The 226,016-nt window shown below is 65.6% G+C and carries 204 protein-coding genes, 12 tRNA genes, 1 other RNA gene and 1 pseudogene (2 of these 218 cut by a window edge); 148 read left to right on the forward strand and 70 right to left on the reverse strand.

All coding sequences use genetic code 11. The features are described from left to right. Both purE and PDM29_RS14405 read left to right on the forward strand, forming a co-directional pair. Positions 1 to 241 carry the 3' end of a 5-(carboxyamino)imidazole ribonucleotide mutase gene (purE, locus tag PDM29_RS14400; RefSeq protein ID WP_311190781.1) on the forward strand. The gene continues 263 nt to the left of window position 1, outside the view, so only the last 241 of its 504 coding nucleotides appear in the window; its start codon lies off the left edge, out of view; its stop codon occupies positions 239 to 241. After that, on the forward strand, positions 238 to 1,383 hold the full coding sequence (locus PDM29_RS14405; protein ID WP_311190782.1) for a 5-(carboxyamino)imidazole ribonucleotide synthase: 1,146 nt from the start codon (positions 238 to 240) through the stop codon (positions 1,381 to 1,383). Before purE ends, PDM29_RS14405 begins: the two co-directional genes overlap by 4 nt. Before the next feature lie 86 nt (positions 1,384 to 1,469). On the opposite strand, the gene PDM29_RS14410 is transcribed toward PDM29_RS14405, so the two are convergent. After that, positions 1,470 to 2,048 (reverse strand): superoxide dismutase, encoded by a 579-nt coding sequence (locus tag PDM29_RS14410; RefSeq protein ID WP_311190783.1) that lies wholly within the window; start codon positions 2,046 to 2,048, stop codon positions 1,470 to 1,472. Between the two features lie 93 nt (positions 2,049 to 2,141). On the opposite strand from PDM29_RS14410, the gene grxD reads away from it, so the two are divergent. The 14 genes from grxD (at position 2,142) to PDM29_RS14480 (ending at position 26,973) form a co-directional block, all read left to right on the forward strand. Then, positions 2,142 to 2,489 carry a Grx4 family monothiol glutaredoxin gene (gene grxD / locus PDM29_RS14415; protein WP_425508677.1) on the forward strand — a complete coding sequence of 116 codons (348 nt, stop codon included), beginning with the start codon at positions 2,142 to 2,144 and terminating at the stop codon, positions 2,487 to 2,489. After that, positions 2,486 to 3,238 carry an SDR family NAD(P)-dependent oxidoreductase gene (locus tag PDM29_RS14420; protein ID WP_311190784.1) on the forward strand — a complete coding sequence of 251 codons (753 nt, stop codon included), beginning with the start codon at positions 2,486 to 2,488 and terminating at the stop codon, positions 3,236 to 3,238. Before grxD ends, PDM29_RS14420 begins: the two co-directional genes overlap by 4 nt. A 317-nt stretch (positions 3,239 to 3,555) precedes the next feature. Continuing rightward, a complete protein-coding gene (locus PDM29_RS14425; protein WP_311190785.1) occupies positions 3,556 to 6,825 on the forward strand; it encodes a TonB-dependent receptor in 3,270 nt (1,089 codons plus the stop codon). 224 nt (positions 6,826 to 7,049) lie between these two features. Beyond that, complete coding sequence (locus PDM29_RS14430) at positions 7,050 to 9,212, forward strand: type I secretion system permease/ATPase (protein ID WP_311190786.1); 2,163 nt, start codon at positions 7,050 to 7,052, stop codon at positions 9,210 to 9,212. Beyond that, on the forward strand, positions 9,209 to 10,630 hold the full coding sequence (locus tag PDM29_RS14435) for an HlyD family type I secretion periplasmic adaptor subunit (RefSeq protein ID WP_311190787.1): 1,422 nt from the start codon (positions 9,209 to 9,211) through the stop codon (positions 10,628 to 10,630). Before PDM29_RS14430 ends, PDM29_RS14435 begins: the two co-directional genes overlap by 4 nt. 116 nt (positions 10,631 to 10,746) lie before the next feature. Beyond that, complete coding sequence (locus tag PDM29_RS14440; protein WP_311190788.1) at positions 10,747 to 18,198, forward strand: calcium-binding protein; 7,452 nt, start codon at positions 10,747 to 10,749, stop codon at positions 18,196 to 18,198. A gap of 231 nt (positions 18,199 to 18,429) precedes the next feature. Further along, positions 18,430 to 19,818 (forward strand): nucleotide 5'-monophosphate nucleosidase PpnN, encoded by a 1,389-nt coding sequence (ppnN, locus tag PDM29_RS14445; RefSeq protein ID WP_311190789.1) that lies wholly within the window; start codon positions 18,430 to 18,432, stop codon positions 19,816 to 19,818. 138 nt (positions 19,819 to 19,956) lie between these two features. Continuing rightward, complete coding sequence (locus tag PDM29_RS14450) at positions 19,957 to 20,469, forward strand: GspH/FimT family pseudopilin (RefSeq protein ID WP_311190790.1); 513 nt, start codon at positions 19,957 to 19,959, stop codon at positions 20,467 to 20,469. After that, entirely contained in the window at positions 20,460 to 20,936 is a 477-nt protein-coding gene (gene pilV, locus PDM29_RS14455; RefSeq protein WP_425508756.1) for a type IV pilus modification protein PilV, read from the forward strand. Before PDM29_RS14450 ends, pilV begins: the two co-directional genes overlap by 10 nt. A 23-nt stretch (positions 20,937 to 20,959) precedes the next feature. Continuing rightward, the gene (locus tag PDM29_RS14460; RefSeq protein WP_311193796.1) at positions 20,960 to 22,093 is read left to right on the forward strand and encodes a PilW family protein; all 1,134 of its coding nucleotides are present in this window, start codon (positions 20,960 to 20,962) and stop codon (positions 22,091 to 22,093) included. 1 nt (position 22,094) lies between these two features. After that, a complete protein-coding gene (locus PDM29_RS14465) occupies positions 22,095 to 22,613 on the forward strand; it encodes a pilus assembly PilX family protein (RefSeq protein WP_311190792.1) in 519 nt (172 codons plus the stop codon). A gap of 11 nt (positions 22,614 to 22,624) precedes the next feature. Then, the gene (locus PDM29_RS14470; protein WP_311190793.1) at positions 22,625 to 26,380 is read left to right on the forward strand and encodes a pilus assembly protein; all 3,756 of its coding nucleotides are present in this window, start codon (positions 22,625 to 22,627) and stop codon (positions 26,378 to 26,380) included. Positions 26,381 to 26,415: 35 nt separating this feature from the next. Next, positions 26,416 to 26,829 carry a type IV pilin protein gene (locus tag PDM29_RS14475; protein ID WP_311193797.1) on the forward strand — a complete coding sequence of 138 codons (414 nt, stop codon included), beginning with the start codon at positions 26,416 to 26,418 and terminating at the stop codon, positions 26,827 to 26,829. A 67-nt stretch (positions 26,830 to 26,896) separates the two neighbouring features. Beyond that, positions 26,897 to 26,973 (forward strand) — tRNA-Asn (locus PDM29_RS14480). A gap of 44 nt (positions 26,974 to 27,017) precedes the next feature. Here the strand turns inward: PDM29_RS14480 and PDM29_RS14485 are convergent. Continuing rightward, the gene (locus PDM29_RS14485) at positions 27,018 to 27,569 is read right to left on the reverse strand and encodes a GspH/FimT family protein (RefSeq protein WP_311190794.1); all 552 of its coding nucleotides are present in this window, start codon (positions 27,567 to 27,569) and stop codon (positions 27,018 to 27,020) included. A 150-nt stretch (positions 27,570 to 27,719) separates the two neighbouring features. On the opposite strand from PDM29_RS14485, the gene uvrB reads away from it, so the two are divergent. The 12 genes from uvrB (at position 27,720) to PDM29_RS14545 (ending at position 41,273) form a co-directional block, all read left to right on the forward strand. Next, a complete protein-coding gene (uvrB, locus tag PDM29_RS14490) occupies positions 27,720 to 29,744 on the forward strand; it encodes an excinuclease ABC subunit UvrB (protein ID WP_311190795.1) in 2,025 nt (674 codons plus the stop codon). A 106-nt stretch (positions 29,745 to 29,850) separates the two neighbouring features. After that, a tRNA-Val gene (locus PDM29_RS14495) sits at positions 29,851 to 29,925 on the forward strand. 169 nt (positions 29,926 to 30,094) lie between these two features. Then, on the forward strand, positions 30,095 to 32,473 hold the full coding sequence (locus PDM29_RS14500) for a DNA internalization-related competence protein ComEC/Rec2 (RefSeq protein WP_311190796.1): 2,379 nt from the start codon (positions 30,095 to 30,097) through the stop codon (positions 32,471 to 32,473). Between the two features lie 3 nt (positions 32,474 to 32,476). After that, positions 32,477 to 33,151 carry a MotA/TolQ/ExbB proton channel family protein gene (locus tag PDM29_RS14505; RefSeq protein ID WP_311190797.1) on the forward strand — a complete coding sequence of 225 codons (675 nt, stop codon included), beginning with the start codon at positions 32,477 to 32,479 and terminating at the stop codon, positions 33,149 to 33,151. Positions 33,152 to 33,154: 3 nt separating this feature from the next. Continuing rightward, a complete protein-coding gene (locus PDM29_RS14510) occupies positions 33,155 to 33,580 on the forward strand; it encodes an ExbD/TolR family protein (protein ID WP_311190798.1) in 426 nt (141 codons plus the stop codon). After that, positions 33,577 to 35,328 carry a lipid A export permease/ATP-binding protein MsbA gene (gene msbA / locus PDM29_RS14515; protein WP_311190799.1) on the forward strand — a complete coding sequence of 584 codons (1,752 nt, stop codon included), beginning with the start codon at positions 33,577 to 33,579 and terminating at the stop codon, positions 35,326 to 35,328. Before PDM29_RS14510 ends, msbA begins: the two co-directional genes overlap by 4 nt. Continuing rightward, positions 35,328 to 36,350: a tetraacyldisaccharide 4'-kinase gene (gene lpxK / locus PDM29_RS14520; protein WP_311190800.1), complete on the forward strand. Its 1,023-nt coding sequence runs from the start codon at positions 35,328 to 35,330 to the stop codon at positions 36,348 to 36,350. The genes msbA and lpxK overlap by 1 nt, the downstream gene beginning before the upstream one ends. Positions 36,351 to 36,392: 42 nt before the next feature. Continuing rightward, positions 36,393 to 37,166, forward strand: a complete 774-nt coding sequence (gene kdsB, locus PDM29_RS14525; protein ID WP_311190801.1) for a 3-deoxy-manno-octulosonate cytidylyltransferase — start codon at positions 36,393 to 36,395, stop codon at positions 37,164 to 37,166. A gap of 98 nt (positions 37,167 to 37,264) precedes the next feature. Then, entirely contained in the window at positions 37,265 to 38,674 is a 1,410-nt protein-coding gene (locus PDM29_RS14530; RefSeq protein ID WP_311190802.1) for a hypothetical protein, read from the forward strand. After that, positions 38,671 to 40,518, forward strand: a complete 1,848-nt coding sequence (gene uvrC / locus PDM29_RS14535) for an excinuclease ABC subunit UvrC (protein ID WP_311190803.1) — start codon at positions 38,671 to 38,673, stop codon at positions 40,516 to 40,518. Before PDM29_RS14530 ends, uvrC begins: the two co-directional genes overlap by 4 nt. A gap of 9 nt (positions 40,519 to 40,527) precedes the next feature. Further along, complete coding sequence (gene pgsA, locus PDM29_RS14540; protein WP_311190804.1) at positions 40,528 to 41,151, forward strand: CDP-diacylglycerol--glycerol-3-phosphate 3-phosphatidyltransferase; 624 nt, start codon at positions 40,528 to 40,530, stop codon at positions 41,149 to 41,151. A gap of 46 nt (positions 41,152 to 41,197) precedes the next feature. Next, a tRNA-Gly gene (locus PDM29_RS14545) sits at positions 41,198 to 41,273 on the forward strand. Positions 41,274 to 41,329: 56 nt separating this feature from the next. Here PDM29_RS14545 and PDM29_RS14550 read toward each other — a convergent pair. Next, positions 41,330 to 42,583, reverse strand: coding sequence for a type II toxin-antitoxin system HipA family toxin (locus PDM29_RS14550; RefSeq protein ID WP_311190805.1), 1,254 nt, complete (start codon positions 42,581 to 42,583; stop codon positions 41,330 to 41,332). Next, a complete protein-coding gene (locus PDM29_RS14555) occupies positions 42,580 to 42,930 on the reverse strand; it encodes a helix-turn-helix domain-containing protein (RefSeq protein WP_311190806.1) in 351 nt (116 codons plus the stop codon). Before PDM29_RS14555 ends, PDM29_RS14550 begins: the two co-directional genes overlap by 4 nt. Before the next feature lie 179 nt (positions 42,931 to 43,109). On the opposite strand from PDM29_RS14555, the gene PDM29_RS14560 reads away from it, so the two are divergent. From PDM29_RS14560 to PDM29_RS14575, 4 genes are all read left to right on the forward strand, one after another. Beyond that, the gene (locus PDM29_RS14560) at positions 43,110 to 44,219 is read left to right on the forward strand and encodes an NAD(P)/FAD-dependent oxidoreductase (protein WP_311190807.1); all 1,110 of its coding nucleotides are present in this window, start codon (positions 43,110 to 43,112) and stop codon (positions 44,217 to 44,219) included. Between the two features lie 85 nt (positions 44,220 to 44,304). Further along, positions 44,305 to 44,380, forward strand: a tRNA-Gly gene (locus tag PDM29_RS14565). A gap of 146 nt (positions 44,381 to 44,526) precedes the next feature. Further along, a tRNA-Gly gene (locus PDM29_RS14570) sits at positions 44,527 to 44,602 on the forward strand. Positions 44,603 to 44,649: 47 nt separating this feature from the next. Next, a tRNA-Cys gene (locus PDM29_RS14575) sits at positions 44,650 to 44,723 on the forward strand. A gap of 281 nt (positions 44,724 to 45,004) precedes the next feature. On the opposite strand, the gene PDM29_RS14580 is transcribed toward PDM29_RS14575, so the two are convergent. Next, positions 45,005 to 45,394, reverse strand: a complete 390-nt coding sequence (locus PDM29_RS14580; protein ID WP_311190808.1) for a hypothetical protein — start codon at positions 45,392 to 45,394, stop codon at positions 45,005 to 45,007. A 106-nt stretch (positions 45,395 to 45,500) separates the two neighbouring features. After that, on the reverse strand, positions 45,501 to 45,893 hold the full coding sequence (locus PDM29_RS14585) for a HigA family addiction module antitoxin (RefSeq protein WP_311190809.1): 393 nt from the start codon (positions 45,891 to 45,893) through the stop codon (positions 45,501 to 45,503). Between the two features lie 793 nt (positions 45,894 to 46,686). Between PDM29_RS14585 and PDM29_RS14590 the strand changes: the two genes are divergently transcribed. The 4 genes from PDM29_RS14590 to PDM29_RS14605 all read left to right on the forward strand — a co-directional run bounded on the left by PDM29_RS14590 (position 46,687) and on the right by PDM29_RS14605 (position 50,515). Continuing rightward, the gene (locus PDM29_RS14590; RefSeq protein ID WP_311190810.1) at positions 46,687 to 46,911 is read left to right on the forward strand and encodes a hypothetical protein; all 225 of its coding nucleotides are present in this window, start codon (positions 46,687 to 46,689) and stop codon (positions 46,909 to 46,911) included. Between the two features lie 568 nt (positions 46,912 to 47,479). Continuing rightward, a complete protein-coding gene (locus tag PDM29_RS14595; RefSeq protein ID WP_311190811.1) occupies positions 47,480 to 48,271 on the forward strand; it encodes a KilA-N domain-containing protein in 792 nt (263 codons plus the stop codon). Positions 48,272 to 48,528: 257 nt separating this feature from the next. Beyond that, on the forward strand, positions 48,529 to 48,825 hold the full coding sequence (locus tag PDM29_RS14600) for a 4-fold beta flower protein (RefSeq protein ID WP_311190812.1): 297 nt from the start codon (positions 48,529 to 48,531) through the stop codon (positions 48,823 to 48,825). A gap of 1,177 nt (positions 48,826 to 50,002) precedes the next feature. Further along, positions 50,003 to 50,515, forward strand: coding sequence for a hypothetical protein (locus PDM29_RS14605; RefSeq protein ID WP_311190813.1), 513 nt, complete (start codon positions 50,003 to 50,005; stop codon positions 50,513 to 50,515). A 100-nt stretch (positions 50,516 to 50,615) separates the two neighbouring features. On the opposite strand, the gene PDM29_RS14610 is transcribed toward PDM29_RS14605, so the two are convergent. After that, positions 50,616 to 51,845 carry a type II toxin-antitoxin system HipA family toxin gene (locus PDM29_RS14610; RefSeq protein ID WP_311190814.1) on the reverse strand — a complete coding sequence of 410 codons (1,230 nt, stop codon included), beginning with the start codon at positions 51,843 to 51,845 and terminating at the stop codon, positions 50,616 to 50,618. An 840-nt stretch (positions 51,846 to 52,685) separates the two neighbouring features. Between PDM29_RS14610 and PDM29_RS14615 the strand changes: the two genes are divergently transcribed. Next, a complete protein-coding gene (locus PDM29_RS14615) occupies positions 52,686 to 52,919 on the forward strand; it encodes a hypothetical protein (RefSeq protein WP_125359671.1) in 234 nt (77 codons plus the stop codon). Between the two features lie 59 nt (positions 52,920 to 52,978). On the opposite strand, the gene PDM29_RS14620 is transcribed toward PDM29_RS14615, so the two are convergent. Further along, positions 52,979 to 54,064, reverse strand: a complete 1,086-nt coding sequence (locus tag PDM29_RS14620) for a 4Fe-4S dicluster domain-containing protein (RefSeq protein WP_311190815.1) — start codon at positions 54,062 to 54,064, stop codon at positions 52,979 to 52,981. A gap of 2 nt (positions 54,065 to 54,066) precedes the next feature. Further along, positions 54,067 to 54,362: pseudogene (locus PDM29_RS14625) on the reverse strand (hypothetical protein). Positions 54,363 to 54,464: 102 nt separating this feature from the next. Here PDM29_RS14625 and PDM29_RS14630 point away from each other — a divergent pair. Together PDM29_RS14630 and hemN are read left to right on the forward strand one after the other, a co-directional pair. Further along, positions 54,465 to 54,962, forward strand: a complete 498-nt coding sequence (locus tag PDM29_RS14630) for a group III truncated hemoglobin (RefSeq protein ID WP_311190816.1) — start codon at positions 54,465 to 54,467, stop codon at positions 54,960 to 54,962. A gap of 60 nt (positions 54,963 to 55,022) precedes the next feature. Then, on the forward strand, positions 55,023 to 56,432 hold the full coding sequence (hemN, locus tag PDM29_RS14635; RefSeq protein ID WP_311190817.1) for an oxygen-independent coproporphyrinogen III oxidase: 1,410 nt from the start codon (positions 55,023 to 55,025) through the stop codon (positions 56,430 to 56,432). 11 nt (positions 56,433 to 56,443) lie between these two features. Here hemN and PDM29_RS14640 read toward each other — a convergent pair whose 3' ends face one another. Together PDM29_RS14640 and PDM29_RS14645 are read right to left on the reverse strand one after the other, a co-directional pair. Next, positions 56,444 to 56,803, reverse strand: coding sequence for a hypothetical protein (locus PDM29_RS14640; RefSeq protein ID WP_311190818.1), 360 nt, complete (start codon positions 56,801 to 56,803; stop codon positions 56,444 to 56,446). A 145-nt stretch (positions 56,804 to 56,948) separates the two neighbouring features. Further along, positions 56,949 to 57,035: transfer RNA gene (locus PDM29_RS14645), tRNA-Leu, on the reverse strand. 108 nt (positions 57,036 to 57,143) lie between these two features. Between PDM29_RS14645 and PDM29_RS14650 the strand changes: the two genes are divergently transcribed. From PDM29_RS14650 to PDM29_RS14670, 5 genes are all read left to right on the forward strand, one after another. Next, on the forward strand, positions 57,144 to 57,836 hold the full coding sequence (locus tag PDM29_RS14650; RefSeq protein ID WP_311190819.1) for a glutathione S-transferase family protein: 693 nt from the start codon (positions 57,144 to 57,146) through the stop codon (positions 57,834 to 57,836). A 57-nt stretch (positions 57,837 to 57,893) separates the two neighbouring features. Then, positions 57,894 to 58,883, forward strand: a complete 990-nt coding sequence (locus PDM29_RS14655; RefSeq protein WP_311190820.1) for a TraB/GumN family protein — start codon at positions 57,894 to 57,896, stop codon at positions 58,881 to 58,883. Between the two features lie 83 nt (positions 58,884 to 58,966). Then, the gene (locus PDM29_RS14660; protein ID WP_311190821.1) at positions 58,967 to 59,422 is read left to right on the forward strand and encodes a BLUF domain-containing protein; all 456 of its coding nucleotides are present in this window, start codon (positions 58,967 to 58,969) and stop codon (positions 59,420 to 59,422) included. 217 nt (positions 59,423 to 59,639) lie between these two features. After that, positions 59,640 to 60,917 carry a nucleotide sugar dehydrogenase gene (locus tag PDM29_RS14665; RefSeq protein ID WP_311190822.1) on the forward strand — a complete coding sequence of 426 codons (1,278 nt, stop codon included), beginning with the start codon at positions 59,640 to 59,642 and terminating at the stop codon, positions 60,915 to 60,917. A 44-nt stretch (positions 60,918 to 60,961) separates the two neighbouring features. After that, positions 60,962 to 62,584 carry an FMN-binding glutamate synthase family protein gene (locus tag PDM29_RS14670; protein ID WP_311190823.1) on the forward strand — a complete coding sequence of 541 codons (1,623 nt, stop codon included), beginning with the start codon at positions 60,962 to 60,964 and terminating at the stop codon, positions 62,582 to 62,584. Positions 62,585 to 62,663: 79 nt separating this feature from the next. Here the strand turns inward: PDM29_RS14670 and PDM29_RS14675 are convergent, their stop codons facing one another. Together PDM29_RS14675 and PDM29_RS14680 are read right to left on the reverse strand one after the other, a co-directional pair. After that, entirely contained in the window at positions 62,664 to 63,905 is a 1,242-nt protein-coding gene (locus PDM29_RS14675; RefSeq protein WP_311190824.1) for a TIGR03862 family flavoprotein, read from the reverse strand. A 2-nt stretch (positions 63,906 to 63,907) separates the two neighbouring features. Further along, positions 63,908 to 64,348 (reverse strand): FKBP-type peptidyl-prolyl cis-trans isomerase, encoded by a 441-nt coding sequence (locus PDM29_RS14680; protein ID WP_311190825.1) that lies wholly within the window; start codon positions 64,346 to 64,348, stop codon positions 63,908 to 63,910. Between the two features lie 63 nt (positions 64,349 to 64,411). On the opposite strand from PDM29_RS14680, the gene PDM29_RS14685 reads away from it, so the two are divergent. From PDM29_RS14685 to PDM29_RS14700, 4 genes are all read left to right on the forward strand, one after another. After that, positions 64,412 to 64,777, forward strand: a complete 366-nt coding sequence (locus tag PDM29_RS14685; protein WP_311190826.1) for a DUF6164 family protein — start codon at positions 64,412 to 64,414, stop codon at positions 64,775 to 64,777. Positions 64,778 to 64,786: 9 nt separating this feature from the next. Next, the gene (locus tag PDM29_RS14690) at positions 64,787 to 65,533 is read left to right on the forward strand and encodes a sulfurtransferase (RefSeq protein WP_311190827.1); all 747 of its coding nucleotides are present in this window, start codon (positions 64,787 to 64,789) and stop codon (positions 65,531 to 65,533) included. 243 nt (positions 65,534 to 65,776) lie between these two features. Further along, the gene (locus PDM29_RS14695) at positions 65,777 to 66,769 is read left to right on the forward strand and encodes an LLM class flavin-dependent oxidoreductase (RefSeq protein WP_311190828.1); all 993 of its coding nucleotides are present in this window, start codon (positions 65,777 to 65,779) and stop codon (positions 66,767 to 66,769) included. 67 nt (positions 66,770 to 66,836) lie between these two features. Continuing rightward, positions 66,837 to 67,337 (forward strand): pyridoxamine 5'-phosphate oxidase family protein, encoded by a 501-nt coding sequence (locus PDM29_RS14700; protein WP_311190829.1) that lies wholly within the window; start codon positions 66,837 to 66,839, stop codon positions 67,335 to 67,337. Positions 67,338 to 67,455: 118 nt separating this feature from the next. On the opposite strand, the gene PDM29_RS14705 is transcribed toward PDM29_RS14700, so the two are convergent. Both PDM29_RS14705 and PDM29_RS14710 read right to left on the reverse strand, forming a co-directional pair. Then, positions 67,456 to 68,109 carry an exopolysaccharide biosynthesis protein gene (locus tag PDM29_RS14705; protein ID WP_311190830.1) on the reverse strand — a complete coding sequence of 218 codons (654 nt, stop codon included), beginning with the start codon at positions 68,107 to 68,109 and terminating at the stop codon, positions 67,456 to 67,458. Further along, positions 68,093 to 69,415: a hemolysin family protein gene (locus PDM29_RS14710; protein WP_311190831.1), complete on the reverse strand. Its 1,323-nt coding sequence runs from the start codon at positions 69,413 to 69,415 to the stop codon at positions 68,093 to 68,095. The genes PDM29_RS14705 and PDM29_RS14710 overlap by 17 nt, the downstream gene beginning before the upstream one ends. Positions 69,416 to 69,691: 276 nt before the next feature. Between PDM29_RS14710 and PDM29_RS14715 the strand changes: the two genes are divergently transcribed. Together PDM29_RS14715 and PDM29_RS14720 are read left to right on the forward strand one after the other, a co-directional pair. After that, positions 69,692 to 70,318: a DUF47 domain-containing protein gene (locus PDM29_RS14715; RefSeq protein ID WP_311190832.1), complete on the forward strand. Its 627-nt coding sequence runs from the start codon at positions 69,692 to 69,694 to the stop codon at positions 70,316 to 70,318. Between the two features lie 12 nt (positions 70,319 to 70,330). Beyond that, positions 70,331 to 71,452 (forward strand): inorganic phosphate transporter, encoded by a 1,122-nt coding sequence (locus tag PDM29_RS14720; RefSeq protein ID WP_311190833.1) that lies wholly within the window; start codon positions 70,331 to 70,333, stop codon positions 71,450 to 71,452. Between the two features lie 693 nt (positions 71,453 to 72,145). Here PDM29_RS14720 and parE read toward each other — a convergent pair. Beyond that, positions 72,146 to 74,035, reverse strand: a complete 1,890-nt coding sequence (gene parE, locus PDM29_RS14725; RefSeq protein WP_311190834.1) for a DNA topoisomerase IV subunit B — start codon at positions 74,033 to 74,035, stop codon at positions 72,146 to 72,148. Between the two features lie 164 nt (positions 74,036 to 74,199). Here parE and PDM29_RS14730 point away from each other — a divergent pair, with 164 nt between their 5' ends. From PDM29_RS14730 to truD, 7 genes are all read left to right on the forward strand, one after another. After that, positions 74,200 to 74,439 carry a hypothetical protein gene (locus tag PDM29_RS14730; RefSeq protein ID WP_311190835.1) on the forward strand — a complete coding sequence of 80 codons (240 nt, stop codon included), beginning with the start codon at positions 74,200 to 74,202 and terminating at the stop codon, positions 74,437 to 74,439. 378 nt (positions 74,440 to 74,817) lie between these two features. Beyond that, complete coding sequence (gene pyrG / locus PDM29_RS14735) at positions 74,818 to 76,458, forward strand: CTP synthase (protein ID WP_311190836.1); 1,641 nt, start codon at positions 74,818 to 74,820, stop codon at positions 76,456 to 76,458. Between the two features lie 113 nt (positions 76,459 to 76,571). Continuing rightward, the gene (gene eno / locus PDM29_RS14740; RefSeq protein WP_311190837.1) at positions 76,572 to 77,858 is read left to right on the forward strand and encodes a phosphopyruvate hydratase; all 1,287 of its coding nucleotides are present in this window, start codon (positions 76,572 to 76,574) and stop codon (positions 77,856 to 77,858) included. 4 nt (positions 77,859 to 77,862) lie between these two features. Next, positions 77,863 to 78,216 carry a cell division protein FtsB gene (gene ftsB / locus PDM29_RS14745; RefSeq protein WP_311190838.1) on the forward strand — a complete coding sequence of 118 codons (354 nt, stop codon included), beginning with the start codon at positions 77,863 to 77,865 and terminating at the stop codon, positions 78,214 to 78,216. Next, positions 78,213 to 78,911: a 2-C-methyl-D-erythritol 4-phosphate cytidylyltransferase gene (gene ispD / locus PDM29_RS14750; RefSeq protein ID WP_311193798.1), complete on the forward strand. Its 699-nt coding sequence runs from the start codon at positions 78,213 to 78,215 to the stop codon at positions 78,909 to 78,911. The genes ftsB and ispD overlap by 4 nt, the downstream gene beginning before the upstream one ends. 49 nt (positions 78,912 to 78,960) lie before the next feature. Continuing rightward, positions 78,961 to 79,458, forward strand: a complete 498-nt coding sequence (gene ispF / locus PDM29_RS14755; protein WP_311190839.1) for a 2-C-methyl-D-erythritol 2,4-cyclodiphosphate synthase — start codon at positions 78,961 to 78,963, stop codon at positions 79,456 to 79,458. Then, entirely contained in the window at positions 79,455 to 80,498 is a 1,044-nt protein-coding gene (truD, locus tag PDM29_RS14760; RefSeq protein WP_311190840.1) for a tRNA pseudouridine(13) synthase TruD, read from the forward strand. The genes ispF and truD overlap by 4 nt, the downstream gene beginning before the upstream one ends. 112 nt (positions 80,499 to 80,610) lie before the next feature. Here the strand turns inward: truD and PDM29_RS14765 are convergent, their stop codons facing one another. Beyond that, a complete protein-coding gene (locus PDM29_RS14765; RefSeq protein ID WP_311190841.1) occupies positions 80,611 to 81,150 on the reverse strand; it encodes a Smr/MutS family protein in 540 nt (179 codons plus the stop codon). Positions 81,151 to 81,337: 187 nt separating this feature from the next. Between PDM29_RS14765 and surE the strand changes: the two genes are divergently transcribed. From surE to PDM29_RS14785, 4 genes are read left to right on the forward strand one after another with little or no spacing between them, the layout of a single operon-like run. After that, a complete protein-coding gene (surE, locus tag PDM29_RS14770) occupies positions 81,338 to 82,117 on the forward strand; it encodes a 5'/3'-nucleotidase SurE (RefSeq protein WP_311190842.1) in 780 nt (259 codons plus the stop codon). Further along, positions 82,114 to 82,791, forward strand: coding sequence for a protein-L-isoaspartate(D-aspartate) O-methyltransferase (locus PDM29_RS14775; protein ID WP_311190843.1), 678 nt, complete (start codon positions 82,114 to 82,116; stop codon positions 82,789 to 82,791). The genes surE and PDM29_RS14775 overlap by 4 nt, the downstream gene beginning before the upstream one ends. Positions 82,792 to 82,810: 19 nt before the next feature. Further along, positions 82,811 to 83,425, forward strand: coding sequence for a YqaA family protein (locus PDM29_RS14780; RefSeq protein ID WP_311190844.1), 615 nt, complete (start codon positions 82,811 to 82,813; stop codon positions 83,423 to 83,425). After that, positions 83,422 to 84,201: a peptidoglycan DD-metalloendopeptidase family protein gene (locus tag PDM29_RS14785; protein ID WP_311190845.1), complete on the forward strand. Its 780-nt coding sequence runs from the start codon at positions 83,422 to 83,424 to the stop codon at positions 84,199 to 84,201. The genes PDM29_RS14780 and PDM29_RS14785 overlap by 4 nt, the downstream gene beginning before the upstream one ends. Before the next feature lie 118 nt (positions 84,202 to 84,319). On the opposite strand, the gene PDM29_RS14790 is transcribed toward PDM29_RS14785, so the two are convergent. Both PDM29_RS14790 and yhbY read right to left on the reverse strand, forming a co-directional pair. Next, a complete protein-coding gene (locus PDM29_RS14790; protein WP_311190846.1) occupies positions 84,320 to 84,694 on the reverse strand; it encodes an Mth938-like domain-containing protein in 375 nt (124 codons plus the stop codon). Between the two features lie 7 nt (positions 84,695 to 84,701). Then, positions 84,702 to 85,007 carry a ribosome assembly RNA-binding protein YhbY gene (yhbY, locus tag PDM29_RS14795; protein ID WP_311190847.1) on the reverse strand — a complete coding sequence of 102 codons (306 nt, stop codon included), beginning with the start codon at positions 85,005 to 85,007 and terminating at the stop codon, positions 84,702 to 84,704. A gap of 65 nt (positions 85,008 to 85,072) precedes the next feature. Here yhbY and rlmE point away from each other — a divergent pair, with 65 nt between their 5' ends. The 16 genes from rlmE (at position 85,073) to PDM29_RS14875 (ending at position 100,219) form a co-directional block, all read left to right on the forward strand. Further along, positions 85,073 to 85,705: a 23S rRNA (uridine(2552)-2'-O)-methyltransferase RlmE gene (rlmE, locus tag PDM29_RS14800; RefSeq protein WP_311190848.1), complete on the forward strand. Its 633-nt coding sequence runs from the start codon at positions 85,073 to 85,075 to the stop codon at positions 85,703 to 85,705. A gap of 53 nt (positions 85,706 to 85,758) precedes the next feature. After that, positions 85,759 to 87,702 (forward strand): ATP-dependent zinc metalloprotease FtsH, encoded by a 1,944-nt coding sequence (ftsH, locus tag PDM29_RS14805; protein WP_311190849.1) that lies wholly within the window; start codon positions 85,759 to 85,761, stop codon positions 87,700 to 87,702. A gap of 60 nt (positions 87,703 to 87,762) precedes the next feature. After that, complete coding sequence (locus PDM29_RS14810; RefSeq protein WP_311190850.1) at positions 87,763 to 87,945, forward strand: hypothetical protein; 183 nt, start codon at positions 87,763 to 87,765, stop codon at positions 87,943 to 87,945. An 89-nt stretch (positions 87,946 to 88,034) separates the two neighbouring features. Then, the gene (locus PDM29_RS14815) at positions 88,035 to 88,529 is read left to right on the forward strand and encodes a hypothetical protein (protein ID WP_311190851.1); all 495 of its coding nucleotides are present in this window, start codon (positions 88,035 to 88,037) and stop codon (positions 88,527 to 88,529) included. Between the two features lie 56 nt (positions 88,530 to 88,585). Next, on the forward strand, positions 88,586 to 89,485 hold the full coding sequence (folP, locus tag PDM29_RS14820; protein ID WP_311190852.1) for a dihydropteroate synthase: 900 nt from the start codon (positions 88,586 to 88,588) through the stop codon (positions 89,483 to 89,485). Further along, positions 89,485 to 90,438: a tRNA (adenosine(37)-N6)-dimethylallyltransferase MiaA gene (gene miaA, locus PDM29_RS14825; protein ID WP_311190853.1), complete on the forward strand. Its 954-nt coding sequence runs from the start codon at positions 89,485 to 89,487 to the stop codon at positions 90,436 to 90,438. The genes folP and miaA overlap by 1 nt, the downstream gene beginning before the upstream one ends. 108 nt (positions 90,439 to 90,546) lie before the next feature. Beyond that, entirely contained in the window at positions 90,547 to 90,831 is a 285-nt protein-coding gene (gene hfq / locus PDM29_RS14830) for an RNA chaperone Hfq (RefSeq protein ID WP_282294704.1), read from the forward strand. Positions 90,832 to 90,854: 23 nt separating this feature from the next. Next, complete coding sequence (gene hflX, locus PDM29_RS14835) at positions 90,855 to 92,165, forward strand: ribosome rescue GTPase HflX (RefSeq protein ID WP_311190854.1); 1,311 nt, start codon at positions 90,855 to 90,857, stop codon at positions 92,163 to 92,165. A gap of 4 nt (positions 92,166 to 92,169) precedes the next feature. Then, complete coding sequence (locus tag PDM29_RS14840) at positions 92,170 to 92,664, forward strand: CinA family protein (RefSeq protein WP_311190855.1); 495 nt, start codon at positions 92,170 to 92,172, stop codon at positions 92,662 to 92,664. Between the two features lie 36 nt (positions 92,665 to 92,700). After that, the gene (gene ubiB, locus PDM29_RS14845) at positions 92,701 to 94,371 is read left to right on the forward strand and encodes a 2-polyprenylphenol 6-hydroxylase (protein WP_311190856.1); all 1,671 of its coding nucleotides are present in this window, start codon (positions 92,701 to 92,703) and stop codon (positions 94,369 to 94,371) included. Positions 94,372 to 94,469: 98 nt separating this feature from the next. After that, positions 94,470 to 95,120: a transcriptional repressor LexA gene (lexA, locus tag PDM29_RS14850; protein WP_125361454.1), complete on the forward strand. Its 651-nt coding sequence runs from the start codon at positions 94,470 to 94,472 to the stop codon at positions 95,118 to 95,120. Between the two features lie 201 nt (positions 95,121 to 95,321). Continuing rightward, on the forward strand, positions 95,322 to 96,359 hold the full coding sequence (recA, locus tag PDM29_RS14855) for a recombinase RecA (RefSeq protein ID WP_311190857.1): 1,038 nt from the start codon (positions 95,322 to 95,324) through the stop codon (positions 96,357 to 96,359). A 75-nt stretch (positions 96,360 to 96,434) separates the two neighbouring features. After that, on the forward strand, positions 96,435 to 96,929 hold the full coding sequence (gene recX, locus PDM29_RS14860; protein ID WP_311190858.1) for a recombination regulator RecX: 495 nt from the start codon (positions 96,435 to 96,437) through the stop codon (positions 96,927 to 96,929). A gap of 123 nt (positions 96,930 to 97,052) precedes the next feature. Then, positions 97,053 to 99,701, forward strand: a complete 2,649-nt coding sequence (alaS, locus tag PDM29_RS14865) for an alanine--tRNA ligase (RefSeq protein WP_311190859.1) — start codon at positions 97,053 to 97,055, stop codon at positions 99,699 to 99,701. 139 nt (positions 99,702 to 99,840) lie between these two features. After that, positions 99,841 to 100,044 (forward strand): carbon storage regulator CsrA, encoded by a 204-nt coding sequence (gene csrA / locus PDM29_RS14870; protein WP_311190860.1) that lies wholly within the window; start codon positions 99,841 to 99,843, stop codon positions 100,042 to 100,044. 82 nt (positions 100,045 to 100,126) lie between these two features. Beyond that, a tRNA-Ser gene (locus tag PDM29_RS14875) sits at positions 100,127 to 100,219 on the forward strand. Between the two features lie 60 nt (positions 100,220 to 100,279). Here PDM29_RS14875 and PDM29_RS14880 read toward each other — a convergent pair. Next, on the reverse strand, positions 100,280 to 100,981 hold the full coding sequence (locus PDM29_RS14880) for a pirin family protein (RefSeq protein ID WP_311190861.1): 702 nt from the start codon (positions 100,979 to 100,981) through the stop codon (positions 100,280 to 100,282). 140 nt (positions 100,982 to 101,121) lie between these two features. On the opposite strand from PDM29_RS14880, the gene PDM29_RS14885 reads away from it, so the two are divergent. Continuing rightward, positions 101,122 to 102,045: a LysR family transcriptional regulator gene (locus PDM29_RS14885; protein ID WP_311190862.1), complete on the forward strand. Its 924-nt coding sequence runs from the start codon at positions 101,122 to 101,124 to the stop codon at positions 102,043 to 102,045. A 123-nt stretch (positions 102,046 to 102,168) separates the two neighbouring features. Next, positions 102,169 to 103,311: an alpha/beta hydrolase family protein gene (locus PDM29_RS14890; protein WP_311190863.1), complete on the forward strand. Its 1,143-nt coding sequence runs from the start codon at positions 102,169 to 102,171 to the stop codon at positions 103,309 to 103,311. A gap of 555 nt (positions 103,312 to 103,866) precedes the next feature. Here PDM29_RS14890 and PDM29_RS14895 read toward each other — a convergent pair. From PDM29_RS14895 to PDM29_RS14940, 10 genes are all read right to left on the reverse strand, one after another. After that, positions 103,867 to 103,943, reverse strand: a tRNA-Arg gene (locus PDM29_RS14895). Positions 103,944 to 103,974: 31 nt separating this feature from the next. After that, positions 103,975 to 104,051, reverse strand: a tRNA-Arg gene (locus tag PDM29_RS14900). A 53-nt stretch (positions 104,052 to 104,104) separates the two neighbouring features. Next, positions 104,105 to 104,181 (reverse strand) — tRNA-Arg (locus PDM29_RS14905). 61 nt (positions 104,182 to 104,242) lie between these two features. After that, the gene (locus tag PDM29_RS14910; RefSeq protein WP_311190864.1) at positions 104,243 to 105,082 is read right to left on the reverse strand and encodes an alpha/beta hydrolase family protein; all 840 of its coding nucleotides are present in this window, start codon (positions 105,080 to 105,082) and stop codon (positions 104,243 to 104,245) included. Beyond that, the gene (gene thiD / locus PDM29_RS14915; RefSeq protein ID WP_311190865.1) at positions 105,079 to 105,888 is read right to left on the reverse strand and encodes a bifunctional hydroxymethylpyrimidine kinase/phosphomethylpyrimidine kinase; all 810 of its coding nucleotides are present in this window, start codon (positions 105,886 to 105,888) and stop codon (positions 105,079 to 105,081) included. The genes PDM29_RS14910 and thiD overlap by 4 nt, the downstream gene beginning before the upstream one ends. Before the next feature lie 22 nt (positions 105,889 to 105,910). Further along, a complete protein-coding gene (locus PDM29_RS14920; protein WP_311190866.1) occupies positions 105,911 to 106,582 on the reverse strand; it encodes a YoaK family protein in 672 nt (223 codons plus the stop codon). Between the two features lie 30 nt (positions 106,583 to 106,612). After that, positions 106,613 to 107,110, reverse strand: coding sequence for a hypothetical protein (locus PDM29_RS14925; RefSeq protein WP_311190867.1), 498 nt, complete (start codon positions 107,108 to 107,110; stop codon positions 106,613 to 106,615). A gap of 5 nt (positions 107,111 to 107,115) precedes the next feature. Further along, on the reverse strand, positions 107,116 to 108,513 hold the full coding sequence (locus PDM29_RS14930) for a PhoH family protein (protein WP_311190868.1): 1,398 nt from the start codon (positions 108,511 to 108,513) through the stop codon (positions 107,116 to 107,118). Positions 108,514 to 108,595: 82 nt separating this feature from the next. Then, positions 108,596 to 109,075 carry a peroxiredoxin gene (locus PDM29_RS14935; protein WP_311190869.1) on the reverse strand — a complete coding sequence of 160 codons (480 nt, stop codon included), beginning with the start codon at positions 109,073 to 109,075 and terminating at the stop codon, positions 108,596 to 108,598. A 79-nt stretch (positions 109,076 to 109,154) separates the two neighbouring features. Next, positions 109,155 to 109,781: a glycine cleavage system transcriptional repressor gene (locus tag PDM29_RS14940; RefSeq protein ID WP_425508678.1), complete on the reverse strand. Its 627-nt coding sequence runs from the start codon at positions 109,779 to 109,781 to the stop codon at positions 109,155 to 109,157. Between the two features lie 94 nt (positions 109,782 to 109,875). Here PDM29_RS14940 and dapA point away from each other — a divergent pair, with 94 nt between their 5' ends. Both dapA and PDM29_RS14950 read left to right on the forward strand, forming a co-directional pair. Next, the gene (dapA, locus tag PDM29_RS14945) at positions 109,876 to 110,769 is read left to right on the forward strand and encodes a 4-hydroxy-tetrahydrodipicolinate synthase (protein WP_311190871.1); all 894 of its coding nucleotides are present in this window, start codon (positions 109,876 to 109,878) and stop codon (positions 110,767 to 110,769) included. Positions 110,770 to 110,798: 29 nt separating this feature from the next. Further along, the gene (locus PDM29_RS14950; RefSeq protein WP_311190872.1) at positions 110,799 to 111,314 is read left to right on the forward strand and encodes a hypothetical protein; all 516 of its coding nucleotides are present in this window, start codon (positions 110,799 to 110,801) and stop codon (positions 111,312 to 111,314) included. Between the two features lie 609 nt (positions 111,315 to 111,923). Here the strand turns inward: PDM29_RS14950 and fdxA are convergent. Continuing rightward, positions 111,924 to 112,247 carry a ferredoxin FdxA gene (fdxA, locus tag PDM29_RS14955; RefSeq protein WP_311190873.1) on the reverse strand — a complete coding sequence of 108 codons (324 nt, stop codon included), beginning with the start codon at positions 112,245 to 112,247 and terminating at the stop codon, positions 111,924 to 111,926. 238 nt (positions 112,248 to 112,485) lie between these two features. Between fdxA and PDM29_RS14960 the strand changes: the two genes are divergently transcribed. Then, a complete protein-coding gene (locus tag PDM29_RS14960; protein ID WP_311190874.1) occupies positions 112,486 to 113,907 on the forward strand; it encodes a sugar porter family MFS transporter in 1,422 nt (473 codons plus the stop codon). A gap of 52 nt (positions 113,908 to 113,959) precedes the next feature. On the opposite strand, the gene PDM29_RS14965 is transcribed toward PDM29_RS14960, so the two are convergent. Beyond that, positions 113,960 to 114,034, reverse strand: a tRNA-Glu gene (locus tag PDM29_RS14965). Between the two features lie 50 nt (positions 114,035 to 114,084). On the opposite strand from PDM29_RS14965, the gene pcnB reads away from it, so the two are divergent. The 6 genes from pcnB (at position 114,085) to pgi (ending at position 120,237) form a co-directional block, all read left to right on the forward strand. After that, positions 114,085 to 115,455: a polynucleotide adenylyltransferase PcnB gene (gene pcnB, locus PDM29_RS14970; protein ID WP_311193799.1), complete on the forward strand. Its 1,371-nt coding sequence runs from the start codon at positions 114,085 to 114,087 to the stop codon at positions 115,453 to 115,455. A gap of 3 nt (positions 115,456 to 115,458) precedes the next feature. Then, entirely contained in the window at positions 115,459 to 115,947 is a 489-nt protein-coding gene (gene folK / locus PDM29_RS14975; protein ID WP_311190875.1) for a 2-amino-4-hydroxy-6-hydroxymethyldihydropteridine diphosphokinase, read from the forward strand. Positions 115,948 to 115,978: 31 nt separating this feature from the next. Further along, positions 115,979 to 116,794: a 3-methyl-2-oxobutanoate hydroxymethyltransferase gene (gene panB, locus PDM29_RS14980; protein WP_311190876.1), complete on the forward strand. Its 816-nt coding sequence runs from the start codon at positions 115,979 to 115,981 to the stop codon at positions 116,792 to 116,794. Next, positions 116,791 to 117,633 carry a pantoate--beta-alanine ligase gene (gene panC / locus PDM29_RS14985; RefSeq protein WP_282298261.1) on the forward strand — a complete coding sequence of 281 codons (843 nt, stop codon included), beginning with the start codon at positions 116,791 to 116,793 and terminating at the stop codon, positions 117,631 to 117,633. The genes panB and panC overlap by 4 nt, the downstream gene beginning before the upstream one ends. A gap of 715 nt (positions 117,634 to 118,348) precedes the next feature. After that, entirely contained in the window at positions 118,349 to 118,729 is a 381-nt protein-coding gene (gene panD, locus PDM29_RS14990) for an aspartate 1-decarboxylase (RefSeq protein WP_125361711.1), read from the forward strand. Continuing rightward, positions 118,726 to 120,237, forward strand: a complete 1,512-nt coding sequence (pgi, locus tag PDM29_RS14995; protein WP_311190877.1) for a glucose-6-phosphate isomerase — start codon at positions 118,726 to 118,728, stop codon at positions 120,235 to 120,237. Before panD ends, pgi begins: the two co-directional genes overlap by 4 nt. A gap of 62 nt (positions 120,238 to 120,299) precedes the next feature. On the opposite strand, the gene PDM29_RS15000 is transcribed toward pgi, so the two are convergent. Together PDM29_RS15000 and PDM29_RS15005 are read right to left on the reverse strand one after the other, a co-directional pair. Next, positions 120,300 to 120,872: a response regulator transcription factor gene (locus PDM29_RS15000; RefSeq protein WP_311193800.1), complete on the reverse strand. Its 573-nt coding sequence runs from the start codon at positions 120,870 to 120,872 to the stop codon at positions 120,300 to 120,302. Further along, a complete protein-coding gene (locus PDM29_RS15005) occupies positions 120,872 to 122,101 on the reverse strand; it encodes an ATP-binding protein (protein WP_311190878.1) in 1,230 nt (409 codons plus the stop codon). The genes PDM29_RS15000 and PDM29_RS15005 overlap by 1 nt, the downstream gene beginning before the upstream one ends. 124 nt (positions 122,102 to 122,225) lie before the next feature. Between PDM29_RS15005 and ispG the strand changes: the two genes are divergently transcribed. From ispG to PDM29_RS15020, 3 genes are all read left to right on the forward strand, one after another. Further along, positions 122,226 to 123,491, forward strand: coding sequence for a flavodoxin-dependent (E)-4-hydroxy-3-methylbut-2-enyl-diphosphate synthase (gene ispG, locus PDM29_RS15010; RefSeq protein WP_311190879.1), 1,266 nt, complete (start codon positions 122,226 to 122,228; stop codon positions 123,489 to 123,491). Further along, on the forward strand, positions 123,472 to 124,215 hold the full coding sequence (locus PDM29_RS15015) for a phosphatase PAP2 family protein (RefSeq protein WP_311190880.1): 744 nt from the start codon (positions 123,472 to 123,474) through the stop codon (positions 124,213 to 124,215). The genes ispG and PDM29_RS15015 overlap by 20 nt, the downstream gene beginning before the upstream one ends. Before the next feature lie 197 nt (positions 124,216 to 124,412). Next, the gene (locus PDM29_RS15020; protein WP_311190881.1) at positions 124,413 to 125,060 is read left to right on the forward strand and encodes a response regulator; all 648 of its coding nucleotides are present in this window, start codon (positions 124,413 to 124,415) and stop codon (positions 125,058 to 125,060) included. 199 nt (positions 125,061 to 125,259) lie between these two features. Here the strand turns inward: PDM29_RS15020 and eda are convergent, their stop codons facing one another. The 5 genes from eda to zwf all read right to left on the reverse strand — a co-directional run bounded on the left by eda (position 125,260) and on the right by zwf (position 131,301). Next, on the reverse strand, positions 125,260 to 125,919 hold the full coding sequence (gene eda / locus PDM29_RS15025) for a bifunctional 4-hydroxy-2-oxoglutarate aldolase/2-dehydro-3-deoxy-phosphogluconate aldolase (protein WP_311190882.1): 660 nt from the start codon (positions 125,917 to 125,919) through the stop codon (positions 125,260 to 125,262). A 252-nt stretch (positions 125,920 to 126,171) separates the two neighbouring features. After that, on the reverse strand, positions 126,172 to 128,088 hold the full coding sequence (gene edd, locus PDM29_RS15030; RefSeq protein WP_311190883.1) for a phosphogluconate dehydratase: 1,917 nt from the start codon (positions 128,086 to 128,088) through the stop codon (positions 126,172 to 126,174). 50 nt (positions 128,089 to 128,138) lie between these two features. Continuing rightward, positions 128,139 to 128,861 carry a 6-phosphogluconolactonase gene (pgl, locus tag PDM29_RS15035; RefSeq protein WP_311190884.1) on the reverse strand — a complete coding sequence of 241 codons (723 nt, stop codon included), beginning with the start codon at positions 128,859 to 128,861 and terminating at the stop codon, positions 128,139 to 128,141. Further along, positions 128,858 to 129,865, reverse strand: a complete 1,008-nt coding sequence (gene glk / locus PDM29_RS15040; protein ID WP_311190885.1) for a glucokinase — start codon at positions 129,863 to 129,865, stop codon at positions 128,858 to 128,860. The genes pgl and glk overlap by 4 nt, the downstream gene beginning before the upstream one ends. Then, a complete protein-coding gene (zwf, locus tag PDM29_RS15045; RefSeq protein ID WP_311190886.1) occupies positions 129,862 to 131,301 on the reverse strand; it encodes a glucose-6-phosphate dehydrogenase in 1,440 nt (479 codons plus the stop codon). The genes glk and zwf overlap by 4 nt, the downstream gene beginning before the upstream one ends. A gap of 354 nt (positions 131,302 to 131,655) precedes the next feature. Between zwf and PDM29_RS15050 the strand changes: the two genes are divergently transcribed. Then, complete coding sequence (locus PDM29_RS15050) at positions 131,656 to 132,750, forward strand: ABC transporter ATP-binding protein (RefSeq protein ID WP_311190887.1); 1,095 nt, start codon at positions 131,656 to 131,658, stop codon at positions 132,748 to 132,750. Positions 132,751 to 132,830: 80 nt separating this feature from the next. Here the strand turns inward: PDM29_RS15050 and ygfZ are convergent, their stop codons facing one another. Beyond that, positions 132,831 to 133,703 (reverse strand): CAF17-like 4Fe-4S cluster assembly/insertion protein YgfZ, encoded by an 873-nt coding sequence (gene ygfZ, locus PDM29_RS15055; RefSeq protein WP_311190888.1) that lies wholly within the window; start codon positions 133,701 to 133,703, stop codon positions 132,831 to 132,833. A 39-nt stretch (positions 133,704 to 133,742) separates the two neighbouring features. On the opposite strand from ygfZ, the gene PDM29_RS15060 reads away from it, so the two are divergent. The 10 genes from PDM29_RS15060 (at position 133,743) to PDM29_RS15105 (ending at position 140,689) form a co-directional block, all read left to right on the forward strand. Further along, positions 133,743 to 133,916, forward strand: coding sequence for a DUF1674 domain-containing protein (locus PDM29_RS15060; protein ID WP_125360152.1), 174 nt, complete (start codon positions 133,743 to 133,745; stop codon positions 133,914 to 133,916). Between the two features lie 56 nt (positions 133,917 to 133,972). Continuing rightward, entirely contained in the window at positions 133,973 to 134,365 is a 393-nt protein-coding gene (gene sdhC, locus PDM29_RS15065) for a succinate dehydrogenase, cytochrome b556 subunit (protein ID WP_311190889.1), read from the forward strand. Next, a complete protein-coding gene (gene sdhD, locus PDM29_RS15070; protein ID WP_311190890.1) occupies positions 134,362 to 134,748 on the forward strand; it encodes a succinate dehydrogenase, hydrophobic membrane anchor protein in 387 nt (128 codons plus the stop codon). The genes sdhC and sdhD overlap by 4 nt, the downstream gene beginning before the upstream one ends. 31 nt (positions 134,749 to 134,779) lie before the next feature. Continuing rightward, the gene (gene sdhA / locus PDM29_RS15075; protein WP_311190891.1) at positions 134,780 to 136,570 is read left to right on the forward strand and encodes a succinate dehydrogenase flavoprotein subunit; all 1,791 of its coding nucleotides are present in this window, start codon (positions 134,780 to 134,782) and stop codon (positions 136,568 to 136,570) included. Positions 136,571 to 136,636: 66 nt separating this feature from the next. Continuing rightward, positions 136,637 to 137,422, forward strand: a complete 786-nt coding sequence (locus PDM29_RS15080) for a succinate dehydrogenase iron-sulfur subunit (RefSeq protein ID WP_125360148.1) — start codon at positions 136,637 to 136,639, stop codon at positions 137,420 to 137,422. Positions 137,423 to 137,533: 111 nt separating this feature from the next. Continuing rightward, entirely contained in the window at positions 137,534 to 137,782 is a 249-nt protein-coding gene (locus PDM29_RS15085; RefSeq protein WP_311190892.1) for an FAD assembly factor SdhE, read from the forward strand. Next, positions 137,739 to 138,182 (forward strand): PDZ domain-containing protein, encoded by a 444-nt coding sequence (locus PDM29_RS15090; protein ID WP_311190893.1) that lies wholly within the window; start codon positions 137,739 to 137,741, stop codon positions 138,180 to 138,182. Before PDM29_RS15085 ends, PDM29_RS15090 begins: the two co-directional genes overlap by 44 nt. Before the next feature lie 23 nt (positions 138,183 to 138,205). After that, positions 138,206 to 139,447 (forward strand): lipoprotein-releasing ABC transporter permease subunit, encoded by a 1,242-nt coding sequence (locus PDM29_RS15095; RefSeq protein WP_311190894.1) that lies wholly within the window; start codon positions 138,206 to 138,208, stop codon positions 139,445 to 139,447. After that, a complete protein-coding gene (gene lolD / locus PDM29_RS15100) occupies positions 139,440 to 140,153 on the forward strand; it encodes a lipoprotein-releasing ABC transporter ATP-binding protein LolD (protein WP_311190895.1) in 714 nt (237 codons plus the stop codon). The genes PDM29_RS15095 and lolD overlap by 8 nt, the downstream gene beginning before the upstream one ends. Before the next feature lie 89 nt (positions 140,154 to 140,242). Further along, positions 140,243 to 140,689, forward strand: coding sequence for a DUF6491 family protein (locus tag PDM29_RS15105; RefSeq protein ID WP_311190896.1), 447 nt, complete (start codon positions 140,243 to 140,245; stop codon positions 140,687 to 140,689). A gap of 65 nt (positions 140,690 to 140,754) precedes the next feature. On the opposite strand, the gene PDM29_RS15110 is transcribed toward PDM29_RS15105, so the two are convergent. The 3 genes from PDM29_RS15110 to ftsY are packed head-to-tail and all read right to left on the reverse strand — an operon-like array spanning position 140,755 to position 143,325. Further along, on the reverse strand, positions 140,755 to 141,024 hold the full coding sequence (locus tag PDM29_RS15110; RefSeq protein ID WP_311190897.1) for an oxidative damage protection protein: 270 nt from the start codon (positions 141,022 to 141,024) through the stop codon (positions 140,755 to 140,757). A gap of 4 nt (positions 141,025 to 141,028) precedes the next feature. Next, a complete protein-coding gene (mutY, locus tag PDM29_RS15115) occupies positions 141,029 to 142,117 on the reverse strand; it encodes an A/G-specific adenine glycosylase (protein WP_311190898.1) in 1,089 nt (362 codons plus the stop codon). After that, positions 142,117 to 143,325 (reverse strand): signal recognition particle-docking protein FtsY, encoded by a 1,209-nt coding sequence (ftsY, locus tag PDM29_RS15120; protein ID WP_311190899.1) that lies wholly within the window; start codon positions 143,323 to 143,325, stop codon positions 142,117 to 142,119. The genes mutY and ftsY overlap by 1 nt, the downstream gene beginning before the upstream one ends. Before the next feature lie 133 nt (positions 143,326 to 143,458). Here ftsY and PDM29_RS15125 point away from each other — a divergent pair, with 133 nt between their 5' ends. Continuing rightward, the gene (locus PDM29_RS15125) at positions 143,459 to 143,758 is read left to right on the forward strand and encodes a hypothetical protein (RefSeq protein ID WP_311190900.1); all 300 of its coding nucleotides are present in this window, start codon (positions 143,459 to 143,461) and stop codon (positions 143,756 to 143,758) included. Between the two features lie 92 nt (positions 143,759 to 143,850). On the opposite strand, the gene htpG is transcribed toward PDM29_RS15125, so the two are convergent. Continuing rightward, on the reverse strand, positions 143,851 to 145,749 hold the full coding sequence (gene htpG, locus PDM29_RS15130) for a molecular chaperone HtpG (protein ID WP_311190901.1): 1,899 nt from the start codon (positions 145,747 to 145,749) through the stop codon (positions 143,851 to 143,853). Positions 145,750 to 145,858: 109 nt separating this feature from the next. Here htpG and rsmD point away from each other — a divergent pair, with 109 nt between their 5' ends. The 6 genes from rsmD (at position 145,859) to PDM29_RS15160 (ending at position 150,644) form a co-directional block, all read left to right on the forward strand. Further along, positions 145,859 to 146,476: a 16S rRNA (guanine(966)-N(2))-methyltransferase RsmD gene (gene rsmD, locus PDM29_RS15135; protein WP_311190902.1), complete on the forward strand. Its 618-nt coding sequence runs from the start codon at positions 145,859 to 145,861 to the stop codon at positions 146,474 to 146,476. After that, positions 146,473 to 146,982, forward strand: coding sequence for a pantetheine-phosphate adenylyltransferase (coaD, locus tag PDM29_RS15140; protein ID WP_125360136.1), 510 nt, complete (start codon positions 146,473 to 146,475; stop codon positions 146,980 to 146,982). Before rsmD ends, coaD begins: the two co-directional genes overlap by 4 nt. Positions 146,983 to 147,036: 54 nt before the next feature. After that, complete coding sequence (locus tag PDM29_RS15145; protein ID WP_311190903.1) at positions 147,037 to 147,528, forward strand: hypothetical protein; 492 nt, start codon at positions 147,037 to 147,039, stop codon at positions 147,526 to 147,528. 126 nt (positions 147,529 to 147,654) lie between these two features. Then, positions 147,655 to 147,936, forward strand: a complete 282-nt coding sequence (locus PDM29_RS15150) for a YfhL family 4Fe-4S dicluster ferredoxin (protein WP_282297235.1) — start codon at positions 147,655 to 147,657, stop codon at positions 147,934 to 147,936. Next, a complete protein-coding gene (ggt, locus tag PDM29_RS15155) occupies positions 147,933 to 149,669 on the forward strand; it encodes a gamma-glutamyltransferase (protein WP_311190904.1) in 1,737 nt (578 codons plus the stop codon). The genes PDM29_RS15150 and ggt overlap by 4 nt, the downstream gene beginning before the upstream one ends. A gap of 87 nt (positions 149,670 to 149,756) precedes the next feature. Beyond that, on the forward strand, positions 149,757 to 150,644 hold the full coding sequence (locus PDM29_RS15160; RefSeq protein ID WP_311190905.1) for an MBL fold metallo-hydrolase: 888 nt from the start codon (positions 149,757 to 149,759) through the stop codon (positions 150,642 to 150,644). Positions 150,645 to 150,705: 61 nt separating this feature from the next. On the opposite strand, the gene upp is transcribed toward PDM29_RS15160, so the two are convergent. Then, positions 150,706 to 151,341 (reverse strand): uracil phosphoribosyltransferase, encoded by a 636-nt coding sequence (gene upp / locus PDM29_RS15165; RefSeq protein WP_282297237.1) that lies wholly within the window; start codon positions 151,339 to 151,341, stop codon positions 150,706 to 150,708. Positions 151,342 to 151,483: 142 nt separating this feature from the next. Here upp and PDM29_RS15170 point away from each other — a divergent pair, with 142 nt between their 5' ends. The 6 genes from PDM29_RS15170 (at position 151,484) to PDM29_RS15195 (ending at position 159,849) form a co-directional block, all read left to right on the forward strand. Next, a complete protein-coding gene (locus PDM29_RS15170) occupies positions 151,484 to 154,027 on the forward strand; it encodes a TonB-dependent receptor (protein ID WP_311190906.1) in 2,544 nt (847 codons plus the stop codon). Further along, complete coding sequence (locus PDM29_RS15175) at positions 154,027 to 155,130, forward strand: NHL repeat-containing protein (protein WP_311190907.1); 1,104 nt, start codon at positions 154,027 to 154,029, stop codon at positions 155,128 to 155,130. Before PDM29_RS15170 ends, PDM29_RS15175 begins: the two co-directional genes overlap by 1 nt. Before the next feature lie 5 nt (positions 155,131 to 155,135). Continuing rightward, positions 155,136 to 156,506: a purple acid phosphatase family protein gene (locus PDM29_RS15180; protein WP_311190908.1), complete on the forward strand. Its 1,371-nt coding sequence runs from the start codon at positions 155,136 to 155,138 to the stop codon at positions 156,504 to 156,506. Between the two features lie 123 nt (positions 156,507 to 156,629). After that, complete coding sequence (locus tag PDM29_RS15185) at positions 156,630 to 157,247, forward strand: inorganic diphosphatase (RefSeq protein ID WP_311190909.1); 618 nt, start codon at positions 156,630 to 156,632, stop codon at positions 157,245 to 157,247. Positions 157,248 to 157,602: 355 nt separating this feature from the next. Then, positions 157,603 to 159,018, forward strand: a complete 1,416-nt coding sequence (locus PDM29_RS15190; RefSeq protein WP_311190910.1) for a cryptochrome/photolyase family protein — start codon at positions 157,603 to 157,605, stop codon at positions 159,016 to 159,018. A gap of 135 nt (positions 159,019 to 159,153) precedes the next feature. After that, entirely contained in the window at positions 159,154 to 159,849 is a 696-nt protein-coding gene (locus tag PDM29_RS15195) for a YiaD family glycine zipper/OmpA-like lipoprotein (protein ID WP_311190911.1), read from the forward strand. 170 nt (positions 159,850 to 160,019) lie between these two features. Here PDM29_RS15195 and PDM29_RS15200 read toward each other — a convergent pair whose 3' ends face one another. Beyond that, positions 160,020 to 161,042, reverse strand: a complete 1,023-nt coding sequence (locus PDM29_RS15200) for a LysR family transcriptional regulator (protein ID WP_311190912.1) — start codon at positions 161,040 to 161,042, stop codon at positions 160,020 to 160,022. 143 nt (positions 161,043 to 161,185) lie between these two features. Here PDM29_RS15200 and PDM29_RS15205 point away from each other — a divergent pair, with 143 nt between their 5' ends. From PDM29_RS15205 to PDM29_RS15235, 7 genes are all read left to right on the forward strand, one after another. Next, positions 161,186 to 161,413 carry a hypothetical protein gene (locus tag PDM29_RS15205; protein ID WP_311190913.1) on the forward strand — a complete coding sequence of 76 codons (228 nt, stop codon included), beginning with the start codon at positions 161,186 to 161,188 and terminating at the stop codon, positions 161,411 to 161,413. Further along, positions 161,410 to 162,180, forward strand: coding sequence for an SDR family NAD(P)-dependent oxidoreductase (locus PDM29_RS15210; protein ID WP_311190914.1), 771 nt, complete (start codon positions 161,410 to 161,412; stop codon positions 162,178 to 162,180). The genes PDM29_RS15205 and PDM29_RS15210 overlap by 4 nt, the downstream gene beginning before the upstream one ends. Before the next feature lie 79 nt (positions 162,181 to 162,259). Continuing rightward, entirely contained in the window at positions 162,260 to 163,459 is a 1,200-nt protein-coding gene (locus PDM29_RS15215) for an efflux RND transporter periplasmic adaptor subunit (protein WP_311190915.1), read from the forward strand. A 129-nt stretch (positions 163,460 to 163,588) separates the two neighbouring features. After that, positions 163,589 to 166,762, forward strand: a complete 3,174-nt coding sequence (locus tag PDM29_RS15220) for an efflux RND transporter permease subunit (RefSeq protein ID WP_311190916.1) — start codon at positions 163,589 to 163,591, stop codon at positions 166,760 to 166,762. A 25-nt stretch (positions 166,763 to 166,787) separates the two neighbouring features. Then, positions 166,788 to 167,525 carry an SDR family oxidoreductase gene (locus tag PDM29_RS15225; RefSeq protein ID WP_311190917.1) on the forward strand — a complete coding sequence of 246 codons (738 nt, stop codon included), beginning with the start codon at positions 166,788 to 166,790 and terminating at the stop codon, positions 167,523 to 167,525. Further along, positions 167,519 to 168,949, forward strand: a complete 1,431-nt coding sequence (locus PDM29_RS15230; protein ID WP_311190918.1) for an efflux transporter outer membrane subunit — start codon at positions 167,519 to 167,521, stop codon at positions 168,947 to 168,949. Before PDM29_RS15225 ends, PDM29_RS15230 begins: the two co-directional genes overlap by 7 nt. Before the next feature lie 152 nt (positions 168,950 to 169,101). After that, a complete protein-coding gene (locus tag PDM29_RS15235) occupies positions 169,102 to 169,356 on the forward strand; it encodes a hypothetical protein (RefSeq protein WP_311190919.1) in 255 nt (84 codons plus the stop codon). A gap of 140 nt (positions 169,357 to 169,496) precedes the next feature. Here the strand turns inward: PDM29_RS15235 and PDM29_RS15240 are convergent, their stop codons facing one another. Next, positions 169,497 to 170,369, reverse strand: a complete 873-nt coding sequence (locus tag PDM29_RS15240) for an endonuclease/exonuclease/phosphatase family protein (protein ID WP_311190920.1) — start codon at positions 170,367 to 170,369, stop codon at positions 169,497 to 169,499. A gap of 90 nt (positions 170,370 to 170,459) precedes the next feature. After that, positions 170,460 to 177,593, reverse strand: a complete 7,134-nt coding sequence (locus PDM29_RS15245) for a hypothetical protein (protein ID WP_311190921.1) — start codon at positions 177,591 to 177,593, stop codon at positions 170,460 to 170,462. Positions 177,594 to 177,964: 371 nt separating this feature from the next. Here PDM29_RS15245 and PDM29_RS15250 point away from each other — a divergent pair, with 371 nt between their 5' ends. Then, positions 177,965 to 178,978, forward strand: coding sequence for a serine hydrolase domain-containing protein (locus PDM29_RS15250; protein ID WP_311190922.1), 1,014 nt, complete (start codon positions 177,965 to 177,967; stop codon positions 178,976 to 178,978). Positions 178,979 to 178,985: 7 nt separating this feature from the next. On the opposite strand, the gene PDM29_RS15255 is transcribed toward PDM29_RS15250, so the two are convergent. After that, a complete protein-coding gene (locus PDM29_RS15255; protein ID WP_311190923.1) occupies positions 178,986 to 179,186 on the reverse strand; it encodes a hypothetical protein in 201 nt (66 codons plus the stop codon). A gap of 527 nt (positions 179,187 to 179,713) precedes the next feature. On the opposite strand from PDM29_RS15255, the gene PDM29_RS15260 reads away from it, so the two are divergent. Beyond that, complete coding sequence (locus PDM29_RS15260; RefSeq protein WP_311190924.1) at positions 179,714 to 180,418, forward strand: hypothetical protein; 705 nt, start codon at positions 179,714 to 179,716, stop codon at positions 180,416 to 180,418. Positions 180,419 to 180,556: 138 nt separating this feature from the next. Here PDM29_RS15260 and PDM29_RS15265 read toward each other — a convergent pair whose 3' ends face one another. Continuing rightward, positions 180,557 to 181,120: a MuF-C-terminal domain-containing protein gene (locus tag PDM29_RS15265; protein ID WP_311190925.1), complete on the reverse strand. Its 564-nt coding sequence runs from the start codon at positions 181,118 to 181,120 to the stop codon at positions 180,557 to 180,559. A 404-nt stretch (positions 181,121 to 181,524) separates the two neighbouring features. Between PDM29_RS15265 and PDM29_RS15270 the strand changes: the two genes are divergently transcribed. After that, entirely contained in the window at positions 181,525 to 181,806 is a 282-nt protein-coding gene (locus PDM29_RS15270; protein WP_311190926.1) for a type II toxin-antitoxin system HicB family antitoxin, read from the forward strand. Here PDM29_RS15270 and PDM29_RS15275 read toward each other — a convergent pair. From PDM29_RS15275 to smpB, 6 genes are all read right to left on the reverse strand, one after another. After that, on the reverse strand, positions 181,769 to 182,467 hold the full coding sequence (locus tag PDM29_RS15275) for a 5' nucleotidase, NT5C type (protein WP_311190927.1): 699 nt from the start codon (positions 182,465 to 182,467) through the stop codon (positions 181,769 to 181,771). The genes PDM29_RS15270 and PDM29_RS15275 overlap by 38 nt on opposite strands. An 82-nt stretch (positions 182,468 to 182,549) precedes the next feature. Beyond that, a complete protein-coding gene (locus tag PDM29_RS15280) occupies positions 182,550 to 182,876 on the reverse strand; it encodes a helix-turn-helix domain-containing transcriptional regulator (protein ID WP_311190928.1) in 327 nt (108 codons plus the stop codon). A 2-nt stretch (positions 182,877 to 182,878) separates the two neighbouring features. Next, positions 182,879 to 183,220: a type II toxin-antitoxin system RelE/ParE family toxin gene (locus PDM29_RS15285; RefSeq protein WP_311190929.1), complete on the reverse strand. Its 342-nt coding sequence runs from the start codon at positions 183,218 to 183,220 to the stop codon at positions 182,879 to 182,881. Positions 183,221 to 183,458: 238 nt separating this feature from the next. Continuing rightward, positions 183,459 to 183,859: a transfer-messenger RNA gene (gene ssrA / locus PDM29_RS15290) on the reverse strand. Positions 183,860 to 183,988: 129 nt separating this feature from the next. Then, positions 183,989 to 184,300 (reverse strand): hypothetical protein, encoded by a 312-nt coding sequence (locus PDM29_RS15295; RefSeq protein WP_311190930.1) that lies wholly within the window; start codon positions 184,298 to 184,300, stop codon positions 183,989 to 183,991. Positions 184,301 to 184,344: 44 nt separating this feature from the next. Then, the gene (gene smpB / locus PDM29_RS15300; RefSeq protein ID WP_311190931.1) at positions 184,345 to 184,848 is read right to left on the reverse strand and encodes an SsrA-binding protein SmpB; all 504 of its coding nucleotides are present in this window, start codon (positions 184,846 to 184,848) and stop codon (positions 184,345 to 184,347) included. A 57-nt stretch (positions 184,849 to 184,905) separates the two neighbouring features. On the opposite strand from smpB, the gene PDM29_RS15305 reads away from it, so the two are divergent. After that, positions 184,906 to 185,334 (forward strand): type II toxin-antitoxin system RatA family toxin, encoded by a 429-nt coding sequence (locus tag PDM29_RS15305; RefSeq protein WP_125358826.1) that lies wholly within the window; start codon positions 184,906 to 184,908, stop codon positions 185,332 to 185,334. A 3-nt stretch (positions 185,335 to 185,337) separates the two neighbouring features. Further along, positions 185,338 to 185,592 (forward strand): RnfH family protein, encoded by a 255-nt coding sequence (locus tag PDM29_RS15310; RefSeq protein ID WP_311190932.1) that lies wholly within the window; start codon positions 185,338 to 185,340, stop codon positions 185,590 to 185,592. Between the two features lie 51 nt (positions 185,593 to 185,643). Here the strand turns inward: PDM29_RS15310 and PDM29_RS15315 are convergent, their stop codons facing one another. Continuing rightward, the gene (locus PDM29_RS15315; RefSeq protein WP_311190933.1) at positions 185,644 to 186,039 is read right to left on the reverse strand and encodes an outer membrane protein assembly factor BamE; all 396 of its coding nucleotides are present in this window, start codon (positions 186,037 to 186,039) and stop codon (positions 185,644 to 185,646) included. Between the two features lie 103 nt (positions 186,040 to 186,142). On the opposite strand from PDM29_RS15315, the gene fur reads away from it, so the two are divergent. Then, entirely contained in the window at positions 186,143 to 186,559 is a 417-nt protein-coding gene (gene fur / locus PDM29_RS15320) for a ferric iron uptake transcriptional regulator (RefSeq protein ID WP_311190934.1), read from the forward strand. Between the two features lie 115 nt (positions 186,560 to 186,674). Here fur and recN read toward each other — a convergent pair whose 3' ends face one another. Then, a complete protein-coding gene (gene recN / locus PDM29_RS15325; protein ID WP_311190935.1) occupies positions 186,675 to 188,336 on the reverse strand; it encodes a DNA repair protein RecN in 1,662 nt (553 codons plus the stop codon). Between the two features lie 111 nt (positions 188,337 to 188,447). Between recN and hrcA the strand changes: the two genes are divergently transcribed. From hrcA to PDM29_RS15355, 6 genes are all read left to right on the forward strand, one after another. Beyond that, positions 188,448 to 189,515, forward strand: coding sequence for a heat-inducible transcriptional repressor HrcA (gene hrcA, locus PDM29_RS15330; protein WP_311190936.1), 1,068 nt, complete (start codon positions 188,448 to 188,450; stop codon positions 189,513 to 189,515). Positions 189,516 to 189,596: 81 nt separating this feature from the next. Further along, the gene (gene grpE / locus PDM29_RS15335) at positions 189,597 to 190,112 is read left to right on the forward strand and encodes a nucleotide exchange factor GrpE (RefSeq protein WP_311190937.1); all 516 of its coding nucleotides are present in this window, start codon (positions 189,597 to 189,599) and stop codon (positions 190,110 to 190,112) included. 153 nt (positions 190,113 to 190,265) lie between these two features. Next, entirely contained in the window at positions 190,266 to 192,200 is a 1,935-nt protein-coding gene (gene dnaK / locus PDM29_RS15340; protein ID WP_311190938.1) for a molecular chaperone DnaK, read from the forward strand. 117 nt (positions 192,201 to 192,317) lie between these two features. Further along, complete coding sequence (gene dnaJ / locus PDM29_RS15345) at positions 192,318 to 193,442, forward strand: molecular chaperone DnaJ (RefSeq protein WP_311190939.1); 1,125 nt, start codon at positions 192,318 to 192,320, stop codon at positions 193,440 to 193,442. Between the two features lie 64 nt (positions 193,443 to 193,506). After that, entirely contained in the window at positions 193,507 to 194,415 is a 909-nt protein-coding gene (pdxY, locus tag PDM29_RS15350) for a pyridoxal kinase (protein WP_311190940.1), read from the forward strand. Then, the gene (locus tag PDM29_RS15355; protein WP_311190941.1) at positions 194,412 to 195,524 is read left to right on the forward strand and encodes a prephenate dehydrogenase; all 1,113 of its coding nucleotides are present in this window, start codon (positions 194,412 to 194,414) and stop codon (positions 195,522 to 195,524) included. Before pdxY ends, PDM29_RS15355 begins: the two co-directional genes overlap by 4 nt. Before the next feature lie 118 nt (positions 195,525 to 195,642). Here PDM29_RS15355 and PDM29_RS15360 read toward each other — a convergent pair whose 3' ends face one another. From PDM29_RS15360 to PDM29_RS15380, 5 genes are all read right to left on the reverse strand, one after another. Beyond that, the gene (locus PDM29_RS15360) at positions 195,643 to 195,822 is read right to left on the reverse strand and encodes a hypothetical protein (RefSeq protein ID WP_311190942.1); all 180 of its coding nucleotides are present in this window, start codon (positions 195,820 to 195,822) and stop codon (positions 195,643 to 195,645) included. 67 nt (positions 195,823 to 195,889) lie between these two features. After that, a complete protein-coding gene (locus PDM29_RS15365; protein WP_311190943.1) occupies positions 195,890 to 197,656 on the reverse strand; it encodes an ABC transporter transmembrane domain-containing protein in 1,767 nt (588 codons plus the stop codon). Further along, positions 197,653 to 198,258, reverse strand: coding sequence for an IMPACT family protein (locus PDM29_RS15370; protein WP_311190944.1), 606 nt, complete (start codon positions 198,256 to 198,258; stop codon positions 197,653 to 197,655). Before PDM29_RS15370 ends, PDM29_RS15365 begins: the two co-directional genes overlap by 4 nt. Positions 198,259 to 198,283: 25 nt before the next feature. Next, positions 198,284 to 199,252: a hypothetical protein gene (locus tag PDM29_RS15375; protein ID WP_311190945.1), complete on the reverse strand. Its 969-nt coding sequence runs from the start codon at positions 199,250 to 199,252 to the stop codon at positions 198,284 to 198,286. After that, on the reverse strand, positions 199,249 to 199,803 hold the full coding sequence (locus PDM29_RS15380) for an RNA polymerase sigma factor (protein WP_311193801.1): 555 nt from the start codon (positions 199,801 to 199,803) through the stop codon (positions 199,249 to 199,251). The genes PDM29_RS15375 and PDM29_RS15380 overlap by 4 nt, the downstream gene beginning before the upstream one ends. Positions 199,804 to 200,010: 207 nt before the next feature. Between PDM29_RS15380 and PDM29_RS15385 the strand changes: the two genes are divergently transcribed. Then, positions 200,011 to 202,887, forward strand: coding sequence for a bifunctional diguanylate cyclase/phosphodiesterase (locus tag PDM29_RS15385; RefSeq protein ID WP_311190946.1), 2,877 nt, complete (start codon positions 200,011 to 200,013; stop codon positions 202,885 to 202,887). Here PDM29_RS15385 and PDM29_RS15390 read toward each other — a convergent pair whose 3' ends face one another. Both PDM29_RS15390 and PDM29_RS15395 read right to left on the reverse strand, forming a co-directional pair. After that, entirely contained in the window at positions 202,888 to 203,481 is a 594-nt protein-coding gene (locus PDM29_RS15390; protein WP_282298118.1) for an LOG family protein, read from the reverse strand. A gap of 135 nt (positions 203,482 to 203,616) precedes the next feature. Next, positions 203,617 to 205,113, reverse strand: a complete 1,497-nt coding sequence (locus PDM29_RS15395) for an aminotransferase class III-fold pyridoxal phosphate-dependent enzyme (RefSeq protein ID WP_311190947.1) — start codon at positions 205,111 to 205,113, stop codon at positions 203,617 to 203,619. A gap of 201 nt (positions 205,114 to 205,314) precedes the next feature. Here PDM29_RS15395 and queA point away from each other — a divergent pair, with 201 nt between their 5' ends. The 6 genes from queA (at position 205,315) to fabV (ending at position 212,395) form a co-directional block, all read left to right on the forward strand. Beyond that, on the forward strand, positions 205,315 to 206,382 hold the full coding sequence (gene queA / locus PDM29_RS15400; protein WP_311190948.1) for a tRNA preQ1(34) S-adenosylmethionine ribosyltransferase-isomerase QueA: 1,068 nt from the start codon (positions 205,315 to 205,317) through the stop codon (positions 206,380 to 206,382). A 37-nt stretch (positions 206,383 to 206,419) separates the two neighbouring features. Next, on the forward strand, positions 206,420 to 207,562 hold the full coding sequence (gene tgt / locus PDM29_RS15405; RefSeq protein ID WP_311190949.1) for a tRNA guanosine(34) transglycosylase Tgt: 1,143 nt from the start codon (positions 206,420 to 206,422) through the stop codon (positions 207,560 to 207,562). 137 nt (positions 207,563 to 207,699) lie between these two features. Continuing rightward, on the forward strand, positions 207,700 to 208,044 hold the full coding sequence (gene yajC / locus PDM29_RS15410) for a preprotein translocase subunit YajC (protein ID WP_125361046.1): 345 nt from the start codon (positions 207,700 to 207,702) through the stop codon (positions 208,042 to 208,044). A 60-nt stretch (positions 208,045 to 208,104) separates the two neighbouring features. Continuing rightward, positions 208,105 to 209,970 carry a protein translocase subunit SecD gene (gene secD, locus PDM29_RS15415; protein ID WP_311190950.1) on the forward strand — a complete coding sequence of 622 codons (1,866 nt, stop codon included), beginning with the start codon at positions 208,105 to 208,107 and terminating at the stop codon, positions 209,968 to 209,970. A gap of 16 nt (positions 209,971 to 209,986) precedes the next feature. Then, positions 209,987 to 210,964, forward strand: a complete 978-nt coding sequence (gene secF / locus PDM29_RS15420; RefSeq protein WP_311190951.1) for a protein translocase subunit SecF — start codon at positions 209,987 to 209,989, stop codon at positions 210,962 to 210,964. Positions 210,965 to 211,135: 171 nt separating this feature from the next. Next, on the forward strand, positions 211,136 to 212,395 hold the full coding sequence (gene fabV / locus PDM29_RS15425) for an enoyl-ACP reductase FabV (protein ID WP_311190952.1): 1,260 nt from the start codon (positions 211,136 to 211,138) through the stop codon (positions 212,393 to 212,395). A gap of 427 nt (positions 212,396 to 212,822) precedes the next feature. Here the strand turns inward: fabV and PDM29_RS15430 are convergent, their stop codons facing one another. The 3 genes from PDM29_RS15430 to PDM29_RS15440 all read right to left on the reverse strand — a co-directional run bounded on the left by PDM29_RS15430 (position 212,823) and on the right by PDM29_RS15440 (position 216,730). After that, entirely contained in the window at positions 212,823 to 214,892 is a 2,070-nt protein-coding gene (locus PDM29_RS15430; protein ID WP_311190953.1) for a GGDEF/EAL domain-containing response regulator, read from the reverse strand. Between the two features lie 91 nt (positions 214,893 to 214,983). Further along, positions 214,984 to 216,168 carry a BaiN/RdsA family NAD(P)/FAD-dependent oxidoreductase gene (locus PDM29_RS15435; protein WP_311190954.1) on the reverse strand — a complete coding sequence of 395 codons (1,185 nt, stop codon included), beginning with the start codon at positions 216,166 to 216,168 and terminating at the stop codon, positions 214,984 to 214,986. A gap of 10 nt (positions 216,169 to 216,178) precedes the next feature. Further along, a complete protein-coding gene (locus PDM29_RS15440) occupies positions 216,179 to 216,730 on the reverse strand; it encodes a YaeQ family protein (RefSeq protein WP_311190955.1) in 552 nt (183 codons plus the stop codon). A 42-nt stretch (positions 216,731 to 216,772) separates the two neighbouring features. Here PDM29_RS15440 and PDM29_RS15445 point away from each other — a divergent pair, with 42 nt between their 5' ends. From PDM29_RS15445 to PDM29_RS15465, 5 genes are all read left to right on the forward strand, one after another. Further along, the gene (locus PDM29_RS15445; RefSeq protein ID WP_311190956.1) at positions 216,773 to 217,681 is read left to right on the forward strand and encodes a pseudouridine synthase; all 909 of its coding nucleotides are present in this window, start codon (positions 216,773 to 216,775) and stop codon (positions 217,679 to 217,681) included. A gap of 311 nt (positions 217,682 to 217,992) precedes the next feature. Continuing rightward, a complete protein-coding gene (locus PDM29_RS15450; protein WP_231804617.1) occupies positions 217,993 to 218,202 on the forward strand; it encodes a cold-shock protein in 210 nt (69 codons plus the stop codon). A 115-nt stretch (positions 218,203 to 218,317) separates the two neighbouring features. Beyond that, the gene (locus tag PDM29_RS15455; protein WP_311190957.1) at positions 218,318 to 219,010 is read left to right on the forward strand and encodes a glutathione S-transferase; all 693 of its coding nucleotides are present in this window, start codon (positions 218,318 to 218,320) and stop codon (positions 219,008 to 219,010) included. A gap of 37 nt (positions 219,011 to 219,047) precedes the next feature. Further along, positions 219,048 to 220,613 (forward strand): protein adenylyltransferase SelO, encoded by a 1,566-nt coding sequence (locus PDM29_RS15460; RefSeq protein WP_311190958.1) that lies wholly within the window; start codon positions 219,048 to 219,050, stop codon positions 220,611 to 220,613. A gap of 76 nt (positions 220,614 to 220,689) precedes the next feature. Then, a complete protein-coding gene (locus tag PDM29_RS15465; RefSeq protein WP_311190959.1) occupies positions 220,690 to 221,229 on the forward strand; it encodes an adenine phosphoribosyltransferase in 540 nt (179 codons plus the stop codon). Between the two features lie 52 nt (positions 221,230 to 221,281). Here PDM29_RS15465 and dbpA read toward each other — a convergent pair whose 3' ends face one another. Together dbpA and PDM29_RS15475 are read right to left on the reverse strand one after the other, a co-directional pair. After that, complete coding sequence (gene dbpA / locus PDM29_RS15470; RefSeq protein ID WP_311190960.1) at positions 221,282 to 222,658, reverse strand: ATP-dependent RNA helicase DbpA; 1,377 nt, start codon at positions 222,656 to 222,658, stop codon at positions 221,282 to 221,284. Positions 222,659 to 222,803: 145 nt separating this feature from the next. Then, positions 222,804 to 223,877, reverse strand: coding sequence for a YeiH family protein (locus PDM29_RS15475; RefSeq protein ID WP_311190961.1), 1,074 nt, complete (start codon positions 223,875 to 223,877; stop codon positions 222,804 to 222,806). A 104-nt stretch (positions 223,878 to 223,981) separates the two neighbouring features. On the opposite strand from PDM29_RS15475, the gene PDM29_RS15480 reads away from it, so the two are divergent. Then, the gene (locus tag PDM29_RS15480) at positions 223,982 to 224,827 is read left to right on the forward strand and encodes a LysR family transcriptional regulator (RefSeq protein WP_311193802.1); all 846 of its coding nucleotides are present in this window, start codon (positions 223,982 to 223,984) and stop codon (positions 224,825 to 224,827) included. Between the two features lie 36 nt (positions 224,828 to 224,863). After that, positions 224,864 to 226,016 carry the 5' portion of an ATP-binding cassette domain-containing protein gene (locus PDM29_RS15485; RefSeq protein ID WP_311190962.1) on the forward strand. The gene runs 734 nt beyond the window's last position, so the window shows 1,153 of its 1,887 coding nt (coding positions 1-1,153); it begins with the start codon at positions 224,864 to 224,866; the stop codon falls past the right edge of the window.

Genomic DNA, 226,016 nt, shown 5'->3' on the forward strand with positions numbered 1-226,016 from the left:
GCTGGGTGTGCCGGTGCAGTCCAAGGCCCTCAACGGCATGGATTCACTGCTGTCTATCGTGCAGATGCCGGCTGGCATTCCGGTCGCTACCTTCGCCATCGGCAACGCCGGGGCATCGAACGCGGCCTTGTTCGCGGCTGCGCTGCTGGCACCGGAGCAGCCGGCCATCGGCCAGGCGCTGGAAGCCTTCCGCTCGCGCCAGACCGAAGACGTCATGGCCCACGACGACCCGCGCCAATGACCCGTACCGTCGGCATTCTGGGCGGCGGCCAGCTCGCCCGCATGATGGTGCTGGCCGGTGCGCCGCAGGGCCTGCGCTTCGAACTGTTCGACCCGGCGGCCGATGCCTGCGCCGGCCAGTTGGCCCCGCTGCAGGTGGCCGCGTTCGATGACGAAGCCGCCCTGGCCGCGTTTGCGGCAAAGGTGGACGTGGTCACCTTCGATTTCGAGAACGTGCCCGCGCACAGCGCCCGTTTCCTGGCCGAACGCGTGCCGGTGTATCCGAATCCGGACGCCCTGGCCGTGGCGCAGGACCGCCTGAGCGAGAAGACCCTGTTCCGCGAGCTGGGCATTCCACTGCCGCCGTTCGCCGACATCCGCAGCCGCGATGAGCTGGCCGCGCGGGTAGGGGAGTTCGGGCTGCCGTGCATCCTCAAGACCCGCCGCCTGGGCTACGACGGCAAGGGCCAGTTCCGTCTGCGCAGGGAAGCCGATATTGACGCGGCCTGGACCGCACTGGGTGCACAGGTCGAGCGCACCGGGCTGATCCTGGAAGGCTTCGTGGCCTTCGACCGCGAGGTCAGCGTGGTCGCCGTGCGCGGCCGTGACGGCGAGTTCCGCGCCTGGCCGGTCACCGGCAACTGGCATGTGGACGGCGTGCTGTCGGTCAGTCTGGCACCCGCCGTGTTGAGCCCGGCGCAGCAGCAGGCCGCCATCGGCTACGCCCGCACCCTGGCCGAGCGCCTGGACTATGTCGGCGTGTTCGCGCTGGAACTGTTCTGCCGCGGCGACGAACTGCTGGCCAACGAAATGGCGCCGCGCGTGCACAACTCCGGGCACTGGACCATCGAGGGCAGCGAAACCTCGCAGTTCGAAAACCACCTGCGCGCGGTGCTCGGCCTGCCGCTCGGCGACACCCGCATGCTCGGCCATGCCTGCATGCTCAACTGGATCGGTGCGATGCCCGACGCGACGGCGGTGCTGGCCCAGCCGGGCGGGCACTGGCACGACTACGGCAAGCAGCCGAGGGATGGCCGCAAGGTTGGCCACGCCACCCTGCGTAACGATGACGCCGCAGCGCTGGCCGCGGGGCTGGAAGCGGTGGGCAAGCAGCTGGATCGCGGCGATCAGGTAGCCCCGGCGGCTGACGCGCTGCGTGCCTGATGGGGCGGGTCACGACCAACGGTCGTGACCTACCTCCCGCACTGCTTTCACCGGTAGGTCACGACCGTTGGTCGTGACCGGCGGGATCAATCCCGCAACCGCATTGCCACCGCATCCCAGTTCACCACCTTCCAGAACGCTTCCAGGTATTTCGCCCGGTCGTTCTGGAAGTCGGTGTAATACGCGTGCTCCCACAGGTCACACCCCAGCAGCGGCGTGCTCTGGCCCACCAGTGGTGTACCCGCGTTGCGGGTGACCTGCACTGCCAACGTACTGTTGGGGTGCTGCACCAGCCACACCCAGCCGGACCCGAACAGCCCCAGTGCGGCGCGGTCGAACTCCTCGCGCAACCGGCGCAGGTCGCCGAAATGACGGCCGATCAGCTCCGCCAGCCGGGCCTGCGGCTCGGCGCTGCCGCGCGGTCGTAACCCTTCCCAGAAAAACGCATGGTTCCAGGCCTGCGCCGCCGCGTCGAACAGCGTGCCCTGGCTCTGCCGCACCAGGTCGTCCAGCGGCAGTTCCGCCAGCTCGGTGCCGTCGATCCGCGCATTCACGGACTCCACGTAAGCGCGGTGATGTCCCAGGTGCAGATCGAGACTGGCCGCCGACAGATGCGGCTGCAGGGCGGTGCGGTCGAAGGGCAGGCGGGGCAGGTCGAAGGGCATGGCGATCCGGGAGAGTGGGGCACAGACGTCCGGCGCGGGGTCAACCGCATTACAATGGGCGCAGGGGAAGTCTATCCGACCACCCGGGGTCGGATGGTTCCGCAACGCAGGAGAGGTGTGGTGGCGGTCTTGCAGCAGATCCAACAGGAAGTCGATCGTTATCCCCTCGTGTTGTTCATGAAGGGCACCCCGCAGTACCCGATGTGCGGGTTCTCCAGCCGCGCCGTGCAGGCGCTGATGGCCGCCGGTGCGGTCAATCTGCGCACGGTCAACGTGCTGGAAGAGCCGGAAGTGCGTGCCAACCTGCCGCGCTTCTCCAACCTGCCCACGTTCCCGCAGCTGTTCATCCACGGCGAGCTGATCGGCGGCTGCGACATCGTGCTGGAGCTGTTCGAGGCCGGCGAGCTCAAGCGCATCGTCGAAGAGGCCGCGCACGGATGAGTGCACTCCCGTCCGTGGCGGTCGGGAGCGGGTCGCTGGCCGACCGCATCATTCTCATTGTTGGCGCTGGCGGCGGCTTTGGCAGCGCTGCGGCGGTGGCCTGCGCCGCAGCCGGGGCGACCGTGGTCCTGCTGGGGCGCAAACCGCGCCGGCTGGACCGGGTCTACAGCGCGGTCCAAGCCGTGGGTCCGGAACCGCTGCTCTATCCGCTGGACCTGGAAGGGGCCACGCCTGACGACTACGCCACCCTGGCCGAGCGCCTGCAGGGAGAGCTGGGCCGGCTGGACGGGCTGTTGTACTGCGCCGCTGACTTCGCCGGCCTGACCCCGTTCGAGCTGGCCGACCCGGCCGCGTTCGCGCGCGCCGTGCATGTCAATCTGACCGCCCCGGCCTGGCTGGCCCAGGCCTGCCTTCCATTGCTGAAGCAGCGCGACGATGCCGCGCTGGTGTTCACCGTGGACGACCCGGCGCGGGTAGGGCAGGCGTACTGGGGCGGCTATGGCGCGGCCCAATACGGCCTGCGCGGGCTGATCGCCAGCCTGCACGCCGAACTGGCGCGCGGGCCGGTTCGCGTCAGCGGCCTGCAGCCGGGCCCGATGCGCACCGCGCTGCGGGCGCGGGCGTTCTCGCTGGACGAGGACACGTCTGCTCGGCACCCCGCCGAATGCGCGGAGGCGGCAGTCCTGTTGCTCTCAGCCGCCGGGGCGGAACATCGCGGACAGGTACTGGATATCGCGCCGCCCGCGTAGAGCCGGGCTTGCCCGGCTGCCCTTCGCGTAACCCCCCTGACATCAACGGCCATTACCTTCCGCCCTGCCGGCAAGGAGCCGGTATTTCCTGAACGGCGGATGTGAAGAAAGCGTCACGATTTCGTTGTGATGGTGTGCGCGTTGTCGCCAAACCGTCACATATCGGGGCTATCGTGTTAATCTAGTGTTAACCGTTGCGGCTGAAACCAGCCTGCGGCATAGGGAACCCAGATCTAAGTCCATTCGGCCATCTACGGGGCCGCGTGGGCGCGTTTTTTCTCCGCAAATCGCCACTCTCGCATCGAGGCTACCCAAAAATGACCCACCCACTCCGGATGTCCAAGCTCACCCTTGGTCTCGTGGCCGCTCTTGCAGCCGCTCCCGCCTTCGCCCAGAGCACCTCTGCCGGTGTCGGCGGCCAGGTCACGTCCGCCGCAGGCGCCCCTGTGGTTGGTGCCGAAGTCACCATCACGCACACCGAGTCGGGCACCGTCAGCCGTGCCACCACCGATGCCTCGGGTCGTTACGCTGCGCGCGGTCTGCGCGTGGGTGGTCCGTACACCATCACCATCAACAAGGCGGGTGAAGGCACCAAGACCGAAGAAGGCGTCTACCTGAACCTGAATCAGGTCAACACCATCAACGCCGCCCTGACCGGCGACGTCGCCGCCGCCACCAACCTGGACGCCGTGCAGGTTGTTGCCGTGGCTGGTGGTTCGGACGTGTTCAGCGCCTACAAGATGGGTACCGGTTCGAACGTCAACCGCGAAACCATCGATTCGCTGCCGTCCGCCAACCGCAACATCCAGGATTACATCCGCCTCGACCCGCGCATCTCGCAGGTCAGCAAGGCTGACGGTGCGATCTCGGCCGGTGGCCAGAACACCCGTTACAACGCGATCCGCATCGACGGCATCAGCGCCGCCGATCCGTTCGGCCTGGAATCCAACAACCTGCCGACCGAGCGTCAGCCGGTGTCGATGGACGCGATCCAGGAAATCAACATCGACGTTGCCAACTACGACACCACCATCGCCGGTGGTACCGGTGCGGTGATCAACGCCGTGACCAAGTCGGGTACCAACAACTTCGGCGGTACCGTGTACTACGCGTACCGCGACAAGGACATGGTCCGCAAGGACCTGGAAGGCGTCCGCTTCAACGGCTTCGACGACGAAAAGACCTACGGCATGACCCTGGGCGGCCCGATCGTCAAGGACAAGCTGTTCTTCTTCGCCAACTACGAAAAGATGGAGCGTTCGGCTCCGGGCACCAGCCTGAGCGACACCCCGTACGGCAAGGGCACCATCTCCGATGCCGACATCACCCGTGCGCAGCAGATCGCCACCGGTTATGGCTTCGACGCCGGCACGCTGAGCGCGCCGTCGAACAACACCGAAATCGAAGAATACGCACTGAAGGTCGACTGGAACATCAGCGACAACCACCGTGCTGCCATCCGTTACAACAAGATGGAACAGACCGTGGCCCGCTTCCCGCAGATCAGCAGCAGCGCGGTTTCGCTGAGCAGCTTCTGGTATGACCTGCCCAAGACCTATGAGTCGGTCATGGGTGAAGTGTTCAGCGACTGGTCCGAGAACTTCTCGACCGAATTCAAGGTTGCGCACAAGGACTACTCGGCCGTCCGCACCCCGTACTCGAACCTGCCGCAGATCCAGGTGCGTGGTTTCGGCACCGGTGGCAATGACTCGCTGTACTTCGGTACCGAGCAGAACACCCACGTCAACATCATCGAATCCAAGGAACTGAGCGCCTTCGGTGCCGGTACCTGGTACGTCGGCGACCACACCGTCAAGTTCGGCTTCGACTACTCCAAGAACGAGCTGCTGAACTACTACGGCCGTAACCTCAATGGCGTGTACACCTTCGCCAACCTGGACGCGTTCGCTGCCGGCACCCCGAGTCAGTACATCGTGCGCGCTCCGCTGCCGGGCGGCAGCCTGGACGACGTTCCGGCCCGCTACGAGTTGAAGAACACCGGTTTGTTCGTGCAGGACAGCTGGGCGGTCAACAGCAACCTGACCCTGCAGCTGGGTGTCCGCGTCGACATGCCGGACTTCAGTGACCAGAAGCTGTACAACCCGCGCATCATGTCGACCTACGGCTATGACAACACCGTCATGCCGGACGACAAGCTGGTGCAGCCGCGCTTCGGCTTCAACTACACCTTCGACACCGAGCGTCCGACCCAGCTGCGTGGCGGCGTGGGCCTGTTCGGCGGTGCGGCTCCGAATGTGTGGATGGCCGGTGCCTACCAGAATACTGGTTTCAACTACCAGGAATTCACGCTCAACAACCCGGGTGCGATCTTCACCCCTGACCAGCCGCCGTACTACCCGGGTGGCACTGTCACCGCGCGTGACAACGTCGACATCATCGAGCCGGGCCTGAAGCTGCCGTCGGTGTGGAAGAGCAACCTGGCCTTCGATACCGAACTGCCGTGGTACGGCATCGTGGCGTCGGCTGAGTTCCTGTACACCAAGGTCAATGATGCGCTGTATTTCGAGCGTCTGGACCTGTACAACGCCGCCGGCCAGAGCTACACCCGTATCGGCCAGGACGGTCGTGAGCTGTACTGGAACGAAGCTGGCTACATTCCGTGTGTCGGCACCGCCGCCAACCCTGCCAACTGCTCGGTGCGTAACGGTTCCCCGAACCGCACCGGTGCTGCGAACGCCCAGGGCAAGTACTACCGCCCGAGCAACATGGGTGACGTGATGCTGCTGCGGAACACCGACAAGGGTTCCAGCCGTCAGTTCACCGTTGGCCTGAACAAGCCGCTGATGGAAAACTGGGGCTGGTCGCTGGCCTACACCTACACCGCCGCGAAGGAAGTCAGCCCGCTGACCAGCTCGCAGAACACCTCCAACTGGGGCAGCACCCTCATTGGCACCGCCAACGAGAACGTGGCCTATGACTCGCGCTATGCGATCAAGGACCGCGTGACCGCCTCGATCAACTGGAAGAAGGCGTTCTTCGGCGATTACAACACCAGCGTCGGCCTGTTCTACGAAGGCCGTTCGGGTCGTCCGTACAGCTACATCTACTACAACGACATGAACGGCGACGCCGCCTCGACCTCGGGTGCCGGCTACTTCAACGACCTGTTCTACGTGCCGAATGGCGTGGGCGACGTGAAGTGGACTGGCGGTGCCGCGATGGAGCAGGCCTTCTTCGACTGGCTGGCCAAGAACCCGCAGCTGGCCGCCTACCAGGGCCAGATCGCTCCGGCCAACGCCTTCCGTACCGGCTTCGTGAACACCTTCGATATGCGTATTTCGCAGGAGTTCCCGGGCTTCATGAAGGAGCACAAGGGTGAGCTGGCGCTGGACATCATGAATGTCGGCAACCTGCTGAACAAGAAGTGGGGCCGCATCAACGATTACGGTTTCAACTCGACCGCTCGTGTGGCCAGCTTCGCCGGTATCGACCCGGCAACCGGCAAGTACATCTACAACTTCACCGGTTCCACCGATACTCCGACCATCCAGGAAAACAACAACGACAAGGGCAACACCGGCGTGTCGCGCTGGTCGATGCAGCTGACCCTGAAGTACAAGTTCTGATCCATCGAACTTGACGCGTGAATGAAGACGGCCGGGGCAACCCGGCCGTTTTTTATTGGATGAACGGAAATATGTGATGCGGTTCAAGCTCCTGTAGCGTCGATTCGTTCATAAAAAATCATTATTGAATTTGCGCCATCTGGCGCATTGACAGTGTTTCGGGTGCCTCGCAGAATCCGCCAGAAGGGGATGCGTGCACATCAGCCGAGCACGCGAAATTTCAAATGCCACAAGGGAATGCGGCCTTGACCGTCATAGACGGTGCAGAGGTAGGTGCGTCTGAGGACCTGCGCTTGAGGGGACTGGTGCTGCTGGCTCAGTTTCATGGAATCGCTGCCGATGCAGCGCAGCTGTTACATCAGTCCGGACAGGTCGCCGGCGAAGTAGACGATGCCGCCCTTGTGTTGGCGGCGCGCGGGCTCGGTTTGAAGGCAAAGATCGTGAACGTGCCGCTGGCACGCCTGGCGCAGCTGGCATTGCCCGCGCTGGCATTGGGCGAAGATGGGGAGGCCTTCATCATCGGTCGCCTGGGCGATGGCAAGGCGCTGATCCATGACCTGCGTGAGCGTCGCCCACGCACAGTGACCGAGGCCGAGCTGAGCGAGCGTTATCGTGGCCGCGTGCTGCTGGTCGCATCCAAGGCATCGGTGCTCGGCGAACTGGCGCGATTTGATTTCAGCTGGTTCATTCCGGCGGTCATCAAGTATCGACGTCTGCTGGTCGAAGTGCTGGTGGTGTCGCTGTTCATCCAGTTGTTCGCACTGGTCACGCCGCTCTTCTACCAGGTGGTGATGGACAAGGTGCTGGTCCATCGCGGTTGGACCACCTTGGAGGTGATCACGATCGGCCTGGTGTGCATGGCAGTGTTCGAGGTCATCCTCAGCGGGCTGCGCACCTACGTGCTTTCGCACACCACCAGCAAGATCGACGTGGAACTGGGCGCGCGTCTGTTCCGGCACGTGCTGGCGTTGCCGTTGGCCTACTTCGAGTCACGCCGCGTCGGTGACACCATTGCCCGCGTGCGCGAGCTGGAGAACATCCGAACCTTTCTGACCGGGCAGGCGCTGACCTCGCTGCTCGATCTACTGTTCACCGTGGTGTTCCTGGCAGTGATGTTCTATTACAGCGGCTGGCTGACCCTGATCGTGGTCATTTCCCTGCCGGTGTATGCGCTGATTTCCGCCGGCATCACGCCGGTACTTCGCCGCAGGTTGAACGAGAAGTTCGCCCGTAGCGCGGACAATCAGTCCTTCCTGGTTGAGACCGTGACGGGCATCGGCACGGTGAAGGCCATGGCGGTGGATCCGCGCGTGACCCGCACCTGGGACAACCAACTGGCGGGCTACGTGGACGCGGGTTTCTCGGTCACCCGCATCGCCACGCTCGGTCAACAAAGCGTGCAGCTGGTGCAGAAGCTGGTGGCTATTGCGATTCTGTTCTTCGGCGCGCGTCTGGTCATCGATGGCAAGCTCACGCTGGGTCAGCTGATCGCCTTCAACATGCTGTCCGGACAGGTGGCCGCGCCGATCATCCGTCTGGCGCAGTTGTGGCAGGATTTCCAGCAGGTGGGCATCTCGGTTGATCGTCTCGGGGACATCCTCAATACACGCACCGAGCTTCCCGGCAGCCGAATGGCACTTCCCCCCATCAAGGGCGCGGTGCGCTTTGAAAACATTGTTTTCCGCTATCGTCCGGACGCGCCAGAGGTGCTGGCGGGCGTGGACCTGGAGATCCGCCCGGGTGAAGTGATCGGTATCGTGGGGCGTTCCGGCTCTGGCAAAAGTACGTTGACCAAGCTGGTGCAGCGGCTCTATGTACCCGAGCGCGGGCGCGTGACGATTGATGGCCAGGATCTGGCCTTGGCAGACCCGGCCTGGCTGCGCCGCCAGTTGGGCGTCGTGCTGCAGGAGAACTTCCTGTTCAACCGCTCGATTCGCGACAACATCGCCCTGGGGGACCCGGGCATGCCGCTGGAGCGTGTCATCCAGGCCGCGAAGCTGGCCGGGGCGCACGAGTTCATTTCCGCACTGCCGGAAGGCTATGACACCCACGTGGGCGAGCAGGGCGCGGGCCTCTCCGGCGGTCAGCGCCAGCGGGTGGCCATTGCCCGCGCGCTGGTCGGCGACCCGCGCATTCTAATATTCGACGAAGCCACCAGCGCGCTTGACTACGAGTCCGAACACGCCGTGATGTCCAACATGCGCAGCATCTGTGCAGGGCGGACCGTGCTGATCATTGCCCATCGTCTATCCACCGTGCGGCAGGCCAACCGCATCATCGTCATGGAGCAGGGCCGCATCGTGGAAAACGGCACCCATGCCGAGCTGGTTGAACGCGTAGATGGACATTACGCCCGGCTCCACCGCCTGCAGCAGGGGGGACCATGAAGCACATCCTTGGAGCATGGAAAGCATTCGCCCAGCGTTATGCAGCGGTGGCGCGTCAGGCCTGGCAGGACCGGCACCAGAGCGAGCGTCCCGCGCGTGATGCGAGCGCGCGCGAGTTCCTGCCCGCCAGCCTGGAGCTGGTCGAACGACCGATATCGCCCACCGTGCGCTGGACCATGGCCGCGATCATCAGTTTCTTCTGCATCGCCCTGATATGGTCGTTCTTCGGGCACGTGGACATCGTGGCAGTAGCGTCCGGCCGCACCGTGGTCGACTCGCGTACGAAGGTGGTACAGCCCAGCGAAACCGCTGTGGTCCGGCGCATCCTGGTTCGCGACGGGCAGCAAGTGGCTGCCGGTCAGCCGCTCATCGAGCTCGACGCCACCGGCGCTGCGGCCGACCGCAGCAAGGCCGGGGATGCCTTGCTCAACGCGCGTCTGGCCGCCTTGCGGCTGCAGGCCATGGCAACCGCCGTGGACGCAGGCCACGCCCCGGTATTCGCAGCGGCCGACGATCTTCCGGCGGCGCGCGTGGAAGCCGAGCGGGCGCTGGCGCTCAGTCAGTACGATGCACTCCAGGCGCGCCGGCAGAGTCTGCAGGCGAGCATCGCGCAGCGCCAGGCCGAGCTGCACACCACCGAAGCCGCCATTGGGCCGATGGCCGAGTCGGCGCGCATCACCACGTTGCGCGCCGAGGACTACGGCCGGTTGGTTGAGGGCAACTTCGTCGGCCGCCACGATTACCTGCTGCGCGAGCAGGAGCGCATTGCCGCCGAGCGTGACCTGGCCGCCCAGCGCAATCGGGCCAACGAGATCCGCTCGGCCCTGCTGGCGGCGCGTGAGGAGCTGCGGGTGCTGGTCACCGATTTCCGGCAGCAGACGCTGGACGGACTGCGCGTTGCACAGGAGCAGATCGGGCAGGCCGCACCGGAACTGGCCAAGGCCGGGCAACGTGATCGCCTGATGACCCTGCGCGCCCCCGTGGCCGGCACGGTGCAGCAGCTGGCCGTGCACACCGAGGGCGGTGTTGTCACACCTGCACAGGCGCTGCTGGCCGTGGTTCCCAGCGAGGAGGCGCTGGAGATCGAGGCCAGCGTACTGAACAAGGACATTGGTTTCGTGCGCCCGGGACAGCAGGTGACGGTGAAAGTGGAGAGCTTCCCGTACACCCGCTATGGCTATCTGACCGGCAAGGTCACCAGCATTTCTCATGACGCCGCGCAGGACGAGAAGCTGGGGCTGGTGTTCCCGGCACGGATTCACCTGGAGCGCAGTTCGCTGCAGATTGATGGCGTCAAAGTGAATCTCTCGGCAGGCATGACGTTGAGTGCCGAGATCAAGACCGGCAAACGGCGGGTGCTTGATTACCTGCTGAGTCCGTTGCAACAGCACGTGGACGAGTCGCTGCGCGAGCGCTGATACAGGCCCGGCGGGCAGCTCCAGTTGTAGAACGCATCACGTAGTTCCTGAACGAGGCTGCGCTGCTTTCGCGTGCGCGGTCGATACCTCAACGCAACATCAAGGAGAGCAGCGTCATGGCAGAGATGTGGTATGGAAGCAATCCCGATATGGGCCTGCGTATTGCTGAGCTGTCCGGAGCCATTGCCGGAAACATAATGCGAAAGGATGCCGAGATCAAAGCGCTGTCCGACGCCGGGCAGCTCAATGACCAGAAGATCCTGGAGATATTTGCCGACGCTTTTGAGCAGAACGCAGATCTGGCAATGATGTTCGCTGACCAGTTCCGAGCTCAAGGAAATTCCGCTGAGGCTGCTTTGGCCGCGCAGTTGGCTTTGGAGAGTCGGCAGAAGTTCGACCGGATTCGCGCTGTGATTGCTACCGGAGACGCCCTGAAAATGGCGGAGGAGGTAATCGGGGGGCTGAGTACGCTCAACGATCTCGGTGAGGCCTTCGGAGTAGGCGGCACTGCAAAGCTCGGGAAGATATTCAACTTCATCGACAACGTGATAACCGTACGGGACATAGCTGAAGCGGTGGTTGACGGCGATGGGAGAGCGCTGCAGGAGCTGCTTGTTGGCCTCGCCGTTGGCGCAATGATCACTGCTGCCACGGGCGCATTGATGTCGGCCGCCACGCTCGCAGGTGCGCCGGTTATTGTGATTGCATCTATCGTAGCAACCGCAGCGTTCCTCGGATACATCGCTTCCGAAGCCGTGGATCAGTTGTTCGAGACAATGCTTGGAAAGTCGCCGGAGGATGTTCAGACCGAACTGCGCGACGCCATCATCAAGTATGGGCAGGCCGATGCGGTGAATCTTGGCTATACGCTGACCTTCGGCAGCGAAGAAGGCGACAACCTGCTGGGAAGTTCCACTGAGGCGAACTCCATGACCGGTGGAGTCGGCGAAGACTGGATCCGCGGCGGCAGCAAGAACGACTACATAAGTGGTGGATCGGATAGCGACATTCTGGAGGGTCTGGCCGGGGACGACAGGTTGCGGGGCGGTGCAGGTAACGACCGTCTGGTGGGCGGCCTGGGGCGTGACACTCTCGAAGGTGGCGATGGGGTGGATACCTATGCCTTCTACAGTGAGCAGATGGTCAAAGGCGGGGAAGACGTCATCATCGACAGTGATGGAAAGGGCGCTATCGAGATTGATGGGTATGCGATCAACTCCGCGTCGCTTCAGCGGGCACTCGGCCCAGCCACTTGGGAAACCTCTGACAAGAGTCTGCGGATCAGTTTTTCCGGCGGCTCCTTGATCATCCGCCACGCGGCGACAGGTGCCCGCATCATCGTCAGTGGCTGGAACAATGGCGACCTTGGCATCACGCTGCCCGACCTGGGTCAGCCAGGTACGCCGGAAAATCCCATCATCTTCACCAATGGCGACGACGTCGTTGGCTTTGACGGTCAGTATGCGGAGCCGCCGTGGAGTGGTGACGACTACCTCTTTGGCATGGCTGGCAATGACGGCATCGACGGTGGCTTTGGCGATGACTGGATCGATGGCGGTGCCGATAACGATCTGGTGCTCGGTGGCCCTGGGGTAAATCGCCTGCGTGGCGGCGGCGGAAACGACTTCCTGTTGTCCGCGCCGATGATGGCGAACTGGACCACAAATGGCGACGCTTTCCATAAGTACTGGGACGCGGATCCGACGGTGCTGACCCACGGGCGTAACTGGGCCGTTCACGGTTCCGAAGATTCCACGCTTGGGGATCCCAGCTCACTGCTGCTCGACTTCAAGGCCTTCGGTGTGTTCGCTGTTCGCCCGGAAAGCGACACTTTTGACTGGGTTCGATATCTGGACCCGGAGGTGTATGCCGGTCAAGCGGACGAGCTGCTCGGTGGCGACGGTCACGATGTCATCTACGGTGGTGAGGGTGATGACCTCATCAATGGCGGGACTGGGAATGATCTGCTTCTGGGTGGCGCGGATGATGACACCATCTATGGAGATGATGGTGACGACCTGATTCTCGGCGATGAGTTGACCATCGGCGACAATATCTTCAATACCCTGTCGAGACATCTGTCGAGCGCAGCTCGTCTTGGTGGCGATGACACTATTCAGGGTGGATACGGTGACGACAAAATGTTCGGCCTCGGCGGCTCCGACACGATCGACGGTGGCGACGGCAATGACGTGCTTCAGGGCGATCGCCTGGATTACGCCACAGGTTTCAGTTACGCGATCAATACGAGTTCCGGCAATGACTACCTGGATGGCGGAGCTGGCGACGATCGTCTCTTCGGCGATGGCGGTAGTGACACGCTGATCGGTGGAACAGGTAATGACCACCTCGAGGGCGATTCCTTGGAGGGAGTCGATTTCGGAAACGACAAGCTTGACGGAGGCGACGGAAATGACTCCTTGATTGGCTTCGGAGGTAGTGATGAGCTCATCGGTGGTGCCGGTGATGACATCATGTCCGGGGACGCCGCCGAGGAATTCGTGCCGCTCGCTTACCACGGTAACGACCGCATGTTTGGTGGCTTCGGCAACGATTCGCTGTCCGGAAACGGCGGCAACGACCTGCTCGATGGCGGCGAAGATGACGACAGCCTGTGGGGTGGCAAGGGCAATGACGTCCTGATCGGCGGGACCGGCAACGACCAGTTGGCGGGCGGCGAAGATGATGACGCCCTCGATGGTGGCGCGGGCAATGATCGTCTCTGGGGCGACGCAGGACGCGATGTGCTGGAGGGCGGCGCGGGCGACGACCTGCTGCAGGGCGGGCAGGGCAATGACAACCTGCGCGGTGGAGACGGCAAAGACGAACTGAATGGTGGGGAGGATGCGGACTTCCTCGACGGCGGTGCGGGCGATGACACCCTGTTCGGTGGTGCCGGTGCGGACAAGCTGTTCGGTAGCGATGGGGATGACTATCTGGCCGGCGATGCGTTTGAAGAGGGTGTAGGCCAGGGCGATGACATCCTGGAAGGTGGTCGCGGCAATGACATTCTGGTGGGCGGCGGCGGCCACGATCTGCTGAATGGCGATGTCGGTGATGATCAGTTGTACGGCGATGTTCCTGGCAGCGAACTGGCCGGTAACGATGTGCTCAATGGTGGAGCAGGCAACGACTACCTGGACGGCGGGGCGGGCAACGACCAGCTCAACGGCGGCGAGGGCGACGATGTCATGTTTGGCGGAGCAGGTAACGATGTATTCGCCGGCGCGGCCGGCAACGACACCATGGACGGCGGACTGGGCGAGAACCGCTTTGAGTTTGCAGCGGACTTCGGCAACGACGTGGTGCAGGCCAAGGCGGCCGAAGGCGCTGCGCACGTGTATGCCTTCGCGGCCGAGCTGGACCCTCAGGAGTTCAGTTTCAGTCGTGTCAACGGCTTTGATCTACTGATCACCCTGGAAGGGCGCGTTGACACACTGTTGATACGCAGTTTCTTCATGGCGCAGGGAACCGACCGGTTCGAGTTTGGCAGCCTTGTGGTCAGTGGCGACGAAGTCGCGGCGATGGCCGAAGGCAATAACGGCGGTGGAATCGGGGGCGGCACCCCGATCACCGGGGGCGACGAGGGCGGACTTATCACCGGCACGGACGGCAACGACGTGCTGCTGGGTGGGGCTGGCGACGATGCCATCTCGGGCTTGGCCGGTAACGACCGACTTGTGGGTGGAACGGGCGGCGACATTCTGGATGGCGGTGCCGGCAACGACGTGTATGAGTTCGGCCCTGGATTTGGGTCTGACCGGATTCAAGGGTTGGACCTGGCAACCAGCGGCAGTGACATCATCCGCTTCCAGCCGGGTTCTTCCTACACCCGAAACGCGGCCAGCATCACGTCCGATGGATTCTCGCTGACGATTGCCTTCCTGGGGCCGTATGGTTGGGACGCACTGATTCTTGAGGGTTTCCTCGCCAGTACCAACGGCTCTCATATCATTGAATTTGCCGATGGCACCGTGCTGCGTGCCAGTGACTTCGGTGGCGGCCCGGTAATGGGCTTGCCGGGCAAGCCTTCCGAGGGCGCGACCGACGGGGACGATGTCCTGCGTGGCGGTGCGGGCGACGACGTGCTTGATGGCGGTGCCGGCAATGATCAGATCGACGGCGGTGCCGGTAACGACGTCGTCAGCGGTGCCGAAGGGAATGACCGTCTACTCGGTGGTGACGGCGATGACGTGCTTTACGGTGGAGCAGGCGATGACGAGCTTGATGGCGGCCAAGGCAATGACACGCTTGATGGTGGAGCAGGCTCGGATGTGTTCCGTTGGGGAATTGGTTCAGGGAACGACACCATTGCCGTGAGCGACGTTCTTGCACAGCGCCTGGTGGAGATGCGAGACATTGGTTCGGCGTTGGATCTGGAATTCGTCCGGATAGGTTACGACCTCACGCTCCGTTCACGTGAAACGGGTGAGACGCTCACTGTTCTGGGGTACTACGATCCAGCGCTGTCGCCGGTGAAGCTGGCCTTCAGCGACGGATCGTTGCTGCAGGAGTCCGACATCCTCTCGGGTGACAACACCATCAAACACTTCGACGGTGAAGGCGTCGTGCTCAACGGCTACGGCGGCAATGATTATCTTTACTCAGGTAGTGGCGTGGACCGCCTTTACGGTGGCGCTGGGGATGACTACCTGGTTGCTGGCATCGGCAGTGATCGTCTCTATGGAGGCGATGGCAACGACCGGCTCTACGGATACTCGGACTACGCGGACGGCGGCTGGGGAGACGAGGACTTCCTTGACGGCGGAGCCGGCAACGATTCGCTGATTGGAGGAAGGGGTAACGATACGTTGGTCGGCGGTGAAGGCGTGGACTACCTGCAAGGGGAAGAAGGCGATGACGTCCTGTCCGGAGGCACTGGCAAGGACTATCTGTATGGCGGGAGCGGATCGGACACCTATCGATTTGCTCGCGGGGATGGAAAGGACATCATCTATGACGTCTTCGGTCATACGCTTGGCGAAGCGGACATCATCCATTTCGATTCGACGATCTCGCCGGATCAGATCCACCTGCGTCGTAAGCGGCGCGAAGGGGATGCCTATGATGACCTCGTCCTGGAGTTGATTGGTACGGGCGACTCCGTGACGATCGACGACTACTTCCGCTATTTGATGCTCAGCGAAGATGGGACCTCGCCTAACCTGGGTGGCGTGCAGTTTGCCGACGGAACCTTCTGGTCGGCCTCCACCATCGCTGCGATGTCGATGGTGGGTACCCAGTACCACGATCTTCTGACCGGGCAGTATGCAGTGGACGATCTCTACGACGGTCTGGCAGGCAACGATTACCTCCTTGCATCCGATCACAACGACACGCTCTTGGGCGGTGCCGGCAATGATGAGCTGGGTGGAGGTGATGGAAACGACGTGCTGGACGGCGGCACAGGGTTCGACTACCTGCATGGCGACGCTGGCGATGACACCTACCTGTTCAGTCGTGGATCCGGGGTCGACTTCATCAACAACGGCACCCGCACCGAAGGCGACTACGACGTTGTGCAGTTTGCTGCCGATGTGTCCAAGGATGACGTCAGGCTTGCACGCTCGGGTGATGCACTGGTGATCGATATTGCCGGCACCAGCGACAGGATCATTGTGATGGGCCACTTCAGTAGCGTGGCCAACGAGTACGGCGGCGGTCCAATCGATGCGCTCCAGTTTGCAGACGGGACGACGTGGACGGCTGCCGAGTTACTGGAGCGCCTGGGTGAGGATCTTCCGCCCATCCAGGTCTCGATAGAAAGTCGCTGGTTTGGCGGCGATTCCAATGCTATGAACTATGTAATTGGAATCCAGGCCGGCCACCCGTGGGGAGTGGCCGGCGCCTCCGACGCGAACAACTGGTTTGATCTGGGGCTGGCGAACGATAGCCTCGATGAGGAATACCCGGATGGGCTACCGGTCGAAGGTGGCCGGGCGAGCGATACCTATGTGTTTGACCGTACCTACGGCGCGCAGTTGGTTCGTGATGCTGGCGGAACTGACCAGATCCGGTTTGCAGCGGGCATCACGACCGCAGACGTGGCCATCCAAAGAATTGGTGACGATCTGCTGCTCCGTCTGAATGAACGCGATGTGCTGCGCGTGAAATCTCACTTCGCCGGTGATGCCGGTATCGAATCCGTGCTGTTCGCAGATGGATCGCAATGGGATCCTGCTTGGCTGGTTGCCAATGCGGTCCTGCTGGACAAGGTCATCCTTGGCGGAGAGGGGAGCGACGTGCTGGATGGCGGCGTAGGTAATGATGTCCTGCGCGGTTTCGGCGGAGACGATACATTGAACGGTGCCGAGGGTGACGACCTTCTGGATGGCGGTACTGGTAGTGACCGGATGATCGGAGGACGGGGCGACGATACCTACGTGATCGACAGCGTGGGTGACGTTGCGGTCGAGCTGGACGACCGCTATGAGGGCATCTCTGAAGATGGCATCGACACCGTACTGGCATCCATCAGCTACACGGCTCAACACAACATCGAGCGCGTGTTCCTGCAGGGTACAGCGGATCTGAACGCCACCGGCGGCAACGCCGAGAACGTGCTGGTCGGCAACGCGGGCGCGAACATCCTGCGCGGCAGCGATCCCGACCAGTGGTTCCACTACGACGACTGGCTTGATGGCGGTGCCGGCAATGACGTCCTGATTACGTCCTGGGGTGACGACACTCTGATTGGTGGCGAGGGCGATGACTACATGGAAGGGAGTGGTGGTGCCGACCTGTACTTTGTCGATAGCGCCGGGGATGTAGTGGTCGAAAGCGTTGAGGAAGTCGGTGGTTCCCGCGCCGCGTCTGCTGCACGCACAATGCAGAATGAGCTGCCGGGAGACGCGGGCGACCTTTGGGAACTGCCGGCACCCGGGTTCCATCCTAATCGTGACGGCGATACTGTCGTTTCAACGATCAATTACACGCTGGGCGATGGGATTGAGACGCTTGTGCTGCGCGGTGAGGCAGTCATCGGTCAAGGCAGTGCGTACGACAACACACTGATTGGTAGCGCCCTCGACAACGTGCTCCTGGGCATGGAGGGGAGTGACCACCTGGACGGTGCCGGCGGGAACGATACGCTGGACGGCGGCGAGGGCGATGACTACCTGACTGCCGGCATCGGCAATGACACCCTGATCGGTGGCGATGGCAACGACGGGTATGAATGGTGGATCGGTGACGGCCACGATGTCATCCTCAATGGTGACGCGTGGGGCGAAGACTCTGTCATGTTCTACGACACCGCCTTCGCCGACCTGCAGTTCAGCCGTGATGGCGACGACCTGGTCGCTGCCACGGCCGACGGCGAAGGCAGCATCACCGTCAAGGACTGGTACGCCGACGCAGCCAACCGCGTCGACTGGTTCACCGACCGGGACTGGAACCAGTGGAGCGCCGACGACGTGGAAGCCCGCGCCGCTGGCGGTCCGCTGCCGGGCGAGGGTGAGCTGCTGGTGCAGAGCCTCGCCCAGGCCTCCGGTTCCGCCGCGGCGGTCTCGTATGTGCCTTATGCCCCGCAAACCCTGCGCTTGCAGTTGCCGATCGCGGCGATCTAGGCCATCCGCCATGTGGGCGGGCCTGCCCTGGTGAGGCCCGCCCACATCCAGCCCGCGATTGCTTGTCCGGGAGGGGGGGATGCCTGTATGCTCATTCGGTTAGGAGCGCGCTCGATCAAGTAGTCGCCCGCAACGCTCATTACGTCCAACGGCCGGGTTTCCCGGCCGTTTTGCTTTTTAAGGGGGCAGCGGTACAGTCGGCAACCTTGAAGAAGTGAAAAAAGAATGACCATGACGATCAGTGAAACCCCGGCGCGCACGCTGCCGGTGCAGGACGCGCGGATCTACCCGCGCGGTGGGCTGGATGTGCTGTCCAGAGCCGAAGTGGCGCGCCTGCGCGATGCCTCCGGCGGCGGCATGCACGAGCTGCTGCGGCGCTGTGCGCTGGCGGTGCTGACCAGCGGCAGTGCCTCGGACGATCCGCGCGCGGCGCGCGATCTGTACCCCGATTTCGACATCCAGGTCGCCCAGCAGGACCGTGGCGTCCGCATCGACCTGGTCAACGCCCCGGCCATGGCCTTCGTCGACGGTGAGATCATCCGCGGCGTGGCCGAGCTGCTGTTCGCGGTGGTCCGCGACCTGGCCTACATGGCCATCGAGATGGGCCCGGCCTACGCGGCCGAGCTGGAATCGTCCGAGGGCATCACAAACGCGGTGTTCGGGCTGCTGCGCAACGCGCGCATCCTCAACCCGGGCGACCCCAACCTGGTGGTCTGCTGGGGCGGCCACTCCATTGGCCGCGACGAGTACCTGTACACCAAGCAGGTCGGCTACGAGCTGGGCCTGCGCGGGCTGGACATCTGCACCGGCTGCGGTCCGGGCGCGATGAAGGGCCCGATGAAGGGCGCGACCATCGCCCATGCCAAGCAGCGCAAGCACACCACGCGCTACATCGGCCTGACCGAGCCGGGCATCATCGCGGCCGAGTCGCCGAACCCGATCGTGAACCACCTGGTGATCATGCCGGACATCGAGAAGCGCCTGGAGGCCTTCGTCCGCATCGGTCACGGCATCATCGTGTTCGCCGGTGGCGTCGGCACCGCCGAGGAGATCCTGTACCTGCTGGGTATCCTGCTGCGCGAGGAGAACAAGGATCTGCCGTTCCCGCTGATCCTCACCGGCCCGACCGTGGCCGCGCCGTACTTCGAGCAGATCGACCGCTTCATCCGCCTGACCCTGGGCGATGCGGCCGCCGAGCGCTACCAGATCATCATCGGCGATCCGGTCGCCGTGGCCCGGCAGATGTCGGCCGGCATCAAGCGTGTGCGTGAGCACCGCCTGGCACAGAAGGACTCGTTCTTCTTCAACTGGTCGATCGAGATCCCGTGGGAGTACCAGCAGCCGTTCGTGCCGACCCACGAAGCGATGGCCGCGCTGGACCTGCACCACGGGCGTCCGCCACACGCGCTGGCGGCGGACCTGCGCCGGGCCTTCTCCGGCATCGTCGCTGGCAATGTGAAGGAAGACGGCATGCGCCGCATCGAGCAGTTCGGGCCGTTCGAGATCCACGGCGACCCGGACATGATGCAGGCCCTGGACGCGCTGCTGCGCGCCTTCGTCGAGCAGCGCCGGATGAAGATCTCAGGCGAGTACCAGCCGTGCTACCGGGTGCTGGCCTGACCTGAGCCGGCCGGGCAGGGCAGGGCGGGCGTCAAGGCATTGACGCCCGTCGCCCCCGGGCGACCGTTCGTCCCTCTGCCCCTTGCCGCCCGGCGGTGGGGCGTTCATTGTCCATGCCATCACGCTGGGGAGCGTCCCATGTTTCTGCGCCTGTCCAAGGGCTTCACACTGATCGAGCTGATGGTCACCATTGCGGTGGTGGCCATCATGGCCACGATTGCCTATCCGAGCTTCGAGGGCCTGATCCGGTCCAGCCGGGTCACCACCGCCAATAACGAGATGGTCGGCCTCGCCAACCTTGCCCGTTCAGAAGCCATCCGCAGCAGTCGCGGTGGCGGTGTCTGCGGCAGCAGCGACGGCAGCACCTGTGATGGTGACTGGGCGCACGGGGCTGCGGCGTTCAGCGATCCCGATGGCGACGGTACGTTGGGGGCAGGCACCATCCTGCGCTTCGTGAGCTTCAAGGACACGCTGACCGTCACCGGGCCGGATGCCGAAGTGGCGTTCGATGCCCGCGGCCGCCGTCGTGCAGGCCTTGATCAGATCATCGTAGTCCGCGCCACGACCTGCACCGAAGGTGTTGCCCAGCAGCGCCAGCTTCTCATCAATGCTTCGGGTCAGGTGCGCAGCACCAAGGAAACCTGCTCGTGAAACCTTTCCGCTCCAGCCGCCGTCAATCCGGCTTCAGTCTGCTTGAAGTGCTCATCGCCATTCTGGTGCTGAGTTTTGGCCTGCTGGGGTTCGCCCTCATGCAGACCATGAATGTCCGTTTCGTGCAGAGCTCGAACTACCGGACCCAGGCCACCAATCTCGCCTACGACCTGATCGAGCAGATGCGCTCCAACCGCTACCAGGCGAACTGGTACTCCAGCGCCAGCTTCGATCCGGGCAGCGTGGACGTTGCAACGGCGTGTTCGCCGGATGCCGGCGCGGTGTCGTTGGCGCAGAAGGTCACCCTCTGGCAGTGCCAGGTGGTGAAGGCGCTCGGCGAGGACGCGGGCGCGGAAGTGACGATCAATGACGGGGCCGTGAGTGTCGCGATCACCTGGGGCGATCAGCGCTGGGATCCGCAGAATCCCGACCAGACCACCACCTTTGGATTGGAGACTCAACTGTGAAGCGTGCTCCCCGCCCGATCCTGATGGCCGGCGTGTCGCTGGTGGAGCTGATGATCGCGATGGTGATCGGGTTGATCATCATGCTCGGCGTCATCCAGATTTTTTCCGCGTCCAGCGCGGCCTCGCGCCTGTCAGAAGGGGCATCGCGCACGCAGGAAAATGCACGTTTCGCGCTGGAATTCCTCGAGCGTGACCTGCGCATGGCAGGCCACATGGGCTGTGTCAACGACCAGGCCCACGTGGTCAAGAACCTCGGCGACCCGGTCAACAACCTGGGTGTGAACCCGGGCAGCGGTTCACCGCTGGATTTCCGGGTGTCCATCCAGGGCTATGAGGCACCGGGCACCGCGCCGGGCGATTCGCTTGCCCTGGGCGGAGACTGGTCTGCGCCCTCGACGTTGCCGGCCAGCATCTCGGGCCTCTCGCCCTCGCCAGCCGGTGGCAGCGATGTGCTGGTGCTGCGTTTCCTGGACTCCGAGGGCGTGCCGGTCAATCAGATTGCAGCCGCAAGTGGCAACTCCGTAGTCACCATCGCGGATCGCGCGGAGCGCCTGACCAAGGATGGTGTGCCCGAGCCGACCCTGTTCGGCATCGCCGATTGCGGTCATGCCGATGTCTTCGCCGGCTCGCTGTCGGGGACCGAGGTCACCGGAACCGGCGTCAACCTGAGTCGCTATACGGTCCAGCCTACCGGTCAGACCATGCTGTATCGGGCCGAATCGATCGTTTACTACGTTGGGCTGAACCCGACCACCGGGGTGAACGGACTGCGCCGGGCGCGGGCCGACTCTACGGGTGGCTACGTGATCAACGAGGAAGTGGTCGAAGGCATCCAGAGCCTGCAGTTGATGTTCGGGCTTGATGCGACGGACGACATTTCCATCACCACGCCGCCAGTCGGCAACATCACCCAGTCCGCAATCGCTACCGACGTGTCGGAAGGTACCGATGCCGCCGCCGCCGCACAGTGGCTGCGCGTGGGCCAAGTGCGCGTCGGGTTGTTGGCGACCAGCCCGGATCCCGCGTCCTCGGTCACACCGGCTAACAACCCCTCGGTGCTCGGCGTGGAATTCGAACAGGGCTCCACCAACGATGGTCGCTACCGCGCTCCTTACGAAGTGACCGTGGCACTGCGCAACCGACTGTTCGGGAACTGACATGGCAACCTACACAAGACATCAACCAGGTTCCTACGGCGCGCGCCAGCAGCGCGGTGCCGTTCTCTATGTCGCGCTGATCATGTTGATCCTGCTGGCCCTGCTGGGTATTGCAGGCATGCAGGTCGCGGGCATGCAGGAAAAGATGTCGTCCAACTACCGGGCGGCCAACCGGGCGTTCCAGAACAGTGAAGGCGTGGTGCGTGGCGCGGAAAACGCGGTCGAATCGATCGCCAATCGCACCGACGTCGCTGACGGCGCGCTGGTCAGCGAAGGCGATATCAATCGTGTCTGCGATGACGGCTACGACCCGGTGAACTGGGCAGCGACCCAGGCCGACGCTTCGGAATCGGCGGTGAACGTCCGTCAGATCGATACCTGCATCGTCGGCGAGTCCTCGCTGGAGATGGGCGCGCCGCTTGATGAAGCGACCCCGATCTATCAGATCACCGGCTTCTCCACCGACGACACTGCGGCCCCGACATCGGCCGTGGTGATTGACACCGTATTTAAACTCTAAGGACGCGGACCATGGCTTCGCAGAAGAAAAAATGGCTCGCGGCAGCTTCCGCCGGCGTGCTGATCGCCGGTGGCTGGGTGACCTACAGCCTGCTGGCCAAACAGGGCCAGGGTACGCTGTGGCAGGCTCCGTTGAACATCCAGAGCGGTGCGACGCCTGCGTTCCTGATGGCACTCGATGACTCCGGCTCGATGCTGTGGGAGCTGCTGAACAATACCCGCGACGGTGTCTACAGCTGGCAGTCCAGCAGCAGCAATGGCCGGCGGATCGGCTTCTACAACACCGCCGGTAATCCGTATGGGTACGGCGAAGGTACGCAGTACCACTATCACACACCAAGCTACGGTCGTGATAACAACAATGCCATTCCGCCGCTGGACGCCTTCGGTTTTGTACGATCGCCGGACATCAACACGGCTTATTTCGACCCCCGCGAGAACTATCCGGACTGGAAGACCGGGAGCGCGGACAATCCCAGCTTCAAGACGATCAATCCGAAAAGTGCACCGGTCGACCCACGTCCTTCAAACTCGCACAAGTTCATCAACCTGACCCAGGATCTGACCACGCGCGAGACCCGCACCGGCACCAATTGGAACTTCCGGGTGTTGACCGGCATGGTGATCCCGGTGGACACGGTTATTCGCTCCGAGACCTGCGGCGCGAGCACTTCCAACAGCACGACCAGGGACCAGCCCACCGGGTTCAGTCGCGTTACCCGACAGTTCACGGCCAACGTTTCCGGTGGCTGCCAAACCAACTTTGCTTACTTTCCGGCGACGTTCTTCCTGAAAACGAAGATGCCCGCCGACTACGGCTACCTGGATGACAAGATCACGGAAGTCACCAGGCCTACCGGTGGCTACCCGGGCACTCTGTACAAATACGAGATCCGGCTCGAAAACTTCAACAACGACACGGCCAAGTACAACGCGGCCATGCAGAACTTCGCCAACTGGTACAGCTTCTATCGCACGCGACGCGAGGCACTGATCGGTTCCGCGACGAACTCGCTGCACGAAGTTGACAATCTGCGGGTGGGCTGGTTCCGGATCAACGGTCGCAGCCAGGCGACGATGTACGATCTGAGCGACGAGGCGCAGAAGGTGCAGCTGCTGTCCAACATCACCGCGAATATGCGCGCTGACGGCTCGACGCCCAATCGCTCGGCGGCGAATTATCTGGGGCAGCAGTTCCAGCGCGCCAAGACCAGCCGCGATCCCAATCCTCCAGTGCTGCTGTCGTGCCAGAAGAACGCCGGCATGCTGTTCACCGACGGGTACATCAATGAGGAAGGCAACAAGACGCGGATGCGCAACCTTGTTGCCCCGTACTATGACAACAGCCTCGTCGCGGGGTTGGAAGCCAACGCTGTGCCGGTTCCGAAGGAATGCCCGGACGGCAAGCTCGACTGCAAGACCAGCCTGCACATGAATTTCTACGGCGTGACGCTGGGAACGCAGGGTGATCAGTTCGGTGTTACCTACGTTCCCAACCCCACCCGGCCGTGGGAGCTGACCCCGAACCCGTACGAGGTTCCGCCGCGCTTTGGTACGACCACGGTTGACCTGCAGCCGGGTGCGGTCGATGAAATCTGGGAGGCGGTGCTGTATTCGCACGGCGAGATGGTCAATGCCACGCGTGCGTCGGACATCACCGCAGCGATGCGCCGCATCATCAGCAATGTGTCGAAGGGGCAGTCCCCCTCGGGCACGCGCTCACTCACCGGTGCGCGCATCGGCAAGGGCTCGCTGTCGGTGGAGCCGTTCTACGAGGCGACCAACAACGGTACCGACTGGTACAGCAAGCTCAACGCCTTCAAGCTGAGCGTGGACCCCGCCACTCGTGCCATCGTCTCGGAACAGGCCTGGGAGGCATCCGCGAAGATGCCGTCACCGACCGCGCGCAATGTCTGGTTCTGGCGCGATGGTGCGCAGCTGCAGTTCAATGCGACCAATGTGAGCCTGGACAACCTGTGCTCCAAGCCCACGGGTCTGTACAACAACATGCGGCTTTGCGGCGGGCTGTCCAGCCTGGGAGACAATACCAAGGCGGTGTCCTACCTGCTGGGTAATGCCAGCAATGAGGTGCGCAACGGTGGCAATCTGCGCGATCGCACCACGGTGCTGGGCGACATCATCAACTCAACACCGCTGCTGACCTCGCCGACCGATGATTACGGCTATCGCACCCTGGGTTCCCTGGGCACGAGCTATGTGGAGTATCTGCAGAGCAAGCGTGATAGCGGCCGCTACATGGTCTATGCCGGTGCCAATGACGGCATGCTGCATGCCTTCGATGGCGGCATGGGCTCGGATGGCGTGCAGGACAGCAGCGGCGGCACGGAAGTGTTCGGCTACATTCCGTCCACCTCGATCGGCCACATGGGCAATCTGCTGTTCCCCTATGATTCCAGTGCCGAGCAGGACAGTGCCTTCGATCATCGTTACTTCGTCGACGGCCCGGTGGTCGTAGGCGACACCTACGACGGCAGCGCCTGGGGCACCACCCTGGTGGGCACCGCCGGTGCCGGTGGTCGCAGCGTATTCGCGCTCGACGTGACGGATCCGACGACCTACGGGTCCGCGAACCTGTTGTGGGAGCTCAACGATTTCGATGCTCAGCTGGACGAGGTCGTCAGGAACAACATCGGCCATGTGCTGGGCAAGCCCGTCATTGTTCCGGTGAAGTCCAGCGGTGGTGAAGTCTCGTTCAAGGCGATCTTCGGCAATGGCGTCGAGAGCAAAAGCGGCAAGGCGGCGTTGTTCGTGGTTGATCTGGTGCGCGACCGCACGCCAACGGTCACCACTTACGTCGTCGAGGAGACCGGACAGAACCTGCCGGCTGGCCGCAATGGGCTGGGCAATCTCGTAGTCGTAGACCGCTGGGGTGGCACCGGCAACGCGCAGAACGTGCGCGGACGTGACGGCTTCGCCGATACGGTCTATGCGGCTGACCAGAAGGGCGCGATCTGGAAGTTCGATCTGCGTGGCACGGATGCTCCGACCAAGCCGTTGTTCACCACCAAGACCCACACCGACACGGATGGCCTCACCTACCGTCAGCCGATCACTGGCGGCATGACCGCCGCCTCGGGGCCATCGGGTGGCGTGATGCTGTTCTTCGGCACCGGCAGCTTCAGCTATCTGGAAGACCGCAATGATGAGAGCATCCAGGGTCTGTATGCCTTCAATGACACCAGCGACACGCTGCCCGCGGGGACGGTGATCCCGACCTACACGGCGGCCAACCTGCGGCAGATCACGGTGACCACCACCAATGATGTGCGGAAAGTCACCCTGGGCGATCCGCCCACGGACAGCCGAGGCTGGACGGTCATTCTGCCGGCAGGCGAGCGATTCATCGCCAACCCGACGCTGACGTCTGGCATCGTGTTCATGCCGACTTATCTGCCGACCCGGGATGCGGAAGCGCAGGGGTGCAACGTGGATGGCTCCAACTGGCTGTTCGGTCTGGTCGCCAACAGCGGCGATGCAGGTCTGTCCCAGGTCAGGCAGGGCACGCCCGATGGCGACTCGCCGGGTGCCGGCACCGCCGGCGTCCCCTTGGCCACTGGCGGTAACGCGCCGGTCAAGGATGTGACCACCGCCGTCGTGCCGCGCCTCGGTGCGCCGGACATGGAAGAAGGCTCGGATCCGCCGGCCGCCCCGGGTGCCGCCTGCATGATGCAGGTCAGTGTGGCCGGTGCACCGCCGATGTATCTGCCGTACCCCTGTGGTCGCCAGTCCTGGAGACAGATCCGGTGATGACCTCCAACCATCTGCTGAAGAGAGTCAAATCCATGAATGTCTCCGCTGCGCGCGTCCGCGGCTTCACCCTGATCGAGTTGATGATCGTCGTAGCGGTCGTCGCCATCCTGGCGACGATCGCGGTGCCGGCCTATGCCGACCATGTGCGCAAGTCGCGTCGCGCCCAGGCAAAAGCCGACCTGGTCGAGTACGCGGCGCTCGCCGAACGCTTCCATTCGGTGAACAACACGTACGAAGGTTTCACCTTCCCGAACGGTGAGGGCAGCATTGCATCCCCGCGGGAGGGCGGCACTGCGGCCTACACCATCACCATGGATGCCGGGTCGAGAACGTTCACGTTCACCGCTACGGCCGGCGAGGCACAGTCGAAAGACAAGTGCGGCAACCTGTCCGTCAATCAGGCCAATGTCAAAACCGCAGGTGGCGAGCTGCACGAGTGCTGGTAATGCAACAACGTGCTGAGCCTGCGGGGGCTTGCAACAGGGCAGGGCGCTCATTACAATGCGCCTCCCCGCCCGAATAGCTCAGCCGGTTAGAGCACTTGACTGTTAATCAGGGGGTCGTTGGTTCGAGTCCAACTTCGGGCGCCAGATCTCAAAAAGCCTCGCAGCAATGCGGGGCTTTTTTTTTGCCTTCAGAAAGGGCAGGGCGTTGGCTGCGGCACGCGCCTGGCGCGTGTCCGTCCCACGTTGTTGACGATGACCTGGCTGTGCAGCGTAGGTCCCGCACAGATGCTTACCGTCAGGTTGCTGCCGCTGCTGCGCCCGTCGCGCTGGAAGCGTAGACGATGGCGGCCGAGGCTGGCACCCGCCCGCACGCTCTTCGCGGTCGAACCCGGCTGGAAGCGCAGAATGTCCTCTTCGGCGATCGGGACCGGGCTGGGCCCGTGGTCGCGATAGATCAACCATCCGCGGCTCCAGTCCCCGCCGCAGCGCCAGCCGTCCTCGCTTGCGCAGACGGCAATCGGGCGGTGACGCGTGATGGCGGTGTTCCGCGCCATGTTGAAAGCGGTAGCCATCTGCATGCGCACCATGTCGGCCCGCAGGCGGGTCACCAGACCGCCGAATGCGGGCACCGCCAGCGCGCAGAGCAGCGCTGCCAGCGCCAGTGCGCAGGTCAGCTCCAGCAGCGTCCATCCCCTGAATACACGGCGGGGGGGCTGCACAAGCGGGTAGGGGCGGGGCATGGCAATGGCGTCCTGGGCAGGGGCATCCACCGTGCCTTGCGGGGGGTGCCCTGAACATCGGCGGCGGCCACATCCGCGCGTAGTCCCCTTCCTCAGCCAGCCGTCACCCAACCCCCCGGTATACTGTGGGGCCCGGGTACTGGCAGCACCATGAGCGACCGTTTCGAACTCGTCTCTCCGTATTCGCCTGCCGGCGACCAGCCGGCGGCCATCGAGAAGCTCACCGCCAACTTCGAGTCCGGCGTCGCCAAGCAGACCCTGCTGGGCGTGACCGGCTCGGGCAAGACCTACACCATCGCCAACGTGATCCAGCAGGTGCAGAAGCCGACGCTGATCATGGCCCCGAACAAGACCCTGGCCGCACAGCTGTATGGCGAGTTCAAGGCGTTCTTCCCGCACAACGCGGTGGAATACTTCGTCAGCTACTACGATTACTACCAGCCCGAGGCCTACGTGCCGTCGTCGGACACCTTCATCGAGAAGGACAGTTCGATCAACGAGCACATCGAGCAGATGCGCCTGGCCGCGACCAAGACCCTGCTGTCGCGCCCTGACGCGATCGTGGTCGCCACCGTTTCCGCGATCTACGGCCTGGGCGCGCCAGAAGACTACCTGTCGCTGCGCCTGATCCTGTCCACCGGCGAGCGCATCGACCAGCGCGACCTGATCAATCACCTCACCCAGCTGCAGTACACCCGCAACGAGTACGAACTGCAGCGCGGCAGCTTCCGCGTGCGCGGCGAAGTGATCGACGTGTTCCCGGCCGAATCGGACAGCGAGGCAGTGCGCATTGAACTGTTCGACGGCGAGGTCGAGCAGATCAGCATGTTCGACCCGCTCACTGGTGAAAGCCTGCGCAAGCTGCAGCGCTACACCGTTTACCCCAAGACCCACTACGCCACCACCCGCGAGCGCGTGTTGGCTGCGGTTGAGACCATCAAGGTCGAACTGAAGGAGCGGCTGGAGCAGCTGTACGCGCAGAACAAGCTGGTGGAAGCGCAGCGCCTGGCGCAGCGCACCCAGTTCGACCTGGAAATGATGGCCGAGGTCGGCTACTGCAACGGCATCGAGAACTACTCGCGGCACCTCACCGGCAAGGCCGCCGGCGAGCCGCCGCCGACCCTGTTCGACTACCTGCCGCCGGACGCGCTGCTGGTGATCGACGAATCGCACGTGACCATTCCGCAGATCGGCGCGATGTTCAAGGGCGACCGTTCGCGCAAGGAAACCCTGGTCGAGTTCGGCTTCCGTCTGCCGTCGGCGCTGGACAACCGCCCGTTACGTTTCGAGGAATGGGAAGCGCGCTGCCCGCGCAGCATCTACGTGTCGGCCACGCCGGGCCCGTACGAGCTGCGCGAAGCCGGCGATGAAATCACCGAACTGGTGGTGCGCCCGACCGGCCTGATCGACCCGGTGGTCGAGATCCGACCGGTGGCCACCCAGGTCGATGACCTGATGAGCGAGGTCAACGAACGCATCAAGCTGGGCGACCGCGTGCTGGTTACCACGCTGACCAAGCGCATGGCCGAGAACCTCACCGAGTACCTCACCGAACACGGCATCCGCGTGCGTTACCTGCACTCGGACATCGACACTGTCGAGCGTGTGGAGATCATCCGCGACCTGCGCCTGGGCAAGTTCGACGTGCTGGTGGGTATCAACCTGCTGCGCGAAGGCCTGGACATGCCGGAAGTGTCGCTGGTGGCGATTCTGGATGCGGACAAGGAGGGCTTCCTGCGTTCCACCGGTTCGCTGATCCAGACCATCGGCCGCGCCGCGCGTAACCTGCGCGGCAAGGCGATCCTGTATGCCGATCGCATGACCCGCTCGATGCAGGCGGCCATCGATGAAACCGATCGTCGCCGCAGCAAGCAGGTGGAGTTCAACGAAGCGCACGGCATCGTGCCGCGTTCGGTGGCGCGTCCAATCGTGGATGTGCTTGAAGGCGCGCGCTCCGATGCGGCCGAGAAGGAGTCGCGTGGCAAGGGCAAAGGGCGAGGCAGCAAGGTGGCCGAGGAAGCGGTGGATTACCGCACGCTGGAGCCGGCACAGATCGCCAAGAAGCTGCAGCAGCTGGAGCAGAAGATGTACCAGCACGCCCGCGACCTGGAGTTCGAAGACGCGGCCCATGTGCGTGACCAGATCCGCCAGTTGAAAGAGGCCAGCCTTGGCTGAACGATCGTTCGTGAAATACCTTCACAAAAGTGTTGCGCTTGCCTCGGTGCATCCGTAATATACGCGGCCTGCACCGACGCAAACACGGCGGACGCAGCGAGAAATCGGGCGGTTAGCTCAGCGGTAGAGCACTACCTTGACATGGTAGGGGTCACAGGTTCGAACCCTGTACCGCCCACCACTCCTACCTCAGCGGTGGCAGTGGGAACAGACGAAAAGCCGGCCTTTGGGTCGGCTTTTTGCTTTTCAGACTTTCTGTCCCGGCACGGCGGCAGTTTCCGATACGGCACCCCGCCAGACCCTGATATCCGCTTGCCGGGCGAATCCCGAGCATGGGTGGATTCTGGCTGATGGGCCGCCCCGTGATTCCGCTTCCCCTGTTTGGCAAAGCCTGCGCGGCGGCCCTGCTGGTCGGGGTATGTGTGGTGGTGTACGCGCCCGTGCTGCTGCCTGCGAGCTGGGCGCTCGCCGCCGCGGTGCTCGGGTTGGTGGCGTGGCTGCGCTGGCCGCGCGGCCGCTGCTGCGGCGCGCTGCTGCTCGGGCTGGGCTGGGCGGCGCTTCACGGCCATGCGCGGTTGGACGCGCAGCTGACGGTCGATGTGGCAAAGCGCGCGGGGATGCTGCAGGGTCGGGTGATCGATCTGCCTCGGCACAGTGAACTCAGCACCCGCTTCACCTTCCGCGTGGACAACCACGCCGAGATCCCGGCCGCATTGCGCGGTCGCGACCTCGTCCTGAACTGGCACGACCCCCGCAACGGGGACCCGCCCAGCGCCCGGCACCAGGTGAAGGCCGGCTCGCGCTGGAGCCTGCAGGCGCGCCTGCGTCCGCCGCGCGGCCTGCGCAATCCGGGCGGCTTCGATGCCGAGCGCCAGGCCCTGCTGCAGGGCATCGCCGGCACCGGCTCGGTGATCGCGCCTGATCAGGCCCGGCCACTGGCCCTTCCAACCGGGCTGCCGGCCTGGCGGGAGCGCATGGCCGCCGCCATTGCCGCCCAGGTGCAGGGGGACAGCGCCCGCTTCATTCAGGCCCTCGCGCTGGGCGACACGCGCGGTTTGACCCCGCAGGACTGGGACACCCTGCGCGCGCTCGGCCTGACCCATCTGATCGCCATCTCCGGGCTGCACGTGACCATGGTGTCCTTCGCGGCGGGCTGGCTGACCGCACAGGGCTGGCGGTTCTTCCCGCCGCTGCCCCGGCGCTGCCCCAGCCATGTGGCCGGTGCCGTGGTCGGGGTGCTGGCGGCGCTGCTGTACGCGGCCGTCGCCGGGTTCGCGCTGCCCACGGTGCGCACTGTGCTGATGGTGGCCGTGCTCGCTGCTGCGACCTGTTCACGCCGGCCCGCCCCGACCGGGCAGCTGCTGGCGCTGGCGGTGTGGGCGGTGCTGGCGTGCGACCCCTTGTCGGTCCTCGCCCCTGGCTTCTGGCTCAGCTTCGGCGGTGTGCTGTGGCTGATGTGGTGCCTGCGGGAGCGGATGACGCGGGTGCGCGCGTTTCTGGCAGCGCAGGCGGTGGCCACGCTGGCGCTGAGCCCGCTCACCGTGGCGATGTTCGGGCAGGCCTCGCGCGCCGGGCCGCTGGTCAACCTGCTGGCCATTCCCTGCTGGGGCAGCGTGGTGGTGCCGCTGGCCCTGGTCGGCACCGCGCTGGAAGCGCTGGTCGACGGGGCAGGGCGCTGGCCCTGGCAGCTGGCGGCATGGTGCTTCGACGCCAGCTGGCAGCTGTTCGGGCGGGTGGCGGAACAGCCGTGGGCGCTGTGGTGGGTGCCGCAATCCGCGCCGTGGGCCCTGCCGCTGGCGTTGCTGGGCGTGTTCTGGCTGCTGCTGCCACGCGCCGCCGGCGCGCGCCTGCCGGCCACGCTGCTGTGTCTGCCACTGCTGTGGCCGATGCCCGCACGGCTGCAGCCGGGCGAAGTGGAACTGCAGGTCATCGACGTGGGGCAGGGGCTGGCGGTCTGGGTGCGCACCCGCAGCCACACGCTGCTCTACGACGCCGGCCCTGCCAGTGTGGGCGGCTTCGATGCCGGCGAACGGGTGGTAGTGCCGGCGCTGCAGGCGGTGGGAATGGCGCGCGTGGACCAGGTGCTGCTCAGTCACACCGACCGCGACCACGCCGGCGGCCTGGGCGCGGTACGTCGGGCGTTCCCGCAGGCCTCCGTGCAGGCCCCGCCGGGGGCGCTGCAGGCTGCGGCCGCGTGTCACGCCGGGCAGCACTGGCACTGGGACGAGGTGCGTTTCGAACTGCTGCATCCCGCACCGGACAGCGCCTACGACGGCAACGCCAGCAGCTGTGTGCTGCGGATCGAAACCCCGCATGGGGCGGTGCTGCTGGCCGGCGACATCGGTCACCGCGAGGAAGCCGTCCTGCTGCGCGACGGCGCGGGCACGCTCCGCGCGGACGTGGTGGTGGTGCCCCACCATGGCAGTGCCGGCTCGTCCAGCCCGGCCTGGGTCGAAGCAGTGTCGCCACGGCTGGCACTGGTCTCGGCCGGGCATGGCAACCGCTTCCGGCACCCGCGCCCGGAGGTGGTGGCGCGCTGGCAGGCGGTCGGGGCCGAGGTGCTGAACACGGCCGACAGCGGGGCGCTGCGCGTGTGGCTGGGGCCGCAGGGGCTGCAGGTGCGTGAACAGCGGCTTTTCGAGCGCCGTTGGTGGGATGCCGCGGAGCAGGCGCGGTCGGCTGCTATTCTATCGGCCAGCAAACAGGCGGCCAGTGGGCCGGAGGGTTGAAACGTGTGGGAACTGGTCAAGGCCGGTGGCTGGCCGATGGTGCCGCTGCTGCTGTTGGGCGTTCTGGCTTTGGCGATTGTCCTGGAGCGTTTCTGGACCTTGCGGCGTAACGAGGTGCTGCCCCCGGGGCTGGGCCAGGAAGTGCGCAACTGGGCCGCGCGCGGCAAGCTCGATCCCAACCACATCCAGTCGCTGCGGGCCAACTCGCCGCTGGGCGCGCTGCTGGCCGCCGCACTGGAAGCACGCAACCGCCCGCGCGACCAGATCCGCGAACGCATCGAAGATGCCGGGCGTCACCTCGTGCACCGCATGGAGCGCTTCCTCAATGCGCTGGGCACCATCGCCTCGACCGGTCCGCTGCTGGGCCTGCTGGGCACTGTGATCGGCATGATCCAGATGTTCCTGGGCATCCTTGACCATGGCGTGGGCGACGTGAACCAGCTGGCCGGCGGCATCGGCAAGGCCCTGGTGTGCACCGCCACCGGCATGATCGTGGCCATTCCGGCGCTGATGTTCCATCGCTATTTCAAGGGCCGCATCAACGGCTATGTGATCGAAATGGAAATGGAGGCGTCCGCGCTGCTGGACGCGCTCGACGGCCGCCCGGGGGTGATGAACACCGCCGCCCGTGCACCGGCTGCGCCGGCCGCTGCCGCACCCGTCACGGCCAAGGGCTGACGGATGCGCATCCGCAACGACCGGGTCCAGGACGAACCGCACATCGATCTGGTGCCCCTGATCGATGTCATCCTGGTGCTGATCATCTTCTTCGTGGTCACCACCACCTTCGACGCGCGTTCCACCCTGCAGGTGCAGCTGCCCACCGCCAGCCAGCAGGACAACAGCGAGCCGCCGCGCGCCCTGAGCGTGCTGGTGAATGCCGAAGGCCGTTACTTCATCAACGACCAGGAAGTGCTGCGCACCGACGTGGAGTCGGTAAAGCAGACCATCGCCGCCGTGGCCGGTGACGACCGCGAGCAGACCGTGCTGCTGCGCGCCGACGCCCGCACCCCGTACCAGGCCGTGGTCACCGCCCAGGATGCCCTGGGCCAGCTCGGTTTCCGTCGCATCGCCATCGCTACCGCGCCGGAGGTGCGTACTCCATGAGCAACAAACAACACGCGCCGATCTGGCCGATCTACAAACGCCTGCTCGGCTACACCAAGGCCTACTGGGTGTTCATGGTGGCGGCCGTCATTGCCATGGTGGTGGAAGCGCTGGCCGGCTATCACTTCACCAAGCTGATGGACCCGCTTGTCAACCGTGGCTTCGTCAACCCCGAGCCGCGCATGGCGGTGATCCTGCCGCTGACCATTCTGGGCCTGTTCCTGATGCGCAGCCTGGCCACCCTGGTCAGTGACTACACCCTGGCCCGCACCGGCCGCAGCGTGGTCCGCGACCTGCGCGAGCAGGTGCTGGAGAAGTATCTGCACCTGCCGTCGTCGCACTTCGACACCGAAGCCACGCCGGTCATGGTCAGCCGCCTGAACTACGACACCGAGCAGGTCACCCAGGCCAGCGCCGACGCGCTCAAGACCCTGGTGGCCGACACCCTGACCATCATCGCCATGCTGGTGGTGATGCTGCAGATGAGCGTCAAGGTGACCGTGGCGATGCTGGTGGTGGTGCCGCTGATCGGCGTCATCGTCTCCATCGTGGGCAAGCGTTACCGTCGCATCAGCCGTGGCATCCAGGACGGCATGGGCAACATGGCGCAGACCGCCGAGCAGTCGCTGGCCGCGCAGCAGGAAGTGAAGGTGCACGGCACCCAGGCGCATGAAATCTCGCGCTACGCCCGCCTCGCCAACCGCATGCTCGGCCTGAACATGAAGGTGGAAACCACCCGCGCGTTCGCCTCCAGCACGGTGCAGTTCCTGGCCGCGCTGGCGCTGGCGGTTATCGTCTGGGTGTCCACCCGCGAAGCCCTGGCCGGCCGCCTCAACGCCGGTCAGTTCATGGGTCTGATGACCTCGATGATGGCCATCATTCCGTCGCTGCGCCGCCTGACCAGCGTGCAGACCTCGATCTCGCGCGGCGTGGCCGCCGCCGAGCGTCTGTTCGGCATTCTGGACATGCCGGTCGAACGCGATGAAGGCACGAAGAAGATCGGTCGCGCGCGCGGTGAGCTGGCGTTTGAACACGTCATGCTGCGCTATCGCGAAGACACCGGCGTGGCGCTGGATGACATCAGCTTCGTGGCCAAGCCGGGTACCGTCACCGCCATCGTCGGTCGTTCGGGCAGCGGCAAGACCAGCCTGATACGGCTGGTACCGCGCTTCTATGAGCCCAGCGGCGGCCGCATCACCCTGGATGGCGTGGCGCTGGATGACTATCCGCTGGCCGACCTGCGCCGGCAGGTGGCGATGGTCGGCCAGAAGGTCATGCTGTTTGACGACACCGTGGGCGCGAACATTGCCTACGGCATGGACGCCACCGACGAACAGATCCGCGCCGCCGCTGAAGCCGCGAACGCCTGGGAATTCATCGAGCGCATGCCGCAGCAGCTGCAGACCCCGGTCGGTGAGAACGGTGCGCTGCTGTCCGGCGGCCAGCGTCAGCGCCTGGCAATCGCGCGGGCGATCCTGCGCGACGCGCCGGTGCTGATCCTCGACGAAGCCACCGCGGCCCTGGACAACGAATCCGAACGGCTGGTGCAGGACGCGCTGCAGCGTCTGATGCCCGAGCGCACCACGCTGGTGATCGCGCACCGTCTGTCCACCATCGAGCATGCCGACCAGGTGCTGGTGATGGATCACGGCCGCATCGTCGAGCGCGGCACCCACGCCGAACTGCTGACCATGGGCGGCCTGTACGAACACCTGCACAGCATGCAGTTTCGCGAAAGGCAGTCCTGATGGCCGCCAAAGGCACCCAGACGCCGTCGTTCTGGTACGACGGCAGCCCCGTCCCGTTGGGCGTGCGCCTGATCGCGCCGCTGTTCGGCGCGGTGGTGGCGCTGCGCCGTCGCCTGTACCGCCGCCGCTGGCTCAAACAGTACACGCTGCCGGTGCCGGTGCTGGTGATCGGCAACGTCACCGCCGGCGGCACCGGCAAGACCCCGCTGACCATCGCGCTGGTGAACCGCCTGCGCGAGGCAGGCTGGAAGCCGGGCGTGGCCAGCCGCGGCTACGGCCGCGAGCAGGCGGAGGTGGCACGCTGGGTCGAGGCCACCACGCCGACCGCACTCGGCGGCGACGAGCCGGTACTGATCGCCTACAAAACAGGGGTGCCGGTGCGGGTCGATGCCGACCGCGTGGCCGCCGGGCGCGCGCTGATCGAAGCGGGCTGCGACATCATCGTCTGCGACGACGGCCTGCAGCATTACCGCTTGGCCCGCGACGTGGAAATTGAAGTCGTCGACGCACAGCGTCGCTACGGCAACGGCCGCCTGATGCCGGCCGGACCGCTTCGCGAACCCGCCAGCCGCGCGCAGGAATGCGACTTCCGCGTGGTCAACCTGGGGCAGGCCAGTGCCGATCCGGCGGCCGTGAGCGCCTGCGGATTCGGCGAATGGGCCATGCAGCTGCACATCGACACCGCGCTGCCGCTCAGCGGTGGCCGTGCACGCGCGCTGTCGCACTTCCGTGGCCAGCGCGTGCATGCGGTGGCCGGTATCGCGCATCCGCAGCGCTTTTTCGACATGCTGCGTGCGGAAGGTATCGGCGTGGTGCCCCATGCGTTCGCCGACCACCATGCCTATGTGCCGGCTGATCTGCGTTTCGGCAGTGAGCTACCGGTGCTGATGACCGAAAAGGACGCGGTGAAGTGCAAGCCGTTCGCCAACGAATGGCATTTCGCCGTGCCGCTGTCGGCGGAGCTGCCGGCGGCGTTCTGGGTCAGTCTGCTCGACCGCGTGGATAAACTCGGCAAGCGCTGAGCGCCACGGTTTTCACCCTGCATCATTGAAAAGAAGGTTTCCATGAGCCAGCCCGTCGACTTCGTCGTTGCCATTCCGGCCCGTTACGCCGCCTCGCGACTGCCGGGCAAGCCGTTGCGCCTGATCGGCGGCACGCCGCTGGTGCTTCGCGTGGCCGAACGCGCGCTGCAGGCCGGCGCGCGCGAGGTGTGGGTGGCGACCGACGACAACCGCATTGCCGAGGCCCTGGCCGGGCTGGACGGCGTGCGCGTGGCGATGACCGCCAGCGACCACGCCTCCGGCACCGACCGCCTGGCCGAATGTGCGCAGCAGGCCGGCTGGAGCGACGACACCCTGGTGGTCAACCTGCAGGGTGACGAACCGTTTGCCCCGGCCGAGGGCATCCGTGCCGTCGCCGAGGCACTGGTCTACAGCGGCGCGCACATGGCCACCCTGGCCACGCCGGTGGAAGACGCGCAGACCCTGTTCGACCCGAACGTGGTCAAGGTGGTGCGCCAGCAGAACCTGGACGCGCTGTACTTCAGCCGCGCCCCGATTCCGTGGCACCGCGATGCCTTCGCACGCTCGCGGGACACCTTGTCCGGCCCGCATTGGCTGCGGCATATCGGCATCTACGCCTATCGTGCCGGCTTCCTGCGCCAGTTCGCCGCGATGCCGCCCGGTACGCTGGAGCAGCTGGAATCGCTGGAGCAGCTGCGCGTGCTCGAGGCCGGCTACCGCCTGAGCGTGGCGCTGTCGCCGGCCGCGTTCCCACCCGGCATCGACACGCCGGAAGACCTGGAACGCGCCGAAGCCTGGCTGGCAGCGCAGCACTGAACCCGGCGGTGACCGGTGGCCCCGCCGGCTGGACCGACCGTCCACAATTTGACGTTGGCACGACGGTTGCATGACGCCGAGTCCGGCATAATCAGCGCATGAACGTACAGCCTGTGCAGGACCTGCCGGAATTCGCCACGTGGCTCAACGCCGCGCCGTCCACCCTGACCGAAATGCGCGGCCGCCCCGTCGCGCTGGCCTTCGTCAACGCCGCCTCGGTGTGGTGCGCGCAGCGCCTGGCCGAGCTGGAACAGTGGCGCTCGCGCAACCCAGGACGCCTGCAACTGCTGGTGCTGCAGGTACCGCGCTTCGACCACGAACGCGAACCGGAGCAGGCGCTGAAGCTGCTGCGCCGGCAAGGCCTGAGCGCGCCCGCGCTGCTGGATGCGGACTGGGACGGCTGGCGTCGCTTCAACGTGACCGCCTGGCCGACCCTCGTCCTGCTGGATGCGCAGGGACGTGAGGTGGACCGCCTGGTCGGCCTCGGTGACGACATGGAGCGCACGCTCAACGCCTTGTGCCAGGGCAGCCGCCCGCTGGACGGCGAATCCACGCCGCGCGAGCTGCACCCCGAGCCGCGCGGGCCGCTGCGCTTCCCGATGGGGCTGGTCGCCACCACCGAGCGCCTGTACATCGCCGACAGCGGCCATCACCGCATCCTCGAATGCAGTCACGGCGGGCGCGTGCTGCGCCAGTTCGGTCTCGGCACCGCCGACATGATGGACGGCGGCCCCGGTGAGGCCGCCTTCAACCGTCCGCAGGGCCTCGCGCTCGAGCGCGAATGGCTGTACGTGGCCGACACCGGGAACCACGCGTTGCGCCGCATCCATCTGCTGACCGGGCAGGTCGACACCCTGTGCGGCAACGGCCGTCCCGGCGAACCCGCCGAAGGCGCGGTCAACGACCCGCGCCAGGCCTCGCTCAATCATCCGCAGGGCTTGGTGGTCGCCGACAACCAGGTGCACATCGCCATGGCCGGCGACAACCGCATCTGGAGCTACCACCTGGGCCAGCGCACGCTGAAGTGGCGCGCCGGCTCCGGTGCGATCGACGAGCGCGACGGCAGCGGCCATCTGGCCGCGTTCGCGCAGCCGGCCGCGGTGGCCGCCGTGCAGCAGGTGCTGTACGTGTGCGATGCGCTGGGTTCGTCGATCCGCTCGATGCAGCTGCGCGGTGACCTGGTGCAGACCCTGGTCGGGCACGGGCCGTGGTCGTTCGGCGACCAGGACGGTCCGCGCACCACTGCACAGCTGCAGTATCCGCAGGCGATCGCGCTCAGCCCGGACGCCCCGCTGCTGTGGATCGCCGATGCCGGCAACGGCCGTCTGCGTACCCTGCGCCTCGGCGGCGGTGATCTGAACACGCTGGAGCTGCCGCGCCGCCTGCACGGGCCGGCCGGTCTGGCGCTGGGCGGTGGTGCGGTGTGGATCGCCGAGACCGACGCCCATGCCGTGCTGCGTTTCGACCCGGTCAGCGGCGTGTTGAGTGACGTTCCGATCAGCGAATGACCCAGCCTTCCGCCCCGGCCTTTGATGGCAAGGCCTTCGCGGCGCACCTGAGCACCGCGCCCGGCGTGTACCGCATGTACGCCGCCGACGACACCCTGCTGTACGTCGGCAAGGCACGTGCGCTGCGCAATCGCGTCGGCAGCTATTTCAACGGCGTGCCCAAGACCGCACGGATCATGTCCATGCTGTCGCAGGTCGCGCGCATGGATGTCACCGTCACCCGTTCGGAGGCGGAAGCACTGCTGCTGGAAAACCAGCTGATCAAGTCGCTGTCGCCGCGCTACAACGTCTCCCTGCGTGACGACAAGACCTATCCGCAGGTGCTGTTGACCCGCGAGGAATGGCCGCGCATTGCGCTGCATCGTGGCCCGCGCGCGGTGCCGGGGCGTTACTTCGGCCCGTACCCGGGCGTCACCGCGGTGCGCGAAACGCTGAACCTGATGCACAAGCTGTTCAAGCTGCGCAGCTGCGAGGACAGCGTGTTCCGCAACCGCTCGCGGCCGTGCCTTCAGTACCAGATCGGCCGCTGCAGCGCGCCGTGCGTGGATCTGGTCGCAGCCGACGACTATGCCGAATCGGTACGCCGCGCCGCGCTGTTCCTGGAAGGAAAAAGTGACCAGCTGACGCGCGAGCTCGGCACCCAGATGCAGGCCGCCAGCGAAGCGCTGGAATTCGAGCAGGCCGCGCGCCTGCGCGACCTGATCACCTCGCTGCGCAGCATGCACACCCGCCAGTACGTGGACGGCCGCGCCGCCGACCTCGATGTGCTGGCCTGCGCCACCCAGGGAGCCAGCGCCTGCGTGATGCTGCTGTCGTTCCGTGACGGCCGCAACCTGGGCACGCGGCCGTTCTTCCCGCGCACCAACGGCGAGGAAAGCGCCGAAGAGGTGCTGGGCGCGTTTGTCTCGCAGTACTACGGTGAACACGCGCCGCCGCGCGAGATTCTGCTTGACCGCGAGATTCCCGATGCCAGCCTGATCGAAACCGCGCTGGCTGCGTCGGCCGAGTACAAGGTGCAGCTGAAGTGGAACGTGCGCGGCGAGCGCGCCGGCTACGTGGAGCTGGCCAGCCGCAACGCACAGATCACCCTGGTCAGCGAGCTCACCAGCCGCAGCGCGCAGCATGCGCGCAGCGAGGACCTGCGGCAGATGCTGGACCTGGCCGAGCCGGTCAAGCGGGTGGAGTGCTTCGATATCAGCCACACCATGGGCGAAGCCACCGTCGCGTCGTGCGTGGTGTTCGATGCCAGCGGCCCGGTGCGCAGCCAGTACCGCCGCTTCAACATCAGCGGCATCGAGCCGGGCGATGACTACGCCGCCATGCGCCAGGCCATCGACCGCCGCTTCCGTCGCGCGGTGGAAGAGCAGGGCGTGCTGCCGGACCTGCTGCTGATCGACGGCGGGGCAGGGCAGCTGGCCCAGGCCGAGGCGGCGCTGGCCGATCTGGGCGTGGAAGGGGTGATGCTGGTCGGCGTGGCCAAGGGCGCTGAGCGTCGCGCCGGGCACGAGGCGCTGGTGCTGCCGGACGGCCGCGAGTTACGCCCGGGGGCCGCATCGCCGGCGCTGCAGTTCATCCAGCAGGTGCGTGACGAGGCCCACCGCTTCGCCATCACCGGCCATCGCGGTCGCCGCCAGAAGGCGCGCATGACCAGCAAACTCGAGGATATTCCCGGCATCGGACCACGCCGGCGCGCCAGTCTGCTCAAGCATTTTGGCGGGCTGGTCGGGCTCAAGGCCGCAGGGGAAGCGGAAATCGCCAAGGTGGAGGGCATCAATGACGCCCTGGCCGCCCGCATCTACGCTAACCTTCATGGACTGCCCACGCCCCCCGCACTGGGCGAGTAGAGAGAACTGATGACGTTGACCCTCCCCACCTGGCTGACGCTGCTGCGGATCGTGATGATCCCGGTGCTGGTGCTGGTGTTCTATCTTCCCTATACGTGGACCAATTTCGCGTCCGCGGCGATCTTCGGCCTGGCCGCGCTGACCGACTGGCTGGATGGCTGGATCGCCCGCCGCTACAACCTGGCATCGGCCTTCGGTGCGTTCCTGGACCCGGTTGCCGACAAACTGATGGTGGCCGTGGCGCTGTTCCTGATCGTGCAGGGCCATCCCACCCCGTGGATGGCATTCTGGGCGGCGGTGATCGTCGGCCGCGAAATCGCCGTGTCGGCGTTGCGCGAATGGATGGCCGAACTCGGCCAGCGCGCGAAAGTGCGCGTGGCGCTGATCGGCAAGATCAAGACCACCGCACAGATGGTCGCGTTGCTGTGCCTGCTGTATTCGGTGGCCCCGAATACCCCGGTGAGTGACATCTGGATGGGCGAACCGGTGTTCCATGTGGGTGACTGGACGCTGGCCATCGCGGCCGTGCTCACGCTGTGGTCCGGCCTGCAGTATCTGCATGCGGCGTGGCCGAGCCTGCGTGAGGACGAACGTGCCGCGCGTGCGAACGCAAAAGCAAAAAAGAAGGCGTAAGGGCTGTTGACAGCCCCACATTTGGCTGTAGAATTTCGCCTCCCAAGCGGGAATAGCTCAGTTGGTAGAGCGCAACCTTGCCAAGGTTGAGGTCGCGAGTTCGAGTCTCGTTTCCCGCTCCAGATACAGAAAAAAGCGACCTTCGGGTCGCTTTTTTCGTGTGATGGGTGAACCCCTGCTATGCGCGGAACTCCGCATGAGCTGAAAAGGCGCTCGCCGTCAGTTCAATATCGGCACCGCTGATATGTGTTCTTCGTGCCGTCTCCCGCCAGCCATCGACCGCAGCCAGAACCTCTTCCAGGATTGTCTGGGCTTTGCTGTCGGCGAGGCCATAGAACACGGCGGTGCTTAGAACCGTATCCAAGCTTGGCCGGTTGTCCACATCGTCAATGTTCAAGACGTGTTCGCCCTTATCGATGTTCGGGTTGACGTCAAAGGCGGGTGCCAGCCGCCATCCGGTCTTTCCGAGCACGAAACCGTGGTTACGCAGATGGTCATCCCGGTTGCCGACGGCGACGTTGAAGGCAACACGGCGGAACAGCTGGGTCAGGTCTGCTTCCGCATGAGCGGCATCGCCTTGGGCGCGCAGGAACTGGGCCAGTTCGAGGTAGCTCGTGCCTTCGCTCTGCTCCTTGCGCAGCAGCGTCATGGCTGAGGCATAGAAGCGTCGCTGACCTTCAACGCGGTCGAAGCGTTGAACGCAGAAGGTGTGGAAATCGTTGTTCAGCCGGAGCAGTTTGGCTGGAGGAACATCGATACCGGCCGTCCGGGCAAGCGTATGCACGACGTATTCCCAAGCCCCTATGTCCCGGTCGTCATCCTTGGCGGGGAACTTGCCAATCCAGAGGGAACCATCGGTTTCCGTGAAGTTGGCCTTGGGCCGCGCACCGCCCAGGGAGGCGCCGGGTGCTACCAGAACGGCCAGCCATTTCCGCAGGGCGTCCAGATCATCGGTCCGGCGGCTGCTGAGTTGGTAAGCCACCGCTTCGAGCTCCCGCAAGGTCGTCACCGGCGGCGCGGCCATTTTTTCGTTGCCGAGGAAGGTCTCTGTACCGGTCAGGCGAAAGCGCAGGGCACCTTGGCGGGTGAAGTCCTGCACGCCGATCAGGAAGTTCCAGGCATACAGCGTGCGCGGTACCCGCTTCTCGTCCTTGGCCTGTAGTGCCTCGCGACGCTTCATCAGGGTCTGGCCCCAGCGATCGGGCGAGGAGTCCAGGAATACGCCGAAGTTGCCCAATTCCGGCTTCGGGAAAGAAGGATGTTCGTCGAGCGACAGGTCCGGATCGAGCGCAAATGCCCGAGGATCACCGAGCCATTCGCGGTCGTAGTGGAAGCGGATCTGGCCACGGTCATGTGCCAAGGTGCCAACCCGGCAGGCGGGGCCGAGATCGCTGTCGAGCCACACTTCCAACGCATTGTTCGGCAGATTCATTGCGTGCCCTTCGTATCGTCAGGCGATGAGGGCGCTGGCGCTGCAACCCGCTTGCTCGCGGCGCGGGGGCGGCGCGTTGGTGCCAAGGCCAGGTCCTGCAGCTTGCGACCCACCTTGTCGTCGGCCGCCAGGGTTTGGAGATCGTTTTCCAGTCCGAGTACGGCCAGTACCCGGACGTAGGAACCGAGCGTGGCCCCCGGATCACCGGCTTCCACCTTGTACAGCGTGGTCCGCGAAATGCCGGCGCGTTGTGCGACGACGGCATTGCTCAGCTTGCGTCGCAGGCGGGCAAGGCGTAGCCGCTCTCCCAACGCTGAGAGCAGGCGCTGTTCCTGGGGAAATATCACGGGCGGCTTACTAGGCATGTTCTCCATACTAGGCGATATCAGTTCTATTTGTCCATAATGGCGATATTTCGTGCGCGACGGGGGGCAAGGATCACTTCATGTTCGCTTCACCGTCGCCACATCGGCGGCCCGCGTGTGTCGGCCACGCTGCAGATCCCTTCTGCAGTGGCAACACGCTCATGACTTCTTCTTCTGCCTACGACTGGGACCTGGTGGTCGCCGGTGCCAGCTTCGCCGGTGCGGCATGTGCGCTGGCCGCCGCACAATATGGCCTGCGGGTGTGCGTGCTGGAGCGCAAGGCCGACCCCGGTGCACGTCTGCATACCACCGGAATACTGGTCAAGGAAGCGCTGGAGCAGACCTGGCTGCAGCACGCGCCGGATGCGCTGCTGCAGCGTGTCGAGCAGGTACGCATGTATGCCCCGAACCTGCGCAATGTGCTGCTGGCGGCACCCGGGTACTACTTCATGACCACCGACACGCCGAACCTGATGCGCTGGCTGGGCGATGAGCTGCGCCGGCACGGCGTCGACCTGCGCCTGCAGCAGCCGTTCACCGAGGCCCACCGCCACGGCGAGGGCTGGCACGTAGCCGGGGCGGGGCGCACCCGCTATCTGGTCGGCGCGGACGGGGCCGGCTCACGTGTGGCCCAGCGCACCGGGCTGGGCCAGGTGCAGGACTTCCTGTTCGGGGTGGAGCAGGAGTTCGCCGGCGCGTGGCTGCCGCAGGGTGGGGCGCTGCACTGCTTCGCCAGCCGCCGGTTCGCGCCGGGCTACATCGGCTGGGCGGCGCAGAACCCGACCGGCGTTCAGGTTGGGCTGGCCCTGCGCCATGATCCGGCCCAGGTCCGCCGGCCGGACATCGAAGGCTTCGTGCGCCACGTGCGCAGCGTGATCGGGCTGCCGGAGGGGCAGGGGTCGGACGCCACCCGGGCCGGGCTGATTCCGTGTGGCCCGTTGCAGGGGCCGCTGGCCGCCCCGGGCGTGATCCTGACCGGCGACGCGGCCGGGGTGGTCTCGCCGCTGTCGGCGGGTGGCATTCACGCCGGCTGGCGGCACGGCTGGACGGTGGGCGACGCCGTGGGCCTGCACCTGCGGGGCCGCGGGCCGACCCCGGAGGCGGTGGCGGCCCGCGCGGTGCCTACGTTCCGGCGCAAGCGCGCGCTGCGCTGGGCCATGGACCACCTGCAGCAGGACTGGCCGCTGGACCTGATGCTGGGGGCGGGCATGGTGCGACGTGCGGCCGAGCAGATCTACTTTCACCGGCGCGGGCTGCGCATGGACCGCTGAATACTGTCATCAAAGATGTTGACGACGTGAAGGAATCCCGACACAATAGCGCTCCTTCGACGACACGTCGTTGGGCAGCAAGTCTGCGGGAATAGCTCAGTTGGTAGAGCGCAACCTTGCCAAGGTTGAGGTCGCGAGTTCGAGTCTCGTTTCCCGCTCCAGATTTCGACAAGGCCCCTGTGGGGCCTTGTTTTTCTCCGCGGTGGCACGCGGGCATCGGCACCCCGGCAAGGGCGTTGGATGTGAAATAAAGTGTAAAAAGGCTGGTGTGTTTACGGTGGTTTCGGTAACATACGCGCCTGATTTTGCGGGAATAGCTCAGTTGGTAGAGCGCAACCTTGCCAAGGTTGAGGTCGCGAGTTCGAGTCTCGTTTCCCGCTCCAGAATCTGACAGCACCCCGGTCACGGGGTGTTGTTTTATAGAGTCACCGGCCTGGTGGCAGAGTGGTCATGCATCGGATTGCAAATCCGCGTACGCCGGTTCGATTCCGACCCAGGCCTCCATATAAAACCCCCTGATCCGTCAGGGGGTTTTTTATTGCCTGCTGGAAAATACATGTCGGCGGAACCCGTGATCTCAACTCTTTTTCGGGTGGCATCACGGTGGAGGGGCTGTAGAGCCGGGCTTGCCCGGCTGCTTTCAGCCGATGATCTGCGGCCTCGCGCGCACCCGGTAGCGTCGGTCGACAGACGACGGCCCTGAAACACCCAACGCCCGGTAACGCATGACCCCAAATCGAAACCGCCGTTGATCTGGCGCGAACAGCAGCCGGGCAAGCCCGGCTCTACGAAATCTTCCACACCAGATCCAGCCCGGCCTCATCCCGCACCGCGTAAACACGCTCGTACTGGAACGACAACACAAACCGATACCGGTGCTGCTTCGCAAACACCTCAATCAGCCGATAGATCTCATGCAGGCTCCGCAACATATGCGCCGCCCGGAAGTGAAACGTCACCGTCAACCCCACACTCCACTCCACCTGCATGCCCCTTGCCCCTAAAGCAAGCGGAACAGCGTGTTGCTTGAACCCAAACGCACACCTGCACCCCGGCAGCAGCCCAGCCCAGATGTTCTGATCAACATCGCTCGGCAGACCCAGCGAGCGAAGCGTGAACGCAACATCATCCAGCGTCACCCCGGACTCAATCTCCAGCACCATCACCAGGCTCATACCCGAACCTCCTGCACTCTGCGCAACAGCCCGCCGTGCCGGCCGGGCTGTGCACGAACTGACTACCCGGGCCGTACCGTAAACGTGGCGACCCATCCTGACCGTCCTACCAGCGCACGCGCGGGCGGATCAAGTCGATGTCCTCGCCCCAGGCGCAATACGCCATCTCCATGTCGTGCTTCGCCTGCAGATCCTGCCAGTACGCCGGCGGGTCGCCGAAGTAACGCCCCAGCCGCAGCGACAGTTCCGCACTGATGCTGCTGCGGCCACCAATCACCGATTCCAACCGCCCACGCTTGACCCGGATGGAATCCGCCAGCCGACGAATGGAAATGCCGGCCGGGCGCAGATAGTCGTCCATCAGCACGCGCCCTGGATGGATGCTCGCTGAGGGCTGAAACAGCGGCGCAGGCTGCACCGCTCCGCTTGCATGGCCGCCCTGAGGGCGCTCTGAATTCGCATGGTCAACACAACCTGCACAGGAACACTGCTCGCACATGGGAACCTCCCGAAACTGGGTAACGAATGAGTTCAACGAAGTGGCAATGCAGCGCGCAGCGATGGCGCGGCAGCATGCCGATCAGATCGCCGGGTCAGCGCCCGGCGTTATAAGTCTTGGATATGCGCGCGAAGTGGCAACGCCGAAGGGCGGCAGGCGCGCGGAAGACGTAAGCGAAGGCCTCGAGTGGGCAGCTCGAAGCGATGGATGAAGGCCCAGAACGTGTACATCTCAGACTCCCGGGAAAGGCCTTTCCCCCTATGGGAAAGGCGTCGGGAGGTTAGAAAACCGCAATCAGCAAACGGAGCAGGCTTATTTCCCCTGATCGGGGTGTTGTATTCGCCGCCCTCCCGACTTGGGACATCCAAGCATTGCTGATTCGGAGTTTTCTAATCTCCGAGGCCCACACTGCCGGACGCGCAAACGGATGTGAAGTGGCTGTTTTCTTGCGTTCCGCGCGATTTCGATAGGCTCCATCTATCGTTGACGCGTATGGCTCGAAAAACGCCGTTTTGGCGCGGATTCCGCGCCAGAATGGTCAGGTTGTGGCGGCATTCTGGCTTGGCATCGTTGCCACGGGATTACTCTGGTGAGGGTGTGGGTGTGTCGCATGCGGCTCTCTTCGCGGGCCAGTCGGTGGATTTCCCCCGGAGGGGGCCGGCAGCCGACGCCGGACGGATTCCAACCCGCCGGGGTTGGAACGAATCTGCCGCACATGGTGGCCGCCTGGCGCCATCATCGGTGGGGGCCGCAGGCGGCTAAACTGCTGGCGACGCCTCCGACAGGATTGGACATGGCCGCCAAGGACAAGGGAACGACGAGGGTCGGATTTCGCAATCGCAACGAGCAGACGAACATCCGCGCTACTAGCTTGCGAGGCACCGATCATGGGCAGGTCGTCTACGTGCTGCAATGTGAGCCCTGCGGCGAGGTGTACGGTGCCAACGGCAGCGATATCCACTTGCGCAAGTGCCCAGCATGCCAAGGCGGGCGGCCAAAGCTGACGTTCGCGCCGTAGAGAGCTGTAGAGCCTCAAAGTTCTGTGGAGCGGGTAGGAAATGTGCCGTGCAGGCGCGGAAAGCTTGTGACCTTGCCCGACCTTGACTTAGGGGGGGGGCATGGCTCCACCTGCGATTTGCAACTCGGCGAACATGGACCCTGCGCTTTTACACGCGCTTTTTCAATCGGAAGTCGCCATAACCCATTGACAGCGCGATAGTTTTCGACAGGTTGCAACCGTTCGTCGGGTGCCCTCGTGGGCTACGCCTTGCGCCACAAGGGATTGCTGAAATTTCCTACATTTAGCGTTGACGATCCCCAACACCCCCACTATCTTGATTGGCGTCGAGGGACGGTCCCGAGACCCCCAAACGTAAGAGCCCCACCTAGTTGGCGCTAGGCAGGGCTCGGGGTTACATGCAGTAGGCAGTACACGGGTACGGCGTACAACTCGTTCGGCTAGATCGAGGTAACGGCGAAATAGTGTCAACTGTTGACAGCTGTGTCAATGCGACGCCTGTCAGGTTCGTGACGTTGGTCACATTCGTTTGTGCGTCGTCCCGTGCTTTCCAAGAGGAAAACACGCAATGGCTATAAACCAGCAGCTTTCGCTGCATCTCATCCACCGTAAGGTGGACGACGCCCTCATTGAGCAGCGGAAGCTCGATGGGTACATCAACGCCACGGCGATGTGCCAAGCGGTAGGGAAGCGATTCTTTGATTACCGACGCCTGGAAGCCACCTGTCAGTTCCTTGAGGAGCTGGCAGCGGAAACGGGATATCCCGTTTCCGAGCTAATTCAGATAGTTAAGGGCTCTGGTCCGCAGGGAACGTGGGTCCACCCCGATGTCGCCATGCACCTAGCTCAGTGGCTTTCACCAAAGTTCGCGGTGGCGGTGGCCAAGTGGGTTCGCGAATGGCTGTCTGGCCGCCAGCCCAGCGGTGCGCCCGGCCCTGGCTTGCCCCATCACATCCAGCGCTATCTTGCCAACAAGGACAAGGTGCCATACACGCATTTCTCGATTTTGAGTGAACTGGCGATTTCGTTGATCGCTCCCCTCGAGGCCAGGGGGTATACCCTCCCTGAGCGGATGGTTCCCGATATCTCAGAAGGCAAGATGTTCGCGAAGTGGCTGCGGGACCAGGGTGTGGATACGTCTCAGATGCCGACCTACGAGCATCGCTACGCGGATGGTCGCGTTTGCAATGCAAAGATGTATCCGGTCGGCTACCTGCACGCGTTCCGGCTGCATTTCAACGAGGTCTGGCTGCCTAACAAGGCACATCAGTATTTCCGCGAGCGTGACCCTTCCGCACTTCCTCACCTAGACAAGATGTTACTGGAAGCGCCTGGCGTTCCGAACTTGCCAGCGGCCTAGTAATCCTCCCGCCTCCGATCAGAGATATCGGGGGCGGGGCGGATGTGGCTTACTGCACTTTTCCACTCCGGCGTATTTCACAAATTCGAACATAATAAAGTGTGAAATCCCTTCTCTGTGGGTCAAGGAGTACTTCTCGTGACGGATAAAATGACCGTTTAGCTTCGAGTTTTCTCGTGTGAATTCCAAATCGTCGCCGGGATTCGACTGTAGGCTCCTCAGGCTGGCGATGGCGAAAGATATTTTGGAGAAAAGTTATGATCCAGTATATCTACAGCTCGCGCGGAGCCGCTATTGGTTTCATTAGCGGTAAGTATATTCATGACATGCGAGGTCGCGCCATTGGTCAACTAGATGGCACGCACGTTCACAAGATCACTGGGCAGTATGTGGGCGAGCTGTATCAGGAAATGGTTGTGAACATGCACTTGGGGAATTTGGGGAACATTGGCAACCCGGGTAATCCTGGTAATCCGGGTAGCCCAGGAAATCCGGGAAATCGCGGTTCTATGAATGCTGGCTATCCGGACGTTTTTGACCTCCTGTTGCGCTAGTCAGCAAGGGAGAGATCTTCGGTTAACTGCTGATCTCAGAAGCGCGAAAGCTTGTAGCTCGACGGCGCATCGGCGACCCGCTGCTATCTATTCGTTCCGCAATGTTGGAGTGACCTTAGTGTCAGCGTGCTTGCGGTGGATAATCTTGAGAATTTTTCGAGAAGCCAATTTAAGCGAAGATAATTTTGTTGAAAGCTATGTCCGAGTTCCTCTGATTTTCTTTGGCGCTGGGCGGTGTTTCTAAGTGGATGCCCGATACTTCTTGGAGCGTGCATATGCAAAGTGACGAGAACGATGGAGTTGCGGATGCGTTTGTCGCAAACATTCTTGCAGCCGGAGCGGATAAGGGGTTCCGCTCTCTAGACGTCTTTGTGACATGGTTCGTCGCTGGGACGGCAGCGGCCGTTGGATTGGCCGCTGCGAACCTTGAAAAGCTGACGTGGGTGATCACGCCGTCTCGTCTCCAAGCTGAATTGCCATGCCTTGCTGTGATCTTACTGCTAGTTCTGGGTTCCAAGTTTCTAGGTAGCCTAATCTGCACCATGGCCGGTGCGATGGAGGCAGCTGTGAGCGTGATGAGGCGGTACGACGAGATTAATGTCCCAATAGTTGGGATAGGGGCATTTGAGGCAGCGCGCCGTCGGGCAATGCCTTGGCCAGCTCTGGCGACCGAATGGGCGTGGGCGAAGCTTACCGGCAGACGCAGGCCTAACCTTGGACGAGTCGTCACTTGGCTCTTGATTGGAAGTGGGAGCTGCGCCCTAGTGGCCGCTTGCTTAACGGCAAAGTTCTGGATCTCCTTGCTGGCCTAACTAATTACTGTGGTAGAGCATGGTCTTTCACTTTACAGCCCCACTAAGTCCGTCGGAAAAGCCTGTGAGACGGATGCGCTAGGGATAGCGGTTGTGGAGCGGGATTTAATGCTAGGTCTTGATCTGTCGGGGATGTCTCCTAATCCTCGGAGTAAGACGATCAATCTCGTTCGCTCTAGCCAAGGATAGGGGATCTATATGGTGCTCGATAACGGCGGACTACTTGGGCTGGGAGGATCGAGCCATGCAGTCAGAATCGAGTCGGCTACTGGCGAAGGTGTTCATGCGCCTTTGCTCACTTTTGTCACTCGATACATGGCTCCGCACGGTCATGCATCGGGTCATTGTTAAAGGGATTTCAATAAATGACAGTCAGTCAGCAAGCCGCATTGCAGGGCCATAACTTCGAACGCCTTAGGGATCACATCTTGCCGCTCTCGCGCGCTACCACGTTCTCGGTCGCAGTGACCGAGTGGGATCTGGTGGCTGTTGAAATCAGTGACGAGTTCGATAGCTGTCCTTGTGGGCAGGAAATCAAAGAACACTGCTTTATCCACAATCGGATTACTGGTCACCGTACGCATGTCGGAAACGTGTGCATCAATCGGTTTCTGGCCATTGATACGGGTACACTTTTTGATGGTTTGAAGCGAATCAAGAATTCTCAGGGCCGTGCCAACCTCGACTTGATCGAGCATGCTTATCGTATGGGCTACCTTTACGATCTTAATGAGTACGAGTTTTTGGTAAAGATCAAGCGGAAGAGGATTCTTTCACCAAAGCAGGCGGCCTGGGAACAAAAGATCCACCGCCGTATCCTCAGTGAAACGGTCGTGACTAAGCGCTCTGATCCATCGACTTCTCGAAAGCGTGTCTGAGTGATGAGGCGTTGATGTGGGCTTCCCAGTCCGCGATCTTGTGTTTACCCGCTTGATGAGCGCATCGTCCAGATCGGCGAACACAATGGTCAGCGCGGTATCAAGATTGCGCATGCACCCGGCTGGCAGCAACGCTAGTTCTGCCAGCTTCCCATTCCGCAACCAGTCGCTTTCCGTACTTACCTTCCAACCGTGAAGCATGCGCCTGCAGCGTCTCGCTCATCGCAGTGGCGATACGGTCAATGATCAGTTCGGGATTCTCGACCTCACACACGGAGCGCCCGAAGAGCAGGAGATCCTCGCGAGACGGATAGTGGCGATCCTTCGCCCCGGAGAAGAGCTTGAGTGCCATGGTTCGATCGACCCGCTCAGTGCCGGTGCGCTGGTTGTAGTAGGGGTAGATGGTAGTGGTCACAACATCGTAGATCGGTGCCAGCCGCGCCTCGCCGGCGGATGGGTCGCGGTACAGCAGGCCGAAGTTCTTCAGGTGTGCGTCGCCATTCCGTACCATGACGGACAAGGTGACTGAGGCAAAGAAAGCCTCGAGATTCGCCAACCGGGCATTGCCACTGAACGCGCTGATGTAGCGAGCGGTTGCCTCATAGCTGCCCTGATACTTGTAGTTCCCCTGTGCGTCGCGGGGCTTGGCCATGAGTACGGCCATGTCCTCGAATCCAAGTCGCTCGGGAACCAGATCGAAACGACGAAGGATGAAAAGTTGGGCATCATCGGACAGCCAGAAGTCCGGAACGTCCAAGCCGGCGCGCCGCGCCGCATCCATGCACAGGAACTCGTTCTGGGAGAGCCACGGGTAGTCGTCTGCGCCGGCCTTTACGATCAGGTCCGCTTCGAGGCGTTCGGGCAGTGCGGTGTCCGCGTCTGGAATCATCACCTTGGGTTGAACGCCGGAGATACCAGAATCGAAGTAGGTCTCCACCAGGAACTCAAACAACCCTTGGGACGCGGGTTCATGCAGCAACTGCTCGAGCCCCACCTGCGGCGGGGGTTCATGCCACTGCTCGCCAGGTTGCAGAAACTGGAGCCGTCCGATCTGACGCCGCCCGGTTATCGCCAGAAGCCGCATGTCGTTAATGCGCTCGTGCTTGGCAATGCGCCGCCTTATCAGGTCGAGCAGGTAGCCCTCCGGCAGGTTCATTGAGAACGCCGGCATCAACGGATTGGATACGTAGCTTCGCGCCCGGATGGGCATGGTCAGGGACGCCTCATTCCCGCGCTCGGTTGTGGTGTAGCTGAAGACGTACTGGGCTTGGCGGAGCAGGTGGCCAGCTTCCCCAGTGGGGGTGACCACGCGCAGGTCCTTAATCTTCATTATTCACCAAGCGGCCTCGCGATCATGGTCATGGGCAACCATAGCCTGAGAGGATCCGTTTCCGCGCGCTCGAATCCAGACCGCTCGTAGAACGCAACCGCGTCCTCTTTGGCGTCCACGAATAGCCCAGTTTCGCCAATGGTCTCGCTCACCTCCACCGCCCGCGTATTCCTTGTGTCGTTCGCAGCGCGTTATGCGTCGCTCCACGCGGTCGCGCTGGATGGGGACATCGCTGTCGTAGAGCCGGGCTTGCCCGGCTGACGGAGTCCGTGCACGTTGAGAAGCCGGGCAAGCCCGGCTCTACGAGTTCCCGGCGTGTGCATGCCGCGTCGCAGTCAGCGCGGCTTGGGCGTCCATCGAACGGTACTACGGCTACTTCCAGTGTCATGCTGTCGTGTCTCCAGGTGCTGCTTCAGAGAGACTGCGAGACGGTCAGAGATCGGCTTGGGGTTGTCGAGGGCATCCGCAATGCGCTTGATGTCCTTCTGGCCCAGTCGAATGATCCTCGCCCGGGAATTACTGTTCACATTCATGGGGTACCTCCTTTTTCATGTCTGATTGGCCAGAGTCAGTCAAAGGCCTCCTCACTCACTGGACTACGGTCCGTGCCGGTGGTGCCAGAAGGGCGGCGACTGCGCCCCGGAAACGTCCATCGCTGGACAATATTTCACATGCCTGAACGCTTCATCCCGAGCGCCATCAATTTGGCGCTTGCAATTGACTTGTCGCGAAGAGCGTGCAAAGTTCAAGTGAACCGCGAGTGAAGCGCGCTATGTGGTCCACACAGCGCGTTGACAGGGGCAGCTCGTCACCGAAGCAGGACAAGTTCACGGAGGTCGTATGCGATACGGCACTAATGACTTGGCTGACGGCGTGCGCTCCGAGCTGGAGGCCAGCTATAGCAAGCATGGCTGCGGCCCGGAGTTCTGGACCACCTACCAACAGGTGCTGGAGCGCCTGGTGCCACAGGGCAGGAGCCGCACGCAGGTCACCAATGAGCTGGCGTTGATTATTGAGCAGCTGGGGATTGTGCGAAGGGCGCAGATGGTGCCGTCGCGGAGCGAGCGTTCGTAGGGACACGCCATGCGTGTCCACGGGATTTCTGGCCATTCGACGACGCGCATGGCGCGTCGCTACAGGAGACCCACCGCTAGCAGGACCATCAGGGTGGCCAGCGCTGCCAGTGTGCGTGGGCGCAACCAGCGTTGCGGCTGCTGGCGCATGGCGTTTTCGCTGGCCACTTTGACCAAGCCTTCGGGGAAGCCCTGGGCCCGCATCTGCGCATCGCAGGCGTCCACGCAGGCCCCACAGGCAATGCAGTCCGGCAGGGGGGCGTTGCGCACGTCCAACTGCATCGGGCACACGTCCACACACGCGCCGCAATCCACGCAGTCACCCAGCCGGTCATCGGCGAAGCGCGGCATCGGTCCGGCCAGGGCCGGGTGCGCGGCGCGGAACGCGTAGTCGCTGGCACTGACCGGATCCAGCAGGCCGCGGCCGCGTTCCTCCACACCGCCTTGGCCGGGTGCGCGCGCACCGCGTGGCTCGGCGCGGCGGGCGTCGTAGCAGATCTGCGGGGTATCGGCGTCGCTGAGCAGGGGCGCGACACGGGCGTACGGGCACAGGTCAATGCACACCTGCTCGCGTAGGAAACCGGCATTGCCCCAGGTGGCCAGCGCATAGAACAGCACCCAGAAGATTTCCCAGCCACTCCAGGCCAGCGGCCACAGGCCGGTCACCAGCTGGTCAATCGGGCTGAAGAAGCCGACAAAGGTGATGCCGGTCCACAGCGCCACAGCGGCCCAGGCCACGTGCTTGACCGTGGCGGCGAGGCGCCGCGAGCGCAGGTGACGCTGGCAGCCCCGCTCGATCCGGCGGAACAGGCCGCTCCACAAGGTCTGCGGGCAGGCATAGCCGCACCAGACGCGTCCGCCCAGGTTGGTCAGCAGCACCAGCGAGGTGGCCAGGACGGCGATCAGGCCGAGCAGCACGCCCAGGTCCTGCGGCCACAGGGTCAGCCCGAACAGGTCGAAACGACGGCCGGGCAGGTCAAACAACAGCGCCTGACGGTCGTTCCAGCGCAGCCAGGGCAGCAGATAGAAGCCGGCCAGCAGGGCCGCCGGCAGCAGGGCGCGCCAGCGCAGGCGCGGTGGCGATACCGGCGGCGGCGAGGGCGGCGGCGTGGAATCGATGAGATGAAGGTGCAGGCGACGCGGCATGCTCAACCCAGCGGCAGGTCGTCGTCGTCACGGCGCAGCCGCCGCAACAGGTACCAGGTCACCGCGCTGGCACCCGCGGTCACCCCCAGAACATGAAGAAGCCCAGGGTGTAGCCCATCTCGCGGCTGATCGCATGCTGCGGGAAGGTGATGTCGCGCAGGCGCAGCGGGTCGACAAAGGCGAAAAACACCATGGTCGCCAACCCCGCCGCGACAAAGCTGGGCCACAGGATCGCGCCCCATTGGCGGATCAGCAGCCGGCGGCGATCCGTCGCGGAAGTGTCGGGGGTATCGTTCATGGGCGCAGACTAGGCCCTGCGACAGCGCGCCACATTGATCCTGATCAAGGCGAAGCGCATCATCCGCGCGACGTTGTGCCGCACCTGCCGCCGAGGCCCCCCATGCTGGACCCATCTCCCCACCCGCTGCCTTACCCGTCGCTGGCCCTGTGCAGCGAGGAAGAGGTGACCCGGCTGGTTCATGACTTCTATGCACGGGTCCGCCAGGAGCCGCGGCTGGGGCCGATCTTCAACGCGCATGTGAAGGACTGGGATGCGCACCTGGCCCAGCTGGTCGACTTCTGGTCCGCCATGCTGCGCGGTACCCGCCGCTTCAGCGGCGCGCCCATGCCCAAGCACATGGCGATGGACCATCTGGACCGCGACCTGTTCGACCGCTGGCTGGTGCAGTTCCGCCTGACCACGGCCGAAAGTGGCAATGAACCGATGCAGCAGCTGGCCGATGACGTAGCCCGGCGCATCGGCGACACCTTCTGGCGGCGCTACCAGATGCTGCGCTGGCCGCAGATTCCGGTGGCCGGTCGGCCACAACTGCGCGATGGCTGCGGGCACGTGGCCGGCGAGGGCTGCGGTGGGGCAGGGGCGGCCAACGAGGACTGACCGGACCGCCGATTGATCTGGCTCAATGCGCGTACCGGCGGGTGCGCGCAGGCTGTGCCCATGGACACCTTCTCGCCCGCCGCCGCCGGCCTTGCCTGGCAGTTCGACCCGGAACTGCTGCGTCGTCACGACCGTCCCGGTCCCCGCTATACCTCATATCCCACCGCGCCGCATTTCCATGACGGCTTCGGCGAGCACCAGCTGCGCGCCGCCATTGCCGGCAGCAATGTCAGCGCCCGCGCGCTGTCGCTGTACGTGCATGTGCCGTATTGCAGCAGCCCGTGCTTCTACTGCGGCTGCAACCGGGTGATCACGCGTGATCACAGCAAGGGGGTGGCCTATGTGGCGCGCGTGCTGAGCGAGGCCGACCAGATCGCGCCGTTGTTCGACCCCAGCCGCGAAGTGATCCAGCTGCATCTGGGCGGTGGCACGCCGAACTTCCTGGCCGCCGAGCAGATGCGCGAACTGATCGACGGCCTGCGCCAGCGCTTTTCTTTCAGTGAGGCCGCCAGCCGCGATTTCTCGATCGAACTCGACCCGCGTCATGTCACCCGGGCCGACATCGCCGGGCTCGCCGCGCTGGGCTTCAACCGCGCCAGCCTGGGCATCCAGGACTTCGACCCCACGGTGCAGCGCGCGATCAACCGCGAGCAGGGGGTGGAGCCGACCTTGGAAGTGCTGCGCGCGTGCCGTGAGTACGGCCTGCGCTCGGTCAACGTGGACCTGATCTACGGCCTGCCGCACCAGACCCTCGAGGGCTTTGCACAGACCCTGGAAACGGTGCTGCGCGAGCGCCCGGATCGACTGGCCATCTATGGCTACGCGCACCTGCCGAACCTGTTCAAGGCGCAGCGGCAGATTCCGGACGAGGCATTGCCCAGCCCGGAACAGAAGCTGGCGCTGCTCGGGCTGGCGGTGCGCCGGCTGTCACTGGCCGGTTACCAGTACATCGGCATGGACCATTTCGCGCTGCCCGAAGAAGACCTGTCGCGGGCCCAACGTGCCGGTCAGCTGCATCGCAACTTCATGGGTTACACCACGCATGCGCAGACCGACCTGGTCGGGCTGGGGGCCAGTGCGATCAGCCGCATCGGCGACAGCTACAGTCAGAACCCGCGCGATCTGCCGGGATGGGAATCGGCGGTGGATGCGGGACGGTTGCCGGTGTGGCGCGGGCTGACCCTGGATGCCGACGACGCACTGCGCGCGGAACTGATCGGGCAGCTGATGTGCCAGGGCGAGGTGGACGGGCATGCGCTGGCCGCGCGCCATGGGGTGGACTTCGAGAGCTACTTCAGCGACGCGCTGATCGCGCTGCAGGCGCTGCAGCATGACGGTCTGGCCGAATATGCCGATGGCGTGGTCCGCGCTACCGAGCAGGGACGCCCGTTGCTGCGCCTGCTGGCGATGTGCTTCGACCGCTACCTGGGCAAGGTGGAGTCACCCGCGCGGTACTCGCGGGCGATCTGAACTTCAGGGTGTCAGCCGCTCGCCTTCAGCAGGGCGACGGCTGCCGTCAGAAACGACACGATGATGCCGGTACCGAGGATGATGGGGGCCCAACGGTACTCACGCAGCAGCTTGGCTGTTTCAATGTCAGCGCGTCGAGATTCGGCATGCGCCTTGAGCGATTCTGCGTGGATCCTGGCTGATTCTGCCTGGATGTTGCGTATCTCTTCGGATGTTCTGGAGGTCTCCGCCTGGGCCCTGCGCAACTCTTCAAAGTTCCTGAAGGTTTCCGCCTCGGTTTTGCGCAACTCTTCGAGGATTCTGAAGGTCTCCGCCTGAGTCCTGACGGCCTCTTGCATCGTCTTGAAGGATTCCGCCATCAGCTTGTCCATTTCCGCTTCGTGCCTGGAGACCATGTGAACCTCGGTTGTGGAATCGGCGCAGTTTAAGCGCGGCGTTCAACCGGGTTTTGCGGCTCATCGCACGGTTAGCGGCGGTAGCTCGAACGCAATGAAGATGGTTGCAACATGCAAAAAGTGGTGCCCGGAGCCGGAATCGAACCGGCATGGGGTTTCCCCCGGCGGATTTTAAGTCCGATGCGTCTACCAGTTTCGCCACCCGGGCCGGTTCGACGGCGGGAATTGTAGCTGAATCCTGACCCCGCGCCGGGTAGAAGTTCCCGATCCGTTTTGCCGCTAGCATGTCGCAACTGCCACAAAGAGCGCACAGCCCATGCTGAAACTGCACATCGGCAACAAAAACTACTCCTCGTGGTCGATGCGCCCCTGGGTGCTGATGACCCAGGCCGGCATCCCGTTCGAGGAGGTTCTGCTGCGTTTCGACAGCTTCGACCCGGATTCGCAGTTCAAACGCGCCGCCGAGGCGCTGTCGCCGTCGGGCACGGTGCCGGTGCTGGTCGATGGGGAGCAGGTGGTGTGGGACACCCTGGCCATCGCCGAAACCCTGGCCGAGCGCTTCCCGGAATGTCGTTTATGGCCTGCCGACGCCACTGAGCGGGCGCTTGCACGCAGTGCCACCGCCATGATGCACGCCGGGTTCGGTGCATTGCGTCAGCACTTTCCGATGAACATCGAGGCCCATCTGCCAGAGGTCGGCGCGCGCGTGCTGCGCGAGCAGCCGGCCGTGGTCGCCGACCTGGAGCGCCTGCTTTCGCTGTGGGAACGACTGCTGGGCCGGCACCAGGGTCCGTTGCTGTTCGACCACTTCAGCATTGCCGACGCCTTCTACGCGCCGGTGGTGATGCGCCTGGTGACCTATGCGGTGCCGGTGACCCCGCGCGTGCAACAGTACATCGACGCGGTGCGCGCGCTGCCGGGCGTCAGCCAATGGATCTCCGGCGCACTGGCCGAACATGACTTCCGGCCCTTCGAGGAGCCGTATCGCGACGCGCAGGATCAGGCCTGAGCGCACAGGCGACCCCGCAACTGGAGGCAGGGCATGGGCAGAAGGAGGGCAGGGTGGATGGTCGCCGCGCTGGCATGGGCGGTGTCGGGTCCGATCGTGGCGCAGGAGCCTGCAGCGCCGCCGGTGGGCGAGGTGGTCGATCTGGCCCCGGTGGTCGTGTCCGGGGTGCAACCCGGCCCGGGCCTGTGGCAGGTGACCGCACCCAACGGGCATACGCTGTGGATCCTCGGCACGGTCACGCCCTTGCCGAAGAAGATTGATTGGCGCGCGGATGAGGTCAAGGCGGTGATCGCCAGCGCCGACGCGGTGCTGTCCAGCCCGGGCTGGACGGTGGACGCCGACGTCGGCTTCTTTGGCCGGTTGACCCTGATCCGTCCGGCGATGAAGGCCGCGCATGATCCCGAAGGACGTCGGCTGGAACAGATCCTGCCGGCGGACGTCTACGCGCGCTGGCTGCGGCTGAAGCAACCTTATCTGGGCCGGGACCGGGGCGTGGAGAAGGACCGTCCGCTGGTCGCCGCGACCCGGTTGTATGCGGCGGCGCTGGACGAGGTCGGGCTGGAGCAGCGCTCGCCGGTCAGCAAGGTGCTGGAAAAGGCCTACAAGGCGCGCGGGCTCAAGCCGGTGGAAACCCGGGTGGTGATCAAGGTGGAGGACCCGCGCAAGGCGCTGAAGGAAATGCAGGCCAACGCGCTGGACGACGTGCAGTGCCTGGAACGTACCATGGACCGGGTGGAGCACGAGCTGCCGCTGCTGGTGGAGCGGGCCAATGCCTGGTCGGTGGGCGATGTGGAGGCGCTGCAGCGGCTCTCGACCACCGGCCCGTACGACGCCTGCGTCGGCGCGATCACCCGCAGTGAATTTGGTCGCCGGCGCGGACTTGGTGATCTGGACGCGCGCGCGGCGCAGGCCTGGATGCGCGCGGCACAGAAGGGTCTGGCCGACCATAAAGTGTTGTTTGCGACAGTCCCGGTGTACCTGCTGGTGTCACCCGATGGGTACCTGGAACGATTGAAGCAAGCCGGCTACAGCGTGCAGACCCCCTGACTGCTGCGCTGCCACACGAAAGCGCGTTCCCCGTTTCCCGTCTTCATGGCATAGTCATTTCTGGTTCACGGGGGAGTATGCGCATGTCTCTGCGGGCGGTCGCCTATGTCAGCGAAGCAGTCGAAGGAATCGGCGGTGCGGACATGGACCGCATACTTGCAGATGCGTCCGCGCACAACCGCATGGCCGGTGTGACCAGTGTGCTGATGTTCGACGGCGTGCGCTTCCTGCAGTACCTCGAGGGCCCCGAAGACGGCGTGCGCTCGGTCTACCCGCGGGTGCTCAATGCACGCAGCCACCATCACCTGCGGGAGCTGGCGCAAGGCGAGGTGCCTACCCGTCAGTTCCCGCGCTGGACCATGGCCTCGGCGCGGATCGAACCCGCTGTGCTGGCCGACATCGTTGAGACACCCTGGGACGGTTTTGCCGCTGCAGCTCCGGTCAACGGCGAGCGCCGCGTGGGTTTCGCGCGCCTGCTGGAACTGTGGACCGGCGTTTCCGGGGAGCTGGAGCCGGCCGCATTGAGCTTGGGGTCGTAACAGGAAACTCACGTCGCGCGGGGTACTCTCTTCCTACCAGCTGTGACCGGTTCCGGGGCCAACCCCGGAGTTGTTCTGAAAGGGTAGTAACCGCAGCTGGACCACTTTCCTTGGCCGTCGTCCGTACTCTCCGCGGGCGGCGGCTTTGTTCTTTGTGGTCACCTGCATGTCGCGATAGGCTATGTGGATGCCGGCTACCCGATTACCGAACTTATCAATGGCCGACCACATCGCGCAGGCGCGCATCGGGGTGATCGGGCTGGGCTACGTGGGGCTGCCGTTGACGGTTGCCTTCGGCCAGCACCTGCCCACCCTGGGATATGACATCGATGCTGCCCGCGTGCAGGAACTGCAGCAGGGTCGTGACCACACCCTGGAAGTGGAGACACACGAACTGGCCGCCGCCGTGCACGCCCGTTACAGCGCTGATCCCGCTGCGCTGGCGGACTGCACGGTCTACATCGTGACCGTGCCCACGCCCATCGATGCCCACGAACAGCCGGACCTGGGGCCGCTGCGTAGCGCGAGCACCCTGATCGCCGGCGTGCTCAAGCCCGGCGACCTGGTCATCTACGAATCCACTGTCTACCCCGGCACCACCGAGGAAGTGTGCGTGCCGCTGCTGGAAGCCGGCTCTGGCCTACGCTTCAACCAGGACTTCCACTGCGGCTACAGCCCCGAGAGGATCAACCCAGGCGACCGCCAGCGCCGCCTGCCGGACATCCGCAAGATCACCTCTGGCTCCACGCCGGAAGTGGCTGCGGTGGTCGATGCGCTGTACGCACGCATCATCACCGCCGGCACCTGGCCGGCACCGTCGATCCGCGTCGCAGAGGCCGCCAAGGTGATCGAGAACATCCAGCGCGACGTCAACATCGCGCTGGTCAACGAGCTGGCGTTGATCTTCGACCGGCTGGGCATCGATACCCAGGACGTGCTGGATGCTGCCGGCAGCAAGTGGAACTTCCTGCCGTTCCGTCCCGGGCTGGTCGGGGGGCACTGCATTGGCGTGGACCCGTATTACCTGCTGCACAAGTCCGAAAGCGTGGGTTATCACCCGGACCTGATCCACACCGCGCGCCAGGTCAACAACCGGGTCGGCGCACATGTGGCCGAGCGCGTGCTGTCACTGCTGGACGCGCGCGGCACCGCGCGCGCACAGGCACGGGTGCTGGTGCTGGGCGTGACCTTCAAAGAGAACTGCCCGGACCTGCGCAACAGTCGCGCGCTGGAACTGGCGCAGGCGCTGCAGGCGGCGGGCACCCAGGTGCAGGTGCAGGATCCGTGGGTGGGTGCGGCCGCGCTGGCTGGCAGTGGCGTGACGCTGGTCGACGTACCCGAAGCGCATGCGTTCGACGCCGTGGTGCTGGCCGTGGCACATGATCGTTTCCGTCAGATGGACACCGACGCGATCCGTGCGCTGCTGCGCCCGGGCGGCGTGGTGTACGACGTGAAGTCGGTGTGGCCGCGCGAGGTCGTTGACGACCGGCTCTAGACCGGAAGGGCGGTAGACTGCCCCGCATGTGATTGAGGAACGCCATGCACCGGTATCTGGTCTACCTGCTCGCCATCCTTCTGCTGCCGATCAGCCTGTGGCTGGCCACCCTGTGGCCGGCCTGGTACTGGGGCGTGGGATTGTCCCTGGCCATGGTGCTGCTGGGTACCTGGGACCTGCTGCAGAAACGCAGCACGCTGCGTCGCAACTATCCGGTCATGGCGCACTTCCGTTATGGGCTGGAGTCGATTGGTCCGGAAATCCGCCAATACTTCGTGCAGAGCGATCTGGAAGACGTGCCATTCTCGCGCCAGCAGCGTGCGCTGATCTACCAGCGGTCCAAGAACCAGATGGACGTGGTGCCGTTCGGCACGCTGCGCAGCACCTACGCGGTGGATTACGAGTGGATCAACCACTCGCTGGCCCCGACCGAGGTGGCCGGGCACGACTTCCGCGTGTTGATCGGGCCGAATTGCGAGAGGCCGTATTCGGCCAGTGTGTTCAACATTTCAGCGATGAGCTTCGGCTCGCTGTCCGCCAATGCAATCCGCGCATTGAACGAAGGCGCACGCCGCGGTGGCTTCTATCACGACACCGGCGAAGGTTCGATCTCGCCTTACCATCGCGAGAATGGCGGCGACCTGGTCTGGGAGATCGGCTCCGGCTACTTCGGTTGCCGAGACGAGCACGGCGGCTTCAGCGAAGAGCGCTTCGTCGCCAACGCCACGCATGATCAGGTCAAGATGATCGAGATCAAGCTCTCGCAGGGCGCGAAGCCAGGTCATGGCGGCGTGTTGCCGGCGGCCAAGGTGAGCGCGGAGATTTCGGCCACGCGCGGTGTGCCGATGGGCATCGACTGCGTGTCACCGTCGAAGCATTCGGCCTTCAACACGCCGGTGGAACTGCTGCAGTTCGTGCAGCGGCTGCGTGAGTTGTCTGGCGGCAAGCCGGTCGGCTTCAAGCTGGCCATCGGCCATCCCTGGGAGTGGTTCGGCATTGCCAAGGCGATGCAGGAAACCCAGTTGCTGCCCGACTTCATCGTGGTGGACGGGGCCGAAGGTGGCACCGGTGCCGCGCCGGCCGAGTTCATCGACCACGTGGGCGTGCCCATGCATGAGGCACTGCTGCTGGTGCACAACACCTTGGTCGGGCTGGACCTGCGCGACCGCATCAAGGTCGGTGCGGCCGGCAAGGTCACCAGTGCCTTTGAGATCGCGCGGACCATCGCGCTGGGGGCGGACTGGTGCAACGCCGGGCGTGGTTTCATGTTCGCGCTGGGCTGCATCCAGTCGCTGAGCTGCCACAGCGACAAGTGCCCGACCGGGATCGCCACCCAGGACCCCAGCCGCTGGCGGCACCTGGACCCGACGGACAAGGCCACCCGCGTGCACAGCTATCACGAGAACACGCTGCGCGCGCTGCGCGACCTGTTGTGTGCAGCCGGCCTGCAGCACCCGGCGGAGCTGGGTCCGGAACACATTCTGCGCCGCGTATCGCCGGTGGAGATTCGCTCGCTGGCCTCGCTTTACCGCTATCTCAGCCCCGGCGAACTGCTGCGGCGGGTGCCCGATCATGCGGTGTTCCATGATTTCTGGGGCGATGCGAGAAGCGATTCGTTCCAGCCGCCGGCGAGGATTCAAGCGTTGCGCGCAAGCAAATCGCGATAAAGCCGCCCGACCAACGGTCGGGCGCTACCGGTGGGGCATGCGACACCGGTAGGTACCGACCGTTGGTCGGTACCGCGCGTCACCGTTCGAGAAACGCCACCACCCCACGCCCAGCCCGCACACCGCTGGCATAACACGCAGTCAACAGATACCCACCCGTAGGCGCTTCCCAATCCAGCATCTCCCCGGCACAGAAGGTGCCGGGCAGGTCGCGCAGCATCAACGCCTCATTTAGCGCCTCCAACCGCACCCCCCCCGCGGTGCTGATCACCTCGTCGATCGGACGCGGGCGCAGCAACGACAGCGGCAGCCGCTTCAACGCCGCCGCCACGGCCTCGGCCGGCAGTTGCCCAGCCTCTTTGCCCAGCACTTCAAACAACAGCGCCGATTTCACCCCGCCCAAGCCCAGCTGGCGACGCAGATGCTCGCCAAAGCTGCGGCCCTGGCGGGGCTTGCGCAGCTTGTCCAAGAGCTGCGCTTCAGTCTGCCCGGGCAGCAGGTCCAGCTGCAGCTGCACCTGCCCATCGCGTTCCAGGGTGTCGCGCAGATCCGCCGCCAGCGCATAGATCAGGCTGCCTTCAATGCCGTTGGCGGTGATCACGCACTCGCCCTGCAGGGAGTGGGCCGTGCCATCCAACCCAGTCCAGTGCGCCACCACCGGTTTGAGTGGCGCGCCGGCTTGGCGCTCGCGGAAATACGCGGTCCAGTCGATGTCAAAGCCGCAGTTGGCCGGCTTCAGCGGGGCGATATCCACGCCGCGCGCCTGCAGCGGGGCCACCCAGGCCCCATCAGAGCCCAGTTCCGGCCAGCTGCCGCCGCCCAGTGCCAGCACCACGGCGTCTGCCGCCACGCTGACCTCACCCTCCGGCGTTTCCAGGCGCAGCGCCCCGTCGGCGGTCCAGCCGGTCCAGCGATGCTGCACATGGAAGCGCACCCCCTGGTCCTTCAAGCGACGCACCCAGCCGCGTAGCAGCGGCGCGGCCTTGCGGTCCACCGGGAACACGCGGCCCGACGTGCCGACGTAGGTTTCCACGCCAAACTGCAACGCCCAGGCCCGCAGTGCCTCGGCATCGAAGTCGGTCAGCCATGTCCCGACCGCGTCCGCGCGTTCACGGTAGCGGCTGACAAACAGCGCCGGCGGGTCGGAATGGGTCAGGTTCAGGCCGCCTTTGCCGGCGATCAGGAACTTGCGCCCGGGCGAGCCCTTGGCTTCATACAGGTCGACGGTGTGGCCAGCGGCGCGCACGATTTCGGCGGCCATCAGGCCGGCCGGGCCGCCGCCGATGATCGCCACGCGGGCAGGGTGCTGCAGTGCGGTCATGTTCAGCGCGGCTTGACGTCAAGCAGTTCCACATCGAACACCAGCGAGGCATTCGGCGGAATCGGGCCGGCACCGTTGGCTCCATAGCCGTACTCGGCCGGAATCATCAGGGTGCGCTTGCCGCCGACCTTCATGCCGGCAAAGCCTTCGTCCCAGCCCTTGATCACGCGGCCCTGGCCCAGCTGGAAGCTGAAGGGTTCGCCGCGATCCAGCGAGCTGTCGAACTTGTCGCCGTGCTTGTCGGCCTTGCGCTCGTCGTAGATCCAGCCGGTGTAGTGCACCGAAATGGTGCTGCCCGGCGTGGCCTCGGCTCCGCTGCCCGGCTGGGTGTCGATCTTCTCGAAGGCGGCCACGGTGCCGCCCGGGGGCGGGCCCGGCGGCGTGCAGCCGGCCAGCAGCGACAACAGCAGGGGAGCAAGCAGGAACTTCGGCAGACGACGCATGGCGGCACCGGGTGTTTACAGGGGACGCAAGGGTAGCGCATCGCCGGGCGCTATCATGGCCCCATGTCGAAACTGCTGCTCAACCTGCGCAATGTCGCAGACGATGAAATCGAAGACGTGACCGCACTGCTGGACCAGGCGGGCATTGCCCATTACCGCACCGAGCCCAGCCCCTGGGGCATCTCCTGGGGCGGCATCTGGATCCGTGACGACGCCGACCAGCCCCGGGCCAAGGAACTGATGGCCGGGTACCAGCAGGCACGGGGTGAACGGGTCCGGGCCGAGCGCCAGGCCGCCCTGCGCGACGGCACTGCCGAGACCTTTGGCAGCCTGCTGCGGGCCCGCCCGGTATTCGTGGTGCTGGTCCTGCTGGGCATGCTGGCCGCCGCCGCGCTGGTGCTGCTGCCGTTCGTGCTGCTGCGCGGCTAAAATGGGCGCATGATCGCCAATACCGCCGCCTACCATTTCACCGACATCACCGATCCGCAGGTGCTGTGCGCCACCCTGCTGGCGCGCGCCGAAGCGGCCGAGCTGCGCGGCACCATCCTCGTGGCGGGGGAGGGCATCAATCTGTTCCTGGCCGGCAGCCAGGCGGGCATCGATGGTTTCTATGCCGCGCTGGCCGAAGACGCCCGCTTCGACGGGATGCGGGTGAAGACCAGCTACAGCCAGATGCAGCCGTTCGCGCGGCTCAAGGCCAAGGTCAAGCCGGAAATCATCAGTTTCCGCATCGACGACGGCCAGCCGTTGGATTTCCCGCGCGCACCCGCGGTAGATCCGGCCACGGTGCAGCGTTGGCTGCGGCAGGGGCATGACGATGCCGGCAAGCCGGTGGTGATGCTCGACACCCGCAATGTGCAGGAAATCGAGTACGGCACCTTCCAGAATGCACTGGTGCTGCCGATCACCAAGTTCACCGACCTGCCTGATGCACTGGCTCCGCACCGCGACGCGCTGCGCGACAGCACCGTGGTCAGCTTCTGCACCGGTGGCATCCGCTGTGAAAAGGCGGCGTTGTGGATGCGCAATGACGGCATGGACAACGTGCTGCAGCTGGACGGCGGCATCCTGGGTTATTTCGAGGAAGTCGGCGGGGAAGGGTACGAGGGGCGTTGTTTCGTGTTCGACGAGCGCGTGGCCCTGGATGCCGAGCTGAAACCGCTGGTGGATCAGCCCGCCGGTTGATCCGCCGGACACGCATGGCGTGTCCCTACAGGTCGCCCGACCCACCAAACCCGGGCGACCCCAAACCCGCACGACCAAGGGTCGTAGTGACACGCCATGCGTGTCAAAGCCATGATCCTGCGCACGTAACCTCGCCGTTGGCCGGCCCAGGCGGTCCCCGCAGGAATCAGCATTCCGCAGACGGCCCTGTACCCGCCCGAAACCGCCCCCATCACAACGGGATACCCCTGATGGAACGGTTTCATGCAACTGTCGATTCTTGATCTGGCCCCGGTCTGCGAGGGCAGCGACACCACGCAGGCGTTCGCCAACATGCTCGACCTGGCCCAGTTCGCCGAAGGGTGGGGCTACCACCGCTACTGGCTGGCCGAACACCACAACATGCCCGGCATCGCCAGCGCCGCCACTGCGGTGCTGATCGGCCACGTCGCCGGCGGCACCAAGCGGATCCGCGTGGGCTCCGGCGGCATCATGCTCCCCAATCATTCCCCGCTGCAGGTGGCCGAGCAATTCGGCACCCTGGTCTCGCTGTACCCGGACCGCATCGACCTGGGCCTGGGCCGCGCGCCCGGCACCGACCAGCCCACCGCGCGCGCCCTGCGCCGCTACTTCGACAGCGCCGACCAGTTCCCGCAGGACGTCCGCGAACTGCTGCATTACTTTGAACCGGCGCAGGCCGGCCAAGCCGTCCGCGCGGTACCCGGGGCCGGCATTCCGGTGCCGGTGTGGCTGCTCGGCTCCAGCCTGTTCGGTGCGCGCCTGGCCGCCGCACTGGGTCTGCCGTATGCGTTCGCCTCGCACTTCGCGCCCGACGCGATGGACCAGGCACTGGCGGTCTATCGCGCCGAGTTCCGTCCGTCGCAGTACCTCACCGCGCCCTATGCGGTACTCGGCTTGAACGTGGTGGCGGCCGAGAGCGAGGCCGAAGCCAAGCGGCTGTTCACCACCCAGCAGCAGAGCTTCGTCAATCTGCGCCGGGGCAAGCCGGGCCTGATTCCGCCGCCGATCGACGATATCGAGGCGTTCTGGGAACCGCACGAAAAGATCGGCGTGCAGAGCGCGCTGGCCTGCGCAGTGGTGGGTGACCAGCGTCAGGTGAGCGAGGGTCTGGCTGCGTTCGTGGCCCGGCACAAGCCCGATGAGCTGATCCTCACCGCCAACATCTACGACCACGCCGCGCGCAAGCGTTCGTTCGGTCTGGCCATGCAGGCATGGCGCGACGCGAAGATCGCGTGACCGGCCGGTCACGCTGTCGTTGACTGCAATCGGGTCTGATCAGGGCTCCCGCAACAGGAGCCCGACCATGAGCCACCACACCCACACCGAGCAGATCAAACAGCTGGCCGAACTGATCCGCGACGTCGACATCGCGATGTTCACCACCACCGGTGTGGATGGACGCCTGTACAGCCGCCCGCTGGGCACCCAGCAGGTGGAGTTCGACGGCGACCTGTGGTTCGCCACTGCCGCTGACAGCCCCAAGGTCGCGGAAATCTCGCTCAACCCGCAGGTCAACGTGGCCTACGCCTCGCCGTCGAAGAACACGTACGTGTCGGTGGCCGGTACCGCGCGCATCGTCGATGATCGCGCCAAGGTTGAAGAACTGTGGTCGCCAGCGATGAAGCTGTTTTTCCCGGGCGGCAAGGATGATCCCAATCTGCGCCTGATTCACGTGCGTGCCGAATCGGCCGAGTATTGGGATGGCCCAGGGACGCTGCTGGGCAAGGCGCTGAGCTTTGTGTTGTCGGCGGTCAGCGATGAGCCGGCGGCGTTGGCAGATACCGGCAAGGTGGATTTGAGGTGAGCCGTGGCACGACCAACGGTCGTGCGCTACCGGGATGCATGGCACGACCAACGGTCGTGCCCTACCGGGGTGCGTGACAGGTGACCGGTAGGTACCGACCGTTGGTCGGTACGCCGTCTCAGAACCACTTCTGCAGCAGGTCCCCGACGTACTGCACCAGCTGCCCGGAACTGAATCCAAAGAACAGCACGGCGGCGATCGCGCCGATCCAGTTGATCGCCATCAACACACCGTCGCGTTCCAGCAGCGCCAGTGAGAACAGCAGCAGCTGGAAGCCGAACAGATAGTTGGTGAACGGGATCGGCAGCGACAGCAGCACGCCGACCAGGATCAGCAGCAGGCCGGTGAAGGCGTGTGCGGGCAGCGGCACCAGCAGGGCAGGGTTGCGCGGCTTGAGCAGCCGGTCCAGACGACGCAGCGCGCCGTCGATCCGGGCCAGAAAGCGATGCATGGTGCCGCGGCGCGGACCGCGGTTGGCAATGAACCCCGGCAGCCAGGGGCGGCGCATGCCGCACAGCATCTGCGCGCCGATCAGCAGCACCAGCGGGCCACTGACCGCGCCACCGATGCCTGGAATCGGAATGAACGCGGGCAGGATGGTCACGAACAGGAACACGCCAAACGCGCTCTGCTGCAGGTTCTGCAGAATCTGGCCGAGCTTGAGGTGCTCGTCCGGGTCGCCGTGGTCAAACATCGCCAGCAGGGTACGGATACCCTCGTTCTGATATTCGGGCCGGCTCTGGTCCGGGGTCGGGTCAGCCGGTGAGTTCATCGGTTTCCTCTTCGGCCAGCGTGCGCAGCAGCAGCTTGTCCACGCGTGCGCCGTCCAGGTCGACGATCTCGATGCGCCATCCGGCCCAGTCGAAGTACTCGCCGGCGTGCGGAATACGGCCGAAGTAATGAATGCACATGCCGGCCAGGGTGTAGTAGTCACCGTCCTCGGCGTCGGGCAGCTCCACATTGCCCATCAGTTCGCGCAGGTCCTCGATCGACAGCGAACCGTCGACCAAGAACGAGCCGTCCTCGCGGGTTACCACCAGCGCGTCCTCGTCGACGTTCTCCACCGACTGCAGGCGGCCGACCACCGCGCCCATCAGGTCGCTGATGGTCACCAGACCCTGGATCTCGCCGTATTCGTCCACCACCAGCGCCATCGACTGCTGTTCTTCACGGAAGATCTCCAGCAGCTTCATCGCGTGCGTGGACTCGGAGACGTACAGCGGTTCGCGCAGCTGCTGGAACAGCGACTGGTCGTCGCGCACCAGGCGGGTGACCAGGCTCTTGACCTCGAGCACGCCGACGATTTCCTGGTCGTTGTCGCGGTACACCGGGTAGCGCGAGAACTCGTGCTCCCGCATGGCGGCCAGGTTCTTCTCGGCGCTGGCCGCGGTGTCCAGCCAGGCGATGCGGTTGCGCGGGGTCATCAGGCTATCGGCCGTGCGGTCGCCCAGGCGCATCACGCGGTTCATCATGTCGCGCTCGTGCGCATCGATCACGCCGGCTTCGTGGCTTTCGGCCACCAGCATGCGGATCTCTTCTTCGGTGACCTGGGCGGCTTCGTCCTTGCCCAGGCCCAGCACGCGCAGCACCATCTGGGTGGTGTGGGACAGCAGCCAGACGAACGGGAAGGCCAGCTTGGCCAGCCAGCTCATCGGCAGCGCGACCAGTCCGGCGATGTCTTCGGAACGGGTCAGGGCCAGTCGTTTCGGCACCAGTTCGCCGAAGATCAGCGTCACAAAGGTGATCAGGGTGACCGCCAGGCCCTTGCCGACCAGCTCGGCATAGCCGAAGCCCGGCATCAGGTCGCGGATCCACACGGCAATGGCTTCACCGATCGCATCGCCACCCAGCAGGCCGGTCAGCACGCCGATCACGGTGATGCCGATCTGCACGGTGGACAGGAAGCTCTCGGGCTTCTCGGACAGTTCCAGCGCCTTGGCTGCGCGCTTGGACGAGGTGGCCATCTGCTTGAGCCGGCTCTTGCGCGAGGTCATGACCGACATCTCGGACATGGCGAAGAAACCGTTGAGCAGGATCAGGGCGAATACAACAAGAATCAGTTCAAACACGGGCGTCATCCCCGGTTGGTGGCAGGGAGGAGGGTGTGTTCAAGCTGGGGCGGCTACCGGAGGGCGCGCGGGCGCGGCGGTGCGGCGGGGGGTAAGGGTCGTCGTCCATAGAGTGCACCCGAGGGTGCCGGTGCATCTTAACAAAAGGCCGGGGGAGGGGTGCAAACAGGGTCGTTCAGACGGGCCGGAGCCGGCGTGAAGATGACGGGAGTACCCGGAATGGACATCAAACCGTCATAATTCCGCCCGGTGCCGTCCTTCCTCGACGGCGAATCAGGTTTCCCCATGTTCTCTCTGCAGACCATTTTCGGCTCCGGCAAGCAGTTCTACACCCTGCTGGACGAGGCCGCACAGGCCGCGCACGACGCTGCCAAAGCCCTTCACTCCATGCTGCGCGCCGCTGACCGGCAGCCGGCCCTGGACGCCTTCAAACTGGCCCGCCTGCGCGAACGCGCGGCCTCGGACAAGATCAGCCAGGCGCTGGTGGACAGCTTCATGACCCCGATCGAGCGCGAGGACATCGAAGCTCTGGGTTCGGCGCTGTACAAGATCCCCAAGCAGATCGAGAAGTTCGCCGACCGCTATTCGCTGGCGACCACCCACCTGGAGCACATCGACTTCGCCCCGCGTGCGGCGATGCTGGAGCAGGCCGCCAGCGTGGTGGTGGAGATGGTGGCCGACCTGCGCCACATGAACCTGGACCGGATGACCGCGCTGAATGAAAAGCTGCGCTCGCTGGAAAACGAAGCCGACCGCCTGATGCTCGAGCTGTACCGCGACATCTATTCCGGTCGCCTGGACAACCTGCAGATGTTCCTGCTCAAGGAATTCTTCGAGATCCTGGAAAAGGCCATCGACCGCTGCCGCGAGGCGGGCGTGGTGGCCTACCAGATCGTGCTCAAGAACAGCTGACGGGCCTCCAGCATGCTGACCCTCGTTCTGGTCGTGATCCTGGCTGCACTCGTCTTCGAGTTCATCAACGGCTTCCACGACACTGCCAACTCCATTGCCACGGTGGTGGCGACCAAGGTGCTGTCGCCCGGCTGGGCGGTGATGCTGGCCGCCTTCATGAACCTCATCGGCGCGCTCACCGGCACGGCGGTGGCGTTGACCATCGCCTCGGGCCTGCTCAACACCAATGTGGTCGACGTGACCCCGCAGGTGATCCTGTGCGCGCTGCTGGGCGGCATCATCTGGAACCTGATCACCTGGTGGAAGGGCCTGCCGTCCTCGTCCTCGCACGCGCTGATCGGCGGTCTGTGCGGTGCCGGTCTGGCCGCAGCCCACAACAACTGGGACGCGCTGATCTGGTCCGAGCGCATCGGCACCTGGGCCCAGAACAAGGGCCTGCTGTGGAAGGTGTTCCTGCCGATGATTACCTCGCCGATCGCGGGCTTCCTGCTCGGTATCGTGGTGATGATGCTGCTGTGGGCGATCATCGCCGGCATGGCCAAGGTCGGCGGCTGGCTGGGTCGTCTGGCCCGTCCGCGCATCGTCAATGCCTTCTTCGGCAAGGCGCAGATCGTCTCGGCGGCCTACATGGGCTTCGCCCACGGCCACAACGACGCGCAGAAGACCATGGGCATCATCGCGATGACCCTGATTGGTGCTGAAGCCACCGGCGCGCTGGACGACCTGCCGACGTGGCTGGCCTTCCTGCACCCGGACGCCAGCGCAGGCGAGGGCATCGCGATGTGGATCGTGCTGACCTGTGCCGTGGTGATGGCGGCCGGTACCGCGTCGGGCGGCTGGAAGATCATCAAGACGCTGGGCCATAAGATGGTCAAGCTGCACCCGATCCACGGCTTCGCGGCCGAAACCAGCTCGGCGACGATCCTGACCCTGGCCGCACACTTCGGCATGCCGGTGTCGACCACGCACAGCATCTCGACCGCGATCATGGGCGTGGGTTACGCCAAGAACCCGCGTTCGCTGCGTTTCGGCGTGATCGAGCGCATCATCTGGGCCTGGATCCTGACCATCCCGGCGGCGGGCGGCTGCGCCTACCTCATCCTCAAGCTGTTCGAGCTGGTTGGCTGGGCGTGATCGGTTGTTGATTCTTGATGCGAAAAATCCGGCTTCGGCCGGGTTTTTTGTTGGCTGCGGGATTGCGTCGGCATTCGACGGTTTACGTTTCGCCGGGCATTGCCCGGCTGCTGTTGCATATGGGCAACAGCCGGTGGTCATCGGTTCCTGTGTTTGGGCGTGCCGGGATGGGTTTGTGGGACACGCCGTGAATCCATCCATGGAGGCTCGTCAAAAACATCCATGTTTTTGACGGTCCCGCAAACCCACCCCGGCACGCCCCAGACAGTTGGCCGGTGGCCATGGAAGATCAAAAGCCGCGCGCGTCCCCGGTGGAATCGGAATGCCCCGGTGGGATCGGTCGACAGGCGATCGCCCTGAATTCCTCAACAATCGGTAACGCATGACCCCAGATCAACGTTGCCGTTGATGTGGCATTTCCCATGGCCACCGACCCACTGTCTATGGCGGGTCGGGATGGGCTGGAGGGGGCATGAGCCGCATGGATGCGGCGACTGAGCTTACAAGGACGTACTTGCAGCGTCCCCCGGAACGCCCGTCCCGATCCGCCAACCCAGAGAAACCGATGACCACCGGCTGTTCTCCAAAAACCAGCAGCAGCCGGGCAGCGCCCGGCGAAACGTAAACCGTCGAGTGCCGACAATCCGGCAGCCAAGAAAAAACCCCGCCGAAGCGGGGCTTTTCGCGAAGAGCTTAGACCTCCAGCGAGGCCAGGTCGCCCTTGTTTTCCAGCCATTGCTTGCGGTCGCCCGCGCGCTTCTTGGCCAGCAGCATGTCCATCAGGGCGCTGGTCTGCTCGTCGTCGTCCACGGTCAGCTGCACCAGGCGGCGCGTGTCCGGGTGGATGGTCGATTCGCGCAGCTGCTCCGGGTTCATTTCGCCCAGACCCTTGAAGCGGGTCACGCTGACCTGGCCCTTGATCTTCTCGCGCTCGATCTTGTCCAGCAGCGAACGCTTTTCTTCTTCGTCCAGTGCGTAGAACACCTGCTTGCCCACGTCCACGCGGAACAGCGGCGGCATCGCCACGAACACGTGGCCGGCCGCGACCAGCGCCGGGAAGTGCTTCAGGAACAGCGCCGTCAGCAGCGTTGCAATGTGCAGGCCGTCCGAGTCCGCGTCGGCCAGGATCACCACCTTGCCGTAACGCAGCCCGCTGATGTCGTCCTTGCCCGGATCGCAGCCGATCGCAATCGCCAGGTTGTGCACTTCTTCCGAAGCCAGCACGCTGCCCGAGGCCACTTCCCAGGTGTTCAGGATCTTGCCGCGCAGCGGCATGATCGCCTGGAAGTCCTTGTCGCGCGCCTGCTTGGCACTGCCGCCGGCCGAGTCACCTTCCACCAGGAACAGCTCGGTGCGCGAAAGATCCTGGCTGATGCAGTCCGCCAGCTTGCCCGGCAGGGCAGGGCCCTGGGTCACCTTCTTGCGCACCACCAGCTTTTCGGTCTTCAGGCGCGCGCTCGCGCGCTCGATCGCCAGCTGCGCGATCTGCTCGCCCAGCGCCACGTTCTGGTTCAGCAGCAGGCTGAAAGCGTCATGTGCGGCACCTTCCACGAAGCCTGCCGCCTGGCGCGACGACAGTCGCTCCTTGGTCTGGCCGCTGAACTGCGGGTCGGTCATCTTCAGCGACAGCACGAACGAGACCCGGTCCCACACGTCTTCCGGGGCCAGCTTCACGCCACGCGGCAGCAGGTTGCGGAAATCGCAGAACTCGCGCAGCGCCTCGGTCAGGCCGGTGCGCAGGCCGTTGGCGTGGGTGCCGTGCTGCGCGGTCGGAATCAGGTTGACGTAGCTTTCCTGCACCAGTTCGCCGTCCGGCAGCCAGGCCACCGCCCAGTCGACCACTTCGGTGTCCTTCTTCAGCGAACCCACGAACAGGTTCGCCGGCAGCATCTCGCGTTCGCCCAGTTCCACCTTCAGGTAGTCACTCAGGCCGTCCTCGAAGTACCAGCTGTCCTGCTCGCCGGTGGCTTCGTCGAGCAGCTTCACGGTCAGGCCCGGGCACAGCACCGCCTTGGCGCGCAGCAGGTGGCGCAGCGCCCGCAGGTTGTACTTGGGGGTGTCGAAGTACTTCGGGTCGGCCCAGAAGCGCACGCGGGTACCGGTGTTCTTCTTGCCCACGCTGCCGACCACTTCCAGCGGGGTGGCGCGGTCGCCATTGCGGAAGGTGATGCGGTGCTCACTGCCTTCGCGCTTGATGTGCACTTCCACCAGGGTCGACAGCGCGTTCACCACGCTGACGCCCACGCCGTGCAGGCCGCCGGAGAAGGTGTAGTTCTTGTTGCTGAACTTGCCGCCCGCGTGCAGGCGGGTGAGGATCAGTTCCACGCCCGGGATCTTTTCTTCCGGGTGGATGTCCACCGGCATGCCGCGGCCGTCGTCGCTGACCTCGCAGCTGCCATCCTTGTACAGGGTGACTTCGATCGTGTGGGCGTGCCCGGCCAGGGCTTCGTCGACGGCGTTGTCGATCACTTCCTGCGCCAGATGGTTCGGGCGCGCAGTGTCGGTGTACATGCCGGGACGGCGCTTGACCGGGTCCAGGCCGGACAGGACTTCAATATCGGCGGCGTTATAACGGGCGTTCATCTGTCTTCATAAAGCGCAATGCGACGGCGAAGTGTGCGGTCTGGACAGGTTTTTTGCACGCCATACGTTCAGGGGGCGGCCGAAATCGACGCGATACACTGTGCGCGGTGGAATTCCGGGTGTTCCGGAAGGCCCCAACCCAAGCTCATACCGCGAGGAGACCCATGAAGAAGTTGCTGACCATCGCTGCCATTGCCGCCGCCGTCGTGGCCGTGCCGCTGGCACTGGCCCAGAACGCCGGACAGGGCCAGCCCGCACCGCAGCAGGGCGAGCAGGCCGACCGGGCGCAGGCGGAAGCCGACGCCAAGGCCAAGCGCCGCGCCGCGGCCACCGCTGAAATGAAGGCCAAGGGCCAGCAGGCCCCGCAGCAGGAAGAAGAAGAGGAAGCGCGCAAGAAGAAGTAAGCGCGCCGCCCCGTTGTCACCGAGCCCCGGCCCCTGGCCGGGGCTCTTTTTTGTGTGAAGGCCACACGCCCCCCTTGGGCTGAGGGCCTTCAATCTGTAAACTATGGCTTTCCGGGAGTAGTGTGTGTCCTCGATCAGCGAATCGGCTGGGTCGGCCCTGCGCGGCCGCCAGTCAGGCAGCCAGGAGGTGACGGTCTGTATGACCGGCACGGCAGCCCCGACCTCGCTGCGGACATGCCCTCCGGTGCCGGCCTCGCGCCAGCGCACCATCTCCCTCGCTTCCTCGGCGAACCGGAAAACCCCTTTCCTGCCCACCACCCGTCTTCCGGGATGGGGTGGTGTGGCCGTTTTCCATTTCCAGACAGGATGCTTGCAGCCATGACTCCCTTGATTTTCGTAACCGGCGGCGTGGTGTCCTCGCTCGGCAAAGGCATTGCCGCCGCGTCACTGGCCTCCATTCTTGAAGCGCGTGGCCTGAAGGTCACGATGATGAAGCTCGACCCGTACATCAACGTCGACCCGGGCACCATGAGCCCGTTCCAGCACGGCGAGGTGTATGTCACCGACGACGGTGCCGAAACCGACCTCGACCTGGGCCACTACGAGCGCTTCGTGCGCACCCGTCTGAGCCGCAAGAACTCGGTCACCACCGGCCGCATCTACGAGAACGTCATCCGCAAGGAACGTCGCGGCGATTACCTGGGTGCCACCGTGCAGGTCATTCCGCACATCACCGATGAAATCCGTCGCTGCATGGACGAGGCCACCGAAGGCTTCGACGTGGCCCTGGTTGAAATCGGCGGCACCGTCGGCGACATCGAGTCGCTGCCGTTCCTGGAAGCCATCCGCCAGGTGCGCACCGAGCGTGGCCCGGAAAAGGCCCTGTTCATGCACCTCACCCTGGTGCCGTACATCGCCGCCGCCGGTGAGCTGAAGACCAAGCCGACCCAGCACTCGGTCAAGGAACTGCGCTCGATCGGCATCCAGCCGGATGTCCTGTTGTGCCGCTCGGAACAGCCGGTGCCGGATTCGGAGCGCCGCAAGATCGCCCAGTTCACCAACGTCTCCGAACGCGCCGTCATCAGCGTGCCGGACGTCGACGTGCTCTATCGCATTCCGTTCGGCCTGCACGAGCAGGGCCTGGATGAGATCGTCATCAACCAGCTCAAGCTGGGCGACAAGGCCGGCCCTGCCGACCTGCACGAATGGCAGGCCGCGCTGGATGCCACCCTGAACCCCCAGGACGAAGTCACCATCGCAGTGGTCGGCAAGTACGTCGACCATCAGGACGCCTACAAGTCGGTCGGCGAGGCGCTCAAGCACGGTGGCCTGCGCCAGCGCACCAAGGTCAACCTGAAGTGGCTGGAAGCGCAGGACCTGGAAGGCACCGACATGGCGGCGCTGCAGGACGTGGACGGCATCCTGGTGCCGGGTGGCTTCGGCGACCGTGGCTTTGAAGGCAAGGTGCTGACCTCGAAGTACGCCCGCGAACAGCAGGTGCCGTATTTCGGCATCTGCTACGGCATGCAGGCCGCCGTGGTCGACTACGCCCGCCACGTGGCCGGGCTGGAAGGGGCCAACAGCACCGAGAACGACCGCCAGTCGCCGAACCCGGTGATCGGCCTGATCACCGAATGGCGCACCGCCACCGGCGACGTTGAAAAGCGCGACGACAAGAGCGACCTCGGCGGCACTATGCGCCTGGGCCTGCAGGAGCAGCGCCTGAAGCCGGGCACGCTGGCCCGCGAGCTGTACGGCAAGGACGTGGTCGCCGAGCGCCACCGCCACCGCTATGAGTTCAACAACCGCTACCGCACCCAGCTGGAAGACGCCGGGCTGGTCATTGCCGGCAAGTCGATGGACGACACCCTGGTGGAAGTGGTCGAACTGGCGCGCGACCAGCACCCGTGGTTCCTGGCCTGCCAGGCCCACCCGGAGTTCCTGTCCACCCCGCGCGACGGCCACCCGCTGTTCATCGGTTTCATCAGCGCTGCCCGCCAGCGCAAAGCCGCGCGCTGAAGCGCTGCCACGCCGTGCGTGGCTTCGCGCGCGCGGCTGGGTAATAATCACGCGGACGTTTCACGCGCCACCGCAGGTGGCGCTCTCCCTTTCTGACTGGAATTTGGCCCGCCATGACCGCGATCCGCAGCATCCATGCCCGTGAAATCCTCGACAGCCGTGGCAATCCCACGCTGGAAGCCGAAGTCACCCTGGAGGACGGTTCGTTCGGCCGCGCCGCCGTGCCGTCGGGTGCCTCGACCGGCACCAAGGAAGCCGTGGAGCTGCGTGATGGCGACAAGACCCGCTACCTGGGCAAGGGCGTGCGCAATGCCGTCGGCAACGTCAACACCACCATTGCCGCCGCACTGAAGGGCTTTGATGCCGCCGACCAGGAAGGCCTGGACCGCCGCCTGATCGACCTCGACGGCACCGAGAACAAGGGCCGCCTGGGCGCGAATGCGCTGCTCGGGGTCTCGATGGCCAACGCCCATGCGGTGGCCGCGTCGAAGAAGCAGGCGCTGTGGCAGTACCTGGCCCAGGGCCGCGATGTGACCCTGCCGGTGCCGATGATGAACATCATCAACGGCGGCGCGCATGCCGACAACAACGTCGACTTCCAGGAATTCATGGTGCTGCCGGTCGGCTTCACCTCGTTCTCCGAAGCGCTGCGCGCCGGCACCGAAATCTTCCATTCGCTGAAGTCAGTGCTGAAGGGCCACGGCCTGAGCACCGCGGTGGGCGACGAGGGCGGTTTCGCCCCGGACTTCCGCAGCAACGTCGAAGCCCTGGATACCATCCTGGAAGCGATCGGCAAGGCCGGTTACACCGCCGGTGAAGACGTGCTGCTGGGCCTGGACGTGGCCTCCAGCGAGTTCTACGAGAACGGCAAGTACAACCTGGTCGGCGAGAACAAGCGCCTGACCTCCGAGCAGTTCGTCGACTTCCTCGCCGACTGGGCCGCGCAGTACCCGATCATCACCATCGAAGACGGCCTGGCCGAGAACGACTGGGCCGGCTGGAAGCTGCTCACCGACCGCATCGGCAACAAGGTGCAGCTGGTCGGCGACGACCTGTTCGTGACCAACCCGAAGATCTTCAAGGAAGGCATCGAGTCGGGCACCGCCAACGCCATCCTGATCAAGGTCAACCAGATCGGCACCCTGACCGAGACTCTGGAAGCGATCGCCATGGCCCACAACGCCAACTACGCGGCCGTCGTCTCGCACCGTTCGGGTGAAACCGAAGACACCACCATTGCCGACATCGCCGTGGCCACCACCGCCACCCAGATCAAGACCGGCTCGCTGTGCCGCAGCGATCGCGTGGCCAAGTACAACCAGCTGCTGCGTATCGAGGAAGCTCTCGGTGCCGGCGCGCGTTACGCCGGGCGTGACGCGTTCGTCTCGCTGAAGCGCTGATCCCATGCGCGACTGGCGCTGGCTGCTGCTGGTGCTTGCGGTACTGCTGGCATGGCTGCAGTACCGCTTCTGGTTCGGCCCGGGCAATTCGGGTGAAGTGATGGTGCTCGAGGCCCAGGTTGAAAGCCAGAAACGCGACAACGAAGGCCTGCAGCAGCGCAATGACGCGCTCGCTGCCGAGGTCAAGGACCTCAAGGAAGGCGAGGCCGCCATTGAAGAGCGCGCGCGCAGCGAGCTCGGCATGATCCGGCCCGGCGAGAAGTTCTACCGCGTGGTCGAGAACGCGCCCGTTGCCGCGCCGCATGCGCCGGCCGTGGTCCATGCCGACACCAGCGGCACCGCACCGGAGGTGCCCTGATGGGCGGCATCTGGGCGGTGGTGCCGGCCGCCGGTCGTGGCACCCGTTTTGGCGGGGCCACACCCAAGCAGTATCTGGTCGCGGGCGACCGCGTGCTGCTGGCGCATACCCTGGAAGCGCTGCTGTCGCATCCGGCAGTAGCCGGGGCGATGGTGGTCATTGCCGAGAACGACGCGGACTGGCCCGGCTGGTCCGCGCTGGCGGACAAGCCGATCCTGACCTGTACGGGCGGTGCCACCCGTGCCGAATCGGTGCTGGCCGGGCTGCAGGCGCTGCCGGAGGACGTGCGCGCGGATGAGTTCGTGCTGGTGCACGACGCTGCACGCCCCAATCTGGCCGCAGCCGACCTCGGCCGGCTGCTGGAAGTGGGGCGCAATGATCCGGTCGGCGCGATTCTCGCGGCACCGGTGCGCGACACCCTCAAGCGCGCGGGCGACGATGGCGGCATCGACGGAACCGAGCCGCGTGCGCGCCTGTGGCGCGCGCTGACCCCGCAGTTGTTCCGCCGGCACCAGCTTGCGCGCGCGCTGCAGGAGGCCGCCGCCGCCGGGGTGGAGATCACCGACGAGGCGATGGCGATGGAGCGGCAGGGGCTGCGTCCGTTGCTGGTGGAAGGCAACGAAGACAACTTCAAGGTCACCACGCCGTCGGATCTGTCCCGTTTTGAGTTCGAGTTGTCGCGACGCGGATCGTGATTTTGTATTGCCAAGCCGGGCAAGCCCGGCTCTACGTTAGGTTTAGATCATGAATACGCCTGCATTTCCCCCGGTCCGTATCGGCCAGGGTTACGACGTCCACGCCTTTGGCGAGGGCGACCACATCATGCTCGGCGGCGTGCGCGTGCCGCACAGCCAGGGCGTGCTGGCGCACAGCGACGGCGATGTGATTCTGCACGCGCTGTGCGATGCCATGCTCGGCGCGCTGGCGCTGGGTGACATCGGCCAGCACTTCCCGCCGTCGGACATGCGCTGGAAGGATGCCGACAGCAGCCAGTTCCTGCAGCACTGCAACAGCCTGCTGCGCGACCGCGGCTGGCAGGTCGGCAATGCCGACATCACCGTGATCTGCGAGCGGCCCAAGGTCGGCCCGCATGCGCTGGCCATGCGCGAGCGCATCGCCGGGTTGCTCGGCAATGCGCTGGACGCGATCAGCGTCAAGGCCACCACCTCCGAAAAGCTGGGCTTCACCGGTCGCAGCGAAGGCATCGCCGCCCAGGCCGTCGTGCTGCTGGTGGCGCTGTGATTCCGTTGCCGTTGGCGTTTGGCGCGCCGCTGCTCACTGCGAAGATCCGCACCGTCCCCGAAGATTTCCAGGTCGATGAACTGCCGGCGTTCGAGCCGAGCGGCGAGGGCGAGCATCTGCTGCTGACCGTGTGCAAGCGCGGGGCCAACACCGTGCATGTAGCCAAGCAGATCGCGCGCTGGGCGGGCCTGCCGGAGATGGGCGTCAGCTATGCCGGCATGAAGGACCGCCACGCGGTGACGACACAGCGCTTCAGCGTGCACCTGCCCAAGCGGGTGGCACCGGATCCGGCGCTGCTCAACGATGCCGAGATCGAGGTGCTGGAATCGACCTGGCACAACCGCAAGCTGCAGCGCGGCGCGCTGGCCGGCAACCGTTTCAAGCTGGTGCTGCGTGACATACAGGGCGATGCCGGTCTGATCGACGCGCGTCTGGCGCAGATTGCCGTGCGCGGGCTGCCGAACTGGTTCGGTGAGCAGCGTTTCGGCCGCGACGGCGGCAACGTGCCCGCTGCGTTGGCGATGTTCCAGGGCCGGCGCATGCGCAAGGACCAGCGTTCATTGCTGTTGTCGGCTGCACGTTCGGCGCTGTTCAACCAGGTGTTGGCGGCGCGGGTGGAGCAGGGCAACTGGGACAGCGCGCTGGACGGCGAGGTCTGGATGCTGGACGGCAGTCGCAGCGTATTCGGCCCGGAAGCGTGGAGTGACGCGCTGGCCGAGCGCCTCGCGCGTTTCGATATCCACCCCAGCGGCCCGTTGTGGGGCGAGGGTGAGCTGCGCAGCACGGGCGATGCCGCCGCGCTGGAGCTGGGCGCGATCAGCGACGAGCAGTCGCTGCAGCTACGCGCCGGGCTGGAAGATGCGCGCCTGAAGCAGGAGCGGCGTGCGCTGCGCCTGCGCCCGGCGTTGATGCAGCACCAGTGGCTGCAGCCGGATGTGCTGGAACTGTCGTTCGCACTGCCGCCGGGGTGTTATGCCACTGCGGTGCTGCACGAGCTGGGCCCGGTGCAGGACGTAGGCGGCGTTACCTCGGGCGATTGAACACCGCGCGGACGCGCATGGCGCGTCCCTACAGGTCGCGCGACCAAGGGTCGTAGTGACGCGCCATGCGCGTCAACGCCATCCGTGGTCGCCCGACCCACCGCCAAACGCGTCACCGGTTCGCCAACAACACCAGCACCGCCCCGGTCCCGCCTTGCCCCGGCGGGGCCGAATGAAACGCCAGCACGTCATTGCGCTGCCGCAGCAGCCGGTCGACCAGGTTCTTCAACACCGGCGCACCGCCATCGGACTGCAGCCCTTTGCCATGAATGATGCGCACGCAGCCATGGTCATGCGCGTGGGCATCGGCCAGGAACTGGCGCAGCAGGTTCTCGGCCTGCGCCGCGGTCGCCCCGTGCAGGTCCAGTTCGTCCTGCACCGAGTACTGCCCGCGCTTGAGCCGCTGGAACATCCGCGCCGGCAGGTTCTCGCGCCGGTAGCTGGCGGTGTCGCCGGCCTCCAGCGGTGAACTGCTGCGCAGCAGCTGCGCGAACTCGCCCCGGGCCTCGGCATCGTCCTGTTCAGCCATGCGCGCGCGCGGCTTGGGGCGCGGCGTGGCCGGCGGAGCCGCCACCGGCTTGCGCAGGGGCTTCACTTCGCCAATGGCCGCGCGGAACAGGGCAGCCGGATCTTCGTCTTCAGAATGTGACATGCGTACAGCCTAATGTGCTGAATCGGCGCTGCCTACCTTTCGGCAGGGTAGGACGATCTGTCCGCATGCGGCACAATAGCGGACGCACTTGCGTGGCGGGTGATCCCGGGAGAGGGGAGTGCCGGTCGCGCCAACGCAGCAGAGTGATGGAATCGAAGTCTTGAAAAATCAAGCGGTTAAATCGGAGATGCGCATCCTGGTCAGCAACGACGACGGTGTCGATGCGCCGGGCATCCGGATGCTCGCCAGCGTGTTGCGCCAGGCCGGGCATGAAGTCATGGTGGTCGCCCCCGACCGCGACCGTTCCGGGGCCAGCAACTCGCTCACCCTGGATCTGCCGATCCGCACCAAGCGCATCGACCACTACACCTGCGCGGTCGCCGGCACCCCGACCGACTGCGTCCACCTGGCCCTGACCGGCATGCTCGACTACGAGCCGGACATCGTGGTGTCGGGCATCAACAACGCCGCCAACCTGGGCGACGACGTCATCTATTCCGGTACCGTGTCGGCGGCGATGGAAGGTCGCTTCCTCGGTCTGCCCGCGGTGGCCATGTCGCTGGTCTCGCACAACCACGACCCGAAGCACTTTGAAACCGCTGCCCGTGCCGCGGTGGAAATCGTGACCCGCCTGAAAGCCGACCCGCTGCCGGCCGACACCATCCTCAACGTCAACGTGCCGGATCTGCCGTGGGATGAGGTGAAGGGTTTCGAAGTCACCCGCCTGGGCAACCGTCACCGCGCCGAGGGCTGCATTCCGCAGCGCGACCCGCGCGGCAATGAAGTGTTCTGGATCGGCCCGGCCGGCCGTGAACAGGACTCAGGCCCCGGCACCGATTTCCACGCCGTGCGCAGCGGCCATATCTCGATCACTCCGATCCAGGTGGATCTGACCCGCTACCAGGCACTGGAGAAAGTGGCCAGCTGGGTCGGCGGGCTGACCGCCGCGCTGGACCGTCCGGCATGAGCCAGCGTCTGCGCCTGCAACCGGAAGCGGTCGGCATCGGCATGACCTCGCAGCGTGTGCGCGACCGTCTGGTCGACCGCCTGCGCGAAAGTGGCATCACTGACGAAGCCACACTCAACGCCATCCGCGTGGTGCCGCGCCATCTGTTCATCGATGAAGCACTGGCCTCGCGTGCCTATGAAGACACCGCGCTGCCAATCGGCCACGGCCAGACCATCTCCCAGCCGTGGGTGGTCGCGCGCATGACCGAAGCGGTGCTGCAGACCGCGCCAAAGAAGGTGCTGGAAGTGGGCACCGGTTCGGGCTACCAGGCGGCTGTGCTGGGCGCGCTGGGCCTGGAGGTCTACACGGTGGAACGCATTGGCGACCTGCTGCGGCAGGCCCGCAAGCGTTTCCGCGCGTTGGGCATGAACATCCGCAGCAAGCATGACGACGGCCGTATCGGCTGGGCCGAACATGGCCCCTTCGATGCCATCGTGGTCACCGCGGCCGCGCCGGCGCTGGTCGACGCGCTGATCGAGCAGCTGGCGGTTGGCGGGCGACTGGTCGCCCCGGTCGGCGGGCCTGGCGCGCAGTCGCTGATCCAGCTGACCCGCCGCGAAGACGGCAGTGTGGCGCAGGAGGTATTGGCGCCGGTCACGTTCGTCCCCCTGCTGTCTGGCATGCTGGACTGAATTCAAGGAGCTGCGTTTCATGAAGATTTTTGGTCCGCTGTACGAGCGGGCAATGAAGTGGGCCGCGCACGAGCGCGCCCCGACCTATCTCACCGTGCTGAGCTTCGTTGAAGCGATCATCTTCCCGGTCATGCCGGAAGTGATGCTGGCCCCCATGTGCGTGGCCCAGCCCAAGCGCGGCTGGTGGTTCGCCACCCTCAGCTTGGCCGGCTCCATGGCCGGTGCGCTGGTGGGCTATGCACTGGGGCACTTCGCCTTTGAAGCGATCAAGCCGCTGTTCGCCGCGCTTGGCATGCTGCCCAGCATCGAAGGCGGCATCGCCATCGTGCAGGAAAAAATGGCCGAGTCGCCGTGGGCGGTGTTCACCTTCCTGGTGCTGGGCGGCTTCATGCCCATCCCGATGAAGGTCTTCACCTGGGCCTCGGGTATTGTCGGCGTGCCGATGCCGCAGTACGTGTTGAGCATGCTGATCGGCCGTGGCAAGCGCGTATACGTGCTGGCCGCGGTGATCCGCATCGGTGGCGCGCGCGCCGAAGCGGCGTTACGTCGTTGGATCGAACCGCTGGGCTGGATCGCCACCGCGCTGGTGGTGCTGCTGATTGGCTGGCTTGTCTGGAGGGCAAAATTCGCATGAGTGCACAGCGTTGGAACACCGGGTTGAAGCTGGCTGCGGCCGTGGCCGTTGCCGTCACCCTGAGTGCCTGCGGCACCGCCACCGTGGTCAAGTCCTCCGGCAGCCGCGGCGGCCACAGCACGCCGCAGACTTCGGTCGCCAAGCCTGGGCAGACCGCCACCGTGCGCAAGGGCGACACCCTGTATGCGCTGGCGCGCATCCACAACATCACCCCGCGTGATCTGGCCTCATGGAACGGGCTGAGCGAGCCCTACACCATCTATCCGGGCCAGCAGATCCGCCTGTATCCGGGTGGCAGCACCCCGGGCCGTGCCCCGACCACGGTGGTCACCGCCCCGCGTCCGGGCACCAGCACGCCGGCTCCGACGCCCGCGCCAGTGCCGACCAATACCCCGGTCAAGAACAACATCAACTGGCGCTGGCCGGCCGATGGCGCGCTGGTCGGCCGCTACGTGGCGGCTGACGTGACCAAGCAGGGCATCGACATTGCCGGCACCAGCGGCCAGCCGGTACGGGCCACCGCGCCGGGCGTGGTGGTGTATTCCGGTGCCGGTCTGGTCGGCTTCGGTGAGCTGATCATCATCAAGCACAACGAGCAGTGGCTGTCGGCCTATGGCCACAACCGCAAGCGGCTGGTCAATGAAGGCCAGAACGTGAAGGCCGGCGAGCAGATCGCGGAAATGGGCCGCACCGGCACCACCCGCGACATGCTGCACTTCGAGATCCGCTACAACGGCAAGCCGGTCGATCCGCAGCAGTACCTGCCGGCGCGCTGACCGGTCCGGCATCCGGATGGACACGCATGGCGTGTCCCTACGGGGGCGATCAAACAGGGTGGGGGGAACGGGTAGGGACACGCCATGCGTGTCCGCGGCGGGGCCGGATCGCCCCGAATCAACCCGCCAACATGAACGCGGCGGCGACCTTGCGGCCTTCACCGGCCAGCACGTTGTACGTGCTGGCTGCCGAGGGGTTGTTCATCACCTCGAGCCCGACGCCGCGGCTCAGGCAGTAGCCCAGCACCTGCGCCGAGGGAAACACCTGGCGGTCACCGGTACCCAGAAGAATCACCTCCGGGCCCAGCGCCAGCACCGGCTCCAGGTCAGCCACGGTCAAGGCCGCGCCTACCGCCACCGGCCAGTTTTCCACCAGCCGGTCCGGGGTCACGATGAAGCTCGTGCCCAGCACCTTGTCGTTCACCGTGGCGCTGTGGCCACTGGCCGCGCGCAGGGTGTAGGCATAATCCGGCAGTTCCTGACTGAGCTGCATGGCTGGCTCAGCCGCGCGGCAGCACGATCGTGCGCTGTTCCTTGCTCGGGCGGTAGAGCACGGCGGTGTGGCCGATGCGCTGCACCAGCGCGCTGCCCGTGGCTTCGGTCAGCTCGGCGATCATGGCGTCGCGGGTGTCGCGGTCGTCTGCGCCGACCTTCACCTTCACCAGTTCATGGCGCTCCAGTACCTCCTCCAGCTCAGCCAGGAAGGCCGGGGTGATCCCCTTTCCGCCGATCTGCAGCAGGGCTTTCAGATCGTGGGCTTGGCCGCGGAGGAAGCGGGTCTGGGCGGAGGTGAGGGTAGTAGACATTCAGGAACGGACGGTTAATCAGGGCGATCAGGGTATCATGACCATCCCACAAGGCCCCAAGTCCCATGGCAACGCGCAGCAAAAGCAGTCAACGTTGGTTGAAAGAGCACTTTTCCGACCCCTTCGTGAAGAAGGCCCAGGCCGAGGGCATGCGTTCGCGCGCCGCCTATAAACTGGAGGAACTGCTCGAACGTGACCGCCTGCTGAAGCCGCACATGGTGGTGGTCGACCTCGGGGCCGCCCCCGGGGGCTGGTCGCAGCAGGTCCGCCGCCAGATCGGCGACACCGGCCGGGTCCTGGCCTTGGACATCCTGGAGATGCCGCCGCTGGCCGGGGTCGAGTTCCTTCACGGCGATTTCAGGGAACAGTCGGTCCTATCTGAGTTTGAAGCCATGCTGGGCGACCAGCCGGTGGACCTTGTGCTTTCCGACATGGCCCCCAATAAGAGTGGCATGGACGCGGTGGACCAGCCGCGGATGATGCACCTGGCCGAGCTGGCGTTGGACTTTGCCGACAACCATCTCAAGCCGGGTGGCGCGTTCCTGATCAAGCTGTTCCAGGGCGTGGGCTTTGACGACTACGTGCGTGAAATGCGCCGGCGGTACGACAAGGTGGTGATCCGCAAGCCTGAAGCCTCGCGTAAGCGCTCGCCCGAGGTCTATGCCCTGGGGCAGGGCAAACGCCCCCAGATCAAGTAAGCTCGACCATACCAATCGCGTCAGGCATTAGAGGAACCACGGAGCCAATGAGGATGAACGACTTGACCAAGAACCTCCTGCTATGGGTGGTCGTGGCCGTGGTGCTGATGGTCGTGTTCCAGAGCTTCTCGCCCAAGACCAGCGGCGCGGGGGCCTCCGGTGCCACCTATTCCCAGTTCCTTGACCAGGTGGACAGCGGCAACGTCCAGAAGGTCACCTTCGGCGGCGACCTGCGCAGCGGCACCAACCAGATCACCTACGTCACGCGGGGCGGCCAGCCGGCCACCATCACCGCGCCGATGGATCGTGACCTGATCAACGTGCTGCGCGCCAAAAACGTCGAAATCGTCCAGGAAGAGCCGTCCAGCGGCATCTCGCTGGGTGCCATCCTGATGAACTTCCTGCCGGTCATCCTGATCATCGGCTTCTGGCTGTTCATCATGCGCCAGATGCAGGGCGGTGGCGGCGGAGCCAAGGGCGCGATGTCCTTCGGCAAGTCGCGCGCCAAGCTGCAGGGCGAAGACCAGATCAAGGTCACCTTTGCCGACGTCGCCGGTTGCGACGAAGCCAAGGAAGAAGTTGGCGAGCTGGTCGACTTCCTTCGCGATCCGAGCAAGTTCACCAAGCTGGGCGGCAAGATTCCGCGCGGCGTGCTGATGGTGGGTCCGCCGGGTACCGGCAAGACCCTGCTGGCCCGCGCCATTGCCGGCGAGGCCAAGGTGCCGTTCTTCTCGATCTCCGGTTCGGACTTCGTCGAAATGTTCGTCGGCGTTGGTGCCAGCCGCGTGCGCGACATGTTCGAGCAGGCCAAGAAGCAGGCTCCGTGCATCATCTTCATCGACGAAATCGACGCCGTCGGTCGCCACCGTGGTGCCGGCCTGGGCGGCGGTCATGACGAGCGCGAGCAGACCCTGAACCAGCTGCTGGTGGAAATGGATGGCTTTGAAGGGGGCGAAGGCGTCATCGTCATTGCCGCCACCAACCGTCCCGACGTGCTCGACCCGGCGCTGCTGCGCCCGGGCCGCTTCGATCGCCAGGTCGTGGTCGGTCTGGCCGACGTCAAGGGCCGCGAGCAGATCCTGCGCGTGCACATGCGCAAGCTGCCGCTGGCGGATGACGTCGAACCGATGGTCATTGCCCGCGGTACCCCCGGCTTCTCCGGCGCGGACCTGGCCAACCTCTGCAACGAGGCTGCCCTGTTCGCGGCGCGCGGCAACGAGAAAGAGGTCCGCATGGACCACTTCGACCGTGCCCGCGACAAGATCCTGATGGGTGCAGAGCGCCGTTCGATGGCCATGAGCGAGGAGGAGAAGACCCTCACCGCCTACCACGAAGCCGGCCATGCCATCGTCGGCCGTCTGGTTCCCGAGCACGACCCGGTCTACAAGGTCACCATCATTCCGCGCGGCCGTGCGCTCGGTGTGACCATGTACCTGCCGGAAGGCGACAAGTACTCGATGAACCGCGTGGCGATCGAATCGCAGCTGTGCTCGCTGTACGGCGGCCGCGTCGCCGAAGAGCTGATCTTCGGTGCCGACAAGGTCACCACCGGTGCCTCCAACGATATCGAGCGCGCCACCAAGATGGCCCGCAACATGGTCACCAAGTGGGGCCTGTCGGACGAGCTCGGCCCGATCGCCTATGGCGAGGAAGACGACGAAGTGTTCCTCGGCCGTTCGGTCACCCAGCACAAGAGCGTGTCCGACGACACCGCCCGCCGCATCGACGAAGTGGTGCGCAGCATCCTGGACAAGGCCTACGCGCGGACCACCGAGCTGATGAAGGCCAACATGGACAAGCTGCACACCATGTCGCAGCTGCTGCTGCAGTACGAGACCATCGACGCGCCGCAGATCGACGCCATCATGGAAGGCCGCGATCCGCCGCCGCCGGCGGGCTGGGGCAAGGCAAACAAGAACGACGGTGGCAGCAACAACGACAAGGGCGGCGACGCCCGTCCGGTGCCGCCGATCGCCGGTCCTGCCGAACAGCACTGAGCAGGATTGCGTGACATCGGAAGGCCGGGGCAACCCGGCCTTCCTCATCTGGAAACTCCCATGTCCACCCCACCGCCCCCGATCTCGCACACCACCGAAATGGTGATCGCCACCGTCGTCGGTGCCGCCATCGGCCTGACCACGGAAAACTACCTGCTCGGCATCGGTATCGGTGTGGCTCTTGGCATCGGCCTGAGCGTGGCCAAGACCCTGTACGTGGATTACAAGCGCCGCAAAGGCTGATGCTCCCTTGCGCGCAGGTGCCGCAATCGGCACGATGCGCGGGCACGGTCGCATGACGCGGCCGTGTTCAACATTCCAGGGGGAATACCATGCGTCATCCGATCCGCGCGGCCGCTGCCGTGCTGTTGTGCTGTGCCTCGCCCGCGTTCGCTGGCACCGTCCAGGTGCAGGACCCGGTCCCGTTCTCTGAAAGCGCCTTCATTGCAGACAACATCAAAGACGAGTGCCGCATGGGCGCGCAGCTGGCAACCGCGTTGGGCAACAACGCCGAAACGTTCGGCAACACCATTGCCTTCGCCGCCGAGCCGACGACCGACGGTCGGGTCTTGAAGCTGGAAATCGTCGAAGCGCAGAGCGCCCGCACCGGCTTCAACCACTACAAGTCGGCCACCGTGCGCGGCGTATTGATGGATGACGGCCAGAAGGTGGCCACGGTGACGGCGCGGCGGATTTCCCGCGGCGGTGCCGGTGGCATGTTCAAGGGTTCGTGCGACGTGCTTGAGCGCGTGGTTTACGCCATCGGCAGCGACCTGGCCGAATGGCTGGCCAACCCGACCGACGACGCCAAGCTCGGCGATTTCTGACGGTTCCCCGGAGGCGCCGGCGTAAACTATGCGCTGGCGTACTTCGTGGATGGCCCATGTTCGATACTTCTCCCCAGCTGGACTGCGGCGGCCGCGTGCTGCGACTGGATCGCCCGCGTGTGATGGGCATCGTCAATGTCACCCCGGATTCGTTCTCCGACGGTGGCGCACACGACACCACCGACGCGGCAGTGGCCCATGGCCTGCAGCTGGTGGCGGAAGGGGCCGACCTGCTCGATATCGGCGGGGAATCCACCCGCCCCGGTGCCGCGCCGGTGTCGGTGGAAGAGGAGCTGCGCCGGGTCGTGCCGGTGATCCAGGCGTTGGCCGAACGCACACAGGTGCCGCTCAGCGTGGACACCTTCAAACCCGAGGTGATGCGTGCGGCCGTGGCCGCCGGTGCCGGCATGATCAACGACATCCACGCCCTGCGTCAGGACGGTGCGCTGGCGGCCGCCGCCGAACTTGGCGTGCCGGTGGTGCTGATGCACATGCAGGGCGAGCCGGGCAGCATGCAGGACACCCCGCAGTACGACGACGTGGTCGCCGAGGTGCATCGTTTCCTGGCCGAGCGCATGTTCTCGGCGGAAATGGCCGGCATCGCCAAGAAGAACCTGGTCATCGACCTGGGCTTCGGCTTCGGCAAGACCACCGAACACAACATGACCCTGCTGGCCCGCTCCGAGCGCTTCGTGGAGCTGGGCGTGCCGATGCTGGCCGGACTGTCGCGCAAGCGCAGCATCGGCGAGCTCACCGGGCGCGAACAGCCACGTGACCGCGTGGCCGGTTCGGTCGCCGCACACCTGATCGCCGCCCAGCGCGGCGCGACGATCCTGCGCGTGCACGACGTGGCTGCCACGGTCGATGCGCTCAAAATCTGGGCCGCCGTCGATGCCGTGCCGGCTCCGCGTGTGGCCGCCGCCCCGGCGATGCCGCGCTGGCCGGACGAGGATTGATGGCCGTCGACCAGCGACCGTTGGCGATTGCCGTGATGGGCCCGACGGCGTCGGGCAAGACCGCCACGGCCATCGCGCTGGCCCAGCAGTTGGGCGGCGAGATCGTCAGCGTGGACTCGGCGCTGGTCTATCGTGGCCTGGATATCGGCTCCGCCAAGCCCGATGCCGACGAGCGCGCGCAGGCCCCGCACCATCTGCTCGACCTGCGTGACCCGTGGCAGACCTATTCCGCTGCCGAGTTCGCCGCGGACGCGGCGCGGGTGGTGGCCGACATCGTCGCGCGGGGTCGCATGCCGATTCTGGCCGGTGGTACCGGGCTGTACTTCCGCGCCCTGCTGCAGGGCCTGTCGCCGATGCCGGCGGCGGACCCGGAGCTGCGTGCAGCCATCAGCGCAGAGGGTGAGGTGCGCGGTTGGGGCGCGCTGCATGCCGAACTGGCGCAGGTCGACCCCGCCGCCGCCGCACGCATTCACGCCACCGACCCGCAGCGCATCCAGCGGGCGCTGGAGGTGTTCCGGCTGACCGGCACCCCGATTTCCGAATGGCAGAAGCGCCCGGGCGTGGACCGGCTGCCGGTGCGCTGCCTCAAGCTGATCCTGGCCCCGCGCCAGCGCAGCACCCTGCATCAGCGCATCGAGACCCGCTTCGACGCGATGCTCGCCAACGGCTTCCTCGATGAGGTGCGTGCGCTGCGCGCGTTGCCGCAGATGGCGGCCGTGGCCGCGCCGTTGGACCTGCCGGCGGTGCGCGCGGTGGGCTACCGCCAGGCCTGGGAATACCTGGACGGGCAGGGCACGGCCGCCGGGTTCCGTGACAAGGGCATCTATGCCACCCGCCAGCTGGCCAAGCGCCAGCTCACCTGGCTGCGCGGCGAACTTGATGCGCGCTGGTTCGACCCCCATCTGGATGCCGTAGCCCTGGCCGATGCGGTCAGTGCATTTACTGCGACCTGAACCATGTCTTCACGCCCTCGGGGCGGTGTACCATCAATGATTCCGGTGGGCGACGGGGCCGTGACCGCTGCCGGGCTACCCAATAAGAACAATAATGAGGAGTGTGCAATGTCCAAGGGGCAATCGCTGCAGGATCCGTTTCTGAATGCACTGCGGCGCGAGCGCGTGCCGGTGTCGGTGTATCTGGTCAATGGCATCAAACTGCAGGGCACGATTGAATCGTTCGACCAGTTCGTGGTTCTGCTGCGCAATACGGTGAGCCAGATGGTGTACAAGCACGCCATTTCCACCGTGGTGCCGGCGCGCAACGTACGGGTCGGTCCCGGTGGCGGCTATGTACAGTCCAATGACGGTGGCACCGACGGTGCCCAGGGCGATGACGACGTTGAATGAAACAGGCAAGACCGGAGTGATGCGTGTTTGACCGTTCCAAGCGGGGCGAACACGCGCTCCTGATCCAGCCCCATGCGGGAAAGCTGGAAGAAGACGTGCTGGAAGAATTCACCGACCTGGCCCGCTCGGCCGGGGCCAGTATTGCGGCCACGTTGACCGCGCGGATAGACCGACCCAATCCGTCGATCCTGATCGGCAGCGGCAAGCTCGATGAAGTGAAGGCGGCTGCGGAAGCGACCGGGGCCGACCTGATCCTGGTCAACCATGCGTTGAGCCCGGTGCAGGAACGCAACCTGGAACGCTTCCTCGAGCGCCGGGTGATCGACCGTACCGGGTTGATCCTGGACATCTTCGCGCAGCGGGCGCACAGCCACGAAGGCAAGCTGCAGGTCGAGCTGGCGCAGCTGCGCCACCTCGCCACGCGGCTGGTGCGCGGCTGGACCCACCTGGAGCGTCAGCGCGGCGGTGCCATCGGCCTGCGCGGCCCAGGTGAAACCCAGCTCGAAACCGACCGCCGGCTGCTGCAGAAGCGCGTGGAGCAGCTGCAGAAGCGGCTGGAAAAAGTGGAAGTGCAGCGCACCCAGATGCGCCGTGCGCGCGTGCGCAGCGAGCTGCCGCGCGTGGCCCTGGTTGGCTATACCAATGCCGGCAAGTCGACCCTGTTCAACGCGTTGACCGGTGCCGAGGCTTACGCGGCCGACCAGCTGTTTGCCACCCTGGACCCGACCGTGCGGCGTATCGCCATTCCCGGCGGCAATGTGGTGCTGGCCGACACCGTCGGTTTCGTCCGCGACCTGCCGCACGAACTGGTGGCGGCGTTCCGCTCCACGCTGTCCGAAGCGCGTGAGGCCGACTTCCTGCTGCATGTGGTGGATGCCGCCGACCCGCATCGCGAAGAGCGCATTGCCCAGGTCGACGAGGTGCTGGCTGCGGTCGGTGCGGGCGATCTGCCGCAGCTGCTGGTGTTCAACAAGATCGACCGCATCGACGGGGCCGAGCCGCGCCACGACGGCCAGGACGGCATTCCCGATCCGTCGCGCCGCGAACGGGTGTGGATGTCGGCCCGCGACGGCACTGGTCTCGAACTGCTGCAGAGCGTGCTCGGCAAGCGGCTGGGCCTGCAGCACATCACCGGTCAGCTGCGCCTGCCGCCCAGCGCCGGCCGTCTGCGTTCGCGCCTGCATCAGCTGGAAGTGGTGCGCGGTGAGCAGGTGGACGAGGAGGGCTGGCTGTTGGACGTCGACCTGCCGATCGCCGAAGCCGAGAAGCTCGCCGCCAGCGCCGATGGCGCACCGATCAAGGCCATGCTGCCCGAGAAGCTGCCCGAATGGTGATGTCGTGACCGTCCCCACCGACTCTGATCTGGCTGATCTGGCACGCGCCACCGGCGAGCGCCTGCAGCAGGCCAACCTGCAGCTGGTCACCGCTGAAAGCTGCAGTGGTGGCTGGATCGCCAAGGCCATGACCGACATCGCCGGTTCTTCCGCGTTCTTCGACTGCGGCATGGTGGTCTACAGCTACGAGGCCAAGCAGCGTCTGCTTGGCGTGCGCGCGCAGACTCTGGAGCAGTTCGGTGCGGTCAGTCGCGAAACCGTGATGGAGATGGTGTCCGGCGCGCTGGTCAATTCCGGTGCCGGCGTCGCCGTGGCCGTTACCGGCATCGCCGGGCCCGGCGGCGGCAGTGCCGACAAGCCGGTCGGCAGTGTCTGGATCGCGTGGAAGCAGCGCGGCGGCTACGCCCGCGCGCAGCTGTTCCAGTTCGACGGCGACCGTGATGCCATTCGCCGACAGACCGTACAGCAGGCGCTTACCGGAATCTTCGCGCCGGTGTGACATGCTGGGCGGGTGTAGGCAACGGAGCGCGTGGCGATGTGGGAAACACTGGGAACCGTCCGTGACCTGGGGCGACTGCAGGAAATCGCTTCGGTCCTGATCCGCTATGGCTTCGGCGACCTGGTGCGCCGCATCGGTCTGGCCGACGTGCTGGAGCGCGCCGGCCGCCTGCTGCACTGGAACGACACCCAGCACATGCTGCGCATGACCGCGCCGGTGCGTGTGCGCCGGGCCATGGAAGACCTGGGGCCGACCTTCGTCAAACTTGGCCAGGTGCTCGCGACCCGCGTCGACCTGTTCCCGCCGGACTGGATCGCCGAATTCTCCGAACTGCAGAACGCGGTGCCGGCGCTGCCGTTTGACCAGGTGCGCGGGCAGCTGGAAGCCGACCTCGGTGCGCCACCCGAACAGGTGTTCGCCTGGTTGGACGTGATGCCGATGGCCGCCGCCTCGCTGGCCCAGGCGCACCGCGCGCGGCTGCAGGACGGCAGTGAAGTGGTCCTTAAGATCCGCCGCCCAGGCATCCGCGACGTGATCGAGGCCGACCTGCGCCTGCTGGCACGGCTTGCCGAGATCGTCGAGGCGCGGCTGCCCGATCTGCAGCGCTATCGACCCGCTGAAGTGGTGCAGCAGTTCCAGGTGTCGCTGCGCCGCGAGCTCGACTTCGCCGCCGAGTGCCGCAATGCCGAGCGCATCGCGCGCAATTTCCAGGGCCGCAAGGACATCCTGATTCCGCGCGTGCATTGGCAGTGGACCTGCGAAAGCCTCAACGTCCAGGATTTCGTCGACGGCATTCCGGGCCGTGACCTTTCCGCTGTGGATGCCGCCGGGCTGGACCGCGTGCAGCTGGCCCGCACCGGTGCGCGGATCGTGCTGAAGATGGTGCTGGAGGATGGGTGCTTCCACGCCGATCCGCACCCCGGCAACATCATCTACCTGCGCGATGGCCGCATCGGGGTGATCGACTTCGGCATGGTCGGGGCCATCTCCGAACAGCGCCGTTTCCAGGTCGCGCAGCTGCTGCATGGATTGGTCAACCAGGAGCCGGAAGCGGTCGCCGACATCCTGCTGGACTGGTCCGGCGGCGTGGACGTGGACGAGTCGCGCCTGCAGCAGGACATCAGCGTGTTCGTCGACCAGTACCGGGGCGTGCCGCTGAAGGACCTGCATATGGGCCTGATGCTGGGCAACATCACCCAGCTGCTGCGCCAATACTCGCTGACCCTGCCGGCTGACCTCGCGCTGATGATCAAGACCTTCCTCACCCTGGAGGGGATGGGCCGGCAGCTGGACCCGCAGTTCGACATGGCCAGCGCCGCGCGGCCGTATCTGGAACGGGTGATGCTGCAGCGCTACGCGCCCTCGGCCCTGCTCAAGCGTGGCCGGCGCAGCCTGATGGGGGCGCTGGACCTGGTCGGCGACCTGCCGCGCGACGTGCGCCGGCTGCTGCAGATGGCCCGGCGCGGGCGGCTGCAACTGAAGGTGGAAACGCATGCGCTGGAGGGTTTTGGCGAGCAGGTGAATCGGGCCGCGAACCGGCTGGTGGTGGGGATTGTCACTGCGGCGCTGATCATCGGGTCGTCGATTGTCATGCACAGCGTGGGTGGGATCTCCAGCCGCTGGCTGCTGGCGCTGGGCGTGGCCGGGTTCATCGGGGCCGGGTTCTGCGGGGTATGGATTCTGGTGTCGATTCTGCGGAATCGGTAGGGACACGCCATGCGTGTCCTCGCGGTGCCGGTGTCTCTTTTCGCTTTTTTGTTCGGTGCACTTGCGCACCTCTGTCGTTAGTAGTAATACTACTAACCATGGAACTCACCGACACCCAGCAGGCGATCCTGCAGTTGATCGCCGAGCGTATCGAGACCGACGGCGCGCCGCCGTCGCAGACGGAAATCGCCCGCGCGTTCGGCTTCAAGGGCGTGCGCGCCGCGCAGTACCACCTGGAGGCGCTGGAACAGGCCGGGGCGATTCGCCGCATTCCCGGCCAGGCCCGTGGCATCCGGCTGGTCCAGGCCCCGCCGCTGCAGGAGGGCCTGCCCGATTCACTGCCCACCCCGGCGCTGCCGGACGGTGTGCTGCGGCTGCCGGTGCTGGGCCGGGTCGCCGCCGGTCTGCCTATCGGCGCGGATATCGGCTCGGATGATTTCGTGGTCCTGGACCGGGTGTTCTTCTCGCCCGCGCCGGACTACCTGCTGAAAGTGCAGGGCGACTCGATGATCGATGAAGGCATCTTCGACGGCGACCTGATCGGCGTGCACCGCACCCGTGATGCCCGCTCCGGGCAGATCGTGGTGGCCCGCATCGATGACGAGATCACCGTCAAGCTGCTGAAGATGGGCAAAGACCGCATCCGGTTGCTGCCCCGCAACCCCGACTACAAACCGATCGAAGTCCTGCCCGACCAGGATTTCGCCATCGAAGGGCTGTACTGCGGACTGTTACGCCCCAATCGCTGATCCTTCCATGCTCCAAACGCGCGGTCTTTTGTGGCGATTCTCTGATTTGGCTGAGGTTGGTACGGATGTCCGATAATTTTTTTCCGAACGCCCGGCAGAATCTCAGCCTGTGCGATACGCCAACCTTAAAGTGACCCCGTGGCCAAGAAATCTACTAAAGACACCCCTTCCAACGACATGACCTCTGCAAGGACCCCTCCGATGGACGAGAACAAGAAGCGCGCCCTCACCGCCGCCCTGAGCCAGATCGAAAAGCAGTTCGGCAAGGGCTCGGTCATGCGCATGGGCGATCGCGTCATCGAAGCCGTCGAGATCATCCCGACCGGTTCGCTGATGCTCGACATCGCACTGGGCATTGGCGGTCTGCCGAAGGGCCGTGTCGTGGAAATCTACGGCCCGGAGTCCTCGGGCAAGACCACCCTGACCCTGCAGGCGATTGCCGAATGCCAGAAGAAGGGCGGTACCGCCGCCTTCATCGACGCCGAGCACGCACTGGACCCGATCTACGCCGCCAAGCTGGGCGTGAACGTGGACGACCTGCTGCTGTCGCAGCCGGATACCGGTGAGCAGGCGCTGGAAATCGCCGACATGCTGGTCCGTTCCGGTTCGATCGACATCGTGGTTATCGACTCGGTCGCGGCGCTCACCCCGAAGGCCGAAATCGAAGGCGAAATGGGCGATCAGCTGCCGGGCCTGCAGGCTCGTCTGATGAGCCAGGCGCTGCGCAAGCTCACCGGCAACATCAAGCGCTCCAACACCCTGGTGGTCTTCATCAACCAGCTGCGCATGAAGATCGGCGTGATGATGCCGGGCCAGAGCCCGGAAACCACCACCGGTGGCAACGCGCTGAAGTTCTACGCCTCGGTCCGCCTCGACATCCGCCGCATCGGTGCGATCAAGAAGGGCGATGAAATCATCGGTAACCAGACCAAGATCAAGGTCGTCAAGAACAAGCTGGCTCCGCCGTTCAAGCAGGTCATCACCGAGATCCTGTACGGCGAAGGCATCAGCCGCGAAGGCGAACTGATCGACATGGGCGTGGAAGCCAAGCTGGTCGAGAAGGCCGGTGCCTGGTACAGCTACGGTGAAGAACGCATCGGCCAGGGCAAGGACAACGCCCGCGGCTACCTGCGCGACAACCCGCAGGTAGCCCAGCGCCTGGAAGCCGAGCTGCGCGAGAAGTTCCAGCCGGCCGAAGCCGCCCGCGAGCAGGGCGACGACGAAGGTGACGACGAGTAAGTTTTCCTGCGGGGCAGGGCGGCGCCGTCAGTGACGCTGGCGCTGCCCCGCAGTTTTCCCCTGTGTGAGACCGTAATGCACGATGCCGACAGCCCGGAAGGCGGCCGCAAGAAGCGCCGCGTTCGTGAACAGACTCCCGTCCAGCGGGCGCTGGGGCTGCTGGTCCGCCGTGAGCATTCGCGCAAGGAACTCACCCGCAAGCTCACCGCGCGGGGCATTGAAACCGACGACGCCGAAGCGGCAGTCAGCAAGCTGACCGAGGCCGGTTGGCAGGACGACACCCGTTTTGCCGAAAACCTGGTGCGGATGCGTGCCAATACCGGCTATGGGCCGATTCACATCCGCGCCGAGCTGGGTACGCATGGGCTGGACAGCAGCCAGGTCGCGGCTGCCATGGAGACCTTTGAGGGCGACTGGACCGAGAATGCCCGGGACCTGGTCCGCCGCCGGTTCGGCGAGTCGGGTCCACAGGACCTGCCGCAGCGGCGCAAGGCGGCGGATCTGTTGGCCCGGCGGGGGTTCGATGGGGATTCGATCCGGCGGGCGACACGGTACGACATCGAGGATTGAGGGGCTGGGTTGACGCGCAGGGCGCGTCGCTACGCGTATGGCCTCCGGGCCTGATACCCTTGGTGGTTTCGGCGGTCCGGCAGTTGCCAGGGACCGACCGGCCCGCACACAGCCAGCCCCACCATGACCGCATCCGCCAAATTCACCACCTCCCAGATCCGCAGCGACTTCCTTGAGTTCTTCAAGGGCAAGGGCCACACCATCGTGCCGTCGGCACCGCTGGTGCCGGGCAACGACCCGACCCTGATGTTCACCAATTCCGGCATGGTGCAGTTCAAGGACGTGTTCCTTGGCGCGGAAAAGCGCAGCTACGTGCGCGCGGCCGACGTGCAGCGCTGCCTGCGCGCCGGCGGCAAGCACAACGACCTGGACCAGGTCGGCTACACCGCCCGTCACCACACCTTCTTTGAAATGCTGGGCAACTGGTCGTTCGGCGACTACTTCAAGAAGGACGCCATTGCCTGGGCCTGGGAACTGCTCACCCAGGTCTGGAAGCTGCCGGCCGAGCGCCTGCTGGTCACCGTCTACCAGACCGACGACGAGGCCTATGCGCTGTGGCGCGACATGGTCGGTATTCCGGAAGAGCGCATCGTGCGCATCGGCGACAACAAGGGTGCGCCGTTTGCGTCGGACAACTTCTGGCAGATGGCCGACACCGGCCCGTGCGGTCCATGCACCGAGATCTTCTATGACCACGGCGACCACATCGCCGGTGGCCCGCCGGGCTCGCCCGATGAAGACGGCGACCGCTTCATCGAGATCTGGAACCTGGTTTTCATGCAGTTCGACCGCCAGCCCGACGGCACCCTGGTGCCGCTGCCGGCTCCGTGCGTGGACACCGGCATGGGCCTGGAGCGCCTGACCGCGATCCTGCAGCACGTGCACACCAATTATGAGATCGACCTGTTCCAGGCGCTGATCCGCAAGGCCAGCGAACTGACCGGCATGGCCGATCTGGAAAACAAGTCGCTGCGCGTCATCGCCGACCACATCCGCGCCTGCTCGTTCCTGATCGTGGACGGCGTGCTGCCGTCCAACGAAGGCCGCGGCTATGTGCTGCGTCGGATCATCCGTCGCGCCCTGCGCCACGGCTGGATGCTGGGCGTGCGCCAGCCGTTCTTCAGCAAGCTGGTGCCGACCCTGGTCGAGCAGATGGGTGAAGCCTATCCGGAACTGCCGGCCCAGGCCGACACCGTGGTGCGTGCCCTGCAGGCCGAAGAGGAGCGCTTCGCGCAGACCCTCGATTCGGGCATGAAGATTTTCGACGACGTCGCCGCCCAGGTGACCGATGGCGTCATTCCGGGCGTCGATGCGTTCCGCCTGTACGACACCTACGGCTTCCCGCTCGACCTCACCCAGGACATCGCGCGCGAGCGCGACCTGGTCGTTGACATTGCCGGCTTCGATGCCGCCATGGAAAAGCAACGCGAAGACGGCCGCAAGGGCGGCAAGTTCGGTGGCGGCGTGACGCTGTCGGCCGAGCTGGTGGCCACCCTCAAGCCGACCGTATTCCTGGGCTACGACCGTTTGCAGGCCGAGGGCCTGACCGTGGTCGCCCTGCTCAAGGACGGCCGCGCCGTGGACAGCGCCCAAGCCGGTGATGACGTGATCGTCTTCACCGACCAGACCCCGTTCTATGCCGAATCCGGTGGCCAGGTCGGTGATACCGGTACGCTCGCCGGCAACGGTGTGCAGCTGCCGGTGACCGACACCCAGAAGTTCGCGGGCCAGTTCCATGGCCACGTCGGCCAGATCGCCAGCGGTTCGCTGAAGGTCGGCGACGTGCTCAGCGCTCAGGTCGACAGCGCACGCCGTGGGGCCACCATCCTGAACCACTCGGCCACCCATCTGCTGCATGCCGCGCTGCGCGAAGTGCTGGGCACCCATGTGCAGCAGAAGGGCTCGCTGGTCGCGCCGGACCGCCTGCGCTTCGACTTCTCGCACTTCCAGCCGATCACCCCGGAAGAACTGGCCGTAATCGAGCGCAAGGTCAACGAGCAGGTCCGCGCCAACAACGCCGCCGAAGTGCACAACATGGGCATGCAGGAAGCCCTGGACTTCGGTGCGATGGCACTGTTCGGCGAAAAGTACGGCGAAAACGTGCGCGTGCTGAAGATGGGCGATTACTCCACCGAACTCTGTGGGGGTACACACGTCGGCCGTACCGGCGACATCGGCCTGTTCAAGATCACCTCCGAAGGCGGTGTGTCCTCGGGCGTGCGCCGCATCGAGGCGGTGACCGGGCAGGGCGCGCTGGACTACGTCAGTCATGAAGAAGCACAGCTGGCCGAGGCCGCCACGCTGCTGGGCGGTGCCGCCAGCGACGTGATCGAGAAGATCCGCCAGTTGGGCGAGCGCCAGAAGAAGCTGGAACGCGAACTGGAGGCCCTGAAGGCCAAGCAGGCCGCCGGAGCCACTGCCGACCTCGGCGGCTCGGCCGTGGAGGTGAACGGTGTGAAGATCCTGGCCGTGCGCCTGGAAGGCTTCGACGCCAAGGCCCTGCGCGACGCGATGGACCGCCTGAAGCAGCAACTGGTCAATACCGTCATCGTCTTGGCCGGTGCCCAGGACGGCAAGGTCTCACTTGTTGCCGGTGTGAACGGCAGCGCAATGGGCAAGGTCAAGGCCGGGGAACTGTTGTCCCACATCGCCGGTCAGATAGGGGGCAAGGGCGGCGGCCGCCCGGACCTCGCCCAGGGTGGTGGTGAGGACGGGCCCGCCCTTGCCTCGGCCCTTGCCGGGGTCGTTGACTGGGTGACCCCTCGTATCTGAACATTCTGAAGCCTCCGCTCCTTGATGGGGCGGGAGGCCAGACGGTAATATGGCTAATCCTTTTCCCTTTGTCGTGGCGTTCCTTGGCTGGACGTCAAACCGGTGGGAAAAACCACCGGTTCTTGGAGACTAAAAAACAATGTTGATCCTGACTCGCCGTGTTGGCGAAACCCTGAAGATCGGCGATGACGTCAGCGTCACCGTGCTCGGCGTCAAGGGCAATCAGGTGCGTATCGGTATCACCGCTCCGAAGGATGTGGCCGTGCACCGCGAAGAAATCTACGAGCGCATCCAGCGCGGCGACCAGCCGAATGTACCCGGCGGCGAAGATTCTTCGAATTAAGGCTTTACCTTGGGGTGTGATTAACGTTATTCTTCACGCCCCCGCTGAGACGTAACACCGCAGCGAGGTAAGCCAGATTTCTGGAGTGGTGCCCGAGTGGCTGAAGGGGCTCCCCTGCTAAGGGAGTATAGGGCCAAAAACTCTATCGAGGGTTCGAATCCCTCCCACTCCGCCAGAGTTACAGAAAAGCCCCTGGAAACAGGGGCTTTTTTGTTGTCTGCGGTTTTCGCGCCCGTTACACCGCCAGATCAAACACCAGCACCTCGGCATCGCGTCCGTTCTCAATCGTCACCTGCGCCTCATCGCGGATCTGCAGCGCATCGCCGGTATCCAACGTGATGCCGTTGACCTTCACCTGCCCACGCGCCACCTGCACATAGCTGCCGCGACCCGGAGCCAGTTCCAGCCTGGCCTGCTCGTCGCCATCAAACAGCCCCGCATAGATGCGCGCGTTCTGATGGATCTTCAACGAACCATCGCGGCCGTCCTCGGACACGATCAGGCGCAACTGGCCGCGCTTGCTCTCGGGCGTGAAGTGGGTCTCCTCGTAGCTCGGCGGAATACCCTCGACCTCCGGGAACAGCCAGATCTGCAGGAAGTGCAAGGTTTCGTCGGCCGAGTGGTTGAACTCACTGTGGCTGACCCCGCTGCCCGCGCTCATGCGCTGCACGTCGCCGTAGCGCAGCACCGAGCCGGTGCCCATCGAGTCCTTGTGCTCCAGCGCGCCGCCCAGCACGTAGGAGACGATCTCCATGTTGCTGTGGCTGTGGGTGCCGAAGCCCTGGCCGCCGATGACCTTGTCTTCGTTGATCACCCGCAGCGGGCCGAAGCTGGTGTAGCGCGGGTCGTAGTAGTTGGCGAACGAGAAGGTGTGCTGGGAGTTCAGCCAGCCATGGTTGGCCTGGCCACGGGTGTTGCTCTTGCGGATCTGCAGCATGATGTTCTCCTGGGTGTTCGACTGTTTCGATGATGGTCCGGGGCGGGTTGACCCCGTCCCTTTTCTGTTGCGGCCAGTATCCGCTTGCACTCCGGGTTTGAAAAACGGATAGTTTTGCAAGCCATCATCGAAAATTTCGAATGCTCAAGCTCAGCCTCGATGCCCTGCAGATTCTGGATGCCATTGACCGCCGTGGTTCGTTCGCGGCCGCCGGCAAGGCGCTGCACAAGGTGCCGTCCACGATTTCCTACACCGTTTCCAAGCTGGAACAGGACCTGGGCGTGCAGTTGTTTGATCGGGTCGGGCCGCGCGCCGACCTGACCGAGGCCGGGCAGGCGCTGCTGGAGGAGGGCCGGCACCTGCTGCGGGCGGCGCGCGAACTGGAACTACGGGTACGCCGGGTGGCCTCGGGCTGGGAGGCGGAGCTGACGTTGGCGGTGGATTCGATGTTCCAGCCGGCCCTGCTGGCGCAGGACATCGCTGATTTCAGTGCGGTGGCCGAGCAGACCCGGGTGCGGCTGATCAGTGAGGCGCTGTCCGGTACCTGGGAGGCATTGCTGGACCGTCGCGCCGACCTGCTGGTGGGGGCGGCGGGCGAGGGCCCTAGTGGCGGGGGCTATGTGGTCGAAGCGCTGGGGGTGGTGCGGTTCGTGTTCGCGGTGGCTCCGTCGCACCCATTGGCGGAGGTTTCCGGGCCGCTCGGGCGCGATGCGCTGGCCGAGCACTGCGCGATTGCCGTGGCCGATTCCGCGCGTCGCCTGCTGCCGCGCACGGTGGGTCTGCTGATGGGGCAGGAGACGGTGACCGTGCCGGACATGCTGAGCAAGTTCCGGTTGCAGTGCGCCGGACTGGGTTTTGGCTTCCTGCCCGAGCCGTATGTGCAGGCGGCGGTGGCACAGGGCCGGCTGGTGGTGCGCGAGGTGGAGGAGCCCAAGCCGGACGAGACCTTCTGGCTGGCCTGGCGCACCGGCGAGGAGGGCGCGGCGCTGCGCTGGTGGCGCGAGCGCCTGCGCGAGCCGGGGCACATGGAGGCCTGGTGGTCGCAGATGGCGCAGTGGTTGTGATGGCGCGGCATCGCGCCAGCATGAACAATTCCCGCTTTGTCATCGATCCGTCATCGAACTGCGGTAGAGCGCCCGGCCGCAGCGCCGTACTCTGGCCGGCCCTCGCGATGCATCTACACCCCCATGAAGCGCCTCCTGCTGCCCTTGCTGGCCGGAGCCGGCCTGTGGCTGGCGGCCTGTACCTCCATCGATACTTCGGCCTCGTCCACCTCGCTCAGCGACCGCCTGATCGCGCCGGGTGGCGTGTCAACGCTGCTGGACATGCCGCGCATCACCGCCGCGGTGGACAGCGTGCCGAACCGGCACGGTGAGGTCACCAGCCGTGCTGGCATTCCGATCTTCTGGCGCGCCTTTGACCCGGGCCAGTACGGCGTGCAGTACCGGTACCTCGCGCAGGCGCACGAGAACGGTCAGCCACTGCAGACCGGTCTGCAGCTGAGCCTGCCCACCCCGTTCCAGCCGCAGGCGCCGCGCGGCACGGTGGTGTTGCTGCACGGCTGGATGATGAACGGTGATTCGATGTTGCCGTGGTCGCTGCAGTTGGCGCAGAGTGGCTACCGGGTGGTCACCATCGACCTGCGCAACCATGGGCATTCGGGTGCGGGTCCGTCGGGTTACGGCACGTTCGAATCGGACGACGTGGTCGATGTGATCGACGCGCTGCAGGCCAAGGGCGAAGTGCAGGGGCCGCTGTATCTGTTCGGCGTTTCATACGGTGCAGCCACGGCGCTGTTTACCGCGGACAAGCTGGGTGACCGCGTCACGGGTGTGGTGGCGATGGAGTCCTTCGCCAATGCCGGTGATGCAATCCGCAGCATGATCCCGCACCTGATGTCGCTGCAGCCCACTGCATGGAAGGCGCAGGCGATGGCAGCGTACGGTCGCTGGCGCTATGGCAGCCAGGACATCAACGCGGTGATCGCCGCCGCCAGCCAGCGCCTGGACCTCGACCTGGACCAGGTGGACGTGGCCCGCGCAGTGGCCGACACCCGCGCCTGTGTGTTGCTGATGCACGGCCAAAACGATGCCCACGTGCGCGTGGACCAGGGCCGCAGACTGGCTGCGGCCAGTGACCGCGTGCACTACATCGAACTGCGCGGCGAAGACCACATCACGTTGCCACTGCGGCTGGATCTGCTGGGTGGGGTAGTGGACGACTGGCTCGCGCACGATGCGCACGCCGGCGACCGCTGCCCAAGCCCGCAGCTTCCTGTCGAAGCAGATCGCCTGGCGATGGCAGCAGCGGTGGCTGCGCGCGCGGGTTGATGCTTGATTGCACGCATTGCGTGCGGCCGGGCTTCGCCCGTCTCCTGTTGGATCTGTGCGAAAAGCCGGTGGTCATCGGTTCCCTGATTTGGCGGCTCGGGACGGGCGTTCCGGGGGACGGCGCAAGTACGTCCGTGTAGCCTCAGTCGCCGCATCCATGCGGCTCATGCCCCCTCCAGCCCATCCCGAACCGCCATCGATAGATCGTCGGTGGCCAACAAAAATCAAACGCGCGCGGCCCGGTAGCGTCGGTCGACAGACGACGGCCGTGAAGTCCCCATCATTCGGTAACGCATGATCCCGGATCGACATTGCCGTTGATTCGGCATTTCCCATGGCCACCGGCCAATTGTCTGGGGCGTGCCGGGGTGGGTTTGCGGGACCGTCAAAAACATGGATGTTTTTGACGAGCCCCCATGGATGGGTTCACGGCGTGTCCCGCAAACCCACCCCGGTACGCCCAAACAGGGAGGCCAGTGACCACCGGCTGTTCGCCGAAATCCCAAAGCGCAAAAAAAAACAGCAGCCGATGGCTGCCGTTCTTTTGCGATGCGATGGTGCGCCCGGAGAGATTCGAACTCCCGACCGCCTGGTTCGTAGCCAGGTACTCTATCCAACTGAGCTACGGGCGCATGTGCATCGTCAAATTGTACGTGAATGTAATGGTGCGCCCGGAGAGATTCGAACTCCCGACCGCCTGGTTCGTAGCCAGGTACTCTATCCAACTGAGCTACGGGCGCATTTACATCACGTTGTACTACTGAAGACAGCGGCGGAGCTGTCAGCCTGTTGATGGTGCGCCCGGAGAGATTCGAACTCCCGACCGCCTGGTTCGTAGCCAGGTACTCTATCCAACTGAGCTACGGGCGCGTCAACAGGAGCGGAATTATGCGGATCGAGGCCCGATCCGTCAACGCCTTTGTGAAGACTTTCATTCAAATGAATGAAAAAGCGCCTGTGCCACGGCCTCCGGCGACTTCATCCAGGCGAAGTGATCGGCACGCGTGCCAAGGGCCGACGCCGACACCACCTGCAGCTGCGAACGCACCTGTGGCAGCTTCGCCAGCAGCCCCTGCATCGAGCCGGGCGGTGCAAACCAGTCCTGTTCCAGTACCACCGCCTGCGCCTGGCCCCCAAGGCGGTGCATCGCGCCCTCCAGATCCTCCGCCATGCCCGCCGCCGCGTAGTGGTTGCTCAGCCCCACCCGCGCCCAGTCCTTGATCAACCCTCGTGCCTCGGTGCCGCCAAAGCCCAGCCGGCGGCCGGGCAGGGTGCCCTGGCGCTGGGCCAGCCACGGCAGGAACCGGTACACCAGCGGCAGCAACCAGCCACGCGGGGCCGGGAAGGTCCGCCAGTAGGGCGTGCCCGTCGCCACCAGCCAGAAGCGCTCGAAAACGGACGGGTGCTGTCCCGCGAACACACACGCGAGCTGACCGCCCAGGCTGTGGCCGCCGATGATCAGCGGGGCCGTCCCATGCAGGCGTACCGCCGCCAGGCTGGCCGGCAGGTCCTGCTGCAGGATCTCCCGGTAAGCCCAGTCCTGCGTCCGCGAAGGCCGCAGGCTGCTGCTGCCGTTGCCGCGCCACTCGTGCAGGAATACCGCCACCCCGCGCGCTGCCAGTGCGTCCGCGAACGCCTGATAGTTGCGCGCCGAAACCCCCAGCGCCGGCAACCACAGCAACTGCGCGCGCGGCTGCGCTGGAATCCGCCCGATCAGCTCGAAACGATGCCCGTCCTCGGCCTGCGCCGGAATCAGTATCGAACGGGTCATGCCGGCCGCGCCGCGCCGAAATGGTCCAGTACCAGCACCTCGCTGCGCCCGGGCGTGTAGCCGCTCTGCAGGCCACGTGCGACATAGTCGATGGCGGCCTCGCAGGCATTGGCCAGCGACAGCCCGCAGCACAGCTGCGCCGCAATCGCCGAGGCCAGTGTGCAGCCGGTGCCGTGTGCATCCACCGGCAGGCGGGCATGGATGAAGGCTTCGAAGGTGACGCCGTCGAAGAAGCGATCCACCACCCGGCTGCCTTCCATCAGGTGTCCGCCTTTCAGCAGCACCGCGCCTGCGCCGAGATCGGTCAGTGCGCTGGCCGCGTCTTCGGCCTCTTCGCCGTTGCGGATCCGCCGTCCCAGCAGCAGTTCGGCCTCAGGCGTGTTCGGCGTCACCAGCGTGGCCAGCGGCAGCAGCCGCGTACGCAGGGCGTGCAGCGCGCTGTCTTCAAGCAGCTTGGCCCCGCTGGTCGCCACCATCACCGGGTCGAGGATGATGTGCGGCGGACGATGCTTCTCCAGTGCGTCGGCGACTAGGGAGATGACCTCGGCATTGGCAAGCATGCCCAGTTTCACCGCGTGGATATCGAAGTCGGCGAAGCACGCATCCAGCTGCGCCTGCAGGAAGTCCAGCGGCGGTACATGCACCGCGGTGACGCCCCGGGTGTTCTGCGCGGTCAGCGCTGCAATCGCGGAAAGGCCATGCACGCGGTGGGCGGCGAAGGCCTTCAGGTCGGCCTGGATGCCGGCGCCACCGCCGGAATCGGAACCGGCAATGGTCAGGGCGGAGACGGGAGTGGATGGGCTCATGCCGCGATTGTGCAGTGTTTGCTCAGCGCGTGCGCAGCAGGGCCCACTGCCGGTACAGCACGTAGCCCAGCCCGGTGCAGCCGGTCAGTGCGGCCGGGGCCAGCAGGGCCAGATACTGCCAGCGCATGAACAACCACGCGCCGATCACGCCGCCAGCCAGAAAACCGCTGACGATCAATCCGCTCAGTGTCAGTCGCCGCATCGGCAGCGGCAGCCCGCGCAGCAGGTGGCCCAGGCCGATGCCCAGGTCGGTGAACATGCCGCTGAGGTGGGTAGTGCGCACCACCGCGCCACTGAAGGTGGTGGCCATTGCATTCTGCAGGCCGCAGGCCATCGCCGCGGCCACCGCGCCCCAGATCTGCTGGCGCTGGAACAGCGGTATCGCGATCAGCAGCAACAGCGATTCCAGGGTCAGCACCACGCCATAGCGGCGGCCCAGCTGCAGGGTGCTGTCCTGCACGATCATGCCGCTGAGCATCGCGCCGAGGCAGAACGCGATCAGCAGGCCCCACAGGTGGCCGACCACGCGCCAGTCGCCCTGCGCCAGCGCCATGCCGAGCTGGCTGGTGGTGCCGGTCATGTGGCTGACCGCCTGATGCTCGAAGCCCAGGAAGCCCACCACGTTGACCATGCCGGCCACGCACGACAACGCGATCGCGCCGATCCACACCCAGGCCGGCAGGCGGATGCTCATGCTGCGGTAGCAGCGTGTTTCATGGCCGGATCAGCGTCCGCCCGGCGGGCCGTTGAACTGCACGTCCGAAAACTGGCCGCTGGCCGGGTCGAACACCGCGCCCCAGAACTGCGCGCCGCCGTCGCAGACCCGGATCGCTTCACGCGACGGATCGATCTCGCTGTGGTCGGGCAGGTGGAAGGCGTTGAGGTAGATCAGCTGCCGGCCATCCACCTCGATGCCCACGTACTGGCGGTCGAAATCGACCACCTTGGGAATCTGCGCTTCCAGCGTGGGCAGCCGTGCTTCCAGCTGCTCGATCTGCGCGCGGCTGGGAGCCCAGTAACCACTCAGCCGCCCCGGGGGTTGGCCGGGGCTGGGGCGGGAGCAGGTGTCCAGCACCTGGGCGGCAATCACCGGACGGGTGACCACCCAGGACTGGCCGGTTTTGACCGCGGTGGGGACCGTGGCCCCCGGGCGGGTGTTGGATGGCGTGCAGGCGGCCGCCAGCGCAGCGAGCGCCAGCGGCAGCAGGGCACGGAGTGACATGCGGATCACAACACCTCCGAAGCGTAATCGGCCAGGCGCGAACGCTCGCCCCGGCGCAGGGTGATATGCGCACTGTGCGGCCAGTTCTTGAAGCGGTCCACCGCGTAGGTCAGGCCCGACGTGGTTTCGGTCAGGTAGGGCGTGTCGATCTGCTCCACGTTGCCCAGGCAGACGATCTTGGTGCCGGGGCCTGCTCGGGTGATCAGGGTCTTCATCTGCTTGGGGGTGAGGTTCTGCGCCTCGTCCAGGATCAGATAGCGCGACAGGAAGGTGCGCCCGCGCATGAAGTTCAGCGAGCGGATCTTGATCCGGCTGGCCAGCAGGTCATTGGTGGCCGCACGGCCCCAGGCTCCGCCTTCCTGCGGCTGGGTCAGCACTTCCAGGTTGTCGGTCAGCGCGCCCATCCACGGCGTCATCTTTTCTTCTTCGGTGCCGGGCAGGAAGCCGATGTCCTCGCCCACGCTGACCGTGGCGCGGGTCATGATGATTTCGCGGTAGCGCTGCTGGTCCATGGTCTGGGCCAGGCCGGCCGCCAGTGCCAACAGGGTCTTGCCGGTGCCGGCGGTGCCGAGCAGGGTGACGAAGTCGATCTCCGGGTCCATCAGGGCATTGAGCGCGAAATTCTGCTCGCGGTTGCGCGCGCTGATCCCCCACACCGCATGGCTGCCGTGGCGGTAGTCGTTGACCAGCGACAGCGTGATCTTCTCGCCCTCGACCTTGGCCACCCGCATTTCCACTTCGTCGTCGCCGGGCAGGTAGACATACTGGTTGGGGTACCAGTCCTCGCTGTCGGTGGCGCGCACCTCGTAGGTGGTACGACCCTTGTCGCTCCAGCTGCGCAGGTCGTCGGTGTGATGCTTCCAGAAGTCTTCCGGCAGCTGGGTGGCACCGGTGTAGAGCAGGCTGAAGTCGTCCAGCGCGCGGTCGTTCTCGTAATCTTCCGAGACGATGCCGGCAATGGCGGCCTTGATCCGCAGGTTGATGTCCTTGGACACGAACACCACCGGAATTTCCGGGGTGAATTCCTTCAATGCCAGGATCGCGCCGAGGATCGCGTTGTCCGGAATCACCGCGCCGAAGCTCTTGCCGGCTTCGAAGTGGCTGGTCTGGAAGCGCAGCTTGCCGGCGCTCTGCTTGCCGCGCAGCTGCAGCCCGTTCGGGCGCTGCAGCGGAATGCCCTCGGCCAGGTTGTCCAGGCCCGAGGCTTCCACCAGTTCGTTGAGGAAACGACTGACCTGCCGCGCGTTGCGGCTGGCTTCGGAGGTGCCCTTCTTGCCGTTGTCCAGCTCTTCGATCACCTGCATCGGCAGGTAGACATCATGCTCCTCGAATTTGAACAGCGCGGTTGGATCGTGCATCAGCACATTGGTATCCAGTACGTAGATGCGCTTGCCTCGGGTCATCGTCATTTCCTGGTGGCAGAACAGGGACAAGCCATCACGGCCTGCGGGGCAGGGTGATGGCCATTGGGGGGTACCGGGTAGCTCACTGGGTTTTCGCGGCCTTCAGGGCTTCAAGGACGGATTCTGCGTGGCCGGCCACTTTGACCTTGCGCCACGATTCCACAATACGACTGTCGGGCGAAATGAGGAAGGTGCTGCGTTCAATGCCGCGCACCTGCTTGCCGTACATGTTCTTCAGCTTGATCACATCGAACGCGCTGCACAGCGCTTCATCGCTGTCGCTGATCAGCGGGAACTTGAAGCCCTGCTTGGCGCAGAAGTTGTCATGCGACTTCAGCGAATCGCGCGAGACGCCGAACACCTGCGCGCCGGCGCGCTTGAACTTCGGCAGCAGCGCGTTGAAATCGATACCTTCGGTGGTGCACCCGGGGGTGCTGTCTTTGGGGTAGAAGTACAGCACCAGCCACTGGCCGGCGAGTGCGCCGAGGGTGGTGTGTTCGCCGCCGGACAGTGCCAGCGGGAGCGAAAGGGTCGTGCTGTCCAGGGTGTCGCCGTTGTTCATGAGGTCCTTGTTCCGGAGCCTGGGGTACGTCTGCTACAACTGCATGAAACGCCGCGCGCCCGTGACGGACGCGCGAAAATCAGAACTTCATCGGGTCCATGATCGCGTCCAGGTTCAGGTGGTCGCAGAATTCCAGGAAGTCGTCGCGCAATGCGGCGATGTGCATGTTGGCGGGCACGCCGATGGTGACCTGCGCGGAGAACATTTCCGCACCGGTCTGCATGGCGCGGTAACGCGTGCTCTGCAGGTTTTCGATGGTGATGCCCTGGCGGTCGAAGAAGTCGGCCAGCTGGAACAGGATGCCCGGCTTGTCAGCGGCGATCACTTCCACGATGTAGGGCAGCAGGTTGGACTGCGCCTGCTTGGCCCCGGTGCGGTACCACACCAGCTTCAGGCCTTCCTCGCGCTCCAGCCGGGTCAGCATCGCTTCCAGCTTGGCGACCGCGTCCCACGAACCGGTGGCCAGGGCCGTCACCGAGACATCACGGCCGACGGTGGCCAGGCGGGCATCGACCAGATTGCAGCCACTGTCGGCAATGCGCCGGGTCACAGGCAGCAGGGGGGACTCCGGATGCGTCGTATAGGCGTTGATCAGGAGGTGGTTTTCGGTCGGCGCAGGCCGCGGCGTGGAGTCGGTCAAGGGGGTTCCGGTAATGCAGGGTGAGTCTGAACGGTGCCGAACGGCACGTTCGCCGGAGTCCAGCATACTTGCCCGCGCTTTCGGCCCGCAAGTAACATGCAGAAGGCATCCGGCCGGCACCTGCGCGGCCTGCCTTTCCCCTTCTTCCGAGCATTGTTCCTTGTCTCTTTCCGGTCTCATCACCGCGCTGGCCACGCCTTTCCAGGCCAATGGCGCATTGGATCCCGACGGTTGGCAGCGCCTGCTGCACCTGCAACTGGAGGGGGGCGTTCACGGGGTCGTGGTGGCCGGTTCCACCGGCGAAGCGGCCACCCTGTCCGACGACGAATATGACCAGCTGCTGCGCAGCGCCGTGAAAGCCGTGGCCGGCCGCGTACCGGTCATCGCCGGCACCGGCCTGTCGGGCACGGCCAAAACCATCGAGCAGACCCGCCGCGCGGCGGCCAATGGGGCCACCCATGCGCTGGTGGTGACGCCGCCGTACGTACGCCCGACCCAGGCCGGGCTGATCGCGCATTACCGCGCGGTGGCTGACCAGGGCGGCCTGCCGGTCATTCTGTACAACGTGCCGGGCCGCACCGGGGTGGACATGCTGCCGGAAACGGTCGCGGAACTGGCCAGCCATCCGAACATCGTCGGCATCAAGGAAGCGGTGGGCGACAACGGCCGCGTGCAGGCACTGCTGGCCCTGCGTTCGCCAGACTTCGCGATCCTCAGCGGCGACGACGGCACGGCGGCGCGCTCCATTCTGTCGGGCATCGACGGCCTGATCTCGGTGGGTTCCAACGCGCTGCCGGGTTCCTACCGGCGCATGTGTGACCTGGCCGCGGCCGGCGAGCGCGAGGCGACCGAGTCCTGGAACGCCCGTCTGGACCCGTTCCACGACTTCTGCGGGGTGGAGCCGAACCCGATTCCGGTGAAGGAACTGCTGTACCGGATCGGCATCGGCCATGGCCTGCGACTGCCGCTGCTGCGGCTGTCCGAGCCCCACCATGCTGCAGCCGAACATCTGGCGTCCGACATCGGGGCGCTTGAAGCACTTTCCAGCCACTGAACCGCAGTGGCCTGAACCTGGAGATTCACATGCGTCAATCTGTTTCCGCCACCCGCGTGCTGTCGTTCGCGCTGCTGGCCACGGCCACCCTGGTGGGCACCACCGGCTGCTTCAATCGTGGTGCGAAGGGCGACTACGCGCTGGCCCCGGAAATGCGTCCGCTGGAAATTCCGCCGGACCTGAATGCCCCGGGCAACCCGGCCGCGCAGGTGCCGGTGCTGGCCTCGCAGGCCGCCCGTCCGGCCCCGGGCCCGGCCGCCGACCCGGCCGCAGCCGGCGCAGGCTTCAACGTGGCAGGCAGCAAGGAAGAGGTCTTCGCCAAGGTGGGCGAGGTGCTGGAGTCGATGGGCGGCGTGACCATCGCCAGCAAGGCCCAGCTGCTGGGTTCCTACGACGTGGCCTTTGAGGACAACAACTTCCTGGTCCGCGTGGTGGCCGTCGAAGCCGGTGCCTACGTCTCCACGGTCGACCCGCGCGGCCTGCCGGCCACCGGCCCGGCCCCGACCAAGCTGCTGGCCGAACTGAAGGCCAAGCTGGCTCCCTGATTTCTGCATCCGCTTTATCGGATTGCACGATCTACGTTGCGCCGGGCTCTGCCCGGCGCTTTTGTTTCTGGGCGAATAGCCGGTGGTTCATCGGTTCCCGTGTTTGGGCGTGCCGGGGTGGGTTTGCGGGACACGCCGTAAACCGCCCTCCGGGCCCCGGCCCAACCGCCAGCGGTTGGGCGTTCAGTCGCACGCGAGGCGGTGCCTCGCAAGCAGTGCGCCTTCACCCATGGGGGCTCGTAGAAAACATCCATGTTTTCTACGGTCCCGCAAACCCACCCCGGCACGCCTCAGACAGATGGCCGGTGGTCACGGGAAATGCCGAACCAACGGCAATGTCGATCTGGGGTCACTCGTTACCGGATGTTGAATGTTTCACGGCCGTCGTCTGTCGACCGACGCTACCGGCATCGCGCGCGGTTTGGCTCTTGCTGGCCGCATCTCGCGATCCATCGGGGGAGGCCCCCAGGTAGCCCCCGGAGTGACACTCCACGGCATGGATGCCCGTAGTGACACGCCATGCGTGTCATGAACCGCCGGGGGCTCCGACGACACGCATGGCGTGTCCCTACGCCCAACAAAAAAGGCACCCGAAGGTGCCTTTTTGCCTCAGCGCTCCAGCAACTCCAGTTTCCCGGGCTTGCCATCCCAATCACCCGCATCCGCCGGCGGGTCCTTGCGCACGGTCAGCACCGGCCAGGCCTTGGCCAGCTCGGCATTCAGGGCCACGAAGCCTTCCTGTCCGGCGGGCACGTCGTCCTCCGGGAAAATCGCGTTGACCGGGCACTCCGGTTCGCACAGGGTGCAGTCGATGCACTCGTCCGGGTCGATCACCAGGAAGTTCGGACCTTCGTGGAAACAGTCCACGGGGCACACTTCCACACAGTCGGTGTGCTTGCACTTGATGCAGTTTTCGGTGACGACAAAGGGCATGGCTGGATCAGAATCGGACGGTAAGCCTGACAATTCTAGAACAGTTGCGGCTTTGTCGCAGTGCACGATGCGCCGTCGTCGCCCCCCGGGTATAGATAGCCGTGCCCACCGGTAGACAGCCAGGGCCCGGGAAGTGGGGCTTCCCCAGGGCCGCCGGGCGCTGAACACCTGTGAGAACCCGCTTCAGCTGTACCTGCCGCGTTGACCGTCCGCTGTCTCCTTTCTGCCAGGGCCTTCCATGTCGATACCCGCTGCTGCCACCGCCGCACCCGGCGAAAACACCTCCTTCATCGTCCTCATCAGCTGCGTGGCCACCCTGGGCGGCTTCCTGTTCGGCTTCGACAGCGGGGTCATCAACGGCACCGTGGATGGCCTCAAGCAGACCTTCCAGTCCAGCCAGGCCGGGATCGGCTTTGAAGTGGCCTCGATGCTGCTGGGCTGCGCGATCGGTGCGTTCTTCGCCGGCCGCCTGGGCGACCGCCTGGGCCGGCGTGGCGTGCTGATCATCGCCGCGGTGCTGTTCCTGCTCTCCGCGCTGGGGGCAGGGGCCGCGCACAGCTCGCTGGCGTTCGTGATCGCCCGCGTGGTCGGCGGCTTCGCGGTCGGCGCGGCCAGCGTCATGTCCCCGGCCTACATCGCCGAGGTGGCTTCGGCCCGCTATCGCGGGCGGCTGGCCACGGTGCAGCAGATTGCGATCATCAGTGGCCTTTTCTGCGCCTTCCTGAGCAACTACCTGCTGGCCCGTGCCGCCGGTGCCTCCACCGAGGCGCTGTGGCTGGGGCAGGCCGCGTGGCGCTGGATGTTCTGGATGCAGGCGATCCCGTCGGCCCTGTTCCTGGTGCTGCTGCTGGGTATCCCGGAAAGCCCGCGCTACCTGGTGGTGAAGGGCCGGCGTGAACAGGCGCTGGAGGTGATGACCCGCCTGTACGGTCCGGTCGAGGCCCAGGCCAAGCTGGGCGAGATCGATGCCTCGCTGTCCCAGGACCAGCACCGCCCGCGTCTGTCCGACCTGGTCGACAAGCACACCGGCAAGCTGCGCCGGATTGTCTGGGTCGGTATCGGTCTGGCCGTGTTCCAGCAGCTGGTCGGCATCAACGTGGTGTTCTACTACGGTGCCGTGCTGTGGCAGGCGGTGGGCTTCTCGGAAAGCGACGCGCTGCTGATCAACGTGCTGTCCGGTGCGCTCAGCATCGGGGCCTGCCTGCTCACCGTGGTGCTGATCGACCGGATCGGCCGCAAGCCGCTGCTGTGGGTGGGCTCGGCCGGCATGGCGGTGACCCTGGCGCTGGTGGTGGTGGCGTTCTCCAGCGGCTCGCTGGTGGACGGGAAGCTGCAGCTGTCCGACCAGATGGGCGTGCTGGCGCTGGTAGCGGCCAACGCCTACGTGGTGTTCTTCAACATGTCCTGGGGCCCGGTCATGTGGGTGATGCTGGGCGAGATGTTCCCCAACCAGATCCGCGGGTCCGGGCTGGCGGTGGCCGGCGCGGCGCAGTGGACGGCCAATTTCGCCATCACGGTCAGCTTCCCGGTGCTGCTGACCGGGATCGGCCTGGCCGGGGCCTACGGGCTGTATACGGCCGCGGCCGTGGCCTCGGTGTTCTTCGTGCTGCGCTATGTGCACGAGACCAAGGGCAAGGAGCTGGAGCAGATGGTCGGGTGAGCAACAAAAAACCCCGCCTTGGCGGGGTTTTTTTCGTCCTGCGTGCCGACATTGGCGCTCCCTAGGGGACTCGAACCCCTGTTTTAGCCTTGAGAGGGCCACGTCCTAACCACTAGACGAAGGGAGCGTGCTTTGTCGCGAGCGGCGCAGCGCGCTAGTATATTGGCGACGATGCCATTGGGCAATCCCGAAACTTCAACCGGAAGCGCCAACATCAATTCCTCTGCACCATCCTCGTTCGGTCTGCGCGTGATCCCCCGCGACCAGCACAACATCTCCCGCAAGGACATCAGCCCGAACGCGCTGCGCGTGTTGTACCGGCTGCGTGATTCCGGCTTTGGCGCTTACCTGGTCGGCGGGGCCGTGCGCGACCTGCTGGTCGGCGGGCACCCGAAAGACTTCGACGTGGCCACCGACGCCACCCCGGAGCAGGTCAAGGCGCTGTTCCGCAACTGCCGCCTGATCGGCCGCCGGTTCCGCCTGGCCCATGTGGTGTTCGGCCGCGAGATCATCGAAGTGGCCACCTTCCGTGCCAACAGCGACGACGGCAGCGGCGACCGCGAGATGGAAAACGGCATGCTGGTACGCGACAACGTGTACGGCACCATCGAAGACGATGCGGTGCGCCGCGACTTCAGCTGCAACGCGCTGTACTACGCCATCGAGGATTTCTCGGTGCGCGATTACACCGGTGGCTTCGAAGACGTGCAGGCGCGCCTGATGAAGCTGATCGGCGACCCCGAGCAGCGTTACCGCGAAGACCCGGTGCGCATGCTGCGCGCGGTGCGTCTGGCGGCCAAGCTCGGCTTCCAGATCGAGCAGGCCACCGCCGAGCCGCTGCCGCGCCTGGCCGGACTGCTGTCCGAAGCGGCCCCGGCGCGTCTGTTCGAAGAAGTACTCAAGTTGTTCCTGTCCGGACACGGCGTGGCCAGCTTCGAAGGCCTGGAGCGTTACGGCCTGCTGGACGTGCTGTTCCCGGAAAGCGCCGCCGCGCTGCGCAGCAACCGCAGTGGCGCGCTGCGTCGCATGGTGATCGCAGGGCTGCACAGTACCGATCTGCGCGTGGCCAATGACGAGCCGGTGTCGCCGTCGTTCCTGTTCGCACTGCTGCTGTGGCCGGCGTTCTGCCGCGCCCTCGCCACCCTGCAGAAGCAGGGCGTGGCAGTGGAAGAGGCGCAGCGCCGAGCCGCTGACCGGGTCACTCTGCACCAGCTGACCACCATCGCGCTGCCGCGCCGCTTCTCGCTGCCGATGCAGGAAATCTGGCTGCTGCAGGGCCGCTTCAGCTCGCGCCAGCGCAAGCGCGTGTTCCGCACCCTCACGCATCCGCGCTTCCGCGCCGCCTTCGACTTCCTGGCGCTGCGCCAGGTCGCCTCCAGTGAGCACGAAGCCGATGTGCAGTTCTGGCGCGAGGCCCAGCAGCAGTCGGGTGCCGAGCTCGACTCCACCCTGGAAGCGGCACAGGCCGAGGTCGCGCTGGACGAAGAGGGGGCTCCGCGCAAGCGTCGCCGTCGTCGTCGGCGCACCGGTGGTCCGGCCGGCGAGTAAGACATGACCCTGGCCTGCATTGGCCTGGGTGGCAACCTGGGCGACGCCGCGCAGACCCTGCGCGGTGCCTTTGCCGCGCTGGCGGCGCTGCCGCAGACCACGCTGCTGGCGCACTCTCAGCTGTATTCCACCCCCGCCTGGGGCAATGAAGACCAGCCGCCCTTCGTCAATGCGGCCGCGCTGCTGGACACCGGGTTGTCCGCCTCGGCGCTACTGGATGCCTTGCTGGAGGTCGAACGGGCGTCCGGACGGGTGCGTGACCCTGCCGTGCACTGGGGCCCGCGGACCCTGGACCTGGACCTGCTGCTGTATGGCGAGCAGGTGATCGACCTGCCGCAGCTGAAAGTGCCACACCCCTATCTGCACGAGCGCGCGTTCGTGCTGGTGCCCCTGGCCGAGATCGCCCCGGACGCGTTGATTCCGGGACAGGGCCGGGTACGGGATGCAGTGATGCGCATCGAGGCCAGCGGGATCGCGTCAATAGGAGGATAATGCGGGGCTTATCGCCACCGGTTATCAGTACATGAGTACCCACGCAGACAGCAAACCCTGGACCGTTCCCGCCCTGGCCGAGGCCAAGCGCAACGGGCAGAAGCTGGTCATGTTGACCGCTTACGACGCAGGTTTTGCGCGCACCTTCGACGCCAACGGCGTGGACCTGATCCTGATCGGCGACTCGCTGGGCATGGTGGTGCAGGGGCATGATTCGACCCTGCCGGTGACCGTGGCCGACATGGTCTACCACACCCGCGTGGTCGCCCGTGTACTGCAGCGGGCGCTGCTGGTAGCTGACCTGCCGTTCGGTGCCGATGCCACGCCCGAGCGCGCGCTGGAGGCCTCGCTGCAGCTGCTGCAGGCCGGCGCGGAGATGGTCAAGATCGAAGGGGCCGGCTTCAAGCTGGACATCATTCGTTACCTGGTCGAGCGTGAGATTCCGGTCTGCTCGCACCTGGGTCTGACCCCGCAGTCGGTGCTGCGCCTGGGCGGCTACCGGGTACAGGGTCGTGGCGATGCGGCCGAGCAGCTGCGCGCCGACGCCAAGTCCGCCGTCGATGCCGGTGCCACCCTGGTGGTGCTGGAATGCGTGCCGACCCCGATTGCGACCCAGATCAGCGCCGAGATCAGCGCGCCCACCATCGGCATTGGTGCCGGCCCGGGCTGTGACGGTCAGGTGCTGGTGATGCACGATTTCCTTGGCCTGGACAGCGGCCATCGCCGACCCAAGTTCGTCAAGGATTTCCTTGCCGAAGGCGGTTCGGTGGCCGGTGCGGTCCGCGCCTACGCCGACGCCGTGCGCGACGGCTCCTTCCCCGACGCAGAACACGCCTACGCATCATGATCGAAACCGTCACCGAACTGTCCCGTCTGCGCGCCGTCGTCAACGGCTGGAAGCGCGAGGGCCTGCGCGTCGCGCTGGTCCCGACCATGGGCAACCTGCACGCCGGCCACTACTCGCTGGTCACCCTGGCCCGCCAGTACGCCGACCGCGTGGTCTCCAGCGTGTTCGTCAATCCGACCCAGTTCGGCCCGAACGAGGACTTCACCCGCTACCCGCGCACGCCGGAAGCGGACACCTCGGGGTTGGAGCAGGCCGGCTGCGACGTGTTGTGGCTGCCGACGGTGGAATCGATGTACCCGTTCGGCGTGGAGCTGGCGGCCAACGTGCATGTGCCGGGCATCAGCAGTCTGCTCGAAGGCGCACATCGCCCGGGTCATTTCGATGGCGTGTGCACGGTGGTGAGCCGCCTGTTCAACCAGGTGCAGCCGGATGTGGCCGCCTTCGGCAAGAAGGACTACCAGCAGCTGGCGGTGATCCGTCAGCTGGTGGAAGACCTGGCCTTCCCGATCCAGATCGTCGGCGGCGACATCGTCCGCGAGGATGACGGCCTGGCGATGAGTTCGCGCAACCAGTACCTCAATGGCGAGCAGCGCCCCGTTTCGACCACCATCCACCAGGTGCTGCTGGGCATGCGCGAAGGTTTCATCGCCGGCAAGGCACGCAGCCTGATCGAAGCCGAGGCCACCGCCGCCCTGCAGGCCGCCGGCTTCCAGGTCGACTACGCCGTGATCCGCCTGCCGGACCTGTCCGAGCCGGCCGACAGCGACGTCGGCAACCGCGTCGCCCTGATCGCCGCCCGCATCGGCTCCACCCGCCTGATCGACAACCTCGAGTTCTGATTCGCCCGGGCATCCGGCCGTTGGCCGGATGCTTCACGCATTCGTACGAACAGCCGATGGCCATCGGTTTCCGTGTTCGGGCCGGTCGGGGTGGGTTTGCGGGACACGCCGTGAATCCCCCTCCGGGGCCCGGCCCAACCGCCAGCGGTTGGGCGTTCAGTCGCACGCGAGGCAGTGCCTCGCAATCCGTGCGCCTTCACCCATGTAGGCTCGTCAAAAACATCCATGTTTTTGACGGTCCCGCAAACCCACCCCGACCGGCCCCTGACAGAAGGTCGGTGGCCAAGGAAGATCAAAAGCACGTAGCTCCGGTAGCGTCGGTCGACAGACGACGGCCGTGAAATCCCCAACATCCGGTAACGCATGACCCCGGATCAACGTTGCCGTTGATTCGGCACTTCCCATGGCCACCGACCCACTGTCGATGGCGGCTCGGGATGGGCTGGAGGGGGCGTGAGCCGCATGGATGCGGCGATCGAGCTTACAGGGACGTACTTGCAGCGTCCCCCGGAACGCCCGTCCTGAGCCGCCAAGCCAGAGGTGCCGTGAACCGAGGGCTGTTCGCCTGAATCCAACAGCAGCCGGGCAAGCCCGGCTCTACGGAAATCGTGCGACCGCAGGAGCGACGGCGCTCACGTGCCTGAACCGGGCAGGCCCCTGTCGTATCCGCCCCGGGTGCTAGAATTCGGCTTTCCTTTTGCCGTTGTGTCGCCCCATGCAACTCTCCCTGCTGAAGACCAAGATCCACCGCGCCACCGTCACGCATTCCGAGCTGAACTACGAAGGTTCCATCGCCATCGATGACAACCTGCTGCAGGCCACCGGCATCCGTGAATTCGAACAGGTGCACATCTGGGACGTCACCAACGGTGCGCGTTTCTCCACCTATGCGCTGCGCGCGGAAGCCGGCAGCGGCGTGATCTCGCTCAACGGCGGTGCTGCGCGTCACGTGCAGGTCGGCGACATCATCATCATTGCCGCCTTCGCCAACATGAGCGAAGAAGAAGCTGACAGCTTCAAGCCGAAGTTGGTATATGTGGACGGCAAAAACCAGATCTCCCACACCAACGACAGCATTCCGACCCAGGCCGCATGACACAGCACAACGGATTCGACCCGCTTCACTCCCATGCCCAGCGCCTGCGTGGCGCAAGCATCCCCGCACTGATCGCCGCCGAACCCGGCCGCGCACAATCGCTGGGGCTGCGGGTCGGTCCGTTGTACGCCAACTTCGCGCGGCAGAAGTATGACCGCGCCGCGTTGGACGCCCTGCTGCAGCTGGCCGCCGAGCGTGATGTCGCCGGCGGCTTCCAGCGTCTGTTCCGGGGCGAAACGGTCAACGTCACCGAAGGCCGCGCCGCCCTGCACACCGCCCTGCGCGGTGACCTCAGTGGCGCACCGGTTGCGGGCGAGGCCTACGCCACCGCCGCCCAGGTGCGCGCGCAGATGGGCGAGCTGATCGCCGCGCTGGAAAACAGCAACGTCACCGACATCGTCAGCGTGGGTATCGGCGGCTCCGACCTCGGCCCGCGCCTCGTCGCCGACGCCCTGCGCCCGGTCACCGGTGCACGCTTCCGCGTGCATTTCGTGTCCAACGTCGATGGGGCCGCCATGCAGCGCACCCTGGCCACGCTGGACCCGGCCACCACTGCCGGCATTCTGATTTCCAAGACCTTCGGCACCCAGGAAACGCTGCTCAACGGGCAGATCCTGCACGAATGGCTGGGCGGCAGTGAACGCCTGTATGCGGTCAGCGCCAACCCCGAGCGCGCCGCCAAGGCCTTTGCCATCGCCGCCGGCCGCGTGCTGCCGATGTGGGACTGGGTCGGCGGGCGCTACTCGCTGTGGTCCGCGGTCGGTTTCCCGATTGCACTGGCGATCGGTTTCGAGCGCTTTGAACAGCTGCTCGCCGGTGCGGCCGAGATGGATGCACACGCGCTCAACGCACCGTTGGACCAGAACCTGCCGGTGCTGCATGCGCTCACCGATATCTGGAACCGCAACCTGCTCGGTCACGCCACCCACGCGGTGATGACCTACGACCAGCGCCTGGCACTGCTGCCGGCCTACCTGCAGCAGCTGGTAATGGAAAGCCTCGGCAAGCGCGTGCAGCTGGACGGTCGTCCGGTCGACAGCGACACCGTGTCGGTGTGGTGGGGCGGCGCGGGTACCGACGTGCAGCACAGCTTCTTCCAGGCCCTGCACCAGGGCACCAGTGTGATCCCGGCCGACTTCATCGGCTGCGTGCACAACGACGACCCGTACACGGTGAATCACCAGGCGCTGATGGCCAACCTGCTGGCGCAGACCGAGGCGCTGGCCAACGGGCAGGGCAGTGATGATCCGCACCGCGAATATCCGGGCGGTCGTCCGAGCACGTTGATCCTGCTGGATGCGCTGACCCCGCAGTCGCTGGGTGCGCTGATCGCGATGTACGAACACGCGGTATACGTGCAGTCGCTGGTGTGGAACATCAACGCGTTCGACCAGTTTGGCGTCGAGCTGGGCAAACAGCTGGCCAGTCAGTTGCTGCCGGCGCTGCAGGGTGAAGCGCATGGCATCACCGATCCGGTGACGCTGGAGTTGTTGAACCGGTTGGTTTGACGCGGTGTACCGACCAACGGTCGGTAACTACCGGTAGGCGACGACCGTTGGTCGTCGCTGCCTTACCGTGACGGATCTCTCTCCGGGCTGGGCCGCTTGGCCAGCTTGCGCTGCAACGAACGCCGGTGCATGCCCAGCAACCGCGCGGCGGCCGACACATTGCCACCGGTTTCATGCATGGCCTGCTGGATGTGTTCCCACTGCAGGCGGCTGATCGGGGTCATCGCATCTGGCGGTTCCATCTCGCCGTCATCGGCCGGGCCGTCGTCTTCCTCGCCCAGGGCACGCAGGATCATCGGCACCGTTGCCGGCTTGGGCAGGTAGTCGTCCGCGCCCAGCTTGATCGCCTCCACCGCCGTGGCAATGCTGGCGTAGCCGGTCACCAGCAGAATGCGCATGTCGTCGCGCAGTGCACGCAGCGGCTGGATCAATGCCAGCCCGGATTCCGAACCCAGCTTCAGATCGATCAGTGCGAACGCCGGCGGCTGCTGCCGGGCCAGCACCAGGGCCGAGGCGATGTCGCTGGCGATCATGGTTTCCAGGCCCTTGCGGGCGAGGCTGCGCTGCAGCGTGCGCAGGTACAGGTCATCGTCGTCGACCAGCAGGCCGTGGCTGGCAGAGGGGGGAGGGGTGATCATGCTGAAGTCTCCTGGGCGGCCAGGGGCAGGTGGAAGCCGACGCGGGTGCCGGCACCATTGGCCGGTCGCATCCACAGCTCGCCGTCCAGGCGCTCGATGGTGGCATGGGAAAGGGCCAGGCCCACGCCCATGCCCTGGGTTTTGCCGCTGTTGAACAAGGTGCCGGGCAACACGGCCTGGCGCGCGTCGAAGCCGCGCCCGTAGTCGCGCACCTCGCCAATCAGATCGTCGCCTTCGATGCGCAGGCTCAAGTCAACCTGCGGCCGTTGTGCCTGCTCGCCGGCATCGGCGGCATTGTTCAGCAGCACCATCAGCAGGTGGCCGATGCCCGGGTCCAGCGGCAGTTGCAGCGGCGCATCATCGTTGCGGACCAGGGTGATGGTCGGGCGCACCAGCCGCCACTGCTCGAGCACCTGTGGCAGGGTCACGGTGTCACGGCCCGGGTGCTGCCCGGCGGCGGGGCGGGCCAGTGCCAGAACCCGCTCACGGCACTGCACCAGCAGCTCGCGCAGGGTGTCCACGTCCTCGCGGACTTCGGCGTTGTCGCTCTGCTCGGCGATGTCGTCAGCCAGCAGGGTCATGGTCGCCAGCGGCGTGTTCAATTCATGCGCGACTGAAGCCGCATGGGTGGCCAGCGCCACGATGCCCTCGTTGCGCACGAAGCGCTCGCGCAGCAGCGACAGTTCGTGTTCGCGCCGACGCAGCGCGATCGCCAGGCGGGTGGAGAAGGCCAGTACCACGGCGGCTGACAGCAGGAAGTTGGCCACCACGCCCCACTGATGCAGGTCCATTGCGCTGAAGTAGCCGTTCGGCAAGGGCAGCCCGAACACGCCGCTGACCGCGTAGCCGATCAGGCAGGTGGCCGCCACCGCCAGGGTCCAGCGGGCGGGCAGGGCCAGCGCGGCGAGTGCGATCAGGATCAGGAACAGCGAGCCGAACGGGTTGGCCACGCCGCCGCTCCAGCCCACCATCCAGGTCAGCACGGTCACGTCCACGAGGATGTGGCAGAACGCGGTCACCGGCGCGGTGTTGTCCTCGTCGCGGACCCGTAGCTGCGCATACACGTTGAACAGCGCCAGCGCGACCACGCCGGCCCACAGTGGCTTCTGCGGCAGTTCCAGCCCCAGCACCCAGGTCGCGACCAGGATGGTGGCGGCCTGGCCGGCCACGGCCAGCCAGCGCAGGCTGCACAGGGTGCGTAGGAAGGGGGCGTCGGTACCGGTCATGGGTGTCCATCGTATGCGCTGGCGCGCCGCACCGCCTGCGACAATCGGCCGCATCGCGCCCGGATGCCCGCCAACGGATGAATGGGGGTGCGCCATTGCGCCGTGGCAGAGCGTAAAATGGGGCATGCACGACGCCGTCTCCAAACCGACCGAACCCTCTGACTCCACCGTCTGGACCCGCCGCCAGACCCAGGCCGTGTCCATCGGCGGGGTCGTCGTGGGCGGGGGACGCCCGGTGGTGGTGCAGTCGATGACCAACACCGACACCGCCGACGTCGCTTCCAGCGTGAAGCAGGTCGCCGAGTTGTGGCGGGCCGGTTCGGAAATGGTGCGGCTCACCGTCAACAATCCCGAATCGGCTGCCGCCATCCCGCGCATCGTGGAAAAGCTGCAGATGATGGGCATCGACGTCCCGCTGATCGGTGACTTCCATTACAACGGCCACCAACTGCTGACCCAGGAACCGGCCTGCGCCGAAGCCCTGGCCAAGTACCGCATCAACCCGGGCAACGTCGGCTTCGGCAAGAAGAAGGACACCCAGTTCGCGCAGCTGATCGAGTTCGCCATCCGCTACAACAAGCCGGTGCGGATCGGGGCCAACTGGGGTTCGCTGGACCAGTCGCTGGCCGCGCGGTTGATGGACGAGAACAACCACCGCGAAAAGCCATGGGATGCCGGCCGCGTGCTGCGTGAGGCGCTGATCCGTTCGGCGTTGGACTCGGCCCACACCGCCGTCGAACTCGGCCTGCCGCGCGACCGCATTGTGCTGTCGGCCAAGGTCAGTGGTGTGCAGGAACTGATCGCGGTGTACCGCGACCTGGCCCAGCGTTCGGATTTCGCCCTGCACCTCGGCCTGACCGAAGCCGGCATTGGCAGCAAGGGCATCGTCGCCTCGTCGGCGGCGCTGGCGGTGCTGCTGCAGGAAGGCATCGGTGACACCATCCGCATCTCGCTGACTCCCGAGCCCGGGCAGTCGCGCACCCAGGAAGTGATCGTCGCGCAGGAACTGCTGCAGACCACCGGGCAGCGCGCTTTCACGCCGCTGGTCACCGCATGCCCCGGCTGCGGTCGCACCACCTCCGAGTTCTTCCAGGAGCTGGCGAAAGTGGTACAGAACCACGTGCGCGAAAAGATGCCGCTGTGGAAGGTGCATCACCCGGGCGCGGAAAACATGACCCTGGCGGTGATGGGCTGCGTGGTGAATGGTCCCGGCGAATCGCGGCATGCCAACATCGGCATCTCGCTGCCCGGCACCGGCGAAGCCCCGTCTGCGCCGGTGTTCGTCGATGGTGAGAAGTCGGTCACACTTCGCGGCGAGAACATCGCCCAGGACTTCGTGACCCTGATCGACGAATACGTCGAACGAAAGTATGTCCGAAGCGCAGGATAAGCCGCCCGCACTGGGTACGCCGGAAGCGGCGTCCGGTGTGCGTCACTGGCTGGCGCACAATGCGTGGCGGTTCGTACTGCTGTTCGTCGGCGTGCTGCTGCCGCTGGCGGCGTTCGTGGAACTGGCCGACGAAGTGCATGAATTCGAGGAATTCCACTTCGATGCGCCGTTGCTGTGGAAGATGCACGCGGTGTCCACTCCGTGGCTGGACAGCTTCTTCGTATTCATTTCGAAGATCGGCTATCAGTGGGGCGTGATTCCCGGCGACATCCTCATCGTGCTGGCACTGCTCGGCTTCCACCGCTGGCGCGAGGCGGCCTTCGCCGCCATCAGTTTCAGCGGCTCGGCCTTGCTCAACCTGGGCAGCAAGCAGTTCTTCCAGCGTGATCGCCCCAGTCTGTGGGAATCGATCGCCCCGGAAAGCACCTACAGCTTTCCCAGTGGCCACGCGATGGGCTCGGCCACCCTGGCTGCCGTCGTCATCCTGCTGGCCTGGAACACCCGCTGGCGTTGGCCGGTGCTGGCGGGCGGGCTGGTGTTTGCCGGCCTGGTCAGCCTCTCCCGGGTCTATCTCGGCGTGCATTACCCCTCTGACATTCTCGGCGGATGGTGTGCCGCACTGGTTTGGGTGGTAGGGTGCTTTCTTGTGATGTTCCGCCGCGGCCATCCGTGGCACCGGCGGCAAGGTCCCACCCGGGGAGCGGGTGGGCCGGAAACGGCATGATCGAAGGGCTGATTTCACATGCTGTGATGGCCCTGGTTCAAGCGTGGCGCGCAGGCCGCAAGGCTTAGTGGCGCAGACGTTGCAAGGGGATGTGTGGTGAGCTCTGGCGGGTACGGGCGGGGAGCCTGTTTCCTTGTTATCGCAATATCGCGCGGCTAGGCTTGCCCCGAACGCAGTAGATGAACAAGGGTGCGTAGATGACGATTCGAGTGTATCTGGTGGACGATCACGCGCTGGTGCGAACCGGCATGAAGATGATTCTGTCCAATGAGACCGACATCGAAGTGGTCGGCGAAGCCGAGTCTGGTGAAGATGCACTGCCGGACATCCGCCAGCTGCGCCCCGACGTGGTGCTGTGCGACCTGCACCTGCCCGGTGTCAGCGGCATGGAAGTCACCGAACGGGTGATCCGCGGCGACCATGGCACCCGCGTCGTCATCGTCTCCGTACTCGAAGACGGCCCCATGCCCAAGCGCCTGCTTGAAGCCGGTGCCTCCGGTTACATCGGCAAGGCCTGCGATGCCCAGGAACTGCTGCGCGCCGTGCGCGACGCCGCATTGGGCCGCCGTTACCTCGGCAGCAGCATTGCCCAGAACATCGCCCTGGCCAACGTTGAAGGCAGCCAGTCGCCGTTCGACACCCTGTCACCGCGCGAGTTGGAAGTCGCCCTGCTGCTCACCCAGGGCCTGCGCCAGGAAGACATCGCCAAGCGCCTCAGTCTCAGCGCCAAGACGGTCAACACCCACAAGGCCCGTCTGTTCGAGAAGATGGGCATCCAGGACAACATCGCCCTGGCTCGCATGGCGAGCCAGTACGGATTGGTCGACCCCGCGCAGACGTTGTGATCCGTAGTGACACGCCATGCGTGTCTGCTTTTCGTTGCGGCGTCATGAACATCTGACGCCGGGTTTCGATCATCGCTAAGCGTTGGACGCATGTTCGCATCCGCCTGGACAAGCCTTCGGACACTTGTGCCGCGCTGCGCGCGGTTGACGCGCATGGCGCGTCACTACGAATTGCTACGTGCGCAGGACGATGGCGTTGTTAGCGTGTGCGAACGCGGCTGACGATCTGCGCGGCGGCCGCGGCGCTGGTCTTGACCTTTTCCCAGTCGCCGCTTTCGATCCAGTTGTTCGGCACCATCCACGAGCCGCCGATGCAGACCACGTTCTTCTGCTCCAGATACTCGGCCGCCGTCGTTTCAGTAATGCCGCCGGTCGGGCACAGCTTCAGATCCGGAATCGGCCCCGCCAGTCCCTTGATCATCGCCAGCCCGCCCACCGCCGACGCCGGGAACAGCTTGCACACCCGGAAGCCGCGCGCGTAGAGCGCCAGCAGTTCCGTCGGCGACGCCGCACCCGGCACCACCGGCAGCGGGGCCGCCGCCAGCGCATCTGCCATGTGCGCCGGCGTACCCGGCGTCACCAGGAAATCCGCGCCGGCATCAATCGCCTGCTGCATCTGTTCCACCGTCAGCACCGTGCCCGCGCCCACCACCACATCCGGCAGTTCGCGCTTGAGCATCGCCAGCGCTTCCATCGCCACCGGCGTACGCAGGGTCAGTTCGATCGCCGGCAGACCACCTTCCAGCAGCGCCGCGCTGACCGCGCGCGCCTGTTCGAGGGTGTGCACGGTGACCACCGGCAGAATGCCGGCGGCGTGGAGCAGGGATTCAGCGCGTTGTTGATGTGCGGCGATGGTCATGGAGAAGTATTCCGTCATTGTGCGAGGCCGTATGCGGCCGAGCGTTGTGAGAATGCGTGGGCCGGCCAACGGCCGGCGCTACCGGGGAGGCGCAGCGATGTGTCGAGAGGTAGCGGCGGGGGCCCTTTCCGGGACCGTCCAAAACATGGATGTTTTGGACGAGCCCCCATGGATGGGTTCACGGCGTGTCCCGGAAAGGGCCCCCGCCGCTGCCTCCACCGTGAAACCCACCGCCGCTCTTCGCGACAGAAATCAGGCGTCCTTCGCCTCATGCGGTGCAGCCGCCGCCGAAGCGCCGCCGCCCAGTTCGTACTCGGCGTCGTAGTTCCAGATGTCGCCGTCTGCGGCTGCCGGGCCACACGAGATCGAGATCGCGCCCTGGTCCGCCGGACCCACCATGCGGCGGTTCAGCGCGAACAGATTGCGGCCCATGTCGTGACCTGCCGGTGCCGTGTTCGGCGCCAGCTCGCGTGCCGCGAATTCCGCCGCGTCCACCAGCACCTCCAGCGTGCCCGCTTCGCCGTCCAGACGGATCATGTCGCCCTCGCGCACCCGCGCGATGGCACCGCCACGCGATGCCTCCGGGGTCAGATGGATCGCCGCCGGGAACTTGCCCGACGCACCCGACAGACGGCCGTCCGTCACCAGCGCCACGCGTCGACCCTGGTTCTGCAGCAAGCCCAGCAGCGGGGCCAGCGAATGCAGCTCCGGCATCCCGTTCGAACGCGGCCCCTGGTAGCGCACCACCGCCACGAAATCGTGCGGCAGCACGCCCGCTGCATGCAGCTTGTTCAACACCTGCGGCGCATCCACCACCACCGCCGGCGCTTCGATCGTGCGGTACTGCGGCTTCACCGCCGACAGCTTGATCAGCGAACGCCCCAGGTTGCCGCGCAGCAGGCGCAGGCCACCCTGGGCCTCGAACGGCTCCGCCACCGGACGCACCACCTCCAGGTCTGCGCTTTCCGTGATGCCCTCGATCCAGGTCAGGGCACCGTCGCGCAGCGCCGGGTCCTGCGTGTACTGGTGCATCCCGGTTTCCGCCACCGTCACCAGGTCCGCATGCATCAGCCCCGCGTTGATCAGCTCCCGGAACACGAATGCCGTGCCGCCCGCCGCCGCAAAGCGGTTCACGTCCGCCTCGCCGTTCGGGTACACCCGCGCCAGCAGCGGAATCAGCTGCGACAGCTCGTCCATGTCGTCCCAGGTCAGTACGATGCCCGCCGCCCGTGCCACCGCGATCCAGTGGATCGTATGGTTGGTCGAACCGCCCGTCGCCATCAGCGTGATCACCGCATTGATGATCGCCTTCTCATTGATCAGCCGGCCCAGCGGACGGAAATCGTCGCCCAGTGCCGTGATCTCCAGCGCGCGCTGTGCCGCATGGCGGGTCAGTGCATCGCGCAGCGGTGTGCCCGGGTTTACGAACGATGCGCCCGGCAGCTGCACGCCCATCGCTTCCAGCAGCGTCTGGTTCGAGTTGGCCGTGCCGTAGAACGTGCACGTGCCCACCCCGTGGTACGACGCCGCTTCCACTTCCAGCAGCTCCTCGCGGGTTGCTTCACCGGCCGCGTAGCGCTCGCGCACCTCCGCCTTCTGCTTGTTCGGAATACCCGGGGTCATCGGGCCCGCCGGCAGGAACACCGCAGGCAGATGGCCGAACGCCAGCGCACCGATCAGCAGGCCCGGCACGATCTTGTCGCATACACCCAGATACACCGTGGTGTCGAACATGTCGTGGCTCAGCCCGATCGCCGTCGACTGCGCGATCACATCGCGCGAGAACAGCGACAGCTCCATGCCCGCCCGGCCCTGGGTCACGCCGTCGCACATCGCCGGCACGCCGCCGGCCACCTGCGCGGTCGCACCCAGCGAGCGTGCGGTCTCGCGCAGGATCTCCGGGTAATGCTCGAATGGCTGGTGCGCCGACAGCATGTCGTTGTACGCAGTGATGATGCCCAGGTTGGGCGTCACGCCGCCGCGCAGGCGCGACTTGTCGGTCGGACCGCAGGCCGCGAAGCCGTGCGCCAGGTTGCCGCAGCTCAGGCGCGAACGGAACGGGCCGTCGCGCAGCGCGGCATCCACGCCGGCCAGGTAGGCCGCGCGCGAGGCGGCGCTGCGCGCGATGATCCGCGCGGTGATGGCTTCAAGTTGGGGATGCAGGCTCATTGGCTACCGGCTATGAGTGGGGAACGCAGTAAAGGAAGGTCGGTCACGGGTCAGTCGCACCAGTGGATGCGCAGCTTCGGGCCGTCCATGTCGATGGCGTTGAGGATGGGATAGAGCTGGGCATTGTTGCTTTCCAGTGCCTGCTTCAGCACTTCCAGCTTCTGCTTGCCGCGCAGCAGCAGCAGGCGCTGGCGGCACTTGCGCAGCCCATGCGGGGTCAGTGTGATGCGCAGCGGCCACTGGTTCGCGCCCGGGCAACCGGTGGCGTCCAGCGCGGCGTAGGGCAGGGTGCTTTCCAGCGCACGACCGAGGTCCTTCGAACCCGGGAACAGTGATGCGGTGTGGCCGTCATTGCCCATGCCCAGCACCGCCAGCGTCGGCGACTGCGAATGCTGGGCCTGCAGGTTGGCGGTGTACACACACTCGGCAATCGGCTTGCCAACCCGCACCAGCGGATCGAAGTGCGCGCTCTCGGCGCGCTTGAGGAAGCTCTCGCGCACCAGCCAGGCATTGCTGTCGCGGTCGTTAGGCGACAGCCAGCGCTCGTCGACCAGGCTGACTTCAACCCGGTCCCAGTGCACGTCCAGTTCGGCCAGCGCCTGGTACACCGGGGCCGGCGTGGTGCCGCCGGACAGCAGCAGGCGCGCACGGCCGGTTTCGCGGATGTCCAGATTCAGGCTTTCCGCCATCTCGTTCGCAACCGCTTCAATCCAGGCATCGGCTTCGCCGTGACGGATCAGTTCGAAGCGTTCAGAAGTGTCGAGTCGGTTCATGCAGTGCCTCCCGGCAGATCGCGTTCGATGTCGGCGGCATACGCAGCCGCGCCCAGCAGGCCCGCATGGCGGTGCATCACCGCCAGCGACGGCACCCGCGACATGATCGAAGAGAAGCGGCCCTTGTGTTCGAAGCGCTGGCGGAAGCCGGAATGCTGCAGTGAATCGAGCATCTTCGGAACCAGGCCGCCGGTCAGGAACACGCCGTCCCAGGCACCCTGGATCAGCACCAGGTCGCCGGCAATGGCACCGAACACCGCGCAGAACACGTCCACCGAACGCATCGCCTGCGGATCGCCCTGCAGCGCACGCGCGGTGACATCGGCCGGCTGCAGCAGGCCCGGATCGAAACCGGCCATCTCGCACACCGCGCGGTGGATGTTGACCAGGCCGGGGCCGCAGATCAGACGTTCGTTGGAGACCCGGCCGAACTGCTCGGACAGGATTTCCAGAATGCGGATTTCCTCCGGCGTGCCCGGCGGGAAGCTGACGTGGCCGCCTTCGGTTTCCAGCGGATAGCAGCGGCCGTGGCGCAGAATCAGACCGCCCACGCCCAGCCCGGTGCCCGGGCCGATCACCGCATAGTTGCGCGGCTGTCCCGGCTTGCCTGGCACCCACGCCGCGCCGCCCACCTGGACCACGTCGCTGGGCTGCAGCAGTGAGATCGCCATCGCCTGCGCGGCAAAGTCGTTGATCAGGTGCAGCTGGCCGAAGCCGAGCATGTGTGCGGTGCGCGCACGCGAGATCACCCACGGGTGATTGGTGATGCGCGCTTCGTCACCGTCAACGCGGCCGGCCACCGCGAACACGCCACGGTCGGCGTCGGCCCCGATCTGTTCCAGGTAATGCCGTGCGGCGTCACCCAGTGAAGGGAAGTCGGCCACCGCGAATTCGCGCACGGTGTCAGCCAGCAGCGGTGCCGCCTGCTGGGTGTCAGCCAGTGCGAAGCGGGCGTTGGTGCCGCCAATGTCGGCGACCAGCGCCGGAAGGCTGGCGACCGTCATGCCGGATCCTTGCGGCCAGCATCCGCGTCCACGTCGGCCGGCAGGAAGCCGGCCGCTTCGGTCGGACCCCACTGGCCGGCGGGGTAGGGCTGCAGCGGCAGCGGCGCGGCCTTCCAGGCTTCGCTCACGCTGTCGATCCACGCCCATGCCGCGCGCACTTCGTCGTCGCGCACGAACAGCGCGTGGTTGCCGTTGAACGCATCCAGGAACAGGCGCTCATAGGCGATGCGGCGGTGCAGGCCGGTCGGGACGGACAGCTCCAGTTCCAGCGGGTGCAGTTCCAGTGCGCCCCATTCCGGGCCGGCCAGGCTGCTCATCAGGCCGAGCTCGATGTTTTCCTGCGGCTGCAGCTGGAAGGTGATGCGGTTGGGCGTGGCGTTGCCGCGATGCGGACGCTCGAACAGCCAGTGAGTGACCGGCTTGAGCGTGACCACCACGCGCGTGGTGCGCTCGGGCAGGCGCTTGCCGGTAACCAGATGGAACGGCACGCCCGACCAGCGCCAGTTGTCGATATGTGCGGTGACGCCAGCGAAGGTTTCCACGTCGCTGCCTTCCGGCGGCTGGTAGGCCTGCGCCGGCTGGCCATTGATGCTGCCGGCGGTGTAGCGGCCGCGCACGCTGTCGCGCGCGGCGTGCTTGGCATCCAGCGGACGCAGGGCACGCAGCACCTTGACCTTCTCGTCGCGCACGCGGTCGGCTTCCAGCGACGCAGGCGGTTCCATCGCAACCAGGCACAGCAGCTGCAGGATGTGGCTCTGGACCATGTCACGCAGCGCGCCGGAGCGCGCGTAATACGCATCGCGTCCATCCACGCCTTCGCTTTCGGCGACCAGGATGTGCACCGACTCGATGTAGTTGCGGTTCCACACAGCTTCCAGCAGCGTGTTGCCGAAGCGCAGCGCGATCAGGTTCTGCACCGCGGCCTTGCCCAGGTAGTGGTCGAGGCGGAACACACGGTCTTCGTCGATCCACTGGCCGATGGTGGTCAGGATGTGTTCGGCGCTGGCGCTGTCGCTGCCGATCGGCTTTTCCAGCATCAGGCGCGCCGGCGCGGCGAGCGCGCCGCCCAGGGCCAGGCCCTCGCAGGTGGAGATGTACAGGCCCGGCGGAATGGCCAGGTAGCTCACGCACTGGCGGTGCACCAGGTCGCGGACCGAGTCGGCCACCGACTGCGGATCGCGCAGGTCGACCGAACGGTAGTCAATGCGCTGCAGCAGCGACTGGATGTCATCCTGGCTGGCCTGCGGCATGGCCTGTTGCAGGCGCGGGCGCAGGATCTCACGGAAGGCCTCGGTGTCATGCGGCGACAGCGCCAGTGCGCGGACCTTGAAGTCTTCCGGCAGCAGGCCATCGCCGAGCAGGCGCAGCAGTGAGGGGAACAGGTAGCGTTGGGCAAGGTCGCCAGTGGCGCCAAACAGGAAGAGGGTGTCGTGCATCGCTCGAGTTTCAGATCCGGGTGACATCGTTGTCAATCGCTTCTCGTCTATGTTCTCGGGGGTGTTGCTGGTGGCGCTGTCCGATTGCTGCAGGTGCAACATGAACAGGCGCGTACCCGCCCATCATGGGCCAAACACCGCTGCAATCGGGAGACTGTCGTCTCATCCGCGCACACCGGTGAAGACCGAACCAAGGATACTGCCACGTGAAAACGTTTACATGGCAGAATGCGCAGACTGTATTCGATTGCAGTGGTCGCCGTCATGCGGCACCACGCCATCGACCTGCCATCGGGAGGGCCGAAGGCAGTTCCGCACAACAGCCCGGAGAACGGGCGGACTGGAATGGGTGATATGGCAAAAGTGCAGTTGCAGGGCGTGCGCAAGGTGTACGACAACGGCCAGGTGGCCGTGCAGGGAGCCACCTTCGAAGTGGCCGACGGCGAATTGATGGTGCTGGTGGGACCGTCCGGCTGCGGCAAGTCGACCCTGCTGCGCATGGTGGCGGGCCTGGAAGAGATCAGCGGAGGCACCCTGACCATTGGCGACAGGGTGGTCAACGACGTGGCCCCCAAGGACCGTGACATCGCCATGGTGTTCCAGAGCTATGCCCTGTACCCGCACATGACCGTGGCCGAGAACCTGGCCTTCGGGCTGAAGCTGCGTGGCCACGACAAGGCGACCATCGCCAAGCGGGTCAACGAGGCGGCACAGACTCTGGGCCTGACCGAGATGCTGGACAAGCTGCCCAAGGCCATGTCCGGCGGCCAGCGCCAGCGCGTGGCGCTGGGGCGCGCACTGGTGCGCGAGCCGGCGGTGTTCCTGCTGGATGAGCCGCTGTCCAACCTGGACGCCAAGCTGCGCCACAGCGTGCGCACGGAAATCGCGCAGCTGCATCGCAAGCTCGGCACCACCATGATCTACGTGACCCACGATCAGGTTGAAGCGATGACCCTGGGGCAGCGCATCGTAGTGCTCAAGGACGGCATCATCCAGCAGATCGACACGCCGATGGCGCTGTACGACCGCCCGGCCAATCTGTTCGTGGCCGGCTTCCTTGGCAGTCCGGCGATGAACGTGCTGCGTGGCACGCTGGAACGCGGCAGCGAAGGGCTGGTGGTGGCACAGGCGTCGCTGCGTGCGCCGCTCGGCGATGCAACAGTGGATGCGGCGTGGGTTGGCAAGTCGATTGCCGTGGGCGTGCGCCCGGAGCATCTGCAGCCGGCAGTGGCCGGTAGTGCGCAAGGCTTCGATGCCGAGATTGAAGGCATTGAACCGGTCGGCAACGAGATCTTCGTCAACATGCGCCACGGCGATCAGGCGCTGGTGATGCGCGTGGCACCGCAGGTGCTGCCGGCGGTGGGGGAATCGATCCGGGTGGCGATCCAGCCACAGGGGCTGCATTTCTTTGATGCCGAGTCTGGCGAGCGGTTGAATCACGACGCGTGATCGCGCAGGTCACGACCAACGGTCGTGACCTACCGGGGCTGCCTCATGGGTGGGTCACGACCGTTGGTCGTGACGCCGGTTCAGCGCGCCAACCCGTCCAACAACGGCACGGAATGCGCCTCCATACCGCCCACACTCAACGCGCCCTCGGCCAGCTCCAACGGCAACACCGCCAGCACCAGATCACCGGCCACGCTGGCCACGGTCCCGATCGCGGCATCGTTCTGTTCCACTGACGCCCCACTGGCCGCGCCGTCGCCCACGCGCAGCAACTGCAGCGCACGCTTGGCCTTGCCCAGGAAGTGCGTGCGCGCCACGATCTCCTGGCCCGGGTAGCAGCCCTTTTTCACGCTGTAGCCGTTCAACCGGTCCAGGCCCAGCTGCTGCGGCGTCCAGGCTTCCAGTTGATCAGCCTCCAGGCGGGGCAGCCCGTAGCGCAGGTCGGACTGACGCCAGGCCAGTGCAAAGCTCGCGTCTTCAGCCAGCGTCGCCTCGGCGGGGCCGATCCACAGCGAGCGCGGCAACGCGTCGCTGCCGACATCCAGCTCCAGGATCTGGTCATTCTGCGCAAATGCGGCCCCGCTGGCCGTCTCCGGCGCAGTGAAGCTGCCGGCAACGCTCAGGTCATCGCGCAGTTCCACTTTCAACTTGCGGCGGAACACGAAGCGCTGCAACTGCGACGCAATCGCATCCACATCGCCATCCGCCAGCACCAGCATTACGTGATCGTCCTCGACCCGCAGCAGCTGGAACACCGCCAGCGTGCGGCCTTTCGGGCTCAGCCAGGCGCTCCACTGCCAGTGCCGTAGGGGCAGGGCGGTGACGTCGTTGGCGAACTGGGCCTGGGCAAACACCACGGCATCGGGGCCGCGCAGGCTGAGCAGACGGTGACCGGGAAGACGCGTAAACGCGCCGGTAAGACCATTGGATGGCAGGGGCAGGTTGTCAGGCACGTGAACGGGGTCTAAAATTTGTGCGTTGCGAGACCACCCATGATAGGCCAAACAACCCCCACTCCCGACGTCGAACCTGAAGCCCCGCTGGTACCGGAGGAGCATGCGCTCGTCCCGACCCCGGCACCGGCTCCGGAATTTGGCGGCCGCGGCGGACTCGATCCGGTGCGGTATGGCGATTGGGAGAAAAACGGACGCTGCATCGATTTCTGATCAGCATTGAGCCAACGCGGCATTGCGCCGCCCAGCCGAGACAACGAGCCCAGCGAATGGCCGCCAGAGAACGTCCCCTTTCCCCGCACCTTCAGGTGTATCGCTGGCAGATCCAGATGGCCACCTCGATTCTTCATCGAGCGACCGGCATCTTTCTGTCTGTTGGAGCCCTGATCATCGCCGGCGGCCTGCTCGCCCTGATGATGGGTCCTGAATCCTGGAACTGCTTCACCGGTCACGCCGGTGCTTGGTATGGAAAGCTGTTCCTGTTCGCATGGACGTGGTCGTTTGCCTATCACTTCTGCAATGGCATCCGCCATATCGTGCAGGACTTCGCCATTGGCTTCAGCATCCCGGCCTTCGTGCGCAGCAGCTGGATCTCGGTGTTTGCCTCGCTGGTGATCACCGCGCTGGTCTGGGCCTATGTGTTCGTCGGAGGTGCCGCATGAGCAAGTTCCGTACTCCGCTGAAGAACGTGCGTGGCCTGGGTGCCGCCAAGACCGGCACCGAGCACTTCGTGCACCAGCGCCTGACTGCCACTGCGCTGATTCCGCTGACCCTGTGGTTCCTGGTGTTCGTGCTGAGCCTGGTCGGTTCGGACTACGCGGCCGCCACCGAAGCGGTGTCCAAGCCTTGGAATGCAGTGCTGCTGGTCGGCTTCCTGATCGCCATGTTCTGGCATGCGCAGCTCGGCCTGCAGGTCGTGCTGGAAGACTACATCCACAACTCGCTGCTGGCCCTGGCGCTGCAGACCACGGTGAAGTTCATCGCCGTGCTCGGCGCGATCGTCAGTGTTTTTGCGGTCGCCCGCATTGCGCTCGGCGTTGCCTGAGTCCAGGCACCAAGACAGGAATCCAGATTAGATGTCCGCTTACAAGATTACTGAACACAAGTACGACATGGTCGTGGTCGGTGCCGGCGGTGCCGGTCTGCGCGCCACGTTCGGGCTTGCCGCCAAGGGCCTGCAGACGGTCTGCCTGACCAAAGTCTTCCCGACCCGCTCGCACACCGTGGCCGCGCAGGGCGGTATCTCCGCCGCGCTGGGCAACATGGGCGAAGACGACTGGCGCTACCACTTCTACGACACCATCAAGGGCTCGGACTGGCTGGGCGACCAGGACGCCATCGAGTACATGTGCCGTGAGGCCATTCCGGCCATCATCGAGCTGGAACACTACGGCGTGCCGTTCAGCCGTACCGAAGAGGGCAAGATCTACCAGCGCCCGTTCGGTGGCATGACCACCAAGTACGGCGAAGGCCCGGCGGCGCAGCGTACCTGCGCGGCGGCTGACCGTACCGGCCACGCCATGCTGCACACGCTGTACCAGCAGTCGCTGAAGCACGACGCGCGCTTCATGATCGAGTACTTCGCGCTGGACCTGATCTTCGATGAAGAAGGTGCCTGCCGCGGCGTGCTGGCGCTGGACATGGCCGATGGTTCGCTGCACCTGTTCCGCGCCCAGGGCGTGGTGCTGGCCACCGGCGGTTACGGCCGCGCCTACTTCAGCGCCACCTCGGCGCACACCTGCACCGGCGACGGTGGCGGCCTGGCCATGCGTGCCGGCATCGCCATGCAGGACATGGAGTTCGTGCAGTTCCACCCGACCGGCATCTACGGTGCCGGCTGCCTGATCACCGAGGGTGTCCGCGGTGAAGGCGGCATTCTGCGCAACAGCAACGGCGAGCGCTTCATGGAGCGCTATGCACCGCACTACAAGGATCTGGCGTCGCGCGACGTGGTCGCCCGTTCCATGACCATCGAAATCCGCGAAGGCCGCGGCGTTGGCGAGCACAAGGATCACATCCTGCTCGACCTGACCCACCTCGGCCCGGGCGTGATCGACGAAAAGCTGCCCGGTATCGCCGAAAGCGCCCGCATCTTCGCCGGCGTCGACGTGCACAAGCAGCCGATCCCGGTCATCCCGACCGTGCACTACAACATGGGCGGCATTCCGACCAACTTCCACGGTGAAGTGGTGCGCAAGGTCGGCGACAACAACGATGCCGTGGTGCCGGGCCTGTACGCGATCGGCGAAGCCGCCTGCGTGTCGGTGCATGGTGCCAACCGCCTCGGTTCGAACTCGCTGCTCGACCTGGTGGTGTTCGGTCGTGCGGTGGCCAACCGCTGCGCGGAAACCATCAAGCCGGGTGCGGCGCACAAGCCGCTCGCTTCGGACGCCTGCGACAAGGCGCTGGGCCTGCTCGACAAGCTGCGTTACGCCAACGGCGACACCCCGACCTCGGTGATCCGCGACAACATGCAGCGCACCATGCAGGCGGACGCGGCCGTGTTCCGCACCAGCCAGACGCTGAAGGAAGGCTGCGAGAAGATGGCCACCGTGTTCGATTCGTTCCAGGACGTGAAGGTCAGCGATCGCTCGCTGGTCTGGAACTCCGATCTGATCGAGACCTACGAGCTGAACAACCTGCTGCTCAACGCAGTGGCAACGATCAACTCGGCCGAACAGCGCAAGGAAAGCCGCGGCGCACACGCGCACGAGGACTTCCCGGACCGCGACGACGTCAACTGGCACAAGCACACGCTGGTGCACGTGGACGACAAGGGCAAGTGCAGCTTCGACTACCGTCCGGTGCACATGTACACGCTGACCGATGAGGTTGCCGTGGTGCCGCCGAAGCCGCGCGTGTACTGATCGCGATCCCGACTACCGAGCATCCGCGCCTTCGGGAGCGGGCCGCCTGAGCCAACGAGAACAGCCATGGCCGAGTTTTCCCTGCCAAAGAATTCCAAGATCACGAAGGGCAAGCACTTCCCCGCCAAGACCGGCGGCAAGAACCTGCGCACCTTCAAGGTCTACCGCTGGAGTCCTGATGACGACAGCAATCCGCGCACCGACACCTACGAGATCGATCTGGACGCTTGCGGCCCGATGGTTCTGGACGCGCTGATCAAGATCAAGAATGAAATTGATCCGACCCTGACCTTCCGTCGTTCGTGCCGCGAGGGCATCTGCGGTTCGTGCGCGATGAACATCGACGGCACCAACACGCTGGCCTGCACCCGCGCCATTGCCGACTGCGGCAAGGCCGAAGTGCCGATCTACCCGCTGCCGCACATGAGCGTGGTCAAGGACCTGGTGCCGGACCTGACCCACTTCTACGCGCAGTACGCCTCGATCAAGCCGTGGATCCGCACCCAGACCCCGGCTCCGCCGGACCGTGAGCGCCTGCAGTCGCCGGACGACCGCAAGAAGCTGGACGGCCTGTACGAGTGCATCCTGTGCGCCTGCTGCTCGACCAGCTGCCCGAGCTACTGGTGGAATGGCGAGCGTTACCTGGGCCCGGCGATCCTGCTGCAGGCCTACCGCTGGATCATCGACTCGCGCGATGAAGACACCGGTGCGCGCTTGGACGATCTGGAAGATCCGTTCAAGCTGTACCGCTGCCACACCATCATGAACTGCGCCCGGACCTGCCCGAAGGGCCTGAACCCGGCGCTGGCCATTGCCGAGATCAAGAAGCTGATGATGGCGCGCCGCGCCTGATGATGGCCGGGTTGTCCGGCACCGCGGTGACACGCACGGCGTGTCACTACGGGGCGCAACCGTGTAGGGACACGCCATGCGTGTCCTCGCTGCAATGATCGAAACCGGCAAATGGACGAACAGACCCTCCTGAAAAAACTCCGCTGGCGCTGCCGCCGCGGCATGCGCGAACTGGACCAGCTGTTCGAGCGTTACCTCGACCGCGAATGGGGTACTGCGCCCACAGAAGAACGCGAGGTTTTCCTGTTCCTGCTCGACTGCGAGGACGATAAGTTGTGGCGCTGGTTCATGGGATACGAACAGTGCCCGCATGCCCATGCCGTCCCGCTCATGGAAAAGATCCGCGCCCTGCCGGCTTGATTGGCGTCCTTCGCGCTGGCAGTGCGCCGCGCATGCGCTGCTGGCGCTGCTGATGCCGCTGGCTGTGCTGGGCAGCGGCCTCCCCGAACCTTGGCGCTGGCCGGCCGCGCTGCTGGCCACTGCCTGGGCGGCAGGGCAGGGCTGGCACCATGCCCGACGTCCTGCCTGCCGCATCGTCATCTGCGCCGGCGATGCCCCGGTGACCGTCAACGGCGAGCCGGTGGATGACGTGTCCCTGCAGGACCGGGGCTGGCTGCTGCAACTGCGCTGGCGCACGGGTGGGCACCGCCATGCCCGCCTGTTCTGGCCCGACACCCTGCCACCGGCCGCGCGACGTGAACTGCGACTGGCCGTGCGGGCCCACTGCATTTCCCGTTCACGCCCGGCAGTGGCACCATAGTGTGAATTGTCCGGCGTACCTGCATGTTCAAACCCATTCCTGTAGCCATCGGCCTGCGTTACCTGCGGGCCAAACGCCGCAACGGCTTCATCTCCTTCATTTCGATGGCCTCGATCCTGGGTATTGCCCTGGGCGTGACCGTGCTGATCACCACGCTGGCGGTGATGAGTGGGTTCCAGAAGGAAATCCGCGACCGCCTGCTGCAGATGACCGCGCACACCACGGTCACCACCGACGGTGCGCCGATGTCTGACTGGCAGCATGCGGTGGAGGTGGCGCGCAAGGACCCGCGGGTCGCCGGTGCCGCGCCGTATATCGAAATCCAGGCCATGCTCAGTGGCCCGCGCGTGCAGGGAGCGATCGTGCAGGGCATTGACCCGGCACAGGAACCGGCCGTGTCGGTGATCAACCAGAAGGTCAAGAAAGGCAGCTACGACAGCCTGACCCCCGGCAGCTACAACCTGCTGGTCGGCAAGGAGCTGGCGCTGTGGCTGGGCGTGGATGTCGGCGACACCGTGCTGGTGACCCTGGCCGAAGTGCAGGGCACTCCCGTCGGTGCGATGCCCCGGCTGAAGCGCTTCACCGTCAGCGGCATCTTCGAGGCCGGTTACAACGAAATCGACCGTGGCGTGGCCTACGCCAACATGGACGACCTGGAACGCGTGCTGCGCATCGACGGCGTCACCGGCGTGCGCCTGAAGCTGCACGACATGGACAAGGCCTTCGACGTCGGTTACGACCTGGCGCGAGGGCTGGGCGGTGCCTACCGGGTCAGCGATTGGACCCAGCAGAATGCCAACCTGTATCACTCGCTGCGCATGGAAAAGGTGGTGATGGGCATCCTGCTCTCGCTGATCATCGCCATGGGCGCGTTCAACCTGGTGTCGTCGCAGGTGATGCTGGTCACCGACAAGCAGGCGGACATCGCGATTCTGCGCACGCTCGGCCTGACCCCCGGCGGGGTGATGCAGGTGTTCATGGTGCAGGGCTCGTTGATCGGCATCATCGGCACCGTGCTCGGCGTGGTCGGCGGCATCACTCTTACGTTGAACCTGGAGCGCATCCTGGAGCTGATCGAGTCGGTGTTCCAGGTCAAGCTGCTGCCGGAAGACGTCTACTACATCACCGGGCTGCCGACTGATATGCAGACCCCGGACATCGTCATCATCACCGTGGTTGCGCTGGCCATGAGCTTCCTCGCCACCCTGTACCCCGCGTGGCGCGCTGCCCGCACCCAGCCGGCCGAGGCCCTGCGTTATGAATGAGCCGATCAACCGCGGCGACGAAGTGATCCGGGCCCAGGGCCTGGCCAAAACCTATGCCGAAGGGCGCATGCAGACCCCGGTGTTCAAAGGCCTGGACCTGACCGTCACCGCTGGCGAAACCGTGGCGATCATCGGTGCCTCCGGTGCCGGCAAAAGCACGCTGCTGCACCTGCTGGGTGGGCTGGACACCCCGACTGCCGGCGAAGTGTTCGTGACCGGGCAGCAGATGTCGGCGCTGTCGGACGGCCAGCGTGGCCGCCTCCGCAACGCCGCGCTGGGCTTCGTATACCAGTTCCACCACCTGCTGCCGGAATTCACCGCGCTGGAAAACGTGATGATGCCGGTGCTGTTGAATGGTCGCGAGGTCGCCGATGCCAAGGCGCGTGCCGAAGCACTGCTGGAGTCGGTCGGGCTGGGACACCGCCTCACCCACAAGCCCGGTGAGCTGTCCGGCGGCGAGCGTCAGCGCGCTGCCGTGGCCCGCGCGCTGGTCAACCGCCCCGCCTGCGTGCTGGGTGACGAGCCCACCGGCAACCTGGATGACAAGACCGCCGGCACCGTGTTCGAGCTGATGCTGGAGCTCAATCGCGCCCACCACACCAGCCTGGTCCTGGTCACCCACGACCGCAGCCTGGCTCGCCGTCTGGATCGCGTGCTGGAACTGCGCGAAGGCCGTCTGCACGCGCTGGCGCACAGCGAGGTCTGATCTGGAAGCTGAATGACCGGTTCATGACAGCGCCGGGTGGCGGTTTTCCGGTGCATGATCCGTCTATTCATCACAAACGGAGGTGTGCCATGAAGTCGCTGATCGCAGTTGCTGCCCTGAGCCTGACCCTTGCCGCCTGTTCCAGCACCGGTCGCCTGAGCACCGCGGACAAGCTGGAGCTGTACCGTGCCCACGCGGGTGCGCCGCAGCCGGACCTGCAGTACTTCGGTTCACTCAACGGTTGGACCGAACTGGGCGACAGTGCGCTGGCGGTGTGGACCCGCCCCAGCGAGGCCTATCTGCTCGAACTGCGTGGCCCCTGTGATGGCCTGAGCTACGCGCCGGCGATCGGGTTGACCAGCCAGATGGGCCGGGTGTCCTCGCGCTTCGACAAGGTGCTGGTGCGCGACACCACCGGCGGCCCGCGCGTGCCGTGCTTCATCAGCAGCATCCGCAAACTCGACGTGCCCGCGCTGCGGGCGTCGGAGAAGGAGCGTCGCAAGGCCGACATAGCCGAGCGCGAAGCCACGACGTGAGGTTGCCGCACGACCAACGGTCGTGCGCTACCGCGGTAGGTGACGACCGTTGGTCGTCACGCCGATCAACCTTCGGGGGTAAACCCGGCCGGCTTTTCCGCGCCACCCGCAAACAGGAACTTCTCCAGTTCCTTCTCCAGAAACGCGCGATGCTCCGGATTGCGCGGCGACAGCCGGTTCTCATTGATCAACATGGTCTGATGCGCCAGCCATGCGGCCCAGGCGCTATTGCCGATGCCGTTGAAGATGCGCTGGCCCAGTTCGCCCGGGTAGGGCACGAAGTCCAGGCCTTCGGTGTCGCGTTGTTCTTTCTGGCAGAAAACGGTGCGGGACATGGGATTACTCAAGAGAAAGCAGAAGTTTGCGGATCGGGGCCGGCAGGCCCAGTGAACCCAACGCGGTGGGAGCGACCCAGCGCAGGCGCTCATTGTCGCCCAGCCCGTCGCGCAGGGCGACCGGGCCCAGCTGCAGCACCTGCAGGTGCAGCCGGTAGTGGCTGAAGGTGTGTTGCAGCACCGGCAGCGGCTCGGCCAGTTCCAGCGCGCCCTCTACATGGGCGTCAAACCAGTCCTGCAGCGCCGGGCCGCTGTCGGCCTGCGGCAGCGTCCATAACTGCGCCCAGATGCCGGTATCCGGGCGCTTGCCGAGCAGGATGTGGCCGCGCGCATCGCGCAGCAGCAGGGCGGTGGCCTCGCGTTCGGGCAGGGTCTTGCCCGGCTTCGGCGTCGGCAGCTGTTCCACCCGGCCGTCGCGACGCGCCACGCAGTCGTCGGTGAGCGGGCAGATCACGCAGGCGGGCCTGGCGCGGGTGCAGACCGTTGCGCCCAGGTCCATCTGCGCCTGGGTGTAGTCGGCCAATCGGCCGTCGGGAACCTGGGAGACATGTTCGTTGGCCAGCGCCCACAGCACTTTCTCCACGGCCGGCAGGCCGGGGAAGCCCTCGATGCCATGGAAGCGGCTCATCACCCGCTTCACGTTGCCATCGAGGATGGCGAAACGGTCATTCCAGGCCTGGCTGAGAATCGCGCCAGCGGTACTGCGGCCGATGCCGGGCAGCGCCAGCAGCGCGTCGAAATCGCGGGGCAGGTCACCGCCATGCAGTTCCACGCAGCGCTGTGCGGCAGCATGCAGATTGCGCGCGCGTGCGTAGTAGCCCAGCCCCGCCCATTGCGCCATCACGTCGTCATTGCTGGCGGCGGCGAGGTCGGGCAGGGTGGGGAAGTGCTCCAGAAAGCGCAGGAAGTACGGAATGACCGTGGCCACCTGGGTCTGCTGCAGCATGATCTCCGACAGCCACACCCGGTAAGGCGTGCGCGGATGCTGCCAGGGCAGGTCATGCCGCCCATGGTCGTCAAACCAGGGCAGCAACCGCCCAACGAAGACATCGCCCCCCGTAGAGCCACGCCCTGCGTGGCTGACCGCGCGCATCAACCACTCAACGCTTCGGGCAACAACGCATCCACGAACGCTTCCGGATCAAACACACGCAGATCTTCCGGGCGCTCGCCAATGCCGGCAAACCGGATCGGAATCCCGAACTCACGCGCCAGCGCGAACACCACGCCGCCCTTGGCGGTGCCGTCCAGCTTGGTCACCACCAGGCCGGTCACGGTGACCACGGCATGGAACTGGCGCAGCTGCGACAGCGCGTTCTGGCCGGTGGTGCCATCAATCACCATCAGCACTTCATGCGGTGCGGCGGGGTCGATCTTGCCCAGCACGCGGCGGATCTTGCCCAGTTCGTTCATCAGCCCGCCCTGGGTATGCAGGCGGCCGGCGGTATCGGCAATCAGCACACTGGTGCCCCGCGCCTTGCCGGCCTGCAGTGCGTCGAACGCCACCGACGCGGCGTCAGCGTTTTGGCCCTGGGCGACTACGGCCACGCCGTTGCGTTCGCCCCAGGCCTGCAACTGGGCCACGGCGGCCGCGCGGAAGGTATCACCCGCAGCCAGCATCAGGCTGTGGCCCTCATCCTTGAAGCGCTTGGCCAGCTTGCCGATGGTGGTGGTCTTGCCGACGCCATTGACGCCGACGGTCAGCACCACGAACGGCTTGGCGTTGCGGTCGATGACCAGCGGCTGGGACACCGGCTGCAGGATGGCGATCAGTTCGGCGCGCAGCGCGGCCTGCAGGGCGCGCGCGTCGGCGAACTCACGTGCCTTCATGCGCTTGCGCAGGCCTTCCACCAGTGCGGTGGTGGCGGTAACGCCGACGTCGGCGGTGATCAGCGCGGTTTCGATCTCATCCAGCAGGTCGTCGTCGAGCTTGGGATTGCGCGAGAACAGGCTGCCCACGCTACGTGCGAACACGCTGTTGCGCAGGCGGTCACGCCAGCCGGATTTGCCAGGGGCGGCCGGGGCGACCTCGTCGGTGACCTCCGGGGTGGCCAGCGGCTGGGCGGCTTCCTGGACGATTTCGGTGGCAACCACGACCGGGGCGGTGGTCTGCACGGCCGGTTCGAGGGCGGGGGCGGCTTCGACCGGGGGGTGTTCCGGGATGGGGTCCGGCGTCACGTCCTCCGTCTGCGGGGCCGCGCCGGGAAACGCGGCCGCCAGCTCTTCGGCCGAATAATGCTGGGTCTTGGGCGCGTCCTGCGGCGCGTCCTGGGGCTTCTTGCGGCGGAAAAAACTGAGCATGGGCAAAAGGTGCTGATATTCAGAGGGATATGCTACCACCCGGGCCTGTCCGGCCCGCGTGCATTCAAGTTCCGTGGCCGGGTGCCGTTAACAGCCACGGAGGACCGCATCGTGCCGGTCCAGGGGGCATCGCATGAGCAGCATCATGGCCATTGCCGGCAGTGGCATGCGCGCCGCCCAGCAGGGTGTGCAGGTCGCCGCGCACAACGTGGCCAATCTGCCAACCCCCGATGCCCAGCGGCTGCAGCTGCAGCGCAGTACCGCCGCCGAGGGTGGGGTGCAGACGTCGGTCGGCACCACCGTCGAAGACCCCGCCGCGCCTGTGGCCGACCTGCTCGCCGCGCGCACCGAGGTGCTGGCGTTCAAGGCCAACGCGATGGTGCTGCGGCGTGCTGATGAGATGCTGGGAAGTCTGTTCGACCAGCGCGCCTGACGGCGACGCACGACCAACGGTCGTGCGCTACCGGTTCCACCCCGATATTGGTCGGTGTAACCCGGTAGGTACCGACCGTTGGTCGGTACGCCTTACGCCGACAATTCCAACAACAGCTTGTTCAACCGCCGCACATACGCAGCCGGGTCCTTCAGCGAATCGCCCGCGGCCAGCGCCGCCTGATCGAAAAGCACGCGGCTGAGGTCGTCAAACCGGCCACTGTCGGTTTCCTGGTCCAGCTTGCCGATCAGCGGGTGGCCCGGGTTGAACTCGAACACCGGCTTGCTGTCCGGCACCTTCTGCCCGCTGGCTTCCAGGATCTGGCGCATCTGCAGGCCAAGATCCTGCTCGCCAATCGCCAGAATGGCCGGCGAATCGGTCAGGCGGTGCGACACACGTACATCAGCAACTTCGCCGCCCAGTGCGGTCTTCAGTCGTTCCACCAGCGCCTGCTTGTCCTTGGCGGCTTCTTCCTGGGCCTGCTTGTCCTCGGCGCTTTCCAGTGCGCCCAGATCCAGGTCGCCACGGGCGACGTCGACGAACGACTTGCCGTCGAACTCGGTCAGGTAGCCCATCAGCCACTCGTCGATGCGGTCGGTGAGCAGCAGCACTTCGATGCCCTTCTTGCGGAACACTTCCAGGTGCGGGCTGTCCTTGACCTGGGTATGGCTCTCGCCGGTGAGGTAATAGATCTTGTCCTGGCCCTCGACCATGCGCCCGATGTAATCGGCCAGCGACACGCTCTGCTCGCCGCTGGCGTCATGGGTGGAGGCGAAGCGCAGCAGGCCGGCGACCTTTTCGCGGTTGCCGTAGTCCTCGGCCGGACCTTCCTTCAGCACCTGACCGAACTGCTTCCAGAACCCGGCATAGACCTCGGGCTTGTCGCTGGCCAGCTTTTCCAGCATGTCCAGCGAGCGTTTGGTCAGCGCGGACTTCATCGAGTCGATGACCGGGCCGCTCTGCAGGATCTCGCGCGAGACATTCAGCGACAGGTCGTTGGAATCGACCACGCCCTTGATGAAGCGCAGGTACAGCGGCAGGAACTGCTCGGCCTGGTCCATCACGAACACGCGCTGCACGTACAGCTTCAGGCCCTTGGGCGCGTCGCGGTGATACAGATCAAACGGGGCGTGGCCGGGCACGTACAGCAGCGAGGTGTACTCGAGCTTGCCTTCAACCTTGTTGTGGCTCCAGGCCAGCGGATCCTGATGGTCGTGGGCGGCGTGCTTGTAGAACTCCTGGTACTCGGCGTCGCTGATCTCGGTGCGCGGACGGGTCCACAGCGCGCTGGCGCGGTTGACGGTTTCCCATTCAACTTCGGCCGGGGCGTCTTCGCCGTGGTGTTCCTTGACCATCTGGATCGGCAGGCCGATGTGGTCGGAATACTTTTTGATGATGCCGCGCAGACGCCAGCCATCGGCAAAGTCCTGCTGGTCGTCCTTCAGATGCAGGACGATGCGGGTGCCGCGGTCGGCCTTGTCGATGGTCTCGACCTCGAAGTCGCCTTCGCCGCGCGAGGACCAGTGCACGCCTTCGCTGGCGGGCAGGCCGGCGCGACGGGAATACACGTCCACCTGGTCGGCGACGATGAAGGCGCTGTAGAAGCCGACGCCGAACTGGCCGATCAGCTGCGAGTCCTTCTTCTGGTCGCCGGAGAGCTGACGCAGGAAGTCACCGGTGCCGGACTTGGCGATGGTGCCGAGGTGGGCAATGGCGTCGTCACGGCTCATGCCGATGCCGTTGTCGTCGATGGTCAGGGTGTGCGCGACGGGGTCGAAGCTGACCTGGATGCGCAGCTCGCCACCGTTTTCCAGCAATGCGGGCTGGGTGAGCGCTTCAAAGCGCAGCTTGTCGGCGGCGTCGGCGGCGTTGGAGATCAGCTCGCGAAGGAAGATTTCCTTGTTGGAGTACAGCGAGTGGATCATCAGCTGCAGCAGCTGCTTCACTTCGGTCTGGAAGCCCAGGGTCTGTTTCTGGCTTGGCTCGGTCATGGGGCGATGCTCCTTGAGGTCGATGGCGCGCAACGCGCGGCGGCTGGCTCAAGGGGTAGGGATGGATTGTCCCGTTTTCAAGCGGGCGCGGCACGGTATCCTCCCCGCCATGAAACCACGCTCCTCCGCCCCCACCCCGATGGGCCAGGTCCGCATCATCGGCGGCAAATGGCGCAACACTAAATTGCCCGTCCCGATGTCCCCGGGCCTGCGCCCGAGCAGCGACCGGGTTCGCGAGACCCTGTTCAACTGGCTGATGCCCAAGCTGGGCGGGGCGCGGGTGCTGGACCTGTTCGCCGGCAGTGGTGCCCTGGGGCTGGAGGCGATGTCCCGTGGGGCCGCGCAGGCGACTTTGGTCGAGCGTGACGGCGCGCTGTGCCGCCAGCTGCGGGAATCGGTGGCGAAGCTGGGCGCGCAGGACCAGGTCCAGGTGGCCCAGGCCGACGCGCTGCAGTGGCTGGCGCAGCCGGCGACGGGGCAGGCGGACATCGTGTTCGTGGACCCGCCGTTCGCCGCAGGGCTGTGGGAGGGCGTGCTGGCGGGGCTGGGGCCGCATCTGGCGGCCGACGCGTGGCTGTACCTCGAGTCGCCGGGCGACAACGTGCCCACGGTGCCGGCCCCGTGGCTGCTGCACCGCGAGGGCGGGACCCGGGAGGTCCGTTTTGCCCTGTACAGGCGCGCCGCTGCTACACTTTCACCAGATCACAACAGCGTAGCTGCCGTATGACCGTGGCCAACCGCCGCATTGCCGTGTACCCGGGCACTTTCGATCCGATCACCAATGGTCACATCGACCTGGTGAACCGGGCCGCGCCGTTGTTCGAGAAGGTGGTGGTGGGGGTGGCGCAGAGCCCGTCGAAGGGGCCGACGCTGCCGCTGGAGCTGCGGGTGTCGCTGGCCCGCGATGCGCTGGCCCACCACAAGAACGTGGAAGTGCGCGGCTTCGATACGCTGCTGGCACATTTCGTACGTTCGGTGCAGGGCGGCATCCTGCTGCGCGGCTTACGCGCAGTGTCCGACTTTGAATACGAATTCCAGATGGCCAGCATGAACCGCCATCTGATTCCGGAGGTGGAGACCCTGTTTCTCACCCCGGCCGAGCAGCACAGCTTCATTTCGTCGTCGCTGGTCCGCGAGATCGCCCGTCTGGGCGGCGACGTGTCCGGCTTCGTGCCGGCGTCGGTGCTGGAGGCACTGCGCAAGGTGCGCGAGGCGAAAGCGGGCGCGTCGTAACATCTGTCACACCCTGTCATTCACATTCCAAGCATTACCAGAGGGAGGAAACCCATGAACAACACCATGCGTGCCATGCTGATCGCGTCGTTCGCGCTGGCCTTCACCGCCTGCAAGAAGGAAGAAGCCGCACCGGTCGCCGAAGCCCAGCAGGCGCTGGTCGCCCCGGCCAAGGACGACGATGCAGGCTGGAAGAAGTACCTGCAGGCCGTGGCCATCCAGAACATGGGCAACATTTCCAACAGCCCGTTCCTGTACTACCTCTCGCCGGAATCGGATCCGGAGTTCCAGGCCAAGTACGACCGTCAGGTGGAAAGCGCCACCGCCGCTGTCGCCCGTGGCGTGCAGCCGGGCAACATGCTGGCCTTCGGTTCGTCGGCTTCCTCGAAGATGGCCGACATGATCCAGGCCGTGTTCAAGGACGTCGGCGCGGACTCGATGAAGGGTGTCCGCGTGGTGTTCATCGGCCAGGCCGCTGACAACGCCCGCGTGCAGTCGATCGTGCAGCCGACCGGTGCCGAGTACATTTTCGTCGAAGCCAAGTAAGCCGTGCCCTGGCGGCCACGCTTTCGGGCGTGGCCCGGGCGGTTTCCCTGCGGGAGCCGCCGATGACCGGCCAGCGCCACGGCGTTGGCCGGCTTTCCTCTGCCGGCACTGGCGTGGAGTAACGCCATGTCGCTGAAAATCAACGAGCTCTGCGTCAACTGTGACGTATGCGAGCCGGCCTGTCCCAACCAGGCCATTTCGATGGGTGAAACCATCTACGTGATCGACCCTGCACGCTGCACGGAATGCGTGGGGCACTTCGACGAACCGCAGTGCGTGGTCGTCTGCCCGGTGGAATGCATCGATCCCGATCCGGACATTCCGGAAACCCAGGAACAATTGCTGGCCAAGCTGTTTGGGCTGCAGCGTGATCATCCCGAACTCTATGTGGAGTCTCCGTCCGAATGAAAACCCCGTCGCGTCGCTGGTTGTTGCTGGTCCTGCTGTGGACCCCGTTTGCCTGGGCGGCACAGCCGGCCGCCACCACGCTGGCGAAGCACCCTGACGGTGCTGCCATCGCCAGTGGTCACCACCTGGCCACGGAAGCGGGCATGGAGATCCTGGCCAAGGGCGGCAATGCGTTCGATGCAGCGGTGGCGGTGTCTTCGACCCTGGCGGTGGTGGAGCCGATCAGCTCCGGCTTGGGCGGCGGTGGCTTCTTCCTGCTGCACGACGCGAGCACCGGCAAGGACGTGATGCTGGACGCGCGCGAGACCGCGCCGGCGGCGGCAACGCCTGCAGCCTTCCTGGACAAGAACGGCAACCTGGACCGAGACCGCTCGGTCAACGGTGCGTGGTCGGCGGGGATTCCCGGTCTGCCGGCGGCGCTGGTGGAACTGTCGGCCAAGCACGGCAAACTGCCGCTGCAGACCTCGCTGGCCCCGGCGATCCGGATCGCGCGTGACGGCTTCCCGGTCTATGCGCGCATGGCCAAGGGCTATGCGTCACGCCGCGAGGTAATGGAGCGTTACCCCGGAACGCGCGAGGTGTACCTGCGCAACGGCAAGCCGATTGCCGAAGGCGACGTGTTCAAGCAGCCGGAGCTTGCGCAGACGCTGGAGCGCCTCGCGGCCGGTGGTTTTGACGGCTTCTATAAGGGTCAGACCGGCAAGCTGCTGCTGGCCGGGGTAAAGCAGGCGGGCGGGCGCTGGACGGCGGAAGAGCTGGCCGGCTACCGCGTGAAGCAGCGCGAACCGATCGTGTTCAACTACCGCGACTGGAAGATCACCACGGCGTCGCCGCCGTCGTCCGGTGGCATCGCGCTGGCGTCGATGCTGCAGATTCTGGAAGGCTGGGACATCAAGCAGATGGATGCGGCGCACCGTACGCATCTGGTGGTGGAAGCGATGCGCCGTGCGTTCCGTGACCGCACCTTCTTCCTGGGCGATCCGGACTTCGTGCAGATTCCGCAGAAGGTGCTGACCAGCAAGGATTACGCGCAGGGCCTGCGCGCGACCATCCATCCGGAGAAGGCGACCCCGAGCGACCTGCTGTCGGGCAACCCGACGCCGCTGGAAGACGACGAAACCACGCACTTCTCGATCATTGACGGGCAGGGCAACCGCGTGGGCGCGACCCAGACGGTGAACCTGCTGTACGGCTCGGGCCTGATTCCGTCGGGAACGGGCGTGCTGCTGAATAATGAGATGGACGACTTCGCGCTGAAGCCGGGCACGCCGAACGCGTTCGGGGTGATGGGTTACGAGGCGAATGCACCGAAGCCGGGCAAGCGCATGCTGAGCTCGATGACGCCGACCTTCATGGAGTCGTCGGACAAGGTGGTGGTGCTGGGCACGCCGGGCGGCAGCCGGATCATCACCATGGTGCTGCTGGGGGTGCTGGGCTACGACGATGGCCTGGACGCACAGCAGGTGGCGGCGTTGCCGCGCTTCCATCACCAGTGGCTGCCGGATGTGATCGAGGCGGAGAGCAATACGTTCGACGAGGCGACGATCAAGCAGCTGCAGGCAATGGGCCACAAGATCGACCTGCCGGGCAACAGCGCGGCGGGAGGCCGCGGTTCCAGCCACGTCTGGGGCAACCTGCAGACGGTGGAATGGAACCGCGCCAGCAACCAGCTCAGCGTAGGCAGCGACCCGCGCAACCCGGTGGGTTCCGGCGCGGTCTCGAACTCCCCCTGATTGGGTGGGATGGGCGTCCCGCTTCGTGGACGCTCCATCCCGTCACGCCTATCGAATTATTAACGCGCGCCGCCGGATAATTTACCCATGAAACTATGGTCGATCCGCGGTAACTCACAAAAGCTCGATGGCGGCGCGATGTTCGGCAATGCGCCGCGCGCGGTGTGGGAGAAATGGGCTGCACCGGACGATCTCAACCGGATCGAACTGGCCTGCCGCGCGCTGCTGGCCAGTCCGCTGGCGGGCAAGACGGTGTTGTTCGAAACCGGCATCGGCGCGTTTTTCGAACCAAAGCTGCGCGACCGTTACGGCGTGCAGGAATCGCGGCATGTGCTGATCGAATCGCTGCGCGAAGCGGGCTTCGAGCACGAAGACATCGACGTGGTGGTGCTCAGCCATCTGCACTTCGACCATGCGGGCGGTCTGCTGGCTCCGTGGAGTGAAGGGCGTGAGCCGGAACTGCTGTTCCCGAATGCGACCTTCCTGGTCGGTGCTGAGCACTGGGCGCGTGCGCTGCAGCCGCATCCGCGTGATCGCGCGAGTTTCATTCCGGAGCTGCCGCAGCTGCTGCGTGACAGCGGGCGGCTGGAGATTGTCGAGGGGCCTTACTCGAAGGCGCTGGGGCAGAGTGTGCGTTTCAGTTTCAGCGACGGGCACACGCCGGGCCTGATGCTGGCCGAGATTGTCGGGCCGGAGCAGGTAGATGGTCAGCCGCGGGGTGGGGTGGTGTTCTGTGCCGATCTGATTCCGGGCCGGTCATGGGTGCATGTACCGATCACGATGGGCTACGACCGCAATGCGGAGTTGCTGATTGACGAGAAGCGCAGCTTCCTGGAAGACAAACTGGCGCGCAACGTGCACCTGTTCTTTACCCACGACCCGCAGGTGGCGCTGGCGCAGGTGGTGCGTGATGACAAGGGGCGGTTTGGTACCGCGCACGAGCTGGGCGAGTTGAAGGCGCGCGCGTTGGCGTGACCGGTGCAGGCACATTCCGCAGCCACGCAGGGCGTGGCTCTACGGCTCTCTCACATCGCGGTTACCCCGCCACGCGCGTCCCGAAAATGCGATCACCCGCATCGCCCAGGCCGGGCAGGATGTAACCCTTGTCGTTCAACTGCGCATCAATGGCCGCGGTATAGATCTCCACATCCGGGTGCGCGGCCTGCACGGCGGCAATGCCCTCCGGTGCGGCGACCAGGAAAATACCCTTGATCCGGCGTGCACCGGCGCGCTTGAGCATGTCGATGGTGGCGATCAGGGTGCCGCCGGTGGCCAGCATGGGGTCCAGAATCAGCGCGTCGCGCTCTTCCAGGCGGCCGGTCAGGCGCTCGAAGTAGGGCACCGGCTGCAGGGTCTCTTCGTCGCGCTGCAGGCCGACCACGCTGACGCGGGCGGCGGGGATCAGCGACAGCACGCCGCCCAGCATGCCCAGACCGGCGCGCAGGATCGGCACCAGGGTGATCTTGGCCCCGGCAATGCGCTGCACGGTTACCGGGCCGGCCCAGCCCGCCATCGTGTGGGCCTCGGTCTCGAGGTCGGCGGTGGCCTCGTAGGCCAGCAGTTCACCCAGTTCGTTGGCCAGTTCGCGGAAGTCCTTGGTGCTCAGGGACGCGTCGCGCATCAGGCCGATCTTGTGCTGCACCAGCGGGTGGCGGACTTCAACGATTTTCATGACAGGGGCAACCAAGGGCGGGGAAGGGGCCATTTTAGCGAACCGGCGTCGCAATCCTCCAAACCTTGCGACTGAATGTCACGTTCATGAAACCTGGCGGACATACCGTGCTGACCCAATCTTTACACCGTTGGGACTTCCCGTGCAGAACAAATCGCCGTTGGGGCTGGCCATCAGCCTGTCGTTGCTGGTCATGTCCACCCCCCCTGCGCTGGCTGCCGGCGACGTTGCCGCCAGCGGCAATGCCACCGACCTGGACCGCATCGAGGTGCGTCCGCAGCTGGAGTCGCAGACCCGCGCGGTGGACCTCAAGCGTAGCAGCGACGCGATTGAAGACGCGGTGTCGTCCGACTCGCTGGGCGTGTACCCGGACAAGAACGTGGCCGAGTCGCTGCAGCGCCTGCCCGGCGTCAGCGTTACCCGTGACCAGGGCGAAGGCCGCTTCGTGGTCGTGCGTGGCCTGGATGCCAACCTCAACAGCGTCAGTGTCGACGGCATTGCCATCGGTACCCCGGAAGATTCCAGCCGCGCCGCACCGCTGGACGTGATCCCGTCCGATTCCACCGAGCGCCTGCGCGTGGTCAAGTCGCCGACCCCGGACATGCCGGGTGACGCCATTGGCGGTGCGATCCTGGTGGAGTCCGCCTCGGCATTCGACCGTGACGGTCGCAGCCTGCGCGGCAAGGTCGAAGGCAGCCACCAGCAGCTGTCCGGCCACACCAGCCCGAAGGCCGCGTTCAACTACAGCGAAGTGTTCGCCGACACCTTCGGCGTGGCGCTGGGCGTGAACTACCAGAACCGCAAGTTCGAGTCGGACAACACCGAGGTGGAGTACGACGAGGTTGACGGTGCTGCGGAAGGCGAGCTGTTCCCAATCAGCCTGCAGCACCGCAAGTACGAGATTGAACGCAAGCGCGTCGGGGCCAATCTCAACTTCGACTGGCGTCCCAGCGAGGGCAACAGCTACTACCTGCGCACGCTGTACAGCCAGTTTGATGACGCTGAAACCCGCCAGCGCACCATCTTCAACTTCGGCGACGGTGAGGTCACCGCACTGGGCGGCAACCAGTACCGCGTGGACGAGCTGCCGGCCGATGCCATCCAGAAGCGCATGCGTTACCGCACCAAGAAGGAAAACACCTTCGCTGCCAGCCTGGGCGGTGAAAACCGCCTGACCAATGCCGTGGTCGACTACAAGGTCGGCTACACCCGCACCGAAGAACGCGTCAACGACGAAATGGAAGCGCGCTTCGCGTACAACGGTGACGACCTGGGTGCCACGGTTGACCAGAACTCCGGCATTCCGCGCTACACGCTGACCGATGCCAGCTGGATGGACAACGGCAACTACGACTTCGACCGCGTGGTGCTCTCGCCCAAGCGCGTGGACGACGAAGAACGCAGTGCGCAGATCAATGTGCGCTTTGATGGTGACCATTCGAGCTACAAGTTCGGCCTGCTCGGCCGCTGGCGCGACCGTGATGTCAACATCGACGAGAACGAGCTGCGCGTCGGCCCGGATATCGCGCTGTCCGACTGGACCACCTCCACCCCGGATCATCGCGGTGGCAGCCTGGGGCAGGGCATGAGCTCGGACGCGATGCGCCGTTACTGGTCGCAGTTCGGCAGCCAGTACAGCGCCCGTCCGCAGGACGTCGGTGCCAATGCAATGACCTCGCTGGAAGAAGACTACACCGCCAGCGAAGACATCTTCGCCAGCTATGCCATGGGCACCTGGGACATCGGCTCGCTGCGCGTGATCGGCGGCGTGCGCGTCGAGAACACCCAGGTCAAGTCCACCGGCAACAGCATCGACGTGGCCAGCAACGGCCGCAGCTACACGGTCACCCCGATCAGCGCCGACAAGAGCTACACCAACGTGCTGCCGGGCCTGCACCTGCGCTACGACGCCGGCAGTGACTGGGTGCTGCGCGCGGCCTCCAACAAGACCGTGTCGCGCCCGTCGTTCGGCGACGCCGCTCCGCGCATCGGCTACAACCGCGGTGACGAGGAAGTCCGCCTGGGCAACCCGGATCTCGATCCGTACGAATCGAAGAACCTCGACCTGTCGATGGAACGCTACATCGGCAGCACCGGCATCGTCTCCCTGGGCCTGTTCCACAAGTCGATCGACGGGTATATCGTCAACACGGTCAGCAACGACGATCCGGCGTATCCGGACTTCGAGGTCACCCGCGTGATCAATGGCGACAAGGCCAAGGTGTTCGGTGCCGAGTTCAACTGGCAGCAGCAACTGAGCTTCCTGCCGGCTGGCTGGGATGGCCTGCTGGTCGGGGCCAGCGGCACCTGGCTGGACACCGACTTCAACCCTGGCCTGGAGGATCGCGAAGGCGACGACTTCACCCTGCCGCGTGCCTCCAAGCACGTGTACAGCGCGCATGTCGGCTATGAAAAGGCCGGTTTCAGCACCCGTCTTGCTGCCGTGTACCGCAGCGAATACCTCGACACCCTCGGCGACAGCCGCGCGTTTGACATCTACGTGGCACCTAACACCCAGCTCGACTTCAGCCTGGACTACAAGATCGCCTCCAACGTGAGCGTGTACTTCGAAGCGCAGAACCTGCTGGACAAGCCGTTGGAGCTGTACCAGGGCGTGCGCTCGCGCACGCTGCAGAACGAAGAGTATGGCCGCACCTATGCGCTCGGCCTGAAGGTGCAGCTGTGATGCGCGCGCTGCCCGTGCTGAGCCTGTTGACGGTTGCGTTGCTGGCGGGCTGCAAGCCTGCCGCCGCGCCGGCACCTGCCGCTGACGCCGCTGCGGCCACCACCGGTCGCAGCATCGCCACCGTGGCCGAGGCCTTCCAGACCCCGATGACCCCGGCCGACAACATCGACTCGCCGGCCAGCTGGACCACGCCGGAAGGGCAGGTGTGGCTGATCGCCACCGCCAAGGCCACCGACAAGCTTGTGGTCTACGACGGGCAGACCGGCGCGCACCTGCGTGACGTCGGCAGCCTGGGCACCGCGCCGGGTCAGTTTGACCGCCCCAATGGCATCGCCGTGGTCGATGACCTGGTGCTGATCGTGGAACGCGACAACCATCGCGTACAGGTGCTGCAGCTGCCGGACTTCACCCCGCTGGGCATCTTCGCCGCTGACGACCTGCGCAAGCCCTATGGCCTGTGGGTCAACAAGCAGGCCGAGGGCTACGACGTGTACATCACCGATTCCTACGATGCCGGTGAGGACGCGCAGGGCAACGACATCCTGCCGCCGCTGGCCGAGCTGGACAAGCGCGTGCGCCGTTATGCGATGAAGGTCGCTGATGGCAAGGCACAGGCCACCCTGGTGTCGAGCATCGGTGACACCGGCGAAACCGGTGCACTGCGCGTGGTCGAGTCGATCTGGGGCGACCCGGCCAACGACCGCCTGCTGATCGCCGAAGAAGACGAAACCTACGCCAGTGAGTTCAAGGTCTACACGCTGGAAGGGAAATTCACCGGAACTACCTTCGGCCGTGATGCGTTCAAGGCCCAGGCCGAAGGCGTGATGCTGCGCACCTGCGGCAAGGATGGCTGGTGGATCACCACCGAGCAGGGCAAGCAGCGCAGCGTGTTCCACCTGTTCGATCGCCACACGCTCAAGCATGTCGGTGCATTCCAAGGCAACACGGTGGCAAACACCGATGGCATCTGGATGGACCAGAGCGCCTCGCCGCGCTTCCCGCACGGCGCGCTGTATGCCGTGCATGACGACCAGGGCGTGGTCGCGTTCGATTGGGCCAGTGTGGCCAAGCAACTGTCTCTGCCGTTGGAGTGTGCGAAGTGACGGGCATGCGTGATTGTCTGAAGGCGCTGACCCTGGCGCTGGTGGTGTGCAGTGGTGCCGTGTGTGCGAAGACCGCTACTCAAGTGGAACCCAACACCCAGGTGCCGGCAGGCAACCGCCATTACGCCGCCACCGGCTTCCCGGACCGCATCGTCGCTTCGCCAGCGCAGGACGCTGCGCACGGCTTTGGTGTGGCGTGGCGTACGGATGTCACGGTCAGCGCCCCGGTGCTGGAATGGGTGGTGGCGGGTGACTCGCCCGATGTCGGCAATGTCACCCGGGTGACCGCCACCACGGCGGCACTGCAGACCGAGAACGGTGGTTCGCATCACCACCGGGTCGACGTCACCGGTCTGGCCCCGGACACGCTGTACCTCTGGCGCGTGCAGGGCAAGGACACCTGGAGTGCCTGGAATCAGCTGCGTACGGCTGGCAGCGCCGAGCAGCCGCTGACCGTGCTGTACTTCGGTGACACCCAGAACAAGAACCTCAGCCACGTCTCGCGCGTGCTGCGTGCTGGACTCAAAGCGGCACCGGATGCGCGTCTGACTCTGTTCGCCGGCGACCTGGTCAGTGGTGGTGATGGCCAGGACGACAGCGAGTGGGGCGAGTGGTTTGCCGCTGCCGGCTGGTTGCCGCAGGAGACTGCGGTGGCACCGGCGATCGGCAACCACGAGTATTTCGAGGAGTTCGAGGACACCCCGCAGGAGCGTCGTGTGTTGGGCAGGCACTGGCCGGTGACCTTCGCGCTGCCGCGCAACGGCACCACTGCCGCCGACACCAGCACCTACTGGTTCGACTACCAGGGCGCGCGCTTCGTGGTGCTCGACGGCACCTCGGCGTTGGACCTGGGCACCGCCCGGGCGCAAGCAGCGTGGCTGGACAAGGTGCTGACCAGCAATACCCAGCGCTGGACCATCGTGCTGCTGCACCAGCCGTTCTACTCACCGCGCGAAGGGCGTGAGAACACCGCGCTTCGTGAGCACATCCTGCCGGTGGTGCTGAAGCACAAGGTGGATCTGGTGCTGCAGGGGCATGACCACACCTATGGTCGTCGTGGCGAAGGCCAGCAGGCCACCCCGCAGTACGTGGTCACCGTGGCCGGGCCGAAGCAGTACCGGCTGTCTGACGAGGCGAGGGCGACCATGGCTCCGGTGGGCGAGGACACCCAGCTGTATCAGGTGCTCACGATTGATCCACAGCGCCTGCGGTACGAAGCACGTACCGTCACCGGCCGGCTGTACGACGGTTTCACCCTGGACCGCCAGGCCGATGGCAGCAAGCGCAAGACCGAACTCACCGAAGGCCGCATCGCCCCCCGCGACTGCGCGCGCAGCCAGACCCTCAAGGGCCGCGCCGACCGTTGCTGGGAGTGACACGCGCCGGGTCAATCCGGCATTACGTTTGCCGGGCATGGCCCGGCACTACATCCGCCGCCGGTCCGCGTCCGGCCTCATGACGTAGAGCCGGGCTTGCCCGGCTGCCTTTCGGAGCCAACCATGCCCAACCGCCTCCTCCCCCTGGCCGCCATCGCCACCACCCTGCTTCTCCTCACCGGAGCAAGCTTCGCCGCCCCCACGGTCCTGCACCCGTTCCTCGCCGCACAACCAAAGAACGCGCCGGAATCCGCCAATCTCGCCGTCGAAATCCCCGCCGGCAGCTTCACCAAGTACGAAATCAAGGAAGACGGCCTGGTCCACGTCGACCGCTTCCAGTCCATGCCGATGACATACCCCGCCAACTACGGCTCGATGCCGCGCACCCTGGCCGGCGACAACGACCCGCTGGACGCGCTGGTGCTCACCCGCGAGCCGCTGCATCCCGGCGTGATCATCAGCTTCCGCCCGATCGGCTATCTGAAGATGATCGACAAGGGCGAGCACGATGAAAAGGTCATCGGCGTGCCGACCGACAAGGTGGACCCCACTTACGCCAACATCCGCGATCTGAACGATCTGCCGGAGATCGAGCGCCAGCGCATCGAAGCTTTCTTCCGCGTCTACAAGGACCTGCCGGAAGGCCGCAACCCGGTGCAGCTCAACGGCTGGGGCAATGCGGCCGAGGCCAAGGGGCTGATCACCGAATCCATGAAGCGGTTTGAGGCGTCGCCGCGTTGATCGTTGATCGGGAATCGGGAATCGGGAATCGGGACCGGTAGGGCCGCACGCCAGTCGACCGCCGATAACGGTGCAACGTCCGGGAAGGCATGACATGGATCGAAGCAGTACCTTCGGCCAGCTTCATGCGTCACCGCGCCGATGGGCGCTGTCGGCCGTCGTCTGTCGACCGACGCTACCAAAGCAGATCGATCGCAGCATCCCCATCGGGCACCGGTAGGGTCGCACGACAGTCGACCGCCGATAGCGGTGCAACGCCCGGGAAGGCATGACCGTTGATCGGAACGCGACACCCACGCACGCCTCACACCACCGCCCCGTATCATCAGCACTCTTTCCGCTGTGGTCTTCGCCCGTGTCGTCAGCCCTGGTCTGGTTCCGTCGTGATCTGCGCCTGCAGGACAATCCCGCTTTGCACGCCGCCCTTGAGGCCGGGCATACGCCCGTTCCGGTCTACATCCATGCCCCGCATGAAGAGGGCAGCTGGGCACCGGGCGAAGCCTCCAACACCTGGCTGCATCGCTCGTTGGCCGCGCTCGATGCCGACCTGCAGGCCCGCGGCTCGTCGCTGGTCCTGCGCCAGGGCGACAGCCAGGCCGAACTGCAGGCTCTCATCGACGAAACCGGCGCGGAAGCGGTGTACTGGAACCGCAAGTACGAACCGGCTACCCAGCCGCGCGATGCCACCATCAAGCGTGAGCTGCGCGAGCAGGGCATCGACGCGCAAAGCTGCAACGGCAGCCTGATGTTCGAACCGTGGGACCTGGCCACCCAGCAGGGCGGGCCGTACAAGGTATTCACCCCGTACTGGCGCAATGCGCTGACCCGGCTGCATATCCCCGCGCCGCTGAAGCTGCCGGACACACTTCCCGCCCACGACGCCCGCAGCGTGTCGCTGGCAGAGCTGAAGCTGACTCCCACACTCAACTGGGACCAGCAGTTCTGGGAACACTGGCAACCCGGCGAGGCTGGCGCGCAGGAAGCGCTCACCGTGTTCATCGACGGTGCCCTCAACGGCTACCGCCAGCAACGCGACCTGCCCGACCGCGTCGGCACCTCGCTGCTGTCCCCGCATCTGCATTTCGGCGAAATCTCGCCTTGGCAGATCGTGCGCCGGCTCGAGGCTGAGCGCAGTGCCGGCCGCGATGCCGACATCGATGGCTACATCCGCGAACTGGGCTGGCGTGAGTTCTCCTACCACCTGCTGCATCACTTCCCGAAAACCCCGGAGCACAACCTCAACCCGCGCTTCGACAGCTTCCAGTGGGCTCGGGACAATCCCTCCCAGCTGGCGGCCTGGCAGCAGGGCCGCACCGGCATTCCCATCGTCGACGCCGGCCTGCGCGAACTGTGGGCTACCGGCTACATGCATAACCGCGTGCGCATGCTGGTCGCCAGCTTCCTGTGCAAGCACATGCGCCAGCACTGGCTGCACGGCGCACGCTGGTTCTGGGACACCCTGGTCGACGCCGACCTGGCCAACAACACCATGGGCTGGCAGTGGGTCGCCGGCACCGGGGCCGACGCCGCGCCGTATTTCCGCATCTTCAACCCGGTGACCCAGGCGCAGAAGTTCGATCCCAACGCCCGTTACATCACCCGTTGGGTGCCGGAGCTGGCGACGCTGCCGGTGAAGGCACGCTTCGCGCCCTGGCAGACCCCGGACCTGCTGGCCCAGCACGCGCCCTCCTATCCGGCACTGCCCATCGTCGACCTGGCGGCCGGCCGGGACGCTGCGCTGACGGCCTACCGGCGTACAGGCGGCGAGTAAAGCAGGGGTTCGGGCCGCCAGACAGCAACCTGAACAAAACACCCCCTCGTGCCCGATTCATCATCCCGGCATCGCGCGCGCGTGTTTATCCTTCAGGCCGTTCGCACGCCGCGCAGCGGCACCAAGGAGAAACCCATGAAGCTTTCCGCACCCCGCAATGTGGCCCTGGCCCTGATGACCGCCGCTGCCCTGACGGCCTGCGCCACGGGCGGCTCCTACGTGCAGAGTGACCAGTACGGCAACCCGACCGAACAGCAGAGCCGCACCGGCCGTAACGCGCTGATCGGCACTGCCATCGGCGTGGCCGCCGGCCTGCTCACCGGCGACAGCGCCACCGAGCGCCGCCAGCACGCCATGGTCGGCGCAGGTATTGGCGCACTGGCCGGTGCCGGCGTCGGTGCCTATCAGAACCGCCAGGAGCGCGCGCTGCGTGAGCGCACCGCCAACACCGGTATCGACGTGCAGCGCCAGGGCGACAACATCGTGCTGAATCTGCCGGACGGCATCACCTTCGACTTCGGCAAGTCGGCGCTGAAGCCGCAGTTCTACGGCGCGCTCAATGGTGTGGCCAGCACCTTGAACGAGTACAACCAGACCATGATTGAAGTGGTCGGCCACACCGACAGCATCGGCAGCGATGCGGTCAACAACAAGCTGTCCAAGGAACGTGCTGATTCGGTGGCTGCGTATCTGACTGCGCAGGGTGTGCAGCCGGTACGTATTGAAACGCTGGGTGCTGGCAAGGCGTATCCGATTGCAGATAACAGCACCGATGCCGGTCGTGCCAAGAATCGTCGTGTTGAGATTCGTGTGATTCCGTTGCAGCAATAAAACGCTCACGCGTTTTATTGCGAAAATGCCGCCCATCAGGGCGGCATTTTTTTGTAGAGCGGGCTTGCCCGGCTGCTGTTGGGGTCTCGCGAAAAGCCAGCCGGGCAAGCCCGGCTCTACGGAGTGATCCGACATCAAGCGCAGCCACGCAGGGCGTGGCTCTACGGGCATTACCCAGCGGTCACCGTCTCCAGAATCCGCTTGCCGGTCTCCTGCAGCTCCGCTTCCGCCTGCGTCTGCTGCTGCTTGGCCAGCTTCGCCGCCGGGCACTGTGCCAGCATGTAGTTGGCGTCGAAGTTCAGCTTTTCCACCAGGAAATCAACGAACACGCGCACCTTCGGCGAGACCAGTCGACCGCCCGCGAACACCGCGTTGAAGTCTACTTCCGGCCCGGTCCAACCGGCCAGCACGCGCCGCACCATGCCCGATTCGATGAACGGCTTGGCCATCACGTCGCCGGTCAGCAGCAGGCCTTCACCGCACACCAGTGCGCCATTCAATGCCGACGGATCGTTCGCCACCAGCAGCGGATTCACCGGGAAATCGCGCAGATCCCCGCCGTTCTCACCCAACTGCCAGAAGAACCGGTTGTTGTTGAGGTTGCGCGCCTTGCGCATCGCCAGAATGCGGTGGAACTGCAGTTCGTCCGGATGCAGCGGTTCGCCATAACGCTCGATGTAGGCCGGGCTGGCAAACACCTGCGTGCGCAGACTGCCCAGCTTGCGTGCCACCAGGTTCGAATCCGGCAACGCACCCACCCGCAGCGCCAGGTCCGCTTCGCCCGCAATCAGGTCCAGCTTTTCATTGCCCAGGTGCATGTCCAGCTGGATCTCCGGGTACTGGGCATGGAACTGCCCCAGCAGCGGCGCGATCCAGGTGATGCCGATGGAGTAGGGCACCGTGAAGCGCAGCCAGCCGCGCGGGCCCGACTGCAGCTGGCTCACCGCGCCTTCGGCTTCTTCCAGTTCGCGCGCGATGCGCTGGCAGTGCTCGTGGTACACCGAACCCGCCTCGGTCAGGCCCAGCCGCCGCGTGGTCCGGTGCAGCAGGCGTGCGCCCAGCCGCGTTTCCAGTTCCTGCACCTTGCGGCTGACCGTGGTCTTGGGCAGGCCGAGCGCGTTGGCAGCTGCAATGAAGCTGCCTTGCTCGACCACTTTGACGAAGATCAGCGTGTCGTTGAGATCGTGGGCCATGACGGAGTCCAGGTCAGAGGATGGAGATAGAGTGCCCGAAAGATTGTGCCGGGTACGGGACGATTATTCCCCTTAATCCGGACTAATCAAGGGGGAGTTTGAGGACTAATCTGCCCCCATTCCCGAATTGAAGGACCCTGGCCATGCGCCTGCGGAACATTCTCGGCCACATGTTTGGTGGCCACAACACCTCGCTGGACCTGGCCATGACCGTCGAGAAGCGCCCGGGTCCGTTCTCCGACAAGGCTTTCCGCGAATTCACCCCGGCTCCCCGGGCCCAGCGTGGCGGCACCGTCCGTCTCGCCCCCCGTCAGCCCGGCCGACTGGCCGGAATTGGGATTATCCCGGTTGCGGGAGTGAAAGTCCCATGAGCGGGACGCTGGCCCCCGAAGTGCTGGTGCTGGGCGGCACCGGCAACGTGGGGCAGGGTATTGTCGCCGCGCTGCTGGAGGCCGGCAGCCCGGTGCTGGTGGTCGGCCGTGACCCCGGCCGGCTGGCCGCATTGCGCGAGCAGTTCGCTGACGAACCCGGTCTGGAAACCCTGCTGGGCTCGGTAGCCGACGATGGCTCGGCGCGCGCGCTGGCCGAACGCGTCGCCCAGCGTCCGCGTGCGCTTGCAGCTGTGATCGCCAGTCTCGGCGCACCGCTGCGCTCGGCGCGGCTGCTGGACAAGTCCGCCGACTGGCTGCAGCAGCGCCTGCACACCGACCTGATGCCGCACGTCAACGCCGCCCATCACCTGCTGCCGTTGCTGCAGCCGCGCGCCGGCGGTGCCCACTACGTGGTCATCGGCAGTCCGTGCGGCATGCGCCCCTGGGCCGGCCACGGCGACACCTCGGTGGCTTCGGCCGCGCTGCGCATGTTCGTGCAGGTGCTGCACGAAGAAGCGCAGGGTGTCGGCGTGCGTGCGCAGATGCTGGAAGTGGCGCACCCGGTCTGTACCCCGGTCAACGCCGCCAATGCCTGCGCCGAATGGCCCAGCGCGCTGGCAGTCGGCCGTCGCGTGGTGTCCGTGCTGGATGACTGCCGCGACACCCGCCCGTTCCTGCGCTGTGACACGCGCGACAGCGTTCTGCCCAAGGGCCTGCTGAAGATGAGCGGCCCGGCACCCTGGAAAAACTCGCTCGACATGGCTTGACCTCAACCATTGTTGAGGTCCGAACATGCGCCCCCTGTTGCAATTGCTTCCCCGTTACCACCCCCTACGGATGATTCCCATGAACCTTTCTTCCTCTACTCCGATTGTCCGGCGCGTTGCGCTGGGTACCGTGACCGCCCTGGCCCTGGCGGTGATGGTCGGCTGCAGCGGCAGCCACGCTGAAACCGCCGCACCGCCGCCGCCGCAGGTCACCGCTGCGCCGGTGCTGATCAAGCCGGTCAGCCAGTGGGACGACTTCAGTGGCCGCGTTGAAGCCGTGCAGAGCGTCGAGCTGCGTCCGCGCGTCAGCGGCTACATCGACAAGGTCAACTACACCGAAGGCGAAGAGGTGAAGAAGGGGGACGTGCTGTTCACCATCGACGCCCGCAGCTACCAGGCCGAGTATGACCGTGCCCGTGCCGAGCTGACCCGTGCCCGCACCCAGGCCAGCCTGGCCCGCAGCGAATCGGACCGCGCCAAGAAGCTGTCCGACCAGCAGGCCATCTCCACCGAAACCTGGGAACAGCGCCGCGCCGCCGCCGACCAGTCCGGTGCCGCCGTGCAGGCTGCACAAGCTGCACTCGACGCCGCCGCGCTGAACCTGGAGTTCACCAAGGTGCGCGCGCCAATCAACGGTCGTGCTGGTCGTGCGATGGTGACGGCCGGCAACCTGGTGACCGCCGGCGACAGCGCCAGCGTGCTGACCACGCTGGTCTCGCTGGACACCGTGCACGTGTACTTCGACGCCGACGAAGGCACCTTCCTGCGCTATTCCCAGATGGCCCGCAAGGGCGAGCGCCCGAGCGAGCGTGACAGCGAACTGCCGGTGAAGGTCGGCCTGTCCGGTGAAGAAGGCTACCCGCACACCGGCAAGGTCGACTTCCTCGACAACCAGGTCACCCGCAGCACCGGCACGATCCGCGTGCGTGCGCTGCTGGACAATGCCGACCGCGCCTTCACTCCGGGCCTGTTCGCCCGCGTGCAGTTGCTCGGTAGTGGCCAGTTCGAGGCCATGCTGATCGACGAGAAGGCCGTGCTCACCGACCAGGACCGCAAGTACGTGTACGTGGTGGACGACAAGAACACCGCGCAGCGTCGTGACATCGTGCTCGGTCGCGGTGCCGAAGGTCTGCGCATCGTGCAGCAGGGTCTGAAGGCCGGCGACCGCGTGATCATCGACGGCGTGCAGAAGGTGTTCATGCCGGGCATGCCGGTGCAGGCCAAGGCCGTGGCGATGCAGGCCGAAGCCAAGCCGGCAGCTGCGGTTGCTTTGAAATAACGTGCAGCCGGGCATGGCCCGGCTCTACATCTGTCGCGCCCCATGCAGGGGAGCTCGTTTCCACGGTCGCCAGCGGCCGTGGCGGGGACCTGCATGCCGGCGTTGGCGAAAACCTCCAGGAATCCCCTCATGGACTTTTCCCGTTTCTTCATCGACAGGCCGATTTTTGCGGCGGTGCTGTCGATTGTGATCTTCGCCGCTGGCCTGATCTCCATACCGATCCTGCCGATCGGCGAGTACCCCGAAGTGGTGCCGCCGTCGGTGGTGGTGCGTACCGTCTACCCGGGCGCCAACCCCAAGGTGATTGCTGAAACCGTGGCCACGCCACTGGAAGAGGCGATCAACGGCGTGGAAGGCATGATGTACATCAAGTCCGTGGCCGGTTCGGACGGCGTGCTGCAGATGACCGTCACCTTCCGCCCGGGCACCGACCCGGACGATGCCGCGGTGAAGGTGCAAAACCGCGTCGCCCAGGCGCAGGCGCGTCTGCCCGAAGACGTGCGCCGCCAGGGTGTGACCACCCAGAAGCAGTCGCCGACCTTCCTGATGGTGGTGCACCTGACCTCGCCGAATGGCAAGTACGACACCCTGTACCTGCGCAACTACGCCCGCCTGCACGTCAAGGACGCGCTGGCCCGTATTCCGGGCGTGGGTGATGCGCAGATCTTCGGCGGTGGTGACTACGCCATGCGCGCCTGGCTCGACCCGGACAAGGTGGCGGCGCGTGGCCTGACCGCCAGCGACGTGGTCCGCGCCATGCGCGAGCAGAACGTGCAGGTCTCGGCCGGTCAGCTCGGTGCCGAGCCGATGCCCAACAGCCAGTTCCTGACCCTGATCAACGCCCAGGGCCGCCTGCGCAGCGAGCAGGAGTTCGGCGACATCGTGCTCAAGGCCGGTGAAGACGGCGAAGTGGTGCGTCTGTCCGACGTTGCCCGCGTCGAGCTGGGTGCCGGCGACTACACCCTGCGCTCGCAGCTGGATGGCAAGAACGCGGTGGGTATCGGCATCTTCCAGGCCCCGGGGGCCAACGCGCTGGAGATCCGCGATGCGGTGATCGGCACCATGGATGAGATGCAGAAGACCTTCCCGGCCGACGTCAAATACGAAGCGGTGTACGACACCACCATCTTCGTGCGTGATTCGATCAAGGCCGTGGTCTCCACCCTGCTGGAAGCCATCGCCCTGGTGGTGCTGGTGGTGATCCTGTTCCTGCAGACCTGGCGCGCCTCGATCATTCCGTTGATCGCCGTGCCGGTGTCGGTGGTGGGTACGTTCGCCGCGCTGTACGTGCTGGGCTTCTCGATCAACACGCTGAGCCTGTTCGGCCTGGTGCTGGCGATCGGCATCGTGGTCGACGACGCCATCGTGGTGGTGGAGAACGTCGAGCGCAACATTGAAGAGGGGCTGTCGCCCACCGCGGCCGCGCACCAGGCCATGAAGGAAGTGTCCGGGCCGATCATCGCGATCGCGCTGGTACTGTGCGCGGTATTCGTGCCGATGGCGTTCCTCTCCGGTGTCACCGGTCAGTTCTACAAGCAGTTCGCGGTCACCATCGCCATTTCCACGGTGATCTCGGCGATCAACTCGCTGACCCTGTCGCCGGCCCTTGCTGCGCGCCTGCTCAAGCCGCACGGTGCGCCCAAGGATGCCCCGAGCCGCCTGATCGACCGTCTGTTCGGCTGGGTGTTCCGTCCGTTCAACCGCTTCTTCAAGTCCAGCTCGGAGAAGTACGAGCGCGGCGTGGCCAAGATCCTCGGCCGTCGCGGTGCGGTGTTCGTGGTGTATGCGGTGCTGCTGGTCGGTACCGGCTTCATCTTCAAGATCGTGCCGCCGGGCTTCATTCCGACCCAGGACAAGCTGTACCTGATCGCCGGTGTGAAGCTGCCGGAAGGCTCGTCCATTGCCCGCACCGACGAAATGCTGCGCAAGGTGGCCAAGATCGCCCAGGAAACCGACGGCGTGGCCCATACCATTTCGTTCCCGGGTCTGAACGCGCTGCAGTTCACCAACACGCCGAACACCGGTGTCGCCTTCATTCCCCTCAAGCCCTTCAACGAGCGTAACGGCCGTACCGCAGCGGAGATCAATGCCGAGATCAATCAGAAGATTGCCGGGCTGGGCGAGGGCTTCGCGTTTGCGATGATGCCGCCGCCGATCCTCGGCCTGGGTAACGGCAACGGCTACCAGATGTTCATCGAGGACCGTGGCAACCTGGGTTACGGTGCGCTGCAGAATGCCGTGCAGGCGATGCAGGGCACCGTCGCGCAGACCCCCGGCATGGCCTTTCCGATCACCAGCTACCAGGCCAACGTGCCGCAGCTGGATGCGGAAGTGGACCGCGTCAAGGCCAAGGCCCAGGGCGTGGAGCTGACCGAGCTGTTCGACACCCTGCAGACCTACCTGGGTTCGTCGTACGTCAACGACTTCAACCAGTTCGGTCGTACCTGGCAGGTGATCGCCCAGGCCGACGGCCAGTTCCGTGACAAGGTCGAGGACATCGGCAAGCTGCGTACCCGCAACAATCGGGGCGAGATGGTGCCGATCGGCTCGATGGTGACCGTGAAGGAAACCTACGGCCCCGACCCGGTGCTGCGCTTCAACGGCTACCCGGCCGCTGACCTGGCCGGCGAAGCCGACCCGCGCCTGCTGTCCTCGGCCGAGGCCATGAACAAGCTGACCGAAATCGCCGGCCAGGTGCTGCCGGCCGGCATGACCACCGAGTGGACCGACCTGAGCTACCAGCAGGCCACCCAGGGCAATGCCGCGTTCATCGTGTTCCCGGTCGCCATCCTGCTCGCCTTCCTGGTGCTGGCGGCGCTGTATGAAAGCTGGTCGCTGCCGCTGGCGGTGATCCTGATCGTGCCGATGACGCTGCTTTCCGCCCTGTTCGGCGTATGGTTGACCGGCGGTGACAACAACGTGTTCGTGCAGGTTGGCCTGGTGGTGCTGATGGGCCTGGCGTGCAAGAACGCGATCCTGATCGTCGAGTTCGCCCGCGAACTGGAAATGGGCGGCAAGGGCATTGTCGAAGCCGCGCTGGAAGCCTGCCGTCTGCGTCTGCGTCCCATCGTGATGACCTCCATCGCCTTCATCGCCGGCACCGTGCCGCTGGTGCTGTCGCATGGCGCCGGTGCCGAGGTGCGCTCGGTCACGGGTATCACGGTGTTTGCCGGCATGCTGGGCGTCACCCTGTTCGGCCTGTTCCTGACCCCGGTGTTCTACGTGGCGCTGCGCAAGCTGGTCACCCGCAAGGGCGGCGGCCAGCTGGTCAGCCACGGCGCACCCACCGTTCACCACCACTGATTCCATTCCCCACGAGGTTATTGAAATGACGACTGAAACCCAGAAGATCGCCCTCGTCACCGGTGCCACCCGTGGCATCGGCCTGGAAACCGTGCGCCAGCTGGCCCAGGCCGGCGTGCACACGCTGCTGGCCGGCCGCAACCGCGACACCGCCGTCGCTGCCGCCCTCAAGCTGCAGTCCGAAGGCCTGCCGGTGGAAGCCATCCAGCTCGACGTCAACGACAGCGCCAGCATCGAGGCCGCCGTAAAGACCGTGGCCGAGCGCTACGGCCATCTGGACATCCTGGTCAACAACGCCGGCATCCTGGTCGACGACACGTCGCTGGCCCCGTCGCAGCAGAGTCTGGACACCTGGCGCACCACGTTTGAAACCAACGTGTTCGCGGTGGTCGCGGTGACCAACGCGTTCCTGCCGCTGGTGAAGGCTTCACCGGCCGGCCGCATCGTCAACGTATCCAGCATCCTCGGCTCGCTGACCCTGCACAGCCAGCCGGGCTCGCCGATCTACGGCTTCGCGGTGCCGGCCTACAACGCTTCCAAGAGCGCGGTGAATGCCTGGACCGTGCAGCTGGCCTATGAGCTGCGCGACAGCACCACCAAGGTCAACACCGTGCACCCCGGTTACGTGAAAACCGACATGAACGGCGGTGAGGGCGAGATCGAAATCAGCGAAGGCGCGCGTTCCAGCGTCGGCATGGCGCTGATCGGTGCCGACGGCCCGAACGGCAGCTTCACTTACCTCGGTGAGGTGCTGCCATGGTGATCCGTGTGTTGACCGTGGCCGTGACCAGCGCCCTGCTGGCCGGCTGCGTCAGCGTTGGCCCCAACTACCAGGCACCGCCGGCACAGCCGGTGGTGCTGCAGGGAGCGACAGCTGAGGTGTTCACCAGCGCATCGCCGGTGGCCAGCTGGTGGGCCCAGTTCGATGATCCAGTGCTGGAAGGGCTGGTGCATGATGCGCTCGGAGCCAACCTGGACCTGCGCATCGCCATGGCCCGGGTGCGTGAAGCGCGCGCGGTGTTCGTCGAGCAGCGCCTGGACCAGCTGCCGCACGTCACCGCCGGTGGCAGTTACGACCGCCGCAAGCAGCCGGACGCAACGGCCGGTGGCGAGCGCATCTTCAGCGAAACCTATCAGCTTGGCTTCGACGCCGGCTGGGAACTGGATCTGTTCGGTCGCCAGCGCCGTGCCGCCGAAGCGGCGCGTGCCGATCTCGGTGCCGAGCAGGACAACCTCGCTGACGCCCAGGTGACGGTCGCTGCTGAAGTGGCACGCAACTACTTCGAGCTGCGTGGCAGCCAGAAGCGGATCGACGTCGCCCAACGTACCCTGGTCAACCTGCGCGAGACCCAGCGCCTGACTGAAGCGCGCTGGGAACTGGGTGCTGGCAGCGAACTGGATGTGCAGAGCAGTCGTGCGCGGTTGAAGGCGATCGAAGCCGACATTCCGCTGCTGGAAGTGGCCGAAGTGCAATCGCGGCATCGCCTGGCCGTGTTGCTGGGCCAGCGTCCGGATGCACTGGATGCGCGTCTGCAGCCGCAGGAAGTGCCGGCGTATGCGAAAGCATTGCCGCTCGGTGATACCACCGACCTGCTGCGCCAGCGTGCCGACGTGCGCAGTGCCGAACGTCGCCTCGCCGCCGCCACCGCGCGGGTCGGCGTGGCGACCGCCGACCTGTTCCCGCGAATCAGCCTGAGCGGCTTTGTCGGCTTCCTGTCCGGCGACGCCAGTGGCCTGGTCAACGGCAACAACAAGGCCTGGTCGGTGACCCCGTCGATCAGCTGGGCCGCATTCGACTTCGGCACCGTGAAGGCACGCCTGCGCGCAAGCAAGGCGCAGGCCGACGGCGCGGCCGCCGAGTATGAAAAGGCGGTGCTGCTGGCACTGGAAGACACCGAGAACGCACTCACGCGTTACGCCAAGCAGCAGGCGCGGCTGGGCATCGTGGTCGAACAGGCGCAGGCCGCACGACGTGCCGAGCAGCTGGCGCAGATCCGCTATCGCGAAGGGTCGGAAGATTTCCTGACCCTGCTTGATGCGCAGCGCACCCAGCTGGCGGCCGACGATGCGCTGGCCGCTGCCGAGTCGACGGTGAACGTCAGCGTGGTCGGCGTGTACAAGGCACTCGGCGGCTGGGGCCAGCAGCGTGATGCCACGCCGCCGGCTATCGCCGGCACGATGCGCTGAGGTGGTGGGGAAGGGCGGAGAGCGCCGTCCTTCCCCTTCGTGTAGGTGTTTCCCGCGACCGCGTGCAGGGCGACGCCGCATTGACGGCATTGCCTCTCACGCGCTGCGCAGTCACAAGGCTAAATAGGCACCCCACCACAGGAAGTGTGCCGATGCATCCGCAATACCAGGACGACAATCGCATGGGCGCGGCGAGCCTTTCAGCAGGCGTCGTGCTGCTGTTGATCCTGGCCGTGCTGGCCGTCACGTTGGGGTTCGCGCGTCTGCCTGACGCCTTGCTGGAACTCGGCGTCGTGGCGATCGGCCTGTTCCTTGCCGTCAGCGCACGCATCTACCAGGCACGCGAACAGCACCTCGCACTGTGTCGCGCACTGGAGCGCCTGCGCAGTCCGCCGCGATCGCCATGATCCCTGATCGTGGCCTGCCGCAATGCCCTTGACTGCCAAATCGGCCTGCCGCGATGCCCGTAGAGCCGGGCTTGCCCGGCTGCTTTTGCATCGGTCGCGGCCAGCCGGGCAAGCCCGGCTCTACGACGCTTCGCGGCCAATCAACGCCCCGCGGGCAACACCACCTCCGCCATCACCGGGAAGTGATCCGAAGGCAACACCCCGCCGGGTTTGTCATCCAGCGTCACAAACTTCAGCACCTTCACCCCGCGCACCAGAATCCAGTCCAGCTCCGTGGTAGGCGTACCACTGAAATCATGGAAGGTCAGCCGCGGCCCCTCCACCTTCGCCGCCACCTTGCGCGCATCCTCCAGCGACGCAGTGAACGTCGCATAGGTCTCGCTGCCCGGCTCGCTGTTGAAATCCCCGGTCACCAGCACCGGCACTCCGGCATGCAGCTGCTGCAGGCGCGCCACGATTGCCTTTGCACCCTTCACCCGGCGCGGCTCATCTTCATCCCGATAAGGCAGGTGAGTGTTGAGCAGGTAAAAGCGCTGCCCATCGGCCGCGCGCTCGAACAGCGCCCAGGTCACCATGCGCGGGAACAGATTGCCCCACGTGATGCTGCCGGCTACCTCCGGCGTATCGGACAACCAGAAGTCGCCCGATTCCACCACCTTCAGCTGTGCGCTGTCATAGAACACGCCCATGTGTTCGTCGCCGTCACCACCACGCCGCCCCTGGCCGAACCAGCGGTAGCCGGGCAGGTGCGCAGTCAGGTACTCGGCCTGCTTCTGCACCAGCTCCTGGGTGCCGAATACGGCGGGCTTCTCTTCCTTCAGCAGGGAAACCATCGCATCGCGACGGTCATCCCAGCGCCGCCCTGGCTCGGTATCCACCGGGGTGCGTACATTGAACGACATCACCCGCAGCGGCTCGGCTGCGGGTGCGGGTGAACGGGCCTGCACGCTGCCCAGGGGCAGCGCCAGGGCAAACGCAAGCCACAGGGCGTGGCGCTTTCGAATCGACCGCATTGGAATCCCTCCATTCCATGAAAACGATTCCAAGCGTCGCACGGTTGCGCGCCGGCGACTATGCGCGGGTTGGCGAAATGTCGATTTTTCTCATTTCTCATACTCGAGCAGATACCGGACCGAAGCCTTCGGCTTGGATGCCCGCTTCGCCAGCTCCTGCATGACGGTGGGCAGGACCACGCCGCCACAGTTGGAGCAGGTATTGAGGAAGCTCACCAGCTTGACCTCCAGGATGTCGCTGGCCAGCAGGCGCACAGCGGGGTCTTTTGAGTCCAGCAGTGACAGCAGGTAGCGGAAGATCCAGTTTTCCGAATCGCCGCCGCGGTCGAACACGATGGCTCGCCCCTCCGGCGTACGCAGCACCGGCAGGGTGGCGAATGCCGGATTCTCCGGGACGGCGGCATCGCGCGCATCCACGTAGCGGGTGCCGGCGGTCGACTCCGGCAGGTTCAGATTGAGCCTGCGCGCAAGCTTACCGCCAGAGAGTGATCCGATCACAATCGTGCCTTTCGTGGTTTTCACCTCGGCGTACGCGAAGTTCGCACCGCTGACGTGCTTGATGAGCTGCTGCGCCGTTTCCGGCAACATCAGGCTGTCGGCGGTGAGCGGCACCCATTCCGCCTCCTTGCCCTTCACCGGCAGCAGGCTGTTGAGCATGTCGGCGACGTGCTGGAGTTCTTCCTGCGAGCAGGCCTGCAGCGCCTTCCAGTCCGGGATCAGCAGCCGGCTCAGGGAGACGAATTCTTTCTGCTCGGGCCCGCCAGAGAACACCCTCTGGGCAAACTGCTTCACCTCGTTCGGCTTTCCGTTCTTTTCACAGTAGGCCGCGTACTTCTCATAGCTGTCGTACAGTTCCAGCTCGTGCGGTTCGAACCCCGGGCGCAGGTAGTTGAAGGTCATCTCCGCGATGTTGCGCTGCACCTGCACCGATTGCGGGTTCTCGCGCAGCAACCGGTTCCGTTCGGACTGCCGCAGGTACATCGCGATGTCGTCGGGATTCGTCAACGGGACGAAGTGCAGCGTGTCACCGCTATAGTCCGGCACGGGTGCGACGTAGTACACGCCGCGATCCGGCTCGATGAAGATGGACGGCTTGCCGTCCACCAGCATGTGCACGCCGCGTAGTTCACGGCTGTCCTGCACGCCTTCCGCGATCGGTCCCAGGCTGATGACGGGCACCTTGCGGTTCACGCGCATGCGGTCGAAGGGGCTGGTGTCCTTGTCCAGACCCAGCAGCGAATCCGGTACCAGCTTGCCTTCCATGCGGGACAGGTACTTCACCTGTTCGGGTACCCCCAGCGCCTGCTCTTCTTCCGGCGTCAGCGGCTCCAGCTTGGGCGGCATCTCCCGACCTTGCGGGGATGTCCTTGAGTCCCACTTCTGCAGCTTGCCGTCGTGCACCATCACCGGCTTCTGTGTCTTGCCACTGGGCAGGGTGAATCCGTCCAGCGGTTTCATGTCGGCCGGGCTGTATCTTCGATAGCCGAACGCGTGAGGCAGCAGTTCGTTGGAGGTCGGTGACTCCGGCAGCGGAACCAGACGGTCGGGCACGAAACGCAGCTGGGTCGGCCGGATGCAGCCCGCAGCCGATTCCGCGGTCTCTACACTTTCCACGCCGCGCGGCTCCCGGCAGCCGGTGGCATCCAGTTCCTGCAGCTCACCGATCTCGCCGCCATGCACCTCGCGCAGTTGCAGCGAACCGTCGCTGGGGTTCAGCAGATACCGGCTGTCACCGATCCAGACTTCCCACTGGTTGTTGCCGTGCTCCACGAAGCGTGCATCGGTGGCGTCGCCCAATTGCAGGTGCACGCCGTCTTCCACGACCTCGCCCGGAATGAACTCAGGCAGCGGGTGGACCAGGCTCACCTGCTGCAGTCGTGGCCCATAGGCGGCACCGGCAATGGGATCAAAGCGATACCAGCCGTCGGGCCCGCTGATCATCAGCGTCATCGGCCCGGCATCGACCTGGCCTACCGCCACCGTGGCATCGTCAATCCCGAAATCGAGCTCGAATGAGGTCAGCAGTTCCTGCGTGGCCGTGCCGACCGCGACCTCGGCCTCCACGGCGTGTGCCGCTGCGCCCAGTGCGCGTTCGCCACGCAGCACGCCACGCAGCCAGCCGGCACCGCGCAGCGCCTGCTCCCACGCCTGTCCGCCGAGCCGCCACGCACCCTTTCCCAGGTCATGGATCAGTCCGGCACCGCTGTTGCGCAGCAGCTCGCCGGCCAGGGTACCCAGCGCCTTGCCGGTATGCTCGGCCAGCGACACCACCGTGTGTTCGCCGGCCGCGGCCACGATGTGCACCATGCTGCCTGCGAACCTGGCACCGGGGATCAGATTGCCCAGCACGTCCACGCTGCAGTCGAGTGCGGCTTTACCTGTTTCGCCGTTCATCAGGTCCTCGCCGCAGGCGAAGAACGGAATCGTGAACTCGGCCACCTTCTTCAGGAGCGCTTCTTCCTTGTCCAGCACCTGCTCCAATGGGGTGAGCTGGTTGAGTTCCAGTTTCTTGACTTCATCCAGGCGTGCATCCCACAACGGCTTGGCAGCCGCCACCGCCAGTACGTGCATGGCGTCAGGGTCGCTCATGCTTGCCGCGCCGGACAGCGGCGTCAGCTGCAGTTCGCGGATCGCATCCAGCCGGTCCGCGCGATGGATGGCAAGGCTGCCGTCAATCAGCCCCTGCGCATCCACGCACGGGCCCAGGTGAGGGTCGACCACCGCACGCCGGATCAGTCCGGCGCGCGGCAGGATCTCGAAGTACACCGGTTCGGCGTTGCCGCCCGGTTGGCAGCGCAGCAGCAGGCCCTGGGTGGCGTCCTGATCGAACGCGTGAACCTGCATCGGTGTGCATTGGCTGGTGCGCAGCACGGCCTGGTCTTCCGGCGAAAGCGTCTGCAGCAGCTCTTCAATCAGCCCGGCCAGACCCTGTTCAACCGCGGTGCGGTACATCGCGAATGCATCATCGAATCGCTGCAGGGTGGTCGACCGGCCCGTGCAGAGATAGGCATCAGCGGCAATCAGGTCGAGCAGGGAGTCGCTCACGCTCAGCAGCGCTTTCACCGAGCCATCCAGCGCGATGGTCGCCTCCGGAATCACCAGCGTCACCACGTCTTCCTGCTGCTGCAGGGTCTTGCCAGGGGTGATGCCGTGCGCGCCAAGCACGAGTGTGCCGATCTTGTCGACCGGCAGCGACCATAGTGCAGGGTCCAGTCCGGTCTCCCTGAGTTTCTGTTCGGCGATCTTGCGGCGCGTCGGCGGTGCCTGGGCGATCAAGGCCAGATGCGCGGCGTGCGCATCCTGTGCCTTCTTCAGGTAGTCCAGCGCGCTGCTGGCCTGTGCCGGGGTCACCTGGTCCAGGCGTGTCAGTCCTGGCAGCTGCCCATGTGCGACGGCGTACAGCAGCGCCGGGTGCAGCATGGCGCGCGCCCAGCTGGCATGCAGGTCATCGTGCGCGCCGGGCTGCGATGAAGGAGCCGACAGCGTCGCGGCCAGCCCGGCCACCTGCATATAGCTGACCCTGCCGCTGGCACCGGGCTGCAGCGCTTCCAGCAGCGCAACGCTGTGCAGGAAGGTGCTGCCGGCCAGCGAAGCGGGGCTGAGCCCTTCCGGAATGTTTCGCACCAGCAATGCCGGTTGCTGGACTTCGCTCAGCAGCAGCCATTGCAGCAGGCCGCGTGCGGCAGGTGGTGCGTGTGGCTGGCGCTTGGCCAGCAGTGCTCCCACGTGTGCCTGCCATTGGACGAAGGTGCGGTGCACGTGCGCCGGATTGTTCAGGTCGGCGCGTAGTGCGTCGATCTGCGCGTGGCCGACGTAGTGTTCAAGCAGCGCCTGCGCGACGATGATCTGCGCACCCTGCGGCGACGCCGGGCTGTTCTCATGCGCGCCGATCCAGTCGGTCTGGTTCAGCAGCAGCTGACCCAGTTGCGCGAACCCCTGCGTACGCGACATCACGTCCCACAGGTCGGACGGGGACAGGGCGCGATCAGGATCGTTGCTGTGCAGCACATCCAGACCCCAGTGCCGCAGCAGCGTGTGCAGCTCGGGCAGGGCGGACGTGTCCAGTGGGGTGCTCACCGGCCCCGGAGCAGGGGGATGGAACCAGCGTTCCAGCAGCAGGCCGGTGCCGTTGGTTGCAGGCACTTCAGGTGATTGCTGCGGCCACAGCGGAAAGCCCAACGCCATGCGCTGCGCATTCGCAGGGGCTTCCGTGGGCAGCAGCGCCAACGCCAGCAGCAGTGCCTGTTCGGGCTCACGCAACAGCAGCGGGTCGGCCTCGGCCAGCGCCTGTGCCAGGGTCAGCACCGGTGCCGCGCCGCCGGCGAACAGGCCCGGTACCTCCAACAGTGCGACGATCTTCTGCTGCACGCTGGGCGGCAGCTGCGACAGGATGGCCTTGCGCAGCAACGCGGCGTGCACCTGCCAGCCGGCCCGCGCCTTCTTGTCCACCGCGCCGCTGTGCACCGTGCTGTCTCTCACCGCGTCTACCCAGCGGGCAACGGCGGTGTGGCCTTCCGCGCTCTCCAGCCACTGCTGCAGCAGGCGCGGTCCCTGCACGATCAGCGTCCAGGCGTCCAGGTTGCTGCCTGCGGCGTTGACGGTGATGAGGGCGCGCTGGATCGCGTTGGCCAGACCGTCGCGCAGGCTGAGCGCGTCGGCCGTACAGATGGCCTGTGCCAAGGCATGCCCGCCATGTGCATCCACCCACTGCTGCAACTGCAGCGGCGGAGCCACTTCGCTCGAGGATGCCGTCACGTCACCGGGGGGCGACAGCTGGTTACCGACGCGTTGATAGAACCGCTGGAAGTGCTGCAGGCTGTCCGCATACCACGGGTCAGCGTCCTGCAGCGACAGCTCCAGCTGACTGTACAGCTGCTGCAACGGTTCAATCAGACGACGCAGGTGCACGCCCAGATTCAGCTCGTCAGGGGTCAGCGGTCGCCTCTGCTGCCGCCGCGTCCATTCGTTCAACATGCCGGCGGCACCGTGGAAGTAAACCCCCACAGCGGATTCCCAGGTCGGCGTCAGTGTTTGACCGCCGACCAGGCGATCAGCCAGTGCGCGCCACTCCTCCATCGTCGGCATCACCTCGCGCCAATACGCGGGCGGATTGCCGAACAACCCCCGGCTGTAGACTTCCGCGATCTGCGCCAGGCAGCGGCCGGCGTCGCTCAACGCCACGAATCCATCGTCGCCCAGCAGCGGATCGAGCGTTTCTACCCACCACTGGCGCAGCTCCGGATTCCTGACCGGGGGGCAGAACCGCGCCTGTGCGTTCTTCATCCGCTCGGCGTGCTGTTCGATCACGGTTCCGTTCACCGGCGTGGGCGAACGCAGCGCGGGCGGACGGGTTTTTTCCACCACCCGATGGAAGAACGTACGGCCGGCATCGGGTGCTTTGTCGTCGTACTCCGTGAGCAGCTCACCGGCCACCAGCCCGATCCGGGCGAGCGCGTAATAGGCATCATGTTCGGTCTGCGAATGCACCGCATCGTTCGGCGTCCCGCTTCGCGCGTGCACCGCGCGCATCAGCTGCTTGAGCATGCGCATGAACAAATAGATCTGCGCCTCCACCCCACCGCGTTCGATCTCATACTCCTGCCAGGTCGATAACTCCGGCAGCTGATTGAGCGCATCGAACAGCGCCGTGCCCTGCGCGGTGCCGAAGAAGCGCTCCAGTGCATCGACACCTGGTGGTCGTCCGTGCGGCTGCTCGCCACCCAATGCAAGAAGGTCGTTGATGCTCTGCAGCAGCCCCTGCGCCGAATGTGGGGTGTAACCCGGAATCGCGTGCCACCACGACCGGCTGGGAATGTGGTCGATCAAGCCCTGCATCAGCAGCAGCGGCACGGGGCCGGCCATCTGCCCGTACAGCTGCGCGCCGGCACCTGGCAGAAGTGTCGGGGCTGCCGGTTGCACGGCAGGGTATTGGCCCTCATCAGTCAATGCGCCGGCGCGCGCCCGAGGGGGCTGCCAGGCCGTCCGCAGGTCACGTGGGTTCAACGTAGTGCCTGGCGCGTTCTGCGAGGTCGGCGGCGGTGCGGAGCCGGCCTTCATGCCGAACAGGTGGGCGAGTGCGTCCCGGGCCTGCTTCACCGTGGTGGCTTCCCGTTGCTGGCCGTGCAGGAAGCGGACGATCTGCCCGGACTGTTCCACGTCCCGACCCGCCATAAAGCGGCTCTCGGGAGTGCAGGGCATCAACGCAGTGCTGTCGGTCACGGCGTTGGGCGTGGTGTGCCGGCTCAGTCCGTCGACCGCGGTGCGGAACACGTTCACCGCTTCGGCGTGTGTGGCAGCCGGCACATCGGCCGGTGCCGGCATGCAGGCATCCACGGTGACGGGCCGGCCCCAGGCTGCCACTGCCTGGCTGACGTGCATCAGATTCCACGGGGAATACAGCACCGTGGTCAGCAGGCGGGCGGCGGTGTTGTAGCGGCCTACTGGCGTCACGTTCGGCTCGTGGGCCCAGGTTGCTGAAAGTGCGGTCTCCACCATCAGGGTGCCCAGTGCGCAGCCGGTGGGCGACGTGTCACCGTTGATCAACGGGGTGGGGCCGGCCGCAGCCGCCAACGGCGAACGGGGTTCAATTGTGCTGATTGGAGCGGCGTTGTGTTCAATCAGGTGCTGCAGGCCTACGCGTGGATCCAGCAATCCCCGTTCCATCTGCTCACGTTGCCGCATGGAACGGAGCGCGGTCTGCACACGGGTGTCGTCGGCCTGGGGGGCCAGTGTCCTCAACTGCGAGGCTGCCCATTCACCCCGCGCCGTCATGTCAAAGCTCGCCAGCTCCTCGTGCTGCAGCTTCAGCGCCAGTGCCAGGCTGTCGTTTAAGGGTTCAGCGGCGAGCATTGCCTGCCAGGCTTGCCGCGTCATGTGCTGTGGCCGATACAGCGCATCACGCAGTGCGGAAAGCAGCGGGTGCCCCTGCGCCTGCGCATGGCTCAAGTCTCGTCGCAGATCCAGCATGGCCACTTCCCACTGCAGCGCAGGCAGCCGCAGCGCATGCAGCAACACCTCGCGCCACACCTGTTGCTCGGCCTCTGGCATCGTTGCCGGCAGTTCGCAGCGTGCCGCCAGGTGGTCGCCGAGCAGGCAGGCCAGGGGCGTGCCAGCGATTTCTGCGGCCACCATGGTCTGCAGCAGATCCAGCGTGACCGGTCCTTCGGCCAACAGTCGCGACAGCAGCTCGAACTGCGCCGCCGGCGCGCCGATCAAGCTGTTCATTGAAGGAACGGCCGGGGAGGGGATCACAATGGGCGGCACCATGCCCTCCCGGTTATGCAGATGATGCAACCGGGAAGGGCCGGGTACCGCCGGTGGTAACTCCTGCAGGGGATCCGGGCGCGATAACGACGCCGTCGAGCGCGGGGTCGAAGTGGCAGAGGAGGCGGGGGAGGTGTGATTCATTGTACGAATGCCGCGCGGAGGGAGCGCGTACGATCACCGCAGGCGGGCGCGCACTTAATAGGAATAATCAGAAAAGTTCGCGAAGGGCTTGAAATGCCTGTGCCGAAAAGGTTTACAGGACCAATGGCAGGGGCAGGCGCTGCGCCAAGCCCGTAGGGTCAGCGGCATTCCGGTCCAGGAGCGTCGCCATGCTGCGTCTGTCGTGCCTGCTGTTGAGTGCGGTAGCTGCCCTCGGCGCACACGCAGCCCCGGCTGCGCCCTCTGAAACATTGACCGCCGTACTCGCGCGCTGGGATCAGACCGAGCATCCCGACCTGCGCGCGGTAGTGGTGATGCAGCAGGGGCAGGTGGTGGCCGAGCGCTACTACAACGGGGCCACGCGCGAGGAACTGCACGACGTGCGCTCGGCCGGCAAAAGCGTCACCGCGCTGCTGGTCGGCATTGCCCGCGACCAGGGCCGGCTGCAGATCGACCAGCCGGTGCAGCGCTACTGGAAGCAGGCGGCGGGCAGCGCCATCGGGCCCGTCGCGCTTCGCGACGTGCTGAGCATGCGCTCCGGGCTGGCGGCCGATGACGAAGAGGCGTCTTCGCCCGGCAACGAGGACCGCATGGATGCCGCCCGCGACCCGAAGGCGTTCGTGCTGAATGTGCCGCGCGCTGCGCCCCCGGGCACGGTGTATCGCTACAACTCGCTGACCAGCTATGTGGCCGGTGTGGTGGTAACCGAGGCTGTCGGCAAGCCGATGGACGTGTTCGCTCGCCAGTCCCTGTTTGCGCCGCTCGGCATCCAGCGCTGGCAGTGGGCGCGTGACGCTTCCGGCATCACCAAGGGGCAGGGCAACCTCTCACTGCGTGCGCGTGACTTCGCCATCCTGGGCGAAATGGTGCGGAACGACGGGGTGTACCAGGGCAGGCGCATCGTCAGCGCCGCATGGCTGCGCGATGCGCTGACCCCGCATGTGGCCATTGGCGACAGTGATCCGTATGCGGATGGTTATGGCTACTACTGGTACGCCAAGACCCACGACATCAACGGTACGCCGGTTCCGGTGCGCTTCGCCTCCGGCAACGGTGGCAACAAGATCTACGTGGTACCCAGCCGGCAGATGGTGGTGGCCATCACCTCCAGCGCCTACGGCAAGGGGTACGGCCAACGACGTTCAGAGACGATTCTGAAGGCATTGCTGGCCGCGACCCCGTAGCGCCGGGTTACGCGCCGGTTTTGCCACTTGCCTTGTCGACGGTCACGGTGACCTGCACCGTGGTCGGTTCGCTGTCCAGCTCGATGTAAGCGTGCACCAGCTTCTTCAGCGCGTTCGACGGGTGGATGTGGGAACGGCGCGCGGCTTCGCGGAACTGGCAGCGCTGTTCATGCGGCAGGTGTACCTTCATCACAACATCTTTGCTCATGGGGTGTGCCTCCAGCTGGGGGTTTCGAACGCGCCTGCGAACTGCATCTGCATCGTGAATCTCCTTCCGGTAGTCCCCCTTGCCGGACGGCAAGGGGTCGGGAGGTTCGAAACCGTACAGGTAGAGTAGAAAACGGCGGGCGTATTCCCCCATTGAGGGTGTTGTATTAGCCACCCTCCCGACTCGGGTCACGCTCACTCTATCTGTTGGGGTTTCGACGCCCCGTCCGACAAGCCTGCGCGACACCGCGATGCAATGGAAATAGGCAGCGTCTATCGGGCCCCGTCGCGTTGTGTGCTGCAACACGAATCATGTCGCTAATGACCTGTGACACCGGTTGGATTGGTGCATTCTGCGTAGTTCGCGACGTTCTGCGCACGTCGAGATGCGTGGCAAACGAGTGTCGCGCAGAACGACGCAATCAACCCGAACGCCGCGACGCCACCCGGCGGATGGCGTGTTCCGTCTGATCAGCCCTAGAATCGGGTTCAGACACACCACCTGAATCCAAGCCAAGGACTGCACACATGCCCATCGCACGGGAAGGCCGTTTCCTCCTCAACCACGACGCGTACCTTGGCGGTACGCGACTCGGGCTCGAATCGTCCATGATCGAGGCCTGCATCGAAGAGGTCCAGTCGCGTAACTACCTGGATGTCTTCGGCAGCCCAAGCTTCGGGTTCAACGAGACGTCCCTCGATGCACTGGAACAGCTTCCGAACCTGCGGCATGTGTGGTTCTGGGACATCCACCTGAAGAACATCGACGGCCTATACGCGCTCCAGCAGCTGGAGAGTTTCGGCATCCACCCGCGACGCCCGCCCATCGCGTTCGAACGACTGCCTTCACTCCGGGAGATGGTGTGGGAATACCGTGCGCGCGACACCGGCGTGGAGACCCTGTCGTTGGAAATGTTGCACCTGTGGCGGTATGCCCCCAAACACGCCAGCTTCGCCGGATTGCAATTGCCGACCACCCTGCAGGAGCTTGGCCTCCACTGGTGCAATCCTGCCAGCCTGGAGGGGTTGCCGGTGCTTCCCAACGTGCGCAGGTTGGGGATTCATCAATGCCGCAACATGAGCAGTCTGGCTGCGGTTCCAGACCTGTTCCCGGCCTTGGAGCACCTGGTGGTCGATGCCTGTGGGCGGATGAAGGTGGAGGAGGGTGAGCGGCTGGTGGCCCGGATGCCAGGCTTGAAGCATGCTTTCGTGCAGAAGCGCGTAGTGACCTGATCTGCCCAAGTGCCGCAGCGCGACGCATTGGAACGCGCCGGGACGCGGGTAGAGTCGGTCGACAGACGACTGCCGATGGCAATCGTTACTTCCGTAACGCATGACCACCGAACGTGAGGCGCGCTTCTGCGTCCAATTTCATGCTTCACCCGGCCGATCACCGCTTTCAGCCGTCGTCTGTCGACCGACGGTACCGGGCTCGTCTCCGGTTGATACCAAGGTGGCACTACTTGGAACCACACTGAATCGATGATCCCCCGCTGCTTTACGGAAGTTGCGGAGATCCTCAGGAAGGAGTATCTTTCGCGGTGCAGGGCTTTGACTACCTGGCTCCGTCACGCAGTTCAGCGCGTGGCCTGAGACTTCCAGGGTGTCAAAGCCTTTTTTTCTGTCCATATACATGAGCCTGTTCGCGGCAACTTGCTCAGCAATCCAGCTTTGACGTTCCTTGGCATACACGCTGGTGACCAGATTCACAATCGCGTTACCGTCCCGGCGGGCCTGGCTGATTGATGCAATCACCACTCCCGAGGCTGTTCTTGCTGTTGTCAGCACCACAATGGCTGAGCCGACTGTGGCCGACTCGAGCACGGCAATTGGCTCATCCAGGAACTCGGGTAGCTTCTCAAGTTGGTGAGGCGCGATGCCATCGCGTTGCCCACCTTTGCCGGTCAGGATCTTGTGCAGAACTCCGGTAGTCATCCTGAGTGGTAGGTCTGGGACCGAAAGCATGCGCAGTACCGCCGGTGTGCGTCCCAGAACGAGGGATTGACCTCGCTTGTTGCTGCTGGAGGTCCTGGCCCTGACTTGGGCTGCAAATGAGTTTTCTTGTTGATCCACAACACATTCGGCACGACTGGCAACTTCGCCGAGGTCCAATCGTGCCCTTGGATTGCAGGATTCAGTTGCGCGCTAGCAGCTGTGCCGCCACGACAATGCCTCTCGAATATGTTGTCCCGACGGTAATGGCGCGCAGTGCGCTTTGTTCGTCGTCGACACGGTCACATGCAAAGGGGGCAAAGCCTCAGCAAGTTGTATGGCTTCTTACTCAGCATGCGTGGGAGCATCCGCAGGCAGCTCTGTTTGTGGATCGAGGATCAACAGCAATGTCTATCAGCTACCCAGCCAAAATCGACGGAAAGGAGGGCGACTACGTCATGACCTTCCGCGACATCCCGGAGGCAATTACGGGCGGTGCCACAATCGACATCGTGTTGGCCAACGCAGTGGACTGCTTGGCCACGGCGATCGAATTCTATGTCGATGATCGCAGGGCGCTGCCTGTCCCGACGGTTGCCAAGAACGGTGAAATCCTCGTTGAGCTGCCGACCACGAGTCATCGTCGAACGGTTACAGCATCCCAGCCACCACAAGCCCGTCGTAGGTAGCACTCCAGTCTCCGCTGTGCTTCACCGCAACACCACCCGCAGCATTCCAAGCAGCGCAGTTCGCACTCCAGTCGTCCACCAGAACATCGCCGGGCCGATGCATGAACAAAGGCTTGTTGGCACCGCCCAGCACCGGCAGCACGAGGCAGGTCTGCGATAGATGCTCACGCACCCACGCGCGCTTCTGCGTGGCAGCGACGGTGTAGTTGCTCTTAGGGCAGGCGGTGAGGATCACCGGGTCCAGCTGTTCAATGGCGCGGAAGAATTCGATCGCACCGGCAATCGGTGGCAGGTCGCGGAAGAATGACGCGTGACCGTTGATATGTCCCCACATCACGTCGTCTTCCAGTTGGCGGTGGTCCAACCCGAACACGGCCGGGAAGCCGGTATCGAAGTCGGCCATGACGCCGTCCAGGTCCAGATACAGCGTGCGTGTGTCTACGGTGATGGCGGGACGGGAAGTGGAGGAGGGCAGCGTTGGCTCGGGGGATTGGAACGCCTGCTCCAGGCTGCGCATGCCGTGTTCAACCCATTGCGACAGGGTGCTTGCGGGGATGCCAACTTCGGCGCTGGCAGAAGCCACCGATGTGCGGCCCTGCAGAATTTCGACAACCAGGGCGGCTTTGCGCGGCCCCGTCCAGATAGGAGTCTCGTAATCCATTACGTCTCTCGTTTGCGTGATGGGTACTACGATAGCACTGGTGGCGGGTACTGCGATGGGAAGCAGAATGAGCTGATCGAAACTATCCTCGGGCCATCACGATCTGGGTGCGAACTTCAACCTTGAGCGCGCGTTTGACGGCTGCAAAAACGGCGGAAATATTGCTCATCGTTGGATTTCCCGATTGGGATAACATGCGGTGAAGGCTTTTCGCAGGCTTGTGGATTTCTTCAGCGAGCGCCTCGAAGCCCACCGTAGCGTTGACGAGATCGCGCAGCACCAGTTTGGCCGATTCCGGCTCCCCGTTTACGAACTGGGTGATGGCTTCGTCGAGCAGCGCTCGAGCAAACGCGGGGTCATTCTGCACGCGCGCTGCCACGGTTTCCTTGAAATTACGAGTGAGTGCCATGTCTAGGTTCCTTTCTGCGTTGATGCCTTTCGTTGTTTGAAATCTTCCCAGAGAGTGACAGCCTTCTCGATGTCCTTCTGTTGTCGCTTCTTGGTGCCGCCGCCGATCAAGATGATGATCTTCAATCCGTCTCTTGCAAGGTGGATACGTAGACCGGGCCCCCAATCGATCTCGTACTCCCCGATGCCGTGGAACCACGCGACGTTGGAGAGGTTTCCAAGTTCCAATCGAGTCAGCGCTATATGTACCTTCGCTGCGGCGAGGGGGTCGAGCTGTCCGTACCATTTGCCGAAGGGGCTCGTGCCGTTGTCGAGTAGGAGTTCATTGAGCTCGTAGGTCACCATAAGACAGTAACATATACGTTCCCATTGTGCTTGGTCGAATGCAGTGCGAGTGGTTCGTGCCGGGTAGGGGCTGCTTCGACGGCTGTCATGCCTTACCGGGCGTGGGCAGGTTCCGTGCGGTCGTCTTGCGAGCGACCCTACCGGAACTTCCTGACACGTCAGTGGCCTAATGCACAAACAAAAAACCCGGAACTCCTCGCGGAATTCCGGGTTCTCGTAGGTTCTTTCGAACCTGTGTTGGTGGAGGTGGGCGGAATTGAACCGCCGTCCGAAGGCACTCCATCCCCAGTTCTACATGCTTAGCTCACCGTTTGGTGTCGTCCTGGAGCAGTACGGTGTGCGAAACGCACCCCAGGATCAGCCCGCTTTGGGTTAGGCCATGACTGACGGGCAGCCACCACAGCCGATTCCATGATAATGACCCTACACCGACGAGCATGGACACAAGTGGGTTCGGGGCTCCGCCTTATGCGGCAGAAGAACTACAACTGCAGCTGTTTTTTAGGCAGCAACAGCGAAGTTCGGAGCGTAGTCGCTTTCGTTGGCAACTAGAGTTTTGCCGCTGGATTTACGAGGAAAGCTGCCCCCTCGGCATGCACCAGGTAACTTCACAACCCCCGTCGAAACCAATGCACCCCCGGTCTCTTCAGTTCTTGCAAGGCTATCAGGCTGCTGGATGGTCGAAACCGGCCAGTGGCCCTACCCGATGGCGGAGATGCTACGCCAAAAAGGCTGAACAGTCACCTTTTGGGGCGCGCGGAGGGCAGGTTACCGCTGGCGCAGGTTCTCGGCGCGATGGCGGGCCTTTTCGCGGCGCTGATTGCTCTTCTCGTGCTTCAGTGCCGTGATCTGGCGCTGGGCCTCCGGTTCCACCTGGGCCAGCAGGGTCTGCAGGCGGATGATCCGGGCCTGCAGTTGCGGGGTGTCGGATTCAGCCGCCTCGCGCTGGGCGTTGCGCAGCAGGTAGGTCAGCACCTTGAGCAGGGCTGCAGGCTCCATGGTGCGGCTGAATTCGGTGAAGATGAACTCAAAGGCCGCAATGTCTGCCTGCAATTCGGCCGGAGTAGGGGTCTGGGTCACGCGCGGCTCCTGCCGTTGGAAAGTAAGGAATGGGACATCACGGTTCAGGCGTCGCGATTACCGCGACGCATGGCGCGCTGCTTTTCAATGGCCCAGTCGCGGTCCTTGGCGGCGTCGCGCTTGTCGTGGGTCTGCTTGCCCTTGGCCAGTGCCACTTCCAGCTTGATCTTGTTCTTGCTCCAGTACATCGCGGTGGGCACGATGGTGTAGCCGTCGCGTTCGACCTTGCCGATCAGTTTGTCGATCTCCCGGCGGTGCAGCAGCAGCTTGCGCTCGCGGCGGTCGTTGGCCACCACGTGGGTGGAGGCCTGGATCAACGGGGTGATCTGCGCGCCGATCAGGTAGATCTCGCCGGACTTCACATAGGCGTAGGCGTCGACGATGTTGCCGCGCCCGGCGCGGATCGACTTGACCTCCCAGCCCTGCAGGGCCAGACCGGCCTCGAAGCGCTCTTCAATGTGGTACTCGTGGCGGGCACGCTTGTTGAGCGCGATGGTTTTATTGGCCGTCGCGTTCTTTGCTTTATCCTTGGCGCTGTTCTTGCTCATTTATCTATTGTCTCCGATTCCGGCCGTCCGTGGTCGATTCGTCAGCCAAGCCAACGTATGACTACCATCCGCCGCAGTGCCCTGGTTGAACATTCCGCCGCCCGCATGTTCGACCTGGTAAATGATGTCGAGGCCTACCCGCGCCGGTTCCGCTGGTGCTCGGCCTCGCAGGTCCTGGAATCCAGCCCGGATAGGGTGGTGGCGCGGCTGGACCTGGGCCTGGGCTCGTTCTCGACCTGGTTCATGACCGAAAACAGCCTGCAGCGGCCACACCATATTGATATGAAGCTGCGCGATGGTCCCTTCAAGCAGCTGCATGGCCGCTGGGAGTTCCATGCGCTGGCCGAAGATGCGTGCAAGGTCACCCTCACCCTGGACTTCGAACCCACCAGCCGCCTGCTCGGGCCGGCACTGGCACTGGGCTTCCAGGGCCTGGCCGACCGCATGGTCAACGACTTCATCCGCGTTGCCGACAGCCAGGACTGAGCGGTGATCCGCGTCGAGGTGGTGCTGGCATGGCCGGACCGGGTGGAGCGCCGGGCGCTGGAGCTGGCCGAAGGGGCGACAGTGGCCGAAGCGATTGCGGCGGCGAACCTGCCCGGTAGCGCAGACTGCCCGGCGGTGGCGGTGCATGGGCTGCTGGCCCGGCTTGCCCAGGTGCTGGAGGACAACGACCGGGTGGAACTGCTGAGGCCCTTGCTGGCCGACCCGAAGGACAACCGGCGCCGGCGCGCTGCGAGGTAACTGCGTTCGCGGTCTGCGGGCGGATCAGCCGGGCAAGCCCGGCTCTACGATTCAGCGACCGCGCTGCTTCTTCTTGTCCTTGGCCAGGTTGCGGCCGAACTGGCGGACGGTGTCCTGGGCCAGCTGGGCGTCGCGGGTGGCGAAGAAGTCGCCTTCCCAGCGGGTGACCAGGTCGTTCTCGAAGAACACGGTGAAGTTCTTCACTTCAGTACGGCCCACCCGGTTGGTCCGCTCGGTGGCGGTGTAGTCCCAGCGCTGGGCGTGGAACGGGTCGGGAATGGACGGGGTGCCGAGCAGGGCGTTGACCTGCTGCTTGCTCTGGCCGACCTGCAGCTGACCGACGGCCTGCTCCCGGACCAGGTTGCCCTGATAGATGGGTTGCTTGTAGATGATGCCGCACCCGGTGGTGGACAGGGCAACGGCGGCGACCAGCAGGAGATTGCGCATCGGAAAGGGCGTTTGGGGAAATCCAGTCGATGATACACTCCCCGCGTGTCGCCGCGACCCAATCCGAGGCAGCTGGCGCTAAATCGCCAATGAACGGAGACTTATGGAAACCAACGACCTGCGCAAAGTCGGCCTGAAGGTGACCCACCCGCGGATGCGGATCCTGGCCCTGCTGGAGCAGCGGGATGCCCAGAAGCACCACCACCACATGACCGCTGAAGACATCTACCGCCAGCTGCTCGAGCACGGTGATGAAATCGGGCTGGCCACGGTGTACCGCGTGCTGACCCAGTTCGAGGCCGCCGGCCTGGTGCTGAAGCACAACTTCGAGGGCGGCCAGGCCGTTTACGAACTGGACCGCGGCGGTCATCACGACCACATGGTCGATGTCGACAGCGGCAAGATCATCGAGTTCGAAAGCCACGAGATCGAAGAGCTGCAGCGCAAGATCGCGGCGGATCATGGTTACGAGCTGGAAGAGCACTCGCTGGTGCTGTACGTGCGCAAGAAGCGTAAATAACCGCAACGCGGTTGTTTACGCGATCGGGATGCAACGCCGCGACGACCAACGGTCGTCGCCTACCGCGGGGATCATCGCGCCCGGTAGGTCCCGACCGTTGGTCGGGACGCCCCCCTCACACCTGCAACAGCTTCCGCGCGGCCGCCCGCGCCTCCTTGCTGACTTCCACGCCGCCCAGCATTCGGGCGAGCTCTTCTTCGCGCGCCTTGCTGTCCAGCTTCTCCACCGCGCTCTGGGTCATCCCGTCCACGGGGGCCTTGCTCACCCGGTAATGCGCGTGGCCCTTGGAGGCCACCTGCGGCAGGTGGGTCACGCACAGCACCTGGCGCTTTTCGCCCAGGGCGCGCAGCTTCTGCCCGACGATGTCGGCCACGGCACCGCCAATCCCCGAATCCACTTCGTCAAAGACCATGGTCGGCACCGCGTCCAGGTCCAGCGCGGCCACTTCAATGGCCAGCGAGATGCGTGACAGCTCGCCCCCGGAGGCCACCTTGCGCAGGGCGCGCGGCGGCTGGCCGGCGTTGGCGGCCACCAGGAACTCAACCCGCTCGGCCCCGTTCGGGTCCGGCTTGGCCACGGCCTGCGGTTCGATCTCGATCAGGAACTGACCGCCGCCCATGCCCAGCTCGCCGATCAGCGCGGTGGTGGTGGCGGAAAGCTCGGCTGCGGCGGTGCGACGGCTGGCGCTCAATGTGGCGGCCACGGCCTGCCATTGCCCCGCCGCGCGGTCGATCTCGCCGGCCAGCGTCTGCAGGCGGGCGTCGGCGCCGCGAAGCTGCTCCACTTCGGTTTCCATCGCATCGCGATGCTCGCCCAGCTGCTCCATCGGCACCCGGTGCTTGCGTGCCAGGTCGTGCAGGCGGCCGAGGCGGCGTTCGATGTCCTCGAACTGCTCCGGGTCGGCATCCAGGTCGCCGTGCACCCGGTCGAGCAGGGCCAGGGCTTCGTGCAGCTGGATGGCCGCGCCGTCCAGCAGGGCGTCCACGTCGCCCAGGCGCGGGTCGTGTTCGGCCACCCGCGACAGCTCGTGCCGGGTCTGCTGCAGCTGCTGCAGCACGGCGCTGTCGTCATCGCCATTCAGGCGTGCGGCGGCCACGTCGCAGGCGGTGAGCAGGGCACCGGCATGGGCCTGGCGGCGGTGGCTGCTGGTCAGTCCGACAATCGAGGCCGGCTCCAGGTCCTCGCGCTGCAGCTCGCCCAGCTGGTGTTCCAGAAAACCGATGCGGTCGCTGACGTCGCCCTGGCGCGACAGCGCCTCGGCTTCGTCAACCAGCGCCTGCCAGCGGGCGGCAGCCTGGCGTACCTGGCTGCGCTCGGCCTCGTTGCGGGCGTAGGCGTCCAGCAGCGCCAGCTGCGAGGGGCGCGCCAGCAGGGCCTGCTGGTCGTGCTGGCCATGGATCTCCACCAGCATGCCGGCCAGCTCGCCGAGCTGGGTCAAGGTGACCGGGCGGCCGTTGATCCACGAACGCGAGCCGCCGTCGGCGCGGATGACCCGGCGCAGCTGGCACTGGTCGTCATCGTCCAGTTCGTTGTCGCGCAGCCAGGCGCGCGCGGGTGCGTCGGCGTCGGGCGCGAACTCGGCCGACAGTTCGGCGCGGGCGGCCCCGTGGCGGACCACGCCGCTGTCGGCGCGCAGGCCGGACAGGAAGCCGAGTGCGTCCACCATCAGCGACTTGCCGGCCCCGGTTTCACCGGAGACTACGGTCATGCCCGGCCCGAACTCCAGTTCGGTGGCGCGGACGACGGCGAAATCCTTGATCGAAAGATGTCTGAGCATGGTATTGGGTTCTTGAGCCGCGCAACGCTAGCATGGGCGCGGGGCCACTCCAATGACTTGCCAACGTCCACGCCAGCCATTATCAAGGCGGGCGTCTCACAGGCTGATTCCATGCACGCACCTTCGCCACCGCTGGCACCGCGCGCCCGCCACCTGCTGCGGACCCTGATCGCGCGCCATATCCAGGATGGGGAACCGGTGGGGTCGCAGACGCTGGCGCGACTGGCTGGCCTGGACGTCAGCCCGGCCACCATCCGCAACATCCTGGGCGACCTGGAGGATCTGGGCCTGCTCAGCTCACCGCATGCCTCGGCCGGGCGGGTACCCACCGCCACCGGCTACCGGGTGTTTGTCGACAGCCTGGTCAAGATGCAGCCGCCGGGCGAGGGCGAACTGCAGCGCCTGCGCAGCGAGCTGTCCAGCGGTACCGGCACCCAGGCGCTGCTGGGCAGTGCCTCGGAACTGCTGTCGGCGATGAGTCATTTCGTGGGTGTCGTGGGTGCCCCCCGGCGCGAACAGTTCGCATTCCGGCATATCGATTTCGTGGCGCTGGACGCGCGCCGGGTGCTGGCCATCCTGGTATTCGCCGACAACGAGGTGCAGAACCGGGTGATCGAGCCCCGCCGCGCCTGGGAGCCGGCCGAGCTGGAGCGGGTCGCCAACTATCTCAATGCGCATTGCGCCGGCCGCACCCTGGCCGAGATCCGCGCCGGCCTGCTGCTGGAGCTGCGCCAGGCCCGTTCGGAAATGGAGCAGCTGCTGGCCCACAGCGTGGAGCTGGCCGAGCAGGCCCTGGCCCCGCCGGCCGATGACATCGTGCTGGCCGGGCAGACCCGGCTGATGGGGGTGCAGGACCTGTCCGACCTGGAACGGCTGCGCGAGCTGTTTGACGTATTCGCCAGCAAGCGCGAGATCCTGCAGCTGCTGGAACGCACCAGCCAGGCCCCGGGGGTGCGCATCTTCATTGGCGAGGAAACCGGGGTGGTGCCGCTGGAAAGCGTGTCGCTGGTGACCGCGCCGTACTCGGCCGGCGGCCAGGTGCTGGGCGTGCTCGGGGTGATCGGCCCGAAACGGATGGCCTACGACCGCATGATTCCGCTGGTGGAGGCCACCGCCCAGGTGCTGGGGGCGGCGCTGGACGCACCCTCTAGCGGTGGATTGTCCCGTGACCGCACCTGAAAGCGTCATCTGCTCTTGAATCGGTCCGCCGCGCCCACATAGGGGGTGTGGAGGCGGGGAGTGACCGCCAAGGACCCGAACATGAATCAAGATCAGCCCGATACCGCCACCCCGTCCCCGGCCGACGCCGCTGCCGAAGGTTCTTCGCTGCAGCAGCAGCTGGAGGCCCTGCAGAACGAGGTCGCCCTGCTGCGTTCGGAGTCGCTGCGCGAGCGCGCCGACCTGGACAACCAGCGCAAGCGTGTGGCCCGCGACGTGGAGCAGGCGCGCCGCTTCGCCAATGAAAAACTTCTGGGCGAACTGCTGCCGGTGTTCGACAGCCTGGACGCCGGCCTGAATGCCGCCGGCACCGAGGCCAGCCCGCTGCGCGAAGGCCTGGAGCTGACCTACAAGCAGCTGCTGAAGGTCGCCGCCGACAACGGCCTGACCCTGCTGGACCCGACCGGGCAGCCGTTCAACCCGGAACACCACCAGGCCATCAGCCAGGTCGACGCCCCCGGCGCGGCCCCGGGCAGCGTGGTCCAGGTGTTCCAGAAGGGTTACCTGCTGAACGACCGCCTGCTGCGTCCTGCGCTGGTGGTGGTTGCAAGGGATTGATCAACCGTGCAGCCGGGCAAGCCCGGCTCTACGGCAACCCTGGTTGAACACAGCGTTCGCGGAATGGGTTGAATGTGACAAACCCATCCCCCACATCCCATTCATAACCCGGCAGCCGCCGGACAGTACTTAAGAACTTTCAGGAGTCTCCCCATGGGCAAGATCATTGGTATCGACCTCGGCACCACCAACTCGTGTGTGGCGATCATGGACGGCGGCAAGGCCCGCGTCATCGAAAATGCGGAGGGCGACCGCACCACGCCTTCCATCGTCGCCTACACCAAGGACGGCGAAGTGCTGGTGGGTGCCTCGGCCAAGCGCCAGGCGGTCACCAACCCGAAGAACACCTTCTACGCCGTCAAGCGCCTGATCGGCCGCAAGTTCACCGACGCTGAAGTCCAGAAGGACATCGCGCACGTGCCGTATTCGATCCTGGCCCACGACAACGGCGACGCCTGGGTTGCCACCAGCGATGCCAAGAAGATGGCCCCGCAGGAAATCTCCGCCCGCGTGCTGGAGAAGATGAAGAAGACCGCCGAAGCGTTCCTGGGTGAGACCGTCACCGAGGCCGTGATCACCGTGCCGGCCTACTTCAACGACAGCCAGCGCCAGGCCACCAAGGACGCCGGCCGCATCGCCGGTCTGGAAGTGAAGCGCATCATCAATGAGCCGACCGCCGCAGCCCTGGCCTATGGCCTGGACAAGGGTGACGGCAAGGACCGCAAGATCGTCGTTTACGATCTGGGCGGCGGCACCTTCGACGTGTCGATCATTGAAATCGCCAACGTCGACGGTGAAAAGCAGTTCGAAGTGCTGGCCACCAACGGCGACACCTTCCTGGGCGGCGAAGACTTCGACAACCGCGTCATCGAGTACCTGGTGGACGAGTTCAACAAGGACCAGGGCATCGACCTGCGCAAGGATCCGCTGGCCCTGCAGCGCCTGAAGGACGCCGCCGAGCGCGCCAAGATCGAGCTGTCCACCAGCCAGCAGACCGAAGTGAACCTGCCGTACGTCACCGCTGACGCCTCGGGTCCGAAGCACCTGAACATCAAGCTGACCCGCGCCAAGCTGGAAGCGCTGGTGGAAGACCTGATCAAGAAGTCGATCGAGCCATGCCGCATCGCGCTGAACGATGCCGGCCTGCGTTCGAGCGACATCAGCGAAGTGATCCTGGTCGGCGGCCAGACCCGCATGCCGAAGGTGCAGCAGGCGGTGACCGAGTTCTTCGGCAAGGAACCGCGCAAGGACGTCAACCCGGACGAAGCCGTGGCACTGGGTGCGGCGATCCAGGGCGGCGTGCTGGGCGGCGACGTCAAGGACGTGCTGCTGCTGGACGTGACCCCGCTGTCGCTGGGTATCGAGACCATGGGCGGCGTGTTCACCAAGATCATCGAAAAGAACACCACCATTCCGACCAAGGCCTCGCAGGTGTTCTCCACCGCCGAGGACAACCAGTCGGCCGTGACCGTGCACGTGCTGCAGGGTGAGCGCGAACAGGCCCGCTTCAACAAGTCGCTGGCCAAGTTCGACCTGTCCGGCATCGAGCCGGCTCCGCGTGGCCTGCCGCAGGTGGAAGTGTCGTTCGACATCGACGCCAACGGCATCCTGCACGTGTCGGCCAAGGACAAGAAGACCAACAAGGAACAGAAGGTCGAGATCAAGGCCGGTTCGGGTCTGTCCGAGGACGAAATCGCACGCATGGTGGCTGATGCGGAAGCCAACCGCGAAGAAGACAAGAAGTTCCACGAGCTGGTCCAGGCCCGCAACCAGGCTGACGCGCTGATCCACGGTACCCGTACCGCGATCACCGAACACGGCAGCAAGGTCGGCGGTGATGTGATCGGCAAGGTGGAATCGGCTCTGGCCGACCTGGAAACCGCGATGAAGGGTGACGACAAGGCGCAGATCGAAGCCAAGTCGAAGGCGCTGGAAGAAGCCGGCCAGTCGCTGTTCGCCGCTGCATCGGCCGCTGACCAGGGCGGTGCCGCCCCGGGTGGTGAGTCCGCTGGCAACGGTGGTTCGGCCGCCCACGACGACGTGGTCGACGCCGAGTTCACCGAAGTCAAGGACGACAAGAAGTCCTGATCCAGACGCGACACGGGACGCTGCGCAGGCAGCGTCCCGTTGTCACATCTCAGATCCTGACCGCCGCAGCCCGGTGTGTCGGGGGCAATACCCGACTGCCGGACAACGATTGAAGTTATGAGCAAGCGCGACTATTACGAAGTGCTGGGCGTGACCCGCACCGCCAGCGAAGAAGAACTGAAGAAAGCCTATCGCCGTTGCGCGATGAAGTTCCATCCTGACCGCAATCCGGGCGATGCGGCGGCCGAAGCCTCCTTCAAGGAGTGCAAGGAAGCCTACGAAACCCTGTCCGATGCGAACAAACGCCGCATGTACGATGCCCACGGCCACGCCGCGTTCGAGCACGGCATGGGCGGCGGTGGTCCGGGCGGCCCGGACATGGGCGACATCTTCGGCGACATCTTCGGCAACATCTTCGGGGGTGCCGGCGGTGGTCCGCGCCAGGCCCGTCGCGGTGCTGACATCGGTTACGTGATGGAGCTGGACCTGGAAGAAGCCGTGCGGGGCATCGAGCGCCGCATCGAGATTCCGACCCTGGCCGAGTGCGATGACTGCAACGGCAGTGGCTCGGAAGACGGCAAGGTGGAAACCTGCTCGGTCTGCAAGGGCCATGGCCAGGTGCGCATCCAGCGCGGCATCTTCGCCATGCAGCAGGCCTGCCATAACTGCAACGGCCGCGGCCAGATCATCCAGACTCCCTGCAAGACCTGTCACGGCAATGGCCGTGTCGAGGAAGACAAGGTGTTGTCGGTCAAGGTGCCTGCGGGCGTCGACACCGGCGACCGCATCCGCCTGGCGGGCGAAGGCGAAGCCGGCCCGGCCGGCACGCCGCCGGGTGACCTGTATGTGGAAGTGCGCGTGCGCGAGCACGACATCTTCCAGCGCGACGGCGATGACCTGCACTGCGAGGTGCCGATCCGCATCTCCCAGGCGGCATTGGGCGACACCGTGCGCGTGGCGACCCTGGGAGGCTATGCGGAGATCCGCATCCCGGCCGAAACCCAGACCGGCAAGCTGTTCCGCCTGCGAGGCAAGGGCGTGCGTTCGGTGCGCAGCCGCAGCGAAGGCGACCTGTACTGCCGCGTGGTGGTGGAAACGCCGGTCAACCTCACCGCCGAGCAGCGCAAGCTGCTGGAGCAGTTCGAAACGACCTTCGTCGGCGAGGAAGCACGTAAGCACTCGCCGAAGTCGGCCACCTTCCTGGATGGCGTCAAGGGCTTCTGGGACCGCATGACGTCGTAAGCCGGGTTGGTTCCATTGGTAACGAAAAGCGCCGGCAATGCCGGCGTTTTTTTATAATGGCCCCATGAACGAACCCCTCGAAAGCCACCTCGTCCACGGCCGCCGCCAGCGCCCGGACGGTCCGTCGCCGGTCGACGTCATCTCGGTCCAGTCGCAGCTGGTCTACGGCCACGCCGGCAACAGCGCGGCGGTGCCGCCGCTGCGCGCGCTGGGCGTGCGCGTGGCGGAGATTCCCACCACGCTGCTCAGCAACGCGCCGTTCTATGCCACCACCCGCGGCCGTGTGCTGCCGTCGGACTGGTTCGCCGACCTGCTGCTGGGTGCAGGCGAACGTGGCTTGCCGCAACGTGCGCGCATGCTGGTGTCGGGCTACTTCGGCAGCGTCGGCAACGGCGCGGCGTTCGCCGATTGGCTCGATGTGGTGCTGCCGGCCTCGCCGCAGCTGCGCTACTGCCTGGACCCGGTGATTGGTGACACCCACACCGGGCCCTACGTGGAACCAGGTTTGGAAACCATTTTCGCCGAGCGCCTGCTGCCGCATGCCTGGCTGGTCACGCCGAACGCCTTCGAACTCAATCGCCTGACCGGGCTGCCCAGCCTGGAAGAAGGCGACGCCATCGCCGCCGCGCAGGCACTGCTGGCACGTGGCCCGCAATGGGTGCTCGCGCACAGCGTCGGTGGCGAACCCGGCCAGCTGGTCACCCTGGCGGTCAGCCGCGACGCGATCTGGCGCTGGTCCTCGCCGCACCTGCCGGTGGACGTGGCCGGCACCGGTGACGTGCTGATGTCGCTGCTGGTGGCCTTCCTGCTGCGCGGCGAGGCGTTCGAACAGGCGATCTCGCGCGCGATTGCCGGCGTCCATGTGGCGCTGGAAACCACCCTGGCCAACCACCACGAAGAGTTCGATGTGCTGGCGGCCGCGCCGGCCGCGCTGGCGTTCCCTGATCGCTTCGTTGCCGAGCGTCTGGCGTGAGCGTGCGCCCGCTGATCGGTATTGTCGGCAGTGCCGGTGCCTACGGGCGGTGGCTGCAGCGCTTCTTCGAGCAGCGCATGGGCCTGGAGGTGATCGGGCATGACCCGGCCGATCCGGATTCGCATTCGCCGGAGGATCTGCTGGAACGCGCGCAGGTGCTGATCTTCTCCGCGCCGATCCGACATACGCCGGCGCTGGTGGCCGAGTACGTGGAACGCTCTGCCGGGCGCGAAGCTGGCCGGCTGTGGCTGGACGTCACCTCGGTCAAGAGCGCACCGGTGGCGGCCATGCTGGAATCACAGGCCGAGGTGGTGGGATTGCATCCGATGACCGCACCGCCCAAGGCCCCGACCCTGAAGGGGCGGGTGATGGTGGTCTGCCAGTCCCGTGTAAGCACGTGGCAGCCGTGGGTGGAGGCGCTGTGCGGGGCGCTGGAAGCCGAGTGCGTGCAGGCCACGCCCGAACACCACGACCAGGTGATGGCGCTGGTGCAGGCGATGGTGCATGCCACCCATCTGGCCCAGGCCGGCGTGCTGCGCGAGTACGCGCCGCTGCTGGGCGCGCTGCCGGCGCTGATGCCGTACCGGTCGGCCTCGTTCGAGCTGGATACCGCGATCATCGCGCGCATTCTGTCGATGAACCCGGTGATCTATGAGGACATCCAGTTCGGCAACCCGCATGTGGCCCCGATGCTGGAACGTCTGCTCGGCCAGCTGCAGCAGCTGCACCAGCAGGTGCTGCAGGGCGATGATGCCGCGCGCGCGGACTTCCGCAATCAGCTGCTGCGGGTGAACCGTGAACACCAGGGCGAGGCGCAGCTGGCCGAAGGCAACTACACGTTTGAACGGGTGGGGTATCTGCTGGCCGATCTGACCGAACGAAACGCGATCAGCGTGCATCTGCCGGAAGACCGGCCTGGCTCGCTGCGCGAACTGCTGCATGTGTTCGAGCGCCATGGCGTCAGCCTGGCGTCGATTCATTCCTCGCGCACCCCGGCGGGTGAGGTGCATTTCCGAATGGGTTTCGTGGCGGGCAGCGACGCGCAGGCGATGCTGCGGGCGGCGCAGGAAATCGATGCCAGCGGCATCGGTCGGGTGCTGTCGCGCTGAGGCGATGGGCAGTTCATCCACAGGGGGTGTGGATGAACTGCGCACAAAGGTGTGGATAAGTGCGGGCAGGTCCCGGCAGGCAACGCTGTCAAGAGACCTGGCGATTAATTGACCAGCGTTACGTGTTCAATGTCAGCGCACCATCGCGCGTGTGGTATTGGCGGCCATCCCGCTCGAGCGGTTCGCCGGAATCCAGCTCATAACGCTTTTCACCGCCATCGGCCTGGTCGGCAACGAACTCCAGAATGATGCGGGTCTCGCCATTGGCGTCAGTGGCGGGGAACTGGCGGAACGACATGCAGCACCTCCTTCAGCGGCCTGTTGGGTAGCGCCACCATGCGACCGCTGCCGTTACCGGCGCGTCATCAATCGATGAATTGCAGTCGCGCCAGTTCAGCGTACAGACCACCTTCGGCCAGCAACTCGGCATGGGTGCCCTGGGCGACGATGCGGCCGTGGTCCATCACCACGATCCGGTCGGCCTTCAGCACCGTGGCCAGCCGGTGCGCGATCACCAGCGTGGTGCGCCCGGCCATCAGCCGCTCCAGCGCCTGCTGCACGGCGCGCTCGCTCTGTGCGTCCAGTGCGCTGGTGGCTTCGTCCAGCAGCAGGATGGGTGCGTCCTTGAGCAGGGCGCGGGCAATTGCAATGCGCTGCTGCTGGCCGCCAGACAGGCGCGCGCCGCGCTCGCCCAGCTCGCTCAGGTAGCCGTCGGGCAGGGCCTGCAGGAAGTCGTCGGCCTCGGCGGCTTCGGCAGCTTGCTGAACCTCGTCGTCGCTGGCGTCCAGCCGCCCGTAGCGGATGTTGTCCAGCGCGGTGGCGGCAAACAGGGTGGGCTGCTGTGGCACCAGCGCCATCTTCGCGCGCAGCTGCGCCGGGTCGAACTGGCGGATGTCCACGCCGTCCACTTCCACGCCGCCGGCGGCCGGGTCGTGGAAGCGCAGCAGCATCGACAGCACCGTGCTCTTGCCGGCACCGGATGGCCCGACCAGGGCTACGGTCTCGCCCGGGCGCACATGCAGATCGAAGTGATCCAGCGCGGCGGTGTCCGGGCGTTGCGGGTAATGGAACACCACATCGTTGAAGCGGATCTCGCCGCGCAGCGGGGCGGGCAGGGCCTGCGGGTGCGCCGGGGGGGTGATCTCCACGTCTTCCTGCAGCAGCTCGGCAATCCGGCCCATGCCGCCCGAGGCGCGCTGCAGTTCGTTCCAGACTTCGGCCAGTGCGCCCACCGAACCGCCGCCGATGAGTGCATACAGCACGAACTGGCCCAGCGTGCCGGCGCTCATGCGCCCGTCAATGACATCGTGCGCGCCCAGCCACAGCACACCCACGATGGCACCAAAGATCATCACGATGGCGACGGCGGTGACCAGTGATTGTGCGGTGATGCGGCGGCGCGCGGCCTTGATCGATTCCCCCAGTGCCGCGTTGAAGCGTCCGCGCTCGTAGGGCTCGCGCGCGTGCGCCTGGACCGTGCGCACGGCCCCCAGCGTTTCCGCGGCCAGCGAGTTGGCATCGGCAATGCGGTCCTGGCTGGCGCGCGAGATGTGGCGCAGGCGGGCGGCCCCGATGAGAATCGGCAGGATCGCCAGCGGAATGCCGACCAGCGACCACGCGGCCAGCCGCGGGCTGGTGATGAACAGCATGGTCAGGCTGCCGATCACGGTGACGCTGCTGCGCAGGGCCACCGACATGGTGGAGCCGATCACGCTGCGCAGCAGTTCGCTGTCGGCGGTGAGGCGCGAGACCAGTTCGCCGCTGCGGCTGCGGTCGTGGAAGCCCGCCCCGAGGCTGATCAGGTGGGCATAAAGACGGCTGCGCAGGTCGGCGACCACTTTCTCGCCCAGCATCGAAACGAAGAAGAAGCGCGCGGCGGTGGCCAGCGCCAGCACCACCGCAACCAGGAACAGCAGGGCGAAGGCGCGGTTGATGTCGCCATTGCTGCTGAAGCCGTGGTCGATCATCTGCTTGACGGCCGGCGGCAGGCTGAGCGTGGCCGCTGAGGATATCGCCAGTGCGACCAGCCAGGCCGAGAACAGCCCGATATGGCGGCGCACGAACGGCCACAGCGTCCCCAGGCTGCCCAGACGGCGCAGGGGTGGGGCAGGCGTGGCGGAAGTGTCAGTCATGTGGGGGATCCTGGGGCAGTGCGCAGATGCACGCGGATACGATCACGTGTGGCGTCGCGCAGGCGGATTTTCAACGGTTCCACCTGGTCGGCGGGCAGTCGCAGCTGCAGTTCCACGCCGCGCGCGGTAAACGACTCATCGAGTTTCTCGGCAGCATGCGCGGCTACAGCCGCGTGCAAGGTCCCCAGATCTTCAAACGGGGCCTGCACCTCCAGCTCAGCCAGGGCGATCAACGGCACCCGCGGCGCGGTGCGCAGGCATTCGGCGGCGGTACCGCCATAGGCCCGCACCAGTCCGCCGGCACCGAGCTTGATGCCGCCATACCAGCGGATCACCACCACCATCACCCGGTCGAAGCCCTGGCCATCAATGGCGGCCAGGATCGGGCGGCCCGCCGTGCCGGCGGGTTCGCCGTCATCGCTGGAGCGGTAATCCTGGCCATGGCGGTAGGCCCAGCAGTTGTGGGTGGCATCGGCCACCGCCACCTGCTGAAGGAAGTCGAGTGCGGCGGCGGCGCTTTCAATCGGCGCAGCGTGCGCGATGAAGCGGCTGTGCTTGACGTCCAGGCTGTGGCTGACCGGTTGGGCGAGTGTATCGGGCATCGCCGACCATTCTAGTGGTCCGCGCTCAGGAATCGAGCAGTGCGCGCAGATCGCGCGGCACCCGCACTTCCGGGTAGTGCTGCAGGTAGCGCCGCAGGCTGGCGCGCGCGGTCTCCAGATCGCCGGCATCGCGACGTTCGCGGATGCGCTCGATCCACTGCCGGCGCGGCAGCAGGGCATCGGCATCCACGGCGGTGGTGATCGCGGCCGAGTCGGGCTGGCCGCCGAAGTCGGCCGGTGCGGCCATCGCGGCAGCCGGGGCCGGCATCTCGCCGCGTGCCGATGCCGCCGGCGCGGCGCGCTGGGCGCGCAGGGCAGACCTTTCGCGTGGCGTCTCGATCTTCGAGCCGGTCACCTGGATGGCGTCCAGTGCCACGCGCTCTTCCGCCGCGGGTTCGGCAGCCTTCTCGGCCGAGCCCTGCGCGGGCGCAGGTGGAGGCGGTGCTGCGCTGTAGGTGTCTGCGCTGAACGCTTCTGCTGCCGGTGCGGGTGCTTCTACGGGCGCAGCGGGGGCTATTGGCTTGACCGGTGCTGGCGGGTGCGCCGGGGTGGGAGGCGCATTGCGGGCCGGTACCGGTTCCGTGACGCCCGGTGCCTCAATAGTTGATTCGGCGGCTGCGCGCGCTTCTGCCGGCGTTTCTGCCGGTTCTGCCGTCGGTGCGGCCGTGTCGGTCGCCACTTCGATGGCCGGTGGCGGTGCCGACGCGGTGGTGGGGTCGTCGAACTTCAGCTGCCAGGCGATGCCCACTGCGAACACCACCGAGGCGGCCACGCCCAGCACGGCGGGCAGGCGCGTACGGCGGCGGGGCGCACGGGTAGCCGTTGGGCCGGGTGCTGCTTCCACGGCGGCCGCCGCCGCGCCCGTCCCCACCGCAGCACGGGCGGCGGCAAGCACGGCCTCGTCCACGCGCGCCGACGGCGAGCTGGTACCTGGCCGGCCCAGCAGGCGGGCCAGTTCGCGCTCTTCAGGGGTCAGTGGTTCAGGGCGGTTCATGGGCTCAGCTCCCCGCGCAGCTTGTCCATCGCATAGCGCAGGCGCGATTTGACGGTTTCCCGGCCCACGCCGGTGATCTGCGCGATCTCTTCCAGGCTCAGCTCCTGTTCCAGCCGCAGCTGCAGCACCATGCGCTGGTCCTCGGGCAGCTGCTCCATGGCCAGCTGCAGGCGGCGGCGCTGCTCGAACTCGGACAGCTGGGTTTCCGGGGTTTGGCGGTCGCTCATCGCGTTGACCCGGTCCTCGGCATCGGCCGGGGCGGCCGGGCGGTGACGTGCGGCGCGCCAATGGTCGTTGAGCCGATTGTGGGCAATGCGCAGCAGCCAGGTGGTGAAGGCCGCGTCCGGCTGCCAGCCGGCCCGGGCGGCGATCACCCGCTGCCAGACGTCCTGGAACAGTTCGTCGGCCAGCGCGCCATCACGCAGCTGGCGCAGCAGGAAGCTGTACAGGCGGCTGCGGTGGCGGGCGTACAGGGCTTCGAACGCGCGTACGTCGCCGGCGGCCCAGGCCTGCATCAGGGATTCATCGGTAGGCAGGGCAGCGGCGTCCACGGCGCACAGGGTAAGCGCTGAATGCGTGCGCGCATAGCCAGGGGGCGGGGACAGGACAGCGGACATGCGGGAAGATCACGGCCAGGACACACGTTACAACGTATGAAAGCGCCTTTTGGGGTTATGGCCTTCCATTGCCCCCCGGCAGTCGCGCTATGCTCCGGGGCAGGGGAGGCACCGGGGCTCCGGTGTCAGAAAGAGAAGAACATGCTGTCCAGCCAGGTAGTCACGTCCGCAGGGCATCCCGAGCGTGGCGCGGTGGTGTCCACCGCGTTGGCGCGTACGTTGTGTGCCCTGTTGCCGGCGGGCAGCCGCCTGGCGTTGGGCTGGTCCGACGGTGCGCTGGGCGAAGGGGGCGTTTCCGCCCCTGACGACGCTGCGGCTGTGGACGATCTGCCGGCGCTGCTGTTCGGCGCGCCGTTGCCGCGTGACACCACCCTGCGCCGCTGGCAGCACCACGGCGGCGTGCTGGCAGTGCGCGCGCACCTGCCCGGCGGCCAGGCTCCGAACGACGCCTGGTGGCGGATGGCCCAGGGGGCGCTGCAGGACGCGCTGGTCATGGCCCGCCAGCGCGAACAGATCCTGTCGCTGGAAAATTCCAAGCGGCTGCAGCAGGCGCTGTACGAGATCGCCGACCTGGCCGGTGCCGACCTGGAAATGACCGACATGCTGCGGCATTTCCACCGCGTGCTGAACTCGCTGATGTACGCGCAGAACTGCTACATCGTCGAGTACGACGACGTGCACCGGCGCATCCGTTTTCTGTATTTCGCCGACCAGCGCGACAGCTTCGTGGCCGACCCCGATCGCAGCTACGAAGAGCATGAGATGCCGCGCAGCCTGACCTTCGCACTGCTGCGCCATGGCAAGCCCCTGAGTGGGCCGTCCAATGAGCTGCTGGCCGCGCTGAGTGATGAAGTGGACCCGCGCCGGGGGCCGGAAAGCCTGGACTGGCTCGGCGTGCCGATGCTGCGCGACGGCCGCGTCTGTGGTGCCATCGTGGTGCAGAGCTACGAACATGGCGTGCGCTACAACGAAGCCGACCGCACCCTGCTGGGCTATGTGGCCCAGCACATCCTGACCGCCATGGACCGTCGCCAAGCGCAGGTGCAGCTGGAGCGCCAGGTGGAACGGCGCACGGTGGAGCTGCAGCGCGCCAACCACAGCCTGCAGGATGAAGTGAGCGAGCGACGTCGCGCCGAGAAGCTGCAGCTTGCGTTGTACAACATCGCCGAAATGGCGATGAGCGCCGAAACCCTGCATCAGTATTACGTGCAGGTGCATGGCGTGGTGGGCACGCTGCTGGATGCGCGCAATTTCTACATCGCGCTCGTCAATGAAGGCGGCACCGGTCTGGATTTCGTGTACTCGGTGGACGAGTACAACCCGGCGCGCCCTTCGCGCCCCTTCAGCCATGGCTTGACCGAATACATCGTGCGCAACCGGCAGCCGCTGCTTGCCTCGCGCGAGCACATCGATGCGCTGCGTGCGGCCGGGCGTGTGCACGAGTTCGGTGCGCGCTCGCACTGCTGGCTGGGGGTGCCGCTGCTCAGCGACGACGAGGTGGTCGGTGTGATCGTGGTGCAGAGCTACTCGCCGGAGATCAGTTTCACCGTGCACGACCAGCGCCTGCTCACGTTCGTCGCGCAGAACATCGGCAACGGTCTGGCCCGCCAGCGCAACCAGGAACAGCTGCGGCTGGCCCACGCCGAGCTGGAAAAGCGCGTTGAAGAGCGCACCCGTGAGTTGGCCGAAGTGAATGAACAGCTGCTGGGACAGATCGGCGAGCGTCTGCGCGCCGAGCAGCGGCTGACCCATCAGGCGCTGCACGACGCGCTGACCGGGTTGCCCAACCGTGTGCACCTGCTGGACCGTCTCGAGGACGCGATCAACCTGGCGCAGCTTCCCGGTGGGCCGGCGTTTGCGGTGCTGTTCCTGGACCTGGACCGCTTCAAACTGGTCAACGACAGTATCGGCCACGCGGCAGGCGACCAGATGCTGGTCGAGGTGGCGCGGCGGATTGTCTCCATGGTCGGCGGCAACGACCTGGTCGCGCGCCTTGGCGGTGACGAGTTCGCCATTCTGCTGCAGTGCCCGGAGGGTCTGGAGTCGGCACGCGAGTTTTCGCAGCGCATGCTGGCGGCGCTGGAAGAATCGATGTGGGTGCAGGGGCGCGAACTGTTCCCGTCCGGCAGCCTGGGCATCGCGTTGTGGAGCCCGCGTTACCGTAATGCGGAAGAGCTGGTGCGCGACGCCGACGCCGCCATGTACCGGGCCAAGGCCCAGGGTAAGGATCGCTTCGCCGTGTTCGATGAAGCCATGCGCGAGGAAGCCTTGCGCAGCCTGGACCTTGAAGCCGACCTGCGCCGGGCGATCAACAACCGTGATTTCGTGCCGTATTACCAGCCGATCGTGCGGCTCAGCGACGGTGCGGTAATGGGCTATGAGGCACTGCTGCGCTGGCAGCACGAACGCCGCGGTCTGCTGCTGCCCAGTGCGTTCCTGGACCTGGGCGAGGAAAGCGGCCTGATCGAGCAGGTCGACTGGCTGCTGTACGAAGATGTGATCGGGCAGCTGGCCCAAGGCGGGGAAGGGTATCTGTCGGTCAACGTGTCGCCGCGGCACTTCCGCTCACCGGATTTCACCCCGCGTCTGTTCGGGCTGATCGAGGCGGCCGGTGCCGACCCGCGTCGCCTGCGCCTGGAAATCACCGAAGTCGCGCTGCTCGATGATGGTCCGCGTACGTTGCGGGTGTTGCAGACCCTGCGCGAGCGTGGCGTGCTGGTGCAGCTGGACGACTTCGGCACTGGGTTCTCGGCGCTGTCCTATCTGCATCGTTTCCCGATCTCCACCTTGAAAATCGACCAGAGTTTCATTGCCGGCCTGCACGGTCGCGACCTGCAGAGCACCTATGCGCTGGTGCAGGGCGTGCTGTCGCTGGCACGCACGCTGGGTATCGAAACGGTGGGCGAGGGCATTGAAAACGCCGCCCAGCGGCAGACGCTGCTGCAACTGGGCTGCGATTACGGGCAGGGCTACCTGCTGGGCCGCCCGGCGCCGATGGACGCGTTTGTTACCGGTTGATCAGCGCAATGCGGTGCGGCGCTTTTCGTCGATCCACTTCGAGGCCTGCGCCGGCTGATAGGCGCGCATCCAGTCCAGCATGGCGTCGATGTCCGAGCCGTACCACAGGTCGGCGCGCTGGTCCGGGTGCAGGAAGCGCTCTTCCACCATGCGATCGATCATGCCGATCAGCGGTGCGTAGAAACCGTCCACGTCGAGGAAGGCGCACGGCTTGTTGCCAATGCCGAGCTGACGCCAGGTGAGCATCTCGAAGATTTCTTCCATGGTGCCGAAACCACCCGGCAGCGCCACGAAGGCATCGGCCAGGTCGAACATGCGCGACTTGCGTTCATGCATGGAGCCGACGATTTCCAGCTCGGTCAGGCCGCGGTGGGCCACTTCCCAGTCGGCCAGCTGCTGAGGGATCACACCGGTCACTTCACCACCACCGGCCAGCACCGCATTGGCCACCGTGCCCATCAGCCCGACGTTGCCGCCGCCATAGACCAGGCGCAGGCCGTCGCGGGCGATGCGGTCGCCCAGCGCGATCGCGCGTTCGGTATAGATGGGCTTGCTCCCGGCGTTGGAGCCACAGTAAACGCAAATCGACTTCATTGGATCTTCCTGTGTTCAAAAATGCTGCAGCGGAAACGAAAAAGCCCCGCCGTGAACGGCGGGGTGATTTCGGTGATGCAGGCGCACATTATCGCACGATGTAGAGCCGGGCTTGCCCGGCTGGCGGTCACCCGTTCACGCCGCCTGCGATGCTTCCCGGCGAGGGCCTTCCCTCAACGCGCGCCCGATCAGCTGAACCAGCAGATCGAGCTCCTCGCTGTCCATGCCGAAGTGCGGCGTGAAGCGCAATGAATTCTCGCCCCCGTGGATGACGTTGACCCCATGATTGCGCAGCCATTCCTCGGTGGAACCGGCTCCGTAGCACTTGAACTGCGGGGCCAGTTCACACGAGAACAGCAGTCCGGTGCCCTGCACCTTGGTGATCAGCCCGCCCAGCTCGGCCTTCAGCTGTTCCAGCTTGCGCACCGCTTCAGCCCCGCGCTCGCGGATGTTCTGACGAACCTCCGGGGTCAGCAGGCCGAGCGTGGCGCAGGCGACGTCCAGTGCACGCGGATTGGAGGTCATGGTGTTGCCATAGATGCCCTTGCGGTACAACTGCGCGGCGTGGTCGGTGACTGCCAGCACCGACAGCGGGAACTGCGCGGCATTCAGGGCCTTGGAGTAGGTTTCCATGTCGGGCGCGTCGACGCCTTCAAAGCCGGGGTAATCGACGATGGAAAGCACGCCGTGCGCACGCAGGCCGGCCTGGATCGAGTCGATCAGGAGCAGGCTGCCGTGCTGGCGGGTCAGCTGGCGCGCCAGCGCGTAGAAGGCCGGCGGCACCGAACGGCCTGGGTCGCCTTCGCCCATCACCGGTTCCAGGAACACCGCCTCGATGAACCAGCGCTGCTCGGCGGCGTCGGCAAACACCTGCTTCAGCGCGGCCTCGTCGTACGGTGCAACGGTGATCACGCTGTCCTCGCCACGGTAGCTGGCCAGGTGCTGCATGTAATTGCGGCGGCTGGAATCGGAGTACAGGGCAGGGCGGTCGGTGCGGCCATGGAAGCTGCCCTTGACCACCACGCGCTTGATCTTCGCCCCGGCATGGCGGGCACCCGGGTCGGTCTGCAGTTTGGCGTTGACGTCGGCGATGCGGGCGGCCAGGCCGACCGCTTCAGAACCGGAATTCAGGCACATGAACCGGGTATAGGGGCAGCCACCGCGGCTGTGCCCGATCTCCTGACGCAGTGCCTGGATGAAGCGGCGCTGGGACAGGTGCGGGGTCATGATGTTGGCCATCACCTGCGGTGCAGCCAGTGCCTCCAGCACCGCCGGCGGGGTGTGCCCGAAGCCGAGCATGCCGTAGCCGCCGGCGTCGTACAGCACCGCACCCTTCAGCGTGACCACCCACGCGCCGCGGGCGGCGAGGGCCACATACGGGGTGACCGCGTCGTCGGCATAGAAATTGACGAAACCGTCCTGCAGGGCGTCGATCTGGTCGCGCTCATCCAGCGCCAGCACGTCCTCCAGGCTGGCGCGGACGCGCTCGAATTCGGCCGCGGCGGCGTCCACGGCGGCCAGCAACTGCGGGTGGCCGGTGGCCAGGCGCTCCAGGGTGGCGTCATCCAAGCCGGCGGTGAGACGGGTGCCGGGCTGGGCGCGAAGCGGGGCGAGGCGTTCGATGAAGCTCATTGCAGATCTCCTGAAACGAATGGCGGCACGGCGCAAATGCAAAACGCGCGACCAGGCGCGCGCTTCGGCTCGTGCATCGGACTTCCGGCTCGATGCTAGCACGCGCTTTTTCGCGCGATAACCCCGGGGAAAACTGTTGCATAGCAGCATTTTGCGCGACGTTGGCGGCTACATGCATTGCCACCGGGAGCCAGTCGTACAATGCGCGACATTCTCGACCTGTTGCTGCACGCCGCCTTGAAGAAGTCCGATTTCCACTACGACCTGCCGCCTGAACTGATTGCCCAGGCCCCGCTCGCCGAGCGCTCGGCCAGCCGCCTGATGGTGGTGCCGCCGGCCCCGTCCGCGTTCGAGCACCGCCAGGTCCGTGACCTGCCGGGCCTGCTGCAGCCGGGCGATCTGCTGGTGTTCAACGACACCCGGGTGATTCCGGCGCGCCTGTTCGGGCAGAAGGCCAGCGGTGGTCGCGTGGAGATCCTGATCGAGCGTCTGCTTGGCGCGCAGCAGGCGCGTGCCCAGGTCGGGGCCAGCAAGTCACCCAAGGCGGGCAGCCGGATCGCCCTCGACGCGGGGGGCGAGGCCGAGGTTTTGGGCCGTGACGGCGAGTTCTACGTGCTGCAGTTCCATGTGCCGGAAAGCCTGGAGCAGTGGCTGCTGCATGCCGGCCGGCTGCCGCTGCCGCCGTACATCCAGCGCGAACCAGGCGTGGATGATCGCGAGCGCTACCAGACGGTGTTCGCGCGCGAAGTAGGGGCGGTGGCCGCTCCGACCGCCGGCCTGCATTTCGACGAGGACCTGCTGGCGGCGCTGAAGGCGCGTGGCGTGAGCAGCGGCCACGTCACCCTGCACGTGGGTGCGGGCACGTTCCAGCCGGTGCGGGTGGATGACCTGAAGGACCACGTGATGCACCGGGAGTGGCTGAACGTGGGGGCGGAACTGGTCCAGCAGGTGCGCCAGACCCGCGCCGCCGGTGGCCGCGTGATCGGCGTCGGCACCACGGTGGTGCGCGCACTGGAAAGCGCCATGCGCGATGGCGAACTGCTGCCGTATGCCGGTGAGACCCAGATCTTCATCACCCCCGGGTACCGCATCCGCAGCGTGGACGCGATGATCACCAACTTCCACCTGCCGGAAAGCACGCTGCTGATGATGATCTCCGCGTTTGCGGGGCAGGAGCGGGTGTTCGAGGCCTATGCGGCCGCGATTGCGGAGAAATACCGTTTCTTCAGCTATGGCGACGCCATGCTGCTGTTCCCGCGGGGGATTTGAGCGATAATCGGCGATTATTTGCCGTCAATTCCCGCCGATGTCCCGACTCCAGTTCCAGCTCCAGACCACCGACGGCCGTGCCCGTCGCGGCCGCCTGACCTTCCCGCGCGGAACGGTGGAAACCCCGGCGTTCATGCCGGTGGGCACCTATGGCTCGGTCAAGGGCGTGCTGCCGGAGCAGATCCGGGCGCTGGGCGCGGAGATCATCCTCGGCAACACCTTCCACCTGTACCTGCGCCCGGGCCTGGACGTGATCGCCGACCACGGCGGCCTGCATGGCTTCGCGCGCTGGAATGGCCCGATCCTGACCGACTCCGGTGGCTTCCAGGTGTTCTCGCTGGCCCATCGCCGCAAGATCACCGAACAAGGGGTCACCTTTGCCTCGCCGACCGACGGGGCCAAGGTGTTCCTGGGCCCGGAAGAAAGCATGAAGATCCAGAAGGTGCTCGACTCGGACATCGTGATGATCTTCGACGAGTGCACCCCGTACCCGGCCACCGAACAGGTAGCGCGCACCTCGATGGAGCTCAGCCTGCGCTGGGCGCAGCGCAGCCGCAACGCCCATGATGAACTGGGCAACGACGCCGCCCTGTTCGGCATCGTGCAGGGTGGGGTACACCACGACCTGCGCACCCGCTCGGCTGAGGGCCTGCAGCAGATCGGCTTCGACGGCTACGCCATCGGCGGCCTGGCGGTGGGTGAGCCGGAGCACGAGCGCAACGCCATGCTCGATCATCTGAATCCGATCCTGCCGGCCGACCGCCCGCGCTACCTGATGGGGGTGGGGCGTCCGGAAGACCTGGTGGAAGGCGTGGCCCGCGGCGTGGACATGTTCGATTGCGTCATGCCGACCCGCAACGCCCGCAACGGCCACTATTTCACCTCGTTCGGCACGGTGCGCATCCGCAACGCCCGTTACGAGCGCGACATGGACACCATCGAGCCGGGCTGTGGCTGCCATGCCTGCAGCAGTGGCTACACCCGGTCCTACCTGCGTCATCTGGACCGCTGCAATGAGATGCTGGCCCCGATGCTCGGCACCCTGCACAACCTGTACTACTACGAAAAACTGATGGCCGACATGCGCGCGGCCATCGCGGCGGGAACCTTCACCGCCTTCCGCGAGTCCTTCTACGCGGCCCGGGGCATGGCCACGCCGCCGCTGGACCACCAGGACTGACCCCGGGTGCCTTGAAGACCGTGCCAATTGGCCCAAGGAATAGCTACTGGGCCGTGGCATACTTCGCGGCTGACCCACCGTTTCGCGGCGACACCCTTCCCCCCGGGGCAGGGCGCCTCCCAACCCAAGGACACACAATGAACCTGCTCGCTTTCCTGATTCCCGCCGCCCACGCCCAAGCCGCCGGCGGCCAGCCGCAGGGCATGGGCCTGACCACGCTGCTGTTCCCGATCATCCTGATCGCGATCATGTACTTCCTGATGATCCGTCCGCAGATGAAGCGCCAGAAGGAACACAAGGCGATGCTGGACAAGATCAAGGTCGGTGACGAAGTGCTCACCAACGGCGGCATTGCCGGCGTGGTCACCAAGATCGGCGACAACTTCGTCACCATCGAAGTGGCTGACAACGTGAACATCCGCGTCCAGAAGGGCGCTGTCGGCAACGTGCTGCCCGCCGGCACCCTGAAGTCGGCCGTCTGATTTTCCTTTTTCCCAAGACCAACCGCGGTGCCGGGACTGGCACCGCGCAGGAACCTGGCAATGCTTGAATTCCCACGCTGGAAGTACGTCGTCATCCTGATCGTACTGGCGCTCAGCACCCTGTACGCGCTGCCCAACATCTACCAGAAGGACGCCGCCGTCCAGATCACCGCCAACCGTGGCGGCCAGATCGACGACGCGCTGCGTGACCGCGTGGTGGCCGACCTGAAGAAGGCTGGCATCGCCACCATCGGTGCCGAGCAGGAAGGCGACAGCCTGATCGTCCGTCTGCCCGACCTGAAGACCCAGGCCGCTGCCAGCGACCTGCTGCGCGACAGCGTGGGCGAGAACTACACAGTGGCGCTGAACCTGGCCTCGACCGTGCCGGATTGGCTGGCCAAGCTGGGCGGCCGTCCGATGACGCTGGGCCTGGACCTGCAGGGCGGCGTGCACTTCGTGCTGCAGGTGGACCAGAAGGCCGCGCTGGACAAGCGCATGGACGCCTACGCGGAAGACGTGCGCACCACCCTGCGTGATGCCCGCATTCCCTACCAGTCGGTCGAGCGCCGCCAGGACAACAGCATCGTGGCGGTGATCAGCCCCTCGGCCGCAGCCGACGTGGTTGAAAAAGCCCGCCAGCTGCTGGCCAAGGGTCAGCCGACCCTGGGTTATGACGTCAGCGGCAACCGCATCACGGTCAGCGTTCCGGATACCGAACTGACCAGCATTGCCAACGGCGCAATCGAGCAGAACATCAACACGCTGCGCAATCGCGTCAACCAGCTCGGCGTGTCTGAACCGATCATCCAGCGCCAGGGTGCCGACCGCGTGGTCGTGCAGCTGCCCGGCGTGCAGGACACCGCTGAAGCCAAGCGCATGATCGGTGCCACCGCCACCCTGGAATACCGTGCGGTGGTGGAAGAAAGCCCGGTGCGATCGCAGGAAATCATCGACAGCGGTCGCATCCCCGCCGAGGGCAAGGTCTACCAGCGCCGTGGCGGTGCCGGTCCGATCGTGCTGAACAAGCGCGTGATCGTCACCGGTGACCAGATGGTCGCCGCGCAGGCCACCCAGGACCAGCAGAACGGCGGCAGCGCCGTCAGCGTGACCCTGAACGCCATCGGCGGCCAGCGCATGTTCGACTTCACCAGCGCCAACGTCGGCAAGCCGATGGCAGTGGTGTACACCGAGCGCGTCCCGACCGTGACCGAAGTGGACGGTCAGGAAGTGCGTGGTTTCAAGGTCAACGAGGAAGTGATCTCGGTGGCCCGCATCAACGGTGTGTTCGGCAAGCAGTTCCAGACCACCGGTCTGGAAAAGAAGGAATCCGAAGACCTGGCCAAGCTGCTCAAGTCCGGTTCGCTGGCGGCACCGATGGACTTCGTCGAAGAGCGCGTGGTCGGCCCCAGCCTGGGTGCCGAGAACGTGGAACGCGGCATCACCGCGGTGATCTACGCCTTCCTGTTCACCCTGGTGTTCTTCACCGTGTACTACCGCATGTTCGGTCTGATCACCTCGGCGGCGATGCTGTTCAACCTGCTGATCGTGGTGGCGGTGATGTCGCTGTTCGGGGCCACCATGACCCTGCCGGGCTTCGCCGGTCTGGCGCTGTCGGTGGGCCTGTCGGTGGACGCCAACGTGCTGATCAACGAGCGCATCCGTGAGGAGCTGCGTGCGGGCGTACCGGGCAAGACCGCCATCGTCACCGGTTACGAACGCGCCAGCGGCACCATCCTGGACGCCAACCTGACCGGCCTGATCGTGGGTGTGGCGCTGTTCGCCTTCGGCACCGGCCCGCTGAAGGGCTTCGCGCTGACCATGATCATCGGTATTTTCGCTTCGATGTTCACGGCGATCACCGTATCGCGCGCCCTGGCGACGCTGATCTACGGCCGTCGCAAGAAGCTCCAGAACGTGGCCATCTGACGGGACGACACGCACAATGAAACTGTTTCCGCTGCACATCCTCCCGAACGACACCAAGATCGACTTCATGCGCTGGCGCCATGTCGCCATGGCGGTCACGATCGCGGTGTTCCTGGCCTCTGTCGCCATCATCGGCGTCAAGGGCTTCACCTTCGCCCTGGACTTCACCGGCGGTACCCTGATCGAAGCCCGCTTCGACAAGCAGGTGGACGTCGAACAGGTCCGTTCGAAGCTGGAATCCAATGGCTTTGAAAATGCCCAGGTGCAGAGCTTCGGTGGCAACACCGACCTGCTGATCCGTCTGGCCCCGCACGGTGCCCATGACCCGGGTGCCGAAGGGGCGGCCCAGGACAAGGCCACCGGTGACGCCGTGCTCAAGGCCATCACCACGGCTGAGAATCCGGCCACCATCCTGCGCAACGAGTACGTGGGTCCGCAGATCGGCAAGGATCTGGCTCTGAACGGGCTGTACGCCACGGTGTTCATGCTGGTCGGCTTCCTGATCTACATCGGCTTCCGGTTTGAATGGAAGTTCGCGGTGACCGCCAGCCTCGTGGCCCTGTTCGACCTGCTGGTCACGCTGGCCTACATGTCGCTGATGGGACGCGAGTTCGACCTGAACCTGCTGGCCGGTCTGTTGTCGGTGATGGGCTTTGCGATCAACGACATCATCGTGGTGTTCGACCGCGTGCGAGAAAACTTCCGCAGCCTGCGCGTGGAACCGCTGGAAGTGCTGAACCGCTCGATCAACCAGACGCTGTCGCGTACGGTGATCACCGCGGTGATGTTCTTCCTGTCGGCGCTGGCGCTGTACCTGTACGGCGGTGCGTCGCTGGAAGGCCTGGCCGAAACCCACATGATCGGTGCGGTGATCGTGGTGGTGTCCTCGATCCTGGTGGCGGTGCCGATGCTGACGATTGGCTTCCTGCGTGTGAGCAAGCAGGATCTGCTTCCGAAGGCGAAGGATGTCGAAGCGCTGGCCCGTCGGCCGTAAGTGGCTGCCGGGCATGGCCCGGCACTATCGATGTGATGATGAAGCGCCGGGCATTGCCCGGCGTTTCTTTTTTCCGTACTGGGGCGTTGGTTGTGCGGGGGCGTCGGGGGCACTACGATTTCGGGGTTGCGCGGCTGCTCATGCGGCCGCTCCGTTTCCCTCGAGGTGTTCATGGTCATCAAACCGCGCGTTCGCGGCTTCATCTGCGTTACCACCCATCCGGCCGGCTGCGATGCAGCGGTGAAGCAGCAGATCGACTACATCAAGGCGCAGCCGAAGCTGCCCAACGGCCCCAAGCGCGTGCTGGTGCTGGGTGCGTCCACCGGCTACGGCCTGGCGGCGCGCATTACAGCTGCCTTCGGCAGTGGCGCGGCGACGCTGGGCGTGTTCTTCGAGCGTCCGGGTACCGACAGCAAGCCGGGCACGGCGGGCTGGTACAACTCGGCGGCGTTCCACAAGTACGCAGAACAGGCCGGTCTGTACGCGAAGAGCGTGAACGGCGATGCGTTCTCCGATGAGGTGAAGGCCAAGGTCATCGAGCTCATCAAGCAGGACCTGGGCCAGGTCGACCAGGTGGTGTACAGCCTGGCGGCGCCGCGCCGCAAGCACCCGCGCACCGGCGAGGTGATCAGCTCCACGCTGAAGCCGATTGGCGAGCCAATCACGCTGCGTGGCCTGGATACCGACAAGGAAGTGCTGACTGAAACCACGCTGCAGCCGGCGACCGCGGAAGAGATCGCGGGCACCGTGGCGGTGATGGGCGGCGAAGACTGGCAGATGTGGATCGACGCGCTGCTGGAAGCCGGCGTGCTGGCCGACGGTGCGACCACCACCGCCTTCACCTACGTGGGCGAGGAAATCACCCAGGCGATCTACTGGAACGGTTCGATCGGCGCAGCCAAGAAGGATCTGGACGAAAAGGTGCTGGGCCTGCGCGAGAAGCTGCAGAAGATCGGGGGCGACGCGCGCGTGTCGGTGCTGAAGGCGGTGGTGACCCAGGCCAGCTCGGCCATTCCGACCATGCCCCTGTACCTGTCGCTGCTGTTCAAGGTAATGAAGGAACGCGGCACGCACGAAGGCTGCATCGAGCAGCTGGATACGCTGTATGACATCGTCTACGGCGGCAAGGACACCGGCACCGCCACCGAGCGCCTGCGCCACCAGTTGCTGGCCGACGGCCGCACGGTGGAACTGGTGGACGAAGCGGGCCGCCTGCGCGCGGACTACAAGGAAATGGCCCCGGACGTCCAGGCAGAAGTGCTCAAGCTGTGGCCGCAGGTGACCAACGAAAACCTGTACGAGATCAGCGACCTCGCCGGCTACAAGGCCGACTTCCTGCGTCTGTTCGGCTTCGGCGTCGAAGGCGTGGATTACGACGCGGACGTTGCAACCGATGTCGCGATCCCGAACCTGGTCGATCTGACGAGCTGATCGTTCTCCCGTAGAGCCGGGCTTGCCCGGCTGCTGTTGGCTCTTGGCGAACAGCCGGTTTTCACGGGTTTCCGTGTTTGGCCGGTCGGGGTGGGTTTGCGGGACACGCCGTAAACCCATCCATGGGGGCTCGTAGAAAACATCCATGTTTTCTACGGTCCCGCAAACCCACCCCGACCGGCCCCCGACAGAAGGTCGGTGGCCAACGGAAAATCGAGATCAACGGCGACGGCGTCCGGATGTGCTATCGCTGACACGCATGGCGTGTCACTACACCGCGGGCATCACCGGATCATCCGGCGTCTTATGAATGCTTGGCACGGGTTGCCGTTCGCGCCGCATCGCGCGATGCATGACAGGGGCTGCCTGTTGGCCTCCCCGACACGTAGCAACCGAAGCGCCGCTCTTCGCGCGAAAACTCAAACCACTAAGCAAAATCAAAGTTCATAACCGGCCCCGCAGGCCCCACGAACTCACCCTGCACGTAATCCACGCCGGCACTGAACAACAGGCTCATCGAGTTGGCATCCGCCACGAACTCGGCCAGCGTGCGGATGTTCGCTTCCTGCGCGCGTGCGGTGATCTCGCTGATCTTGTCCGCATGCTCGCGGGTGCGCGCGAAATCGCTGGTGAAGTCGCGGTCCAGCTTGAGGAACTGCGGCTGGAAGTGGGCCAGCAGCTGGAACGAATCCAGACCCGAGCCGAACTGCTCCAGACCGATGCGGATGCCCAGCGGAGCCACGTCGGCCAGGAACTGCTGCGCGTTGCGCAGGTGGGTGAACACCTTGGCTTCCGGCGCATGCAGCCACAGACGTTCGCCCGGCACATTGTGCGCGGCCAACTCGCGACGCAGCGTCGCCACCATCAGCGGGTCGTTGAACGATTCCGGGGTGATCTTCACCATCATGTGCGTGGCGTGGCCCGCACGTGCGCGCTCGCCCAGCACGCTGATCGCATGCGCCACCACCCAGCGGTTGATGTCCGCCAGCAGGCCATGTTCCTCGGCAATGCCCAGGAAGGCCGTCGGGCTCAGCAGTTCGCCGTTGTTGTCCAGGCGCAGGTAGGCTTCGTACAGCTCCAGGGGCTCGCCCTGCAGGTTCAGCACTGGCTGGTAATGCAGCTGGAAGCCTTCGCCCGCCAGCGCTTCCTTGATGCGCGCCACCCAGCGCTGCACGCGCTCTTCTTCCACCCGGTCCACGGCGGCCGGATCGAAGATGCGGCTGGTATTGCCCAGCTCCGATGCGGCCTGCTGGCATTCGGTGGCACGGGCCAGCACCTGGCCGATGCTGGCGATCTTCTCGCCCACCTGCACGCCACCGATGCTCACCGTCACCGTCGCCGAACGGTCGCCGATGCTGAACACCTGTGCGGCGAAGGCCTCGCGGATGCGGTCGGCCAGGGCCTCGGTTTCGGCGTAGGCACCTTCCATCAGTACCGCGAAGCTATGTTCGCCAAAGCGCGCTACCTGGGCCTTGTCGCCCACCGCGTCGGCCAACACCCGGCCCAGCGCGGCAATCAGTGCATCGGCCGAGTCCAGGCCGATGTCCGGCAACAGCCGCGCGTAGTGGTCCGGTTCGACCAGCAACAGGCCGAAGCGGCCTTCGCTGCGACCGGCCTGGGCGACTGCGTTCTCCACGTGCACCATGAAGGTCGGGCGGTTGAGCAGGCCGGTGACCTGGTCGCGCTGGCGCAGGTCTTCGACCTCGCGGGCCAGTTCGGTGTCCAGTTCCATGCGGCGGCGGAACACCACCTGCAGGCAGGATTCGCCTTCATAGGTGGCCGGGGTGAATTCCATGGTGGCGGCGAAGATCGCGCCATCCTGGTTGCGCGCGTCCACCTGGTACTGCGGCGGCGGCGCTTCGCCCTTGCTCAGAGATTTCAGCAACTGCTTGAAACCGTCGACGTGCTGCGGGGCGACCATGTCCAGCAGCGAGATGCCTTCCACGTCCTCGAACGATTCGTACCCGAACATCTCCAGGTAGGCTTCGTTGGCGCGGATGTGCATGCCTTCGTGGACATAGGCGATGGGGTCGCGCGAGGAGGAGATCAGCGCGTCGCAGCGGCGCTCGGTCTCGCGCATCTGCGCCTCGATCCGGCGCAGCCCGCGGCGGGCGTGCAGGTCGGTCCATTCGTTGCGTACCACTGCCAGCAGGTGCTCGGGGCGGTGGCGCAGGGTCACCGCGCGGAACCCATTGGCGCTGGCCTCGACCCATTCGCTTTCATTGACCGCTTCGGCCAGCAGGATCATCGGGATGTCCTTGCCGCTGGCTGCGATCTGCTGGGTCACCTGCAGCAGCGGAATGCTCTGCGCCGGGGCGGCCAGGACCAGGTCGATCGGCTGGCCACCGATGATCTGCGCCAGCTCCTCGTTGTTCTGCGGCCGCGCCGGGCGGACCGCGATGCCGCTGTTGCGCAGCGTGCTGACAATGGTCTCGGCGTTCTCGCCGCTGTCGTCCACGATCAGCAGGCGGACGGTGATGTCGTTTGCGTTCTGCATTCACTACTCCCCGAAGTGCCATCTTGATACACGATGCGCGCCGCGACGTCCATGCCGGTGCATCACCGGCGTTCGCGGATTGTGAGCGCGGTTACACCACCAGGCCCGCCGCGCGACCACTGGCCCAGGCCCACTGGAAGTTGTAACCGCCCAGCCAGCCGGTCACATCCAGCACCTCGCCCACGAAATGCAGGCCCGGTACCAGCTGCGACTCGAACGTGCTGGAGGAGACCCGGCGTGTGTCCACGCCCCCCAGGGTCACCTCGGCCGTACGGTACCCCTCCGTGCCGCTGGCCACCAGCGGGAAGTCCTGCAGCAGGGAAGCGGCCTGACGCAGTTCGCGCTCGTCGATCTGCTTCACCGGGCGGTCCGGCAGCCAGTGCTCGCACAGGCGCAGGGCCAGCCGGCGCGGCAGGATTTCCGACAGGACCGTGCGCAGCTCGGCCGAACCGCGCTCGCGCTTCATGCTGCGCAGCCATTCCTCGGCATCCTGACCCGGCAGCAGGTCCAGGCGCAGGTCGTCGCCGGGCTGCCAGAACGAGGAGATCTGCAGGATGGCCGGGCCGCTGATGCCGCGGTGGGTGATCAGCAGCGAATTGCGGAATTCCATGTCATTGCAGCGCGCCGCTACCGGCAGCGCGACCCCGCTGAGGTCGGCAAATCGCTCCTGGTGCTTGCCGCTCAGGGTCAGCGGCACCAGCCCGGCGCGGGTCGGCAGCACCTCGTGGCCGAACTGGCGGGCCAGTTCGTAGCCAAAGCCGGTCGCCCCCAGGCTGGGAATGGACAAGCCACCCGTCGCCACCACCAGCGAGGCAGCGTGGAAATGGCCCTGCGCGGTATGCACATGGAAGCCGTCCGCGCCGCGCTCGACCCGGGTTACCGCACAATCGGTGCGGATCTGCACGCCTGCGGCCTGGCATTCGTCAACCAGCATGCGCACGATCTGCTTGGACGAGATGTCGCAGAACAGCTGGCCCAGCTCTTTTTCGTGATACGCAATGCCGTGCCGCTCGACCAGGCCGATGAAGTCCCAAGGCGTGTAACGGGCGAGGGCGGACTTGCAGAAATGCGGGTTGGCCGACAGGAAGTTGGCCGGCGTGGTGCCGGTGTTGGTGAAGTTGCAGCGGCCACCGCCGGACATCAGGATCTTCTTGCCGACCTTATTGGCGTGGTCGATCACCTGCACGATGCGGCCGCGCTGGCCAGCGGTCAGCGCACACATCAGGCCGGCGGCACCGGCCCCGATCACCAGTACATCGCAGCGGATCGTACTCATGCCGGGCTGCTCACGCCTGCGGCTTGGGCTTGCGCCAGGTCGGAATGACGCTGAGTTCGGCGTTCTCGGACATCAGCTGCACTTCGCCATCCTGGATCAGCACGGTCCAGCGCATGCTGCGCTCGATCTTTGCGCCCCACTGCTCGACGAACTCGCCCGGCAGGTCCATGACCTCAAGCGACTTCAGCTTGTTCAGTGCCGAGGCGTTGCGTTCCCACCAGATATCCGCGGCACGGCCGCCATAGGTGATCAGCTGCACGGCGCTGGCGCGGCCAGCCGCCTTGCGCAGGCGCGACTCGTCCGGCTGGCCGAGGTCGATCCAGCGTTCGATCGCGCCGGTGTAGTCCTGCTTCCACAGGTCCGGCTCGTCATCGGTGCTCAGTCCGCGGCCGAATTCCAGCCGGTCTTCCGCGTTCAGGGCGAAGGCCAGCAGCCGCACCATCAGGCGTTCGTCGGTCTCGGAGGGGTGCTGGGCCAGCGTCAGGTTGTGGCTGGCGTAGTAGCCGCGGTCCATGTCGCTGATCTGCAGCTCGGCTTTGCGGATGGTGGCGGTGAGGGCCATGGGGGTACCGTAAACAAAGAGCGCCATGATAATGCGTGGGTCATGCACACGTCCGATTCCCCGTTCGATCCGGTGCCGGCAAGCCGGCTGCAGCTGGCCGCTGGCCCCTGGGCATGCCTTCTGGACGGGCTGTGTGCGCGTTTTCCGAAGATCGACCGCGCGCAGTGGCTGGATCGCTTCGCGCGCGGTCGGGTGCAGGACGCGCAGGGCAGGGCACTGGCACCGACCGACCCCTGGCGGGTGGGTCTGGAGATCCGGTATTACCGCGAGGTGGCCGAGGAGCCCGCCGTCTGTGGCCGGGAGTCCATCGTTCACATCGACGAGGATCTGCTGGTGGCCGACAAGCCGCATTTTCTGCCGGTGACCCCGGCCGGGGCCTATGTGCGTGAAACCCTGCTGGCGCGACTTGTGGCGCGGACCGGCAACCGGAACCTGGTGCCGCTGCACCGGTTGGACCGCCTCACCGCCGGTCTGGTGCTGTTCTCGACCCGGCCGGCCAGCCGCGACGCCTACCAGCGGTTGTTCCGGGAGCGGCACATCCAGAAGGTGTACGAAGCGTTGGCCCCGGCGCTGCCCGGGCAGGTGTTTCCCCTGCAGCGGCACAGCCGGCTGGTACCCGGGGAGCCATTTTTCCGCATGGCCGAAGCTGCCGGCTCCCCGAACGCCAGCACCCGCATCGAGCTGATCGAAAGCCAGGGGCAGGTCTGGCGGTATCGGCTGCACCCGCACAGCGGGCGCAAGCATCAGCTGCGGGTGCACATGGCCGCGCTGGGTGCGCCGATCCTCGGTGATGACCTGTACCCGACGCTGCGCGGGCCGTCTGCGGCCGGGCCGCCGCCGTTGCAGCTGCTGGCGCAGGCCCTGGCCTTCGAAGACCCGCTCAGTGGGCGGCCGCGGGCCTTCACATCGGGGCTGCGATTGCCTGCTTCGGCCGAAATTGCTGAATCTTGAATCAGTAATTTGGCCGAAGTTCAGCTAGGAAAAATCTGAATACGGGGTCGGAAATCTTGCAGATCCGCGCAAATCCTTGTCCTGCCTAGGGTGCGCCGAATATGGCTGAATGTCGCACCTATCGCTTTTTCCCGAAAACACGCGTATCGTCACTCCCACTGTGTTTGCTAGGGTCACCGTGAATCGTGGCCTGGTGCAGTTGATCTCACGATCCGCTCATCGATCCGCTTTACCAACGCCTGCAACTCAGTCTCGGCTCCCACTCCTCGGGTGGCCGCGATTATTTCAACTATTGTTTCAGGAGTTAGTACATGTCTGATCGTCAGACCGGCACCGTCAAGTGGTTCAACGATGCCAAGGGCTTCGGCTTCATCACCCCGGAAAGCGGCCCGGACCTGTTCGTGCACTTCCGCGCCATCCAGGGCACCGGCTTCAAGTCGCTGCAGGAAGGCCAGAAGGTCACCTTCGTCGCCGTGCAGGGCCAGAAGGGCATGCAGGCTGACCAGGTGCAGCCGGTCTAATCGACCGCTGCTGCCGAAAGGTTGCCACGACGCCGGAAGCGCAAGCTTCCGGCGTTTTTGTTTGTGTGTTCATCGGCGCGCAGTAGCATGAAGGTTTGCCGTCGCGGATCTGCTGATGATCAAGGTGCACCATCTCGACCATTCCCGCTCCCAGCGCGTGCTGTGGATGCTGGAAGAACTGAACCTTCCGTACCAGGTGGTCCGCTACCAGCGCGACCCCAAGACCTGGCTGGCCCCGCAGGCGCTGCGTGATCTGCATCCCCTGGGCAAGTCGCCCGTGGTGGAGGACGACACGCTGGTGCTGGCCGAATCCGGTGCGATCCTCGAATACCTCGTGGACCGCTATGACAGTGCCCGCCAGTTCTCTCCCGAGCCGGTACCGCTGCAGTCCCCCGAGCGCCTGCGCTATCGCTACTGGATGCATTACGCGGAAGGTTCGGCGATGCCGCCGATGGTGATGTCGCTGGTGTTTGCCCGCCTGCGCAAAGCGCCGATGCCGTTCTTCGCCCGTCCCATAGCACGTCAGATCGCCGACAAGGCGCTGAAAGGCTTCGTGGGCCCGCAGATCAAGCTGCATCTGCAGTGGATGGAGCGCGAGCTGGGCAACACGCCCTGGTTTGCCGGCGAGCGCTTCACTGCCGCCGACATCCAGATGAGCTTCCCGCTGCAGGCGGCCGCGGCGCGTGGCGGTGACCTGTCGGCGTATCCGCGCCTGCAGGCTTTCCTGGAGCGGATCGCGCAGCGTCCAGCGTACCAGCGCGCGCAGGCCAAGGGCGGGTCGCTGGACCTGGCCGCCGGCGCGGCCTGAACTTGCCTGCGCCGTGGAGTGGCCCCATCTGTCTGGCATGACGACGCCCACGCTTCAGTTCGATAACCGCCTCCTGCGGGACCTTCCTGGCGACCCGGTAGAAGGGCCGGCACTGCGGGAGGTGCGCGGTGCGGCGTGGTCGAGCGTGATGCCCACGCCGGTGGCCGCGCCGCAACTGCTGGCGTATTCGGCAGAGATGGCCGAACGGCTGGGGTTCGGCGCGGATCTGCTGGAAAGCCCCGACTTTCCGCGCGTGTTCGGTGGCAATGCGCTGTACGCCGGCATGCAGCCGTGGGCGGCCAACTATGGTGGGCACCAGTTCGGCCACTGGGCTGGGCAGCTCGGCGATGGCCGCGCGATCTCGCTGGGCGAACTGGTCACCGCGCAGGGCGAGCGCTGGGAGCTGCAGCTCAAGGGGGCCGGACGCACACCCTACTCGCGCGGGGCCGACGGCCGCGCGGTGCTGCGCTCGTCGATCCGTGAATTCCTGTGCAGCGAGGCCATGCATCACCTGGGCGTGCCGACCACGCGTGCGCTGAGTCTGGTCGGTACCGGTGAGGCCGTGGTGCGCGACATGTTCTACGACGGCCACCCACAGGCGGAGCCGGGTGCGGTGGTGTGCCGCATGGCCCCGTCGTTCCTGCGCTTTGGCAGCTTCGAACTGCCCGCGTCGCGTGGTGACCTCGTGCTGCTGCGGCAACTGGTCGATACCTGCATCGCCCGTGACTTCCCGGGACTGGAAGGGGCAGGACAGGACCGCGATGCGCGCTGGTTCGCGCAGGTCTGCGAACGCACGGCGGAGATGGTGGCGCACTGGATGCGGGTCGGTTTCGTGCACGGCGTGATGAACACCGACAACATGTCGGTTCTGGGGCTGACCATCGATTACGGTCCGTATGGCTGGGTTGAAGACTACGATCCGGACTGGACCCCCAACACCACCGATGCGCAGGGCCGACGCTACCGTTTCGGCACCCAGCCGCAGGTGGCGTATTGGAACCTGACCCGGCTGGCACAGGCCGTGGCCCCGTTGTTCGACGACGTTGCCCCCCTGCACGAGGGGCTGGCTGCTTTCCAGGCGACCTACGCCCGCTGCGAGCGCAACGACGTGGCGGCGAAATTCGGGCTGGCGGCGTGCACCGATGACGACATGGTCCGCATGAGTGAGTGGCGGCAATTGCTGCAGGACGGCCAGATGGACATGACCCTGGCATTCCGCGCCTTGTCCGCGCTGGACCCGGCCGCACCTTCGGTGGTGGTGCTGGAGGAGGCGTTCTACAGCGCGGAACGACGTGAAGCCGTGTTGCCGGCACTGCAGGACTGGCTGCAGCGGTATGCGGAACGCGTGCGTGCGGACCACCTCGACCCGGCCGCGCGCCGCGCCGCAATGGAACGGGCGAACCCGCTCTACGTGCTGCGCAACTGGCTGGCGCAGGGGGTGATCGAACGCGCGGAGCAGGGGGACCTGGAGGGCGTGCATGCCCTGCAGGTGCTGCTGCGGCGGCCCTACGACGCCCAGCCAGGGGCTGAGCGTTACGCGGCGAAGCGCCCGGACTGGGCCTTGAACAAGGCTGGCTGTTCAATGCTGTCCTGCAGTTCCTGAACGCGTGCGGGCCAGTGGCCGGCCCGGGCAAAGGGCCGGCGCGGTACCCTATGCCACCCTTCGCGGTTCCTGAGCCATGACCGATTCCTCCGCCGCCGTGCCCGCTTGGGCTGGCCGCCTGCGCGACATTGCTGATTTCCCCAAGCCGGGCATCCTGTTCAAGGACATCATGCCGCTGCTGGCCGATGGGCCGGACTTCGCCGCCGCTATTGATGCCATGGTTGCGCCGTGGCGCGAGGCCAGGCTGGACGCGGTGATGGGCATCGAGTCGCGCGGCTTCATCCTGGGTGCGGCGATGGCGCGGGTGCTGGGCGTGGGCTTCGTGCCGGTGCGCAAGCCGGGCAAGTTGCCGGGCCGTACCCTGCGCCAGGACTACACGCTGGAATACCGCACCGACAGCATTGAGGTGCATGCAGATGCGCTGCCGGCCGGTGCGCGGGTGCTGGTGGTGGATGACGTGCTGGCCACCGGCGGCACGTTGCTGGCGGCGTTGTCGCTGGCGCGGCAGTTGCAGGTGGAGGTGCTGGGCGCGGCAGTGCTGGTGGAGCTGGCCGGGTTGGGCGGGCGCGAGCGCTGGGACGCGGACGTGCCGCTGGTGGCGAACCTGGTGTATTGATCGCGGTCCATCACGGCGGTGGACACGCATGGCGTGCCCACCGCGGCAACAATCACATCTTGCGTACGCGGAACCGGCGGCCCTTGATCTTGCCGGCTTCCAGGCGCGCAATTGCTTTGCCGACGTGTTCGCGCGCAATCGCCACGTACGAACGGGTGGGATAGATATCGATCTTGCCGATCACCTTGGCCGACAACCCGGCCTCGCCGGTCAGCGCGCCCAGGATGTCGCCCGGACGCAGCTTGTCGGTCTTGCCGCCGTCAATGCGCAATGTCTGCATCGCTGCCTGCGGCAGCACCGCCGGGCGCGCGGTGGCCAACGGTGTTTTCTGCCAGTCGAGCGGTGAACCCTGCGCCGCTTCCAGCGCATCGGCGCGGTTACGCTCACGCCCGGTCACCAGGCTGATCGCCAGACCGGTGGCACCGGCGCGACCGGTACGGCCGACGCGGTGCTGGTAGGTTTCAATATCGGTGGGCAACTCGTAGTTGATCACCGCGGCCAGGTCCTGCACGTCCAGGCCGCGTGCGGCCACGTCGCTGGCCACCAGCACGTTGCAGCTGCGGTTGGCAAAGCGCACCAGCACTTCATCACGGTCGCGCTGTTCCATCTCGCCATGCAGCGCCAGGGCAGAGAACCCGAACTGCTGCAGCGAGTTGGCCACTTCGTCCACGTCACGGCGGGTATTGCAGAACACCACTGCGGATTCCGGGGTGTACTTCAGCAGCAGCCCGGCCAGCGCCTTCTGCTTGCTGCTCAGGTCGACTTCGCAGAACAGGTGGCGGATCGCCGGCGCGTGGTCTGCGCCTTCCACGGTGACTTCCTGCGGGTCGCGCAGCAGGTCGCGCGCGATCTGGCGGATCTCGTCGGGGAAGGTGGCCGAGAACAGCAGGGTCTGGCGGTCCTTGCTGGTACGCCCGGCGATCTCGCGGATAGGCTCTTCAAAGCCCATGTCCAGCATGCGGTCGGCTTCGTCCAGCACCAGCGTGGTGACCCCGCCCAGCTTCAGCGCGCGCTTGCGGCCCAGTTCCTGGATGCGGCCCGGGGTGCCCACTACCACGTGCGGGTCATGCGCTTCCAACGACGCCAGCTGCGGGCCCAGCGGCATGCCGCCGGTGAGGACCACCAGTTTGAGGTTGGGAATGCCGGTGGCCAGTTTGCGGATCTGCTTGCCGACCTGGTCGGCCAGTTCACGCGTGGGGCACAGCACCAGCGCCTGCGCGCGGATCACCGCCGGATCCAGCTTCTGCAGCAGGCCCAGCCCGAAGGCAGCCGTCTTGCCGCTGCCGGTGGGAGCCTGCGCGATGACGTCGCGGCGCTCGAGAATGGCCGGCAGGCTTTGCGCCTGCACGGGCGTCATGCGGGTATAGCCCAGCGCGTCGATGCCCGCTGCCAGCGAGGCCGACAGGGGCAGTTCGGAGAATTCGTTCATGCCACATTCTACCCGGTGCGCCGATCCGGCGCGCCACGACCAACGGTCGTGGCCTACCGGTCATTCACGCCGTGCCACGACCAACGGTCGTGGCCTACCGGTCATTCACGACCCGGGACCGGTAGATCACGACCGTTGGTCGTGATCAGGCCAACAACCCTTGCACCCCCAGGTTCACGCCCAGCCCGCCCAGCAGCAGCCAGCCAAACAACAGCAGCGCCAGCAGCAATGGCTTGAGCCCGGCCTGGCGCAGCGCCGAAACATGCGTGGTCAGACCCAGCGCGGCCATCGCCATCGCCAGCAGCAGCGTGTCCAGTTGCACCAGTGTCTGCACCAGCCCAGCCGGCAGCCACTGCAGCGAGTTGAATGCTGCCACCGCAACGAAGCCGAACGCGAACCACGGCACCACGATCCGCGCGCGCGGCGCGTCCGGCGTGCCTGCCCGGGTCCGGGCCAGCAGCAACGACACCACCACCAGCGCCGGGGCCAGCAGCATCACCCGCACCATCTTGGTGATCACGGCGGTGTCGGCCGCAGCCGGGCTGACCGCGCCACCGGCGGCAACCACCTGCGCCACCTCGTGAATCGTCGAGCCGGCAAACACCCCGTAGGCGTGCTCGCTGACCGGCAGCAGGGCATGGCTGAGGTTGAGCTGATACAGCAGCGGGTAGGCCAGCATCGCCAGCGTGCCGAACACCACCACGGTGGACACCGCCACCGTCACCTGCTCGGCGCGCGCCCGCAGCACCGGCTCGGCTGCCATCACGGCTGCTGCGCCGCAGATCGCGCTGCCAGCCCCGATCAGCAGCGCGCTGGTGCGCTCCAACCCGAACAGCCGGGTGCCGGCCCAACCGCCCAGCAGCAGCGTGCTGGCCACCATCACCCCGTCAATCAGCAGGCCCGCGATGCCGACCTGGCCGATGTCCTGGAAAGTCAGGCGCAGCCCATACAGCACGATGCCCGCGCGCAGCAGCCACTGCTTGGAAAAGCCCACGCCGGCTCCGGCGTGGACGGCCAGACGCGGATACAGCGTATTGCCCAGGCCGATACCCAGCGCGATGGCCAGGGTCAGGGCGCTCAGGCCGTGGGCCTGGAGTGCCGGCTGGTCGCCCAGTACCAGCGCCACGACCGCCACGGCGGCGGTCAGGGCCAGACCTGGCACGCGAGTCACCCAGCGCTGGCGTAGAGATGGGGTCGCAGGAAGGGTTGAGGCGTTCACGGGGCACTCGGTCAGCGAAGGACCGATCCAGACTGCGCTCGTGGTGATTACCTGTAAAACGACTAATATCGTTATGAATTACCTGAAAAGCAGGTTGAAGTATGTTGCGTCTGACATTGCGGCAATGGCAGGTAGTAGTGGCCGTCGCCGATGCCGGCACCACCACCGCCGCAGGGCAGGCGCTCGGTCTGTCCCAGTCGGCGGTGAGCGCGGCCCTGAACGAACTGGAACACCAGTTGCCCGACCGGCTGTTCGACCGGGTCGGTCGCCGCCTGCTGCTCAACGCGCACGGGCGGGCGCTGCTGGATCCGGCGCGTGCCCTGCTGCTGGCGGCGTCCACGCTGGAACAGAGCGCTGAAGCCCGCCCCCTCCAGCTGCGCATCGCCGCCAGTACCACCATCGGCAATTACCTGTTGCCCGCGCGGATCGCAGCGCTGCAGGCGCTTCAGCCCCGGACCCGGGTGGACCTGCATATTGGCAACAGTGCCGAGGTGGTCGAGCAGGTGCAGCGGCTGGAGGTGGATGTCGGCCTGATTGAAGGCCCGTGCCATGCCAGCGGGCTGCAGGTGCAGCCCTGGCAACGCGACGAACTGGTGATCGTGGCGACCGCTTCAGCGCCGGTCCGGATGACAACGGACGCCCTGCGCAGCGCCCGCTGGCTGCTGCGCGAACCCGGCTCCGGGACGCGCGAGGCGGTGGAGCAGGGCCTGTTGCCGCACCTGCATCACTTTGCCGACAGCATGCAGCTGGGTAGCACCGAGGCGATCAAGCAGGCGGCGGCCGCCGGCCTGGGCCTGGCCTGCCTGTCGCGGCATGCGGTGGCCGACCTGCTGGCTTTGGGGCGGCTGCAGGTGGTGCAGACCGGGCTGCCAGCGCTGTCGCGGCAGCTCTGGAGGGTGCAGCATCCGCACCGCTCGTTGCCGGCGGCGCTGGACACCCTGCTGCGCTAGGCGACGGCAGCGGGTGCTCGCGCTTACAATGGCGGGATGCCTCTGATTACTCTGCAGAACGTCGACTTCAGCGTCGGCGGCCCGTTGTTGCTGGAAAAAGCCGAATTGTCGATCGAGCCGGGCGAACGCATCGCCCTGATCGGTCGCAACGGTGCCGGCAAATCCACCCTGCTCAAACTGCTGTCCGGGGACCACAAGCCCGATGATGGCGAAGTCCGCGTGCAGCAGGGGGTGCGGGTCACCCGGCTGGAACAAGAAGTGCCACACGGTGCCGCCGGCAGCGTGTTCGATGTGGTGGCCGATGGTCTCGGCGAACTGGGCCAGTGGCTGGCCGAGTTCCATCACCTCAGCCATGCCGAGGTGTTCGACGGTGACGCGCTGGGCGCGGTGCAGGCCAAGATCGATGCCGCCAATGGTTGGGGCCTGGACCAGCGGGTCGAAGAAACCCTGACCAAGCTGGAACTGGATGGCGAGGCCGAATTCGGTCGGCTTTCAGGCGGCATGAAGCGTCGCGTGCTGCTGGCACGCGCGCTGGTGTCCGCGCCCGACCTGCTGCTGCTGGACGAACCGACCAACCACTTGGACATCGAAGCCATCGACTGGCTCGAAGCCTTCCTGAAGAGCTGGAGCGGCAGCGTGGTGTTCGTCACCCACGACCGTCGCTTCCTGCGCGCGCTGGCCACCCGCATCGTTGAGATCGACCGTGGCCAGGTCACCAGCTGGCCGGGCGACTGGGCCAACTATGAGCGTCGCCGCGAAGAACGGCTCAACGCGCAGGCGCAGGAGAATGCGCGCTTCGACAAGCTGCTGGCACAGGAAGAAGTGTGGATCCGCCAGGGCATCAAGGCCCGCCGCACCCGTGACGAAGGTCGCGTGCGCCGACTGAAGGCGATGCGCAACGAGCGTTCGCAGCGCCGCGAGATGAGCGGCAACGTCAGGATGGAAGCGGCGCAGGCCGAGAACTCCGGCAAGAAGGTGATCGACGTCAAGGACATCTCGTTTGCCTTCGGCGAGCGCTGCATGGTCAAGGACTTCAGCACCACCATCCTGCGCGGCGACCGCATTGGCCTGATCGGCCCCAACGGCAGCGGCAAGACCACCCTGCTCAAACTGCTGCTGGGCGACCTCGCTCCGGATAGTGGCGAAGTGGTGGCCGGCACCAACCTCCAGATCGCCTATTTCGACCAGT

This window comes from Stenotrophomonas oahuensis (assembly GCF_031834595.1).
Lineage (GTDB): Bacteria > Pseudomonadota > Gammaproteobacteria > Xanthomonadales > Xanthomonadaceae > Stenotrophomonas > Stenotrophomonas oahuensis.

Excerpts from the sequence above, each read along its gene's own strand:
- PDM29_RS14405 (WP_311190782.1), top strand. The coding sequence starts at position 238 with ATGACCCGTACCGTCGGCATTCTGGGCGGCGGCCAGCTCGCCCGCATG.
- PDM29_RS14410 (WP_311190783.1), bottom strand. The coding sequence starts at position 2,048 with ATGCCCTTCGACCTGCCCCGCCTGCCCTTCGACCGCACCGCCCTGCAG.
- grxD (WP_425508677.1), top strand. The coding sequence starts at position 2,142 with ATGGTTCCGCAACGCAGGAGAGGTGTGGTGGCGGTCTTGCAGCAGATC.
- PDM29_RS14420 (WP_311190784.1), top strand. The coding sequence starts at position 2,486 with ATGAGTGCACTCCCGTCCGTGGCGGTCGGGAGCGGGTCGCTGGCCGAC.
- PDM29_RS14425 (WP_311190785.1), top strand. The coding sequence starts at position 3,556 with ATGACCCACCCACTCCGGATGTCCAAGCTCACCCTTGGTCTCGTGGCC.
- PDM29_RS14430 (WP_311190786.1), top strand. The coding sequence starts at position 7,050 with ATGCCACAAGGGAATGCGGCCTTGACCGTCATAGACGGTGCAGAGGTA.
- PDM29_RS14435 (WP_311190787.1), top strand. The coding sequence starts at position 9,209 with ATGAAGCACATCCTTGGAGCATGGAAAGCATTCGCCCAGCGTTATGCA.
- PDM29_RS14440 (WP_311190788.1), top strand. The coding sequence starts at position 10,747 with ATGGCAGAGATGTGGTATGGAAGCAATCCCGATATGGGCCTGCGTATT.
- ppnN (WP_311190789.1), top strand. The coding sequence starts at position 18,430 with ATGACGATCAGTGAAACCCCGGCGCGCACGCTGCCGGTGCAGGACGCG.
- PDM29_RS14450 (WP_311190790.1), top strand. The coding sequence starts at position 19,957 with ATGTTTCTGCGCCTGTCCAAGGGCTTCACACTGATCGAGCTGATGGTC.
- PDM29_RS14460 (WP_311193796.1), top strand. The coding sequence starts at position 20,960 with ATGGCCGGCGTGTCGCTGGTGGAGCTGATGATCGCGATGGTGATCGGG.
- PDM29_RS14465 (WP_311190792.1), top strand. The coding sequence starts at position 22,095 with ATGGCAACCTACACAAGACATCAACCAGGTTCCTACGGCGCGCGCCAG.
- PDM29_RS14470 (WP_311190793.1), top strand. The coding sequence starts at position 22,625 with ATGGCTTCGCAGAAGAAAAAATGGCTCGCGGCAGCTTCCGCCGGCGTG.
- PDM29_RS14475 (WP_311193797.1), top strand. The coding sequence starts at position 26,416 with ATGAATGTCTCCGCTGCGCGCGTCCGCGGCTTCACCCTGATCGAGTTG.
- PDM29_RS14485 (WP_311190794.1), bottom strand. The coding sequence starts at position 27,569 with ATGCCCCGCCCCTACCCGCTTGTGCAGCCCCCCCGCCGTGTATTCAGG.
- uvrB (WP_311190795.1), top strand. The coding sequence starts at position 27,720 with ATGAGCGACCGTTTCGAACTCGTCTCTCCGTATTCGCCTGCCGGCGAC.
- PDM29_RS14500 (WP_311190796.1), top strand. The coding sequence starts at position 30,095 with ATGGGCCGCCCCGTGATTCCGCTTCCCCTGTTTGGCAAAGCCTGCGCG.
- PDM29_RS14510 (WP_311190798.1), top strand. The coding sequence starts at position 33,155 with ATGCGCATCCGCAACGACCGGGTCCAGGACGAACCGCACATCGATCTG.
- msbA (WP_311190799.1), top strand. The coding sequence starts at position 33,577 with ATGAGCAACAAACAACACGCGCCGATCTGGCCGATCTACAAACGCCTG.
- lpxK (WP_311190800.1), top strand. The coding sequence starts at position 35,328 with ATGGCCGCCAAAGGCACCCAGACGCCGTCGTTCTGGTACGACGGCAGC.
- kdsB (WP_311190801.1), top strand. The coding sequence starts at position 36,393 with ATGAGCCAGCCCGTCGACTTCGTCGTTGCCATTCCGGCCCGTTACGCC.
- PDM29_RS14530 (WP_311190802.1), top strand. The coding sequence starts at position 37,265 with ATGAACGTACAGCCTGTGCAGGACCTGCCGGAATTCGCCACGTGGCTC.
- uvrC (WP_311190803.1), top strand. The coding sequence starts at position 38,671 with ATGACCCAGCCTTCCGCCCCGGCCTTTGATGGCAAGGCCTTCGCGGCG.
- pgsA (WP_311190804.1), top strand. The coding sequence starts at position 40,528 with ATGACGTTGACCCTCCCCACCTGGCTGACGCTGCTGCGGATCGTGATG.
- PDM29_RS14550 (WP_311190805.1), bottom strand. The coding sequence starts at position 42,583 with ATGAATCTGCCGAACAATGCGTTGGAAGTGTGGCTCGACAGCGATCTC.
- PDM29_RS14560 (WP_311190807.1), top strand. The coding sequence starts at position 43,110 with ATGACTTCTTCTTCTGCCTACGACTGGGACCTGGTGGTCGCCGGTGCC.
- PDM29_RS14580 (WP_311190808.1), bottom strand. The coding sequence starts at position 45,394 with ATGAGCCTGGTGATGGTGCTGGAGATTGAGTCCGGGGTGACGCTGGAT.
- PDM29_RS14585 (WP_311190809.1), bottom strand. The coding sequence starts at position 45,893 with ATGTGCGAGCAGTGTTCCTGTGCAGGTTGTGTTGACCATGCGAATTCA.
- PDM29_RS14590 (WP_311190810.1), top strand. The coding sequence starts at position 46,687 with ATGGCCGCCAAGGACAAGGGAACGACGAGGGTCGGATTTCGCAATCGC.
- PDM29_RS14595 (WP_311190811.1), top strand. The coding sequence starts at position 47,480 with ATGGCTATAAACCAGCAGCTTTCGCTGCATCTCATCCACCGTAAGGTG.
- PDM29_RS14600 (WP_311190812.1), top strand. The coding sequence starts at position 48,529 with ATGATCCAGTATATCTACAGCTCGCGCGGAGCCGCTATTGGTTTCATT.
- PDM29_RS14605 (WP_311190813.1), top strand. The coding sequence starts at position 50,003 with ATGACAGTCAGTCAGCAAGCCGCATTGCAGGGCCATAACTTCGAACGC.
- PDM29_RS14610 (WP_311190814.1), bottom strand. The coding sequence starts at position 51,845 with ATGAAGATTAAGGACCTGCGCGTGGTCACCCCCACTGGGGAAGCTGGC.
- PDM29_RS14615 (WP_125359671.1), top strand. The coding sequence starts at position 52,686 with ATGCGATACGGCACTAATGACTTGGCTGACGGCGTGCGCTCCGAGCTG.
- PDM29_RS14620 (WP_311190815.1), bottom strand. The coding sequence starts at position 54,064 with ATGCCGCGTCGCCTGCACCTTCATCTCATCGATTCCACGCCGCCGCCC.
- PDM29_RS14630 (WP_311190816.1), top strand. The coding sequence starts at position 54,465 with ATGCTGGACCCATCTCCCCACCCGCTGCCTTACCCGTCGCTGGCCCTG.
- hemN (WP_311190817.1), top strand. The coding sequence starts at position 55,023 with ATGGACACCTTCTCGCCCGCCGCCGCCGGCCTTGCCTGGCAGTTCGAC.
- PDM29_RS14640 (WP_311190818.1), bottom strand. The coding sequence starts at position 56,803 with ATGGACAAGCTGATGGCGGAATCCTTCAAGACGATGCAAGAGGCCGTC.
- PDM29_RS14650 (WP_311190819.1), top strand. The coding sequence starts at position 57,144 with ATGCTGAAACTGCACATCGGCAACAAAAACTACTCCTCGTGGTCGATG.
- PDM29_RS14655 (WP_311190820.1), top strand. The coding sequence starts at position 57,894 with ATGGTCGCCGCGCTGGCATGGGCGGTGTCGGGTCCGATCGTGGCGCAG.
- PDM29_RS14660 (WP_311190821.1), top strand. The coding sequence starts at position 58,967 with ATGTCTCTGCGGGCGGTCGCCTATGTCAGCGAAGCAGTCGAAGGAATC.
- PDM29_RS14665 (WP_311190822.1), top strand. The coding sequence starts at position 59,640 with ATGGCCGACCACATCGCGCAGGCGCGCATCGGGGTGATCGGGCTGGGC.
- PDM29_RS14670 (WP_311190823.1), top strand. The coding sequence starts at position 60,962 with ATGCACCGGTATCTGGTCTACCTGCTCGCCATCCTTCTGCTGCCGATC.
- PDM29_RS14675 (WP_311190824.1), bottom strand. The coding sequence starts at position 63,905 with ATGACCGCACTGCAGCACCCTGCCCGCGTGGCGATCATCGGCGGCGGC.
- PDM29_RS14680 (WP_311190825.1), bottom strand. The coding sequence starts at position 64,348 with ATGCGTCGTCTGCCGAAGTTCCTGCTTGCTCCCCTGCTGTTGTCGCTG.
- PDM29_RS14685 (WP_311190826.1), top strand. The coding sequence starts at position 64,412 with ATGTCGAAACTGCTGCTCAACCTGCGCAATGTCGCAGACGATGAAATC.
- PDM29_RS14690 (WP_311190827.1), top strand. The coding sequence starts at position 64,787 with ATGATCGCCAATACCGCCGCCTACCATTTCACCGACATCACCGATCCG.
- PDM29_RS14695 (WP_311190828.1), top strand. The coding sequence starts at position 65,777 with ATGCAACTGTCGATTCTTGATCTGGCCCCGGTCTGCGAGGGCAGCGAC.
- PDM29_RS14700 (WP_311190829.1), top strand. The coding sequence starts at position 66,837 with ATGAGCCACCACACCCACACCGAGCAGATCAAACAGCTGGCCGAACTG.
- PDM29_RS14705 (WP_311190830.1), bottom strand. The coding sequence starts at position 68,109 with ATGAACTCACCGGCTGACCCGACCCCGGACCAGAGCCGGCCCGAATAT.
- PDM29_RS14710 (WP_311190831.1), bottom strand. The coding sequence starts at position 69,415 with ATGACGCCCGTGTTTGAACTGATTCTTGTTGTATTCGCCCTGATCCTG.
- PDM29_RS14715 (WP_311190832.1), top strand. The coding sequence starts at position 69,692 with ATGTTCTCTCTGCAGACCATTTTCGGCTCCGGCAAGCAGTTCTACACC.
- PDM29_RS14720 (WP_311190833.1), top strand. The coding sequence starts at position 70,331 with ATGCTGACCCTCGTTCTGGTCGTGATCCTGGCTGCACTCGTCTTCGAG.
- parE (WP_311190834.1), bottom strand. The coding sequence starts at position 74,035 with ATGAACGCCCGTTATAACGCCGCCGATATTGAAGTCCTGTCCGGCCTG.
- PDM29_RS14730 (WP_311190835.1), top strand. The coding sequence starts at position 74,200 with ATGAAGAAGTTGCTGACCATCGCTGCCATTGCCGCCGCCGTCGTGGCC.
- pyrG (WP_311190836.1), top strand. The coding sequence starts at position 74,818 with ATGACTCCCTTGATTTTCGTAACCGGCGGCGTGGTGTCCTCGCTCGGC.
- eno (WP_311190837.1), top strand. The coding sequence starts at position 76,572 with ATGACCGCGATCCGCAGCATCCATGCCCGTGAAATCCTCGACAGCCGT.
- ftsB (WP_311190838.1), top strand. The coding sequence starts at position 77,863 with ATGCGCGACTGGCGCTGGCTGCTGCTGGTGCTTGCGGTACTGCTGGCA.
- ispF (WP_311190839.1), top strand. The coding sequence starts at position 78,961 with ATGAATACGCCTGCATTTCCCCCGGTCCGTATCGGCCAGGGTTACGAC.
- PDM29_RS14765 (WP_311190841.1), bottom strand. The coding sequence starts at position 81,150 with ATGTCACATTCTGAAGACGAAGATCCGGCTGCCCTGTTCCGCGCGGCC.
- surE (WP_311190842.1), top strand. The coding sequence starts at position 81,338 with ATGCGCATCCTGGTCAGCAACGACGACGGTGTCGATGCGCCGGGCATC.
- PDM29_RS14775 (WP_311190843.1), top strand. The coding sequence starts at position 82,114 with ATGAGCCAGCGTCTGCGCCTGCAACCGGAAGCGGTCGGCATCGGCATG.
- PDM29_RS14780 (WP_311190844.1), top strand. The coding sequence starts at position 82,811 with ATGAAGATTTTTGGTCCGCTGTACGAGCGGGCAATGAAGTGGGCCGCG.
- PDM29_RS14785 (WP_311190845.1), top strand. The coding sequence starts at position 83,422 with ATGAGTGCACAGCGTTGGAACACCGGGTTGAAGCTGGCTGCGGCCGTG.
- PDM29_RS14790 (WP_311190846.1), bottom strand. The coding sequence starts at position 84,694 with ATGCAGCTCAGTCAGGAACTGCCGGATTATGCCTACACCCTGCGCGCG.
- yhbY (WP_311190847.1), bottom strand. The coding sequence starts at position 85,007 with ATGTCTACTACCCTCACCTCCGCCCAGACCCGCTTCCTCCGCGGCCAA.
- rlmE (WP_311190848.1), top strand. The coding sequence starts at position 85,073 with ATGGCAACGCGCAGCAAAAGCAGTCAACGTTGGTTGAAAGAGCACTTT.
- ftsH (WP_311190849.1), top strand. The coding sequence starts at position 85,759 with ATGAACGACTTGACCAAGAACCTCCTGCTATGGGTGGTCGTGGCCGTG.
- PDM29_RS14810 (WP_311190850.1), top strand. The coding sequence starts at position 87,763 with ATGTCCACCCCACCGCCCCCGATCTCGCACACCACCGAAATGGTGATC.
- PDM29_RS14815 (WP_311190851.1), top strand. The coding sequence starts at position 88,035 with ATGCGTCATCCGATCCGCGCGGCCGCTGCCGTGCTGTTGTGCTGTGCC.
- folP (WP_311190852.1), top strand. The coding sequence starts at position 88,586 with ATGTTCGATACTTCTCCCCAGCTGGACTGCGGCGGCCGCGTGCTGCGA.
- miaA (WP_311190853.1), top strand. The coding sequence starts at position 89,485 with ATGGCCGTCGACCAGCGACCGTTGGCGATTGCCGTGATGGGCCCGACG.
- hfq (WP_282294704.1), top strand. The coding sequence starts at position 90,547 with ATGTCCAAGGGGCAATCGCTGCAGGATCCGTTTCTGAATGCACTGCGG.
- ubiB (WP_311190856.1), top strand. The coding sequence starts at position 92,701 with ATGTGGGAAACACTGGGAACCGTCCGTGACCTGGGGCGACTGCAGGAA.
- lexA (WP_125361454.1), top strand. The coding sequence starts at position 94,470 with ATGGAACTCACCGACACCCAGCAGGCGATCCTGCAGTTGATCGCCGAG.
- recA (WP_311190857.1), top strand. The coding sequence starts at position 95,322 with ATGGACGAGAACAAGAAGCGCGCCCTCACCGCCGCCCTGAGCCAGATC.
- recX (WP_311190858.1), top strand. The coding sequence starts at position 96,435 with ATGCACGATGCCGACAGCCCGGAAGGCGGCCGCAAGAAGCGCCGCGTT.
- alaS (WP_311190859.1), top strand. The coding sequence starts at position 97,053 with ATGACCGCATCCGCCAAATTCACCACCTCCCAGATCCGCAGCGACTTC.
- csrA (WP_311190860.1), top strand. The coding sequence starts at position 99,841 with ATGTTGATCCTGACTCGCCGTGTTGGCGAAACCCTGAAGATCGGCGAT.
- PDM29_RS14880 (WP_311190861.1), bottom strand. The coding sequence starts at position 100,981 with ATGCTGCAGATCCGCAAGAGCAACACCCGTGGCCAGGCCAACCATGGC.
- PDM29_RS14885 (WP_311190862.1), top strand. The coding sequence starts at position 101,122 with ATGCTCAAGCTCAGCCTCGATGCCCTGCAGATTCTGGATGCCATTGAC.
- PDM29_RS14890 (WP_311190863.1), top strand. The coding sequence starts at position 102,169 with ATGAAGCGCCTCCTGCTGCCCTTGCTGGCCGGAGCCGGCCTGTGGCTG.
- PDM29_RS14910 (WP_311190864.1), bottom strand. The coding sequence starts at position 105,082 with ATGACCCGTTCGATACTGATTCCGGCGCAGGCCGAGGACGGGCATCGT.
- thiD (WP_311190865.1), bottom strand. The coding sequence starts at position 105,888 with ATGAGCCCATCCACTCCCGTCTCCGCCCTGACCATTGCCGGTTCCGAT.
- PDM29_RS14920 (WP_311190866.1), bottom strand. The coding sequence starts at position 106,582 with ATGAGCATCCGCCTGCCGGCCTGGGTGTGGATCGGCGCGATCGCGTTG.
- PDM29_RS14925 (WP_311190867.1), bottom strand. The coding sequence starts at position 107,110 with ATGTCACTCCGTGCCCTGCTGCCGCTGGCGCTCGCTGCGCTGGCGGCC.
- PDM29_RS14930 (WP_311190868.1), bottom strand. The coding sequence starts at position 108,513 with ATGACCCGAGGCAAGCGCATCTACGTACTGGATACCAATGTGCTGATG.
- PDM29_RS14935 (WP_311190869.1), bottom strand. The coding sequence starts at position 109,075 with ATGAACAACGGCGACACCCTGGACAGCACGACCCTTTCGCTCCCGCTG.
- PDM29_RS14940 (WP_425508678.1), bottom strand. The coding sequence starts at position 109,781 with ATGCTGGACTCCGGCGAACGTGCCGTTCGGCACCGTTCAGACTCACCC.
- PDM29_RS14950 (WP_311190872.1), top strand. The coding sequence starts at position 110,799 with ATGCGTCAATCTGTTTCCGCCACCCGCGTGCTGTCGTTCGCGCTGCTG.
- fdxA (WP_311190873.1), bottom strand. The coding sequence starts at position 112,247 with ATGCCCTTTGTCGTCACCGAAAACTGCATCAAGTGCAAGCACACCGAC.
- PDM29_RS14960 (WP_311190874.1), top strand. The coding sequence starts at position 112,486 with ATGTCGATACCCGCTGCTGCCACCGCCGCACCCGGCGAAAACACCTCC.
- folK (WP_311190875.1), top strand. The coding sequence starts at position 115,459 with ATGACCCTGGCCTGCATTGGCCTGGGTGGCAACCTGGGCGACGCCGCG.
- panB (WP_311190876.1), top strand. The coding sequence starts at position 115,979 with ATGAGTACCCACGCAGACAGCAAACCCTGGACCGTTCCCGCCCTGGCC.
- panC (WP_282298261.1), top strand. The coding sequence starts at position 116,791 with ATGATCGAAACCGTCACCGAACTGTCCCGTCTGCGCGCCGTCGTCAAC.
- panD (WP_125361711.1), top strand. The coding sequence starts at position 118,349 with ATGCAACTCTCCCTGCTGAAGACCAAGATCCACCGCGCCACCGTCACG.
- pgi (WP_311190877.1), top strand. The coding sequence starts at position 118,726 with ATGACACAGCACAACGGATTCGACCCGCTTCACTCCCATGCCCAGCGC.
- PDM29_RS15005 (WP_311190878.1), bottom strand. The coding sequence starts at position 122,101 with ATGACCGGTACCGACGCCCCCTTCCTACGCACCCTGTGCAGCCTGCGC.
- ispG (WP_311190879.1), top strand. The coding sequence starts at position 122,226 with ATGCACGACGCCGTCTCCAAACCGACCGAACCCTCTGACTCCACCGTC.
- PDM29_RS15015 (WP_311190880.1), top strand. The coding sequence starts at position 123,472 with ATGTCCGAAGCGCAGGATAAGCCGCCCGCACTGGGTACGCCGGAAGCG.
- PDM29_RS15020 (WP_311190881.1), top strand. The coding sequence starts at position 124,413 with ATGACGATTCGAGTGTATCTGGTGGACGATCACGCGCTGGTGCGAACC.
- eda (WP_311190882.1), bottom strand. The coding sequence starts at position 125,919 with ATGACCATCGCCGCACATCAACAACGCGCTGAATCCCTGCTCCACGCC.
- edd (WP_311190883.1), bottom strand. The coding sequence starts at position 128,088 with ATGAGCCTGCATCCCCAACTTGAAGCCATCACCGCGCGGATCATCGCG.
- pgl (WP_311190884.1), bottom strand. The coding sequence starts at position 128,861 with ATGAACCGACTCGACACTTCTGAACGCTTCGAACTGATCCGTCACGGC.
- glk (WP_311190885.1), bottom strand. The coding sequence starts at position 129,865 with ATGACGGTCGCCAGCCTTCCGGCGCTGGTCGCCGACATTGGCGGCACC.
- zwf (WP_311190886.1), bottom strand. The coding sequence starts at position 131,301 with ATGCACGACACCCTCTTCCTGTTTGGCGCCACTGGCGACCTTGCCCAA.
- PDM29_RS15050 (WP_311190887.1), top strand. The coding sequence starts at position 131,656 with ATGGCAAAAGTGCAGTTGCAGGGCGTGCGCAAGGTGTACGACAACGGC.
- PDM29_RS15060 (WP_125360152.1), top strand. The coding sequence starts at position 133,743 with ATGATAGGCCAAACAACCCCCACTCCCGACGTCGAACCTGAAGCCCCG.
- sdhC (WP_311190889.1), top strand. The coding sequence starts at position 133,973 with ATGGCCGCCAGAGAACGTCCCCTTTCCCCGCACCTTCAGGTGTATCGC.
- sdhD (WP_311190890.1), top strand. The coding sequence starts at position 134,362 with ATGAGCAAGTTCCGTACTCCGCTGAAGAACGTGCGTGGCCTGGGTGCC.
- sdhA (WP_311190891.1), top strand. The coding sequence starts at position 134,780 with ATGTCCGCTTACAAGATTACTGAACACAAGTACGACATGGTCGTGGTC.
- PDM29_RS15080 (WP_125360148.1), top strand. The coding sequence starts at position 136,637 with ATGGCCGAGTTTTCCCTGCCAAAGAATTCCAAGATCACGAAGGGCAAG.
- PDM29_RS15085 (WP_311190892.1), top strand. The coding sequence starts at position 137,534 with ATGGACGAACAGACCCTCCTGAAAAAACTCCGCTGGCGCTGCCGCCGC.
- PDM29_RS15090 (WP_311190893.1), top strand. The coding sequence starts at position 137,739 with ATGCCGTCCCGCTCATGGAAAAGATCCGCGCCCTGCCGGCTTGATTGG.
- PDM29_RS15095 (WP_311190894.1), top strand. The coding sequence starts at position 138,206 with ATGTTCAAACCCATTCCTGTAGCCATCGGCCTGCGTTACCTGCGGGCC.
- lolD (WP_311190895.1), top strand. The coding sequence starts at position 139,440 with ATGAATGAGCCGATCAACCGCGGCGACGAAGTGATCCGGGCCCAGGGC.
- PDM29_RS15105 (WP_311190896.1), top strand. The coding sequence starts at position 140,243 with ATGAAGTCGCTGATCGCAGTTGCTGCCCTGAGCCTGACCCTTGCCGCC.
- PDM29_RS15110 (WP_311190897.1), bottom strand. The coding sequence starts at position 141,024 with ATGTCCCGCACCGTTTTCTGCCAGAAAGAACAACGCGACACCGAAGGC.
- mutY (WP_311190898.1), bottom strand. The coding sequence starts at position 142,117 with ATGCGCGCGGTCAGCCACGCAGGGCGTGGCTCTACGGGGGGCGATGTC.
- ftsY (WP_311190899.1), bottom strand. The coding sequence starts at position 143,325 with ATGCTCAGTTTTTTCCGCCGCAAGAAGCCCCAGGACGCGCCGCAGGAC.
- PDM29_RS15125 (WP_311190900.1), top strand. The coding sequence starts at position 143,459 with ATGAGCAGCATCATGGCCATTGCCGGCAGTGGCATGCGCGCCGCCCAG.
- htpG (WP_311190901.1), bottom strand. The coding sequence starts at position 145,749 with ATGACCGAGCCAAGCCAGAAACAGACCCTGGGCTTCCAGACCGAAGTG.
- rsmD (WP_311190902.1), top strand. The coding sequence starts at position 145,859 with ATGAAACCACGCTCCTCCGCCCCCACCCCGATGGGCCAGGTCCGCATC.
- coaD (WP_125360136.1), top strand. The coding sequence starts at position 146,473 with ATGACCGTGGCCAACCGCCGCATTGCCGTGTACCCGGGCACTTTCGAT.
- PDM29_RS15145 (WP_311190903.1), top strand. The coding sequence starts at position 147,037 with ATGAACAACACCATGCGTGCCATGCTGATCGCGTCGTTCGCGCTGGCC.
- PDM29_RS15150 (WP_282297235.1), top strand. The coding sequence starts at position 147,655 with ATGTCGCTGAAAATCAACGAGCTCTGCGTCAACTGTGACGTATGCGAG.
- ggt (WP_311190904.1), top strand. The coding sequence starts at position 147,933 with ATGAAAACCCCGTCGCGTCGCTGGTTGTTGCTGGTCCTGCTGTGGACC.
- PDM29_RS15160 (WP_311190905.1), top strand. The coding sequence starts at position 149,757 with ATGAAACTATGGTCGATCCGCGGTAACTCACAAAAGCTCGATGGCGGC.
- upp (WP_282297237.1), bottom strand. The coding sequence starts at position 151,341 with ATGAAAATCGTTGAAGTCCGCCACCCGCTGGTGCAGCACAAGATCGGC.
- PDM29_RS15175 (WP_311190907.1), top strand. The coding sequence starts at position 154,027 with ATGCGCGCGCTGCCCGTGCTGAGCCTGTTGACGGTTGCGTTGCTGGCG.
- PDM29_RS15180 (WP_311190908.1), top strand. The coding sequence starts at position 155,136 with ATGCGTGATTGTCTGAAGGCGCTGACCCTGGCGCTGGTGGTGTGCAGT.
- PDM29_RS15185 (WP_311190909.1), top strand. The coding sequence starts at position 156,630 with ATGCCCAACCGCCTCCTCCCCCTGGCCGCCATCGCCACCACCCTGCTT.
- PDM29_RS15195 (WP_311190911.1), top strand. The coding sequence starts at position 159,154 with ATGAAGCTTTCCGCACCCCGCAATGTGGCCCTGGCCCTGATGACCGCC.
- PDM29_RS15200 (WP_311190912.1), bottom strand. The coding sequence starts at position 161,042 with ATGGCCCACGATCTCAACGACACGCTGATCTTCGTCAAAGTGGTCGAG.
- PDM29_RS15205 (WP_311190913.1), top strand. The coding sequence starts at position 161,186 with ATGCGCCTGCGGAACATTCTCGGCCACATGTTTGGTGGCCACAACACC.
- PDM29_RS15210 (WP_311190914.1), top strand. The coding sequence starts at position 161,410 with ATGAGCGGGACGCTGGCCCCCGAAGTGCTGGTGCTGGGCGGCACCGGC.
- PDM29_RS15215 (WP_311190915.1), top strand. The coding sequence starts at position 162,260 with ATGAACCTTTCTTCCTCTACTCCGATTGTCCGGCGCGTTGCGCTGGGT.
- PDM29_RS15220 (WP_311190916.1), top strand. The coding sequence starts at position 163,589 with ATGGACTTTTCCCGTTTCTTCATCGACAGGCCGATTTTTGCGGCGGTG.
- PDM29_RS15225 (WP_311190917.1), top strand. The coding sequence starts at position 166,788 with ATGACGACTGAAACCCAGAAGATCGCCCTCGTCACCGGTGCCACCCGT.
- PDM29_RS15230 (WP_311190918.1), top strand. The coding sequence starts at position 167,519 with ATGGTGATCCGTGTGTTGACCGTGGCCGTGACCAGCGCCCTGCTGGCC.
- PDM29_RS15235 (WP_311190919.1), top strand. The coding sequence starts at position 169,102 with ATGCATCCGCAATACCAGGACGACAATCGCATGGGCGCGGCGAGCCTT.
- PDM29_RS15240 (WP_311190920.1), bottom strand. The coding sequence starts at position 170,369 with ATGCGGTCGATTCGAAAGCGCCACGCCCTGTGGCTTGCGTTTGCCCTG.
- PDM29_RS15245 (WP_311190921.1), bottom strand. The coding sequence starts at position 177,593 with ATGAACAGCTTGATCGGCGCGCCGGCGGCGCAGTTCGAGCTGCTGTCG.
- PDM29_RS15250 (WP_311190922.1), top strand. The coding sequence starts at position 177,965 with ATGCTGCGTCTGTCGTGCCTGCTGTTGAGTGCGGTAGCTGCCCTCGGC.
- PDM29_RS15255 (WP_311190923.1), bottom strand. The coding sequence starts at position 179,186 with ATGAGCAAAGATGTTGTGATGAAGGTACACCTGCCGCATGAACAGCGC.
- PDM29_RS15260 (WP_311190924.1), top strand. The coding sequence starts at position 179,714 with ATGCCCATCGCACGGGAAGGCCGTTTCCTCCTCAACCACGACGCGTAC.
- PDM29_RS15265 (WP_311190925.1), bottom strand. The coding sequence starts at position 181,120 with ATGACTACCGGAGTTCTGCACAAGATCCTGACCGGCAAAGGTGGGCAA.
- PDM29_RS15270 (WP_311190926.1), top strand. The coding sequence starts at position 181,525 with ATGTCTATCAGCTACCCAGCCAAAATCGACGGAAAGGAGGGCGACTAC.
- PDM29_RS15275 (WP_311190927.1), bottom strand. The coding sequence starts at position 182,467 with ATGGATTACGAGACTCCTATCTGGACGGGGCCGCGCAAAGCCGCCCTG.
- PDM29_RS15280 (WP_311190928.1), bottom strand. The coding sequence starts at position 182,876 with ATGGCACTCACTCGTAATTTCAAGGAAACCGTGGCAGCGCGCGTGCAG.
- PDM29_RS15285 (WP_311190929.1), bottom strand. The coding sequence starts at position 183,220 with ATGGTGACCTACGAGCTCAATGAACTCCTACTCGACAACGGCACGAGC.
- smpB (WP_311190931.1), bottom strand. The coding sequence starts at position 184,848 with ATGAGCAAGAACAGCGCCAAGGATAAAGCAAAGAACGCGACGGCCAAT.
- PDM29_RS15305 (WP_125358826.1), top strand. The coding sequence starts at position 184,906 with ATGACTACCATCCGCCGCAGTGCCCTGGTTGAACATTCCGCCGCCCGC.
- PDM29_RS15315 (WP_311190933.1), bottom strand. The coding sequence starts at position 186,039 with ATGCGCAATCTCCTGCTGGTCGCCGCCGTTGCCCTGTCCACCACCGGG.
- fur (WP_311190934.1), top strand. The coding sequence starts at position 186,143 with ATGGAAACCAACGACCTGCGCAAAGTCGGCCTGAAGGTGACCCACCCG.
- recN (WP_311190935.1), bottom strand. The coding sequence starts at position 188,336 with ATGCTCAGACATCTTTCGATCAAGGATTTCGCCGTCGTCCGCGCCACC.
- hrcA (WP_311190936.1), top strand. The coding sequence starts at position 188,448 with ATGCACGCACCTTCGCCACCGCTGGCACCGCGCGCCCGCCACCTGCTG.
- grpE (WP_311190937.1), top strand. The coding sequence starts at position 189,597 with ATGAATCAAGATCAGCCCGATACCGCCACCCCGTCCCCGGCCGACGCC.
- dnaK (WP_311190938.1), top strand. The coding sequence starts at position 190,266 with ATGGGCAAGATCATTGGTATCGACCTCGGCACCACCAACTCGTGTGTG.
- dnaJ (WP_311190939.1), top strand. The coding sequence starts at position 192,318 with ATGAGCAAGCGCGACTATTACGAAGTGCTGGGCGTGACCCGCACCGCC.
- pdxY (WP_311190940.1), top strand. The coding sequence starts at position 193,507 with ATGAACGAACCCCTCGAAAGCCACCTCGTCCACGGCCGCCGCCAGCGC.
- PDM29_RS15360 (WP_311190942.1), bottom strand. The coding sequence starts at position 195,822 with ATGTCGTTCCGCCAGTTCCCCGCCACTGACGCCAATGGCGAGACCCGC.
- PDM29_RS15365 (WP_311190943.1), bottom strand. The coding sequence starts at position 197,656 with ATGACTGACACTTCCGCCACGCCTGCCCCACCCCTGCGCCGTCTGGGC.
- PDM29_RS15370 (WP_311190944.1), bottom strand. The coding sequence starts at position 198,258 with ATGCCCGATACACTCGCCCAACCGGTCAGCCACAGCCTGGACGTCAAG.
- PDM29_RS15375 (WP_311190945.1), bottom strand. The coding sequence starts at position 199,252 with ATGAACCGCCCTGAACCACTGACCCCTGAAGAGCGCGAACTGGCCCGC.
- PDM29_RS15385 (WP_311190946.1), top strand. The coding sequence starts at position 200,011 with ATGCTGTCCAGCCAGGTAGTCACGTCCGCAGGGCATCCCGAGCGTGGC.
- PDM29_RS15390 (WP_282298118.1), bottom strand. The coding sequence starts at position 203,481 with ATGAAGTCGATTTGCGTTTACTGTGGCTCCAACGCCGGGAGCAAGCCC.
- PDM29_RS15395 (WP_311190947.1), bottom strand. The coding sequence starts at position 205,113 with ATGAGCTTCATCGAACGCCTCGCCCCGCTTCGCGCCCAGCCCGGCACC.
- queA (WP_311190948.1), top strand. The coding sequence starts at position 205,315 with ATGCGCGACATTCTCGACCTGTTGCTGCACGCCGCCTTGAAGAAGTCC.
- tgt (WP_311190949.1), top strand. The coding sequence starts at position 206,420 with ATGTCCCGACTCCAGTTCCAGCTCCAGACCACCGACGGCCGTGCCCGT.
- yajC (WP_125361046.1), top strand. The coding sequence starts at position 207,700 with ATGAACCTGCTCGCTTTCCTGATTCCCGCCGCCCACGCCCAAGCCGCC.
- secD (WP_311190950.1), top strand. The coding sequence starts at position 208,105 with ATGCTTGAATTCCCACGCTGGAAGTACGTCGTCATCCTGATCGTACTG.
- secF (WP_311190951.1), top strand. The coding sequence starts at position 209,987 with ATGAAACTGTTTCCGCTGCACATCCTCCCGAACGACACCAAGATCGAC.
- fabV (WP_311190952.1), top strand. The coding sequence starts at position 211,136 with ATGGTCATCAAACCGCGCGTTCGCGGCTTCATCTGCGTTACCACCCAT.
- PDM29_RS15430 (WP_311190953.1), bottom strand. The coding sequence starts at position 214,892 with ATGCAGAACGCAAACGACATCACCGTCCGCCTGCTGATCGTGGACGAC.
- PDM29_RS15435 (WP_311190954.1), bottom strand. The coding sequence starts at position 216,168 with ATGAGTACGATCCGCTGCGATGTACTGGTGATCGGGGCCGGTGCCGCC.
- PDM29_RS15440 (WP_311190955.1), bottom strand. The coding sequence starts at position 216,730 with ATGGCCCTCACCGCCACCATCCGCAAAGCCGAGCTGCAGATCAGCGAC.
- PDM29_RS15445 (WP_311190956.1), top strand. The coding sequence starts at position 216,773 with ATGCACACGTCCGATTCCCCGTTCGATCCGGTGCCGGCAAGCCGGCTG.
- PDM29_RS15450 (WP_231804617.1), top strand. The coding sequence starts at position 217,993 with ATGTCTGATCGTCAGACCGGCACCGTCAAGTGGTTCAACGATGCCAAG.
- PDM29_RS15455 (WP_311190957.1), top strand. The coding sequence starts at position 218,318 with ATGATCAAGGTGCACCATCTCGACCATTCCCGCTCCCAGCGCGTGCTG.
- PDM29_RS15460 (WP_311190958.1), top strand. The coding sequence starts at position 219,048 with ATGACGACGCCCACGCTTCAGTTCGATAACCGCCTCCTGCGGGACCTT.
- PDM29_RS15465 (WP_311190959.1), top strand. The coding sequence starts at position 220,690 with ATGACCGATTCCTCCGCCGCCGTGCCCGCTTGGGCTGGCCGCCTGCGC.
- dbpA (WP_311190960.1), bottom strand. The coding sequence starts at position 222,658 with ATGAACGAATTCTCCGAACTGCCCCTGTCGGCCTCGCTGGCAGCGGGC.